Here is a 216,806-nt window from a genome sequence, read left to right as displayed (position 1 = left end):
AGGCCGCCGTCTGGTGCACTGTCGTTGCCCGTTAGGTTCAGCGTGATGCTGCCGTCTTCGGCAACCGTCACTTCGTCATTCACCGCGTCTACCGCATCGTTCACGGCATTCACGGTCACTTTCACGTCCGCAGTATCGGTTCCGCCATTGCCATCGCTGATGGTGTAGCTGATGGTCGCTTCGCCGTTGAAGTTCGCCGCTGGCGTGAACTCGAGTTTGCCGTCGACGATCGCGACCGTACCTTGCTCTGCTGGGACCGTCGCGCCTGTGATGGTCAACGTATCGCCATCCACATCGCTGTCGTTCGCCAACACATCGATGGTGATCATGCCACCGTCTTCTGTGCCTGACGCCGTATCGTCTGTGGCCACTGGGCCGTCGTTCACCGCATCCACGGTCACTTTCACGTCCGCAGTATCGGTTCCGCCATTGCCATCGCTGATGGTGTAGCTGATGGTCGCTTCGCCGTTGAAGTTCGCCGCTGGCGTGAACTCGAGTTTGCCGTCGACGATCGCGACCGTACCTTGCTCTGCTGGGACCGTCGCGCCTGTGATGGTCAACGTATCGCCATCCACATCGCGGTCGTTCGCCAACACATCGATGGTGATCACGCCACCGTCTTCTGTGCCTGACGCTGAATCATCCACAGCCATTGGAGCAACACCATGAGTTGATAAAGCCGAACTTGTTACGGTATTTCCCGCCGAGTCCGAAGACGTCACAACAACTTCGAACTCGGTGTCCGCTGCTAGGTCGCTACCCGCCACATCCACTGTCCAGTTGCCGTTCGCATCGACCGTGGTTTCGTAAGATTTACCATTGATCGTCATGGTCACTTTATCGCCTTGTGCGATATCGCCACCTGTCGCTGTACCTGTCACCGCGATGGTTTGTCCGCTTTCTGCCGCGTTGACCACGTCATCTTCTGTGATATTCGCCACCGTCACTGTACCCGCTTCCGCAGCCAGATCGATCGTATGCGTTGAAGTGGTAGAGGCAGAGTAAGGATTTCCTGCGCTGTCCACACCAGTTACTGTCGCAACAAAACTGTTATCGTTTGCTAGATCGGTACCCGAAACCTCCACACTCCAAGTTTTGTTTGCCAAAACCGTTGCTGTGTATAAGGTGCCGTTAATTGTCATTGAGACTAGATCACCAGCTTTAGCATCGAAACCAACACGGCCACTGACAGTAACGTTTGACTGACTCTCAGCAAGATTAATAACATCATCGCTAGTGATAGGGTTGACACGTATTGTCGCCAGTGACGATGTATCAACAAAGTATACTTCGGTAGAGGTAGATGAGCCGATTTGCCCCTTGCTGTTCACAACATCGACAACAGCTGTAACTTGTTTGTCAGAGTCGGCAAGTAACTCATTACCAGGAACATCAATTGCGTACCTGCCGTCAACAACTTGCCCACTAAACTCTTTGCCATTAACAATTAGCGTTACCGTTCCTTGCTCAAACTCTTCCCCCGAAACGGTACCAGTAATAGTAATATCACTTTGAGATTCACTTGCATTGATTACCGAGTCTTCAGTAATTGGATCGATGTCAATGTTCACGATAACAGGCGTGTCATCAAATCTATGAACTGAGTCACCTTTAGACGTGACTTCGTTACCTGCTGCATCTGTTGAATTAACGGTAACTTCAAAAGCAGTATCAACAGCAAGATCTGAACCGTTTACTGATAGCTCCCACGTTCCATCTTCAGAAACGCTGCCTCTGTATTCGCTGCCGTTAATGATAGCGGTAACAACATCTCCAGATTTAATGTCACCACCACTCGCTGAACCAGTCACTATAATTGTTTGGTTTTTCTCTGTTTCTGTAATCACATCATCAGAGGTGATTGGATCGATAGAAACCGTACCTGCCTGAGCCGTAGTATCCAGAGTAAACGTCAGCGTGCTGCTGCCCGAAGTATTGCCTGCCGCATCGGTCTGACGAACAGTGATGGTGTTTGCACCTTCTACTGTTGTTGGCGCTGTGGTTGTCCATTCACCATCAACAAAGTACTCCACCGTCGCATCTTCTTCGGTGCCTGCAACGGTGAAATCACCTTTATTAGTCAGGAAGTCATCCGCTAAGCTGCCGCTGTCGGTATCGAGAGAAATTTGCGGTGCATCTGGCGCGGTGGTATCTAACGTGAACGTCAGCGTGCTGCTGCCTGAGGTGTTGCCCGCCGCATCGGTCTGACGAACAGTGATGGTGTTTTCACCTTCTACTGTTGTTGGCGCTGTGGTTGTCCATTCACCATTGACAAAGTACTCCACCGTCGCATCTTCTTCGGTGCCTGCAACGGTGAAATCACCTTTATTAGTCAGGAAGTCATCGGCCAAGCTGCCGCTGTCAGTGTCGAGCGAAATCTGAGGTGCATCTGGCGCGGTGGTGTCTAGAGTAAACGTCAGCGTGCTGCTACCAGAAGTGTTGCCTGCCGCATCTGTCTGACGAAGAATGATGGTATTTTCGCCTTCAACTGGTGTGGGTGCGGTGGTTGTCCATTCACCATTGACAAAGTACTCCACCGTCGCGCCTTCTTCGGTGCCTGCAACGGTAAAATCACCTTTATTGGTCAGGAAGTCATCAGCAAAACTACCGCTGTCAGTGTCTAGTGAGATCTGCGGTGCATTTGGCGCTGTGTTATCTAGAGTAAACGTCAGCGTGCTACTGGCCGACGTATTACCTGCAGCATCGGTCTGGCGAACGATAATGGTGTTTTCGCCTTCAACTGGTGTGGGTGCGGTGGTTGTCCACTCACCATTAACAAAGTACTCCACCGTCGCACCTTCTTCGGTGCCCGTAACCGTGAAGTCGCCTTTGTTAGTAAGGAAGTCATCGGCCAAGCTGCCGCTGTCGGTGTCTAGCGAGATCTGCGGCGCGTCTGGCGCGGTGGTATCGAGAGTAAACGTCAGCGTGCTACTGGCCGAAGTATTACCTGCCGCATCGGTCTGACGAACAGTGATGGTGTTTGCACCCTCTACTGGTGTTGGCGCGGTGGTTGTCCACTCACCATTGACAAAATACTCCACCGTCGCACCTTCTTCGGTGCCAGCAACGGTGAAATCACCTTTATTAGTAAGGAAGTCATCGGCCAAGCTGCCGCTGTCAGTGTCTAGCGAGATCTGCGGAGCATCTGGCGCTGTCGTGTCGAGAGTAAACGTCAGCGTGCTGCTACCAGAAGTGTTGCCTGCTGTATCTGTCTGACGAACGATGATGGTGTTTTCACCTTCAACTGGCGTTGGAACTGTCGTCGTCCACTCGCCATCAACAAAATATTCGACCGTCGCACCATCATTTTGTCCAGAGACGGTGAATGATCCATTGTTGGTTAGAAAATCGTCCGCTTCAGAACCACTATCTTCATCTAGTATAACGGTCAATAGAGGCAAAGTTTCTGCTGGACTGGTAGTTGCCGCATCTGAAGAAAAAGAACTGTACACTTCAAAGAGAGAAAGACTTTGCGCTTGGTTAAGCCCCAGGTCCTGCAAACCTTGGGTAGTAAATGCTGTACTTGCTAGAGTCTCGCTTGCGTCGCGGGAAATCGTCCCTCCAGAGACCAAACTCGAACCGCCCGTTTCACCTGCGGCGGTAGCAAACTCATCACCCAGTTGGGTTGGATCTTGTCCGTCTTCTAACGCTGCAAAAATCTGCTGCACGTCACCCGTAATGTCATTGCTGCCGTTTTCTGTCGCCACTCGAACAGTGGGCACCTCAGATTCATCTAGGGTATCAATCACAACTTCGCCAGGTGCAGGTGTTTGTCCGGGCGCTAACATTCTTATATTGCCGTTCAAATCAATAACAACAATTCGACCAGCGGTAAGAGCAGCTCCAGAAAGAAAGGCTGAGAAATCCATAAATAAACCTCTGTGATGACGGTGCAGTTCTGCCAATATTTTGACAGGTACATTAATTCTATTTTCTTACCCATTAGTATATCAAACGGGGATCGCTAGAACATCCGAAAAGCCAATCTCTTTTACATTTTTGTCACCTATTGGCGACTTTGCTCACACAGTCTCATTTATGAAGCAATATCACGGATTGAACTCTATTCGTGCGCAACTGCATTTGTTTAAAACATCGATTTCAACAAGTTAGAAAATGGAGTTGGAATTCGTTACAATGACTGATATTTTGCGATTGAGTACGCAAACTCAGCATCGATTCAATGATTTGTTGCGCTAAAAAATTGACGTTTCATCGTAATCTTCTCAAAATTAAGACAGCTAATCTCTTAGACTTAGCGCAAACAACGAGTAGGAGAAATTGAGTGAAGTGGACCCGAATAAGCACATTAGCCGCTGGGCTAGTGATGACACTTCCTGTTATGGGGCAAACATTGGAGCAAGCGGTTGCCATTACGCTTGCCACCAACCCCGAACTAAAAAGTGCATTTAACGAGTTCTTGAGTAAGCAATATGCCAATCAGGCTTCTTCTGGCGCTTACTTGCCAAGAGTGGACTTAGATGCAGGTGTCGGCTTCGAATCCATCAATCCTGCTGGTAATCCTCCTCGTGACTCGACGGATATGACTCGAAAAGATGCGTCTTTAACTTTGACGCAACTGATTTGGGACGGTTCTGCCACACTCAATGATATGGATAGAACAGCCGCGGAAGCGGAGTCGTTACGTTACCAACTGTTAGCAGACGCGCAGGATAAAGCCCTAGAAGTGACCAAAGTCTATCTGGATGCGGTGAAAGCGTACGAAATCTTAGCGCTCTCTGAAAGCAATCTCATGACTCACAAACGTATTTACAGTGACATTAAAAAACGGGTGAACTCAGGCATCGGTTCTACCGCAGATTTGTCTCAGGTCGAAGCCCGCTTGGCGAAAGCGCACGGTAACTTAGCCGCAGCACAAAATAATTTGTTTGATTCTCATACTATGTTTACCCGTTTGGTTGGACAGACACCCCAATCACTGATTTTTCCGCGAGCGGATCAAGAGAGAATTCCGTTTACTGTCGATGAAGCTATAAGCCAAGCTTTTGAGCACCATCCGGTGCTTAGAGTTGCAACGGTGGATGTCGATTCGGCCCGTTTTCAGTATAAGCAGACCAAAGGCCGCAACTATCCTACCTTTACGTTTGAAGCGTCACAGACTTGGCGTAGCGATGCAGGTGGTATTGAGGGGCAGAGTGACGAGCTCACAGCCATGCTTCGTATGCGTTACAATTTGTACAACGGCGGAACAGATTCCGCGAACTCTGAAAGTGCCGCTTATCAACTGAACAAAGCAAAAGATCTTCGCGAAAGAAGTTACCGGAGCGTCGAAGAGGGTTTACGCCTAGCTTGGAGTGCGCTTGACCTTACTTTACAGCAGAAAGAGTTTTTGGCCGATCACGTTGACTCTGCTTCCGACACTGTGATTGCTTACGAAAAGCAGTACCGTATTGGCAAACGCACTTTGCTTGACTTGTTAAATACCGAGAACGAGCTGTTCGAAGCTCGCAAAGGTTACTTAGACGCTAAATATGCAGAGCAATACGCCAAATTTCGTGTGATGAATGCAACGGGGCAATTGCTCGATACGCTGCGAGTCGATATCCCTAAAGAGTGGACCCAAAAGGTGGAATACTAATGAAACCATACACTTTACCTTTTGCCTTAGCTGCTATTTTTCTATCTTCCTCCCTAATGGCGGACGAATATGATTACCGCCCCACTCCGGTTGCGGATCAAATTGATGATTTACAAGACCAAGACAGAGATGGCGTAATTAACGCCCGCGATTTGTGTCCCGATACGCCAAGTACAGCGGAAGTCGATAACGATGGCTGCGGAACTTACATCAAAACGACCCAGCAAATGCAGATCCGGGTGTTATTTGCCAACAACTCCGACGTGATTAACCCGGTATTTCGCAGTCAAATCAAAGAACTGGCTGAGTTTTTGAAACTTTATCCATCCACTTCAATCGAACTGCAAGGCTTTGCCAGCCGTACAGGCAATGCAAAACTAAACCTTGAGCTGTCTCAACGCCGAGCAGACAACGTTAAAGAGATGCTCATCAGTTATGGCATTTCATCAAATCGAGTACGCATTGTAGGCTTTGGTGACAGTAAACTGGCTAACGACGGCGAGGACGAAGTCAGCCACGCTTTGAACCGTCGCGTAGTGGCCTCCGTCGTTGGTCACAAAGGTGACATCAAAGAAGAATGGACCATTTTTACCCGTCTACCAAAAAGCAAGAAATAATCATTGGGGCGAAAAAGCCCCTTATCTTTGTCGAGCCGACACCAGCGCAAACTCAGATACTCATTGGTAAGGCTGCGATAAAATGGTACCCTACGCGGGTCTTTTCATATCGAGATTTTAAAATGAGCAAATTAACTGCGGATATTCAAGCGAATCTGGACCTTTTCATTCAAGAAACTCAAGAAACCAAGCTGGTTTGGGGCCTTCGAAATGAAGAAGGATGGCTGGCTTGTGACTCTTCAGAATTTGAAAATAGTGAAGTGATGCCGTTTTGGTCTGCTAAAGAAGATGCCGTCGCACACAATGTAGAAGAGTGGGCTGATTTTGAAGTACTTGAAATTCCTCTTGATATTTTCGTTGAAGATTGGCTTATCACCTTAGATGAAGACGGCGTGCTGGTTGGTATCAACTGGAATGCGCAATTGGAAGGTAAAGAACTTGAGCCGGCTGAGCTGGCAAAAATGTATCTATAATCGTTAAGTGATGTTTGCTTAAAAGAGAGGCTGGTTCAGTACCAGCCTTTTTTACAGCTTTGCTACACTGTAGATACATTTATCAACTCTGGTATATTGCTCTTTGATATACGACGTATTGTATATTTCACTATCTCGAATGCATCACACCTTTTCATTTACAAAAAGATATCATTCCTGTATCTCATTTTTACCATCAAATCAGCCCATGTTTAAACGCAAGCTACTACTTTGGCTCACAATCAGTACTTTTTCTTGTATGACGCTCGCAGACAACAGCGGACTCCATCAGTGGTTAGGCGTCTACCAACAAAAACTCAGAGCCGAAGACAATCGCGCCCTAGATCTCTTGCAAGATCGTTACGCCGCCCTCCTTCCAGGCGCGGAAAAACTATATGTGAGTGGTTTACTATTTGATTATCTTTTTGCACGCAATCAACCCTATTATGGCGCGAGTCAAAACAAAAACACTCACTTCTCTCGCCAAGAATCACTTTACATACAAGCGCTATATGACCGACAGAAAGGCCAGTATGAACAAGCGGTTAAAGGTTTTACGACCTTACTCAACCAAGCAACACTAAGCGAAGTACGTAAAGTGCAAGAACTGCTGTTATATCAGCTTTGTTATACGCTCAACGAACAAGGCGACTACCATAAAGCCAAGTTTTTCTGCTCTCAACTCAAGCTTTTTGCCGCTGAAGAGGGTCAATCTTTGCTACCGAAATACTTGGTTTATCGCGTGATCGCCAATAACGAACATTTCCGAGGCGAATTTGAGCAATCTCTTATTCACTATCAAGCGGTGCTGCGTCATCTACCTGCAAACGCGGATGTCTCTGCCGCTTACAACGATACCGGCAATTTGCTACGCGAATTAGGCCAATACGCGCAAGCCGAAGAGTATTTGCTTAAAGCCAAGGAAATTCGCGAAAACGGACATTCTCCGGCTGCCTTAGCACAAATATTGCACAGCCTTGCAGAGCTCTATCACGATCGTGGCGATCAGCCGCAAGCAATCCTCTACTACGAGCAAGCACTCGCGATCTTGATTAAGGAAAATCGCAACTTTGGTCTGGTCATGACGTATCTTGGTTTGGGCTCTCTCTATCTACAAATGAATGATACAGAGAAAGGTTCACACTATCTTGAACTCGCGCTTAAAGCGGCAGAGCAAGGGCAAAACCACCGCTTAGCGGCCGAGGTTCACTCTCGATTTAGCCTCGGTTATCTTGAGATGGGCAAGCTCAGCGAAGCGATGGCGCACGCCACACAGGCTTATAACCTCGCAGTATCGATGGATATGCCCGTAATCGAAGCGAACGCCTTACTATTGCAGTCGAACATCGATGTGCAGCAAGGGAACTACCAGAAAGCCTATCAACACTACACGCACTATTCCCAACTCGAACTTAGCTTCAGAGACAAAGACACAACCAAAGCGATTGAGGCATTGGATCTCGCGCAAAAGCAGTTCGACTATCAGTTACGCTTAACGCAGCTTCAAAGTGACACTGAGCGCAAAATGCGCTTAGTCAAGAGCCTTGAACAAGAGAAGTTTCTCTATTCTCTGTTGTTGATTGCGTTAGTGACTCTACTGCTCGTTTTGGCGTTAGCCAATCATCGCTACCGTAAGCAGCAACAAACCGATCGATTAACAACAGCGTTGAATCGCCGTGCAATCATTGAGGCAATCGAAGCGCAAACGACTAACAGAGTCCCACATAAAGTGCCGGTACTGATTCTGTTTAAATTAGATAGTGTTAAAGCCGTCAATCGGGAGTTTGGCCACGCGTATGGCGATGAGCTATTACATACTATCGCTTGCAATCTTATCGCCCATCTTTTGCCAGGGGAGTTATTGGGACGGCTCAATGGAACAGAGTTTATGCTGTTGCTGAAAGAGGTTGACGAGGTAGATGTGCCAATGCGCGTTGAACAGCTAAGCCAACGTATCGCCAGCAGCGTGATTCATGCAGAAACTGGCGAGCCGATCCAGCTTAACGCCTATATAGCCTATCTTGTTTTAGAGCGTTCAGCGCCAAACTTCGACTGCGTCTATAACAAGCTCGATTTCGCGCTCTCTCAACGGCAAAGAGAGCGCAAAATGGGAGTCGTTGATGCGAGCCGTCTGCCAGTTAAGCTTGAGCCTGTTTCTCAAGCAGCGACGCCATCACAAGCGGTTGGTTATTAAGGTAGTCATCAAGCCCCGCTTTGCGCAAGTGGCATGATGGACAATCACCGCAACCATCCCCAATCACACCGTTGTAACAGGTCAAGGTTTTCTCCCTGACCAGTTGCAACGCTTTGTGTTGATCGGCCAATGCCCACGTCTCCGCTTTGTTTAACCACATTAGCGGCGTTTTAATGGCCAAGGCTTTGTCCATCCCTTTAACCAACGCACTGTTCATTGCTTTGACAAATTCGTCACGGCAATCGGGATAGCCAGAAAAATCAGTTTCGCACACCCCCGTTATCACAGTATCAGCACCGATTTGGTAGGCGTAAATGCCCGCCAAAGTCAGAAAGAGAATGTTGCGCCCGGGCACAAAAGAGTTCGGTAATCCATTGGCTTGAAGTTCATGCGAAACAGGAATGTCATCACGCGTCAGCGAGCTAATCGCCAGCTCATTGAGTAACGTGACATCCATCACTTTGTGTGCTTTGACACCCAAGTCCGCGGCAAGTTGTTGTGCAACTTCAATCTCCAAACGATGGCGCTGGCCATAATCAAACGTGATGGCATGGACCTCATCATACTCATTCAGAGCTTGCACAAGACAAGTGGTTGAGTCTTGACCACCACTAAAAACCACTACCGCTTTATTCATCGCTTATCCCTTCTAGGCAATACTTAAATATTTGTGGGTTTGAACCGATAAACGCCAGTTACGCGCAATACAAGTCTCAATACACAATTGCGTCGCTCTGGCTTTCTGACTGATTGGTTGCAGGGCTATCGTCGTTGTAGCAGGCACTTGTGCTCTGGCCAACAACAGGTCTAACTGCTCAATGTCTTTTTCTGTACCGACCGGATGTTTGATTTCGTTGGCTCGCAGCAAAGCACTATCAAGCACGGGTAATTTACCTTTCATCGCCACTTTGGGTGACACTGTCACCCAGGTTTTACGCGAAGTCTGCACGGGATAGGTACCACTCGTCTCGATTTGGCATTGGCAGCCGATCGCTTCAAATGCTTCGGTTAGAGAAGTTAAGTCATAAATGCATGGCTCACCGCCAGTGATCACTATGTGTTTGGCATTGAAACCTTGCTGTTGATACTGAGCCACAATCTCCTCAGCGTCAGCATTACACCAACTTGGGCTATCTCCCGATTTGAGAATGATTTCGCCAAACGTGCGTTGTTCCTGCTCTAAAGCTTGCCAAGTTTGTTTGGTATCACACCAAGAACAGCCTACTGGGCACACTTGCAAACGGACGAACACCGCTGGCACACCAGTAAAAACGCCTTCACCCTGAATGGTTTCAAACATCTCGTTAACTTTATACAACTTAACTCTCAACCCTAACAATAAATCGCAAGGCGCAGACCTTAAAGGAGTCCCGCTCTCAGGTCAAATTAATCTGCTGGGAACACAAAAATTCAGTGTTAATCTGACTCGTTTTGGTGTTTCATTACCACTTTGTCTTCTTCTTCAAAGTTTAGTAGGTAAGTATGTTCAAGTTAATCGCGCTGGATATGGATGGCACTTTGCTCAACAGCGACAAGCAAATCTCCGACGAAAATAAGGCGGCGATTGCGCGTGCTCGCGCAGCAGGCGTGACGGTGGTACTGGCCTCTGGCCGTCCACTGGAAGGAATGCAAGACAAGTTGGATGAGCTCGGTATCTCCTCAGACAGCGACTTTGTTCTTTTCTATAACGGCTCGATGGTGAAGAACGTCGGCAGCGGCGAATTAATTCATGAACAAATTATCGATGGCAAAAGCGCGAAGCAGCTTGCCCGCTTAGCAGAAAAACTCGGCGTTTACGTTCATGCCTTCAGCAAGGAGCACGGTTTGATTACCCCTCAAACCAACCCTTACACAGAAATAGAAGCTAAGATCAACGGCTTGCCGATCACTGAAATGAACTTCGAAGCACTCGCAGACGATCACCCGATCATCAAAACCATGATGGTTGCCGAGCCGTCGCTGCTCACCGAAACCATCGCCAAACTGCCTAGTGAGCTGCATCAACAGTTTACCGTAGTGCAAAGTGCACCATTCTTCCTAGAATTTCTTAATCCATTGAGTAACAAAGGTATTGGTGTAGCGGCGATTGCCGAACATCTCGGCATCCAAGCGGAAGAAGTGATCTGTATGGGCGATGCCGAGAACGATCACCATATGCTGCAATACGCGGGCGTGGGCGTGGCGATGGCCAATGCGATGGAGCAGACAAAAGCGATTGCCAATTACATCACTGCATCCAATAATGATCACGGCGTCGCCAAAGCGATCGAAAAATTTGTTTTTCCGAGTGAGCAGAGTTAACTCGTCACCCAAAATAAACGCCTCAGTCGAGGCGTTATTTTCATCTCACAGCAAGTTGTTTACGCTTGCCTACCCTTGCAAAGTGGCAACACCAGCAACATCGCGACCAAGAGCGACGATGGGTAGCGCAACGTTTCTAAAATATAGGAATAAAGTCCGCTAGAAGAAAAGTGGGTTTGCAGCATAGTGAGCAACAAGTTAAGCGTTAGCAGCACCACAATCAGCACCAATGCACGCGCTTGAGTTAAATTGCACGCTTTTTTGCGCCACATCAGCACCAGAATCGGCATCAACATCAAGGTAGCAAGCCAAGCGGAAAACACCGGCAACGGCCAGATGAAAGTCAAACCAACAGCCACGGCAACAAGTGCTCCCCACACTAAAGGAGAGGCAAACAGTTGTCCCAAATCCAGCTCCGCTTTTTGTTGCAAACGAAGCAAATGCCAAGCAACCAAAGCGCCTAACAGCGCGCCAATCAACAGATCAGAAAGAAACTCTGCGCCGGCGTAAAACTGTCCCAAAGCGACCAAAACGATAGTGCCAAACGCCCATTTGCCCCACTCCTTTCCCCCTTCACGCTGGGTGAACAGCAGCGCCAAGCAGACCCAAACGGCCATTGAAGCACTGGGAAAACTAAAACCCGAACTAGGAAGCAATTCCGTGCTAGGCAGATACACATGGGGCCGAGGCATCGCAAAGCCTTGCTGCGCAACCAAAGCCAATAATGAAGTGACGGTCACTGCAAACAGAGCATGCAAGGTAAAATCTCGTCCGAAGCGCCAGAGAATGAGCGGCATGACCACCAAAAGCAGTGCTGGAGTGGTGAGATAAAAAGCAAGATGTGCAACGGCCATGGCAATGGATGACAACATTTGCGATTGAGCCGCCCAAGATTGGCTAGCGGCTAACCAACCAAGGCCAATTTGACGATACGATGGCGCAGCCTCTTTGAGATCGCGCACATAACTGGCGGGTTGATTGGTGGCACGAGTAAACATTTCGCTGACCAGCGGCCACTGTTGGGGAAAACGGTATTGCTCCGCTTTGAGAGCAGTTGGCTGAAGCAGCATCGCGGAAGCAATTTCTACCCCATAATGCGGCGCAAACCAAATGGGTAAGGTATTTCCACCTAATGCATGCTGAGTGTTGTAAGCGACGATCGGCGAGTCCGACACGCAATCATAAAATACCGCGGTATCGCTGTAGCCCAGCGCTTCCCCCACCGTCACCACTAGGCCAGTTTCTTCCCACACTTCTCTTTGCGCCGCTTCGTGTGGAGGCTCACCTGCGCTGATGGTTCCACCGGGCAGCGAGATTTGCCCCGTCAGAATTTCATTCACCAGCAACAACTTGTTGTCGACACGCACAATGCAGAGCGCGCCTTTAATCCCTTCGGGTAATGGTGTTGGCAATCCAGCGGCAGAAAATGTGCTGTAAAAAAGAGAAAAGACGCCAAGGGTGATGATGAAGGCTCGTTTTAACACGTGTGAAAACCTTTGAGTTGCATGTCGATCTGGCGTTGCATCTAAACTCGGCAGAATGTTTTAGTGAGCAACAATAAGAAAATTTGTCGTCATGATGGCAGGAAGTTAGATTTTTTTCGACAAAAATTAAGCATGTAAACAGAAAAACATCCAGCAATGGGAGACTGAGCAAATTGCCGAGCTGAATGCAAACTGTCAGAAGCGTTATTTTCCGCTGATGAGCGTTTTTCGCAGCCAATGAATATGATGCTGAAACCCCGACTTTTGATAAAGAGCGATCGCATTCTGATTAAAATGCCACACTTCGACAAACACTTGGCTGACTCCATAGTCAGTGAAGGTTTGCTCGATTTTTTCCAGTAGCGTTTGCGCGATGCCCTGATGGCGATAGGCATTTACAACAAACAGCTCGTCGACACTGCCCATTGGCAAAGGTTGGCTAACGGTCGAAATCAGCTCACAAAAGTGGCCGCTGATAAAACCAATCACCTCTTCTCCTCGCTTTGCGACAAAAACCAAACATTCTGGATCATCCAGATAGCGAGCAATGCTTTTCTCTTGTTCAATCTCTTCGGCAGTTTTGAAAAATTCGGGACATTGCTGATGGTGCTCGTCATGCAGAGCGAACATCAGTTCATTGAGAGCCTCAATGTCGCTTGGTTGTGCTGGTGAGATGGTGAAGTCGGTCATGGAGAGATCAATCAATTACAAAACGACAGTTTGTCGCGCACAAAGGAGGATAGCAAGAAAATTTGCTGTTGCTCCGACAGTTATCACGCTGGAGTCGCGTAGCCAAAAACGCCAATCCCGCCTTTTATCAGCGGGACTGGTACTTTTCTTGATACAACCATCACTCTCGATGCAGTACTTTCTCAATTTCATTCAAGCTAGAGGGGTCATCAATGGTGGAGGGAACAACGTACTGCTCACCATCTGCGATCTGGCGAATGGTGCGGCGCAATATTTTACCCGAGCGGGTTTTGGGTAGGCGTTCGACAACCATGGCATGTTTAAAGCAGGCCACCGCACCAATCTCGTTTCGCACTTTGCCGATAAGCTCTTGCTCCAACTGCAGTTCATCGACTTTGACACCATCTTTGAGCACCACAAACCCGATTGGCAACTGCCCTTTCAGTTCATCGTGCACGCCGACCACCGCGCATTCCGCCACCGCTGGGTGCGCGCCAACAATCTCTTCCATTTCACCAGTCGAGAGACGGTGACCCGCAACGTTAATCACATCGTCAATGCGGCCCATGATGAACAGGTAACCATCTTCATCCAGATAACCGCCATCACCTGAGACGTAGTAACCTGGGAATTGCGACAAATAACCGGACTCAAAACGGTCGTGATTACGCCATACAGTCGGCAAACAGCTTGGCGGCAACGGGCGTTTCAACGCCACAAAGCCTTGCTGATTCGGCGGCAGCACCTCGCCCAGTTCATTGAGGATTTCCACTTGATACCCCGGAATCGGCTTAGTCGCTGAACCCGCTTTAATCGGCATCAGTTCAATGCCCGTTGGGTTGCCGGCAATCGCCCAGCCCGTTTCGGTTTGCCACCAGTGGTCAATGACCGGTTTGTCGGTTTGCGATTCGACCCATTCTAAAGTTGGCGGATCCAAACGTTCACCCGCCATAAAGATGGTTTTCACGCTCGACAGGTCATAGTGCTTAAGATACTCGCCATTTGGATCTTCTTTCTTGATGGCTCGGAAAGCCGTTGGCGCCGAGAACAGTGCAGTGACTTTGTATTCCTGACACACGCGCCAGAATGCACCTGGATCCGGCGTACGCACTGGTTTGCCTTCATACAAAATGGTTGTGCAGCCGTGAATCAGCGGCGCATACACAATGTAAGAATGCCCCACCACCCAGCCCACATCCGATGCGGCCCAGAACACGCCATTTTGCGGCATGTTGTAAATACAGTTCATCGAGTATTTCATCGCGACGGCATGACCGCCGTTGTCACGCACCACACCTTTGGGTTTGCCTGTCGTTCCTGAGGTGTAAAGAATGTAAAGCGGGTCCGTTGCCAGCACGGGCACACACGCATGCGGCAGCGCGCTTTGAATCAGCGTGTTCCATTCCAGATCGCGTTCACTGGTTAAATCGGCAAGACACTCCGGGCGTTGATACACCAACACTTTTTCCGGTTTCCAACGACTGTCCATGATCGCTTTATCGACCATAGGCTTGTAAGGAATCACTTTGTTGACTTCCACACCGCATGAGGCGGTCATAATGACTTTTGGCTCGGCGTCTTCAATCCGCACTGCCAGCTCGTTTGGCGCAAAACCGCCAAACACCACCGAGTGAATCGCCCCCAAACGCGCGCACGCTAGCATCGCCATCGCCGCTTCCGGGATCATCGGCATATAGATGATCACGCGATCGCCTCTGGTGACGCCCTGTTCGGCCAACATGCCCGCCACGCGCGCGACACAATCCCGCAGCGCGGTGTAGCTGTATCGCTGCTTTTTGCCTGTCACCGGCGAATCGTAAATCAGCGCCGTTTGGTCGCCGCGACCCTGTTCACAGTGGTAATCCAGCGCCAACCACGAGGTGTTGAGCAAACCATCCGGGAACCAGCGTTCAATGCCGTGCTCGTCTTCTTGCAAAATGGTTTGAGGGAATTCAAACCAGTCGATGTTTTGGGCTTGAGCTTTCCAGAACGCTTGCGGCTCATCCTTTGCCCATTGATATTCCTTTAAATATGCAGACATGGTGCTTCTCCTTGATTGTTCTGGCTTAGCCGTTGTTGATGGTTTCTGCGGGCACTCGCACCCAACCTTCCATCAAAATACGTGCGCTGCGACCCATCACGGCTTTTTCTACCACCCAACCTTGCGTCGTTTCGCTTGCACTGGCGCCAACTTTTAATGTTCCCGAAGGGTGACCAAAGGTCACCGACGTTTTCTCTCCGCCCCCGGCGGCCAAATTGACCAACGTTCCTGGCACACACGCCGCGGCAGCAATGGCAACGGCAGCGGTTCCCATCATGGCGTGATGTAATTTGCCCATCGACAACGCGCGAACCAGTACATCGACATCACTGGCTGCAACGGTTTTGCCGCTGGATGCGGTATAGGTTTGCGGTTTGGAGACAAACGCAATTTTGGGCGTGTGCTGGCGGGTTTGCGCTTCACTGAGGTCTTGAATCAGCCCCATTTTCAGCGCGCCGTAGGCACGAATGGTTTCAAACATCGCCAGCGCTTGGCTGTCGCTGTTGATGTCATCCTGAAGCTCCGTGCCCTGATAGCCAATCGACGCGGCATCGACAAAAATCGTCGGAATGCCCGCATTGATTAACGTGGCGTTAAATGTGCCTACGCCCGGAACATCAAGATCATCGACCAAATTTCCGGTCGGGAACATAGAGCCTTCACCGTCGGCAGGGTCCATGAAATCCACCTGAATTTCCGCCGCCGGGAAAGTCACACCATCAAGTTCAAACTCGCCCGTTTCCTGCACTAAGCCATCTTTGATCGGTACATGCACCACGATGGTTTTGCTGATGTTGACTTGCCACACGCGCACCTCAACCACACCGTTGTGAGGAATGCGCTCGGGCTCAATGAATCCTGCGTAAATCGCAAACGGACCAATCGCCGCCGACAGATTGCCGCAGTTACCGCTCCAGTCGACAAACGCTTTATCAATCGACACTTGTCCAAACAGATAATCGACGTCATGACCCGCTTGAGCACTTTTCGACACAATCACGGTTTTACTGGTACTTGAAGTGGCGCCGCCCATGCCGTCAATCTGTTTGCCGTACGGATCCGGGCTGCCAATCACGCGCATGAGTAAGCGATCGCGCGCCGCGCCCGCCACCTGCGCCGCAGGCGGCAGATCGCCCAGACGGAAAAACACCCCTTTGCTGGTGCCGCCACGCATGTACGTCGCGGGCACTCGGGTTTGAGAAGGCTCTCTGTTTTGAGAAGATAGCGACTGAGACAGCATCTCAGCGGCGGCCGATGGAGAAGATGTGCTGACATTGCTCATTACATCACTCCTTCTCAGTTGGCCAGAAAGTCTTGCGCAAAACGCTGCAGAACACCGCCCGCGTTATACACATGCACTTCATCGGCGGTATCTAAACGACATGTCACCGCGACATCCAGCTTCTCGCCATTTTGACGAGTGATCACCAGCGCCAAATCGCAGCCCGGCTTGATGTCACCCACCACGTCGTACAGTTCGGTGCCATCGAGTCCCAGCGTAAGGCGATTCACGCCCTCTTTGAATTGCAGTGGCAACACGCCCATGCCGACCAGGTTGGTACGGTGGATGCGCTCAAAACCTTCGGCGACAATCGCTTCCACACCGGCTAAACGCACACCTTTGGCTGCCCAGTCACGCGAGGAGCCTTGGCCGTAGTCGGCGCCCGCCACAATGATCAGCGGCTGTTTGCGCTGCATGTAGATTTCAATCGCTTCCCACATACGCGTCACTTTGCCGTCCGGTTCGATACGCGCAAGCGAGCCTTGCACCACCTCGCCATGCTCTTTGACCATTTCATTGAACAGTTTCGGGTTGGCAAACGTTGCGCGTTGCGCCGTCAAATGATCGCCGCGGTGCGTCGCGTAGGAGTTAAAGTCCTCTTCCGGCACGCCCATTTTAGTCAGGTATTCACCAGCGGCGCTGCTGGCCAGAATCGCATTCGATGGCGACAGGTGGTCGGTGGTGATGTTGTCACCCACCACCGCCAATGGGCGCATGCCTTTAAGCGTGCGTTCACCCGCCAGCGCGCCTTCCCAATACGGCGGACGGCGAATGTAGGTACTCATTGGGCGCCAGTCGTATAGCGGATTGCTGTTTTGCTCGGCGTCATCGATTTTAAACATTTGAATGTAGACTTGATTGAACTGCTCAGGTTTGACGTGCTGATTCACAATCGCATCAATCTCTTCATCGCTTGGCCAGATGTCGTTGAGGTAAATCGGCTTACCGTTGGCATCATGCCCCAGCGCATCGCACTCGATATCAAAGCGAATTGTACCCGCCAGCGCATAAGCGACGACCAGCGGTGGCGAGGCCAGAAACGCCTGTTTGGCGTAGGGGTGAATCCGACCATCAAAGTTACGGTTGCCCGACAATACAGCGGTCGCGTACAGATCGCGATCGATGATCTCTTGTTGGATCTTCGGATCCAGCGCGCCACTCATGCCGTTACAAGTGGTACATGCATACGCCACGATGCCAAAGCCCAACTGTTCCAATTCAGGCAGCAGCTTGGCTTCTTCAAGATACAATTTGGCGACTTTCGAGCCCGGCGCAAATGAGGTTTTCACCCACGGTTTACGCACCAAACCCAGTTCATTGGCTTTTTTCGCCACCAAGCCAGCCGCGACCACGTTGCGCGGGTTACTGGTGTTGGTACATGAGGTAATGGCGGCGATGATCACAGCACCATCGGGCATTTCGCCCGCTTTTTCTTCCCACTTTCCGGCGATGCCGCGCTGCGCCAATTGCGAGGTGGGCAAGCGGCGATGCGGGTTGGAAGGCCCGGCCAAGTTACGTTCTACCTGCGAGAGATCAAACTCCAATACGCGTTCGTATTGCGCCGTCTCCAGCGCATCCGCCCACAAGCCAGTTTGTTTGGCGTACTGTTCAACCAGCGCCACTTGTTCGGCATCGCGGCCAGTCAGTTTCAGGTAGTTGATGGTCTGCTCATCAATGTAGAACATGCCCGCGCTGGCACCATATTCCGGAGTCATGTTGGAAATCGTCGCGCGGTCGCCGATGGTAAGCTCTTTCGCCCCTTCACCGAAAAATTCGAGATAAGACGACACCACGCGTTCGCCGCGCAGAAATTCGGTGATCGCCAAAACGATGTCGGTGGCGGTAATGCCCGGTTTGCGTTTGCCGATCAGTTTCACGCCGACGATATCCGGCAGGCGCATCATGGATGGGCGACCAAGCATGACGGTTTCGGCTTCCAAACCGCCGACGCCAATCGCGATGACGCCAAGAGAATCGACGTGCGGCGTGTGGCTGTCAGTGCCGACACACGTATCAGGAAACGCCACGCCGTTTTTCAGTTGTACCACGGGCGACATTTTTTCCAGGTTGATCTGGTGCATGATGCCGTTCCCGGCAGGGATCACGCTGACGTTCTTAAACGCGGTTTTACACCATTCGATGAAGTGAAAACGGTCTTCGTTGCGGCGATCTTCAATCGCGCGGTTTTTCTCAAACGCATCCGGTTCAAACCCTGCGTGTTCGACCGCAAGCGAGTGGTCAACAATCAGTTGCGTTTCCACCACCGGGTTGACTTTGGCTGGATCGCCGCCCTGCTCTGCGATCGCATCGCGCAGACCAGCCAAATCAACCAACGCGGTTTGGCCAAGAATGTCGTGACACACCACGCGCGCCGGATACCAGGGGAAATCAAGGTCGCGTTTGCGTTCAATCAGTTGTTTCAGGGAGTCTGTCAGTGCTTCGGGTTCGCAGCGGCGAACCAAGTTTTCAGCCAGAACGCGTGAGGTATAAGGCAGCGTCGCGTAGGCACCGGGCGCAATTGCGTTGACCGCTTCTTCGGCATCGAAATAACGGATATTTGTGCCGGGCAGCAGTTTGCGGTATTGGCTGTTCATTTCGTTTTGAGTGGTCATAGTATCCATCCGATTCATTACTATTCCCTTGCCACTTAAAGCAGAAAGCGTATCGCCAGTGCTTTAAGTTGTTTGGGCGTCACAACCGTGGCAGGCAAATTCGCCCTTCGGCGAACCGCATTAAATTGATGACCGCGCCTATTGGGCACGGTCATTTCTTGGCGAGTTAGCCGCGTTTTTCAATCGGCAACCATTGCTGATGATCCGGACCAACATAGTCAGCACTTGGACGAATGATGCGGTTGTTCGCACGCTGCTCGTACACGTGGGCAGCCCAGCCAGTCAAACGGCTCATCACGAAGATGGGCGTGAAGAGTTTGGTTGGAATACCCATGAAGTGATACGCCGAGGCGTGGAAGAAATCGGCGTTACAGAACAAGCCCTTCTCGCGTTTCATTACCGCTTCAACACGCTCAGAAACAGCATAGAGTTGGGTGTCACCGACTTTTTCGGACAATTCTTTCGACCAGCGTTTGATCAGGGCGTTACGCGGATCGCTCTCACGGTAAATCGCGTGACCAAAGCCCATGATTTTCTCTTTGTTTTCCAGCATGCGCAGAATGTTTTGTTCCGCTTCATCCGGCGTTTTCCAGTTCTCGATCATCTCCATCGCCGCTTCGTTCGCGCCGCCATGCAGCGGACCGCGCAGCGTACCGATCGCGCCCGTCACGCACGAGTGAATATCAGACAAGGTGGAGGCACAGACGCGAGCCGTGAACGTGGATGCGTTGAACTCGTGCTCTGCGTACAGAATCAACGAGCAGTGCATCACTTGTTTGAATAGATCGCTTGGCGCTTTGTCGGTCAGCATTTTCAGGAAGTAACCGCCGATACAGTCTTCACTGGTGTCTTCTGTATCGATGCGCACGCCATCATGGCTAAAGCGATACCAGTAACAGATAATGGCCGGAAACAGCGCCAGCATGCGCTCTGTCGCGGCAAGCTGCTGTGAAAAATCGTGTTCAGTTTCCAGATTTCCCAGCATCGAACAACCCGTCCGCATCACGTCCATCGGATGCGCATCAGCCGGAATGCGCTCCAGTACCTCTTTCAATGGCTGAGGCAGCCCGCGCAGGCCAATCAGACGGGTTTTGTATTGGTCCAGTTCGGCTTGCGTTGGCAAATGACCGACTAACAGTAGATGAGCAACTTCTTCAAATTGAGCGTTATTTGCCAGATCTGTGATGTCATAACCGCGGTACGTCAAACCGGTTCCAGTTTTACCAACGGTACATAAAGCAGTGCTTCCAGCGCTTTGACCACGTAGACCTGCTCCGCCTAGCTCTTTCGATGACATGTCGAACTCCTTTTCTTGCTGCGCTTTAGATTCTGGTGAATCGACCTCGTTGGATCAGCGTATGCTCAATGGCGCAGCGGTTTCACGTTATTGGGTTTGGCCCTTAAGGGCTCTGTGTACAATTTCCGACTTTTTCTTGCGCTTCCCCACAAAAAAGGCTTCCTTTTAGGAGGATTTTTCTGAAAACAGCTGATCCAGCTTGTCTTCGTAATCATGATAGTTGAGGTATTCATACAGCTCTTTGCGCGTCTGCATCTGCCCCAGCAGCGCTTCCTGATTCCCCACTTCCAGCAGATGGCGATACACCATCTCGGCCGCTTTGTTCATCGCGCGGAATGCGCTCAGCGGGTAAAGCACCATGTCCACTTTCGCTTTGGCGAGTTCTTCACCGCCGTACAGCGGCGTTTGGCCAAACTCGGTGATATTGGCCAGAATAGGCACATGCTTCCCCGTAGCAGATTGTAGCGCCGTTGAGAACTGCTCATACTGCTTAAGCTCTGTCATCGCTTCCGGGAAGATCATGTCAGCGCCCGCTTCCACACACGCAATGGCACGCTCAATGGCACTGTCCATACCTTCAACCGCCAGCGCATCGGTACGCGCCATGATGACAAACTCTGGATTACTGCGCGCATCGACCGCCGCTTTAACGCGGTCCACCATCTCTTGCTGGCTGACAATCGCTTTGTTGGGTCGGTGACCACAGCGTTTCTGCGCCACTTGGTCTTCCATGTGCACCGCCGCTGCGCCGGCTTTTTCCATCGCTTTGATGGTGCGGGCAATGTTAAACGCGCCGCCAAAACCGGTGTCGATGTCGACCAATAAAGGCAGGTCACACGCATTGGTGATGCGTTCCACGTCCACCAGCACATCGTTGAGTGTGGTGATGCCGAGATCCGGCAAGCCATAAGAGGCGTTAGCGATACCACCTCCAGAGAGATAAATCGCCTGATGACCGAGTTTTTTCGCCATCATGGCGCAATATGGGTTGATCGTGCCGACAATTTGTAACGGATCGTTTTGTTGGACGGCGAGTCTAAACTTCGCCCCGGGGGATAAATTCATCACATTTTCCTCTAATCTTGCAGAATATGTTGTTCAATTAGTTTCCTACTGCCTGAAATATGGCGTCTCATCAGCATTTCTGCCAGTTCTTCATCACGATTACGGATCGCCTGCAAAATATACTTATGTTCATCCAACGCTTCTTTGGGTCGCGATTGGGCTCTGGGTGATTGATAACGGTACATGCGCAGCAGGTGGTAGAGCTCGTCACACAGCAAAGCGATGAGCTTGCGATTACGACTCGCTTTGATGATCCGGTAGTGAAAATCAAAATCACCGTGTTGATGGAAGTACGAAGATCCTTCCACTTCGTCGATATGTTTCGAATGGGTCGAAAGCAGCAGTTCCAAACTCAGCAACTCTTCTTGAGTGATGTAACGTGCGGCCAATCGGGCTGCCATGCCCTCCAATGCTTCGCGCACCGCGTACAGCTCCATCAGTTTTTCTGGAGAGAAGGTAATCACGCGCGCGCCAACATGCGGAGCGCGTTCAATCAAACCCAGCCCCTCCACCCGCATGATGGCTTCACGTAAAGGCCCACGACTCACTTGATAATGTTTTGCCAGCTCCGGCTCCGAGATTTTACTCCCCGGCAGCATGTCGCCGTTGATGATGGCTTCAACCAACAGCTCCGTCAGTGTCTCTGACTTGGTATTTTCTTTCTCGTTTACTGGCACTTTAAGGTGAGCTCTCTCTTCGACATTCATTTCCATCACGCTTCCAGACACGCTTGTGTGTTTACACTCTTTATCTCTTGACGCTAACATAGCGCATAAAAGTGTCGACAATCAAGCAAGTTGTCGACACTTTAGACTAAGGTATATATCCCAATGGTTATATTCAAAACAACCATCAATTGAAGAAACCAGCCAGAATCAGTTCAGAATTTGATATTATCTTGTTGTTTTTATTCTACAAAAACATTTAAAGGCGGCATTAGCACTGAAAAGAAAAGTATCGATAGCGACAAACTCTGCGCAAACAAAACATGGATAAGTGTCGACAGTTTTGGTCATTGGGCAAAAACGCGCGAGATGGCGTGAACTTTATGCACAAAATTCACTTTATGGCCGTTATTTTTTTTAACTTCCTATTAGAGACATTTTGTTAACAGGTTTTTAACCTTTCTCTATTCCTGCGACATACATGCTGTGGTAGCGGGGAAAAACCATAACGATAAGCAGCTTCTTCTTAGCGAGGAAGCGCCGACATAAGGAACGTGAAACATGTTTAAGGCACTTAAACCGACTCTGGCAGCCTCGATCATCGCCGCTACTTTTTCTCTGAACACTTTTGCCGCTGATATAGAGAAGATCCACTTTCTGATCCCAGGTGGCGCAGGCGGCGGCTGGGATATGACTGCACGCGGTACAGGTGATGTACTGATGAAAGCGGAGATTGTCGACAACGTCTCCTACCAAAACCTTTCCGGTGGCGGTGGTGGCAAAGCGATTGCGCATCTGATTGAAACGGCCAAACGCCAAGAAGATACGCTGATGGTCAACTCGACGCCGATCGTAGTTCGCTCGCTCAGCGGCGTGTTTCCGCAATCGTTTCGAGATTTGACTCCTGTCGCTGCCACAGTGGCGGATTACGGCGCCATCGTGGCGTCGGCAGATTCTAAGTACAACACTTGGGAAGATGTGGTGAAAGATTTCGCGGCCAACCCTCTCAAAGTGAAAGTGGCTGGCGGCTCCGCACGCGGCTCCATGGACCACCTTGTTGCCGCCGCTGCGTTTAAAGGTCAAGGTTTTGAAGCAAAAGATGTACGCTACATCGCTTATGATGCTGGTGGTAAAGCGATGGCGGCGCTACTTTCTGGAGAAACTCAGTTGCTCTCAACCGGTCTTGGCGAAGTGCTGGAAATGTCTAAGGCTGGCCAAGTCAAGGTGCTAGCGGTGACAGCACCCAAACGCCTTGAAGCCGCCCCGAACATTCCCACACTGACCGAATACAACAACCCAACCGTCTTTGCCAACTGGCGCGGTTTTTTTGCCGCACCGGGCGTGAGCCAAGAGAAGATCGACGAGTGGAATGCCGCGCTCAGCAAGATGTACACCACCGAAGATTGGAAGGTGGTGCGCGATCGCAATGGTTGGATTGACAACTACAAAGCAGACAAAGAGTTCTATGCCTTCCTTGAAGAGCAAGAAAAACAGATGGGCGACCTGATGCGCGAACTCGGCTTTTTGAAATAATCCAGACGGGCAGGTTTCCCCTGCCCTTATCACCCTTTTGCCGTTTATGAAGTGCTGCCTCGGCAGTGTTTGATTACTCCTTTGTTTATGAATCCTCGCAGGTCGTATGGTCTGTTTTGTCAGTGAATCCTTCTCATTGACGCTTCATTTACGGCGCTTTTCTCTCTTGAATCATGGAGTTGGCTATGTCGGACTTACCAACCACTTCACTCAAAAGCAATAAACTGTTCTCGACCGAGTTGTTACTCAGCCGTGACCGCGTTGGCGCGCTGATTTTCTTGCTTCTCTGTCTTGGCTACGGCTATCAAACTTATCAGATCCCGCTTTATCCGGGCGATGAACTCGAACCCTTCACTGCCCGTACCTTGCCGTTTGCGCTCACCATCATCGGCAGTTTGCTATCGCTGTTGCTGCTGATCTCCGGTCAACCTGACAGTAAAAGTGGCGCTGTGGTGAATTTTAACTGGAAACTGCTGATCGCTTTTATCGTCCTCATGGCGTTATACGGACTTGGCCTCACTTATCTTGGCTTTGTGCTCGCTACCGGTTTTTTCCTGATGGCTGGTTTTTACTTGCTTGGCGAACGTCGCAAAAAGGTCTTATTTGGCGCGTCTTTTCCCTTTGTGATCGCGTTTTATCTGCTGCTCACCAAAGGCTTGGATGTTTACCTTGAACCCGGCGTGATCTTCACCCTGTGGTAATCGGCTTTATAGGATAAATGTTATGTTAGATGGAATTTTGCAAGGCCTTTCAACGGCGGTAATGCCGATGAACCTTTTGATGGTGATTGTTGGCTGTTTTGTTGGCACCTTCATCGGTATGTTGCCGGGGCTTGGCCCGATTTCGGCGATTGCGCTGATGATCCCAATCACCTACGGGCTCGAACCCGCTTCAGGCATGATCTTGATGGCCGGGGTCTATTATGGCGCTATTTTTGGTGGCTCCACTTCGTCGATTTTGATCAACGCTCCCGGCTGTTCTTCCACGGTTGTAACGGCCTTCGATGGCTACCCAATGGCGCAAAAAGGCCAAGCAGGTAAAGCGCTAGCACTGGCTGCATATGCTTCGTTTACCGGCGGAACGCTCTCCGCCATCATGCTATTGATCGCCGCGCCAGCGCTAGCGACCGTCTCGCTCAGTTTTCAATCTTCAGACTATTTTGCGCTGATGTTGGTTGGCCTCTCTGCAGTGGCGGCGTTTGCGGGCAAAGGTCAAGTGCTGAAAGCTTGGATGATGACTATTCTCGGGCTAATGCTATCAACCGTGGGCATCGATAAAGGCGTCGGTGTTGAGCGTTTTACCTTTGGCCTCACCGACTTGATGGATGGCTTTAGCTTCCTTCTGCTTGCCATGGCGACGTTCGCTCTCGGCGAAACCTTAATGGGCATTTTAAAGCCAGAACAAGACACTCGCGGCGAAGAACAAAACAAACTCAGCAACATCGGCTCAATGAAAATCAGTAAGGAAGAGTTCAAAGAAGCCGCCCCTGTTTCCATTCGCTCATCGCTGCTCGGTTTCTTTACGGGTGTATTGCCGGGCGCAGGTGCCACCATCGCGGCTTTCCTGAGCTACGGTATGGAGCGCAATCTCGCGCCAAAAGAGAAGAAAGAGGAGTTCGGCAAAGGCAGCCTGCGCGGCTTAGTCGCGCCAGAATCGGCCAATAATGCCGCTTCCAGTGGTTCCTTTGTTCCCCTTTTGACACTGGGTATTCCAGGCTCAGGCACTACCGCCATCATGCTCGGTGCACTCATCGCATACGGCATTCAACCCGGGCCGCGTCTGTTTGTTGACCATCCCGATGTATTTTGGTCGGTGATCATTTCGATGTACGTTGGCAATATCGTTTTGTTGGTACTAAACCTGCCTTTGATCCCTTACATTTCACGTTTGCTTGCGGTGCCTAAAACCGTACTACTCCCCATGATCCTGTTTTTCTCGATCACGGGTGTGTATTTGGTGTCGTTCAACACAATGGATGTGTTCGTCATGCTGCTGGTGGCCATGGGCGCCATTGCGCTGCGTTTAGCCAATTTTCCGCTGGCGCCACTGCTACTTGGCTTTATCCTTGGTGGTCTGATGGAAGAGAACCTGCGCCGTGCATTAATGATCTCCGACGGTCAGCTCAACTTCTTATGGGAACGGCCAATCACGCTGGTGTTTACTTTGCTTGCTGTGGTGATGCTCACCAGCCCACTGTGGGTGACTGTGTATCAAAAGCTCAAACCAAGCGGCAACAAAACGGCGCAAACCGCCAAATAATCTATAGACCGCCTCGTTTGAGGCGGTTTTTTATTGATGCCAACTCAGTCACTGTTTGCCTTTTGTCCACTATCACTGCTCGTTGTCTTTCGCTAAGGTGAAGAAAAAAGGACAGCTAACACATGGATATTCTTCTACTTTTCTTCGCTGGCGTGTTTGGTGGTGTACTCAACTCCATTGCGGGCGGCGGCAGTTTCATCACGTTCCCAGCACTCATGGCAGTTGGCGTGCCGCCTGTTATCGCCAATGCCACCAATACATTTGCCTCTTGTGCTGGTTACCTCAGTGGCGCTTGGGGTTTTCGCCATGAACTGAGTCGTCATCGCGATGTGTTGCCAAGAACCATCATAGTCAGCCTAATGGGCGGCGTGCTTGGCGCCGTTCTGCTGCTGACCACCGAAGAAAATGACTTTCTGACTGCGATTCCTTGGCTGCTGCTCTTCGCCACCTTGCTGTTTATCTTTGGGCCAAGTATCAATCGCCGCCTTGCTCAAGGCTCACACGAGGAAAAGTCGAGTTTCACTCAACAGATTTTACCTGCTGCTTTTTTACTTCTGGTCTCGGCTTACGGAGGCTTTTTTAATGCCGGGCTAGGCATCGTCGTACTTGGCTATCTGAGCCTTTGCGGTTATCACGATATTCATTTGATGAACGGCCTCAAGCTGCTTATTTCTAGCTGCGTTTCTCTCGTCGCAGTTGCCATCTTTGTCTGGCATGGATCGATTGATTGGCTGAATGGCATGGCGGTGCTGGTGGGCAGCTTGGCTGGCGGTTATGTTTCAGCGATGGCATCTAAGTACATTGCCCGCATCTGGATTCAACGTTTTGTGGCGCTCTCCTCTCTGCTGATCACGGGCTACTTTTTTATCGAGGTTTATGCCTGAACAGCGGAGTAAAACGATACAGAATGCGTTCTCTGACCGATCAAAATTGCTGACATTGTAGGCAAATGACAAATTTTGCTTTCGCCTCAGTCGATATTCTGTTTGCAACCGAATGAAACTTGTTTGCAACAAAATAGAGGCTGTCTTACTATTGAGCCAAACTATAAATCAGGTTTTCTCTTTTGTTGTGCCGCTGGAATGCGACACCTATTTCATTAGTCACTTTTAAGGATCTAAAGTGTTATGAATCACCTTTCCTTTAAAAATAAGATCATTGCACTGATCATCGCAATCATCACATTAACCATCGTCACCTCCTATTTCAGCGTTAATTATTTCATCAGCCGCTATATAGAAGAATCTGACAGTAAAAACATTACCCATAACGTCGATCTTATCCAACGTAAAATTGAGGCTGAGCTAAACGGTAAACTGTCACTGGCAAACAGTTTAAATTTCAGCATGATGGACATCAGCGAAACCAAAGAGAGTTCGGGTTTTGACAAGATAGTCAAAATCGTCAACGGCTATGCATTTGACGATACAGGCAATATGAGCGACGAGGATGCTCAGCAGTATATCGACTTGGCAGAAAATCATCCTAGCGAAACCGTCATCAGCCCAGTTAGCATGAATAGCGGCGTACCGATGATTACCTTTTCTATCAAGCGCATTGATGATTCGGTTGATTTTTTTGTCTTTAACTTAAGCCAATTTAGTAAAGTCATTACCGACTACGCCAACGAAGGCAGTTACGCCGAACTGATCGCTAATGGCAGCGTCATTTTCAGCAATAAGCACGGCAACAACCTCACGCCGATTGTGCGTAGCGTCTCGTTCGCCGGACAACAATGGGATCTGGTCGGCTACATCGATCTCGATAGCATCCAAGCCAATACTGACCAACTCAACTGGATGATCACCCTCGCCCTGTTAGTGTGTGCGGCAGGTATTATTCTGTTTAGCGTGCCACTGCTGCATGTGTCATTCAAACCGCTTGCGCGCTTGCAAGTGGTGGTGGCTGGTCTTTCGCAAGGCAATGGCGATCTGACCCAACGCCTTGATATTGAAAGCCAAGATGAGATCGGACGTATCTCTCACTCCATCAACTTGTTTATTGAACATCTGCAACAGATGTTTATCGAAGTGGCCGACTCTTCTAAAGGCATTGACCATGCGGTAGCTAATTTAGGCGTGCAGTCAAGCTCTAACCTCTCGACACTCAATCAGCACACTCAAGAAACCGAGCAAGCCATCACTGCGATTGAGGAGATGAGCGCGACCGCCAGCGCCATTGCCCAAAGCGCTGACGAGGCGGCGAAACTGACCGACAGAACCAATCGCTACGCTGAAGAGTCGAAACAGAGTGTTACGGGCGCAGTGCACAGCGTCAACGATTTGGTCACGCAAGTGGTTTCGATGTCAGACACCATCACGCGTATGAGTGACGATACCAAGCAGATCAATTCGGTATTGCAAGTGATTGGCGATATCGCAGAGCAAACCAACTTGCTTGCTCTCAACGCCGCAATTGAAGCGGCGCGCGCTGGGGAACAAGGTCGTGGTTTTGCCGTGGTCGCAGACGAAGTTCGCGCCTTAGCAGCGAGAACCCAGCAAAGTACCGCGCAGATTAATGAGATGCTGGCCAAGCTAAAATCCACCACCGAAAACGTGGTAAATGAAATGGGTTCAACGCGCACACGCTGTGAAGAGACCGCCGAACGTACTAATCATGTGATGGATACCCTCAATGTGGTGACTGATTCAGTCGCACAAATCAATAATCTCAATACTCTGGTGGCCACGTCAGCAATGGAGCAGCGCCAAGTGACCGATGAGGTGAGCAAGAACATGGCCGCCATTCAAGAAATCATTCGTCAGTTGAACAGTAATGCCGCCCAGACTAACTCGGTCAGTGATGAACTCGATGACACCTCTCAGGCACTTTCTGCGGTCCTCAATCGCTTTAAAGTACGTTGATCCTTTACTACTTTTGCAGCTAAAAATGTAGCGCCACTCCCATGGCGCTTTTTTATTGCCATCTTTTATGTGTCAGAGTGCACATATTCTTGTGACCACGACGGAAATAACCCTGTTAAAGATGATGGAATTCTAACTTCAATGCTTTTTGTGTTAACGATATGTAGCATTATTGATACATTAGTCGTCTCAATTTGAGGAGCGGGATCAAATCTCGCAAACCACGCTAAGAAGGGGCAAAAGGATGTTGGACTACCTCAGGCTTAACCAGATTGCATCGCAAAACAAAGAGATCGTCACTCTCTTAGACGAGTTGTTCCAACAACTGTGTGAAGCATTTCCACCGTTGTCTCGCTTTTCGGTCGTGCTGCTAGGGGATAAACAGGCATCCAATTACTATGTGCGAGATAGGCTGATTGGTACGGATGTCTCAACTGAGCTGGATTTTGCGGAGCATGCGTTAACGACAGATTCTTCGCTCACCCATCTTGCCTTCAGCAGTGCTGTTCGCATTGTCAATGACTTGCAGCAGATGACACCAACCGACCGAGTGACGAGGCTGATAGCACTTGGCCATAAAAGCAGCTATACCGTCCCGTTGAGTTATCGTAACAAGACGCTTGGATTTCTGTTTTATAACGCTGAGGTGACCCACTACTTCACCAATCAAGACGTGCAAAAAGATTTGGCTTTTCTTTCCAACCTCATTAGTCAGCTTTTCATCCATCTACATGAAAATCAAAAACACTTTCAGGCGGCGTTGAGCGTGGCGCTCAATATGGGGCACGCTCGCGATCCCGAGACAAAGGAACACCTCATCCGCATGGGCAAATACAGTGAACTGCTGGCAAGGTTGCTTTCTCGGCAGCGCCCCGAAATCAGCCATCAATTCATCCACCGTATACGGCTTTACGCCCCCTTTCACGATATCGGCAAATACAAAATTCCTGATCATGTGCTGTTTAGTGACAAGCGTTTTACCGACGAAGAGCGCTGCATTATGAACATGCATACGATTTACGGAGAAGAGATCATTGAACAAGTGGTGCATCTCTCAGATGCCGAACTGGTGTCACAAGATGAAATTGCATTTATCAAACACATTGTGCGTCATCATCATGAACATTTTGATGGTGCCGGGCTGCCAGACAAACTTTGTGCGGATGCCATCCCTCTTGAAGCTCGCATCGTTACATTATCGGATGTTTTTGATGCGCTGCTTAGCCGCAGAGCTTACAAACCAGAATGGTCGGTTGATGCGGTGGTGGATTTTATTCGCGCCCATACAGGCCAAATGTTCGACCCACAGTGTGTAGCCGTTCTACTTGGCAATTTGGAGCAGTTTTTGGCGATTCGCGAGAAATATTTAGATAAAGAGGAACAGCCGGGAAAGTGCGTCGCCTAGCGTCGTCTACGGAGGCAACCAATCGAGGATGAAATTTCTGCAGAAAATCAGGAAAAGAGTTGAGGCTAGAAATTTTATTGAGCACAAATGAAAAGTGGTGCGACGAATCGCACCACTTGTCTTAAAAACTGGTTACTGATTACAGTACAGTTACTTCAGAAGCTTGAGGACCTTTTTGGCCTTGCTCAACGTTGAAGCTAACTTTTTGGCCTTCAGCCAGAGTTTTGAAACCGTCAGAAACGATTGAACGGAAGTGAACGAAAACGTCCTTGCCGCCGTTGTCTTGAGAGATGAAACCAAAGCCTTTAGTTTCGTTGAACCATTTTACTGTACCTGTCATTTTTCCAGACATAGTGACCTCTTTAAAAAATTAATCAATTATTGAAAGTGGCTATACAAAGCTATGAATGATTTATCAAGAGAAAGTTTACGCAGGTCTAACGAAAGGTTTCGAGAAATAACTGAGAAGGAACTTTGACTAAATCTAACATTACCACTCTTTTGTAAGAGCCGAGAGATACTATACGCCTACTGAAAAAAAATGCTAGCAATTTCGCTAGCCAAAGTTACCGATCGGTTAAAAAACACTCCTAACGCATTGAAAATGGGCAGAAATTAGAGTTTCCAGCCCAATTTTAACCAGCAAATTAAGCGAACCATTTCAGTTTTTCGTGCAAAGTTGTAACGCGACCCACTACGATCAGCGCAGGACTTACTGCCTGCCGAGCGAGACTTGGTAAATCTTGTAAGGTTCCACGCAGCACTTTTTGCTCTCGGCGCGTACCATTCTCAATAATTGCACACGCCATATTGGCATCCAATCCATTTTCCAGTAGCTTCTGCGCGATGTACCCAGACTGCTTGAGCCCCATATAAAACACCAAAGTGGTATTGGCTTGCGCCAGTGACGCCCATTTGATCTCTTTGCCATCTTTTTGAATGTGGCCCGTAATAAACTGCACACTCTGCGCGTGATCGCGATGGGTCAGCGGAATCCCCGCATAGGCGGTTGCTCCGGCGGCAGCGGTAATGCCGGGAACCACCTCAAAGCGAATACCGTGTTCAGCCAATACCTCAAGCTCTTCCCCGCCACGTCCAAAAATAAACGAGTCCCCGCCTTTGAGGCGCACGACACGTTTACCCTCTAATGCCTTATCGAGCAAAATTTGGTTGATTTGGTCTTGCGGCACGCAGTGATAATCGAGCTTTTTGCCGACGTAAATTCTCTCGGCATTTTCACTAGCGAGAGCAAGAATTTCAGCGGAAACCAAACGGTCGTAAACCACCACGTCCGCTTGTTGAATAACGCGATACCCTTTTACGGTCAAAAGATCGGGATCGCCGGGCCCTGCACCGACCAGAGAAACAAAACCTTGAGTTTGAACGGAAGCGAGCGTGATTGACTTCATTGTTGAGCCTATAGAAATTTTGATGATAAAAAGTGGCACTCACAACGGCTTATTTGGTAAATGGCCACTTGTTATCAGAAAATCTTTAGCGTAAGCGAGTATCTGGCTGATTAGCGTACTCGCTCACCTTCGATTATTGACTTGCCACGAAACCACACCGTTTCAGGGCATGACTTAGGTTATTTGCCATTCAACACAGGTTGAATGCTTACGGCAGTTTGCTCGCCAGCGCTGGCGAGGTTTTCGCGTGCGTTAAATAAAGAGGAATGCAAGTGAAGAGTAAACCTCCGACGATGTTCCCTAAAATGGTTGGGATCAAGTTGAAGTTCAACCAAATCGCGATGCCGAAGTCCGCTCCCAGCATCATACCGAGTGGGAATAAGAACATGTTGACCACGGCGTGTTCAAACACCAGCGCGAAGAAGATAAAAATAGGTAGCCACATTGCGGCGATCTTTCCTGCCACGGTTCTGGCCGTCATGTTACCGACAACACCTAGACAAACCATCAAGTTACACAAAATGCCGCGCACAAAACAGGTGATCCAACCATCTGCACCTAGGTTTTCAAAGCCTACCGTGCGAGCCGTCGCCGCTTTGATAAACGTTTGACCAACCGCATTTGGCTCTACGCTAAAGTTCATGGTTAAAGAGAGTGCGATAAGCGCAGCAACAAGCAGTGAACCAATTAAGTTGCCAAGACCAACTAGTCCCCAACAACGAAAGACGCGTGACCAAGTAATGCCCGGGCGATTATCAAACTTGGCTAACGGCGCCAAACCAAACACGCCAGTCACCAAGTCGTATCCCATCAGGCTTAAAATGCAAAAACCCACCGGGAACACAAGCGCACCGACAATGCCTAATCCGGTTTGCGTAATCGCGGTAATCGCCACCACCACAGCGAGCGATAATATGATGCCCGCCATCGTGCCGCGCAAAATTAAGTCGCGCGTTGAGGTTTTTATTTTCGCTTCACCAACATCAATCATGGTTTGCACGAATTCAGCAGGTTTTAAATCAGACATAGAGCGTCCCTTTATCAAAGTTAAAATTGAAGATGGAATAGAGAAAGGCTCCCTGCTCTTTTTCGTCTTTTCCCTACAAAAATCCGTTGAGGAAACAAGAAGCCTTTGTGCTATTGAATCTCAAGCCAATGATTAAGCAGAGATTTCGACAATGCCGTTGTTGACGCGAGCTTGGTACGATTTCACGTTAAAACGTTCATCTTCCATACAAGCACCGGTCGCCAGATTAAAGCGCTGCTTTTTCAGTGGACTTGCCACCCAAAGACCACCTTTGTGCTCAGCGATCAAACCGCGAGACAGTACGTTTGAGCGCGCGAACGGGTCTGTGTTGCTGATGGCAAATACCTGCTCGTCTTCACCAGGACGAAATACCGCGACTTGCTGTCCGTTAACCAGTGCACACACTCCCGTACCCGGAATAATGTCGTTAATGTCACATACTTGTTCGAATGCCATGATGGACTCTCCTCTTATTCCGTAACCGCGACATGCAAGATGTCACCTTGAAGTTCTGGGTGTTTCTCAGCAAACGTGGCCGGGCGATGTTGCTGACGCACTGGTACAAACACGACGTTTTCGTCGCGCTTGTCTGAGTTAATAAAGTGAGCGAAGCGTTTTAGCTGAGTTTCGTCGTTGATGGTTTCATTCCATTCGCAGCGGTACGCTTCAACCAATGTGGCAATGTCCGCTTCCAGCTGTACATTGATGCCCAATTTATCTTCGACGATCACTTGGCGAAGGTAATCCACACCGCCCTCCATGTTTTCTAGCCACACCGATGTGCGTTGCAGTGGCGCAGAAGTACGGATGTAGAACATCATGAAGCGGTCGATGTACTTGATCATTGTTGCTTGGTCTATATCGCTAGCCAGCAAGTCTGCATGACGCGGCTTCATACCGCCATTACCACACACGTATAGATTCCAACCTGCATCGGTAGCGATAATGCCAAGATCTTTGCCTTGTGCTTCTGCACATTCACGCGTACAGCCCGACACACCAAACTTCATTTTGTGCGGTGTGCGGATGCCTTTGTAGCGGTTCTCGATCAACACACCAAGACCCACCGAGTCTTGAACGCCGTAACGACACCAGGTTGAACCCACACAGGTTTTCGCCATACGCAGTGCTTTGGCATACGCTTGACCGGTTTCATAACCCGCTGCAATCAGCTTTTTCCAGATGGCTGGAAGGTCATCTTTTTGCGCGCCGAACAGACCAATACGCTGAGCGCCCGTCACTTTGGTGTACAGATTGTATTCAGCCGCTACCTCGGCCAACACTTTCAGCGCTTGCGGCGTCACTTCACCACCCGCCATACGTGGGATCACGGAATAAGTGCCGTCTTTTTGCATGTTGCCAAGGAAGTTGTCGTTGGTATCGTGCAGCTTAACCAGTTGAGGTGTCAGGATGTGCTCCCCCCAGCACGACGCCAAAATCGAGCCCACCACAGGTTTACACACTTCACAGCCATAACCTTTGCCATGTTTGGCTAGCAGATCATCGAAGGTTTTGATCTCTTCGATGCGAATCAGGTGAAATAGCTCTTGGCGAGAGTAAGCAAAGTGTTCACAAATATCGCTTTTCACTTCCACGCCCGCTTTTGCTAGTTCCGCGTTTAGTACCGAAGTGACCAGTGGAATACAGCCGCCACAGCCAGTGCCTGCACCGGTGACGGCTTTGATATCACCAATGGTGTGATGGCCATCGGCAACCGCTTGTGCGATCTTGCCTTTGGTCACATCGAAACAAGAACAGATCACCGCAGAAGCTGGCAGTGAATCCGCGCCGAGTTTTGGCTTCTCTGCGCCCGCATGCGCCGGCAGGATCAAGCTATCTGGGTGCTGTGGTAGCTCGATTTCGTTGAGCATAAATTGCAGTAGGTCACCGTAATCCGACGTGTCACCCACCATCACTGCGCCGAGCAATTTCTTGTTGTCTTCAGAAACGATCAAACGCTTGTAAACTTCAAGCTCTTCGTTTTGATAAACGTAACTCTTACAGCCCGGAGTGCGACCATTCGCATCGCCAATTGAGCCCACTTTTACGCCAAGCAACTTAAGTTTTGCAGACATGTCTGCGCCTTCGAATTTACTTTCTGTATTGCCCAGCAAGTGATCCACTGCCACGGTTGCCATTTTGTAGCCCGGCGCAACCAGACCATAGAACCTCTTATTCCACGACGCGCACTCGCCAATTGCGTAGATGTTGCTGTCTGTGGTTTGACAGTGATCGTTAATTTCAATACCGCCACGAGGTGCAATCCCTAAACCCATTTGGCGAGCCAGTTTGTCTTGTGGGCGAATACCGGCCGAGAAAACGATGAAGTCAGTCTCAAGCTCAGTGCCATCGGCAAAGCGCATCACATTGCGTGCTTGTTTGCCTTCTGCTGCGATTTCCAAAGTGTTTTTGCTGGTGTGAACTTTCACGCCCATGCGTTCGATTTTTTGCCGAAGTTGGTCGCCGCCAGCTTGGTCGAGCTGCTCAACCATCAGTTTCGGCGCAAACTCGACAACGTGCGTTTCCATGCCCAAAGCTTTTAGTGCGCCAGCGGCTTCCAAACCGAGCAGACCGCCGCCAATAACGACACCACTTTTACTTTTCTTCGCCCATGCCTCGATGGCTTTGAGATCTTCAATGGTGCGGTAAACAAAACAATCTTTGCTTTCATTGCCTTTAATCGGTGGGACAAATGGGTAGGAACCTGTTGCAAGGATGAGCTTATCGTAGTGAATTTCACGCCCCGAGCTTGAATACACCGTCTGTTTTTCACGATTGATATTGATTGCGCGCTCACCAATCAGCACCTTGATGCCATGTTTTTGATAAAAGCCGCTTTTCACCAGTGAGAGTTCATCGGCGGTGTGATGCGAGAAATAAGAAGAGAGATGGACGCGATCGTACGCGACGCGGGGTTCTTCACAAAATACGGTGATGTCAAAGTGGGAAACATCCGTTTTATCAACCAGATCTTCGATATAACGGTGTCCGACCATCCCGTTACCGACAATCACTAGCTTCAACTTGCTCATAGTACTTCCTAAGGGTTAGGTTCTTATCTGAGCGCATTGTTAATTATGAAAGAAAATGAAAAGATGATGTAAATCAATTACGAAATTAAACTACCCTAAAGGGGTAGATGCTTTTTAAGGCTCGATTAGCTTGCCCGATTCACGGCAGAATCACCCTTTCGATAGTGAAAATAACAGTAACGAATCACTGTAGATGTAACAAAGTAACGAAAAAGAGAAACAAGATAGAAAACTGATGAGAAATGACCGTGCGGCAATACCACTAGGCAAAATCAAACACTGGAAAGCAACAAAGCCTGCTCATTGAGCAGGCTTTGTGTTTGTTCATATTGAACGAATTTGGTGCGTCCAAGTGGACTCGAACCACCGACCCCCGCCATGTCAAGGCGATACTCTAACCAACTGAGCTATGGACGCTTTACGCACAATTCTCAAGCTAACCATTCAGTGAATGGTGCGTCCGAGTGGACTCGAACCACCGACCCCCGCCATGTCAAGGCGATACTCTAACCAACTGAGCTACGGACGCATTCCCTGAGAACGAGGAGGATATTAACCACTGCAGCGGATAGGTGCAAGCATATTTTTTCGCTTTCCGAATCGTTTGCTCTATTAATAATCTTTTTGCTCTGTTTTTGGTCTTGTTCAGTATCAATCGATTGATCTAACTCACATTAATCATCGGCGTTGGGCAATCGGATCACCACTCTTTGCTCAAGGTTAAGTTTTTTTAAATCTTTTAACCAATAGGTATCGATCAAACGTTGCAGCAGACCACTTTTATCTGCCCTTTCCAATGCTTCTTGCAGCAAGGTTTGATGCCGTTCGGCACTTTCACTGAGATAAAAGCGAAAATCTCGGTCGTACACAATCAATAGGTGTTGCTCAATATCCAGATTGGGGACTAAGCGTGCTTCCGTGATGATTTCGTTGATGCCTCGCGGGAAGTAGTTAACGGGCCCAACTCGACTCAGTTTGTCATATAAAGCGCGCCATTCGCCATCTTGCGGGTAGTAGGCAAGGTGATTCGCCTGCCACACATCAGTATCAAACCAACTGGAACCCAGCCCAGCCACCAAGCCGCTGCGCTGCAAATCTTCGAGCGAGTTAATTTGGTTATATTGTGCTTGTGCCCCTTTGGGGATGAACAGAACGCGTTGGCCGATCAACCCTTTGGTGACGGGGGCGTTGATAAAGGGATACTGCGCATCTCTTTCCCTGCTCTGCACCAGCCACATTAACGACAATTGATTGTTTTCAACCATCTTGATCAAACGCTTTTGTGGAATATGCTCAAAAGGAGTGTTGATAACGAGTTGCACGCCGATGTCCGCTAACGACTGTTTTAGCAACTCATGATAGAACAGATGAGTGCCGTCCATTTGTGTCGGTAGGGTTAAGGTAATCGATTTTGGGTTAGCGTTTACGAAGGACAAGGGGAGCCATAGCGAGAGTAAAAATGCAAGCCATTTCATAGCAAATCCCCAAACAAGTTCAACTACTTACACTATAGAACGGTTTGAGGATTTTGAGTAATACGGGTCATAAAAGTGTTCCATCACCGTGAGGTAAAACCGTGGAGCCCGTTATTCGTCGTCATCGGCATCAAACACTACGTTGTAGTTTTCCGTGTACGTACAGTTGGGTTGTCGGCTGCAGGTGAAAAAGCGTCGCCCTTTAAATTCACCTTGTGAGGCGACTTTGATCACCATCGGGCTGCCACATTTTTTGCAAAAGCGGACCTCTTTGTCCGGCTCAATCAAATCGATGTGCGCCGCGAGCAAGCGTCTTAATCGCCCCACCTGATAACTGTGTTTCACCGATGTACCAATCAGTGGAATGTTGGCGCTTTTGCACACTTGCATCAGCAGTTTCTCTCGTTCCACTTTACTTTTATTGAGCTCTTTGCCGTTATCGAGTTCAATCACTACTCTCGGCTCAAAGGTTCTTGGATCACAGATGAGATAGTCAAAATGGCTACGCGAGATCTTGTTGCTGGCGATGAAAAGCTGCTTTTTACTGACGATATCACGCGGCGCAATCACACTGCTCATGTTCACTTTGCTAAACACCACCCCATGCTCACCAACCGCGGTTTTCAGCGCATTAAAGAAGGCTACTTCCTGCGACCTGAGCATCGGCCCCTTGACACGATAAGCGTAATCTTTGCTGTTATCTTGTTTGACCACGTATTTCTGGATGATGAAAAAGAACAGGATCAGTAACGCGACGATGATAAAGATATTGGTCATGCTGCAATGTCACTCAAAACATACACTTGGGTTGCGAATACACTATGTGGAAAGCCTACTGAACTCAAGAAAAAAGCCGTTGTGCTCGTATTGTATCGTTACGACTTTGGTCGATCTCACAGTTCAAATTGATCAAGATCATTTTTGTATCTGATTAATCGGCGTAGATTTAACATTGTTAGCAATTGGTTAACAATGTTGCAATTTTCATCGGAGGTCATATGGAATTGAAACAAGATCCTCGCTGCTACACGGATGTCTGCTTAGAAGGTAAGTGGTATCACTACGACCACTGTGGGACAACCGCTTACATGCTCAAAGGCGGAAGCCCGGAAGAGATAGAGTTGGCCAAAGAGCCTGCCACCGAAAGTGAGCTGATCGAACTGCTCTTAAACCGCTAAACGCCCAAGTTATAAACACCACACGAGTAAAAAGAAAACGCCCTTGGATGACGCTATGTATCAAGGGCGTTTTTGTCGTTGCTTGTGTCATCGCACCGCGTCAGGTTGGTTTTCCGGTTTAGCGGCGATAAACGCGGGCAGCTCATTGCAAGCCGCTACCACCGCATTGATCAGCGGATAGCTCGCCATCGAAACGCCAAAACGCTGCGCGTTATACACTTGCGGAACAAGGCAGATATCAACAATGCTTGGGCTAGGGCTGATGCTGTATAAACATTCGCCATAGTGCTCGCGATGCCTGCGCAATTTCTCTTCCACCGCTTGAAAACCTTGCTCAATCCAATGATGTATCCACTCAAGTTTGTGCTTTTCGTCAAGCTCAAGTGTCCCTTCAAGGTACTGCAATACACGCAAGTTATTCAGCGGATGGATCTCTATGACGATATCTTGCGCCAGTGCCAGCGCTTGATAACGCAGCGCACCGATAGAGGGAATCACTTGCACCGCCGAGTAATTATCATCCAGATATTGGATAATGGCCAAAGACTGGTTAAGTACCATCTCCCCATCGACTAAAACGGGCACCAGTTCCGCGGGATTGAGTGCATGATACTCTACGCTGTGCTGCTCTCCGCCCTGCTTAACCAAGTGAATAGGTACGCTTTGGTAGTTCAACTGTTTGAGGTTAAGGCAAATGCGCACGCGATAAGCGGCGGACGAGCGCCAGTAACCATACAATTTGAGATTGTCACTCATCGCTTATCCCCAGTTACTTTTGATAACGGCTCACTTGCTGCTCAATCGCCCCGAAAATACTTTGCCCTTCATCATCCAGCATCTCTAAGCGAATCGAATCACCAAACTTCATAAAAGATGTTGCAGGTTTGCCATCACGGATCGTTTCAATCATGCGGATTTCCGCGATACACGAGTAACCGACACCGCCCTCTTCAATCGACGTTCCGTGTTCTGTGCCCTGTTTATTCGACACCGTGCCAGATCCTATGATGGCCCCAGCGGATAAGGGTCGCGTTTTCGCCGCATGAACAATCAAATCGGCAAAATCAAAAGTCATGTCGACGCCCGCGTTGGGTTTACCAAACGGTTTGCCGTTGTAGGTAGAAAGCAGTGGCAGATGCAGCTTGTTCTCACTCCACGCAGAGCCCAGTTCGTCGAGCGTTACCGCCACGGGAGAAAACGCAGACGAGGGTTTTGATTGGAAAAAACCAAACCCTTTCGCCAGCTCAGCCGGGATCAGACCACGCAGTGAGACATCGTTAACCAACATCACCAAGCGAATCGACTCCTGCGCCTGTGCGATACTCGCCCCCATCGGCACATCGCCAGTGACCACCGCGACCTCACCTTCAAAATCGATGCCCCACTCTTCACTGGCAAATTCGATATTGTCGCGCGGGGCGATAAAAGCGTCAGAGCCGCCTTGATACATGAGCGGATCGGTCCAAAAACTCTCCGGCATCTCTGCACCGCGCGCTTTACGCACCAGCTCAACGTGATTGACGTACGCAGAGCCATCCGCCCACTGATAGGCGCGTGGCAAAGGTGACGCCACTTGGCTCTCATCAAATGGCGCGCTGCCCGCCACATCACCTTGGTTCAACGCCAAATACAGTTCTTGCAGCTGTGGGCTGGTTTGCGGCCAATTATCCAAAGCCGCTTGCAAAGTGGGCGCAACTGCTTTCGCCGACACATAGCGAGTCAGATCGCGACTCACCACCACCAGTTCGCCATCACGCGAACCATTTTTCTTTGTCGCAAGTTTCATTGTTATCCCTTCTCTTAGTCGCTCGATGACTCACTTTCACGCCAGCTGTAGACGTACTCTTTGTTCTCTACGCTGTCGAGCTCGGGAGCAAATTGCAGCGCATGGCGCGTATCGATCATCACCGCCACTTCGTCGGTGAATTTTTTCTTATATTCTTGACCCGCTTTAAACGCTTTGGGGTGCGGACCGTGTGTAAACCCGGCTGGATGGAACGTCACCATCCCCGCTTCAATGTTGTCACGGCTGAAGAAATCGCCCGCGTGATAGAACAGCACTTCATCGTAGTCGTCATTGTTGTGATAAAACGGCACTTTCAGCGCGCCCGGATCGCTCTCAATCGGACGAGGGACAAAGGTACAAACAACAAAGCCGTTACCGACAAACGTGGTGTGCGCCGAAGGTGGCAAGTGGTAGCGGTGCGACATCAGTGGACGAATATCGCGCCAGTTGAGTTTCACCACCGACAAATCACCGTGCCAGCCAATCGCATCGAGCGGATTAAATGGATAAGTGATGACACTGACGCGCTCATGGCGTTTGACCTCAACCCGGGTACTCTCTTCGCTGTATTGCGCTTTGAATTTGTCGTTGATTGACGGCACTTCCAGTACTGCAGGGTCAAACACTGCATGGTTACCCACCAGCCCTTTCTCGGGCAGCGAGTAGGCGGCATCGCTGTTTTCAATCATCAAGATGAACATCGGTTCAGACGGTTCTAAACGCCAGTTGGTCGAGCGCGGGATCAACACGTAATCGCCTTCGCCGACCTCTAAATGGCCGTAATCGCAATAGAGATCCGCTTTACCTTGATGGATAAACAGCAGTTCATCGCCATCGGCATTGCGCGCGAGAAAATCCATCTTCACCTGAGTTTTCCATACGCGCACTTTGCACTGGGCATTGTGCAGCAGATGAGGAACACGCCACGGCGATTGCTGCGCGGTGTGTTCAACACGGGTGAAATCAAACGCTCTCGGTCTGAGTTCGCCTTCCCATTCGCTCCAGCCTGTCGGGGCATGCTGATGGTGGAAATGGGCCGCAGGGCCAAAAAAGCCACTGCGCCCTGCTTCACGTTCATAAATCGCCTCTTGCGGGAAGTCGGCGTGTGCCTGTTTAGAGCACACTCCCTCCCGATGAGGGAAGGAGATCCATTTATGCATCGCTCAATACTCCACGGCGGATTTGGTCCTCTTCAATCGATTCAAACAGCGCTTTGAAGTTACCTTCGCCAAAACCTTCGTTGCCTTTACGTTGAATGATCTCGAAGAAAACAGGACCGATAACGGTTTGGGTAAATATTTGCAGCAAGATGCCATCTTTGGTTGGCGCGCCGTCAATCAAAATGCGCAGGTCACGCAGTTTGTCGATATCTTCTTTATGGCCGACCACGCGATCATTGACCTTCTCATAGTAAGTGTCTGGGGTTGGCATAAAGTCCATGCCGCGATCACGCAGGGTTTTGACCGTGTCGTAAATATCGTCTGTGGTCAAGGCGATGTGCTGAATGCCTTCACCGTTATATTCGCGAATAAATTCTTCGATTTGCGATTTATCGTCAGAGGACTCATTGATTGGAATACGGATCTTGCCACAAGGTGCGGTCATCGCACGGCTGACAAGGCCCGTGAGTTTGCCTTCGATGTCGAAGTAGCGGATTTCACGGAAATTGCCGATGCGCTCATAAAAGCCCGCCCAAGTATCCATGTTGCCGCGTTTTACGTTATGGGTCAGGTGGTCAATCTCGTACAAGCCCACGTCTGCTTTGGCCAAACGCTCATCTGCATCATCATAAAAACGGAAATCGACGTCATAAATGCTCTGTTTGCCGTAGCGATCAACAAAATAGAGCAAGCTGCCGCCAATGCCGTACACCGCCGGAATACTTAGCTCCATCGGGCCAATCTCGGTTTGATATCTTTGCGCGCCGTTGGCGAGGGCATGTTCAAGCGCGTGGTTGGCGTCTTTGACACGAAAGGCCATGCCGCACACGGACGGGCCGTGAATGCGAGCGAACTCTTCGGCTTGGCTGTGAGGTTGGGCATTGACTACAAAGTTGATGTCACCTTGACGATACAGCCAAGCTTGCTTAGATCGATGTTTTGCCACTTCAGCAAAACCGAGGGAAGCAAACAATGCTTTAAGCTGTTCAATGCCCTCATTATTGGCCGCCGTATATTCAACAAACTCGAATCCGTCTGTGCCCAGAGGGTTGATCGCGTCTACCATGACTTTCTCCTTGTAATATTCGTTTGTTTTTTAACACTCTGTTAACTTGGATCAGACGCACAAGAATTGGAATAGACAGGCGATTTTCTCCGCTCGTTCACCCAACTAGCAAAACATGTAAATTTATTGTTACAGAGAAAATTAGAACAAATACTTCGCTGCAATCTTTTCACCAAACATTAGATTTCAACCAGTTAGCTTGTCATGTTTCCTGTACAGCGCAATGACGAATGTAAAAACTTTGTTATCTTGCGCAACTGACAAAAGAGAAATTGAGGTATAAGGTCAAGATTTGTCAGTACGGGGTTAAATAGCCTTGCCACAAGTGGAGTTCCCCCGGCTTAGGGGCTAGTATGCTGTGAAATCAATCAGGGAGAAGTGGTATGAAACGGAGCAAAGAAGAGACACAAGAGACGATAAACACCATCTTGGACACCGCATTTCGTCAGTTGCTAAGTGGTGGGTTTGAACGCATGTCCTACACCAGCTTGAGCGAAGAATCCGGTATTTCACGCACTGGCATATGTCATCACTTTGGCAAAAAGACCAAGATTCCGTTGCAGCTCAAAGATCGTTTACTGCACCATTTGCTGGAAAATCTTGATTTCTCCGCCGATATCGAGGTTTTTCGCACCAGTTGGGTTAGTGCCATGCAAGAGCAATCATTTCGCGATATTTGGCGAGTGGCTTATCAACTGCACATCAATGAGCAAGTCAGCGACATCGTCACGCTGTTCAATCAAGCGCTGCAAGACAAATGTGAGGTGAACTTTGGCCAGAATTGCCAACAGGAGATCGTGAGTTTAATGGGGTATACCTTGCTGCGTCTTCATTCTCTTAAGTAACGTACGCCTTTTGTTCACTGGTGTGTTTACGCCCCATTTGTGCCAGCCCGGCGGCTTGATACTCAGACAGCTCGATACTCAATAGCCTTGAAGCGATATCTTCGCAAAAAAGGCCAAGTGCGCACTTGGCCTTGACTGTTTTTGAACTTGACTGTTTTTGAAATAGTGGCAAGAAAAACGCTAACTCAGCACATAAACGGCATCGTCTTCCACCAGCACGGGCCAAGTGTTTAGACGGACACTTTCATCTTCCAAGCAACTGCCCGTTTTGAGACAAAAATGCTGTTTATACAAAGGGGAAGCGACACACAGTGCGCCTTGAATATCGCCAACAATACCCCGGCTCAAGACAAACGCTTTGCCTATCGGATCCCAATTTTGCACCGCGAATACCCCTTCCTCGGGCACATAGAACATGGCCAGTTGTTGCTCATTCAACCACACCGGATGCCCATGATTTTCTTTGAGCTCGTTAAGACGACAGATGAACTGTTTGTTGACCATGGTTAATCCTCCTGCTTGATGGGAATGCGCTGACCGCGAGTGCGTTGATAAGCCAGAGGCACACTGGTTTTGTCAGAATTGATAAACGGGCGAAAGCGGATCAGCTTTTCCGGGTTGTTGAGCGTCTGCTGCCACTCACAATGATAGGTGTCGACAATGTGCGCCATCTGCTGTTCAAGTTGCTGGCACAGACCGAGTGAGTCGTCTAGCACCACTCTCTTAAGGTACTCTAAACCGCCTCCGAGGTTTTCCAGCCACACCGAAGTGCGCTGCAAGCGATCAGCGGTGCGCACATAGAAAATCAGCACGCGATCAATTAATGCGATGAGCTGCGCTTTGCTTAAATCGGCAGCCAACAAATCGGCATGGCGAGGACGCATGCCGCCATTACCGCACACGTACAGATTCCACCCTTTCTCGGTGGCAATCACGCCAATGTCTTTGCTTTGTGCTTCGGCACATTCGCGAGTACAACCGGAAACGGCAAACTTCAGTTTGTGTGGCGCACGCAAGCCTTTGTAGCGATTTTCCAGTTCAATCGCTAAACCGACAGAGTCGTCCACGCCATAGCGACACCAGGTCGAACCAACACAGGATTTGACCGTGCGCACCGATTTTCCGTACGCATGGCCAGTTTCAAAACCTGCTTCGATCAAGGTTTGCCAGATCTGCGGCAATTGCTCAACCTGAGCGCCAAACAGGTCGACCCGCTGCCCGCCCGTGATCTTGGTGTAGAGATCGTACTCGCGCGCCACTTCCCCGAGTGCAATCAGCTTTTCAGGGGTGATCTCCCCGCCAGGGATACGCGGCACTATCGAGTAAGAGCCATCTTTTTGCAGATTGGCCATAAAGGCGTCGTTGGAATCCTGAAGCGGCGCGTGTTTCGATTCCATAATGTGCTCGTTCCATAACGAAGAGAAAATCGACCCTGCTGTGGGCTTGCAGATGTCACAGCCACGCCCCTTGCCGTGTTTGCTAATCAAGGTGGAGAAATCGCGGATCGCTTCAACTTGGCAAATATGATAGAGCGCTTGTCTGGTGTGGCTAAAATGCTCGCAGAGCTGATTGCTCACTTCGACGCCCAGCAAACTCAGTTGCTCATCGAGCACACTTTTGACCATCGCACTACATCCACCACAGCCTGTTCCGGCTTTGGTTTGCGCTTTTAAGCTGGCGAGATCTTGCGCCCCGGCGTAAATGGCGCCAATCAGATCCCCTTTGGTGACGTTGTGACAAGAGCAGATCACCGCGCAATCGCTCACCTCGCCTTTGAGTGCGCGGCTGTCAAACAGCAGACTCACCGCTGGCTGAGGCAAAGACGTTTGATTGAGATAACTTTGCAGCAGCGCGTCATAGTCTTGGTTGTCACCAATTAAAATTGCGCCCAGCAGTTGCGTGCCACTTTGATCCACCACCAGTTTTTTGTAAACGCCCTGCTGGGCATCATGCAACACCATCTCTTGCGCGTTAGGAGTCGCCTTGTGCGCATCACCAATCGAAGCCACATCCACGCCCAGCAGTTTCAACTTGGTACTCATGTCGGCACCGGTAAATGCCGCGTCGCTGATCCCTTGTAGCTGCTGCGCCACCACTCTTGCCATCGCATACCCGGGCGCCACCAAGCCAAAGATTTTGCCTTGCCACAGCGCACATTCACCGATGGCGTAAATCGCGGCGTCGCTGGTTTGACACGCATCATTGATCACTATTCCACCACGTTCGCCGATCTCAATGCCGCAATCGCGCGCCAGCTGATCTCTTGGCCGAATCCCGGCGGAGAAAAGAATCACGTCCACTTCCAAAGGGGCAGCGTCTTTAAACACCATGCGATGATAGGCGCTTTCGCCATCAATGATCTTTTCCGTCGCGGTCGCGGTGTGCACCGTCAAACCTAACTGCTCTATTTTGCTTTTCAGTACCGTGCCTGCACCCTCATCCAACTGCACTGGCATCAAACGAGGGGCAAACTCCACCACATGCGTCTCAAGTCCAAGCAAACGCAGTGCATTCGCCGCTTCTAAACCCAGTAGACCACCTCCGATCACCGCGCCAGTTTTGGCGCCAGCACAAGCCTGCTTGATCTGCGATAGGTCATCCAAGGTGCGATAAACAAAGACATTTTTCCGCTCACTCCCCGGCATAGGCGGCACGAATGGATAGGAACCCGTTGCAAACACCAATTGGTCATAATGCAGTTGCGTGTCATCTTCTAGAGTAAGAGTTTTGCTCACTCGGTCGACAGCGACAACGGCCACACCAAGCAGCAGCTCGATGCCCAATTTTTGATACCACTCTTCACTGCTCAGCAGCAGATCTTGGTGACTCTGCCCAGCAAACAAGCCCGAAAGGTGGACTCGGTCATAGGCGAGAAATCGCTCTTCGCCAATCACCACAATGCGTTTTTGCAAATGGCTGCCACCTGCGACCAACTGTTCCACCAGTTGATGCCCGACCATGCCATTACCGACAATCACGATGCTTTCCATGCTCTTCTCCTCAGGCCAATCTGGCGGATTTACTCGCCTGTGCCACGCTAGTGCGTGTACTCAGCGACTCGTTTTTATGCTGTTTTTCATACAAGAATTTCAGCACCGACTGTCGATAGTGTTGATACTGCGCGTTTTCCGCCAGCGCGACCCGATCGCGTGGCCTTGGCAGGTCAATGTGTAACACTTCGCCGATGGTGGCGGCCGGCCCGTTGGTCATCATGACGATCTTGTCCGACAGCAGTACCGCTTCATCGACATCATGAGTGATCATGATCACCGTGTTATTCAGCTCCGCTTGAATCGCCATTAAGGCATCTTGCAAACGCGCGCGGGTCAAGGCGTCCAGCGCGCCAAACGGTTCATCCATCAACAGCACTTTCGGTTGCAGGGCTAATGCTCTGGCAATACCGACGCGCTGCTTCATCCCGCCGGAGATCTCATCGGGCCGCTTGTCCGCCGCATGTGCCATCTGGATCAAATCCAGATAATGAAATACCTGCTGTTTTATTTGCGCCTTCGACTGCCCTTTGGCGACCTGTTTCACCGCCAGTTCGACGTTCAGGTACACACTGAGCCAAGGCAAAAGGGAGTGATTTTGAAACACCACCGCGCGCTCCGGTCCCGGTCCGCTCACTTCGCGCCCATCGACCACCACCCCGCCATCGGTCGGAAGATGCAAACCAGCCACTAAGTTGAGTACGGTGGATTTCCCGCAGCCCGAGTGGCCAATCAGCGAGATGAACTCGCCTTTGTCGATCTGCATATCGACGTTTTTCAGCGCGATAAATTCGCCGTTTGGGGTTGGAAATCGCATCCCCAGTTGCGTTAATTGTAGAAATGACTTCGACATATCCCCGACTCCTAGCGTAAAGCGGTTTGTTTGTTCCACGACAGCCAACGCTGACACTGCAGCATGCCGCGATCCAATAAAAGGCCAATCAAGCCGATCACGATAACCGCCACCATGATGCGGCCCAGTGAATCGGAACTGCCGTTTTGAAATTCATCCCAGACGAATTTCCCCAGCCCCGGGTTTTGCGCCAACATTTCAGCGGCGATCAGCACCATCCAGGCGATCCCCAGTGACAGACGCAAACCGGTAAACATCATTGGCATCGCCGATGGCAAAACGATGGTGCGAATGTGTCGCCACCAAGAAAGCTGCAACACTTTGCTGACGTTGAGCAGATCTTTATCCACGCAGGTGACACCAACTGCGGTATTGATGAGCGTTGGCCACACACTGCACAGCGCCACAGTCAACAGCGAGTTGACAAACGATTTGGCCAAGAGCGGATCGTCGCTGACGTAAGTGGCGCTCACCACCATAGTGACGATCGGCAGCCAAGCTAATGGGGAAACGGGTTTAAGCAGTTGAATAATAGGGTTAAATGCTAAGTAAAGACCTTGATTTAACCCGAGCAAAATGCCAAGTGGTATGGCGATAACACTCGCCAGTAGGAAGCCGCACGCCACCGTCACCAAGCTGGTGGCGATTTGGTCAAAAAACGTCGGCCTGCCGGTATAAGGACGAATCTTCACTTCTGCGCTTGGATCTAAAGCGAGCTTTTGCGCGTTTCTCTTCTCTTGACGCTCAAGAAAGCGCTGCGCCTTATCACGCTCGTGTTGATGCTCATCCAGCAGATTGACAAACTGCTGATAGGTCTGTGCTGGCCCCGGCAAAGTGCCGAGCGAGGTCTCGACTTGCCGCGCGCTCAAGTGCCACGCCAGCAAAAACAGCAGAATGCCAATCAGCGGCAGCAGCAACAGACGGCTGTGATTGACCACGGCCTGTGGGCTGGGAATCAATGAAATGACGTTTCCAGACATAACTTCTCCTTGTTAAACCTTACGCGCTACAGCTTGTCCGACCCTTTCAGCCCTATCGCAAACTGCTTGAGGTACTGATTGGGCTGTGTGCCGTCGTAAACTAAGTGGTCGATAAAGTGGGTTTGTGCCGGGCGAAAACCCGTTTCATGGGCAAAATCGGGAAAATCTTCGGCACTGAGTCGCCCTTCTTCGATCAACGCTTGCGCCGCCTGCTGATAGATCTCTGGGCGATAGACTTGTTTAGCGATATCCACATACCAAGCGTCCGGCTTTTCGCTCTCGATTTGCCCCCAGCGGCGCATTTGTGTCAGAGTCCAAATCGCATCGCTGTAGTAGGGATAGGTCGCGTTGTGGCGAAAGAAAACGTTGAAATCCGGCACATCGCGTTTGTCACCGCGCTCATATTCAAAAGTGCCTGTCATTGAGTTGGCGATCACCTCCGCATCGGCGCCGACATATTCGCTGCGCGCGAGCAACTTGACCGCTTCAGCGCGGTGTTGGTTGTGATTGTCATCCAGCCAGTGGGCAGCGCGGATCAGCGCTTTCACTACGCGAATGTGGGTGTTGGGGTACTTCTGCGCCCAGGTTTCTGCCACACCAAACACCTTCTCTGGATTGTTGCGCCAAATCTCGTAATCGGTCACTACAGGCACGCCAATGCCCTTGAACACCGCTTGTTGATTCCATGGTTCGCCCACGCAATAACCTTTGATAGTGCCGGCTTCCATTGTCGCGGGCATTTGCGGCGGCGGTGTAACGCTGAGTAAAACGTCCGCATTGATTTGCCCGCTGTTATCTCCTTTGTGCGGCGCATAAAACCCGGGATGAATCCCACCAGCGGCCAGCCAATAGCGCAGCTCGTAGTTGTGGGTGGAAACGGGGAAAACCATCCCCATGTTGAAGGTTTTGCCTTGGTCGCGATAACTCGCCACCACAGGTTTCAGTGCATCGGCTTTGATTGGATGCTGCGGCTTGCCTTCGCTGTCTTTCGCAAGGTTGGGTTTCATCTGCTGCCAGACGTCATTGGAAACCGTGATCGCATTACCGTTGAGATCCATACTGAACGCGGTGATAACTTTTGCCTGAGTGCCAATGCCGATGGTTGCCCCCAAAGGCTGTCCTGCCAGCATATGCGCACCATCCAATTCACCGTCTATCACCCGATCAAGCAGCACTTTCCAGTTGGCTTGCGCCTCTAACGTCACATACAGCCCTTCATCTTCAAAAAAGCCCTTTTCATAAGCAATCGCCAGCGGCGCCATGTCGGTCAACTTAATAAAGCCAAATTTGAGCTCTTCCTTTTCCGCGGCGCCTATTTTTGCCAAAACCTGCGGGGTCAAAGTCAGCAGTACGCTGGTTAAAGCCAAAGCCCTAAGCTTGTCTCTCTTTCTCATCGATTTTCTCCAAAAAAAAAACGCTACGACTCCGAAGAGCCGTAGCGCCGTTGCTGTCCCTGCAATTACCGCCGTTGATAATTGAGATAAGCCATTCAACAATATACCCACATAAGGTAATTCAATTGTCGTGCCAACTAATTAAAAAATAAAAACAACAAGTTAGATGCATTTCTTTGCTTAAAGTTGTTTTGTCTGCTTTGATTTAGTGCACCTCGCACCAATTGCTCGCTTTTGCTCTAACCCCAAAGTAGTAGTTCACATTTCCAGCGCCGTGAGCGTGGCAATCAAATTTTTCGCTACTTGGGCCATCGGTTGGCTAGTTTGCATCGCAGAGCGACGTATCGCTTGGTAAGCGGTGTTTTCATCCACCTGCTGGCATTTCATCAGTAATCCTTTGGCTTTCTCGACCAATTTTCGCTCTTCAATTTTGTCGGCGAGCTGAGTGAGTTTGTGCTCGGTTTCAAGATGGCTCTCGCGCCTTGCTGCTGCATACGCCAGCCACGGCGACAAGGCAGAAACACCTTGCAGCGGCAGAAAAACACAATCATGACAAGAGGATAACTGACTGATTTGATGGGGTAAAACCTGATGAAACAGCACCAGAAGTGGCAGTTGCAAACGTCGGCAGTATTCGATAATCAAGCGAACTTCAGCGCAAGGTGCAGACCACGCCACCACCACAGCGACCTGGCTTTCGCGCTCAATCATGCTTTCCAATTGAGCCAACTGACAGCCGATCACTAGGTCGTACTCCTTGGCCAAACAGTCACTGATTTGCGCCTGTTTCGCGGGGGTATCACAACAAACGATGATGGTTTTTGGCAGCATTTTTTTCGGCATAGACATTCCTTGTCGTCATCTTTATCTATAAGTGACATAACAAGGAATGTGCCAACGCGTGTTATGAGGGCAAGCGCTTCCCCCAAATGGTGCGCGCAATGGGCAAGCGACAAACCGCGAGATGAAGAAAGGTTAGGCGTTTACCTCAGCGGCGCAGTATTCACGCCACATGCGATGCGCATTTTCCAGCGCGGCTTCGCGATCATTAAGCTCGGTAAACAGCAACGCGGCCAAGGTCGCGACCACGGTATTCGCCATGAGATTTTTCTCCTCTGGCGGGGTATCGAATGGACACTGTGTCACAGTAGGAATGTCAGAGAGCATCTGCTCAGTCCAATAGTGCGAACTCACGCCCTCGGGTGAGCTCAACCACACGGTTTGACTGACTTTGGGGTTGAACTCCGATTCGCCCGATTGGCCTTTAAATGAGATCACACCATGCGAGGTTTGACCAATTTCCTGTTCCACTTCCGCGTGTAACTGCTGAAACCCCGGGTGAAAACTACCACGCAGCCCCACTGTCGCGCCGCCGGGGTTGAGCGCCCGCACCACGGTGTTGATCGGTGATCTAAGACCATAACGGCTTTTCCAACCAATCATCTTCTCGGCGATGGGCGCAAAGTCTTTCAGCGCTAAATAGGCAATGCCTTGCGTCTCCAGCAAACTTTTCGCCTGTTCGGGCGATGCGGCTTGAGCAATATTGAGCGATGGCAGATAGTGCTCGGCATGCTCACGTTCGGCAGGTTTGTCGTTGTAACCGTGCAGGAGCACTTTATAGCCTTGCTCGGCTAAAATCTTGGCCGCCAGCAGATGCCAAGGCTTGCCCGCTGAGGGCCTTTTGCCCGCATAACAAGGCCAATCCACATCGGCACCGAGATTGGGAACACGGCTCTGAAACGCTTTGACAAACCCAGCGATTTCCTGACGCGTCTCATTTTGTACGCGGATCAGCATCAGCAGCATCGCCATCTGATCGTCTTCTATTTGTCCGTCAAGATACTCATCCATCACTTGGTAGGCCTGAGCAAACGTCAGTGGTTTACGTCCACGCTCGCCTCGCCCGACGGTGCGGATACACTCTAAAATGATGCTCATACTTCCTCGATATGTGTTCGCGTTAACTTATGCGCTAAACGCCCAGCGTCAAAGGCTGGGATGTCTGCCAAGCAACCGCTTCTAAAGTGGTGATCAGTTTATCTCGCAGTGTGATGACTTCGCCGATAATGATCAATGCCGGGCTGATACCTTTGAGCTGGAGCGCTGTTTTTTCCAGCGCAGCCAGCTGTGTCACGTGCGTTTGCTGCAAAGGGGTACTGCCTTGGGTGACAATCGCCACGGGAAAATCGGCCGCAACGCCATGCGAGAGCAAGCCTTGTTCAATCGCTTTGGCCGACTCAAGACCCATGTAGAACACCAGTGTTTGCCCCGTAGCAATAATCGCTGACCACGCCGGAAGCTGCCCGGTCACGACCGTTCCTGTTACCAGCGTGACACTTCTCGCCATTTCACGATGGGTAAGAGGAATCGCGCAACTGGCGGCGCAGCCAATCGCGGCAGTAATGCCCGGCACCACGGTATAGGGAATGTGATGCTCCGCCAGCGACAGGGCCTCTTCACCACCACGACCAAAAATAAACGGATCACCGCCTTTTAAACGCACAATCTGCCGCCCTTGCTTGGCAAATTGCAGCAAAATTTGATTGATCTCCGCTTGCTTCAAACTTGGCTCGCCGCAGCGTTTGCCCACGTAGATTTTCTCGGCCGAAGCCGGGATCAAATCGAGTATCTCCTGACTGACCAAACGATCGTAGACCACCATATCGCAGCGCTGTAGCGCCTTCAGCGCTTTCACCGTCAGCAAGTCCGGATCGCCCGGCCCCGCGCCAACCAAAGAGACAAAGCCTCGTTGATTTGGCGACCCGCTTAACCCCGCGTGCTCAGCCTGAAAGCGTTCGGCATCCAAAAACATGTGCTTGCTGTAGCTGCCCTCTAAAGAGTGGCGGGTTGTTTTGCTTTCCATACGATTTCTCCTTTTCGCTCACTTAACCATGTTCAGCCAAAAAACTGTTTGAGCTGCGGCACGCAAGAGCCGCAGTTGGTGCCGCATTTAAGCTGACTTTGCAGTTGAACGAGATTGCTCACGCCCTGTTTGGCGATCGCCTGTTCTATTTGCACATCGGTTACTCGCAAGCAGCTGCACACCAGTTGACTTACCCGAGTCGCGAAGGCGGCTTGCATCAGCGCTTGCCATTGCACTGGCTGACCAATGAGTGCACTGAGGGCGTGATAGTCGGCGTTAAGCGGAGTGGGTGAGCTGAGCAAAATCGACTCGACTTTTTCCTCAGTCAGCCCGGTGGATGAGCTTTCTGCGGCGATCTCGAGCCCAATCCAGCCCTGAGAGAATTGCCAAGTCACATACTTACTGTTTGAACGGCTCAATACTTCCAGAGAGATTGGCTCTTCACTGGCAAAACGCCAGATGCCAACCTTGTCTTGATGTTGATAGGCCCGGTACGCGCTTGTTTCCGGAGGGGGATTTTTACCGATATAGAGGCCAAAAGTGGCGATATTGGCTTTGCTTGCACGTACCAAGGATGATTTGAAGGCGGGTTGGCCCGAAATAGGGTCAACCTTGGCAGAAACAGCCGCGTTAACTTGGCTGCCGCCTGCATAGACGCCTGCCCAATGCATCGACATAAAGAGCTGGCCCAGCGAGAGCGATTCATCCACTGCAACTTTGGCAAGGAGTGCGTGATCGCGCTCTGCGTGGCGCAGCGAGAGAAACTCACCATTGGTCACCTCTAAACGTTGCGCCGACAGCGCATTGAGATAAACCGTCGGCTCCACTTCACTGCCCGCCAGTTTTTCGATGTGCCCGGTGCGGGTCATGGTATGCCATTGATCTCGTTGACGACCGGTATTTAGCCACCAGAGTCCAGCTTGGTTTTCAGCGTTTGTGCCCGTAGCACCTGGCTCAACAGCGATAAATCTCGCTTTACCATCCGGGTAAGAAAACTGCTTGTTGCGATAAGGCGACTCACCGCCCCACTGCGTCGGAGCCCAGTTTTGGTAGCCCTCAGCGCTCATCGTTTGGTACGCGGACAAGTCGAACTTGAGAGGTGAATCGCGGTTGATGCCACTAAGCGCGGCAAACTCGCGGAAAATCGCCGCTTCAGAGTCAAAGGCAAAACCATCTTTGGCCCCGAGTTTAGCGCACAGAAGTGAGCCCACGTCACACACCGCCTGCCAGTCTGCTTTCGCCTCGCCTGGGGGCGAGAGAAAACGGCGCTGGCGGGACAGTCTCCGCTCCGAGTTGGTCACCATGCCTTGCTTTTCCCCCCAGCCTGCTGCGGGCAATAGCAAGTCGGCATACTGCGCCACGTCAGAATCAGCAGTGATGTCGGAGACAATCACGCACGGACAGGCAGATAAAGCCTCTCGCACCGCTTGATTATCCGGCATCGAGACCACCGGATTGGTGGCGATGATCCACAGCACCTTAATTTCACCGCGCGCCAGCGCATCAAACAGTTCAACCGCTTTCAATCCCGGCTTTTCCGCAATGCGTGGAGATTGCCAAAATTGCTGCACCGCGCGAATCGAACTCGGATCGAAGCCGCGATGCACCGCCAGTTGATTGGCCAATCCGCCCACTTCTCTGCCGCCCATCGCATTAGGCTGGCCGGTCAACGAAAATGGCCCAGCGCCACGCTCGCCGATTTGTCCGGTGGCTAAATGTGCATTGATGATCGCGTTACCTTTATCCACGCCATTTTGAGCTTGATTCACCCCTTGGCAAAACAGCGTCATGCTGGCTTGACTGGTGACAAACCAGCGATAAAAAGTGCTCAAAGCTTCAATACTTAAACCGCAGCGACTCGCCACTGCGGGCAGTTGATACTTCTCTTGCATCACCACTTCGAGCAAGGCCTCAAACCCCTGCGTATGCGCCTCAATAAAGGTGTCATCTAACTTTTGCTGGTCAATCGCATAGCGCAACAAACCGTTAAACAGCGCCACATCACTGTCATTGGCAATCGCCAAGTGCAGGTCCGCCTGCTCGGCGGTCACCGTTTTGCGCGGGTCAATCACCACCAATTTCACGTTTGGCTTGCGCTCTCGAATTTGCTGAATGCGCCGAAACAGCACCGGATGTGTCCAGGCGGTATTGGCGCCGCAAATGACGATCAGCTCTGCATGTTCGAGGTCGTTGTAACTGACTGGCACCACATCTTCACCAAAAGCACGTACATGAGCCGCGACCGCTGAGGACATGCAGAGGCGCGAGTTGGTATCGATATTAGCGCTGCCGACATAACCCTTCATCAGCTTGTTGGCGACATAGTAGTCTTCGGTGAGCAGTTGCCCAGAAACATACATCGCCACGGAATCCGCGCCATGCTGCTGCATCGCTTGGAAAAACTGCGCTGCGATCCACTCGCTGGCGTGTGGCCAACTGACTTGTTGACCTGAGAGTTTCGGATAGAGCAAACGCGTGGGCATGCGCAAGCTCTCCGCTAACGCTGCGCCCTTGACGCACAGGGCGCCCTGATTGGCCGGGTGGGTGGCATCCCCAACCATCTCTTGTTGCTTAACTTCGACACCACAACCCACCCCACAATAGGGGCATGTTGTCTGGGTACATCCTTGCATAATCCGCTCCTTTAGCCATAAAAAAAGCCTCTCCCGCTAACGGAAGAGGCTTCATTGCCTTAATTTGCACCATAAACGCAGCAAGAATGGTGCGTTTGATGGCTTTTTTAAGCTCTAAGCAAACCAGAAAGCAAATCAGATGCCAAAGTTCGAGATCTATTTATTTCAATGGGTTAGCTTGTTTCTCTGGCTATTCGGCACTTTCAAATGCACCAGATTGGAGCAAACCCTTGCGCAGTGCGTGTACAACAAAACGCACTTCGCCGATTTTCCTTGTCGACATCACAAAAAAAATAAGATAGGTTTAGATGTATAGACGTCCAAAACCATGAGCTTAGGGAGAAAGCTGTGCCTATTCGTATTCCAGATCAATTACCCGCCGCCGATGTATTGCGAAATGAAAATATCTTCGTGATGAGTGAAACGCGCGCGGCCAGTCAGGAAATTCGTCCTCTGCGTGTGTTGATCCTCAATTTGATGCCGAAAAAAATTGAGACCGAAACGCAGTTCCTTCGCCTGCTGTCTAACAGCCCGTTGCAAGTGAATGTTGAACTGCTGCGCATTGATGACCGCCCGAGTAAAAATACCCCAACGGAGCATTTGGATAATTTCTATCGTCAGTTTGAAATGGTTAAAAACCGTAACTTCGACGGCCTGATCATTACTGGCGCGCCGCTCGGCCTGGTGCAATTTGAGGATGTGATCTACTGGGAACATCTACAAACCATCATGGAGTGGGCAAAATCTCATGTCACTTCCACTTTGTATGTGTGTTGGGCGGCCCAAGCGGGCCTCAAGCTACTCTATGACCTGCCGAAACGCACCCGTAAAGAGAAACTTTCGGGCGTGTATCAACACAAAATTCATCATCCTTACCATGCGATTTTGCGAGGTTTCGATGATACCTTTTTAGCGCCGCATTCACGCTACGCCGATTTCTCGCCCGAGTATCTAGCCGAGCACACCAATCTCGACATTCTCGCTACCTCAGACACGGCTGGCGTCTATCTGGCCAGCACCAAAGATAAGCGTAATGTGTTTGTTACCGGTCATCCAGAATATGACCTGCACACTTTGCACAATGAGTATGTGCGCGATCTCGGTGAAGGGCTGGAGCCGGCGATTCCGGTCAACTACTACCCGAATGACAATCCGGATAATGCGCCGATCGCCAGTTGGCGCAGCCACGGTCATTTACTCTTTTCTAACTGGCTCAACTACTGCGTTTACCAGCAAACCCCATTCGATTTGGACCATTTCAGTGAAGACGCCTTCACCAAAGACGAATAGCCGAAGCTTCAGCTTCTCTCTTCTCAGGCCGCCGCAAGGTGGCCTTTTTGCCGAATATGCAAAGTGACTCGCATCTTATTCGCAGCTTGATAGGCATGGCGACCAGAGGAATTATCATCGTGGTAAATTTTGCATCGCACGAAGAAAATTCAAGATGAATCAGACGTTTCGCTTCATTCCACTGCTGAGTTTTGCCCTACTGACGGGTTGCATCACCATCACCGAAGGGCAAGTCGCCAACAATGCCGACCCGATTGATATGGCCGAATCGCGCATTGCTTTGGGGCTTGGCTATCTCGACAATGGCGCGATGGTCAAAGCCTACGACAACTTACAACAGGCGCTAAACCACGCACCAGATTACTACCGCGCTCAGCTTTCCATGGCGCACTATTACGAGCTGGTTGGCGAAAATGGCAAAGCGCAAGATCTCTATCGAAAAGCGACTCGCCAGTATCCCAAAAACGGCAATGTGCTCAACAACTACGGCACTTTTTTATGCAAACAGGGGGACTACGCACAAGCAGACAAACTGTTCAACCAAGCGATTGCCCAGCCTTACTATTATTTGATCCCGGCCAGTTATGAAAACGCGGCATTTTGCGCCTTAAAAGCAGGCTTTAAAGCCAAAGCACAAACCTATTTCACCCGAGCGATTGATTACGATCCGCACCGCCCCAAATCCATCCTCAACCTCGCTAAGTTGGAAATCGACGCAGGCAACTACACGCAAGCTCGCCTGCGTTTGATGCGTTTTCATCAAAGCTACGGCTTACAATCGCCCTCACTGCAACTGCTGATCGAGCTGGAACAAAAAGCGGATAACCAAGCGTTGGTGAAAAAATATCAGCAGGAGTTAGAAAAGTTGACGGCCAAACAAAGCCTAAGCGCCATTTAGTACAAAACTGCCTGAGATTCACTCAGGCGGTTTAGGCTAACGTCTTGATGTGGAATTGCGGATTTTATACCTGTCTTTGCGGTGCGTATCGCGCAGTTTTCTCACCTGACTTTTGCGCTTTATGGTGCGGTATTCACGATAGATAATTCGAATAAACGCCACCAATCCAACCAAAAGCAGGACAGTAAAAACGCTCAGGAAGCTTTCACACAGCCAATCTGGCTGACAGGGTAGATAAATTTCAAAATCCATCGCATGCCCTCCTGTTACGCAACCTATTCGTTTTCGCTGGTCAATGACGCAAAGCCAAACACTGACGTCACTTCAACTTAACCCACTCTCCTCGTTCTTGCCGATCCATATACGACCAAGCGACAAAACGACTGATTTTTTGTCCTTGGCTCATCTCGACGACACGAATACTGCGTACACCTAATTTTTCCAACTGTTTACGTAAAGGTCTCACATTGTCATTTTTTGAGACTAGCGTACTAAACCACAATACTTGGCTGGCAAATCCTTGGCTTTCATTGGCCATGCGGCGTAAAAAGGAGGATTCTCCACCATCGCACCACAATTCAGAATTTTGACCTCCGAAGTTAAGTATAGGGTTGTTTTGCGACAATTTTTGTGAGCCCGCTTTTGCCTTGACACCTTTTTTCAATCGGTTAGCTGAGAGGTTGTTCAGTTTGCGCTGTGAACCCATTGCCGCCTCTTGCGCCGAAGCGTGAAACGGTGGATTGCAGGTGGTGACATCGTAACGCTCACCCGGCGCAATCACGCCGCGAAAGATGGATTGCGGATTGTCTTGCTGTTTAACAATGAATTGGCTAGTCAGCATCGGATTGGATTTGGCAATCAGCTGTGCCGACTGCACGGATTTCGGATCAATGTCGCTGCCCGTGTAGTGCCAACCATACTCGTGAATGCCAATGATCGGATAGATGGCGTTCGCACCGACACCGATATCCAGCGCGTTGACTTTGCCATGCGGGTAATCACCAGTCCCATTTTCATTTTCTAGCAGTTCAGCCAAACGGTGGATGTAGTCGGCACGTCCGGGGATGGGCGGGCACAAGTAACCCGGCGGAATATCCCAGTGCTGGATCTGGTAATAGGCGCACAGTAGCGCTTTATTGAGCATTTTCACCGCGCTGGCATCGGCAAAGTTGATGCTCTGCTCCCCTTTGGGATTGTGCAGCACAAAAGGAGCCAACGCAGGTAAGGCGGCGGTCAACGTGTTGAAATCGTATCGCCCGCGATGTTGGTTGCGCTGATGTAATCCTGCACGACTGATTTTGGCAAAATCGACACTGGCCGACGAGGGTATCTGCTTCTCTGCGGGCTTGCTCTGAGCTCGAACTGTTTGGCGCTTGTTGGTCATGACTGTTTTATTTCCTGAGCTTTGAGATCGAGATAAATCATAAAGAGACGAGCATCGAGCTCCAGTTGATGATAGTCCGGTTCCATGTGGCAACAGAGCGAGTAGAACGCCTTATCGTGTTCTTTTTCTTTGATGTGAGCCAACTCATGCACCACCAGCATACGCAGTAACGGCTCGGGCGCGTCTTTAAAAACACTGGCAATGCGGATCTCATTTTTCGACTTTAGCTTGCCGCCGTGGTTACGCGAAATCACACTGTGTAGCCCGAGCGCATTGTTGATCAGATGGATCTTAGCGTCGTAAACCACCTTGCTGATCGGTCCGGTTTTCTTCATAAACTGGTTTTTTATCGCCATCGCGTAATCAAACAGCGCTTTTTCACTGCGAATATCGTGGCGCGTTGGGTAACGCTGATCAAACCAGCCAATTAAGCGGCCCGTGTCGATAAGTTTGCTCACTGGTTCAACAATGTAGGCAGGATATCCCTGAATATAACGAAGTGACGGATGCAAGATTGCTCTACCCTTGGTTTCTCGTGCCACTGAAACGTAGCGCCAAACAAAGCGCGCTAGTTTACCCGACTCGACGCCTTGATTCATCGCATTTCTCGTTGGCTCTTTTCCCGTCGCGATTAATTGGCTACACTTGCGCCCCTTTTTCCTTGCATCGGTAGCAAAACATGAAACGAGTTGTCCTCTACATCAAAGACAAATGCCCTCACTGTAAAGACGCACAGCGCTATCTCGATAGTAAAGGCATTCAGTACCGTTTGTGTAATGCCAAAATGCAGCGCGGCAGAAAAGAGCTCGACGCGATTGGTGCGCGCTCGGTTCCGGTGCTGAAAATCGGTGATAGTCTGATGATTGGCTGGAACCCAAGCAACTTTGAGCGTATGTATAAAAGCTAAACGTACTGCTTGATAAACTCGATAAAAGTGCGATCCGCCACCGACAAATAGCCGCCGCGACGCCAAGCGAGCGCCAAGTTGAGCGTCACAGGTGGATCAAACGGCACCCCTTTGATGCCACTTTCGTGTTCAGTAACCAGTTGCAGCAGCGCCGTGATGGCAAACTCCCGTTTGACGATTTTTAAGATCAGCGGCAGCAAGTTGGTTTCAAACGAATACTGCATTTCAATCCCATGCTGGGCGCTGAAATGGTCGAGGAAATCTCGATGGAAATAGCCCGACTTAAACATCACCAACTCGTGGCGGAAAAACTCCGCAAAGCTTAACGAGGTGCGCTCCGCTAGCGGATGCTCGCTGCCAACCACCGCCATCATTTGGCTAGAAAAAAGATGGTCGGTTTCCAAATCCTCCGGCAGATCGTTTTCGGTGATCACGCCAATATCGAGTTCACCTTCAAGCAGCATACGCCGGATCGACTGCGTGCCCGCTTCTATCAAGGTCAGTTTGAGATTGGGATAGTGGCTTTTGAAAGCCATCAAGATCTCCGGAAAAAAATAGCTGCCCATCATGCTGGGCGCGCCAAGACGCACTTCCCCTTTTTCCAATCCCTTCAGCTCGTTGATGGCGAGTTCGGCGTCGTGCAACTGCTGTACAACCCGTTTGGCGTGCTGGTAGAGCGTCTCCCCTTCTGTGGTCAGCGCGATCTGTTTGTCCTCTCGCTTAAACAGCGTCACGCCTAAACTTTGCTCTAAGCGTTTAATGGATACACTTAGCGCTGGCTGGGCGATGTGCAGCGCTTCGGCGGCCCGGGTGAAATTGCGATGCTCTGCCACCGCGACGAATTGTTTGAGTTGTTTCGATTCCATGAAGATCAAAAATATATCGTTATCATATTTTTAATATATTTTGTTTATCATGAGACGACTGATACTGTGCTCACAAATCGACAGGTGGATGAGATTAGAGATGTACGACCTTGGCAGCAAACAGTATCGACATATTACCTTTGCACTCGCACTGGGCTCTTTTTTGGTGTTCTGCAATCTGTATCTTTTCCAACCCATGCTGCCAAAACTGGCACTCGAATACGCCGTTTCAGAAACGCAGGTCAACTGGATTTTCGCCGCCACCACGCTTGGCCTCTCTTTTAGCCTAGTACCGATGGCCGTATTGTCCGAAAAAATTGGCCGTCGCCGCGTCATGCTCTCTGGCCTGTTTGCCATTCCACTGTGCAGCGCCGCGCTGCTCTTTAGTGACTCCTTTCTGTTTGTCGTTGCCTGCCGCGCCTTACTGGGTGTTGCTCTCGCGGCGTTTGCCGCCGTGGCGGTGGCGTACATGGCAGAAGAACTCAGCCCAAGCGCCTTTGGCCATGCCATTGGCGGCTACATTGCGGCGAATTCGCTGGGTGGCATCAGCGGCCGGATCAGCGGCGGTTTGATGTCGGATTGGTTTGGCACCACCACCGCCATTCAAGTGATGCTGGCGTTTACTTTGCTTGGTGTGTTCGCCGTTGGCTTACTGCTTCCGGCGCAAAAAAACTTCACCGCCAGCAAGCACACCTTGTGGCAACACAACCAGACCATCGTTCAGCATTTGCGTCACACTCGGGTATGGCTGGCAATGCTGATTGGCGGTCTCAACTTCGCTTTGTTCGTCAATCTCTACTCGGTGATGGGTTTCCGCTTGGTTTCCGAACCGCATAATTTGCCCGTCGGTCTTGCCTCGTTGATCTTCCTTTGTTATCTCGGCGGCACGGTGAGTTCAAAATACACGGGAAAATGGAACCAGCGCTTTCACCCGGTAATAGGGATGTTAACTGGCGCGGTCATCAGTTTGAGCGGGATGTTGATTGCCTCAATTGAGCACCTGTTTGCCATGTTGCTTGGTTTGGTGCTGATCTCTTTTGGTGCCTTTTTTACCCACACCTTGGCCTATGGCTGGGTTGGACAAAAAGCGCACAAAGCCAAAGCCACCGCTACCGCGATGTATCTGGTGCACTACTACGTCGGCGGCAGTCTGGGCGGATTTCTCCTGCTCTATTGCTGGCAACACTGGCAATGGCCGGGCGTGACTTACGGCGCGCTGGTACTGTACGCATTGCTGATTGCCGTGATCGTGAAACTGCGCAAACCCAAGTACGCCATGCTAGAGGATAAAGTAGCGCTATCAGAAAAGTAGGTTTTCGCGCTAGGTATCGCTATACTTGGCGCCCATTTTTCCAAAGCAATAACGACAATGACACAGCGCTCAACTCAAGAAATCAAACAGCAAGTGAACCAATGGTTGGATGATGTGGTGATTGGTCTCAATCTCTGCCCTTTCGCAGCCAAACCGCAACGCAATCAACAGATCAAAATTCACGTCAGTGACGCTGACAGCGAAGAAACGCTGCTGCAAGACATTCTCACTCAGTTGCTCGAATTGGATCAAAGCGAACCGAGCGAGTTGGAGACCACGCTGGTGGTGGTGCCAAACATGCTGGAAGATTTCTGGGACTACAACTTTTTCATTGATTGGGTGGAGGCGCTAATCAAACAGCAAGACTGGGAAGGGATTTTTCAAGTGGCGACCTTCCATCCCGATTACTGTTTCGGCGGCGCGCAGCCGGAAGATGACGAAAACCTCACCAATCGCTCTCCTTACCCGATTTTTCATCTGATCCGTGAAGAGAGCATGGAGAAAGTGCTGCGTCACTATCCCAATCCAGAAGCGATTCCGCACACCAACATCGCGCGCGTTTCAGCGTTGACGCCAGAGCAGCGTAAACAACTGTTTCCGTATCTCTTTTCGTAAGCGATGGCTTTCATTAAGCAGATGCTTTAACTAAGCAGATGGTTTTACCAATACGCAGACGAAACCCGCGCTAGCATGAGCCTAGGGTAGAGCTTGCCGGTTCGCTCTGGTATCATTCGCGCTTAGTAAAAACCAATGGAAAAGCACATGTATTTGTCTCAACTGACCCAAGAGATTTTTGACCACCTGTACCGCGACATCAGCGAGTTTCGCAGCACCTTCGATTTGCCAGTCGCTTCGCCTGAAAGCCTCGACGACAAAGCGGACACTCTGCATACCTCTTTGATCATCGAAGAGATGACAGAGCTCGCTGAAGCAGATAGCAAAACAGAGCAGGCTGATGCCATCGTCGATTCAGTGTATGTGTTAATGGGCAGACTGGTGCATCTTGGTCAAGCGAAGGTTGAAGACAATCTCGCCATCAGCTACCTGATTGATCTGCTGCTTAACGTGGCAAAAAACCGTGGCATTGATTTCATTCCCTGCTGGGATGAAGTGCATTCAAGCAACATGAGCAAAGTGTGTCGCAACGAGCAAGAATACGCTGACACCGAAAAGTTCTACGCTGAACAAGGCGTGAAGCTGATGGCGGTGCAAAAAGGCGATTACTTGATTGCCAAGTGTGCCGAAGATTTTGTCAGCGAAGGCAAAACCATTCGCCAAGGTAAAGTGCTGAAATCGGTTTATTACCGCCCAGCCGATCTCAGCGCGCTGACAGCCTAATCACCGCTCAGTTTTCGCTCAACTAACCCGCGCATGGTCGCGGGTTTTTCGTCTCGATGCTCAGGTGAAAAATAGATAGGCTCAGGTAAAAATCAGATAGGGGTTATCGTCCACCATCACTTTCTTCACTGAGGTGCGAAACACCTTTTGCAGATGCTCAACCGTCATCACCTGCTCTGGCGTGCCATAGGCCTCCATCACACCCTGATTGAGCAGCAGGACTTTGTCGGCATGCTGGCAGACTCGGTTTAGATCGTGATTAGCGACCACCACCGTAATGCCCTGCGCTGCGATGACATCGATCAATTGATAGAGCCATTTTTCTTGCGCAACATCCAGCGGCGCGGCTGGCTCATCAAGCAGCAAAAGCTGCGAAAAAGGGTTGAGCTCACGCCAGACTTGCAGACAAACAGCGGCCAAACGCACGCGTTGCCACTCCCCGCCCGACAACGTCTGCACGCGGCGATGCAGTTTATCTTCAAGCTGTAATAACGCAGAAAGCTGCGCAATAGCCTGCTTGACATGGCTATCACTGGGTTTGCACCCGGCGGGTAAAGAGAGCGCCAACATTTGATAGACATCGATATGAAACGCTGGTTTGGCCTGCTGGGATAAATAGGCGCGAAAGCGCGCCTGTTCGGTCAGCGGCAGCGTCAGCAAACTCAAAGTACCCAGCTGCACTTCGCCTTGGCCGCCATCACGCCGACTCAAAACGCCAGATAACGCAGAAAGTAAGGTGCTCTTGCCTGAGCCGTTTGGCCCAACCAGATAGACTTTTTCCCCCGCTTGGCATTGAAACGAGAGCGGGAGAAGCCGATGACCGACGCCGATGTGGTTAACTTGCATCTTGGCTCCTTAGCAGCATCCAGATAAAAACCGGAGCGCCAATGGTGGTGGTCAGCACCCCCAGCGGCAGCTCGGCCGAATCGAGCAAGGTGCGCGCTCCAATGTCCGAGAATACCAGCAAAGCAGCCCCAGCCAACGCGGATAACGGCAGCAAGAAGCGGTTTTCACTACCAAATGCCAAACGCAAAAGGTGCGGCACCACCAGACCAACAAAACTGATGATACCTCCAAGCGCCACGGCGCAGCCGATCAATACCGACACCGCCAGAATCAGTTGCCAACGGATTTTGTGCACATCCAGTCCAAGCTGCGCAGCGTGCGTTTCGCCCAGCATCAGTTTATCGAGCACTTTGCCCTGTAAACAGAGCCAGAGCAGCACAGGCAAAAGCACTAAAGTCACCAGATGATGATGCCAACTGGCACCACCAATACTGCCCATCAACCAGTACATCAGTTGTCTTAGGCTCAAATCATCGCTGAAGTAGAATGCCCACGTAACGGCTGCGCCAGAGAGAATGCCAAGCGCCACCCCAACCAACAACATTCTCGAGGTAGAAAGAAGCATCGCCCTCGCCATGCCGACCAGCAACAAGGTAAAAACCAGCGCGCCTAAAATAGCTGAAATCATGAATACGCTTGGCGTTGGCATAGCGGGGAGAAAAAACATCGCGATCACCATCGCCAAACTGGCCCCGCCCGAGATGCCCAGTACGCCGGGCTCAGCCAACACATTGCCCAGCAACACTTGCAAGGTCGCGCCGCTAACCGCTAGCGCGGCACCAATTGCCAGCGCCGCTATGAGTCTTGGCAGGCGTAAATCCACCAGCAGTTTTACCTCGAAACTTGAAAGTGTAGAGAATGGCGAGAGGAAAACTTCACCCACCATCAGATAGATGGCCGAAAGGAGGAGCAGAAGCAAGGCAACCAAGATAAGCGTTTTTTGCCAGCGCTGCTGTTTGTGGTCAATAAGCTGGTGAAATTCCATGATAATCAGGCCAAATGCGGCGCAAAATAATAAAGGCCTAACTGTAACGTTAAGCCTTTCAAAAATAAACCTTCTGCGTGTCTGGCGAGCAGATTAATCGTAAACCAGCTGCCCATCTTCAAAGCGCGTTTTCACTTCACACACCATCAGCGCTGCACGTTGTCCAATCGCCACTTTGCGGTTAGGGAAGACAATGGCTTCATTGTCATTTTTCGCCATCAGTGGTTTGTCCCCATCATGACCAAACACTTCGCCATGCATAAACGAGGTGAAGTTTTCCACATCGTCATCAAATCTAAAGGCAAAATCTTCATGCAAACGCACAATCGTGCGGCTGACGCGGTAAGTCACTGCCGGCTTTGGCAAATGTTCAGGCGTCATGTCAGCAACCAGATCGCGCAGAGTAATGTCGAGTGCGGTAAAGCGACTGAGATCGTTGTCACCGATGCGCGCCACGCGCCCCAGTTCCATAGTCAACGCTTGCGCTGAGTAGTTCTCCGCACTGAACCAGCTAAAGGTACTGGATGGCGAATTGGACAGCAGCAGCGCTTCCACATGGCTGTGGTTGACAAAATCCACCAGCGCTCTGGAGCGCGTCGGATGGCGAGTTTTCGGGCTGATGGCAAACGAATAGTGTTTCGAACCGCGGATCGCACAGTGCAAATCAAGATGCCAACGCGTCTCTTCGTCCGTATCCGCAAAAAAGTCTTTCACCAAGATTTTCAGCGTATCGGCAATCACCAGCTCTTTGCTCATCGGGTAATCTTTGTCGTCAAACAAGCGATTGAGGTTCTCTTCAATAAATCGCGTATGGGCATTGGTGGCTTCTGGGTGAGCAATGATAAACAAGCAACGTGCTTTGACTGATTGAAATCCCGTTTCAATGTCACGAACGATCTTGTCGACCAACTCCATCGGCGCCGTTTCATCACCGTGGATCCCAGTCGAAATAATCATATTTTTGCTGCTGGCGGTGTAACTGGCCGGAATGACTTCTAACACACCGCGCTGATGCAGCTTAAGTTGCACCCCACTTGGCAGCGTCGTTGTTTGCGCATCAACGGCCTGCTGCATATCTAGGGTGTCTAACAAAAACGATTGGCGAAACAGAGAATTCGTCATGCGTTACTCCTTAATTGCACGGCGGTATGTTAATAAAATGTTTTGATGATTTATGTTGCTAGGATCCCACTTATGAAGACGAATCAATAAAATGAGTGCAAAACAGGCAAATCATACTTTCTTTTTATATGCAACTACAAAAAGCTTACTTCTTATTGAACAATAACAATACGTTAGGGAGCGAACTCTATCACATCCCTAACCATTTTCGTTATAGCTGGATCAAGTTATCTTACTGCGACACTTTTGCCAGCAAACGCTCGAACTCATCCACTTTGGCGCTGATCAGATCAATACTCTTTTGCCAGAACTCGTCTTGAGTTAAATCCATCGCCAAATGCTGAAACACCACGGCTTCCGCCATCATTGAGCCTGTATCACGCAGCAGCGAGACATAGTCTTGATAGAACTGCTCGCCTTTTTCACTGCGCTGGGCGTAAATGCCTTTGGAGAACAAGTAACCAAACAGATACGGGTAATTGTAAAAACTGATATCAGAAATCGAGAAATGCAACTTACTGGCCCAGAAATAGGGATCGGGCTCTGACATCGCTTCGCCATACCATTCTTGCCAAGTGCTGCTCATCAACGCACACAGCTCATCGGCCGATAGTTCGCCGTCAGTGCGCTGCTGATAAAAGGCTTTTTCAAACTCATAGCGCACCGGAATGTTGATCATCAGCGCCAACGCAGACGAGAGTTCTTCCCACAGCATTTCCAACTTCTCTTCGTCGCTTTGCGCCTTGGCAATCAAGTAGTCCTGCACAATGTTTTCAGCAAAAATCGACGCGGTCTCGGCCAAGGTCATTGGGTAACGGGTCTGACACAAGGGCATATCTCGCATCACCCAATTATGGAACGCGTGGCCGAGTTCATGCGCCAACGTCATCAGATCGGAACGGCTGCCCGCCCACGTCATAAACACCAAAGGCGTTCGGGTCGCCGCAAGTTTTGTGCAATAAGCGCCCAAGCGTTTGTTGTCGCCGGGAGCGGCATCAATCCAGCCATTTTCGACCATCATGTCGACAAACGTTGCCATCTCAGGATCGACTTGAGCGAACGCCGCGCGGATCACCTCAATCGCTTCTTCAAAACTATAGACCTTGGCTTCTCCCGAAAAAGCAGGCATGGCGGCGAGATGATTCCACGGCTTCATCTCGTTTAAACCATGCACTTTCGCCATTAATACGCCTGCTTTTTGACCCACGTGGCGATTTTGTCTGGTCACCGAGATCATGGTCTCCAACGTCTGCGGCTGAATACGACTGCTGTACAAACTGGGTTCAAGGAAGTGAATATCGCGCTGGTGAGAGCGTTTTTGATACTCGGTTAAACGCCAACCGGAAAGCGCATTTAAGATCGCGGCAAAGGTTTCGCGATGCGTCGCCATTGCTTGTTGAATACCGCGCCACGCGCTCTCCTGACGCGCGAAGTCCGAGCCATATAAAATCGCCGCGGCTTGAGAAAAGCCGAGGGTCTGCTCTTGGCCGTCTGCCAGTTTAAGATTGACTTTCAGCGTCCCTGTCAGGTTGTCGTATAAGCGTCCCCAACCGTCACGGCCATCCACTGCCATTGCTGAGAGCAGTTGCTCTTGTGCCACACTCAAGCTTTGATCCGCCAACTTACGCAACTGCGCAATCGCGAACGCCTGTGAAGCGACATCTGGATTATCACTTTCTAAAACATCAACGATGAAATCGTCATCGGCGTGCATTAAGGCCAACTCGTACGGGCTAAACGCTTGATCCATTTCTGAACTGAGTTTGGCCATTCGGCCAACGAGTGCTTTCGCTTCGGCATGGGTCACATCGACTGACGTGTGACAGTTGGCAAAGGTATAAATGGTTGAAAGTAAACGGCCTGCCGCTTCTTTAGTGACGATGGCGTTTTGCATTACGCTGACCACTTCTTTTTGCGAAGCTTGGGTTTTGAGCAATTTAATGCATTGCTCGATCAGCTCTATATCTTGTTCGATGCGTTCATCGCTTAGATCGGCGTAAGCGATGGTGAGATCCCAACTTGGCGCTGTCATGCTGTTTTCCTTAATCAAATCTGTCTTTATTACGAATTTGCTTTGTCTGTTCGTCCCTGAGCCGCAGCGGCAGCGCAATGCTTTTCACCGTAGGGTAAGAGGCCCCGTCGCTATCGGTGAACAAGCTGATGTGCGTCAGGCTTGCGTTTTCAATGGTTAAACGTTGATACCAATGAGGATTTCGCCAGTCTACACCCAAAAGGTGGGCGAGAATAAGGCGAATGACGCCGCCGTGAGTGATGATTAACACTTTATCAGCTTGTGAGGTGACAATCTGCGACCAAGCATGAATCACTCTGTGTTGAAAATCAGCCAGACGCTCTCCCCCGGGCAGTTCGGTGTGGGCAGGGTCGCGCGAAAAGGCGTTGAGTAAAGGCCACGGGTAATCTTGCTGCGCAAATGGCCGCCCGTCGAGTTCGCCAAAGGCCATTTCTCGCCAGCCACCGTCAACCACCAGCAGTGTGCCGAGCAAACTACCGACCTGCTCAGCCAACACTCGGCAACGGCTCAGCGGAGACGTGACAATCCGAGTGAGCGGAATGATTTGCTCTTGCGTTAGCTGCTCGCACAAGGCTCTCGCTATCGCGTGTTGCATCTTGGGGTCTACTTTTGCATCGCTGGCTCCGTAAAGGCCCGGCGGCGCAGTGGTTTTTCCGTGGCGAAGCAGATAAATCTCTTTACTAGACATGTCATTCAGCCTTCTTCAAGTCCAGTGGCAATCCGGCAGCGACCAGTGTTACTTGCTGGCAGATTTGCGCTAGCCGCTGGTTCATTCGCCCGGCATTATCGACAAACAGGCGGCTCACTTTACCCATCGGCACCACGCCCAACCCCACTTCATTGGACACCAGTACCACGCTTGCCGGACAAGCGATTAACGCTTGGCAAAGCTGCGCCACTTTCTCTTCGAGCTGCGCGTTATCCGCCTGCTCTGCCAGTTCAAACAGCCAGTTATTGAGCCACACCGTCAAGCAATCAATCAGCACCACATCTTGCGCTTCGAACCTTGCCAGATACTCTGCTAGCAACAGCGGCGCTTCGTGCTCTTGCCAACCTTTGCCACGCTGCGCTTTGTGATGCGCAATCCGTTCGCTCATTTCATTATCAAACGGCACCGCCGTGGCCAGATAGTGAAGCGTGCCAGCGCTTTGCTCACACCAATTGCGCACCAGCGCTTCCGCGTAAGACGATTTCCCTGAGCGAGCTCCGCCGAGTATTAATGCTTTCATTTACCGCCTTAACCGTTATGGATCATCACAATCAGCACTAGATAGATCCCAAGTTCCATCAATTGCTGCGCAGCGCCAAGGCAATCCCCCGTAAATCCGCCAAGCCGCGCCATCAACCAACGCTTAAAGCCGATACGAAATAGCGCAGCAACGAGCAGCAGCAACAAACCTTTCGCCATGCCCAGGGTCAGGGCCGCTATTACACCACAAAAGAGCAATACCGCCAGATCGAACGAGGATTGTGCGCTGGCAAGCGGTTTGCTCTTACTCTGGTCTGCATCACTGACGTAAGGCATATCATAAATCAGCGACGCCGCCACCGCTCGGCTTAAGGTATAAGCAACGATGAGAATCAGGACAAAATCCGCTTGGCGAGCCAATGTGGTGAGAAAGACAAATTTACCTAGCAGTGCCATGGTCAAGGTTGCACTGCCGTAAGTGCCGATACGACTGTCTTTCATGATGGTGAGGCGCTTTTCTACTGTCATACCGCCGCCAATGCCATCCGCCATGTCGGTGAGTCCGTCTTCATGAAACGCGCCGGTCAGCAACAAGCTGCAAGCGATCATCAACAAGATAGCCACCTGAAACGGCACAAGTTGTGCGGCCAAGGTGTAAAACAGCGCGCACAAACTACCAAGCAACGCACCAACCAAGGCAAAATAACGCCCAGATTGATTCATTCGCTCGGGGGAATACGGCGTGTTGGCTGGCACTGGCAAGCGGCTGAAAAAACTCAGCGCCAGACAAAACAGTTCGAACTGGTAACGAAGAAACGCCATTTACACCGTGACTCCTGCACTCTCAAAACTGGCCATCTGGTTGTAAAACTGTGCCGCCGCTTTGATCAATGGGTACGCCAGCGCGGCGCCAGTGCCTTCTCCCAAGCGCAAACCGAGGTCGATCAGCGGCTGTGCGTCTAACAGCTGCAACACGATTTGGTGCCCCTGCTCTTCTGAGCGATGGGCAAACAGCAAGTAATCTCGTACGTTTGGCTCCAGCAGCGTGGCAATATAAGCGGCCACCGAAACAATAAAACCATCGACCAATACTGGCGTTTTATGCTGCTCAGCGGCCAAAAATGCCCCCACCATAGTGACAATCTCAAACCCGCCCACTTGCGCCAGCACTTCTTTTATGGGCAACTCATAGCAGCGACCGACGCCCTGTGCCACCAGTTTGATCTTCAATGACAACTGCTCTGCGGAAATGCCGGTCCCTTTACCGACACAGTGATCCACTTCGTGTCCAGACAGCGCGCTCAGCAGCGCTGCTGCCGAACTGGTATTGGCGATGCCCATCTCGCCAAACATCAACAAATCCGCCCCGAGCATGCAGCGCTGCTTAACAATCTCTGCGCCATTGCTTAAACCTTGTTCGACTTGCTCAAGGCTCATCGCCGCTTGCTGAGCAAAATTGTGCGTTCGCTCGCCCAAGCGACGCAACAGTAAATTGGGTGCTGTCTGCGTCACCGGATACAAAATGCCACAGTCGATGACCGTAAGTTCAATATCGTTGCCGCGACAAAAACAGTTGATCGCCGCACCACCAGCCAGAAAGTTCAGCACCATCTGCTGCGTCACTGCGCTGGGCGCGATGCTAACCCCTTCATCCGCGATGCCGTGGTCACCAGCAAACAGCAACATTTGCGGTTTGCGCAGTTCAATCTGCACCGCCACTTGGCTTTGGCCTTGACTTTGGATGAGCGCCAGTTGCAACGCCACTGTCTCCAATTGGCCGAGAGCGCCAAGCGGCTTGGTTTTGTTGTCGATAATGTGTTGAATTTGCGCGGCGAATTGTTGATCTAACATGACGTCCTCTGTCTTAAACTGACGGGAAAAAAGAAGTGACCTAGTGTAACCTCTAGCGACAGCGGATCGCCAGCGCTAAGCTAATGATAGTAAAGACGACTTGCTGAACACTATGAGCAGCGAATCAATTAGGAGTAACGATGAGTATCAATCAGGACAATCACTGCGTAATCATTGCTGGCGCGACTGGGTTGGTTGGCTCAAGGCTACTTCAGCACATTTTGCAGCATGACGCGATTGGCACCGTCTACGCCTTAAGCCGCCAGCCGCGAAAAGTCGCGCATACTGGCAATGACAAGGTACATTTACTGCTCGACCCTGAGCTCAAAATTACCGCTTGGGATGAGAGTTTACCAAGGCCCACCATCGGTTTTATCTGCTTGGGCAGTACGCGAAAGCAAGCTGGCGGCCGGGCAAAACTGCGCCAGGTGGACTTTGAACTTGTCTGCCATGTAGCACAAAGCATGAAGGTGCTTGGCGTGTCCAAGTTGGCCGTCGTCTCCAGCTTGGGCGCAGATGCACATTCTCCGTTCCACTATCTAAAGTGCAAAGGACAGATGGAAAATGCGTTGATGCAGATGGCGTTTGAACAACTGGTGATCGTCCGGCCCGGCCCTTTGCTGGGAGCGCGCGAGCAGCAGCGCCAAGACGAAAAATGGCTGCAATGCCTGATGCGACCAATCACACCTTTGCTACGCGGCCGGCTACACAACTGGACACCCGTCAGCGCAGACACGGTCGCCGAAGCAATGCTTTATCGCACCTTCAGCCACCCCCATCGCAAAATAGAGATTTTGCATAAACTTGAGATGGAACAGTTGTTGTCACCGTTTCGCTAGGTTTTACGCTGCGAGTCGGGTGTATAACCGTTTGATGGTCTTTGCCCTTTCTGAGCTTGATGCCCAGCGAAGTCGTTGCCAGCGCTGGCGTGCAATGGTCTAATACACCTTTTGCAGCTCTCAATGGTACGCCGGATGCACCAGGATAATCAGCCTACATTCTTCTTTTTTGATTATGAAACTTGGGGAATAAGCCCCGCTAAAGACCGCCCTTCCCAGTTTGCGGGGGTACGCACCGACGAAAATTTCAATGTGATTGGCGAGCCGCTGGTTATCTACTGCCGATTGCCAAGCGACTATCTTCCTGCGCCAGAAGCGGCCTTGATTACCGGCATTACTCCGCAAAAAGCGATGCAAGAGGGGCTGTCTGAGCCCGAATTTATTAGCAAAATCCATGCAGAGCTGTCAAAACCCAACACCACCAGCCTTGGCTACAACAGCATTCGTTTTGACGACGAAGTCACTCGCTATACCTGTTATCGCAATTTCATCGATCCTTACGCGTGGAGCTGGCAAAACGGCAACTCGCGCTGGGATTTGCTGGATGTGATGCGCGCTTGCCACGCCCTTCGCCCAGAGGGCATTACTTGGCCGGAAAATGATGAGGGCTTTACCAGCTTCAAACTGGAGCATCTGTCCGTCGCCAATGGCATCGAACACAGCAACGCGCACGACGCGATGGCCGATGTCATTGCCACCATCGAAATGGCCAAAAAGCTCAAAGCGGCCCAGCCGAAACTGTTTGATTACTTTTTCAACATGCGCCACAAACGCAAGCTGAATGCGCTGATTGATATCGTCAATATGACCCCCTTGATGCACGTATCCGGCATGCTTGGCCGTGAATGCCAGTACACCAGTTGGGTGGTACCTTTGGCTTGGCATCCGACCAATAACAACGCAGTGATCGTGATCGATTTGGCGAAAGATCCACAGCCACTGTTTGAGCTAAGCGCCGAGCAGTTACACGAGCGGCTCTATACCAAGCGAGAAGATCTTGACGAGCTGCTGCCAGTGCCAGTGAAATTGGTACATCTCAATAAATGCCCCATTTTGGCCCCTGCAAAAACGCTGACGGCAGAAAATGCGGCGAGCATTGGCATCGACCGCGAGCAGTGTTTGGCCAACTTAGCACAGATCCGTCAACACCCAGAAGTGCGTGAAAAGTTGGTGCAACTTTTTTCCATTGAACGCGAGTTTGCCGATAGTGACGATGTCGACAGTAAATTGTACGACGGTTTCTTCTCACCAGCCGATCGCGCCGCGATGGAGATAATTCGTCAAACCGAGCCAAACAACCTCGCTGCGCTCGACATCACCTTTAACGACAAGCGTATTGATCCGCTGCTGTTTCGTTATCGTGCGCGTAACTATCCGTGGACATTGGATGAGAGCGAACAACGTCGCTGGGCCAACCATTGCCGAGAGTACTTCGAAAGTCGTATTGAAGAGTACATGCTCAATTTGGAAAACTTGGTGCATGAGCACGAAAGCGATGAAAAGAAAATAGCGATATTGAAATCGGTTTACCGCTATACTGAGAGCTTGATCTCATAATTATCGAGCGCCATACGGCGTTGACTTAGCAGTGTGTTTCTACTCAAGATGAAATTCTCTTTGAAAACCCTACTTGGCCTGATGTTGTCATTTGGCCTTATTTTTCTTTCGCTCAGCATCGGCATGGCGATTTCCCACTGGCTAGAAACCTCCATTCCTGCCAGCGTGATTGGCATGCTGGTGCTGTTTCTCGCCATGGCGAGTGGGCTGGTTAAAGTCGAGTGGGTCAAGCCGGGCGCAAGTCTGTTGATCCGCTACATGATTTTACTTTTCGTGCCAATCAGCGTGGGTTTAATGGAGCATTTCGATCTGTTACTCGCCAACGCGCTGCCCATTTTAGCCAGTGCGATTGGTGGCACCTTGATCGTCTTGGTCAGCCTCTCTTGGCTACTTGATCGCATTTTGCGTAAGGAGAGCTAATATGTGGTTACTGGTTACTCTCCTGGTGTTTTTCTTTGCCCGCTGGCTGGCGATAAAAATCAACAAGCCGTTGGCGAACCCTTTGCTGATCAGCATCGGCATTTTGATCCCGCTGCTCACTTATCTGAAAATCCCGTTTGAACGCTATTACGCCGACAACCAGTGGATCAGTGACATGCTGCAACCCGCTGTGGTGGCGCTGGCTTATCCGCTTTACGAGCAGTTGCCGCAAATCAAAGCCAATTGGCGCATCATCACTTTCGCTTGCCTGATCGGCAGTGTGATGTCGATGATGACCGCGACCGCTATTGCTGTGCTGTTTCACGCCGACATCACGCTTATCGCCAGTTTACTGGGGAAATCAGTCACCACACCGATAGCGATGGAAATTTCCAGTCAGTTGGGCGGCGAAGCGGCGGTTGCTGCCATCCTCGTGCTGCTGGTTGGCTTATTTGGCGCGATTCTCGCCTATCCTATTTACAACTTTATTGGCATAAAACACCCGATCGCACGTGGTTTAACCATGGGCACGGTATCGCATGCACTCGGCACCGCCACTTGTGCGGAGAAGCAGCCTGGCGATGCCGCATTTTCTTCACTTGCTCTGGTCCTGTGCGGCGTGATCACCTCTATTCTCGCACCCAGCTTCTTCGCTTTCGCCCTTTGGGCATATCACTAATGGTCAGGCCCAATCTCGGGCCTGTACGCGTTGATCTTAAACCGTCAATCACTCGCTAAAATGGCAATATTGGTGTTAACTGTAGACTTTGAAAGATAAAAATCGCCTTGGAAAAAACTGCGACCTCGTTAACAGTTATTTTCGATGCAATCGAATACATGTGTGAGCTCACTCTAATTATGCAACGTGCAAATTCGTTGCATTTTTAAATGTGAGATAAATCACTGTAGGTTTTTGTCGTTCGCATAGAATATCCTTCCATGCAATAACAAGGATTCATCATGAAGAGTCGTATTGAACAAGCGCTAGCAAGCGCACCGGCATCAATTTCTCAATACCTTGCACCTATCGTTTCAGACGACCATTTTGACGCGACCCTTTCCAAACAGCAGTTCGATGAACTATTGGAAAAAACAGGACTGGCAGACAACGAACTGCGTGTCGCGCTGTTGCCTTTCGCGGCGGCTTATTCTTACGCCCCCATCTCAGAGTTCTATGTTGGCGCGATTGTTCGCGGTCTATCCGGAAAGCTCTATTTTGGCGCGAACATGGAATTTAATGGCGTACAACTGGGCCAAACCGTCCACGCCGAACAAGCGGCGATCAGCCATGCGTGGATGAAAGGCGAAGAAGGCATTGCTGACATCACCATTAACTTCAGCCCTTGCGGACACTGCCGCCAGTTTATGAATGAGCTCTCTACAGCGAAAGTGCTGAAAATTCAGCTACCTCAGCGCGACGAGAAAGTACTGCACGATTATCTGCCCGATTCTTTTGGCCCAGCTGACCTTGGCATTGAGTCCGGCCTGATGACGAAAGTCGATCACGGTTTTTCCACTGACGAGAGTGACGAGCTGCTCAAAGCTGCCATCTCGGCGATGAATCGAAGCCACGCGCCCTACACACACAACTTGAGCGGTGTCGCTCTGCAAGTGCGTAGCGGCAAAACCTATCTGGGTGCTTATGCGGAAAACGCCGCTTTCAATCCTAGCCTCCCACCGCTGCAAGTGGCCTTGATGCAACTGCTGCTCGACGGTGAACGCTTTGAAAACATCCAATCTGCTGCTTTGGTCGAGAGCCATAAAGGCAAAATCAGCCACCTTGCGTGCACCCAATCTACCCTTGAAGTGATCAACCCTGATATTCCGGTCACTTACCTCAATATCTAACGCATTTCCGTTTGCCCTGTTTTACGCAGGGCTTTCTTTTTTCCCCACTGGCAAACGTTTGCTTTGCTTGTGAATTTGGGTATCATCCCTCGCTGATTATCTTATTGCTCTCACTCTCTAAGGAAAAACAAACTATGTTCGGTACAGCTACCCGCGAAGGAGCAACTCGTGTACTACTGCTGGGTTCAGGCGAGCTCGGTAAAGAAGTGGCGATTGAGTGTCAACGCTTGGGTCTGGAAGTGATCGCCTGCGACCGCTATGCAGACGCTCCCGCCATGCAAGTGGCCCATCGCAGCTATGTGCTTAATATGCTCGATGGCGACGAACTGGAAAAAATCATTAAAGCGGAAAAGCCCGCCTTCGTCGTACCAGAAATTGAAGCTATTGCCACCGATAAACTGGTAGAGCTAGAAGAACAAGGCTTAAACGTGGTTCCTTCTGCCAAAGCCGCCAAACTCACCATGAACCGCGAAGGCATTCGCCGTTTAGCGGCTGAAGAATTAGGGCTAGTCACCTCGCCTTATCGTTTTGCTGATAACTACGAAGAGTTTGTCGCTGCGGTTGAAGCGGTCAATATCCCGTGCGTGGTTAAGCCCGTGATGAGCTCTTCTGGCAAAGGACAGAGCGTGATCACATCTGCCCAAGATATCGAGAAAGCTTGGCAATACGCACAAGAGGGCGGCCGCACTGGCGCAGGTCGTGTGATTGTCGAAGGGTTTATCGATTTTGATTATGAAATCACTTTATTGACCGTAAGAGCGGCTGATGGCGTGCACTTCTGCGCGCCAATTGGGCATCGCCAAGAAGATGGCGACTACCGCGAATCTTGGCAGCCACAAGCCATGTCAGAAAACGCGCTTAAAGCCGCAGAGTACACTGCTGAAGAAGTCGTCAACGCCTTGGGTGGCTACGGCATTTTTGGCGTTGAGCTGTTTGTTAAAGGCGATAAAGTGATCTTCAACGAAGTGTCACCTCGCCCTCACGATACTGGCATGGTAACTATGATTTCTCAGGAAATGTCGGAATTTGCATTGCACGTACGCGCCTTTACTGGAATGCCGATTGGCAAAATCGTCCAGTACGGTCCTTCCGCTTCAGCGGTGGTACTTGGCAACGGCAAATCAGCCAACATCCGTTTCGATGGGATTGCCGATGCACTCGAAGCGCCGCAAACACAACTGCGTTTGTTTGCCAAGCCGGATATCGACGGGCGTCGTCGCCTTGGGGTTGTCCTCACTCGTCGCCAAGGTTTAGAAAAAGCGATTCAAGGCGCGATAGACAGCGCGAAAAAAGTAAAAGTGATTTACTAAACTGGGACCGTTTCAAGCGATACCATTCTCATGACTGAAAAGGGTTGGCATTTCGCCAACCCTTTTACTTTCAATTCAATTAGGCAATAGATTCAATCAAGTAAACATGCTCAGCAAACCGACTTAACCCTTTTGGCGCAATTTTAGGATGACGTTCATCGGCAATGTCTTCAAACAGATGTGTCACCTTCATACCCGCGAAAAGGCGCTCTACTTCGCTTTGCGCGACGCTAAAAGGCGGTCCTGACATCTCTTCTTGCGGATAATCCAAGGTGATCAACAAAATCCGCCCACCCGGGTTTAATAGCGAACGCACTCGCTGCACGTATTCAAGCCGCATCTCTTGGGGCAGCGCAATCAAGGCTGCGCGATCATAGACAATGTCTGCTTTGGAAAGCGGCGCCGTGAAGAAATCACCAGCATAAATGGCAAGTTCATCAAACTGATACAGCTCATGTTGGCCTGACAGTGTGGTCACCGTCGGGGTGTAAAAGTGCTCTGCAAAAAACGCCCGAACCGCAATTTGGCTGAGCTCTGCCCCTTCGACGTGGTCATGTTTTGTCGCCAACCAAGCTAAGTCTTCCGATTTACCACACAGTGGCACAAGTACCTGTTCACTGCGCTTAGGCTTTGTTTCCTGCCAGAAGCGCACCAGCAGAGGATTAACGTCTTCGAGGTGGAAACCGATATGATTGGCGGCCCATTTGCTGTGCCAAAATTCTGGATCTCTCATGGCTATCTTTCTTTCAAAGTGACTTTCGCCCTAGCCTAACCAAAAAGAAGCGCTGAAAACAGAAAAATGTTAAGCCCATTCACCTTGTGTTAATCGAACGACGTTAAATTAGCAACTAAACGGAAAAGACGACGTCGAAGACGGTAACCATAACAACGTGATGCGGAACACAGTTAAACAAGGTATTAACTCGCAGGTCTTGTTTTTTGTCATCACACCCCAATTAATTAGATAGCTTGATTTGTGTTTTAGCCTTTACCTGCATCGTTTACTAGGACAAACAAGTTAAGGAGAATGAATGAGCTTACTTCTTCGTACTACCGCACTGATGCTTTTGTTACTGAGCCGTGCTCCCGCATTTGCGGCTATTCCAAACGACCCCTCGAATCAAGAAGAGCCGCGGGCAAATAGCCAAGGTCAGGTCTCTTCCAAGCTTTTCCGCCACAGCCTGAGTGGTTTATACGGCATTCAATCGACTGATACGCAGCCCACTCAGCCCTACAGCGACTTCGACATTCTTTACAGTAAAGCGCACCAAGCCCAGCTTGAGTTGGAAACCATTGTCAAAAGCACGGCCCTGCTAACCGATACTCATCCCTATTTTGCAGGGGTAAAATCGGCGCAACGAGCTAAAGAGAAAGTCGCGTTAGAGTTGCACGGTGATGCGAGTCGAATCACTGACTTGGCTCGCGCAACGATTGTGGCCAATGACGTAGCTAGCCTAGTGAGTGTATACGAGGCTTTATCGCGAGAAACTCGCATTGTTAAAGTGAAAAACCGCTTCAAAACGCCAGCCGAGTCAGGCTACCGTGATTTGAACCTGTTGGTGCGTTTGCCCAAAACCAACCTAGTGGCTGAAGTGCAATTGCACTTAAAAGCGATTGCGGATGTAAAAAGTGGTCCAGAGCACGATCTGTATGAGCAGATCCAAACCATGGAACGTCAAGCTTGCGCAGCTCAGCGCGACTTAAATGAAATGGAGATGGCCGCAATCAAACAACTGAGGAATCAATCGAAGAACCTTTACCAAGAGGCTTGGCAACCGTATTTGACTACACATCTAGAAGCTGCGTAAAACACTAGATCAAATGGCCAGCTTGAAAAGACAAAGACCACGCATTGCGTGGTCTTTGTATTGGGAAATCGATCAAGGTTTTATATTCTCAACCCTGGCTTTCAATTTTTGCCCCGGACGGAACGTGACAACACGTCTGGCTGTGATTGGAATGTCTTCGCCTGTTTTCGGGTTACGGCCAGGTCTTTCATTCTTATCACGTAAGTCAAAATTACCAAAACCTGATAGTTTCACCTGCTCGCCGTTTTCCAGTGCTTTACGAATCTCTTCAAAAAACACCTCAACCGTTTCCTTGGCGTCCCGTTTACTGAATCCAAGTTTCTCAAACAGGTTCTCTGCCAAATCGGCTTTTGTGAGCGCCATAAAAACTTTCCTCAAAGCTATGTTAAACCTTGCTACACCGTAGGTAGCGCCAAACCAATTTGCCCTACCAATCAACAACATATCGGGCTTACATCGGAAAGTGTATGCCAAGCTTCTGATTTACGCCAACTTTTTATTTGATCTAAATCTCGCCGTGCTACGATAAATCCCACAGTTTTCGGTTGGTTTTTGAAGGATTGCAACAAAAAAACTAATAAAGCATTCACTCATAAAGATATTTTCACCAAAAAAATGAAATTTATCAGCAAATAAATCTATTTGATATTTTCGATATCAATGGATTATTTTTTGTTCATCAAGAGAAAACTTCTTACTTAATCAGTGGCTTGTGTTAGCAACCTAATGCACATCATCACACGAACTCCCAGTGATTTATGTCAAAATCACTGGCTTCACAGCAAGTCAATTTGCTCTGCATCTTGAACACAAATCATACCCAAGGCACACAACTGCTCAATCACCTCTGGTGCCGATTCAGCAAAGACGGCTTTAGTGGCTGCCAAGTTCAACACGACGCGAAAACCCGACGCGATAAGTTGCTCAATCGATTTTTTCACGCAGAAATCGAGCGCTAAACCGCCAACGATCACCGTGTCAATTTGATTGGCACGCAAAAACTCAATGCCACCCGTGGATAATTTTTCTGCCTGATCGTGATAAAACGCGCCATAAGGATGCGCATCAGGATCGATGCCTTTATTGATTTGAAAGTCGTATTCACGTACCGATGGGAGCCCTGGAAGCAACTCGACACCCGGCGTGCCAACCACACAATGCGGATTCCATTTGATGTCTACTTCCGGCAACCCCACCGGATCGAGCATATTGGCGGGGGTTTTTGCTTCCCACGATGCGCCCGGAGGGTGCATATCACGCGAGACTAGCTTCAGCTTGGTTTTTTGATGGTTGCGTGTCAGTTCATCAACGATTTCTAGCGCACCAGTGACGGGCAGCTCCAACGGACACAACTCGCTAAACCCCTTCTGCGGGTCCACATCTAGTGCGGCTGTCGTTTCTCTGTTAATACGAATCATGGTAATTATCCTCGTTGGTCTAACGTAAACAAGTCTGAAAATAAGTGACGTGTTTATCAGCCAAACTATAAACTTGAGCAGGTTTGCCACCTTTGCCTTTATTACTGGCGGCTATCTTGTTGGCACTTTCAATGACCCCAGTATCGATAAGACGCCGTTTAATGGTCATGCGATTGACTTCCACACCAAACTGGGCATATGCGGAAATGATGTCAGAGACGAGAAACTCTTTTTCCAAAGCAAACAGCAACACCGAGGTGTATTCAATCGCCGCTCTGAGTTTTGTCCATGCCAGTTTGATTAAATCGGCATGGTCAAAGGCCAGCGCCACTTCACCGTTTAAAATACGCTCAAGCGCAAACCAACCCAGCTGTTTGTCGCACAACCCGCAATTATCTATCTGTTCCACATTGGTTTTATTGAGTAGCGCGTAATGAGCGATCGTCACACTCCACCCTTCTGGATCTCGTTTCGGGTTTCCGTCCACCATCGGCTCACTGATGTAATGGGGATAAGTGTGAATTTTCTGTCGGCAGATGCGCCTTCTCGCTGAATCAAAATCCGCATCCGCAGCCTGTCCTCCCTGAGCGCTCAGATCGTGTTCAAAAACAAATCCACCCGGAATCGACCACATGCCAAATTGAGGCCGTTCAGGATTGTTGCGCTTAATCAGCAACACGTCTAATCCGTTTTCGCCCAATTTCAGACAAATCATATCAATGGTGACTATCATTCGACGTCTCTCAAAGCATTGTTCTGCCAATACCTTACTGATGGTGTTGTTTGAGGTCAATATGAAAGTAACGATTTGTTATTAACTGCGAGCACACTCAATTCACGCCTAACCTAAGAGAGCGGTCATGCTTATTGAGTATTGCTTGCTTAGTGTCGTACAAGCCTTGTCAATAAGGCAAATCGTAGTTAATAACAAAGTTTGACAAACCAAGATGAGTTAATTAGAGTTCAGCCATACTTACAAACAAGATGTTCTTAACCTAGTTTGGGTGGAGAGGATTTCATGAGCACAACACTTTTTCTATCGCCTATCATTCAGAGCGCTCTCGATCTCGATGTGTATAAAATCAACATGATGCAAGCGGCGTATCGCTTCTACCCAGACACGCAGGTACGTTATGAACTGATCGTGCGCTCCGATGATGATCTCTCTGATTTGATTGAAGAAGTTCGCCAAGAAATTGAAAAGCTGGCACTGCTCACCTTTACAGCCGAACAAATCGCATACTTAAAAAATCAAGCGTCTTACTTAACAGGCGAGTTTCTCGAATACCTGCGCCATTTCCGCTTTGTGCCGCAACAACAAGTTCTGCTTGAGACAGTGCCCAGCCAGAGTGGTCAATCCCAACTGCGCGTTGCTATCCAAGGGATATGGCACGAAACCATCTTGTACGAAACCTTGGTGATGAGCATTATCTCCGAAGTGAGAAACCGTCGCCGCTGGCATAACATCCCCTACTCGCAGTTTGAGCAAGTGCTCTCTGATAAAATCAGCCAGTTAAAAAATGAACTGCAACAGCGCCACATCGACAATTTCCGTTTTTCTGAAATGGGCACGCGTCGACGTTTCAGTGCCAAGGTGCAACGGGATACGTTGGACTACTTACGCACTCATGTTCCTGAGCTGCTTACTGGCACAAGCAATTACCATTTAGCCCAAGAATTTGCACTCACCCCTATTGGCACAGTGGCGCATGAGTGGTTTATGGCACATCAAGCGCTCGTCAATGTACAAGACTCACAACGCGTGGCATTAGATAGATGGCTCGCAGCATTTTCAGGCCATTTGGGGATTGCGCTTACTGACACCATCGGCATCGATGCGTTTTTGCAGGATTTCAACGCACAAAGAGCCAATGCTTATGTCGGCGTTAGGCACGACTCTGGCTGCCCATTCACTTGGGGCGACAAAATCATCAGCCACTATCAATCGCTTGGTATTGACCCGTTGAGCAAAACGTTGATTTTTACTGACGGCCTGGATTTTTCCCGCGCGCTGGATATCTGCGAGTACTTTGCTGGCCGTGCGCAAATCAGCTTCGGCATTGGCACATTCCTCGCCAATGACATGGGCGATTGGCAAAATGCGCAAGGCGAACGCTATCAACCGCTTTCCATGGTGGTCAAAATGGCTGAGTGTAACCGCTCGCCCGTCGCCAAAATCAGCGACGAACCAGAAAAGGCGATGTGTGAAGACATCTTCTTCCTGCTCAACCTCAAGCAGCGCTTTGGCCTCCCACTTGAGATGGATGACGTGATCGCCACCCTGACCAGTTTACAAAAGACGCAGAGCATTTCATTTCAGCATGTCGCGTAGTAGTACTCATATCGCTCCACAGAGACGCCGACACGACTAAAGCTGCTGTAAGAACTCAGACAAAGGCACTGGCTTAGCGAATAGAAATCCTTGCAGATAGTGCACATCGTGATGTCGCAAATACTCAACTTGCTCCTCACATTCAACGCCTTCGGCAATAAGATTGAGAGACAGACGCTTGGCAAGTTCAATCGTGCTTTCAACTAGGTGTTCAGCGACCGGGTCTGCGCCTATGTTTTTGATAAATATCTGATCAATTTTTAAGTAATCTAAGTCGATTTTTTGCAGGTTGATCAAACTCGAGTGCCCTGTACCAAAATCGTCGATGGCAATTTTACAGCCCAGTTGCTTGACTTTGCGGAACAAAACATCTGTGGCATCAGAAAACTCAAGCACCTCTCGCTCGGTTAATTCAAGTACCAATATGGCTCTATCGCAATCAACGAGATTATAGAACGCCTGACATTCAGTAAAAAGATCGTCATTCTTACAATGCTGGGGAGAAATATTGATCCCAACATGAAATTCGTTCGGCAAAACATCTCTATATGCTCGTAACTGTCGCGCCGTTTCTTTAAACAATAACTGTGTCATCGGAATGATAAGTCCAGATTCCTCCGCTTGAGGAATAAAAAGATCCGGCCTGACGAGCCCCTGAATCGGATGCTGCCAGCGCATCAAGATCTCAATACCCGTTATTTCTTTGGTTTCAGCATTTACGATAGGCTGAGCATAAGGAATAAATTCATTCTGTCGAATAGCACGTTGCAGCTCTGCATCTAATGTTTTGGGACGGTTTGCAAGCCACCAATAGCACAGAGAAAACGAGCCCTGCATAAACAGAATCAAGAGGATATAAAATTTTCGCTCGTGCCAAAAAGCATTCCAAGTGGATGGATAAGAGAAACCGGATTGAATGGCAAATGGAAACTGACTGGACTGAGTATGTTGAAAAATAATCAGTCCTTCTGTGGGGTCTTGCCGTGTCATTCGGCCCTGCTCATCCAGCCAAGCATCACCGATTTTTAAGAACATAGAGAGTGCTTCAGCAGAAGATTGATTTAACGCGTGGCGAATATGCAGGCCATCAATACCACTCAACGACACTTTATTATCCTGGGTTGTGCGCACGACAACCAGTGGATGCTGTGATTCCACTTTACTCCCTTTCATTAATAGCAGCTCTCCAGAGACATACGCTTGCGGCGTGTCGATAAATGAACGCTCTCCCCACAGCGAAGTGCAATATATTTTATTATGATGCGCTAAGTTTGTGGTTCTAACAAAAGGTGTCGTGGCAACTATTTTCCGCAGTTCAACAATAACGTCATCACAACTTTCTCCATTGCTAACAATAGATAATGTTTTTTGATTCGCTTCTTTTCCGTAGTTAAGAATAGATTCGATTTCTAACGCTATTTTCTGTGTATACTCTTGTGATTTCTCTTTGTGCAAACTAACAAAATAAAAATGGGAAACCTGTAAAATAAGAAAACAAGGTAGAACGGTAAGAAAGAGAAACTGAATCGGCTTTATTTGGCCTTTATTAATCATTATTTTCTTCATTATTATTTTAACCATCTCAAATAATTCATGTCTCTAATTTATTGCGGCAGACTCTACCGTATTCAGAATCTTGAAGTGTTAAGTATAAGTTATAATTTAAAAAAATAACGATAAATCTACTCAAAAATGTAGACGACATTATAAGCGGCAAACTGGATTGGTAAGGTGTTCTGTCGATAAAAAAACGGCCCATGTGGGCCGTTTGTCAAAGCTAAGTTCTGCTTGCTAGCAACTTATTGGTTTTGCGCTTAATCGCGCAGTGACGCACCGAATTTTTCAGCAACGTGCGCGACGATAGCATCAACCGCGCCTGCGATATCCGCATCTTCCAACGTGCGTTCGTTTGACTGCAGTGTCAGGGCGATAGCGAGGCTCTTCTTGCCTTCTTCCACGCCTTTACCGACATAAACGTCAAACAGTTTTGCCGCTTTCAGGAACTCGCCGCCCACTTCTAGACACGCGTTAACGATGTCACCAGATGCAACCGCTTCATCGACAACAACCGCGATATCACGACGGTTTGCTGGGTACTTAGACAATGCCACCGCTTCAGGGATCACTTTGCGATTGATGGCAGACCATTCGATCTCAAACACAATCGTGCGACCATTTAGACCGAACTTGCGCTCTAGTTCTGGGTGAACCGTACCAATCACACCGATTTCTTTACCATCAACGACGATAGCCGCTGATTGACCTGGGTGAAGTGCGGGATGTTTTACTGCCACGAAGCTGTATGCTTTGTCGTTTGCAGACAGCTCAAGAATCGCTTCCACATCGCCTTTCAGGTCAAAGAAATCCACCGTATTGGTGTCGATGTTCCAATGCTCTTCGCTGCGAGTACCGGCAATCACGCCCGCCAGCATCGGCTCTTGGCGCATACCGTTTTCCGCTGATTCACATGGAATGAAACGCAAGCCATATTCGAACAGACGAACGCGTGGCTGTTGGCGTTTTTGGTTGTGAACCACCGTATTTAGCAAGCCTTGAATCAGGCCAAGGCGCATCGCTGACATTTCTGCAGAAATTGGGTTTGGCAGAATGAGAGCCTCGACACCCGGAACAACCAGTTTTTGTTGCTCTGGTTCAACGAAGCTGTAAGTGATCGCTTCGTGGTAACCACGATCAACCAGCAAATCACGCACGCGTTTTAGTGGCAGTTTGGCTTCTTGATGATCGTGCATCTTCAGCGCAGCTGTTGGGTTTTGGTTTGGAATGTTGTCGTAACCGTAGATACGGCCCACTTCTTCCACCAAATCTTGCTCGATTGCAATATCGAAACGCCATGTTGGCGCTACCGCAACCCAGCCTTCAGCCGTGGTTTCGACTGCCATACCAAGACGCTCTAAGATTTCAACCACATCGCTGTCGGCAATGTGATGGCCCAGAAGGTTATCCAGTTTTGTACGGCGCAGTGCCACTTTGTTTGGCTTAGGCAAATCAGCTTGTGATTCTACCGCCACAACAGGGGCTACTTCACCACCACAGATCTCCACCAGCAGCGCGGTCGCACGCTCCATTGCGCTCACTTGCAGTGCGTAATCGACACCGCGTTCAAAGCGCATTGAAGAATCGGTGTGCAAGCCATAGCTGCGCGCGCGGCCACGAATGTGGTCTGGTGCAAAGAAGGCACACTCAAGCAATACATCTTTGGTTTCTGCGTTAACACCAGAGTGCTCACCACCAAAGATTCCCGCAATCGCCAGCGCTTTGTTGTGGTCTGCCACAACAAGAGTATCTGCATTGAGTTCTGCTTCGCTGCCGTCTAGTAGAGTCAGCTTCTCGCCCTGCTCTGCCATGCGCACCACAATGCCGCCTTCGATCTTCGCCAGATCAAACGCATGCATCGGTTGGCCTTGCTCAAGCAAGATGTAGTTAGTGATATCCACCACAGGGTCAATAGAGCGAATGCCACAACGACGCAGTTTTTCTTGCATCCACAGTGGCGTTTGCGCTTGAACGTTAACGTTCTTCACCACACGACCAAGGTAGCGTGGACACGCCGCCGGTGCTTTTACTTCGATAGAGACTTTATCTTCAATCGAAACCGCCACCGCTTCTACAGAAGGCTCGGTGACATCAGCACGGTTAAGTACGCCCACTTCACGCGCCATACCACGGATGCTGAAACAGTCGGCACGGTTAGACGTTAGATCCACGTCCACCGTCACATCGTTCAGAGCGAGGAAATCACGAAAATCCATACCCACTGGCGCATCTTGTGCCAGTTCCATGATGCCGTTTGATTCCACATCGATACCTAGCTCGGTAAACGAGCAAAGCATGCCGTGTGAAGGTTGACCACGCAGTTTGGCTTTTTTGATTTTGAAATCGCCAGGCAAAGTGGCACCGACGGTTGCCACGGCCACTTTCAACCCTTGGCGACAGTTGGCCGCGCCACAGACGATATCGAGAAGCTCTGCTTCGCCCACATCAACTTTGGTCACGCGTAGTTTGTCGGCATCTGGATGCTGACCACATTCTACAACGTGGCCAACTTTAACCCCGTTAAACTCGCCAGCCACAGGCAGAACATCGTCGACCTCTAGGCCAGCCATGGTAATTTGATGAGTAAGTTCGTCAGTGGTAATCGCAGGATTTACCCACTCACGAAGCCATGATTCGCTGAATTTCATTGTGCTTAAACCTCTGGATTACTTGAACTGTTTCAGGAAACGAAGATCGTTTTCGAAGAAGGCGCGCAGATCGTTCACGCCGTAGCGCAACATGGTCAGGCGCTCAACACCCATGCCGAATGCGAAACCAGAGTATTTTTCAGGATCGATGCCTACGCTGCGAAGTACGTTCGGATGAACCATGCCGCAACCCAGCACTTCTAACCATTTACCGTTTTTGCCCATCACATCAACTTCTGCTGATGGTTCAGTGAATGGGAAGTAAGAGGGACGGAAACGCACTTCCACTTCTTCTTCAAAGAAGTTACATAGGAAATCGTGCAAAATGCCTTTCAACTGCGCGAAGTTGACGTTTTCGTCAACCAGCATACCTTCCACTTGGTGGAACATTGGCGTGTGCGTTTGGTCGTAATCGTTACGGTAAACACGGCCCGGCGCAATGAAACGGAACGGCGGTTTGCCATTTTCCATGGTACGGATCTGCACACCAGAGGTGTGTGTACGCAACATCAGATCTGGGTTAAAGAAGAAGGTATCATGATCAGTACGCGCTGGGTGGTCTGCGGCAATGTTCAGTGCATCAAAGTTGTGGAATGCATCTTCAATTTCAGGACCAGACTCAACGTTAAAGCCAAGCTCACCAAAAAACTGTTCAATACGCTCAACGGTACGCGTCACTGGGTGCAAACCGCCGTTTTCGATACGACGACCCGGTAGCGTCACGTCGATCGTTTCCGACGCCAGTTTCGCCTCAAGCTCTGCTCGTTGAAGTGCATCTTTACGCACCGCTAAAGCGTGTTGAACAGCCTCTTTCGCTTTGTTGATCTCTTGACCCGCTTCACGACGCTCTTCCGGTGGCAATTTACCTAGGCTTTGCAGTTGAGCAGTTAGCTCGCCTTTTTTGCCCAGATACTGAACTCGCACTTCATCAAGTGCGACAAGCGACTGCGCGGCATCGATCGCAGCATTCGCGTTAGCAATGATCTCTTCTAGATGTTGCATCGTTTCCTCATCTACCTTTTGGTAGTGTCCATAAGGGAGTAATTGGTACTTTTTTGATAGTCGTACATAGTAGCTAAAGCCGCCACTAATGCCAAATTGAATTATTAAAAGAAGAGGTTATTGAATAAAAAGGCGTCAAAGCAGCACAATTCAGGCTTTATCAAACAAATTTGACGCCTGAATTGCGACAGGAAGATGAAACAGATGCGGTTATTGGACTTGATATTGGCAGGGAGGCATCCCCCTCGCGTTTTTCTCGGAAAAGTGCTCGCCCTGAGTGGTCATGACTCGGTTTTTGCCTTGGGATTTGGCGAGGTACACCGCGTCATCGGCCGCTTTGATCAGATCGGTGTAGGTTTGCATCTCTTTGGTACGCTGCGCCACGCCGACACTGATACTGCCGCGCCATGGCTCCATACCCGTTGGGATCAGTAAATTAGTCACCTGTTTGCGCACCAGTTCTGCAATATGCAGGCCGCCTTGCAAATCGGTATTGGGGCAGATAACCAGAAACTCATCGCCCCCCAAACGACACACAATATCGTCACTGCGGAAGCTGTGTTTTAAGCTGTGCGCTAGCTCTTTTAACACCGCATCGCCCGCGTCATGTCCGCAACTGTCGTTTACCTGTTTAAAGTAGTCGGCATCCACCATGATGCACACCATCATGTCGCTTTCGGTGTGATTCTCTTCCCACAGCTCTTTTAAGGTGCGAATGGCAAAACGCCGATTCGGTAATTTGGTCAGTGAGTCGGTAAACGAAAGCACTTCAAGTTGCTTGTTGGCTTCCACCAACTGACGGGTACGCTCTTCGACTTTTTGTTCAAGCGATTGATTGAGCATCAGCAGCTCACGGTTGCGTTCAGACACTTGCATAAAGAGCGCACTGAGGGCGTCTATCAACGGTTTGGTCGACGCATCGGCTTTGCGCTCTTCCTGCTCAAAAGCCGCTTGGGGAGAAAGACCCGATTCTATTGCGCGCACTTGCCTTGCCATATTTTGATCGATGCCAAGAATATGGTACGCCAGCCAGTGAATGAGGAAGTTGAGGAGTTGTTCGGCCGATTCACGATTTTGATCGCTAATGAAGCTTTGCATCGTCATGACATCGCTCATAAAAGCGCGATGGATCTGAATGTGGTGTTCTAGATGCTGATGGTAAATACCCGCCTTACGCATCAAGTTTTCTTCTTCTTTGAAGTGAAACTCCGCATAACGCGATAGCTCAAACAGCGCCATCTGGATTCCTTGCAGCGAGATGTTATTTTCCGATAGAAGCTCACCATATTTATTGATAAATCCCACCAGAAATTGATGCTGCTCGTCCACCTCATCAAGGCCCGTTTCGAAGTTTTTATCCCACTTGAATGAATTCAACATGCCATCCTTACTGCAGCTCCGCGATCACAGAACGTCGCCTATCGGTGCTCAAACTATAAGAGAATTTTATCCTCTTTAGCCAATAAGGGCTTTAGGCAAATGTTGAAAAAAAGAGGTAGATCGGATTTGAGCCACTATCTGTGCTCAGTTACTTATAATCCACCTCAATTATTCAGCGCAAAACTTGCACCACTAGCGAAAACAGATAACTAAAAATAATAGTCCATCGCCAGTTCAACAAAATCATCCCGACGCGCGAAGTAGAGTTGATCGCTTGGCGTGTCGTTGGCAAACAACCAAGCGTCCAAGCGCCATTTCCATTGATTGTTGATGCGCCGGCTCGCTTCCAGTTTGGCGTTGTACACATCGTGATTGTCGAGATCTTGCGTGACGCCCGCGAGCACTTCCGTTCCCTGCTCATCGTTAAACGCTAGGCGCATGCCAGCAAACAGATCGTTTTGACCAAGACTCTGCGCCTTGCTACCACGGCTGTCGTAAAGATATTCGGCAATCCACCCGACATCCATCTGGCTGTCAAACGCGCCAACCCAAGTGTATTCAAAACCCGTCACTACGGCGGTGTGGTTGTCTAGGCTGTCGCGATAAATGCTTTCTAGCTTCCACAGCCAATCTCCGACAATGCCTTGAACATCCAGCCCAACTTGGCTCATCTGCGCGTAGTAAGGATGAAGTTTCCCTTGCTGAAACTGGAAATAGGGGTCGCGGTTGGTGCCATGAAAGTAACTCAGCCCAAGATCCCAATCGCCAAGCATGCGAGTGTAACGTAGCGCATAGTCAAGATGGTGCTCTTTTCGGGACGATTCATAGCGAGCGTCTCCATCGACGACAGGATCGCTTCTCAGCCTCCCATCTTCGCCTGAAAAGGTGCGCTCGCGAAAATAGGGCAGCAGCATCGCATCAAGCGTGCCCCACTCTTTAACACTGGTTAAATGCAGCATCGGCTGGCCTAGCTTGTCTTCACCATCGACCGATTCCACCGCATCGGTTTGATTGACCACATCCACCAGATGCGCCGATTCCGTCACGCCCCAAAACACTTTGCCAATCCCTAGTCTGAGTTCGTAGTCACCCCAGTAGTTGAGGTACAGCGCTTCGCGAATATCGCCGTGGCTGCGCTCTTCATCCTCGCTGTCTAAGCGGTAAAAAGGCGTGAAGGTAAAACGACCATTCCCTTCTGCTTGTTGCCAGTCAAATTCGGGCTGCAACACCAACGCGCTCTGCCCTAAATTTTGCCCTTGCAAGCCCGATTGAAAAAACTGCCGATGCTCCACGCTAACCTGTCCAGCCAGCTCAACGCCAAAACAAGGTAAGGCGATCACCGTCGCAAGTCCGGAGGCCAAAATCTGGCCTCCATTGATTGTCCAACGCGTCATGTCACTCCCTCTTTATTTAATCCGTTTGAGTACATTCTGCTCAAAGTCGTCCGCACTCAGGCCAGTACGAAAGGCCAAATCGGTGGTCAAGAGTTCGGTGCTTTTGCCTGTTTGATGGTTGATCATGGTCATCTGGTGCGCACGCCAATACTGGTTGAGGTATTGCTTGTAATCATCAAAGGTGAGTGTTTTGAGCAGTGCATCTTTGCGGTCATAAAACTCCACTTTGAGCGGACGGTAGAACTGTTGATCCAGCCAAATAACCTGTTTGGTATAACCTGAGTTCTCATCGGTCGGAACTTGTTCCAGCACAAAACTCGGCTGACCATTAATCACTTCGTCTCGTAGGTAGTTAAAGCGGTACTTTTCCAGCTCAAATGAACTCAAATCTTCATAGGCAAACTCGCTGCCCATAAATGGCCCCGATTTATTACGCGATGAGATGCGCTTCACGCGTTTTAGTGCCGGCAGATAGAGCCACTGGTCGTCAGCTTCGCTGGTGTGCGAATGGTTGAGAAATGCCGTGCCTTTGACATCGCGCGGCTCGTCGAAAATCGTCAGCCCTTTGTCGCCGTCGCCATCTACTTCCAAAGATTGCAAACGCATCAGTCTTGAACTGCTTTCACCTTGCGCATTTTTCAGCAACATTTCCATGGTAGCGACCGAGTCTTGCCAGCCGAGGTCGCGGCTTTTGCGCTCTGTGGCAATCTCCAATCCTTTGTTCGCCAGCGCCAATGAAGAGAAAATCAGGCTGGATGCGAGAATAAAAGCGGTGGTGATCTTAGTTGTGGGTTTCATAGCAATCTCCTTATTAGGCTTGGGTTTGTGATAATTCTGCCGTGACGCCGTTTTGCTCAGGCGCCTCAACCGGATACTCGGCTTTGTCAAACAGCATTAGCAAAGTTGGCAGCAGGACGAAATCGATGACTAGAGCGAGGAAAATCACCAAGGCACTGAGCTGGCCCATATCCGCGTTTAAGCGGAAGCTGGACATCGCCAGTACCGAGAATCCGGCCACCAGCACAACGGTGGTTATCCACAGAGCGCGCCCAACGGTATGGAAGGCGTAGCGCACCGCTTGCTCAGCGTTTTGACCTTGCTTACGCGCCCGTTGATATTTGGCTAAGAAATGGACCGCATCATCCACCACGATCCCGAGCGTCAGCGTCACGACCACCGACAAACCCAGATTGATTTCACCAGAAAGCAGCGCCCAGAGACCAAAGCCGATAATGGCTGGCGCGATGTTGGGGACGAGGCTGATCACGCCCAGTTTCCAAGAGCGCAGAGCAAATATCATCAAGGCAGAAATCAGCACCAGTGTGATCGGCAGCGTTGAGAGCATACTTGCCATGTTGGTTTCACCAATGTGGGCAAACATCAAAGACGGGCTCGATGCAACCACTTGGTATTGCGGCGCATGTTCAGCAAACCAAGCGTAAATACGCTGCTCCAGATCAACCAGCTCGACACTACCGAGATTGGCGGTGGTCAGCACCAGCTTCAGCGAGGACTTATCCACGTTGATTTGGTTGTTGAGATCCAAGCCGTATGGGAGAGACATCTCATACAGCAGCAGATATTGCGCGGCCAACTCTCTGTCTTGCGGCAAGCGGTAGTAGGCATCATCGTCGTTGTGCATGTTTTTGTTGAGGCGTTTATAGACATCAGCCAACGAGGCCACATGGTCGGTTTCTGGCTGAGCTCGCAGCCACGCGGTGAAATCGCCCAGCGCAGTCAGAAATTGCGGATCAGCAATCCCCTGCGCTTGATTGGTTTTGATCGCGATGCTGATGTTGGTCATGCCACTGATGCGCGCCTCCATAAAATCAGCCGCTTGGCGAAATTCACTGCGCTCACCAAAATACTTCACCGATTCATCATTGACTTTATTGAATGGGATCAGAGCGCCGCCAAGGGCAATCACCGCAACCGACAGAGGTAAAAGTATGCGGCGTTTGGCGACGACAAAATCACCCAGCTTGTCCATAAAATCAGAGCTGTCACTTTGCGCTTTTGCCGTGATGTGGATAGGCAGCCGTGTCAGCAGTGCTGGCAACAAGGTGACTGACAACAGACAAGCCAGCATCACCCCGAGTGCAGAGAGATTGCCGAAATCACGCAGCACGGGAGAATCCGACATGTTCATCATCAGAAAGCCAATCGCGGTGGTGACAGAAGTAATGACAATCGGCACAAAATTGATGGCGATACTGCGTTCAACCGCTTGCGCTCGTGACATCCCAGACAGCATGAATTGGCGCATGGTGGCAATCACATGGACACAGTCGGCAACCGCCAATGTCATCACCAAAGTAGGCACGTTCACCGTGGCAGTATGTAAGAACATTCCCGCCCAACCCGACAACCCCATAGTGGCGAGAATCGCCCCAATAATCACCGCGAGCGTGGCCAGAACGCTCAAGAAGGTGCGTAACATCAAGGTAAGAAACAGCAAAATCACCAACAACATTGCCGGAACGAGCGTGGCACTGTCTTCTTGCGCTGCAACCATGAAGGCATCGTTTAAAGCAATAATGCCTGCTTTGTAAAAACTGACTTGCGGATATTGCACCTGATAGCTGGCAACTAAGTCATTGACCGCGTTAATCACTTGCTGTACTTCGGCGGTTTTGTCAATTTCTGGCAACTGCACCGTGACGTTAATAACCGCCACATCACCACGCTGCGATACCAGTGAGTTCACCACCGCCGGTTCACTTAATGCGATGGCTTTGACTTTGGCAATCCGCTCCGCCGTGAATGCGTAGTCGCGATACAGCAGATCCTCCACGATGAGATCGTCATCTAGCGCCTCGGTATACTGATAATTCGCCAGCGAATCGACGCGGCTAGAAAAAGGAACTTGCCACGCCGCTTCGGTAAGCTTTTGCAGCAGGGTTAGGTTTTCTGCATCAAAAATATTGCCATTTTGCGGTGCAATCACCAGCGCGATGCTATCACTCTTGGCAAAGGTGGTTTGGATTTCATCATACGCCTGCAACTGCGCATTCGAACCATCAAAGAAAATATCGTAATCGCCACGAAAGTAGAGATTACGGGCTCCAAGGGTGGCAATCACAATCAAAGCGATTGAGATCAGTAGCGTCCAAAAACTCCACTTGGTTGGGATGGATGACCAAGAAAAAGGCGCATTGTGGGAAGAAGTCGGGTATTTCATCACACTCTCCGTTTGTGACGTTTCGTCAAATACAAGTCTTTAAAAACCAGCAAATGCTGGAGTTAATGACTTATGTGTTAGTTATTACACGGAAACTCACTCACCTCCGTGCAATCTCGTGTCATTTTTTGACGATTCGTCAACTAGCGTGATGAAAAAACCAATCCTCAGATTGGTTTTCAGCCACTAACGTCCGACAGATTCTAAGTAAGCCAACTCTTCAGCGAATAGCTCCTGCTCCACCCTTCTCCAGGTTTTGCGGTAGTCCCATTCGCTAGAAAGTGGTTTCCAACCCAGTCCATCTAGCAACATGTTCGCATTGTGCAGCACGGTAAACGGATCTTGCAACCGATTGATACAACGGCTGTTTGATGCATTCTGCGTTAACGCATTAGAACCAAACGCAATCGACCAGTTAGCAAACACAATCGCATCCGAACCAATCGCGGGAGAGAACTTTAAGTCCCCGATGGCCACCGCATGGCCAACGAGCGCGTCCGCGCCATCGATCACCCGCTCTTCCAACTCATTGAGCTCACTGACTCGGCTTGGAGACGCTTTCTCCAGTACCCATGGCGTTTTCGCCATGATCGCGCAGGTAGATAAGACGGGCTCCAACCGTGCGTAAATTCGGTAACCCACATGCATCGCAATCATTTTTTCCCGCGTAGTCCCTTCAAAAGCGACCGTGCGGTTAAAAAACATCGCTTCATTCTTTAAAGAATGGATGCATAAAGCCAGGACTACGTCCTCTTTACTGCAAAAATGGTTGTAGATTGTCCCTTTCGAATACGAGCTTGCCGCCGTCAGCTTGTCCATCGTCAGGTTGGCAAAACCCTCCTTCTGCACAATGCTTTTCGCTAGCAGGATCAATTCAACTTCTCTATCGGCGATCGCTTGTTGCTTTTTCGTCTTCATTGCCGAAAAGGCACACTCTTTGCGTTCATCGCTTTTTTTACAGCCAAAGTTAAACATCTTTCACTCACCCGTATCGATTTACTCCCGCCGCGATTGTAGCATGATTCTCTACTAAAGAAATGACGCACAATGATGACGAACCGTCATAAATGACACTTCGTCATAATAGCGCATTAATCACTCAAATCAAGCCTTTCATCAAAGATTCATTTTCTTAATCAATATGATATGAGTAGAGTGTGATGAGTAGCCAGTTTTAGAACTCATCAATATAGAACTTCGTTCTGTTATACCCAAACGTTCTGATGGAAATCCATACAGATCGAACCACTGAGCGAGACGCTTGTTTACAGCCCAAAAATCAGCGTATTTTTGTTTAGAAAGAGATTAACGCTTCATAATTGTAGATTTAAAAACGATTATATTGACTCCAAAAATATAAAAGACCATTCTGTTAAATTATAAATTCCGCACAACACAATCCAATTATTGAGCAAAAAGTCATCAGACCCACCTGATTGTACCAGTCGCATTAAATACTGATACTTTACATGAATAGGTTCTCTTGTTGACTTAGTTCCTTTAGTATTCGTCAATTGCAAAAAACACAACATTAATCACAAATTACAAGGAAAGTTTCGTGAAACAGTGTCATTACGCACTGTGTGCGCTCTTTGCGACTTGTTTGCCGTTAACAGCACATGCAGAAAGTCCCACCGACGAACAAGCCAGCGTGGAAAACGACCAGCCCTGGAGTTTCTCTGCGTCGAGCTCTTACAGCCGAAACGCCTATCGTGATACCAGCTACCTTGCCTCACGGTCGATAGATGCCAGTGTAACCCTTGGCTATCAATTCGACGATAACTGGTCACTGAGTGCCGATATTGCTGGCATTCACCAATTTGATGGTGAAAAAGGCCAATACTGGCAAAACGCGTGGATCAAGGCCAAATACGCCGATCTATACCAACCTACAGAGAATCTAAGCTTCTCCGCAGGCATGCGCGTCTTGATTCCCCTGTCCGAGACAGCGCAAAAAAGCGATCTTTCTACCGCGATCCGCGCCGATCTCACTCTCTCTTACGACATGGCGTTTTTGCTCGAAGGCCTAAATCTGACCGATTCGGTGCGTATTCGAAAGAACTTCCACCGCTACACCACCGTAGGGACAACACAACTGGAAGAGTATCGCCTCAGCAACTCTTTTGGTTTGACGTATGAATTTGGCGATTGGTGGCTTTCTACCACCATCGACAGCTCGACGTCTTGGACCTATCGCGGCAATGAATATTCTCCTGAGTTCAGTCACTCAGAAGAACTTGGTTACAACGTAACTGAAAACATCTCACTGGCTGTTGGTTTAACCAACAGCGCACGGTATTTCGATGCCGACCGAGGACCAAACCCAATCGACACCTTATTCGACTTGGACAAGCCAACTTACTACCTATCAATCACTTATAACTACTAATCTGGTGCACAACATGTATAGAAAGTTATTACTCGCCACTATGGTGTCTGTGGCATTGTATGGCTGTGGCGCAGAGGAACGCGCATATGAATACGAACCGAGAGCGGCTGAGCAGATCAGCAAAAGCTCTTTAGACACAGAATCACTTTGGCTCTACATGCCATCAACGGGTGCCGCGCCGCGCTATGCGGCCACACAACGTGGCTTCTTCCAAGGCACGCCAAAACTGGTCACCTTACGTTTTGACCAGAAGAACGGCATCATCGCCGAAGAAGTGGATCGCGATACCCTAGTCGAAGGTAAACCGAGCCGTTATGACAGCAGCATCAACCTTGCTCCGGTGTTGAAAATCCCCGGTGAATTTCAGCAGTATCGCTGTGCCGAAGATCAGTTTGATGAATGTACTAACAAAGAAGAGCTCAACACCGATGCGAGCTTAAAATGGGAAGAGACCACCCATTTCACGCCAGATTACACTGGCATTAAGTCGCTGGCCGTCGATACAGTCGATGCTTGGTGGACCGCAGACAACGTCACTGAGTCGGCCGATCCGCGCTTGGTCCATTGGGAGTACGATGCCGATGCTGGCGTGATTAACGTCGAAGTCGAACGGACTTTCACCGCCGATGCCGACGATATGTACCAGTTTGGTTCTAAACTAGAAGATCTCTCCTTCAAAACACGCTTTTTCTACTCTTTGGTCAAGCTCGACAAGTTAGCCAGCAAAGATTATGAAGTCGTGCACTACCCCGGTCGTGACTCTCAGCGCTATGGCTTCTTTAACCAAGAAAAAACGCCGCTTTCAACCAATGGTGAAGCGGACTTAGAAGGTGAAAAATACCGCCTGATCAATCGTTTTAACCCGAAAAAAGCGTCGATCGATTACTACTTAAGTGACAGCTACTTCACGCCAGAGGGACGTGAGTTCCTAGAAACCACTATTAAAACTATCGACCATGTCAACGAAGTGCTTGCTGGAACGGGTGTGCCGACAATTAACATTGTCAATAAAGAGACACCAGCAGGTAAGCACCCTGGTGACTTGCGCATCAACATGTTTAACCTCATCACCGATCCGGTCGACAATGGTTTGCTCGGTTATGGCCCTTCAGCCACCAACCCGCTTACTGGCGAAATTGTTCATGCGCACGTCAATCAGTACGCTGGCGTTATCCGCGCCTCCGCTCGTGAAATGTGGCGTCGCCTGACGGTGCACTACAACCGTCAAGAGATTGCACGCCCGACTGAAAACGATCTCGATAATAACCAAACCACGACGAACGACGACAATACTGCCGCTTCTGAACCAGAGATAATGACCTTTGGTGGCGAGCGCGTTTCTAACTTGGTCATGGCGAAAAACATCACCAATATCAGAGCGTCACTTCCTATGGTCGCGGCCAGCGAACCCCGTTTCGATAATGGGGCGGTCTCTTGGCTTCGCCCAGATATGCAGCAGGAACACAGCTTTAACAAGCAGGCCCTAAGCTATGCGAAGCAGTTTCAAGCGTACGCTGAGCAGAACATGTATTCTGATCAGTTCCTTTGGGTGAGCACTCAATCGAAAGGGTTAATTAAGGGCATTGATTATATCCGCGGCGGTTACTTTGATAACACGCATTTGGATCCTTCACAACCAGATTACGCCGACAAGGTCAATACTAAGCTCAAAGCGTGGGAAGATCTCAACGCAGATCAGCAAGCGCAAGTGACTAAACAGATTTCGCAGCACATTTATACCTCGACCTTAGTCCACGAGCTTGGCCACAATCTCGGTTTGCGCCATAACTTTATGGGCTCAATGGACAAGAATAACTTCTACAGCGAGCAAGAAATCACCGCACTTGGCTATGATAAGGTCCCCGCTTACAGTTCGATCATGGATTACGGCGCTTCGATTTTTGACGAACTGCCAACCTATGGTAAGTACGACATCGCTGCCCTGCGTTTCGGATATAATCGCCAAGCCGAAGTGAATACCGTTGATGCTCAAGGTGAGCCGACTGTCGCATACGCCAGCTTAGACGCCATTGACGCTAAAGTGCGTCAGAACTACCGTGATTACCCACTCGGTACTTTGGAAGTACTCAAAGAGCAGTTGGCAAAACAAGACAATAGCCAACCGACTCAAAGCGTTAAAAACTACTACTACTGTACTGATGAAAACACCAGCAGCACGACCACCTGTAACCGCTTTGATGAAGGCACCAATATCCTTGAGTTGACCAAGTTCCGCATTCAGCGTTACTGGGACAGTTACGACTACCTCAACAAACGTAATGGCCGAGATAGCTTTTATGAGAGTAGATTGTTCGGCTACACGGTGGCTCGCCTTAACCAGTTCAATGAGATCCGTGAAGTGGTTGAGGATCTTGGTGAAATCGACTACTACTTTGCCCAGCTAAAAGGCGAAGAAGAAGAGAGTTACGGGCAAAACGTAGCGAATTTCTACACCGACAACTGTCAAAATGCGTCAACTCGCAGTCGACTGCCACAAGGTGCACAAATGATTTGTGACACCTTTGATGCAGCCTTATTAGCGGCAGATTTCTTTGTTGAAGTGATGGCACAGCCCGATCATGTTTGCGAAATTGAGGTCACCACTGGCAGCGCTCAGCCGTTACAGCTATTTTCCTCATTAAATGATTTGTGGGCGCAATACGGTCCAGACATGAGCTATAAAACCACGCTACCAGAATCTTGTTTCGACAAGGACTTGGTCGCTAAATTGGCAAGTGGTTCTCAACCGATCAAGGTATTATCAGAGACCCGTGATGGCCGTCCATATTCGGATATGAGAGCCAACAACCCCAACCAGATTTACTCATCGGCAATCGATTTGATGGGGATCTGGCCAGACAAATTGCTAGCAGCACAGACACTGGTGCAAAGGAATGATTGGCGTAGTTCGCGTGACAAATCCAATATGGCGCTGATGGATGTTTCTGACGTTCGCAGTGGCACCAAAGGAACACCAGTAAAAATGAAAGAGTACCTGGGCTACATAGGTTACGGCGCGACCAGCTTCCGCGGCCCGGTATTTGTTGACGAGAATGGTGAGAGTGTCCAAACCAAGACACGTTACCTACCAGATTTACGTAGCTCTATTGAAGTGCTTCCGTATTACGATGTACTTAAGGGTTATTTCCAGTTGTCACCAACCACAGTGACACCATTGTTTAATGCATTGCTGACCAACTTGGTGGCGTTCGGACAGGCAGATGAGTACGGATTAGCCGACAGCGCTCAACACCTGATTGATGACATTTCAATCAGAAAACCAAGTATGTCTGTTGACCTAAATGGTGGTTATGAATTTAGCTGGAAAACACGTAACTACATGGTGACGCGTCGTAACGGTTTAGCTAAAAACATGGCCCTTAAAGCGATGTTAATCGACGGACGTGACGAGCAACGTGAGCTTCTGGAGAGTTCACCTTACACCGTAAAACAAAACTTGCGTTTCACTCAGTTAGGCATTCGTACGCAAAAAGACGCCACTTTGTACCTGCTGCGTGATACCGATGCAGTGAACCTCCTGAAATCAGCCGTCTATTTTGAGTCGCTGTTTAGAGGTACCCCTTTCACTCCGGCTAAATTCGCCTACGACAGTAGCCAAAAATGCTACTACCCAGCGAAGAAAAGTGCCGCTGAAGGCTGCCATAACAAGGATGACCTGCTGCTTGCTTGGCAAAGCATTAATGAGAATAAAGATAGCGATCCGGAGTACTTGGAGGCTCTACTTAACTTCTCAGCAACTAAGGCAACGGAAATCGCAGCACAGATCGCAGACAAACCTGAGCATGCCAAGTTCTACGCCGTTCCGGCAGAAAGCATCTGGCTATGGAGCACAGGCGAGTACCGTCGTTACCGCCGCGCCATTGAGCAGTTGCCTTTGATGGACTAAATCACTGGCCGGTAAGCCCGATGCCGGCCTGATTATCCCCGCACAAGCAAAGCGCCGTCATGTCAGCATGACGGCGCTTTTTTTGCTCTTACACATGAAATATCAAATCACAGTGCCAAACTTGGCTTTTGCCCAGCTTTATCAATCGCCTCTTTGATTTGATTGAGGAAATCATTAGGTAGCTTGCCGATACCGTCGGAGAACATCAAAGGCTCGTGTGGGCTGGCAATTAACAACACGTTTTTAAAGTCAGACACTTCAAAATTACCATCCGCCATGTTCTCACTGTGATATTTCAGCACCTCTTTCGCTAAGGTTTTACCAATCGCGGTAAGCTGAGCATCCGTCAGGTTCATACGCGAAAAGCCTATCCGTACACAGTCTTTGTAAGCGGTTGTCTGCTCTTTCAGCGTTTCGGTGTACTTCTTATTCAGCTTCGAATTATCGGCAAAACGGTAATACATCGGCCCGACCAAGCTGAACTTGTTGTCTTCGGTGAGTTTAATCAAACCCAACATTTCCAGAGCGCGCAAGTAGGAATAAGTGGTTGAGTCATCTAACTGATACTTATCTTTCATCCAGCAAAAACCGTCTTTGTCGCGCAGATGACGGATTTCTCTATAAAAATCATAAAGCTCTGGATGGTTAAAAAACACTTCATCCTGAGTATGGTTGAAGTAGTTTTCATCATTTGTCTGTAACTGCACTGCAATTTTCTGCAGCTCATCAAGGGTAGAATCAATCTCTCGGCAGTATTCAATCAACTTATCAAGCGTAATGTTCGAGCTATAAAGATGGCGTTTGAATGTAGAAAGAGGAATTCCTAATCTGTCAGACAACTCTCGATACGTTAGCCCTTTGCTTTTAATGATCTGCCTTAATGCGGCTAACAGATACTCGGGAGTAGTTCCTCGCATATCTTCTTTCCTTTTTATTTTACAACCGGACTATATTTGTAGCGTGAAAAAAATCTTTCGCAACCGTTACCGTGATTTTTTAATAAATAATTTGATATAGATACACTTTTTCCATTTATGCATTCAATATCACAAAAACGACAATACTCTGTTTAATAAATGTGAGGCAGTCAATTATTCACGTTAGCTAACTTTAACAATTTATTAATAATCAAAAGATTAGCAGAATAACAGAGATAGTGCTTTACCAAGATAAAAAAGTAATCAGGCAAAGAGAGGAATAGCATCGATTTGAAAGAATAATTTTCCGTCATAGCCACATTAAACCGCATTTTTCAATTTACGCAGGTTCAATTGATAGCGAAAACAATCCACATAATGGCCATGCAATCGCACATAGTTTGGCACTAAAGCAACTTGAGAAAAACCGCACTTCTCCAGCACTCGTTGCGATGTTAAATTATCTATCGCCGCAACGGCAATAAGACGTCGAAATCCAATGTCTCTAACGGTATCAATCCCCTCTTTTATCATTTCACTCGCCAACCCTTTACCACACGCATGTTCGGCGAATCGGTAGCCCAGCGCCGCTTGTCCTTGGTTAAACTTCACATCGTGGAAATTAATCCGCCCGAGGATCTCACCTTGGCTATCAACCACCACCATCGGCAGCAGGCGCTTCTCCTCATACTCTTCTAAGCAAAACTCGATATGTTCTAGAATGCCGTCAGAGGAGAGCATAGAAGCCTCCCTTGGGGCGATAAATCGTTCAAACCACTGACGATTCTCTAGCTCAAACGCGAGCAGAGCGTTACTGTCTTTCTCACTAAGCAATCTGAGTGTAACTGTCACTGCGACACCTTCTTTATTTTGACCAAGCTCGATAAGCCCATATTTGCTACTCATCAGGCTATTTTCTGCCAAGCGTACTTTGCCACGATGCTATCGGCTTTTGTCATAATCTCAAAGTGTGACCTATATTAAAATTGCCCACACCACGAGGAGAAAAATCATGAGTCAGGCTGCGTTAATTACAAGACTAAACGAACTACCACGCATTCAAAGTCTGCTGCAAGAGCTACTGGAAATGGTCAATCGTGACGAAGTCGATTTTGTTCAACTCACGAAGAAAATTTCCATGGATCAAGTGCTCAGTGCCCGCTTATTGCGAATGGCCAACTCCGCCCATTTTGGCGGAAGTAAAAATGTCGCTACCATCAACGATGCGCTCATCCGCGTTGGCACCGAAGCGGTAAGAACTTTAGTCGTTGCTTCTGTGCTTTCCAGCGCCTTTCCTAAAATCACGACGCTGGATATGGAAAAATACTGGACTGACACTTTTGAAGTCTCGGTGATTTCCGCCAAATTGGCGGGAGAAGCGGGCATGGATGTCAATGAAACCTTTACCACTGGCGTTTTACACAACATCGGTGAGCTCATGATCCATACTCTCGCTCCGAGCGAAGCACTGTTGATCAATCAACGTGTCGCCGACGGCGAAGATCCAATAGCGGTACAGGAAGAATTGTTGAACGTCTCTTCTCCCACTTTGGGTGCAAAGCTGGCACGTAGCTGGAACTTTCCCGAAGAAATGGCGGATGCAATAGAGCATTTCCCAGAACCACGCGAAGCGGACGTCTCCCCAAAACTCGCCAGCATTTTGCACTTTGCGCGTGCTATCAACAACCGTTGGGATGAAATGACAGAACCCAGTGAAAAAGCCCTTTTCCTCGCCAACCACCCCGACTCTAGGCTGCTCTGCATTTCCGCCGCCTTTGTTGATAAGCTTGATAAAATTCGCGGCAACGGCCGAGAGTTGGCCCAGCAGATGGTGGCCGCTTAAACAAAGTAAGAAACAAGGTCGCAATATCATCGACGGCACCACTCGAACACACGTGATATTGCGACTCGAGGAACATTGGTTTTTCCAAAGGACAGCCCCTTTGATGACAGATGAATGATGTTTAATCAATTAAGCGCTGCTGGAAAATTAGGCACTGCTCGTCTGTGATTTTTGCATGAATGAATATATTCATTATTTGCATTAGCAACGTGAGTATTTATCGCAAATTAGATCGTTTTCCCGTCACTTGTTTAATGCAAAAATAAGAGGGTAACCGTCTGAAAAAAAGGCGATTAGTCTGACAAAGAACACGAGTTTTCACTCAAAGTGCAGGTAACATTTTACCCCCTGAATATCAAGTGCTTACTCACTGTTATTCAATGAAAATTCGTTTGTTTTTCGTTGAGTTCATAATAAGAAACTATTGTCGTAAAAATTAATTTTATTCATTAGACTCAAATGTTAAATTGTCCGTTAATTCGCGCAACACGCGTTGCGTGTCAGGCCATGAGAGGCTCAGCCCACTCATGTTTTGTTCTTAAATATCCGTTGCAGTTCTGCGGATATATTCTGTGAGATTAGATGTGGAACAAACATCCAAACTAGACCGCGTTCGCGCAGATTACAACGTACATTACTGGAGCCAAGGCTTTTACGGCATTGACGATCATGGAGAAATGTACGTTTCACCTCGTAGTGACAATGCTCACCAGGTTCAGTTAAGCAAAATCGTCAAAGCACTGGAAGAGCGTCAGCTCAATGTGCCGGTGTTGGTTCGCTTTCCACAAATTCTGCATCAGCGTGTTCATTCGATCTGTGACGCGTTTAACCAGGCGATTGAGGAATATCAATACCCCAATAAATACCTGCTGGTTTACCCAATTAAAGTAAACCAACAGCGTGAAGTGGTGGATGAGATTCTGGCGAGCCAGGCACAACTTGAAACAAAACAGCTGGGCCTTGAAGCCGGCAGTAAACCAGAGTTACTCGCAGTGCTCGCCATGGCGCAACAAGCGAGCTCTGTGATCGTCTGCAACGGCTATAAAGACCGTGAGTACATCCGTTTAGCGCTGATTGGCGAAAAATTGGGCCATAAAGTGTTCATCGTGCTTGAGAAGATGTCGGAGTTGGACTTGGTACTGCGTGAAGCAGAGAGCCTTGGTGTGACGCCACGTCTGGGCATTCGCATCCGCCTTGCTTCTCAAGGTACAGGCAAATGGCAAGCCAGTGGCGGTGAGAAGTCGAAGTTTGGACTCTCTGCTTCACAAGTGCTGAATGTGATCACCCGTTTGAAGAAAGAGAACCAGCTCGATACGCTGCAACTGGTTCACTTTCACCTTGGCTCACAGATGGCCAATATTCGCGATGTGCGTAATGGGGTCAACGAGTCCGTTCGTTTCTACTGCGAACTGCGTACTCTTGGTGCAAACATCAAATATTTTGACGTAGGCGGTGGCTTGGCTATCGACTACGACGGCACGCGTAGTCAATCGTCCAACTCAATGAACTACGGCTTGGTCGAGTACGCACGTAACATCGTCAACACGGTTGGTGACGTGTGTAAAGATTACAAGCAGCCAATGCCGGTGATCATCTCTGAATCCGGTCGTTCATTAACAGCGCATCACGCGGTGCTGATCGCCAACGTCATCGGTACAGAGACCTACAAGCCAGAAACTGTGACCGAGCCGGACGAAGATTTCCCAATGCTGCTCAACAACATGTGGCGCAGTTGGTTGAATCTGCACAACGGAACCGACGCACGTGCATTGATTGAGATTTATAACGACACCCAGAGCGATTTGGCTGAGGTGCATTCTCAGTTCGCCACTGGCGTGTTGACGCTTGAGCACCGCGCTTGGGCAGAGCAAACATCGCTGCGTATCTATTACGAGCTCAATCGTTTGATGAGCAACAAAAACCGTTTCCATCGCCCTATTTTGGACGAATTGGCCGAGCGTCTGGCAGACAAGTTCTTTGTGAACTTCTCGCTATTCCAGTCGCTGCCTGACTCTTGGGGTATCGATCAGGTTTTCCCGGTGATGCCTCTGTCTGGGCTGCAAAATACTGCAGACCGCCGCGCTGTAATGCTGGATATCACCTGCGATTCAGACGGTGCGATTGATGCGTACGTGGATGGTCAAGGTATCGAAAGCACCCTCCCCGTTCCGGCTTGGAACGCGGACGAACCTTATTTGATGGGCTTTTTCCTTGTGGGGGCTTATCAAGAAATTCTCGGGGACATGCATAACCTGTTTGGTGACACCCACAGTGTGGTGGTTAATGTCGGTGACCAAGGCGAAATGAATATCGATTTTGTCAACGAAGGTGACACCGTCGAAGACATGATGCGTTATGTGCATATTGATGTGGACCAGATCCGTAAGAACTACCAATCTCTGGTTTCACTTCGTGTTGAGGCCAAAGAGCAACAACAAATCCTGGCAGAGCTGGAACAAGGTCTGTCTGGTTATACTTATTTAGAGGATTTCTAAATGAATGATTTGTTTACTAAAACTGATTATTCGCTTTACTCGAACTCAATGAGTTTCGTGCGTCGTCCGTATGTTAAAGATCCGGTCGCCGCAGACGCGGATCTGGTGGTGTTCGGTGCCCCACTGGATATGGCAACCTCTGGTCGCCCAGGTGCGCGTATGGGCCCTGATGCGATTCGTCGCGCCTCCGTTAACCTAGCTTGGGAAGGCAAAAAGTTTCCTTGGGACTTTAACCTGTTCAAGAAAGTGAAAGTGATTGATGGCGGTGACTTAGTCTTTGACTGTGGTGACGCAGAAGACTTTACCTACCGTATGGAAGCCGCGACCTCGGCCATTTTGCAAAGCGGCAAAACGATGCTGGCGCTGGGTGGTGATCACTTCATCACTCTGCCAGTGCTGCGTGCTTATGCAAAACACTACGGTGAGATGGCACTGATCCACTTCGACGCGCACACCGACACCTATGCAAACGGCAGTAGCTACGACCACGGCACCATGTTCTACCATGCGCCGAAAGAAGGTTTGATCTCACCGAAGCACTCAGTACAAGTCGGTATTCGTACTGAATACAAACAAGACGGCCATGGCTTTAACGTCATCAACGCGATGCAAGCCAACGACATGACGGTCGAAGAGATTCTGGCCGACATTCGCCGTATTGTGGCTGATAAACCTGTGTATGTGACCTTCGATATCGACTGTTTGGATCCGGCGTTTGCGCCAGGCACAGGTACGCCAGTTTGTGGCGGCCTCAACTCCGACAAGATCCTCAAGATCATCCGTGGTTTGAAAGACGTCAACATCGTCGGCATGGACGTTGTGGAAGTCTCTCCCCCATACGATCAGAGCGACCTGACCGCATTAGCTGGAGCCACCATCGCGCTAGAGCTTATCTACGCATGGGCAGCGAACAAAGAGTTCGAAGAGAAGTTCTAATTCGTTGAATGATTGATAAAAGGGAGCGAAAGCTCCCTTTTTATTACCTTTACTTTTGCATTAATTTTTCTAATGCAAATGATAGAAATTAATCTTGCTTTAGATCACATTTCCTTATTGCTTCCCCCCTTAGCAAAGACTAACATCTCGCGCCGTAACCTCCCGTGTTTACGTCATTTATTGGCACTTTTTTACTAAAGCGCCGGGGAATATTGTTGTCTTTTTTCCGGAGAAAATACGCAGATGTCCGCGTCATTTCCATTAGTCAAACTTACCTTTTTAATCGCTATACTGACGGCTGTCGGTCAAATGACACAAACCATGTACGTGCCTTCGATTGGTTACATGGCCGACGAATTCCTCGTTTCACCAGCCGCTTTGCAGGCGGTAATGGCCTGCTATCTTATCCCGTATGGCTTATCGCAGTTTTTCTACGGGCCGCTGTCTGATCGAATTGGCCGTAAACCGGTCATCATCATCGGCTTGGTGATCTATATCCTTGGCACGCTTGTGACGCTATTTGCCAAGCAATATGAATGGTTTTTGGCGGGTAGCTTTATTCAAGGCTTGGGCATAGGCTGCGGCGGAGCAATGTCACGCACCTTGACACGCGATTGCTTTGAAGGAGCAGAGCTGCACCGCGCCAACAGCCTGATTAGCATGTGCGTGATCTTTTCTCCCTTGTTGGCTCCGGTGCTAGGTGGCTACTTGACGGAAACCTTTAGTTGGCGTTCAAGTTACCTCTTCCTTGCCCTGTTTGCGATTGCGGTCATCATCACCATGATGACCAGCATGATGGAAACATTGCCAAAAGAGAAACGCAAAGTAGAGTCCGTCGCACGCAGTTACCGCTATGTGCTTTCCAACCCACGTTTCCAAGGCTATTTACTCTGTTTAGTCGCGACCTTTGCTGGCGTGGCGGTCTTTGAAGCCGCTGCAGGCGTGCTGTTAGGCGGCGTGCTGAATCTACCAGCCACGACCGTCAGTATTTTGTTTGTCTTGCCCATTCCCGGTTATCTGATCGGTGCTGGCCTGTCGAGCTACATCGCTCAACGCCGCTCGCAAAAACGTGCGCTCAATGTGGGTTTGGTGGCGATTTTGCTTGGCGCGGCAATCGTTTTGATCCCTGGAGTGTTTGGTCAGACGACGGCACTCACGCTTGTTGGCGGCGCGACCATCTACTTTCTTGGCGCAGGCATTTTATTCCCAGCGGCAACCACTGGCGCACTGGCCCCTTTTCCTTATCATGCAGGGACGGGAGGCGCGATATTAGGCGGGATGCAAAATCTAGGAGCGGGCATTGCAACGCTCATCGCATCGCTATTTCCAGCACAAGATCAACTGCCGCTGGGCTGCTTGATGCTCGCCATGTCCATTCTTGCCATGCTTGGGCTGCGTTTGGTGTTTCGTAAACCTGATTCATCCAACGAAATGCCGCTGGCAATTTAATCAAGAGAGCAGGTATCCCCTGCTCTTTTAGTTTACAGATTGCGATGCGTTTTGAATGCGCTCTAACGCTTCGACTCGTCGCCACTGCTTTTGAGCAAAGCGGCTAGCTCGCAGCGCCTCAATCTGCTGCTGCTTTTGTTCTGTGCTAAGAAAGTTTGCCTGTAGAATATCGCTGCGGGCAAGCAGATAGCTCTGCAACTCATCGGCAAACTGCTGGCGCTGCGCGTCGAGTTGACTCAACCGCTGCGCCCCAGCCTCTCCCACCAACTCAGCTCGATTTAAGTAGGCAGTTTGCCTATCCTCTTGCTCAGTTTGGCTAAGTTCACCAATCAACCTGCGATTCGCATCACTTTGCTGAATGTACTCTGGTAAATCGGCTAATTGAGCTTGCCACATGGCCTGCTGCTCTTGCTGATTGAGTGCGCTGCTCTGCAGGCGCATTTTCTCTATCGCGAGGGCTCTCAACTGATTTTCTTCGGCAAAAAGCAGCGCTATTTGCTCGTCGGTAAAATAGCGCTGCTGCAGCGCTAACAAAGATTGGTGTAACTCGGTAAAGGCAACGCTATCGAGCGTACTCCAATTGGGTTCTAACTCGACCAGTGCTTGCTTATATTGCAAATAGGTCGCAAATAGACGCTCGTCAATTTGCAATGGTTGAATCACTTCACCAAGCGCGGTGAATTCACTTTGGATCTGATCCAACGGTTTTTCACCCAAAGCGCTGAGAGAGTAATCCATTAGCGCCCGACCAGAGGCGATATCGAGCTCGGTATCCTTTTGAGCAGCGGTACGAATGTCTTGCACCGCCGCTCGTTCTGCCGTTGGATAAAAGACCGCAATGAAGCTCCCCAAGGCGATCACAATAATTATGCTCAATACGGTCTTTTTCATTGGCTATCCTTACAAACCTTGCAGTTTCAAACGATTCGCGTGCTGACGGTACAAGGTAACCGGATCGGTCTCAAACAGATGATGAATGCCAAGCAGGCCATTGATTTCATCTAAATGATTCATTTTGTAGTCATCGCGGATCACTTTGCCCAAGTGCGCACTGCATGTACTGACCAGACCATCGCTTGGCTCACTAAATGCCAAACCCAAAATCGCCATCGGCGCATCAATCGGATCTAACACATTGGTGAACGTGCTTGCGCCTGTCCAAGAGTAGTAATAGACGCCATTCGCGGCGAGAAGATCCCCTTCACCGCATTCTGAACTTGGAATGCCTTCAGGGTAAAACTGGTTAAAGCGCAGTGAACCTCGTGTGGTCAAGGCATCAAGCGAGGCGAGTGGATCTTGCTCAAGCGAGCTGCCACCAGAAAGCAAGCCAATCAGCCCGCTGAGCCCTTCGGCAAGTTTCACCGCCAGCGCTTCCGTGACAGAGCCTTCAGCAACGTGGCCACGCACTAAATCTGCCACTTTTGAACCTTTGTGAACACCGCCAATACTGGTCACCGAGGCAACTAGATCGGGCCTCACCGAGGCGACGTAACGTGCCGTCGGCCCACCATGGCTATGGCCAATCAGGTTCACTTTTTCCGCCCCAGTGGCTGCGAGCAAGGTTTCAACTTGCGCGAGCAACTGCTCGCCACGCACCTCACTGCTGTTGGTCGCGGAGACCTGCGCCACGTACACCTTAGCGCCGTCTTTAGTGAGCGATTCTGGAATGCCGTAGAAATAATCCACCCCAGCTAACTTATCAAAGCCGAATAAGCCGTGCACAAGCACGATGGGATAACGAGTTTGGGTATAACCTGTTTGATCAAGTGAGGCAGCGCTAGTTCCGGCCAAGCTACTGACACTCACTATCCAGAGAGCAACAAAGAGTAGTTTCCTTTTCAATTTTCTATTCCTTATAACTAGTCAGACCTCTGAGGAGCTCATTAACCGTAGGATAGATTTTCAAGGACTGATGGAACTTGTAAATTATTTGTTAATTTTTGTGATAACCACTCAATGCTCAACAAATTTTATAAACATCGTATCACATATGTGAATTACTGTTCGTCAAACGACTATTTTCACATGCATTACAATCACTTGCTAAAACTCCGTACTTACCAGCGTTTTTACCGAGTTGGCAATGAAGCAGTGCTGATGAGCCAAATGATGCCACTTTTCTAGTTGCTCACGTGTCGGCTGCAACTCACCAACGAAGCGAATTTTCGGCCTGAGTACCACCTGCGAAACCCACATTCTTCCCTGTTCATTTTCTTCCATGCGGCCAACCGCGTGATCGATATACTCTTCCACCACGTAACGCTTTTTCGCCACGATACCGAGAAAAGTCAACATGTGGCAGCTCGACAGCGCGGCGACAAAAGCCTCTTCAGGATCGACGTTTTGCTCTACCGATAAAGGCAGAGGAACCACATGCGGCGACGCTGAAGCGGGAACCACTACGCCACCATCAAAACGCCACTCATGTCCGCGGCTATACAGATTATCAGAAAACGGCTCGTGGGCTTGACGCTGCCAATGAACTGTCGCGGTGTATTGAGACATGACTTTTCTCTCCTTGAAACGGGGACAACACGTCGGAGTCGTCCTCTCAGTTGGAAAGAAACACTACCCCAGTTTCGCTTTCTAGTGCAACTTGACTGCCAGCAACTTTGATGTGAAACAGCACACCATTAAGGCGAATAGTCTGATTTTCATACTTGTAAATGCTGGTGTAGCTGTTTTCTTCACCGGGCAAACTGTACATTGCGTCGAGTATCAACTAAAACCCGATTCTGATATTTTATAGCGCTATAAAATCGCCTCGAACAATACTCCTAACCACCATGTACGATGAACATTTTGAACTGCAACACATACTCTTAGAAATCAAAGCCGAGCGCTGGCATGCGATTGAACGCTTTCTGTTTCCCTACTACTGCTATCGCCATCGACTGGTGACTCGCCACGGAAAACCGGATTGGAACTTAGCGCGAGACCAACTGCCGCGCTCGAGCAAGATAACTCACAGCAAACAGAGCGTGATTGAACCTTTAGTACCAGAGCCAAGTGTGGTTGGCTTACTGAAAGGTTTTTGGAAAGATAATGAAAACTTTACCTTAGAGCAGCTAGAGTGTTTGCTGGCAACTTGGCTAAAGTACGTGGTGATTAGCAAAGAAGAGCTCAAAGCCTTAAAACAGGCTGGGTTGGAAAAGTCGATGCCAAGCGAGTGGTATCAGACCGAACAGCCAACAATCGGTGCGCGCTTTGACAAAGTGGGGATAAAAATAAACCGCTAATAACTTAGCGGTTTATTGGATTTGAGATGATAAATCAAGCCACTTATAGGAGGTGAATTGTCGCGTTGAGTGAGAAGGTACCCACATCGTCTTTATCTGTGGTGTAGTTCATGTAGCTTGCGCCAACAGACAATGGGCCAAAGATAAAGTATTCCGCGCCAATACCGTACATGATATCGACGCCATCGTCGTCTTGTGCTGACAGGCCAGTGACTTCTTTATCCCACTGATGTAAACCGCCTTTTGCCCAAACGTGCAGTGGGCCTACATCGATACTTGGTTTAAGGGCTGCGTAGTAAGAACGTAGCTTGGTATCACGCTTTGTGCCTGAGTAATCGATATCAAAAGTACCGTGTTGAGTCAGACCCGCTTCAATGCCAATGATTGGCAGAATGCCTGTACCCGCATGAATTGAGTAGGAAGTGCCGCTTTCGCCTTTAAAGTCAGACTGACCGACCGTCGCACCGCCGTAAATCCATGAATCCGCCATCGCTGTTGATGACGCGCCAACAAGCGCTAGTGCTAAAAGAGTCTTTTTCATCGTTAACCTTCTCTCGTTTGTTTGTCAGTCTGTCAGGAGGCAGGTTTTTGCCTCATGATAGACGTATCAATGCCCGCTATTATACATTCTGCAATTAATATGCCTACATCCAAGTGCGGAATTAGCAAGCATCTATTGCGTTTTTAACCCGTTTATCCGAAACCGGATACGGCGTGCCGAGCTGCTGGGCAAAATAACTCACGCGCAGCTCTTCCAACATCCAGCGAATCTCCTTCACATTGTCTGGCACGGCCATCCCTTTCGGAATTTTATTCAGCAGTTCTTTGTAGTCATTCACCACCGATTCGATCTTAAGCATATGCAGACGATCTTTGTTTGGATCGATAGGCAGCTTCTCCATGCGGCGCTCAATTGCACGCATGTAGCGCAGAATGTCAGGCAAACGCTTCCAGCCGCATTCCGTGGCAAAGCCTTTGAAGATCAAACCTTCAATTTGCGCCTTGATGTCAGACAGTGCAAACGCCATGGTGAAATCAATCTTTCCTTTCAACTTCTTATTTATATTAAAGGCGGTAGTGAGGATAGTTTCCACTTGTTTGGCGATTTCAACCACAGTGTCACCCAACTCGGCACGAACATGCTCTTTGAGCGCCTCGAACTTTTCGGGTTCCCAGACCAAACCGCCCTGCTCTTCAATCAGCTTGTCCACCCCACAGGCGATACAGTCGTCAATCAGATCGAGCACCTTGCCATACGGGTTGAAGTAGAGGCCAAGCTTCGACTTGTTCGGCAAATTGGTGTGCAGATACTTAATCGGCGACGGCACGTTGAGCAAGATCAAACGACGCTGACCCGCACGCATGGCCGAAATCTGCTCTTGCTCGGTTTCATACAGCTTGATCTCCACGCTGTCTTTGTTATCGACAATCGCCGGGTAGGCTTTGACTTGATAACCACCGCGTTTTTGCTGGTAGACCTGTGGCAGCTCACCAAAGCTCCACGTATGCAAACCTTGCTGCTCGATGTCATCATCGGCCACTTTGGAGAGCGTTTCCTGCACTTTCTCTTTCAAACTCTCTTTCAATTCGTGCAGATCTTTGTGCTCTTTCAGTTTACGATTTTTCTCGTCCACCGCGCGGAAAGTGACTTTCAAGTGATCGGGCACCTGTTCAAGTTTCCAGTCCTCGCGCAGCACTTCCACGCCTGTCATACGGCGCAGCTCTTTCTCCAAGGCATCCAATAACGGCATTTCCATCGCGCTCACACGCGACAAAAACGCATCCGCATAGTTCGGTGCGGGAACAAAATTCTTGCGCAATGTCTTTGGCAGCGACTTAATTAGGCTCACCACCAACTCATGGCGCAAGCCCGGAATTTGCCAGTCAAAACCGGCCGCATCCACTTGGTTGAGAATCGGCAGCGGAATATGCACCGTCACGCCATCGCTGTCATCACCCGGTTCAAATTGGTAGCTGAGTTTGAGTTTCAGGCCGTTTTGATGCCAGAAATTCGGATAGTCCAAATCAGTGACATGGCTGGCGTCGCCTTTGAACAGCATCTCTTTTTCGAAGTTCAGCAGTTCAGGATCTTTCTTCGCCGCTTGTTTCCACCAAGTGTCAAAGTGCTTACCAGAAACCACGTCCGTCCCCACGCGCTGATCGTAGAACTGGAACAGCTCCTCATCATCGACCAAGATGTCACGGCGTCGCGACTTATGCTCAAGCTCTTCCACCTCTTGCAGCAACTTGCGGTTTTGCTTGAAGAAGGCGTGTTTGGTTTCCCATTCTCCTTCCACCAGTGCGCTGCGAATGAAAATCTCACGGCTCACTGCGGCGTCAATGTTGCCGTAGTTGACCAAACGCTTTGGCACGATAGGAATGCCGTACAGCATCACTTTCTCATAGGCCATTACCGCTGCACGCTTTTTCGACCAATGCGGCTCGCTATAACTGCGTTTTATCAGGTGCTTGGCGAGTGGTTCAATCCATTCTGGTTGGATTTTCGCCACCACGCGTCCCCACAGTTTGGAGGTTTCCACCAGCTCGGCCGACATCACCCATTTCGGCTGCTTCTTAAACAGACCGGAGGCAGGGAAAAGATGGAAACGGGCATTGCGTGCGCCCTGATATTCGTTCTTCTCCTGATCTTTCATGCCGATGTGCGATAACAGACCGACCAAGATGGCACTGTGAACTGCATCAAATGAGCCCGGTTCATCATTCAGTTTGAAATCCATTTCCCGCATCGACTGATGGATTTGGAAATAGACGTCTTGCCATTCGCGCACCCGCAAGTAGTTGAGGTAATCCTCTTTGCACTGGCGGCGGAACTGGTTACCCGAAAGCGCTTTTTGCTGCTTTTGAATGTAGTTCCACAGATTGACGAAAGTAAGGAAATCAGACTCTTCGTCGAAGAAGCGGCGATGTTTGTCGTCCGACGATTGCTGTTTGTCCGATGGACGCTCGCGCGGATCTTGGATGGAGAGCGCAGCGGCAATGATCATCACATCTTTCAAACAGCCATACTTAGGCGCTTCCAACACCATGCGCGCTAACCGTGGGTCAATCGGCAAACGGGCTAACTGCTTGCCTATCGCGGTCAGGCGTTTGTTGGCGTCTTTCGCTTGCGAGTCAATCGCGCCCAGCTCTTCTAAAAGACGCACACCGTCTTGGATATTGCGTTTATCCGGCGCTTCAACAAACGGGAACGCTTCAATATCGCCAAGGCCGAGCGCCGTCATTTGCAAAATAACCGAAGCTAGGTTGGTGCGCAGAATTTCCGGATCGGTGAACTCTGGGCGTGAGTTAAAATCTTCCTCAGAGTAAAGCCGAATACAGATCCCCTCTTCCACCCGTCCACAACGGCCTTTACGCTGGTTGGCACTGGCTTGCGAAATGGGTTCAATCGGCAAACGCTGCACTTTGGTGCGATAGCTGTAACGGCTGATGCGCGCTGTACCCGGATCAATCACGTATTTAATCCCCGGTACCGTCAGCGAGGTTTCCGCGACGTTAGTCGCCAGCACAATGCGACGCCCAACGTGCGGCTGGAAGATTTTATTCTGCTCGCCTGCTGACAAACGCGCGTAAAGAGGGATGATTTCGGTGTCTTTGAGTTTACGTTTCGCCAAGGCATCGGCGGTATCTCGGATCTCGCGCTCACCGTTCATGAAGATCAGGATGTCGCCTAACCCTTCGTCGCACAGCTCATCAACGGCTTCAAAAATGCCTTCGAGCTGATCGCGATCGTCTTCATCTTCGCCACTGAGCGGGCGGTAGCGAGTGTCAACCGGATAGGTTCGGCCAGAAACTTCGATGATCGGTGCGCCGCCAAAGTGGTTAGAAAAGCGCTCCGGATCAATCGTCGCGGAAGTGATGATGATTTTGAGATCTGGACGACGCGGCAACAGCTCTTTGAGGTAGCCGAGAATAAAATCGATATTGAGGCTGCGTTCATGCGCTTCATCGATGATGATGGTGTCGTACTGATTGAGAAAACGGTCGTGCTGGATTTCCGCCAGCAAAATACCGTCGGTCATCAGTTTGATCTGGGTATGTTCGGAGATTTGGTCGTTAAAACGCACTTTGTAGCCGACGAAATCGCCCAGTTGGGTCTCCATCTCTTCGGCAATACGGCTGGCGACCGAACGAGCAGCCAAACGGCGCGGCTGAGTGTGACCAATCAGGCCAAATTTACCTCGGCCCAACTCGGCGCAAATTTTCGGTAGCTGGGTGGTTTTCCCTGAACCCGTTTCCCCCGCCACAATCACCACCTGATGCTCAGCGATCGCTTTGGCGATGTCATCTTTTTTCTGGCTAACAGGCAGGATTTCAGGGTAGTCAATTTTGGGTTGCAGGCGACAGCGCTGCTCCACTTCCATCATCGATTTAGCGATATCTAGTGCTATCTCATCAAACACGGCGTGACGTGCTGACTCTTTTTTGATTTTGCTGGCACCCGAAATGCGCTTACTGAGACGGAAGCGATCTTTGATCAAGCACTGGCTGAGCGCTTGGCGTAAAGACGCGGCGGTATTCGCCTGAGCCTTTTGCTCCGGCGGCTTGGATTGTGTATTGGGCTGTGACGACGTCAAAGCATTTCCTATTCTTTTCATGACTTAAAACTGCGCGGATTGTACCACAGCCTCAAGAAAAGCCACCAATGAGCGTTATTCTAATTTTTCGAATGAGACTACCAAGTTCCTTGACTTCTCACTCAATAAAAAGTGACTAGAATGGCCACATACTTTGCAACAAAGCTTAAGGAATCTCCTATGTCTCGTCTCCTCGTTCTTAAATCAAGCATTCTTGGCGACCACTCTCAATCGAATAAACTGGTTGATGAATTGGTCAAAAATCTCGACCAACAAGAAATTACCGTGCGTGACTTAGCGCAGCAACCTCTGCCTGTTTTGGACTTCCAAGTCGCGACAGCACTGCGTGCCAGCGGCGAGTTGAGCGCGGAGCAGCAAGCGATTGTTGAGCTTTCAGACACTCTAATTGCCGAAGTGAAAGCGGCAGATATGCTGGTTATCGCGGCCCCAATGTACAACTTCACGGTACCGACACAGCTGAAAAACTGGATTGATCTGATTGCCCGCGCTGGTGTGACGTTCAAATACACCGAAGTCGGCGTGCAAGGGCTGATTGAAGGTAAAAAAGCGATTGTGATCACCACACGCGGCGGGATCCACAAAGACGCCGCCAGCGATAACGTCACACCGTATCTTCGCACCGTCTTAGGCTTTATCGGTATTACTGAGGTTGAATTTGTCTACGCAGAAGCGCTCAACATGGGTGACGACTTTGCCTCTAAAGGCTTAGCTTCGGCAAGTGAGCACCTTGCTGCTCTAACCGCTTAAGCGACAACGCCGCTATAGATTCCACTGCCTGGCATACCAACGGATTGAACGCACCTTGCCCATTTAATGCCAGCTTGTTCTGCCCTCACATGATGTGAGGGCTTTTTCATCGCGCCATAGCCGCCATAGCCTTGCGTTACTCTATTAAGGAACTGCTGATCACCTGATCGGCAATCTGCTCAAACACGCGTTCAACACTAAACAAACTCGCCACATGATAAAACTCGGGGCCAGAGGCGCACGACTGCATCAAACGCTGACTTGCCGCGCCACCAAAATTGATGGTGATGACTTTCACGTCGCGACCCGGTTGCTTGAGTTGGGTACAAATCAGTTTCATTTTTTTGTCGCGAAACGCAGGGTCAAGCAAATGATTACCATCGGAAAACATCACCAAGTATTTACTGCTGTTTTCATCACCGTAATGCCGTGGCAACTGCGGGCGAGAAGCATCCCAAATGCCCTGCCAATATGGCGACAAAAGGCGCATCGCCCAGACCATTCCCTCAGCATTGTTGGTATTCATGCCTGGGACTAAACGCTGAACCGTGCTTTCAAAGTGTCTCCGCTCGCTAATAAACGGCACAATCGGGTTCACATGACATTCGATGTCATCAAAAATTGCCTTATCCTCGTGAAAAGGACGATAGTTATTGCTCGGGTTGGTTGATGGATAGACCGCCGGATCGAGCGGTGTACCGTCGTCAAAAAACGAGACAACTGGTTTGTGAATGGGGCGAATAATCCGTTTGGAATTGTTGCTGGCAAACTGAGGCTGCTTCTCCAAATTACGGAAATAACGCAAACCGAGTGTACCCGGATTGTTCCCTTCGTACTCCAAATCGCGACACATGGCATTGCGTTTTCTCCCAGGTACCGCAGGCGCACGGCCGCTGCCTCGGTCAAACATGTCACTCCAACGGTTTTCACGTTTGACTTGTGCGTGATCGTAGCGGCGAAAAGAGCCGAGATAGATCTCCTCCATTGGGCCGGTGTTCACATTCCCTGAGGCAGGCACTATGCTCACCACATAATTTTGATTGCGATTGCCTCGCGAATAGAGCTTATCGGCAAAGGCCAGCAATGCCTGTTTGGTTTTGGCCATCGGCTCGCCGGACATGGAATTTGAAACATCCAGCATAAAGACAATTTCCGCCTTGTTACTGCTCACACCGGCTTTAGCATGAGCGGATATTGGCACTATCTCGGAGGCAGTCACATTGAGTGAGTTGGGCACGAAATCAAGCTCTACTTGCAAGTTTTCTTCTTGTTCATCGCGCTGATGTGTAACACGAATTCCTTGTGCAAAAAGGCTCGCGGTGCCCGAACTGAGGTTCGCATTCAATAGTTCGACGGCCGTTGCTTCAGGCACTTCGCTAATAATCGCGGAGGCGAGCGCGGCATCAGTTGCATTGGCCACTTGGTTGTGCACGCTGTAAATACGCATCACATCGGTTACCCAAGCGGCAAACACCAACATACTCACCAACATCACCAGCATAAAGACGGAAATACCGCCTGCTTGCTTGCGCATCTTATCTCCTTTTGTAAATCGCGTGGCTGACGAGGGCTTGCTGCTCAGAAAAGAGCACCCACCAATGGGATAAAAGCTGTTTTGGCGCTGGCTGATAACAAACACTGACTACCCAAAGATCCACCTCGCTCAACTTAAACTCAACTTGAGGGGGTTGGCACGCCCCTTCTGCCACTGCAAACGGTTTTTGCTCAGAGAGGAATTGAACATTCACCCCCAGCACAGACCCTGGCTTTGCCATCAATTGCTCCGCTTGTTGCAAGTAGGCGGGAATCCATTCGCGCAATTGGTTTCCATCTTGAATATCTTGCATCGAGACAGCTCGAACTAAGGTATGGCTGAGCTCTTGGACCTTGTCGTTACTGCGGATCAGCGTGGTGAGATCCATAAAAGCCAGTGCCATCAGAAGCAGAAGAGGGATAAACATCAACGCTTCAATCGAAACACTGCCCGATTGCGTTCGGCGGCGGGCACTCTTAATCAGTTTCAAATGCTTTCTCCGGTATGATGGCAATCTGATTGCGGTAGCGGTATACCATCTCTTGATCCGTCAATAAAGGAATTGCCAAAGGAGGCAGTTCAAGAGAAACCGTGATGACGATAACTCCGTGCTGCAACTGCCCCTGTTGCGCCGTTTCTCTCTCCGTGACACCCAGCCATTGGGCTATAGAGGCAAACCGTTGGGATTCGATATTGGCGTTGCGCGCCAAATCTGGACTGTGCAACTGGAGCTGTTGTGAAAATTGTTCAATTAACGCATTCGGGTCCGCGACCTGTTTCAATTGGGTAGCGCGCCTTGCTTGTTGAATCGCATGATCGAGTGCAGAAAAATGCCATTGCACCCGTCCAATTTCAAAAAACAGTAGCACTAAGGCGAGCAATACCGGCATGATCAGGGCAGCTTCTACACTGACGCTGCCTATTTGACCTCTGTGACCTTTCATTGCAATCGGCTCAACTGCTGCTTAAGTAGCGCAATGTCTTGCTCCGCTTGTTGCGAAGACATGCTGTGAGTGAGTAACTCAAACGCTTGTTGCTCCTCATCTTGTGCCAACAACACCAAGGCATAATGCTGCGTGACGAAATCTGGCACGCGATTCCCCTTCATCAAAGGCTGCAACTGTGATTGTGCGAGCGTGAATTTCCCTTGAAGCAGGTAGTGAAATGAGAGGTTAACGCGAAAGCTTTTGCTGTCAGGCTCCAGCTCGATTGCACGCAGAAAATGCCTCTCCGCTTGCTCGGCGAACTGTTGCTCGTCTTGCGTTATTGCCAACAAGTTGTGTAGCCCCGCATGTTGCTCATTAAAGCCTAAGCCTTGCTGTAAATAGTTACTGGCTTGTAGAAGATCGCCTTGGTTGAGGTAGTGGCGACCCAATATGAACGCGGCTTCGGCGGCGTTGTCTGATTGTTCTAACAGCAATTGCTGCAACTGAGCTTGCGCTGCGTGTGGCCTGTCTTCTAGTAGGTCAATGCGAGCAAGCATCAAACGCGCGTGAGCTTCTTCGGGGTAAATCTCCAACACTTGTTGGTACTTATTTTTGGCAGAATCGTAACGGGCGTATTCAAAGGCGGTATCCGCCAGACTATTGAGAGATTCCGCACTCGGTTGTGAGGATGGCGCAGCGCACCCCACAAGCAAAAGGCCAAAAGTCGATAAAATGAGTTGGTAGGCAAATTTCATGGGTGGTTCCTAAATGGACAGCACAACACCGCTGCCCTAGCTGATGGTTATGCCAAACTGGTCAGAAGCTGGGAAAGAATCGGTGAAATCACCATCACCAACATCGGTAACATGATCATAGTCATCTGGATTAAGGTGATCTTTCCAGGCAACTTGCCGGCTTTTTCCTCAATATCCAGCGATCTTTGTCGACGCGCGTCTTCGCTAATTTGCCTGAGCGTGTCGGCCAATGGCGAACCATACTTTTCCGCCATCGTTAATGTGGTCGCCAAGGTATGCAGCTCTGGAATGCCCGTTCGCCAACTCAAGTTGTTGAGTGCTTGCGTGCGATCATTGAGCAGGTCTAACTCAGCCGAGGTGATTCGAAACTGCTCTGACATCTGCACATGCTGGGTGTGTAAATAACGCGCAACACGTTCAAAGGCGCGGTTGAGAGACAATCCCGACTCGACGCAAAGCACCAGTAAATCAATCGCATCTGGCGCAGATTGCTTGAGCTTCTTTCGGTATCGGTCTGCATTAAGATTCAACCACCACTCTGGGCCATTGGCACCGAATACATAGCCGACCAACACAAAAGTGAGTGACCACAGGCTCCATATCGCTTCCTCATTGAGCACCTGTCGAATCAGCAGCATCAACGCGACCAAGAGACCACATGCAACTTTTGCCAACAAAAGCCAAGTGAGCGCTTGAGGTTTATGAAAGCCAGCATTGGCGAGCAAGCGGCTTAAGCGTGCTTTTTCGGATTGGGTTATCCAGTTGTGCATCGCAATGTGTGAGCGTTCGGTATTGAGCGATTTTCGTTTCACGTACAACGCAAGGCGCGCCTCTTGACGCCTGCGCTGGCGGCTGTTTTTCCAAATCAGCATCGCCATCACCAACATCATCCATACGCTAAACAGCGTTAAGAACTGTGCAAGCTCCATCTTTTACCCCTTGAACTTGGTCAGTTGACGAATCAGCAGCAAGCCGCTAGTAACACTGAGCACCACATAAAGCAGGATCCATTGACCAGTACCATCACGCAGCAGGTAATCAAAATGCTCTTTGGCAGAGCCATACAGCACGCCAATCAACACCGGGGGCAAGATCGCCAACACCTTGGCAGAGGTACGTGATTCTGAGGTAATGGTTCGCACACGGCTCTCCATTAAGCTGCGCTCACGCAAGGTTTGCCCCAGTTGCTTGAGCATGTGAGAGAGTTTACCTCCGGTCTCGCTTTGCAAACTCAGCAGCGTCGTCAAAAAGTGAAACTCTTGACTTGGCATCTGCAGCGCGGCGAAGTGCATCACTCTTTCAACGCTGTGACCCAACTTAAGGCGATCATGCATGGCGAGAAACAAGCGCTTGGCACTGCCTTGATACTGCTCTGAGAGGGCAAAAAAGATGTCATGTAAAGGCGCTCCCACTTTAACCGCCCGCTCCATACTGTCGATGATATCGGGCATTTGCGCGTTGAACTCGCGGATGGCAAGCTGCTCAAAATGGCGAAGCGCCAACACCGTCATCAATACCGCCATGACGCTGACTAACAGTAAGGCTGTCGACGCTGCCATACCTTGAGAGAGTAAGGCGATAAATAGTCCGGAGCTCGCCATCACCAAGTACCAGCGGTACTTCTGTAATCGCGCCGTTCCGATCAAGGTTTCGATACGGCTGTAAAACGCCAGCCATTGCGGTCGTTTTTTCTCCGTCACAGCCAACGGTTTAAGGTAGCGTTTTCGCTGTTTCTCCCGCTGCGCTTCAACGCGACGTGAGCGCATGATCAATGCGCCCATCGCGAGCCAAATGAATAAAAAAAATAGCCCTAGCATGGTGCTCTCTTAGCCCCCTACACTTGCAAATAAGGTCGTCCACGCTTTGTCCAACGCGAAGTGGCGCGCGCGTTCAACCACATCATGCGGCAGAACGCCTTGGTGGTAATCACCGCGCCCTTCTTCATCCAGGCGATATTCAAACAGTGGATGTATGGCGATCTGCCCGTTTTCCAAACCACCAACGGCGGAAATCGCGGTGACGCGGCGCTTGCCATCGTGAGAACGCTCAAGCTGCACGACCAAATCCAACGCTGAACTGATTTGCTGGCGCAAAACCGCTGATGGGATCTGCTCTGCCCCCATCATCAACATGTTCTCCAAACGCAGCATCGCATCTGTTGGTGAGTTAGCGTGTAAGGTACATAAGGAACCATCATGGCCGGTATTCATCGCTTGCAGCATGTCAAAGGCTTCGGCGCCACGCACTTCGCCCAAAATGATGCGATCGGGTCGCATTCGTAGGGCGTTTTTGACCAAATCGCGCACCGTCACAGCACCCGTCCCCTCAGAACTGGCGGTTCGCGTTTCAAGCTGAATCCAGTGAGGTTGAGTGAGTGACAGCTCAGCCGCATCTTCGATGGTAATGATGCGCTCGTCATCACTGATGGGTGTACTCATGGCGTTCAGCAAGGTGGTTTTACCCGCGCCCGTTCCACCAGAAACCAAGATGTTAAAACGGCAACGTGCGGCCAACGCAAGGCATTCCGCCATCTCTGCGCTCATGCTACCAAAAGCAACCAAACCGGAAAGATCGTACTGACGTTCAGGGAACTTACGAATTGAGATACACACGCCATTGAGTGCCAATGGCGGCGCAATGATGTTGACTCGGCTGCCATCTTCTAAACGTGCATCCACCAGCGGTGTCGATTCATCTAAGCGACGCCCAACGGCATTGACGATTCGCTGCGCAACGTTGAGCAAGTGTTTTTTATCGCGAAAACGAATGTCGGTTTTCAACAGTTTGCCGTGACGTTCAATGTAGATTTGCTCAGGGCCATTGACCAAAATATCACTCACCGATGGGTCTTCGACTAAGCACTGAATTGGCCCCACTCCCAACATGTCATCACACAGCTGTTCCACCAGCACCGCTAGTTCACATTGGTTGTACGGCAGCAGTTGTTGGGCTGACATTTGGCCGACGGCTTTCTTGATCTCTTGCTGCAGTTGGGCTCGGCTCAATTTTACGGCTTCTGAGGGTTCAATCAGCTTTTCAAAAGCCGCTTGCGCGGCTTCTGGCATCACCAAGGGGTTACCTCGTGAGGCATGCACCCGTTGAGTTTTTTGACCAAACATTAGGCGACCCCCGCTAGGCGCGTTTTTAGTTTTCCAATCGCTTTAGCGAGCTTTCCACCGCGTTTTACCAAAGGTTCGCCGTTGTGCTCCGCTGCTTGTAAGGCTTTGCTATCGAATGGCAGTTCACTAAATTGTGTGATTGACCACGCTTCAAACAACTGCTTTTCACTCCAAGGCCGATGCGATTTGGCGCGGCTCTGGTTACCCACCAGATGCACGTGGTGCAGATACCCTTCGAGTTTCGACAAAATACCATCGGCTCGACGACCCGCCTGTAACGAAAAGTCGTGCACTAACAGAAAGTTGTCGGCAGAGACCAACAGGTCCTCGACTTTTTCAACCAGATAATGAGGCACATCCAATATGACGTAGGCAAACTGCTGCTTGAGCTTGTTAACAACGTTGATTCGCTGCTGCACAGATAACTCCTCTTGATCCTCTGCATAAAACAGACTCAACTGATGGCCGACGTTTTGGCCAAATTGTTTGATCAACACGGAGTCAACTCGCTCAACTTCAGTGACCAAACGATGCAGAGACGGCTGATAGTCCACCCCCAACAAAATCGGATGCTGTGTAAAGGTCAGATTAAAATCGACCAACGCAACCGAGCGATGTTTCGCAAGATCAAGCGCCAAGTTAGCCGCGATAGTAGAAGTGCCGACACCACCGCTTGTGCCACTCACCAAATAGACTTGGCCTTGTTGAAAGCCTTTCTGCGCATGCATTCCTAAAAGGTGCAACAAGCTCTTGTGCAGCGCTGTTGGATCCAATGGCAATGCAAGATAATCAGCAATGCCCATCTGCATCAGATGACGATATTCCGACAAGGAAATTTCCTCGCCGAAGAGAATCACTTGGCAACCCGGAGGCGTCACTTTGGCCAGTTCAGACAAGCGCTCCAACTCATCACGTTGCACCTGCAAAAGTAAAATGTCGCCACATTGACGCTGCGCTAACTGCTTAACCGCTGCGCTTAGGCTTTGCGTGTGGATTTGGCAATCAAGTTGTGCGATGCGATCCACCACCGACTCGATCACGCTCACTTGCTCGCCTTTCTGGGCAAAAACCATCATAGATTGACGTTTAATTTCCACTTTCCCCTCCCGAGCCATCGGTAATTTTCGCTGGGTCTTCGGCGATTCTTACACTGCCTTGGCGTAGACGCTCAACGGCCCCCACTTCCAAGCTGCTTTCGGTAATCAGCAGCGGCGCGCCTTGACGGTAATGCTGCTGATTGGCCATGGCCATTTGCAGACGACGTTTGTGGCGGCACTGCGCGTCACTCAACACCATATTTGGCTCAAAACGGCAAGTTTCTGGGATAAGCGCAACATCGATCTTCACCTCCACGTTGGCTTGATCGACTTGCTGCCAGCGCACGTCCACTGGCAAAGAGAGCGTATCACTGAGTTGTTGTTGCCACTGCGCGAGGTTTTTGTGCGAGACCTGCTGAGTGCGGATCAACACAGAGACTTCACCTTGCTCAACCCGGTTCTGAGTAGGCTGTAGAAGTTGCTGCAAAGCGGGCAACACCGCGTCGGGTGAGCTCAATGTCAGTTCACGCTGTTCGGATAAATTCGTCGTTGAGGTACACCCCACGTTGAACAGCATCGCGGCTGAAAGCATCCATAGATGCGGTCGTTTGTTAATCATGTTGTTGTGAAATCCTGTTAGTAGCGATAGCCGTAATCACCAATCAACTTTGGTGTGTTTGCCTCTCCCTCTAACTCACCAAAGATCAAGCGTTCAAAACGCGTCGGTGAGCGAAAGTTATCCAGTGGTGTCGGGATAGATTCGAGATCACCCGTCGGCTGAACCAGACTCGCCGTGGCGATGATCACCAGTTCACGTTCAATCTGCTTGCTCTTGTTGCTTCGAAACAGTGCGCCGATACCGGGCAACTCACCCAAAAATGGAATCGCATCCACGGAGTTTTCTTCCGATGTTCTTAATAATCCAGCCAACGCAAAGCTTTGCCCATCGGCCAACTCGATCGTTGTCGTCGCGGTTCGCTTATCCAGACCAGGCACATCAACACCATTGATTTTGATGGAATTTTGACGACTTAATGCACTCACAACCGGTGTGACGGTAAGAGAAATGCGGTTTTCCGATAGCACCGTTGGTGTGACAGAAAGGCCGACACCAAAGCTTTTGAACTCAACGCCAACCGAATCGCCATCGATGCTTGGGAAAGGAAACTCGCCCCCCACTAGAAACTCCGCTTTTTCACCCGATTTAGCCGTAAGATTTGGTTCTGCCAGTACATTCACTAAGCTTTTTGATGCCAACGCATCGATAATGCCCATAAACGCTGATTCTTTAATGAGATTATCGGGGTCAGTCAAATCCAGCCCCGCGGCAAATTCGTTACCGGGTGAAACGCCCAGCATCCAATTCGGATTCACTGATTGCCAGCGGATACCCAGCTCTTCACTGGTACTCTTGGCCATTTCCACCATACGGATTGAAATGTTCACTTGAGGCGCGGCAGTGATTTTTAACTGATTGATCACCAAAGGCAGCACCGACTGCCCACCTGGCCCTTCAGGCTGGTTGGCTGATTTACGGCTCACTTCAGCGGTGATTTCTTTCAGACGGTCTTTGTCTGCAACTTGCCCCAAAGCAAAATTGTTCACCAAGCTTAAAATATCCGCCGCCATTTCTGGACTTGCTACCGTGCCAGCGACGGCGATCGAATCGCCCACCGATTGAAGGCTAATGCGGTACGCCGGGTATAAGAGCTCAAGGTGACGCTCCAATTGACTCAAACCACTGTTTTTCACATTTAGACGATAGTGAGCAATGGCATCCCCTTCTTTGCCAACAATCACCAAGTCGGTTTTCCCCACTCGCGCACCAAACACCAACGCGCTGCGGGCAGACGGGGTTTTAACATCGGCAATGGTCGAATCAACGATGTAGACGCTGCGCATCTCTTTCGACAGCGGAATGAGCTGGCTTTGACCCACTTCCAAATCGATCTGTTTTGCTGCGTGTGCCAATGGCATCACCAAACACGCGATCAATACAAGTAAGCACTTTTTTACCATGTTTATCATTACTGACCTTCCTTCACGTTACCGCGAATCACGGTGACCGATTGAGTTGGCTGCTGCTCAAGGTCATACGCCCCAGAGATATCTTTTGCCCACTTAAGCGGTTTGTTGGCGACTTCGGTTTGATCGTGGTTGCCTCGCAACACCAGAGATAACTCCCCAAGCTTGCTGGCTAACACTAACTTTTCTGCGTCTTGAAGCGACACTTCAAAGGTCACTGAAGTTGGATCATAACTTTTGTTGTTTTTTTCTGGCTTTTGGTGCGTTGAATACTGGTTGCCAATCGCCAACAGGTGAATGTTTTGTAGTACCGTTTCGACCGCCATGTTGTTGTAGATAGGTGTGCCATTGGCATCCTGATCGATTTCTGACTGACTTGTCAGCAACACATCCACTTTGTTTCCCGGACGCAGTAAACCAAGCCCAGCCGCCATTGGGTCAAGTTCAATCGAAATCGCTCTCATGCCCGGTTTCACCAGTGCAGAAAGAAAATCCGATTGTTCTGGACGCAACAGCATGGCGGGTGATAACACCGTATTGGCAGGAATAAACTGCACCGCAACACTGCCTGCGATCTGCTCAAGTTCAAACACGGGCTGCAGAAACACATCACCCAAGGTATCCCGCTCTTGCAGCGAGACTTCTTCCCACTCTAAGCTCTCTCGCTCAATAAATGATCCCATCGCCAGCGCTCGGCTGGTGACCAGCACTTTCGCTTTTCGCTCAACGGGCGACAGGTTTTTTGATGTTTGGTGGGTCTGGGAGGTGTCTAGCCAAACAAACCCCGCCAACAATAAGGCAACCGACAAAGCTGCAAAGACAGCCATGTACCAACGACTCATGATGAAAAATCCAATTTATAAAATAAGGTAAGCGGTTGAAGCAGAAATAGAAGCACCAAGTGGAATCGTCCCTTGATGCGCGTTTGATATGGCAAAATAAGCACGAACTAACTGCCAAACCGCCAATATTCCTGCCCCAAACGCACTGAGTAAGACAAGTTCAAACCAGTTAGGAAAAACGATCCAAGCGCAGACTGCTGCCAACTTTACGTCCCCTGCACCGAGTAAACCGTGTTGCCAAAGCAGCATTCCCGCAACACAGACAATAAGGGCATACAAGGTCGCATCAAGCCAAAAAGGTGAGCCCTGCATAAAGCGATGACCAATCGCCACCAAAAACAGGAGTGCGATGTTGACGTTGTATATTTTCCGCTTCAACGCATCACTAAGCACCACCATTAGCAGCAGTGCCAGCAAGGTAACAAGTGTGACAACCTCTGGCTTCATGTTTACTCGCCTGCTGGGTTCAGGCTGTTGACGATGCTGAGAAACTTCTCTTTCAGGGCAGAGATAAACACCCCATCAGAACCAAAAATTGCCAATCCGCCCGCCGCTAAGCCTGCCGCTAGGATTCCATACTCGATCGCTGTCGCGCCGCTTTCATCGTTAATGAATTGTTTCAGCATCATTACTCCTTATCGAAACAATATTTAAGTGAATATGATAATCAATATCATTTGCAAATGATAACATTTCCATTATTATGCGCAACAAATAAAGCGATGAATATTTTACATGCTGGAGACTAATTAGTTTTTATTGTTTCAAATAGCAAAAAATACAGATCATCGATCTAAATAGGAGAACAAAAGTGCGATTAGTTGCGAGATTGGTCTCTGTATCATCTATGAAGCAAATTTTTCAATAAGGAGTGAAAATGCGCTTATTTGCCAAGAGTTTGGTAGCCTCAGCGATTGCAGGCTTATTGTCCGCATGCGGTGGTGGCAACGGTGGCGGCTCAGCCACCAGTCCAGCCACCCCATCAACCCCGACTAAAGTAACGTTAACGGGCTTTGTTACCGAGTTTAAGCCAGTAAAGATCACGGCCGATCAAACCGTTAAGACGGAAGTGAGATTGCTGGTTGGCGAAGAGATCGTGGCCCGTTCGGCGGTGAAAATACACTCTGGAGAGCACCAACCTCGCTACCTTTTACAAGTCGACCCTGCCACGCTTAGCGAGAATATCCCTATGACCGTGGAGGCGGTAAACGTTATCTACCCACGTGAACAAGAGGCTAACACGCGTGCTTTCGAGCGTTCGCAAACGGCAGAACAACCGTCATTAGAAACTCGCGAAGTGTTACTTTATCGCAATGCGATTGGCACCAAGCCACCACTACTCGCCGCAGATAAAAACAGCGATACTTTCATTACACATGATGAGTGGTTGCCATTAACCCTGTCTCAAACTAACTCGCTATTTTCTGCGCTCGATCCAAGTGGCAGACAAAGTGCGCAAGAGATCATGGAGCAACATGGTCGTGAGAAAATCATGGCGATTGCCGCGTTATTGCATGCGATCGCCGATCCTTTTGATAGCGACGAACAAATCGAACTCACCTCGCTCAATCTCTCTAGCGCCTCTCTGATTGATACTCTGCTTGAGAATGAAAACATGACATCTCCAGCAGCCGGGGAAGAAACGCCTTGGTTGGATAGAGTTAGCGAAACTTACCAAGCGATGGCACAAACTCATCAAGTGACACTACCTGATGGTTGGCAAAAACGCATTAAAGACAAATGGGTTGAGATGCACGCGGTCAAGCAATCCAATGTGCTGCGCGAAGTATTGGATAACTCTTACCCCAGCAGAACTTTGGTGCTGAGAGGCGAAACGGTGTCAGGAATGAAGAGCCCGCAAATTTCGCTGCAAATTGGTTCTTACCCGAACGATCCTTTAGCAAACAGCCATTACGACAACCCACTCAAACCAAAACGCCCATTGTTGGTACCAATTACACCAGTGGGTGAAGAAAAATCGTCGACAGCCATTGAAGCCGTGAACCACCAGTTTGAGCTGCGCCTCACACTGCGCGACACCACCAACGGCTTTGAAACCTGTCAACCGACTGGCAATGAGGTGTACGTTTATTACGACAAGAATGAAGACCTAACCAAACCAAGCGAGCACCCTACCGACAACATGCAAGATCTGTTGACGGTGATTGCCTACGATCCTGACAGCGGGGTTGAAATGCGCTCCTACTTAGGCGCGTTCTGTGAACTGGCGCAAGCGGATATCGATAAGAATCAAGATGGTATCGTGACTGCCGAGGAGTTCTCGCGTCTAAAAGTGTCATTTGAAAACAACGCCCACGCTCTATTGGCTGAGCGCAGTGGCTTGATGCACCATGGCGGTGGTCAATATGCCAAACCGGTAAAACAGACGGCTATTGATGCACTTTTTGCTAAACACACGCCGGAAATGGTGCAGTTGATGAGTAGCATTGTGGCGATGCAAATGGCATCAGCAGAGAATCAGGCACTACCGGCCATCGACAATGCCTCAGACTTTTTCCGCACCGCTGCTCAGTTGCTCGATTTGGATTACAACGCCCAATATCGCATGTATAGCAAAAGCAACATCTTGCCTGAACCGTTTCAAGTCATCCAACTGCTGAAAAACGTTTCAGATGTTGCTCATCATATGGAAGACACCGACACCACCATCAACACACTGTTGACCTGGAGTGCTCAAGCGTTTAGCGGTTTGAGTCAGTTCCCAGCGGACAACAACATCGCCAGCGAACTGAATTCGGCAATTCAAACCGGCAGCAGTTGGTTGCCCGCCGAGCCGATTAATGGATTGGAGTCAGTTTGCAGTACCGAGTTCGCAGAAGATCAAATTCGTGGTATCGCCGTTCGCGGACGCGGTGACGACTGGTTAACCTTGGAATGGCAACCACAAGGCACTAGCGGTTACACGCTTTACTGGGATAGCAAACCCTTTGCTAAGTTGAGCGATGCCATGCATCAAACCGCAGCGGCAGACCACATGGTAACGTTAACTGGGCTCACTAAGTTCACTCGTTACTACTTCCAAATTGCTCACAAAGGGACACCGAGCGCTCAGTTCAACGTTCGTTTAGGCGATGCAGGGCTGACTAACGCGCATCTTTTCGATTCTGATTTCGCTTGTGACACAATGAGTGGCTACGCGCGAAACTCCAACGCCGATGGTTACCAAGCGCTCTCTTTCTTAAAAGTGGATGCGCAAGGCGAACGCTTGGCTCGACAAGATCTCCCTTATATTGCGACACCGCATAGCTGCACAGTTGAAAGCAAAACTGGCCGTACTTGGGCAGTACCAAACAGTGAGATGGTAGAAGGGGATCGCATTCGCCACTGGTATAGCATTGATAACCGGTACTTGCATAGTGATAACTTGGCGGTGAGTGACGACCAATACAACGGCTTCTGCGTCGCGATCAACGGTGACGTTTACAGCCAAGACAAAGCACGCTACTGCACCGTGAATCAGCTTGTTCAGCGTGCCAACGAATCCAAACTCTGCGGTATCACCGATTGGAGGCTGCCAACCTATCAAGAAACGCTCAATATTTTGACGTTAGCAGGCAAACCGCAGATGAACTTTGATGACAATTTCTTCCCCTCAGTCGATAGCAGCAAGTTATGGATGAACGAGGCCAATCCAACACTAGAAAGTCATGCAAACTTACTCAGTACGAGTAGTTGGGATATTCGAACTCAAGTGGAACAGAAACAGATACCTCATCAAGTGATTTTGGTCAGTGATGGTTTGAAAGCGCAATAGTAATAAGGAAAACACATGAAAAGCACTTTTTTAATGCCGGCAATCATGCTTATTGCGGCCCCCACTTTGGCACAATGTCTTCCAGAAGAAGGACGTTTTAGCAAGGAAACCATCGAATACCAAGGAACAAGTTTGTGGGTTGTCAACGACAACAGAACTCAACTTCAATGGATGATGTGCCCACTAGGACAACAAGGTGAGCAGTGCCTAGGCGCTGCAACACAGAGGAAAAGAGAAGAACTTGATAAGATCATCACCGTGTTTAACGGAGACAAACAGCCTGAGACTTCTTGGCGACTACCTTATACCCAAGAACTTCTCACTATCACTGATCAAGGTTGCCGTTACGGGACATACACTGAGTTTTTTAAATTGACCCAGCCGATCGAATCGCTAGAACAGCTATATCAAACCGTAGCGCCGTACAAAGAGAAGTTCGATATCTTCTATCAGCAGCATCAAGCAAATCTACTGGCACTTGACCACAAACGCAGGAGCGATGCTGTTTTGGATAAAAAAGTAGAAGAGTGGCTGGAGAATAGCCGCAAACTATCTAACGGCCAATGGTCTAGAGAAACATCGAATCTCGTCCATAACGTACTCGTACCTTGGCTGGAAGAAAACTCGCCGGAATGGGTAGCCGTAAGGGCAAGTAGAAACAAGTTCAGTAACGCGTATGATTTTGGCGATGAAAGCATAGGGCTAGAAAAACTTCGTGCTCACTATGAATCTTACTATGAAGTCCTGAACCAAAGTTTCGCAACGCAGGCAGGATACAGTGTCTCTTTTAAAAATGTACCGAATTTAGGGACTGGCACAGATAACCACTTTGAAGTTTTTTATACATACGAGCAATCCACAATACAAAGCCAAGGAAGCTGGCTTGAATTCTACGTGCGTTTAGTGAGGCCAATTCCAAGCCGCTCTATTTAGTTTCTTAAAAATTAACACTCAAGGGCAAACGCCCTTGGGTGTTTTCTCAAAACGAGTCGTTTAAAAATCAAACTGCACATACACGGTGTTGTAGTTGCTGCCGCCTTTAATCCGGCCAAATTGCGAGGCATTTTCAAATATCGCCGAGCGATGGTGAAGCGAGTAGCCAAACCAGACATTCTTCCATTCTGATTGACCAAACAACTCCCCGGCATTCACGTCAAACGAAAAGTCGAGATAGTTGAGCAAATGGCTTGGCGTGTAGCCTTTTTCATCCATTTCGGTCTGTTCGATATAGGTAATATTGTCGATGTACGACATCCCTTCAGCAAAACCAAAACGCCACGGGGTCGGCCAATTGAAGGTGTAATAGGCTTTAATGGACACAACCGTTTCTGTACTCGATCTCTGCACTTGCGATGCCCAATGATGGGCGATTCCCGAGTGCAGGTAGATATCCAAAGGCAGACCAAACAGCTCATCGGTTAAAGGATGACCATAAAAAAATGAGCTCATTTGGTTGTTGTTCGGGTCTTTTTCTTGTTCAAATTTAAAGATTTCGCCAATATTGGACGGCGTTGCCCAGCCGTGTGCCACACGTAAGTAAGCCTTGTTGCTCAAAGATGACTTGCGTTCTTTGTTCTTATCGTTGAAAAATCCAAACCCGACAAAAAACTCGCCCTGATAGCGATCTTCCACGGCGTAGCTACGGTAGGCATTACTGTCTAAACGAGTCACACTGGCTTGCCCGAGCAGATAGAGATTCGACGCCACGTGATAGCGCGCTTTCAAACCCAAGTTCGCGTCAATTCCTGCACCAATTCGCTCCTGCGTGATATCGGAGAACGCAAAGTAGGTACTGTTAAAATCGGCTTCTTTGTACCTGAGCGTGAACGACGGCTCCACTTCCCAATCGCCCCAGCCATATTTGGCCGCAAGACGATAATTGGAGTGAAAACGGTACTCGTTGTCGCCCATAATTTCCGCTTCCAAACGCCAGTTTTCGTCCCAATGATACGCCAATTGCATGCCAAAGTCGGCTTTGTCGCCTTCAATCGAGTTTTGTGCCACTTTGGGAATATCGATAAAACGCAACCGAGTCAACGCATTAAGTTGCCATTTCTCATTGTCCGATTCGAACAGGTAAAAACCCCCTTCGGTACCACGAATAAACAGGTTGTCATCGTTGTAAAACATCATCGGGACAAACGTACTCACAGATTGATCGCCGCCGCTAGTATCAAATGGAATCGAGGCGACTCGATACATCGCCGCGATCCCCCAATCCGGTTGCTGAGCTTTAACCGTCTGACTAGGCAGAAAAAAAACTGCACCAAGACCCAAAATGAATAACTTTTGCTTCATTTATATAAACATTCCATCAATGACAGTGCGTCAAGCGTAAATAATTAACAAAACCATGAAAACGGTTTAGGCTCATCGATATTTAGCCGTTACAATAATAGATATTGCCTTTGATTTGAATTGAATGTGAAAGCTTCCGAACTGAAAAACATCCTCGTCTCATTACCTGATGATTACGATCCTGACCTTGTGATGGGTGAGGAGTGGCTACCCGAAAGGCTGGTGAATACTCGCTTAGACGGCGATTTGCTGTTTCTTGAATTTGATAACGCGCCCGATGATCTGCAAGGTGAAGAGGAAGGACGCGGCTTTGTTGAGCATGAAATCAGTATGATCCGCCATCGTTTTGAACAGATTTTAGCGGAAGCCAGCGACACCAAAACCAAAGCCGATGCGATGTTGGCGATTTTTCTCATGGGACACGAACTTTCCAGCTCCGAAGTGATCGAAGTGCTTGAAGATGAAAGTAACGACGACTAAATAAAACCACAGGAGTAAGGATTGACCCAGACAAACCCGCCGCGCTCTCCTCTGCCGCTGATTCTGGCAGGCCCGATACTCAGAAAAACGACCGCAAGCGAAATCAACCTTTGGCTGGTGAGCAGCAAACCCGTTGAGGGCACTTTTCAGGTCTTCGATGAGAGCGGCGAAAAATTGCTCTATCAAGCTCCGCTGAGCCTTTCTCAGCAACAACAAGTGGGTGAGCATGCTTTTGTGGCGCTGTGGCATTTTGCTGGCGAATACCCAACCAATTGCGCGCTGTTTTACCAAATTGACACCCAAGCGGGAGCCATCACTGAGCTTATCCCACACCTTTGCTACGAGGGAGATGAAACAAAAGGGATTGCATTTTCTGTTCGAACAACAGCCAATTACATCCTGCATGGCTCCTGTCGTAACCCGCACCATCGTAGTGCTGATGCATTGGTTGCGGCGGATAAAAAAGTCGCCTCGCTTTCGCCAGCAGAGCGCCCTGATCTCCTGCTGCTAAGTGGCGATCAGATATACGCCGATCATGTTGCCGGACCGACGTTAGACGCCATCACGCAGCTCATTGAGCGGCTCGGTTTAGCCAACGAAACGTTTGTCGACGCGCCTTTTCAAGACAGCATGGCGCTCTATCAAGATCCGCACTGCTTTTATGGCCGCGACCAAATTCTGCCCGACTATCGGGATAACTCAACGTTGTTTGCCCGTCTAACGCGTTTTCGCCGCCAACCGGTGTTCAGTTCCACTGAAAGCGAAAATCATCTCATCAGCTTTGCCGAGTTTTTTGCCATGTACCTGTTGGTGTGGTCGCCGCAGGCGTGGCAACTGGTTAACCGAGAACGCCTGAAAGAGCAAGCGTTTGAGTGGGCTGGGCAGACACTGAGCGAGAAATGGCAACAGTTGTGGCACAAAGAAATCAAGCAGATTGACGATTTTGTTGCCGGTTTGCCGAGTGTGCAACGCCTGCTCGCTCACTTGCCGACTTACATGATTTTTGATGATCACGACGTGACCGACGACTGGAACCTGACCATTGGCTGGGAGATGGCCGCCTATCAGCATCCATTTTCTCGCCGCGTGATTGGCAACGGCTTGCTCTCCTACTGGCTCTGCCAAGGCTGGGGCAATGCGCCGGAAAAATTTGACGAGCGCTTTTTCATCGCGGCGCAGCGCTATTTTCACTCCCCGACCACGGAGCATCAAGACGCGTTTATTCAACTGCTGTATCGCTTTGAGGATTGGCACTACACCATTCCCACCGAACCCAAAGTGGTGGTGCTGGATACCCGAACCCGACGCTGGCGCTCGGAATCACGCATGAACAAGCCGTCTGGTTTGATGGACTGGGAAGCGCTGGTCGAACTGCAACAGGAGCTGATGCATCAAGAAAAAGTGATCATCGTTTCTGCCGCGCCGATGTTTGGGGTCAAATTTATCGAAATGTTGCAACGCATCATGACGCAACTCGGCCAACCTTTACTGATCGACGCCGAAAACTGGATGGCGCATCCGGGCAGCGCCAATACGCTCATCAGCATTTTTACCCACACCAAAACGCCAACCAACTTTGTCATTCTCTCGGGAGATGTGCACTACTCGTTTGTCTATGACATCAAGTTGCGCTTTCGTAAATCCAGCCCCAACATCTATCAGATCACTTGCAGCGGATTAAAAAATCATTTTCCTGTGCGACTGCTGCGCTATTGTGATGCGATGGATAGGCTGCTTTATAGCCCCCGTTCGCCGCTCAACTGGTTCACCAAACGTAAGCGCTTGAAAATCAAAAAGCGTAGCCCAGACAACCAACGCTTTTACCGTTTAGTTAACCACAGCGCCATTGGCGAGCTGCACCTCGATGCGGACGGAAAACCAAAGCGAGTCAGCTTGCTCACTAGCGATGGCCGTTGTGTCGATTTTCCAGCAACCAGTGCAGAAGAATGAAAACGCGGCAGAATAAAATTATCGATAGCGGATGCGCAACAGCATTAGCGCTATCATGTTAAAAAAAGTATTGCGATTGAAAAGGTCACCGACATGTTTAACAAACTCACCACTCTCTTTAAACAGTTGCTTGATGGCACAGATTTGGGCCAAAACGCCGCCAACAACCCCAATCTGGCAATTGCCAGCTTATTGTGTGAAGTTGCAGGCGCCGATCATCAAATCGATGAGCGCGAGCAAGCGGTCAAACGCCATTTGCTCAAGCGCCTGCTCAATTTAAGCGATGACGAAGTGGAAAGTTTGCTCACTCAGGCGCAAAGTGGTGTTGCTCAAGCCGCCTCGTTGTATGAGTTCACATCACAGTTGAGAGAGCTTTCGCAAGAGACGCGTTTTGCGCTAATCAAAGGCATGTGGGAGGTGGCGCACGCCGATGGTGAGATTGACCCAATGGAAGATGCCGTGATTCGTAAAACCGCTGAGCTACTCTATGTGGATCACCGCGAGTTTATCCGCGCCAAACTGCAAGTGATCGATAAGTCGTAAAGCGAATTCGCCAATCAAAAAGCAATAAAAAAACGCGCACTCGGCGCGTTTTTACCTTATTCAAAGATTACAGGACGGGTTTTTGATGCCAACGGTAGACTGCACCACTGCCGAACACAAATACCACACTCCAAAGCACGGAAAGTAACATCTTTATTTGCCAACTGGGTTGTTATGATTTGCAGAAAGTGTAGTGGCGCAAGATGAACAAAAATGAAAAGCGAGATGAAGATTTAATGACGCTCGTTTTTCATCTGAGCCTAAAACATGGTTAAAGCGAGTTTGGCTAGGTTGTAGGCATCCACATAGCCCGAATGCTGCCGCCCTTCCCAATCGATGCCTTTCGCTTCTTGCGCCTGACGATGACCAATGCGCTTATCTTTGAGGCGATTTTGAATGCGGTATAAGGTAGCCAAATTGATAAACTCACTAAACGGGGGCTCAATCCCTTTCGCGTGGCACTCGTTAAACAGGATCTGGTCGTCTCGGCCCCACGAGGTGTAAATTTTATTGCTGCCGCCAAAGTTTTTGATCATCGACTTAATCACTTCAGCCAAAGGCCTACCCTGCTTTTCAATCTTACGCGGTGTAATGCCCGTTAACTCTGCACAAAACAGCGACACTTCGTCGTGTTCCGGTTTAACGTAATACTGCGCGCGTTTCACAATCTCCCCTCGGAGCAAATCAATTTCCGCCAAACCAATTTCAATGATTTCACCTGTGCGCCCGACGCCATCCTCGTTCCAGCAGCACATTTCCAAATCAAAGCAAACAATTCGGTTATGGTTCATAGATTGCCTTTTTCTCGCGGTTGATTGTTAAAGGGCGAAATTGTACCCCAGAGAAAGCAGAAACTCGACCTAAGTGCGGTTGTTTGCTTATTTTCACCCCAACTGACCAAGATTCTTGGTCCCTCGTGCGCGTTGGCGAAAATCCATCGCCAAAAACAGGCCGTTATTTGACGATATTTTCAGCAAAACCGCCGTAAATTCAGGGGTTGCAAGCGGTTTTAATACAATCTCCTCACTTGAATATGCTACTATCAGCCACCATTTTTATGTCTACACTAGGTGCACGTCGCAAAATCGCCCTTGAATTTGCGGCAAATGAGCCAATCCACGCACCTTTAAATCAATCGATTAGAGAAAAAATAGCATGAACATTGATTTAAACCTGATTCCTCAAACATTCGATATGCTGCATGCAGGCCTTGCGGCGTCGAGTGTTTTACTTCTCTTGGTTGCCGTTTCGCGCAAAAGCAAAGTGATCGAAAAAGTGGTTGAGAAACCGGTTGAAAAGATCGTTGAAGTGGAAAAGCCAGTAGAGAAAATTGTCGAAGTCGAAAAAGTCATCGAAGTTGAAAAAGTGATTGAGAAAGTGGTGGAAGTGCAATCCAAGCTCGCCACTGCCTCAACCGATTCGGCGATGCAACTGCTCTCGATTATGCAGCAAGAAGCGCGCTTGATTGATTTCTTAAAAGAAGATCTCAGCGCATTCTCCGATGAAGAAGTGGGCGCTGCCGCCCGTGTTATCCATACTGGCGGGCAGAAAGTACTCAAAGAATACGTCACGCTAGAGCACATTCGCAGCGAAGAAGAAGAGATGCGCATCACGGTGGCCGAAGGCTTTAACCCTCAGGCGATTCGTTTGGTGGGTAACGTGACGGGCAAGGCGCCGTTTAACGGCATACTGGTTCACAAAGGTTGGAAAGCCAGCGCAATCAACTTACCGAAACTCGCGGAAAACTACGACGCGACCATCATCGCGCCCGCTGAGGTTGAGCTGTAATGGAAATGCACAATACACCAGCGGCTGAGCAAGCCGCCAAATTCAGTATCGGTATTGACCTTGGCACCACCCACTGCGTGCTCTCTTTCCTCGATACGCAAGACGAGCACGCTCGTGTGCAAGTGATGGCGATCCCTCAGTTGACCGCGCCGGGAACGGTGGAAGCGCGCAGCCAACTGGGCTCGTTTCTCTACCAGCCGCACGAGCATGAGATGAATCCTGCGTCACGCGTGCTCCCTTGGACCACAGAACCCAAAGCGCTGGTTGGTGCGATTGCTCGTAATCTTGGCAGCAAAACGCCCATTCGTTTAGTCGCCAGCGCAAAATCTTGGCTATGCCATGGCGGCGTGAACCGCCGCGATGCCTTTTTGCCTGCGGGTAGCCCGGAAGAGGTGGAGAAAGTTTCGCCCCTGCGCGCCACCGAGCTTTATCTTGAGCACCTGAAACAAGCGTGGGATCACGCTTATCCGCAGCATCCGCTGGCCGAGCAAGAGGTGACCATCACCGTTCCGGCTTCGTTTGACCCTGCTGCGCGCGATCTCACCGCGGAAGCGGCACGCAATGTCGGCTTTGTGCATCTGACTCTGCTCGAAGAGCCACAAGCCGCACTGTATAACTGGATCGACAACAGCAACGAAAAGTGGCGCGATGAAGTGAGCGTCGGTGACGTGGTGCTGGTGGTCGATATCGGTGGCGGCACCACCGACCTTTCTCTGGTGGAAGTGACCGAAGAGCAAGGTAACCTGACGCTCAAACGTATCGCCGTGGGTGAGCATATTCTGCTTGGCGGTGACAACATGGATCTCGCCCTCGCCTACAGCTTAAAAATGAAATTGGCGCAAGAAGGCAAAGAGCTGCAACCTTGGCAAATTCAGGCCATGACGCACGCTTGCCGTGATGCCAAAGAAGCGCTGCTCAACGATGCCGAGTTGCAAGCCGTGCCGATTGTGGTGCCAAGCCGTGGTTCAAAATTGCTCGGCGCGACGCTTAAAACCGAGCTGACCCAGCAAGAAGTGCAGCAAATGCTGGTGGAAGGCTTTTTCCCCAAAGTGGCGATTACTGAACATCCGCTACAACGCAATCGCGGCGCATTGACGCAAATGGGCCTGCCTTACGCGCAAGATGCCGGAATTACCCGCCATATCGCCGCATTCTTGTCAAAACAAGCCAATGCGATGAATGGCGATGCAGCGCCAGCACAAGATTTCAATCCGTTTGTTGGCGGCATGCCCGGTATGCCGGGGCACGGCGCTCCTTCAGCGCAATTTATCAAGCCAACCGCGATTCTATTTAACGGCGGCGTATTGAAATCAGCACTGCTCGCCAATCGTTTAGAAGAGACCATCAACGAATGGTTGCTGGACGCCAATGCAGAGATGGCGAAGCGGTTGACGGGGGTTGACCTTGATCTGGCGGTGGCAAGCGGCGCGGCCTATTACGGCGCAGTGCGTCGTGGCCAAGGCGTGCGCATTCGCGGCGGTATCGCCTCCAGTTACTACGTTGGTATTGAAAGCGCGATGCCAGCAATTCCGGGAATGGCACCGCCCATGGAAGCGCTGTGTGTGGCTCCGTTTGGTATGGAAGAAGGTTCCAGCGTCGATGTTCCGAGCCAGCAATTTGGTTTAATCATCGGCCAGCCTGTTAACTTCCAGTTCTTCGGTTCTACTGTGCGCCGCGACGATCTGGCGGGCACCCATCTCGACCATTGGGGCCAAGATGAGTTAGAGGAGCTACCTGAAATTCAGGTCACTCTGCCCGTTTCTGAGGGCCGCCGTGAAGGAGAAGTCGTGCCAGTGACACTCGCATCCCGAGTAACCGAGCTCGGCACGCTCTACCTCGAAGCCATTGCCGCTGACAACGGTCAGAAGTGGCACGTTGAGTTTGACGTGCGTGAAGACGCCAAACAAAACGCACAATAATCGTTTCTCGCAACGGCATCCCTATGGATGCCGTTTTTAAATCACTCAAGGACTTGTCATGACATCTCCTCGTTATCTCGTCGGTATCGATTTAGGCACCACCAATACTGTAGTGGCGTTTTGCGAACTGAGTGAGAATCTCCAAGACGCCCACGTCTCTCTTTTCGATATTGATCAGTTAATTGGTCCCGGTGAAGTGGTGCGCAAACCGCTGCTACCCTCTTTTCGCTATCACCCCGCAGAGGGACAAATTGCCCCAAGTGATCTCACCCTACCGTGGGATCACCACGCCGTTGCTGGCGATATTGCTAACGTCATCGTTGGTGAATGGGCACGCGAGCTCGGCGCCAAAGTGGAAGGCCGTCAAGTGTCCAGTGCCAAAAGCTGGCTGTCTCATCAGGCGGTTGACCGTCACTCAGAGATTTTGCCGTGGGCAGGCGCGAGCGACGTAGACAAAGTATCGCCCGTCATCGCCAGCGCCAGTTACCTCAATCACATTCGCCAAGCTTGGAACCATCGTCATCCGGGCAACAAGCTGGAACATCAGGAAGTGGTGGTCACTGTGCCCGCATCGTTTGATGAAACGGCGCGCAATCTCACTCTTGAAGCCGCACAGTTGGCAGGGCTTGGCAAAGTGCTCCTTTTGGAAGAGCCGCAAGCGGTGTGTTACGACTGGTACGCCCGCCACCAGCAAAATGCGGCCGAACAGCTCAAACATCTCCCACTGATTTTGGTGTGTGATGTCGGCGGTGGCACCACGGATCTCAGTTTGATCGAAGCCAAGTTCAACCAAGGCGAATTGGCTTTGGATCGCATTGGCGTCGGTGAGCACCTGATGCTCGGCGGCGACAACCTCGATTTAGCTTTGGCCCATTTAGCCGAGCAACGCTTTAACCAAGGCAAGAAGCTGAACGCTGCTAGCCTGAGCAAACTGATTCAGCAAACACGCAAAGCCAAAGAGCAGTTGCTGTCGGCACGCGCGCCAGAAGAGATGAAGATCACCATGCTTGGCAGCGGCTCAAAATTGCTCGGCGGTACACGCAGTGTTGCGCTTAGCAAACAAGAGGTACACCAAATCGCCCTTGATGGCTTCTTTCCTCTGTCTGATTTTGCTCAAACGCCGGATAAACGCCGCAGTGCGGTGGTGGAGTTTGGCCTGCCTTATGCGGCAGATCCTGCGGTCAGTAAGCACGTGGCGGAGTTCCTCAGCCAGCATCAGCAAGTCTCCTATGCTGCGCTTGGCCAAGAAGACACGAGCCAACCCGCCATTCCCGTTGGCCTACTGCTGAACGGTGGCGTGTTCAACAGTGAACTGGTGACGGCGCGCATGAGCGAATTGTTGACCCAGTGGTGCGGCTCACCCGTGACGGTGCTCGACAACCCGCACCCCGATTGGTCAGTGGCACTGGGCGCAGTGGCGTTTGCCAAAGCGCGGCGCGGCGCACAGCTGAAAATCGGCGGCGGCGCGGCGCGCTCTTATTTCTTGCATCTGCAAGAGAAAAACAAAATGGGCAAAGCGCTCTGTTTGTTGGCCAAAGGCAGTGAAGAGGGGCAAGAGATCCGCCTCACTGGGCGTCGCTTTGCCCTTACGCTCGGAGAACCTGTCCGCTTTGACTTGCTGACGTCCACCCACGACACCTTGACCAACCAAACCTCGATTCAAAATGGCGTGATGGTCAACGTCGATGCGGATATATTCGCTCCGCTTCCCCCCTACATCGTGACCTTGCAAAGTGATGGCGCCGATTTGCACGCCAATCAAAAAGAGCGGGTTGAAGTTCAGTTGGCGTGTCAGCTCACCGAAGTCGGTACGCTGAAAATGGAGTGTGTCAGCGTTGAAGATGACAGCAAACGCTGGGCATTAGAGTTTGAAGTGCGCAATAAAAAGGCGCAAGAGAGCGAACAAGTGGCGCTCAATCCTCGTCTGACCGATTGCAAGGAGCTGATTACTCGCCTGTATAGCGGCAATAAAAAAAGTGGCGAAGGCAACGAAATCAAAATACTTGCCAAAGAGTTGGAGAGAAAACTTGGCAAGCGCGATGAGTGGGATTTCGTCACCTTGCGGCAACTGTTTGATGCCTTTGCTCAAGGGCGCAAACGTCGCCGCCGCTCAGAGCAACATGAGAAGAACTGGCTACGATTGGCAGGCTTTGCCCTGCGTCCCGGCTTTGGCGATGCCACCGATTCTTGGCGTATTGAGCAGGTTTGGAGCCTGTACCAGCAAGGTATTCAATTTCAAAACCACCAAGGTTGGACCGATTGGTGGGTATTCTGGCGGCGCATCGCTGGCGGGCTCAACCAAGAGCAGCAAGAGACAATTTTGGCCGACATCGCTAAGTATCTGCATCCCGGCGCGATGAAAAGTCCACAAACCGCCAAGACTGCACAAGAGATGGGCTACGAGGCGATGGTTCGTCTTGCCGCCTCGCTAGAGCAGTTGGAAGTGGACGATAAGGTACTGCTGACCAGCTGGTTTTTAAGCAAAGCGCTTAACCACAACCAGCTTGAGCAAGCGCACTGGTGGGCAATTGGCCGCTTAGCATCGCGCACACCGCTGTACGCCAGCCAGCATCGCGTGATCCCTCGTGAGCAAGCGGAACAATGGCTGCCAAAACTGCTAGAGCAAAACTGGCAGAAAGAGCCGATGATCGCTTTTGCCGCGGTGATGATCTGTCGCAAAACGGGCGATCGCCAATTCGACATCAGCGATGATTACCGCCAGCAGGTGTTAAGCAAGCTCCAGCAAAGTAAAGTGCCCGACTCTTGGCTTACACTGGTCAGTGAAGTCAAAGATCTGTCTGAATCTGAATCAAAACGCGTATTTGGTGACGCCTTGCCAAGCGGTTTGCATTTGGTCAGTCACTGAGCTGTCACTCGTCCCGCAACTAAAACAGCCAGCGAGATGCTGGCTGTTTTTTGTCCTTAGGTGCTTAACTTAAACTGGCAAGTCGCGCTGCAAACCCCATAAACAGCAGCCCAAGCAACCCGTTGCCTAATTTGCTCAGTGTCTGATTGTTCTTAAACAGTTGCGTGAGCGAGGTACCGACAAAAATCAACACGCTCAGATAGACAATGCTGAACACCTCCAAAATCGTGGCAAGGATCAGGTACGAGATCCAAGTGTGTTCATAGGTGTAATCAATAAACTGAATAAAGAAGGAGACATAAAACAAGATCGCTTTCGGATTAGTCAGGCTCAAGGTGAGCGCTTTGGTAAACACCTTTTCCACTTTACGCGGACGCGCCACACCTTGATCATCTAATACAGGCTTTTGCCAATATTGTTGGATCAGTTTGAAGCCCAAATAGAGCAGATAAGCCGCCCCCAAGTATCGAATGATGGTGAATAGCAGCGGTGAGGTTTGGATCAAAGACGCCACGCCTAAATAAGAGAGCAGGATCAAAATCGCATCACCAACCAGTACACCCATCGCCGCTTTGTAGCCGGTTTTGATGCCAAAGGTCGAGCTGGATTTGAGCACATAGATAGAGTTGGGACCGGGGGCCAAAATGATCATCAGCAGCCCCAGCATATAGGTCCAAATATTAATCACACCAAAACTCTCAAACATGCACTGCCTCGCAAAAATGATTATGGGAAGCATGTTGTATAACGCAAAGTATCATTAAAGTCTATCCACCAATGGTCTGCCCTTATCGCACCTCTCACCAACAGCGCAGCAAACGCGAATCTCCGGTCAGCCAAGAGACCCAACGCCGCTTGGAATTGAGCACGAAACTCTCTTTGGCCTCAATCCCTTGCACAATATAGCCATCCGCCTGCGGCAATTTCGCGGCTTCTTCTCGCGGCCAAAAAACAAACCGCCATTGATCGCTCAGGATCCTTTCACCACTGAGTAAAGCGTGATTGAGCTTATCGCTCATGACTATAATTGACAGCCCAGCAGCTTCCTCAATTCCAAGCCCACTGTCGGTCACCTGTCCCACAGCGACTGGCACTGAGAGCGTGCAATGACGTCCGTGTTCATCCACATGTGTGTAGCGCCCATCGCCAACACGGCCACGCAGCCAGATCAACTCGCCTTGGTTCATTTTTCCGACAGAGACAACCCCAAACGCGCCTTGCGGTAAGATGTGCTCCATTTCGCCTTGGCCCCATGCTAGCGGAGCGAGCAATAACAGCAGAGTCAGATAAAACTTCATCCTGCACTCCTTTCTGTCGCAACAGGCCCTTCCAGCGTTAACCAATACAGCAGTAGCAAAGGGCCAAAAATTGGCAGCAGAAAAACCAAACACCACCAGCCAGAGCGCTCTATGTCATGTAAACGTCGCACCGTAATCGCGAGTAACGGCAGTAATGTCACGGCGCTGTAGAGCAGGTCAAACACACTCGCGTTTCGCCAAGCGATATCCAAGCCAATACACAACAACGTCAGTAAAAGATGGAACAACATAAACATCCAAAACTCTTCTCTCGATGTTCGCCCTGCAAAGTCCGCGTACTTTTGCCAAGCCAAAATATAGAACCGCATCACTCATCTCCTTTTAATCTGTGATGTGCTTATAGTGGTCAATGGGCAGGGCGAAAGCGTCCTAAATCCGGTTTTAGCACGTGGCAAAACCGGTATTGGTTCTTTAGGGCTATATTGTTCAGATTCAAAGCATTATGCTAAAGCGCTCCACTGACCGACACTGCACAAAGCCAAAACAGGACATTTCATGCTCGCCATTCCTATTCCTTTTGTTGTCTCTTTGCTGCTCGCGTTACTCGCGATCACCTTATATGTGCGCTTTGCCGAGCAAGCTAAAACCGCCTGCTGGTTTCTCATCCTTTGCGCTCTGACAACGGGTCTGGTTGGACTGCGTTGGAGTTTCAATCTGCCGCTCTTTGCTCTGCTTCAGCCCTTATTTGCTTCCTGCATTCCGGTATTTGCTTGGTACGCCTTTACCCATCTCAGCCACACGCAAACACTGACTCAATTTGCCGCCAAGCATTCAGTTGGGCCACTTTTGGTACTCGTCAGCGTGACCATTCAGTCGCTTTGGTATTTGCCGCTGGATGAAATTCTCACCGCCATTTATCTGGTTTACGGCATCGCGTTGGTACGTTACTCCGCCAAAGAAACACTGTTGATCCATGTTTCCTTCAGCAGTTGGGAAAGCGTGAAAAGAGCCGAGAATATTGCGGGCTGGATGCTGCTCTTTTCCGCGCTGATTGACAGTGCCATGTCGCTCGACTTTACCTACAACCAAGGCGCGTTGGCCCCGTTTATTTTGAGCATCGGGCACTTGGTGTTGCTCCCTGTTCTCTCTTTGGCGGTGATTCTGGTCGCGATGAACACCGCAAACCATGATGAGGCCGATGAACTTTCGGACAAAGAAACCAAACTCGAAGCGCCGCTGAATAACGCATCCAATCTCACCGCACAGCAAGCGCAAACCATTGTCATCGCACTCGATGAACTGATGAAAACGAAACACGCCTACCTAGATCCTGAGTTGACGCTGTCTAAACTGTCACGCAAATTGTGTGTTCCTGCCAAACAGATCTCCAGCGCGGTGAACCAAGTGAAGCAGAAAAACATCTCTCGTGTCATTAACGAATACCGAATCGAACACGCCAAGCAGGCGCTGCACAGCAGCGATGCTCCGATCACACAAATATTTATGAACTGTGGCTTTCAGACCAAGTCCAACTTTAATCGCGAGTTCTCTCGCCTCACTGGCATGACGCCCAGCCAGTACCGAAAAGCGGCGACACTTGCTGAGTAACTCGAGATTTTGCAAGCCTTCGCGAACGGATTGAGGCTCGCCATACCATAATCTCAACATGCAAAGGAGAATCGATTGTGCCTTTAGAAAAATTTGCCGCTATTTATCAGCGTGCTGCCGAGCGCAAAGGAGGCGAAGCGCAGCTCGAAGCACTACTGGGCAAACCGCTCAGTAGCGATGCAATTGCCGCCATCAGTGATGATCGCTGGTTGTCCGCTTTCAGTATGAAGATTTTTCAAAGCGGCATTTCATGGCAGGTGGTGCGCAATAAATGGCCCAATTTCGAGGAGGTGTTTTTCGGCTTTCGGATCGAGCCACTGCTGATGCTCTCCGACGAGCAGTGGGACGAAAAAGCCAGTGACACACGTATTATCCGTCACCATGCGAAAGTGATGTCGATTCGCGAAAACGCCCAAATGATCCATAGTGTCTCAACGCAGCACGGCTCATTCGGTCAAATGGTCGCCAACTGGCCTAAAGATGACATCACGGGGTTATTGTCGTTTTTGAAAAAACACGGCAGTCGACTAGGCGGCAACACTGGGCCGTACAGCCTTCGTCAACTCGGGGTCGACACCTTTATTCTTTCTGGTGATGTGGAGGCGTATCTGCGCAACGGTAAGGTGATTGAAGGTGGCAAGGAGACGAAAAAGAGCCAACAAGCCGTCAACCTCGCATTTGCCAAGTGGCAGCAAGAAAGCGGTCGCAGCTTAACCGTCATCAGTCAGACCATCGCCTTTAGTACTGGCGACAACCGCGTTTAGATAGCCCAAGTCATCCCCTCCTAGCTAAGCGCGGTGGCTATTTCGCGCTTAGCTAACACCGTCCTTTGTTTTATAAATCACTCCGATTCAAGCAATTATTTATAGTTGTCACAACTTTATAACATAGTTGTCATCACTATCTTCTAGATTATCCATCGATTTCAAACAGATAGGATAATGTAAATGGATATTTTCACTTTGCGAACCTTGCTACCTTTGTTGTGCAGCGCTCCTGTTTTGGCCGATACCGATGTCTACCTAACCAATAACAGCGACCAAACCTTGACGATTCAAGTACAACACAGCGGCTCAGATCGCCTCACTTTAGGTGACGAGTGGCTACAGCACACAGACCAAATTGGCCCTTGGGAAACCAAAGCGGTGATCAGTTTTAATCGTTGGACGGGAGTCAAAGCGGGCGAGCACTACCAATTTGATACCGTCGTCACCAACTTGCAAGGTGAAAGCGTCACACTACACCAAACCATGAATGGTCACTGGTACAACTCTTCCATTGAATACGGCGTGAGCGCGGCCGATGTTCCGCTCTCCTTACAACAGGATAGAGAAGTGCACCGTTTTCGCAGTGATGCCTTTGGCAATGCCAACACCGAATTGGTACTCAAGTCCGACGCCGCAGCCCGCTATGATGATCTCTGCTACACCATCACGCCCGCCAAATTGGACGAGCAAGTCGAGCCAAGCGGGCACACCTTAAAAATGATGACCTACAATATTTGGGCGTTGCCCGGCGTGGCATCGCATATCGGTGATCGTTTTTCGATTATTCCCAAACACGTGAAAGGCTACGACGTCTTAGCCTTGCAAGAAGTGTTTGCCAGCGGCCGCAGCGCTTTTTTACGAGAACTGGCCAAAGAGTATCCTTATCAAAGTAAGATGCTTGATAAAGAAGGCATCAATATCCACGATGGCGGTGTGGTGATCGTGAGTCGCTATCCTATTGTCAATCAAGCACAGTACGTCTTCCCTGATTGTAGTGGCACTGATTGCTTTGCGGACAAAGGGGTAAACTATGTTGAAGTGATCAAAAACGGTCAGGCGTATCATCTGTTCGCCACCCACACGGCTTCGTTTGATACCGATACCGCGCGCGAATATCGTCAGCGCCAGTTCAAACAGATCCGTGCATTGGCACAATCACTGAACATTCCTGCCGATGAAACTGTGGTTTACAGCGGTGATTTCAACGTCAACAAACTTAAGTTCCCGGGCGATTACCAACAGATGTTAGTGAACTTGAATGCGCTGGAGCCCCAATACTCAGGCTACACGGCGTCGACTTTCGATCCGCGCATTAATGACTTTGCTGGTGAAGCACTCTCTGGCGGTGAGAATGTCGAGTATCTCGATTATGTGTTGCTCAGCGCAGAGCATGCGAGCAAAACATCGAATGATAACCGCGTTGACGTGCCACGTTCCACCGATGCCAGATTGTGGAAACATTACAATCTTTCCGACCATTTCCCGGTGAGCGCGGTGATCAAGTAATGAATCGAACACGTGCTTTTTTCCTGCTCGTCCTTGTGGCGAGCTTGATTGTCGGCTGGCAATTTTGGCCGCACAACAAAGAACAAAGTGGGCTGCTAGCCTCACCTGCACTCATTTCCCCTACTGACGCCGCACAGGAAAGCAGCGCAAACTCAATTCCCCCCAACACCACAGAGACAAATCTGCCTTTTGCTCTTACAGCGCAAGCCGCTCAGCCCGCAAATTTGCTGCTTGATCCTAACAAGCTACGCGAACTACAAGGCCGTGCTTTACGTGAACAGTTAGAAAGTTTTTGGCGCGAATGTGTGCATAAACAAAATTGTGAAAAGCAGCTTGCTCAACTTCAAACCTCTCTGTCTGTCGAGTGGTTTCAACTGCTTCAAAACTTCCGCCAACGCAGCCGGCAATGGCAGGACGCACAGGCACACATGCCACTGGAGTCGCTCGATAGCCTCTCCCAGCGGATCGAGATGTTTAAAGAAAATGTGCTGGAGATTTGGGGCCCGCTGAGCGCTGTCCTTTTGGCCGATCAATTTGCCATATTGGAGTTTCGCCTAGACAGTGTGCCACTGACACAAATCGAAGCTAGCCAGTTTGTTGAGCAATATCAAAGCCTGATCGAGCGCTGGCAACAGCAGGGCGACGCGCTTGAATTTGAGGATAAGCAAACTCATTACGAGCGAGCACTGAGTTTGATTCCAAGCCACTATTCTGCGGACGAAAGAGAACAGATCCGCCAGACATTGGCCCAAAAGTACCTAAGCGATGAACAATCAAGCGAGATTGATTTTCGAGCTCAGCAGGAGCGTGAGCAAGAGAAACAAGTGGAAGACTACCAACGAGCCTTGGCGCAACTGAAAGCCAGCTTGGAAGAGCAGAGAACAAGACGCTACGCGAGTTGGGATGAGCCGCAGTGGCAAAACTACTATCAGCAGCAAATTGCCCATTTTCGCCGTGAGTTTTTTGCTACACCATAACGCCTTACTGTCCGGCAAAGCGCTCTGGCGCTGCTAAGAAATTTGCTTTTCTTCTGGGAAGAGGTAACTGCTCCAAATGAGTACCGACTCACTATTTTTTGCGCGGTACATATCTTCATCAGCCAGCTTCACCAAGTGGTTGATGGAGCGGGTTTGATCAGGATAAAAGCTGATACCAATACTGGGATAAACGTGCAGCTTTTCTCCGTTGAAATCGATCGGTTCACTGACCATGCGAGCAAACTGTTCTGCTTTTGGCAGTACGCCATTGTAGTCTTTCAGTAAATCGAGACACACGACAAACTCGTCCCCCCCAATGCGCCCCAAAATGTCGGTGTTGCGAAAGCAAACCTCCATGCGGCGCGCCACTTGGCGTAGTATTTCGTCTCCCGCATAGTGACCAAAGGTGTCGTTTATCTCTTTAAACTTGTTTAAATCAATAAACAGCAAGGCCATCTTTAATTCGGTACGATTCGCTTTCGCTGTGGCATTTTCTACCGCCGCCATAAAGGCGCGTCGATTATTCAACCCAGTCAGCGGGTCTTTCTCTGATAGGTATACCAACTGTTCTTTCTGTTCGCGAAGCTCCGCCGTTTGCCGCAACACTTCTTGCTCTAAATGCTCGCGAGTAACGGTACTCTGTTGTAAAGAGTCTTTCATCGAATTAAAACAATTCGCCATTACCGTGAACTCTTCATCCAGTTCTGTCGAGGTGATCCGGCTCTCCATATTTCCGCTGCGCATTTCATCTAGCCCTAACCGCAACACCTTAAAGCCTTTACGAAAGCGCTTTAACATCAGGTAAGTCACACTGCTGATCAATAGGGTAAAAAAAGCCAGTGAAAAACCACTGGTAAATACCGCTTTGCGCAACTTATTCAGTCGCTCTTCGAGAACATTACGCTGCAAAGCAGATAACTCCTCATCCATACTCTGCACTATCATGTTGTAACGGGAGTGCAGCAGTTCTTTCGCCTGCTGATTGGATCCAGCGAGATTTTTTTCATGCAGTAGCAGCCTTTCCAAAGTGTTGTTCATGCGTTCTAAATTAGTCATAACCTTTTGAAAACGCTTAGTATTGTGGATTTGCTCCGTCATTTTGTTCTGCGCAAGAGTCAGTTGAGTAAAGCTTTCGTCGTCTTTGTATTGCAGATAAAGCGAGAGCTGATTACGCAGCAGCTCTAAGTTGAATTGAGCTTGAGTAATAATCTCCATTTCGTTTTCAATATTCTTTTGCTCTTCAATCACATTCCACAATGAATGAGTCACCACTCCGACCAACAACACGGTGGAGAAGAAAAGCAAAGTGAGTTTGTATGAAAACGAACCTAACGTCATTTCACGTCTAATCCTTTACGCCTTTGCGCTTGTATTAATATATACCGATCAACAATCTGACGATAATCGGGCATTGGCCCTGTTACTAAACCTTTTTCAAGCGCCCAACGTGCCTGAACTTGTAAATTAGAGAGTAGCCCATTACCCAAAGAGAGTCGGTAGATGTAATCATTCCAAGACCAAGACAGTTGTTCAAGAGGGATATTCAAGTGATTGGCCACCCGTTTTTGTACCTCCAGCGGGTGAGCTTGAATCCACTCTTCTGCTTCTTCCAGCGCCAGCAGAATCCTGATGCTCTCATCCTGATAACGGGTAACATTCTCCCTTGTCGTCAATAAGTTAAATGACAGCTGGTAAATACCGGGAATACTGAGATCGACCACATCCACCCGGGGGTTGTTTTGCAATTGGTAACCCAGTGGCTCCCACACTGAAACCGCGTCGACCTCACCGCTGATCAAAATGTCATCCAATCTCGTGAAAGGGGCATATACTTTTTCCACTTTTGTCCCGGGGACATCACTGGACATGAGCATCGAGTCCAAGAAAAACTCACTGGCACTGGCCTTCACCACCCCGACCTTTTTCCCGTTCAAACCTGAGATTCGGTCAATGTCATTTTCAGCCAAGGTGAGCAGTTTAAGATCAAATCCTGACTCAACGAAACTGGCCAACATAACAAAATCGTCGCGTTTAAAACTTTCGAACATCACCACCGATTCCGAGGCGGTGGCAAAATCGACATTTTGCTCAAACAGAAAACGGGCGCACTCCACTCCTCCATAGCAGGGAATCACTTCTACCCTCACACCATATTTTGTAAACAGACCACGTTGCTGGGCAATAATCAAAGGAGCAGATAATGGGGTTTGCGAAACGCCCATTTTGAATACCACAGGATGAGGCAGGTGCGACTCAGTGTACTTCCACCGCGCCCCCGCGATAGCCACAACAGTCAGTAGAACGAGCAAAACGGCAATGAGCAGGTGTTTTCTCAAGATCATCTTTGCAGCCACATCTATACAATTCGTTTAATATAATCCTAGCTGCTTTTTTGTTGCTGTGAATTAAAATTTTTCCCACAGAGGACAATCAGCAACTAAGTGTTTAATAATTAACAATCAAATAGATGGAGTAATAGTATTATTTTTAACCTTTTGAAACGTAAGCTTGCAAATGGTTAAAACGAGCAAGTTAAGCACTTTTGCCTGCCTGATTCACTTTTGCGACATCTTATAAGTGAAGTCACCATCTAACCTGAGCGAATATCACATTCCGCCGCACTTTCTAAGCCACTCGGTTCACCGCGTTAGCAGGCAGTTGAAAACCACTACTGACTTTTAAATCAATTTAGATGGCGCATTTTCTCTAAAAGAATCACAAAATGTCTAATGATTCAGAAATGCGCCAAATATGTTGCAGATTTGTAATTTAACGGAATGTACCACTACTGCTCATCATAGACATCAAGTCGGCTTCCTTGAGACCCTGCCGTTAGCCCGCAACGCCCTTGTCATTCGGATTATCTTCTCCCAAGGGAAGATTCGGGTTTCTCTCAACCCGACGGGTTCGCCAGCTGCGCTGGGCAAACGAAAATCAGCGATCTCGTCGCTGCTTTTTACTCTCTGTCTCTGTCCTCTTTGCTTCCATTATATTTTCCTGAAACCTCATCAATTCTCAGCATTTGATCACATATTCTGACACTTTGATGTTATCAATTAGTAACATTGTGTCGTTTTTTTGCTCAGGATAAAAATCACCTTGTATTCGATGGATGAAACACAATAATTGAAGGTTCCAGCCCATCTTCCTCAGTGGCCTTTTTTGCTGAGAATGAAAAATAAACCGAACGAGTCACGCCAAAACAGCACATTGTTTCTGTCGTACTGGGCAATATTTAATTTCAACATAACAATAAATTAGAGACATTTTTGCGTAGAAACTTGCTTTCAACGCCCTTTCTTGTCTCATAGCCACACAACTCAACATTTTCTTATCCCGGTTAAAGGCTGTTCGACCTACTTTCAGCTCCGGATACAAAAGTCCAGACTCTCTGAGCGGAATTTGGTAGAGAGTGCGAAGCTCGACGCGATCTTGTACGGCATCACTCGAGCACCAAGCACTCTTTGCAAGACACACCGACGCAAACTTTTGCCACTAATGAGAGACTGGCGCGAATAACAACAGCAGGTGCAGGAGGCGCAGGTGAAAATTTTCTGGCAATTACGATGGTTCTTTAGGCTGAGGTGGAAACACTATTGTGGCTCAATACTGTTATTTATGATGATCTCGGCAATGCAATTGATCACACCAAAAGCGGTGGGCAATATCGTTGACGGGATTGTTGCCGATACCATGTCTACTGATGAGATGATGCAGTGGCTGGGTCTTCTGCTGCTGGTTTGGTTGGCCATTTATGTTTGCCGCATTTTGTGGCGTGTCTGGTTATTTGGCGCCAGCATTGAGCTTGGCACGATATTGCGCAATCGTCTTTATCAACATTTATCCACTCAGCCGCCCCGCTTCTTTGAACGTTATAAGACGGGCGACTTAATGGCGCGCGGCACCAACGATGTGAAAAACGTGGTGGTGACCGCTGGAGAAGGAGTACTCACTGCAGCCGATTCACTGATTACCGGCATCGCCGTATTGATCATCATGATTACCCAGATCAGTTGGAAGTTAACGCTGGTCGCTCTGCTGCCTATGCCCTTTCTTGGTATTGCGATTTTCTACATTGTGCGCATTCTCCATCAACGTTTTAAGGTCGCACAAGAAGCCTTCTCTGATATGTCGGATTTAACCCAAGAGTCATTAAACGGCGTGAGAATGTTGCGCGCGTTTGGTCTTGAGAATCAAGAGCAGCAACGCTTTGACGCCGTTGTGGAAGATACAGGCAACAAAAATATTGCCGTTGCCCGTGTCGACGCCCGTTTTGACCCAGCGATCCAACTGACGATCGGGCTCTCTTTTTTCCTCAGTATCAGCGTCGGCGCGTACTTGGTGCATCATCAAGAAATCACGCTGGGCGATCTCACTGCATTCACCATGTATCTTGGCTTGATGATTTGGCCGATGCTGGCATTTGCTTTCTTGTTCAACATTCTCGAACGTGGTTCTGCTGCCTGGGATCGTCTAGAAGAGATCTTTGTGCAGAAACCAGAGATAGTGAGCGGTAATGATTCGCTCCCCACAGAGCCTCAGCCTCTGCATGTCAACATTGAGAGCTACCATTGGAGCGAAGATCTCCCTGCTACGCTCAGCCAATGCCACTTTACTGTCACTCCAGGTGTAATGCTTGGCATCGCTGGCCCCGTTGGCAGTGGCAAATCCACCTTGCTTTCGCTGCTGCTGCGCCAGCAAGAGATGCAGCACGGTGATATTCGCTATGGGCAAGTCGCGCTGAAAAACGCAGACCTTGAACAGTGGCGTAGCAAATTTGCCGTGGTCAGCCAGTCACCGTTTCTGTTTTCCTGCTCTATCTTTGAAAATATTGCGTTGGGCTGCCCCAATGCTTCTAAAGAAGAGGTCTTTCGCGCGGCAAAGCTAGCCTGTATCCATGACGACATCCTTAAGTTTCCTGATGGCTATGACACCGAAGTGGGTGAAAAAGGCATCACACTCTCTGGCGGGCAAAAACAGCGTATCGCCATCGCTCGCGCGATGTTACTCAATGCGGAAATTTTGATTTTAGATGACGCACTTTCTGCGGTCGACGGGCGCACAGAGCATCAAATTCTCCGCAACTTGGAGCAACATTATCGCCACCAGTCGCTGATCGTGATCGCCCATCGTCTCACCGCTTTAGAAAAAGCCAATGAGATTGTGGTGCTAAACCATGGCCATATTGTTGAAAGGGGCACGCATAAAGCACTGCTGGATAATCACGCCTGGTATGCCGAAATGTACCGCTACCAGCAATTAGAACAAGCCATGGAGGAGGCATAAGCAATGAAATCCACTACCTTAAAACGTCTGTTTGCTTATCCGTTGGCTCAACCCAAAGCGATGCTGACTGGGCTACTGTTTTTGTTCATTGCCGCACTCGCCAACGCAGGCGGCCCTTGGTTAATTCAATATTTTATTGATGAACACATCACCAAAGATAGCTATACCCAATCGGTTTTACTGACCTTGGTAGCAAGCTATCTTGGGCTGTTGATCTGCTCGGCACTCTTTCAATATTTGCAAGGTTTGCAATTCAACATTGTGGCCACGCATATCATTAAGACCATCCGACGTCAGGCGTTCAATAAAGTAATTCGTCAGCCGCTGTCAGCGTTTGACTATACACCGACTGGCAAACTGGTTTCCCGCTTAACCAATGACACGGAATCTCTGCAGCAATTTTACGAACTGCTGATCGCCTCGGTGGTGAAAAACTTAGTCATGATTGTGGTGATGTTGGCTGTTATGTTTATTTTAAGCTGGAAACTCACCTTAGTGGTTTTAGTGCTGCTGCCGATCGTCGTTGCCTTTATGGCTTTATTTCAAAAACTTAGTACGAGTTCATATCGGTTGATGCGCGATTTACAGACCGACATCAACGGCAACCTCAGTGAATCGATTCAAGGTATGGGCGTGATTCAACTGATGCGCCAAGAGAAGCGTTTTAACCAGCAGTTCAACCAGTTGACTGACGCGCACCTGAAAGCGGGCAAAAAAGTCATCACACTCAACGGCGTGTTGCTACGCCCTTTAATGGACTTGCTCTCGGGCATTACTCTTCTTACTCTGGTGGCGATTTTCGGTTACAGCGGAGTTGAAATGATTGGTGTCGGGGTTTTGTATGCTTTCATTAGCTATCTTGGCCGTATCACCGAACCCTTGATTGAGATGACGCAGCAACTTGCGCTGCTTCAGCAAGCCTTAGTTGCCAGTGAGCGAATTTTTGAAATGATTGACGCACCGGAACAAACCTACGGCAGTGATAACCAAGCACTTGCTACGGGAAGCATCCAGATCGCAGGGCTCAATTTTAGCTACGATGGCAAACAGCAAGTGCTCAAAGAGATCAATATTGACGTCCCTCATCAAAGTTTTGTCGCTTTAGTCGGCCATACTGGTAGCGGAAAAAGTACTTTGGCTTCATTGCTGATGGGATTCTATCCGCTTAGCGAGGGTACATTAAAGATTGATGGCCGCCCACTCTCTTCGCTCAGTAAGGAAGTGTTACGCAGAGACGTTGCGATGGTGCAGCAAGATCCGCACATTTTGCCCACATCCGTCAGAGAAAATATTGCCCTAGGGCGCGACGTAAGCGATGAAATGATTTGGCAATCTCTAGAGCAAGTGGGCCTTGCTGAACAGGTACGACGCTACCCAGCAGGTATTAAGACTCAGTTGGGCCAAGGTGAAACCAATCTTTCTGCCGGTCAGAAGCAGTTGTTGGCCATGGCAAGGGTGTTGATTGCTAAGCCAAAAATTCTGATCTTAGACGAAGCAACCGCCAACATCGACTCAGGCACCGAAGCTTTGATCCAACGCAGCCTGGCAGCACTGCGTCATGATATGACACTGGTCGTTATCGCCCATCGTCTTTCCACCATCCTCGATGCAGATCAGATAGTCGTGCTGCATCATGGCGATTTGGTCGAGTCCGGTAGCCACAAACAATTGCTTGCAATGAAAGGCCGCTACGCGCAAATGTACCAGTTGCAGCAAGCGAACCAACACATCAAAGAGATAGAGAAGCAGGAAGAGGAACAACTCGAACAAGTGTCTTAAAACTATCACGGGTGCGCCAAGAATCACTTAAGGAGTCTTGGCGCCTTGCTTAGTGCGTATTAATCTATCATCAAAGCGACCGCTTATCTTCGCATTAAAACTACGCCTATCTACTTAAACCGACGTATCCCGATCCAAACCCACTGATTCTTGGAAACATCTTTTCTCTCGCCATCTGACAGGCAACTATTGTACAATAGTTGAGCTTCACAGAGTTAACGTCGCAGCAGTACGGCTTAAGTTGCTGCTAGCCATTTGTTATATCCAGTTGGTTGAAGCCCAATGTTTTTCGCAAAATACTGACTACAATGAAAAACAGGTTGTTATTCTCATTTTCAATCACATCAACAACTATTGTGTATTGTGTCCATGAACGAAGACAAATTTACTCATATTTATCGCTTGCCTGGCTCACTGCAAATTCGCATCGCTAAATGGCAACAAACGTTCCGCGGTACGTCGGATCTTGTGCTGCATGACGCCCTAACGGTACGTAACCAGCAGTATCAAAAGCCCGATTTTTTCCCTAAAGGATGGTGTATTCCTTTGGTCGATGAAGCGGAAATCTCCATTACACATCATGGTAAGTATATCCAAACTGCGATGCGTACTATGGTGGATCGAAAAGTCTCATATAAACGGGTATTTTTATCACGTTTTCCACTAGAACAGGCACAAGAACTGCTCATCCAATATAAAAAAGAGTGGATCAAGAAACACAACCAAGTTGCGAGAAAATACAATCAGATCAAGAAGAAAGAGTTCATGAGTTTCGCTTGGGAAGAATTGGAAACACTCTACCCTTCCATTCCAAAAGAGAAATTCGATAAAGCGCTCTGGAACCATCAGGTATTAAAAGAATTCGGACCAGAGAAAAAATACAGTAATCCCTATTTTGTCAAGAAAGCCGATTTCTGACAGCCATAAAAAAGCCGCAATTTAATTTGCGGCTCTAGCTAAAGTTAGGGTTGACGTTAATGTTGTTGTTGATGTTCACGATGGCCAAATTCTGTTTGTTGATAAATGTTTGCCAGAGATTTCGGTTTGTTTATCCGGCGTTTCGTTTTAGGACAAAAAACCTCTTGCTCTTGCTCACTGATCGCCTGTTCATGTTCTTTTGCAGATTGAACAAAATCAGGGTTAGACATAGCTTGTTGACGCAGCCGATTTACACGTTCTAAGGTTTCCCACAACATCGCGTTACCTCCTCCAAGAACCTGTTCATACATCCAGTATAGTACTGGATGTTATTTCGTCAACCCACACTGATTATTTATAAGTTTTTTGTGCAAGCCTCTTGCGGACAGCTTGCACGGGTTATCGATTGCTCTTACGCCTTTCTTATTGCAAATAAGCATTAAGCATCCAAACGAGTTTTTCTTGCTCACGAATGTAGTCACTCATCTGCGAAGCGGTACCTTCGTCATCCGCTTCACTCGCTTGCTTGAGCAGCTCACGCTGCTGATGCACTATGGTCGTAAAACCATTGAGTAGACCCGCGACACACTCCTCACCAGTTAAAGCATTTTTATGCTCTTTGATCACACTGTACGCAAGGTAGTCACTAAAGCCATGAACCGGAGTAAAACCTAAGGTCAGAATACGCTCAGCAAGCTCATCGATTTTAGTTTGCAGATCGGTGTAGATCTCCTCAAACTTTGCGTGTAGTTCAAAAAATTGCGGTCCTTTAATATTCCAGTGATATCCGCGGGTATTCATGTAAAACACCTGATAGTTTGACAGTAAGGTGTTGAGTTGTTTGGCCAGTTGCAGCGCTGCTTGTTGTTCAAGCCCAATTAAATTTGTTTTGTCAGTCATAGTAGTCACCTTCTTATCCGTGCTGAGTGAGAAATCTTTTTCTCTTTAACAACCATTCTATGCTGATCAATAAAGAAGACAAAAACGATTAAATCTATTCATTCAATCGTTTTTGCCTATTTAAAGAGCCTATTTTGCGTGCGCGCTGAATTAATAAAAGCCATCTTTGGGATCGTGCTCAGGAAAACGTGCCACGATCTGCTTTAGTTGATCTTGATGTTCTCTCAAAGCGTTGACACAAGCCTTGTCGAGTTTGCCTTCCGCGACCATTTTTTCCATTTCCAGCAACGCATGGGTGATAGACCAAGCTTGCCGATAAGGCCTATGAGTGGTTAACGCGTCGAAAATATTGGCCGCCGACACGACTCGCGCTACCGGCGGGATTTGGTCGCCCTGCAATCCAAATGGATAACCAGAGCCATCAAGGAACTCGTGATGATAAGCCATCACTTGCGTCAACAGTGTGATACTCGGATGGTGTGGATTTCCCAATGATTCAATGATCTTATCCATTATCTCAACGCCACTTTCGATGTGATTACGCATTTTCGACGTTTCACTGCCATCAAGATTGGCGGTTTTACACAAAAGATCGATGGCGAGGTTTACCTTGCCAATATCGTGGAAACGAGAAAACAGGCACAAGTGCTCGATCGTTTCATCGTCAAAATCCCACACATCTGCTGTTTCATTGGCAATAATACGGGTGTAACGGCTGATTCTTTCTTTATGTGCCAGTGAGTCTTTGTTGTAGGAAGGCGATAAGGCTTGGGTTTTCTCCGCGCACTTGGCAATCGCATGAACGATTTGGTATTCGGAGAAAATGGCAAATTGGATGATGTCAAAATAGGGCTTCATCTTTTCCACCAGCTCTGGGGTAAACGCCGCCACTTTTCTCGAATTGACAAATAGAAAGCCGATAAATTTATCTTGTTCAAAACAGGGAACCGCAATCGAAGAGCGGTAACCGGACTCGATCAAGGCTTTGACATGTACGCTCGGGGAGAGCTCGATGAGGTCATCAATAATGCGGTAGCTTTTCTCGTTAACGCAGCGAGTTAGGGCTGGGAAGTCGTCCAAATGTGCGCGGTAGTGAGCCAGTTCCGTTGAAGCGTTGCTGTCAGCATACGTTTTTAGCAGGCTATTCTCTTGGTCGAAAACAGCAAAAGAGACACGCTCAATACTGGCATCGTGCACTTGCATTCTATGCAGTATGCCTTTGAGCTGATCATTCAATGATGAAGCATGATAAAAATACGCACAGTTGCTTGAATCACTCCACAGGTCCATCTCTTTGCTCCTTTGCCTGACACAAAATCACCGAGAAACGATTCCAGGGTATCAATTTGTGTTTCCCCACTCTTGATAAGTTTAGGCGCAAACCACGAGCTTATCCTGATGAAAGTGAGCGAAAATAGGAGATATTTGATCATGGTAAAATCAAATAGATGGAATGGATTGCAATAACTTCATTTTTATTGCGAACGTAAAAGCCAAATAGTGAAATAAATGCTTCGTCTTACTGCTTAGTCTTATCAAGTGGGAGCAGAGGAAAACCTTTCGCGCGTGGTAAAGGTAGGCAAATAACAAAGCGGTGGTTAAGTGTTGACTCAACCACCGCTTTCATCGCGTTTATCCCAGTGAAGGTAAAACGCCTAAACTTATCAAGATTTGCGCTGCCACAATCAACACACCTACACCACCGGTTAGCATCAGGGAAACTTGCCCACCAACAACACGATATGCCCGTTGTGGGCTCTGCTTTCTCACTTTATTGACCATCGCCACTGGCAGAAAAATAGCCAATACGGTCAGCGCAATCGCGGCATAGCCCAGCGCGGTAATGAACCCTTGCGGATAGAACAGCGCAAAACCCAACGGTGGCGTAAAGGTCACAACCGCTGCTATCACGCGATTGGGATTTCCTTGCTGCTTTTTCAACGTGTCACCAAGGAACTCAAACAGACCCAGACTGACGCCAAGGAAGGAAGTCAGAAGCGCGAGATCAGCAAACACTCCCACCAACGTGCCCAACTGCGATTGATGTACGGTGATCGCAAGCTGTGCAATCAAGCCACTAAGCGCAGAATTGGCAAGCAAATCATCTTGCTTTACTACCCCAAGCGTCACAATCTGCCAGAAGATGTAAATCACTAATGGGATCAAAGAGCCAAACAAAATCGCTTTGCGCAAAGAGCCTGTATCGCCATCGAGGTAACGAACAATCGCCGGAATACTGCCGTGAAAACCAAACGAAGTGAATATTACTGGAATCGACGCCACCACTAAACCTTGTTCGAGCGGCATACTCAGCAAATAAGCCTGACTCACATTCGGCGCTAGGAAGAACAACACAGCAATCATGGCGACGATTTTGAGCGTAAAGAGCACTCGGTTAACTTTGTCTACCGTACTGGTTCCAATCGTCACTATGGTCGCAACCAGCAGCGTAAATAGCGTGGTCGCAATCGCACTGTCGACTTGCACGCCAAACCACTGAGTCACTCGGGTCGCAAATTGTGCACCACCACCTGCAATATAGGCAGCGCAAAGCGCATAGAAGAGAAACAACATCGAGAAGCTTGCAATCAACTTGCCCTTAGGGCCGAGAATTTGTTTTGCCAAGGTATGCAAGGTCGCGTTGCTTTGCGCTTCTTGATGAACTTCCACCATCAGCAAAGCAGTGAATGACATCAGCGCCCACAGCGATACCATGATCATCAAAGAAATAGAAAAACCAATCCCCGCAGAAGCCAGTGGCAAGGCCAACATACCCGCACCAATGGTTGTGCCGGCAATGATCAAAGTACTACCAAAAATCTTTGAACTATGCATATGTGTATTCTTTTATTTACACTAAAAGGATATTTTGCAGAGATTGATGATGAAAAATCGCCGTTCAACCTTGCAAAACGCTAGAGTGACGGCGATTTTGTAGTATCTATGATTAGAGATCAAGAGAAATGTAATGATTTGAAACCACAGATGTAATGATAAATTTACACCATAGAGTTACTGAGCAAAAAAAACAGCATGAGGCTGCACATGGATTTCTATTGGTAGAGAGCCGACCACCTCACCTGCAAAGGTAAACCAGAATAAGCGTGCAGCGATTTAAGCAAAGTCGCCTAGTAGCGAAACAAGGTTGTCCAATCAGAATGTTAACGCTTTGTGATCAAGTTCTTTGTTTTCTTTTCTTGTCCTGATAAAGAATCTCCACTCGATAAGTAAAAAAACAGATAACTGCTACACTCAAACAACCATTTAATCGCTTTTTGGATCGGGATATGGCAGCTTCTAAGCTCGTGTTCACGAGGTTTATCCAAAACAATGATACGTAACTCACTTTTAGCCTCACTCGTTTTCTTCACAGCCAGTATGAGCACAAGCACGCACGCCGAGCAAAACGATATCGTGCGTTTTGCATTGGGTGAATGGCAGCCTTACACATCTGTTGACGACGGCATTTTAGAAAAAATAGTGCTTAAAATTTTCAATGTTCAGGGCTTGGAGGTTGAGTTTGCTTACTACCCTTGGATGCGCAGCGCAAAACTGGTCGAATACGGCAAAGCCGATGCGACTTTCCCTTGGTATGCCACCGAAGAACGAAGAGCAAGCTACCTGCTCTCCACTACACCTTTGCTTCACGCCGACACGGTGATGTTTTACCACAACTCGGTCAACTTAGAATGGAATGAGCTTGCTGATCTCGCTAAGTACCGACTCGGCGCTGTCGAGGGCTACACCGTCACGCAACTTATGCAAGAAAACGGATTGACGCCTGTGATCGCCTCAGATCTAAAAGAAAACTTTCTCAAACTGCACCGAGCGCGCGTTGATGCGATTCCAGCAGAAAAGCGAGTTGGCCGCAACATGGTTAACCTTGTAACGGAAGGCGAAACGAGAGCAATTTTGGTCAACCCAAAGCCTCTGCTCAGCGACCCCATGTATGTGCTTTTTCAACCCACCGAGCGGGGGAAAAAATTGCAAGCCATCTATGAAAAAGGGATCCAAGCATTGAAGCAGTCGGGATGTTACGAAATTATGCTTGAAAACAATCCTTGCCCCGAATAGCTCGTTTACCGCCGTGTCTACATCAAATGCGGCAACCTTATTTGCACAACTCATCCGAGCTGTCCCTTCTGCACTTTTGATCCCTTTGCGCTAAGACGCATGGCGTTTATCATCTATGAAATCCCGTGCACTATTGCATGATATGAATGAAATGTGACAACTGAGATACACTCAGCTACTGATAAAACACTACTCATATCAAAATAATTAACAATAGCGCCTGTCAAGGATAATAATTCCAAACACTTCCCTGTATCATCGTTAAGATAAATGCACAAAGCTTACACGCATTGCTGCGAACAAAATAATAACTACAAAGTAACGTCGGAAAAATCATGAACGAGACATGCTCCTTAGGCACAGCACACTTCGAAGTAGACCTAAAACAAGCGCTGATCTGGGTCGCTAGGGCCTTAGATTACGTTGGCGTCGATGATACCCATCACAACCATCGCGTCGCCTACATCGCCTACAAATGCGCGCTAAAAATGGGCTGGGATATTCGCAAAGCGGAATTCAGCTACTTCGCTGGAATGGTGCACGATTGCGGTGTATCAGAAACCAAAGAGCATTTGATGCTGCTAGAGAAACTCATGCCTCAAGATGCACAAGCGCACTGCATACGGGGGTATCAGTCGCTACAGCAATGCAACATTTTAGCTCAATTTGCCAAACCTATTCTCTATCACCATACCCGCTGGGATGAGTTGGAACAGCTCGATCTTGACCCCTTTGACAAAGACATTGCTGCTCTACTCTATCTTTCTGATCGACTGGATTTTTTACGCGCCCACTACGCGACCGACTGTCATTCTGATCTCGTCACGCTACACGAAGAAATGATCGCCGATAGCATCATGGCTCACGCGGGAACGCTGTTTAACCCTGATATGTGCAAAGCGATGGTGCCGCTTATCATGACAGATGGTTTCTGGTTTGCCATGGAATCGGAGAACATTGAGACGATTGGTTTGGGTTTTGACCACATCGACTGGTTGCAAAAGCAGTTGACGGTACAAGATTTAATGACGCTCGGGCTATTTCTCGCTCGCATTGTCGACGCCAAAAGTCCGTTTACCTACCAACACTCGCAGAAAGTAGCGGAAGTGGCACGTTTCCTGGCCGGAAAAAGCGGTTTGACCGAACACGAACAAGAGATGATTTTCATCGCCGGACTGGTGCATGACATCGGTAAACTGAAAACACCAGATGAAATTTTGCACAAGCAAGGGCGCTTAACCGATCAAGAATACACTCGCATCAAGCGACACACGATTGATACTGAACTGGCGCTGCACAAAGTTTTCCCAAAATCAAAGATTGCCGAATGGGCTTCTAACCATCACGAACGTTTGGATGGTTCCGGTTACCCATACCATAAAACGGAAGCTGAATTGGATGTGCCATCACGCATTATTGCAGTGGCAGACGTGTTTCAGGCGTTGTCGCAAGACAGACCGTATCGTGGTCGAATGCAACAGGAGGAAATAGAGGCGTTAATGACGCAAATGGTCGCAGACGGCAAATTGTGCTCGGCAGTCTTTAAAATCCTTAAAAAACATATGCATACTTGCTATCAGATTTCGATTCAAAGCCACTAGCAAGCCAGATTGAAAACGTCAAAGACCGCTATTTTGAGGTCTTTGGCGTATTGAGAAGATTCACTTAGGGTTTTGTCTAACGAGAGATATCCAACATATTGTCTCGCACGCCGTTTATACGAAACCACCCAGCGATACTGAAACGGTCAACATGGCTGGTCAGTACCTCGTGTGGAAACAGTTCCGAGAGAAAGACCACCAATCGCCCGCCTTTGGGCTGAACCGTCTGTAAGTGTTGATCTTGCAAATCGTACATCACCAACTCACCGCCGTTGCCTTCCTGCCAAGTGTCATTGAGATAAAACACGGTGGTCAGTTTACGGTTTTCCTGCCCGCGAAAGCTATCAAGGTGCTTTTGATAAAAATCGCCTTGCTCATATTTGGCAAAATGTGCTTCGTATTCAAACAAACCAAGATAAAGATAGCGGTTGACCGCTAAGCGAATCTCTTCCATTTTGGCAAGATACTCATCAACGGCCTGTGACTTCCCTGCTTGTAGCCACTGAATTTTGTCACTGCGAATACGTTCAACTTTGATCAAATCATCGTTTCTCCCTATTCGGGCTTCTTTCCATTTCTCTGGGATGGCGTCTCTTAGACGCAATACCTCTTCACTTTCTAAGAAATCATCCCAAATAAAATAGCCTTGAGTGATTAGCGCATCGATCAACGGGTCCATTTACGCTCTAAACCTACATCATTTTCAGTGCGCTGTTTATAGTCAGTGTCGGCGCTGGAGACAACTGAGCCTTATTGTCGTCTGGATTAAATTATCTTGTGATTACCGACACTTGACTTTCTGCTGTTAGAGGGGCAATTCACGCATTGGCAGTTTGGTAGAATTCTGCTCTAATGCCCAAAATCCTGTTCAAGCCCGTATTTTATGGATTACATCTCTCTTTCGCGCATCAGTTTGAAGCATTTAACGGTTTTGCATGTCCTGCTCACCACCACCAGCGTGACCTGCACTGCGCAACAATTGTGTGTTACCCCTTCGTGCGTCAGCAAAATCCTCGCTCAGCTTCGCGCGTTACTCAAAGATGAACTTTTCTATCGAGAAGGTACACAATTGATTGCCACGCCGTATGCGCTAAGTATCGCTCCTGTGGTGCATGGCATTTTAGCCAGCATGAATGGCGTGATTCACCAAGGAACGTTTCAACCCGAGAGTTACAGCGGCTCGTTTTCACTGGCAATGCGTGAGAGCACTTTCGAAGTGTTTGCGCCCCTGTTTAGCGAGATCTTAGGCCAAACTCCGCAAGTGAGTATGAGCATCTACGCCAAAGAGCAACACGGTTTTGATTCTTTGCTGCGTGGCCAAGTGGATTTTCTTTTGCTGCCGCATGACATCAGCCAGCCACCGACGATGAATAAAGAACTGGTTTGGCATGCAATTTTAGACGATGAAATGGTTTGCTTGATGAACTCTGCCCACCCGCTGGTTGGAGAAAACTTGACTATCGGCAGTTACCTCGCCTGCCAACATATTGGTATTCATGAGAAAGAGCTGGCAATTCCCTACTTTGAACACATTTTGACTCAATGCCATCAGCCGCGTGATATCGTCATTTCACTCGCCGACTTCGGCGCGGCGGCGGTCATGTGCCATCACTCGCCGCTGCTGTTTACCTGCTCAAAACGCTGGGCAGACACTGCTTTGCAGGCAAAAGGGTTGGTGCAAAAATCCTTGCCTTTTGACTATGGCCAAGTGGCTTACAGTTTGGTGTACAACAAGCAGAGCCTTAATGATCCGGCGTTGGTGTGGCTTAAGCAGCAGTTAACGGAGATGGCCTAGCACCGTTTTCGACGGCAATATAATCGGATGAGCGATGTGCTGACGAAGACGCGCGGCAAAGCGTTCTATCTCAGCGTAATCGCATTTTGCCCAAGCTCGCGCTTCGCCTTTCACCCCGTGAGCTTGAAAGGCATTGAGGCGGATCTGCACTTTGCAGGGCAACCTCTGTAGCAATTCACACAGCGCGGTTAGCTCACTGTCTAAATCACTTTTGCCCGGGATGTGCAGCAAACGAAGTTCATGTAGCATGTTCAGTTCAACAAGATGCGTTATCGACTGTATGACTCTATGATTGTTGCGCCCTGTTAACCATTGATGGGTTTCCGCTTGCCAAGCTTTTAGGTCAATCATCACACCATCGGTGTAAGGGGCCAACGTTTCCCAGCCATGAGTTGTTAGTGAACCATTACTGTCGATAAAACAGCTTAAATGAGCCAGTGTCCTATCCGCTTTAATCGCTTGGAACAGCGCTAAAACAAACGGAAGCTGTAAGGTTGCCTCACCACCGGATACGGTCACACCACTGATAAACAGATGTTGCTGCCGAATCCTCTCCAGCACTTGCGCGACGCTCCACTCTTTGATTTTTGGATTGGAGTGAAAAGCGCAAACGTCGGTACAGGTGTCGCAGTGAATGCATACCTCTTCTCGCCAAACAACTTGGTTGTTGGCATCTTGGGTCAGTGCCCCTGTTGGACAATGCTCAACACACTCACCGCAATGATGACAGTGGTTGATTGTGTGAGGATTGTGGCAACTCTTGCAATGGAAATTACACCCCTGCAAGAAGATCACCAGGCGATTTCCCGGCCCATCAACACAGGAGAAAGGTAAGATACGACTCACTTTCCCCTTCTTGTTGAACTGAACAGCTGACATGAGTTATTCAGTGTTGCGCGTCGTAAAGTGGCGTCGTTTCCATGCTGACGACACGCGCTTTTCTTTGCAATACGTCGGTGTTGCTTGCCGCTTCGGCACCTAAAAAGGTGGTATTGCTGCGTGAACCCTGTTGTGCATAGCGGGCAATATCCGATAGGCGCACCATATAACCAGTGATTCTCACCAGATCGTTACCTGCCACGTTGGCGGTAAACTCGCGATAACCCGCCGCCAGCGCCCCTTTGCACAGATTAAACATCGCCTCAGGATTATTTTTTACTGTCTCGTCAATGGTGAGAATGTCGCTAACGCCCGCGGTGTAAAAAGCGTGATGCGCTGCATTAGCCAAAACATAGCTGACCGGATCAGGCTCGTGACCATAAGCAATACGTACGCCCGGCGTCACGCCACGGTCTAAACTGATGCCGCCTTGTGCGTGCAGTAACGCTTTCCCCGCTAGACCATATTTGACCTCGCGACTCTCGACCAGCTGCGCTAAGCGCTGAGAAATGGCAAGGCCAAGTGCGTTCGCCTCTTCACTATGACCATATTTTTGCTCGCGGCCTTGTTTATTGAGCAGAAGTTCTACCGCTTCCGCCATGCCATAAATGCCGAACATCGGGGCAAACTTGGCTTCATCAATCAGTGCTTCTTTCACCAAGAAACTGTCAAAAAAACCTGATTGCTCATGCAGATACGAGGATCGCGCATCCATAAGCTCAAACATCAACTCTGCAAACTGGGGCAGTTGTTGAGAGAAGAAATCCTCTGGATCCTCAGAGCGCTGCGCCACCTCTTTCAGATTGAGACGAACCAAGGTGTTCGCTCCACCCGCTAAAGGCAGCGAGTTGTAGCAGCTGACGATGCCGAACTGCCTGTCGCCGTAAGCCGCCGCATGCAAAGGATAGTTGGCGATGTGCGGTTTGCTGGATTGGCAAATGTTGTCGGTTGCCTGTCGCAGCAGATCGTCTGGCGTGACTGCCGGATCGTACAGGAAGGTCAAATTAGGCGCGATCTGCCTAAGTTCGGCATCCACCTGTAAAATCGTCCGGCAGAGAATGTTGTCTGTTGGTCCTACATTGACATGCATAAACGCATCCGGCAGGGTGCGATCGAGCATAATCCAAAATAATTTTATTTTTTTATACAGCTGCGCTTCACTGAGGTCACCAAGGTAAGGCAGCAGCAATTCATCTAGCTGTCCAAGATAAACCGGAATATTGGTCACCGAAGGGACATGATGATACAAGATGGTCAGCATGTTCAGTGCATCATCAAAGTCTTGCGCTGGACTAAGTTCAAGATATTCACTGCCTTGACGCAGAAAGCGAGCGTAGTCGGGCAAAACGTAGCGAGGCTTGAACGGCGCATGCCCTTCAAACATGTCACAAATGACCCCTTGCGCCATCGCCTCTTGTAGCGCGGGCGAAATTGACACGTATTGCAGCATCGCTTCAGCTTCTAAGGCAAGAAACTGATTTTTCTGCTCTACCGACAATTTGGCATCATTGACTATAGTCCGTAGACGCTGGTGCAAACTCGCTTCACTGTGGCTCATAACGGCTTATCCTGTTTATTTTTCAGTAGATTAGCTTTTATTAATAATTTCCACTATTGAAAAACAAACAAAGAGATATTTCCGTTTTGGAAACCGCTCTTCGTTTAGGATGATTGCCGTAGCCTGTCGACAACTAGGGTGAGTGAAGGCATTTAAGCGACGATTTGATTTCTGGAGTCACCACAAAATTTCTGCATTGCTTCTTGCTCAGGTAGCGGCTTGTAGAAGTAATAGCCTTGAATCTCGTCGATATTCCACGTTTTCAGCTTGCGCAGTTGGCTGGCTGTCTCTACGCCCTCTGCCACCGTGGTCAAACCGAGTTCTTTGGCCATCCCTGCAATGCTGCGGATCAGTGTTCTGGCCCGATCGTTGTTTTCCAGTTGGTCGATGTAAGATTTGTCTAACTTCACTATGTCCAGCGGAAAAGAACATAAGGTACTAAACGAAGAGTAACCGGTGCCAAAATCATCCAATGCTAATTGGACCCCCAACGATTTAATCTCTGTCATTCTATCTAACGTTTCAGATTCAATACCAAGCAGGGTGCTTTCGGTAATCTCGACCACTAATAGCCCTGGTGCGATGCCAAACTCCGTCATAACTTGACGTAAATAGTCTGGCAATTTTGCGTGATAAAAGTGAATCGCACTGAGGTTAACATGCACGGAAAGCGGCAATAGACCCACCTCCTCGCGCTGACGATTGAGCGTAGAAAGGAAGCGACACGCTTGACGCAAAATAGATTCCCCCAGTTCCACAATCAGTTGGTTTTTCTCTGCTAAGTGGATAAAGATCTCTGGCGAGACGAAACCCAATTCAGGGTGAACCCAGCGGGCTAACGCTTCGAACCCACCAACTTTACCACTCTCCGTGTCAACAATGGGCTGGTAGTAGGCGATGATCGCGTTTTCTCGCACCGCGCTGACAATATCTCGGCTAATCATCAGGGCGTGTTGCGCCTTGTCCGCCGTCGCTTTGGTAATTTGAATCACCTCTGTAACACGATCATGGTGATAGGTTTGGATGGTATAGGCCGCCGCTTGGAGCAAATAGCCCAATGGCTGATCGCTAAGAGAGGGATCGATAACGGCCACTTTGCTGTTTAAATCAAGCTCAATCCCTGATACTTCCCCTGTTTTTGCCAGAATATCCATAAATCGATTGGCACCAATAAGCGCCTCATCGTACTGTTTCCCCTCCGGGATAATGGCAATGAACTCAAACTCGCTGATGCGACCAACTTCAAACCCTTTCAGGACGCGACCAAATACAGAGGCAACATGCTTAACCACATCATCGAAAACCAAATGCCCGTAGACTTCTGAAATCTGCTTGAACTTTTCGATGGAAATGTACAGAAATGAAAAACGCGTAGGCTCGGTTTCAATCAGTTTATCCAGCTTGGCCAATATTGCCGGGCGGTTATACAAACCTGAAAGTGGGTCACGCCCAACCAAATCCTTAATCATTCGCTCTTGCTTTTTTTGCTCACTCAAATCGCTGAGCGAAATCATCAACGCTTGTTGATTCTCGTGATGAATTGGCGTTAGTTCGACCAAACATTCAATTTCTCGCTCACCTTTGGCTCGCATCATGGCTTCAAAACGCGTCTTGCCAGTCTCTGCCGCGTGCTTAATCTTCTCTTCACTGCATCCTTCTTGATCTTCTGCGCAAATACACCTTAACTCTTGGTTAATCAGATCCTGTTTTCTATAGCCGAGCAACTGCGCTGCCGCTTGGTTTGCATCAATAATGTCGCCATTCACAACCAGTAACATGCCTATTGAACGGTTCTGGTACAGGGCATCCAGTTTCTGTAATGTGTCATTAAGCTTGCCCTCAGTAAGCGAAGTGTTCTCAGCCAATAGCTCCACCAACTGAGTTATTCTTTCTAGCTCGTCACTGCGGCGAATGGATAGGTCTTCCAATTGATATCTTGAGAACAACTGCATCATAGTCTGTTCAAAATCAGCAAAACGGGTCGAAATACGATTGTTGAACAGGAAGAAGGTGGCTACCGCAATAAGCCCTGTGACCGTCGAAACGACAACAATCAAGTAGACGAAGAGATTCCTGCCTTTTTGGTAATACACTCTCGGTTGCTGGGTTTTTAGATAGGCAATCTTGTGATTCGTCAAATCCGTCACTGGGGTCCAGGTCGTCAAATGCAGGGCGGTTTTCTGCAACCACTTATCGGTACCGACAGCGTAAGCTTCCGTGGAAACAGCAAATCCCTCCATCACCACATCTAGATTATTTTCAGACGATAAGATGTCGGCAAAATTACCGGGAAAACGACTTGAAAGATCTTGCCCCCATATCAGCCAGCCAGCGACTGCCGAAGAACCTTCACTATTACGCACTGGGGTTAATGAAAGAAGCCAGATTCTGCCAGCGATGCGCTCTAACCCCGCAAGGCTTTTTTGTTTTCCATCCAGTTGACGACGCATTTCCCGTATATGGCTTTGAACATTTTGATTTTGCACAACCTGCTTGGCCAGATCGGGCGAGATTACCTCAGAGTCATCCCGCACAAGTGATTCAAATAATTCCCCTTGCACGGTGACAAACGCCATCATATCGAGCCCGAGCGTATAAAGCGAATCTTGGAACAGGTTGCGCTCGCGATAATCTGCGATATTACGCTCAGTAAAGAGTTGATAGGTATCATCCCAGTACGCCCAGTCGAAGGAGCGCTCTTCTAACTGCCAAGTCATCATTTGGATAACGGAAAACGCTTGTTTGTTGGCACGTTCCAGCTCTAAATCCTCAAGCTTATTGATGCTGTAAAGGAAAAAATAGCGCGTAATCAATAGTGTACTTAGGATTACCCCAACTAACCCCAAGCAAAAGTAAAGAGCGGTGCGACGGCGCAGCGTTAAGTGAAGCAAACGAAATCGAGGCATATAAACTCATTGTCATTTAGTAATGATTCAGTGGTGACTGTAGGTCAAACAATTCGCGTATGATTTGACCCATATTCAACTATTTAATTAATTGATCCCACTTAAGTTTTGTTACCGGTATCAAAAATCAGTCATAGAAGGGCTTTGCATCCACTTCCAACGAAGAGGGAGCGACTGCCCTTTCAATCTTGAGCGTACTGTTTTTGAGATCCACCATCGCCACATCGACAAAACGTTTGTATTTCCGTGAATAGAAGCATTTCACTTCGGGTTTAAGCGGATGAGTAGCATTAGAGCCCCAAACGATGCCAACACGTCCATCACTCAGTTCTACGATCGATCCCACCGGATAGATGCCGATACAGTTGATGAATTTATACACAAGATCAGGATCGAGATGAAATGGCGTCAAACTGAGAATAATCTTGAACGCTTCTGCCGAGCTCATGCCTTGCTTGTAGCAGCGATCCGCTGTGAGTGCATCATAGATATCGACTATGCAACTCATTCGGCCATGCAGCGGAATGTCATCGCCTTTTAACCCTTGCGGATAGCCTTTACCGTCGAGCTTCTCATGGTGCATTAAACAGACATCTCGGCTGATATCGCTCAGCCCCTCAACGTGCACGATGATCTCTTTAGCGAACACCTGATGTAATTTCATATGCTCAAACTCTTCTGGCGTCAATTTTCCAGGCTTGTGCAAAATGGCATCATCCACTTTAATCTTGCCGATATCATGAATAATGCCACCAATCGCCATCTGTTTGAGGGTGTCGCGGTCAAGACCTAAATGCTTACCAAAGGTAACCAGAAGGCAAGCGACATTGACCGAGTGTTCAAGCAAATAGGTGTCTTTTTGCCGTAGAGCCGAAACACAGTGCAGCGCGTCGGAGTCGACCAAAGCCGATTCGATCATCTCCTCTGCCCAATCGTCAATCTCATCGACCAGAATCACTTTGCCTTCGAAAGTTTGATTCAACAGTTTTTGCGCTAGGCTTTTTGCCTCTGCGATGAGCTTTTTGGCTTTTTTCTGTCTTGCATCTCGCCCATGGCGAGTTCGGGCTGGAATTGGCGTAACTGGCTCTTCTTTGGGCAGCACTTCGCGGCTTTCAACTGACGGCGTGATGACACAATTACGCGCTGATAAACTTTTATCGACCCAGACAAACTTAACACCACTTTCAAACAAGCGGGTAATCGCCGTTTGAGACTGCACCCGACCAGGATGCGCTAGATTCACTTTTTCACTGTTTTGAAGCGCGGTAACAAACATCCCAATGCTCAAATTGGCGATATCGATTTTGACTGAATTTTCAGGATTGTACTGCATAGTTGAGGCGATTCTCGCTACTGTCTAACTCCCACTTGCGCAGCCAAAATCAAGCGAAAGTTAAGGAGGAAAAATAGAATAGTCTTTGCCGGATCTGCGTTGTTTATTTTGAGCTTACAAATAAACACGAGTTTTGCAACCTCAGTGAGAAGAGATTTTGAAGTGGAGATAATCAACTAATTGAAAAGGGTAAATAGTGACAAGCTCAATTTGAGAAAAAGCCAATAACCACAAATAAATAGTGCAATTTATCGTGGTTTTACATCATGTTTTTTTACTTTTTCGCATGACGAATCGTATTCGTACTGTTAGCTTGGAAAAAATATCGATTCGAGAACCTTTAATGCTTGTCAAAGTTTTTAGCATCCTCTTCCCCGTGTTTTCCTTAGCAGGCGTAGGGTTTGCCGTTGGTCGCTTTCTAAAACCCGATTTTAAGCCGATCAACCGCATTAATATGGATGTTTTCCTGCCCGCTTTGGTGTTCTCGTCATTGGCTACCATGCCGCTGGATGCAAATCAACTACCACTGATTTATGCGTCCGTCATCGCCGTCTTGGTTCCAGGGTTAGTGATGGTACCCGTGTGCCGCTTTTACCACTTATCCTTTAAAACTTGGGCGCCACCGCATATGTTTCGCAATAGCGGCAATCTGGCCATTCCACTGTTTAGCTACACTTTTGGTGCAGCAGCTCAATCCAGTGCCGTGTTGCTGTTTGTGATGTCTGCGTGCATCCATATTAGCCTTGGATTGGCACTCTTGAGTAAAGGCAATTCACTGCTGCACATTTTCCGAATGCCGGTATTTATCGCCGCTTTTGCTGCGGTCACTTGTAACCTGAGCGGCATATTCGTCTGGCAACCATTGTTAGAAGCTTCCTCCTTACTCGGGCAAGCGGCCGTACCAGTGATGCTGCTGTCACTCGGTGCACAGATGGTGAATCTTAAGCTGGACGGGCTCAAAGTCGGCGTGATCTCCACACTTCAGTCTTTGTTCACGGGCCTAATCGCCTTCGTGCTTATCTATTACTTTGTACCGTTGCCACCGCTACAGATGCAGATGATGGTCCTTTTTACTATGCTGCCTGCAGCAGTGATGAACTACTTATTCGCAGAACGGTTTCATATTGAGCCCGAAAAAGTGGCTTCGATTGTATTGTTTGGCAACTTTTTCAGTCTGTTCACTTTGCCTGCACTGTTGTGGTTTGCACTGACAATTTAAAATTTAGTGAGTACTTTTCAATTATATTGACAATAAAATCAGAGAAAACCTGCCGCCGATTTAAATTAGAGTGCATTCGTTATTATTCGGTAACACCAATTGAATAGGTTAAATACTCTAATTATAATCGCGCCCTTGATGACTCTTTCATCACCTCGTGCACATTGACACAATTTATAAAAAATTCACTAGTAGTCAGCGCGGGTTTAGTGTAATTAAATCAAGACGAAACGAGATTGAATGCCTTTTTCTGTCCTAAAGAGAGATCAGATTGAGCAGTACTCAAATTATGGATATAACACCGAACCCAGACAAAATCAGCGACGATTTTGATCACATTCTTGAACGACGCTTTATGCATATTTTTGATGTATTTAGTGAAGGTCTGTTCCATATGGACGAACAAGGCATAATGGTGTTTTACAATCACCAATTTTACGAGCAATTCGGTATCACTACTGGCGTGATTGAACTCGACGCTTGGCTCGAGATCGTCCACCCCTTAGACAGAGTACGTCTCTCATCCAAAGTGGATGAGCATCTTGGATCGGTCGATTCACGCGTGACGACGGAATATCGCGTGCGTAAACCCAATGGCCAATACGTTTGGATTGAAGGCACAGCAGTGACCCGTCACTCCAAACATGGCAGTTTCATGGTTGGTAGCCATAAAGACATATCAGAACGCAAGTTGATGGAAAGTTACATCCATCAAGTCGCCTTTCACGATAATGCTTCTGGCATGGCCAATCGCAGCCGATTACTACTAGACGTTGAAGAGTTCTCTCGCTCGACGACTTTGCCCTATTCCCTGATTTATATACAGATAGAAGAGATCAAATCATACTTAAGTCACTACGGAGCCGAAATCCTCAATCACGTGGTGCACAGTATGCTGACAGCGGTGAGCCATCTTCCAGGGCAAGTCAGCAAGCTTTATCGGGTCAGCGATGACGACTTTGCCATCATGATTGAAGGCAATTTTACCGATCGCCAACTCACCAACATCTGCGAGAAGATCAAAGCGCGTTATCACGATGCGGTGATGGAACAAGGGCAATTGCTTGGCTGTGGCATTAGTATGGGAATTTACCCCAAATTAAACGCCATTTTCAGCGCCGAAGAGATCTTGCGCAAAGCAACCCGAACCAGCCAGTTTGCCAGCAAGAAAAAGGCCAATCGCATCGCGGTCTACAGCGCAACCACCCAGCAAGTGGTGGATCGCTTTTTCTATATTGAGCAAGGTCTTAAAGAGGCGATTGAGTCGCAATCCTTAACGGTAAAGTTCCAGCCGATTGTCTGCGCCAACAGTTTAGAAGTCGCCAGCTTTGAAAGTTTGGTTCGCTGGCGCAGCGCAGAGTTTGGCGAAATATACCCAGACGAATTTATTCCGGTCGCGGAAAACAAGGGGCTCATTGTCGACCTTGGCTATTTTGTCTTGCGTAAAGCGTGTGAGTTCATTCGCGATTACAACCAGCGCCATCAGCGTAATACTCGGGTTAACGTTAACGTTTCCGTGCTGCAACTGCTCAACAGCAGCTTTCCCAGCCGAGTAAGCGAGATTGTCAGCGAATATCAACTCGCCCCTAAAACCCTAGTCATCGAACTGACTGAAACACTGATCCTCGATAACAATCTCTTGGCGATTGAACAGTTAAAACAGTTGGCAGAATTGGGGTTTAATCTCTCGCTCGACGATTTTGGTTCAGGGTACAGCTCGCTTAACACCTTCTTTGACTTGCCAATGAGCCAAATCAAAATCGACAAGTCAATGGCATGGCGAACGGTCACTAACAGTGATTCAAAACAGTACTTGGCCTTTTTAATAAAACTGTGCCAGAAAAACAAAATCGATGTGGTGATTGAAGGGATCGAAACCCCCGAAATGTATAAAGTATTTCGTAAAATGGGCGCAACCTATCTGCAAGGATATTGGTTCTCGAAACCCCTATCGATTGCCTCTGCCAGCCGCTACACGCTCGCCCCGATGTCTGATAACTAAGGCTTTATGCCTGAACTTACTCGCCGCTGCGCACGAGTTCCGTCACTAATAACCAGCAAGTGAACTCAATCTCATTTTTCCTTCCTGTCATAAAAACTTAATTCAAAGTGTCTGGATGGCGTTTTTTTCGGCAGATACTATGCATGCGTTGTGGTTGGTGCACGGGCATTATGGTTCTCTATTATTCAGGGGTCTCCCCTTCTAAAGCGACGGTTGAATTCAGAAGCCTGCTACTCATGGTGGCGGTGATTTTTCTCTTTAACACGCCAATGAACTACATCAAACAAGAAAAGTTGCAGAGCCTGTCGAGCCAGCTTGGTGAAACCGCTGAAACATTAATCTTACGTAAGCAGTTGGTATCCAGTTACCTTTCGCTTCGCTATAGCGAAGTGGTAAAGCAATATGCAACCTATCCCCATCTGTTTGATGACTTGGCTCAGCACCTACTCAGCGAGCAAGATCTGGTGGTTGCTATGCAAGTGGTTAGCAAACTCCCAGAACCAAACTATCGCTATTACGATCGTATTCTTGCCTACAATCGGTTCTACACCAGTAGCCTCAATCAGTCACAGGTGCAGACCTTGCTTGAACCAGAGAAAGGCCATTTTCTCGAATTTGCCCCTATCTACGCTGAGGGTATTTTGCAGGGCTATCTCGTTCTGACCGTCAATCTCAATCTACTGACCAGTGTCGATCAAAAAGACATGCTATTGCTTGGTTTGGATGGCTTTGTCTATTCCAGCTCCTATTTGGGCATCCCGACCTACAGCTATTTGGAAGATACCCACCCAATTTTGCTGCAAGAGCTCAATCGCACTCGCAAACATTCTGGTGCGGTGGAGTATGACGACTTTACGGTGGTCTACCAAAATATCGGTGTGTTAAATGGCAAGGAAAACTTGCTGTTGAAAGTCGTTCGTAATGAGGATCTGCTCCCCAAATATTTCTATCTGTTTTTGCTGCTCATCACCTTAACACTTGGCGTGTCTTACTACTTGTATCGGCTACGCAAAGACAAATCAGAACTGAGAAAGATCACCTATTTAGACGCTCTGTCAGGGCTGCACAATCGTCACTATCTGCTGGAAGTAGAAAAGAAAATCACGCCAAGCAGCCGCTACTTTGTTGGCATGTTGGATATTGACCACTTTAAGTTGATTAATGATCGCTACGGGCATGACATCGGCGATCAGGTGATACGTCGCGTAGCCAACGTGATCAAAAGCCGCATCCGAGTAAGCGACTATGCATTTCGCATCGGCGGAGAGGAGTTTCTCCTGCTGATTCAGACCACCACAGCGGAAGATGCGCGGATTGTCTTGGAACGTATTCGCACCGATATTGAGCAAGCCAACCAAGCACCAAATGTCACCATTTCCGGTGGCTTCTGCTTGCTAAACGGCTCACTGGAAGAATCATTGCGCGTGGCAGACAGTAAGCTTTATGAGGCCAAACACATCGGGCGCAATAATATTCAACCAGCGACCTAATTCATTGGTGTAAGCGCTGCAACACCACCGCCTGATCGAGCTCTTCCTGCCAAGCGCTGTAATCCAAACCCTGATCAAAAATAAACTCCGTGACTAACGTGCGCACACAGTTGACCAAATCCGCTTTTTGCCACGGTTTTTCAAAGTAGCGCACAATCCCGGCGGAATTGATTGCAGCAATGGTGTCGCTGTGAGTTGCTTGCCCGGTGAGCAATATTTTTTTTGTCTGCCGAAAACGCGCATCACTGTGCATTTCCCGTAGCAGTTCTACGCCTGTCATGCCGGGCATCACATGATCGGAAATCACCACGGCAACAAACTCGCCATCGGCATCCAACTCGTCAATCAGATCCAACGCTTCATTTCCCGATTCACACTCTTCAATATTCAGCCAAGACGATAACGTTTCTAGATCTTGCGAGACGGCATTTAATACCTCACGCTGATCATCCACGCAAATGAGATTCAGTTTCTCCATGATTTCCCTCCACTGGCAGTTTCACTCTGAAAATGGTCGCTTCTTGGTTGCTTTTCACCGCAATCGACCCACCTAACCCAGTCACAATTCGCCGCACAATGGCCAGCCCTAGGCCCAAACCAAACGACAGCCCACCTTTCTTCGTGGTGAAATTCGGCTGAAAAATTTTGCGTCGAGTCGCTTCATCCAACTCAGGGCCGTTGTTTGCAATCGTCACCAAAATCTTATTGCCATCCTGGCGCACACGGATGTCAAGCGCAGGCTCTGGCGTCATCGACATAGCGTCACAGGCATTTTTGATGATGTTGACCCACACTTGCACCAATTCTGTATCGGAGGCCCAAATAGTGTCGACATTAGATGGGCGCAGACGAACGTCTACTCGACGTAAATCACTTTGCAACAGCGCCAATGCCTGGTTAACTGTATCATTCACATTCACTTTGGTGATGCGATCGGCATCGGTACGGCCAAGCTGTTTCACCGATTTAACAATCGCCACCGCATGACGCGAAGCCAAACGCAGATCATGCAAATCGCAGCCAATGCTCCAGTAACGGATGGCCTCATCGGGGTTGTTTAACCAATGGGCGTTCAGCATGCCATACGGCAGCGCTTTGGCGAGCGCCTTCGCCTGATTGCGCTCAATCGAGTATGTTTGCTCTAGCAGCTTGGCGCAGTTTCTCGCCTCACTGGTCGGGACACTTTGTCCCTGCAATAAGCCGAAATCAAAAAATTGACTCGCCTCGGGATGCTGCTCTTGCAGCAATTGCATGATGATACTTTCAAGGCGCTGCGACTTACTGCTAACTACGCCAATCGCGTTGTTTAGCTCATGAGCAAGACCTGCCGCCAACTGGCCTAAGGTGGTCATTTGCTCTGCCATATGCAGCCGCTGCAAGGCTTTCTCTTTAGCCACGGCTTCTTGTGTCAATCGTCTTTGCCTGCGTGACAACTCATTGACAATCACAGGCATAAATTGGCTGGTTAACGGGCCATGCTGCTCGCTGTCGATGGCCGTTGTGCGCCGGTCAATCCATGCCAAGGTAGAATCTGTCTTTGCAACCACCGTTGAAGAAGCCGTCCACGTCCCTGAGAAAAAACTGTGCACGCCAATAAACGCACCGGGAGAGGCAGAGAATATCCGCGTCTGCTTATTTTCACCTAGCTCAGTGTAAAACCCTTCCAGTTCACCTGACTTAACCAGATAGAGGCGGTCATTATGGCCATTTTGCATAATGATCACCGACCCTGCGCCCGCAGTTACCTGACGTAGCGGGTCGGTGAAATAGCGTTCAACTAAGGCTTCAAGCTTTGTCATGTACATCGCTTAACCAATGTGTCCTACTGCGTGGAGTACCCAAACCATGACAAAGCTGAGCAATACCCCGACCACTCCGAGTACCACGCCCACTTTGGCCATTTGACTACTCTGCACATTGCCTGTCGCATGTGCCAACGCGTTTGGTGGTGTACTGATTGGCAAAGACATCCCCAGTGATGCCGCGAACGTGACCACCAGAATTAAGGTCACTTCGCCGCCGAGTTCATTGAGTGACGCCATTGACGTGCCAAGCGCAGCCATAATCGGCATCAGTAAGTTAGCCGTGGCGGTATGCGACATAAAGTTCGCCATTGCAAGACAAAGAAACGCCGCGCCAAACAACACCACCAGAGGTGAGAACAGGTCAAACGGAATGCTCTGCACCACCAGCGCAGCAAGGCCAGTTTTGTCCAATGCAAGGCCAAGGGCGATACCGCCCGAAACCAGCCAGAGCACATCCCAAGAGATCTTTTTCAGATCTTCTTTATTGATAATGCCAGTGATAGAGAAAATAGCGACCGGGATAAGCGCGACTGTGTATGAGTTCATCCCATGCGCAGAGCCCATCAGCCAGAGCAAAATGGTGAGGCCAAAGGTCACGTAAACCACGATTGCTTTCGGCGTTTTCAGAAACTTACCTTTGATCGATAACTCGATTTTTGGCGTTTCTGCCGGGAAGAGTTTGCTGATCAACAGCCAAGCTAACGCCATCATAATCACCACAAATGGGACGCCAAACATCATCCACTCCCCAAAGGTAATGAGGTTGTCACCGACCAGATATTTCAGAGCAATAGCATTAGGCGGAGTGCCAATCGGGGTGCCAATACCACCGATGTTGGCGGCGACCGGAATGCACAGCGCAAACGCAACCCGACCAGGATCTTTCGGCCCAAACACGGCGATGACCGGCGTTAAGATGGAGAGCATCATGGCCGTTGTGGCGGTGTTTGACATAAACATTGAGAAAATGGCGGGGATCAACATGAGCCCTAGCATCACAAACTTAGGATCTTGACCAAAAGGCTTGAGCAGTACCCTTGCTAGGTTGACATCCAAACGATACTTAGTTGCCGCCATCGCTAGGAAGAAACCGCCTAAAAACAGCATGATGATCGGGCTGGCAAAGGTCGCCATGATTTCGTTGTAGGAGAGTAGCTTGCCAAACTGTGCGCTCCCTTCTCCAACGCGAAACAGATACAAGCCTTTGTTCGAGACCAACAACAGTTCTAACACGATGATCACAACTGAGGTGGCATAAATAGGGATCGGCTCAAATACCCAGCATAGAGCGGCTAACAGGAAGATAGCAATAACGCGTTGCTGCACCAACGTCATGCCTTCAAAGGGGAAAGACGAGAGTGGTAAGAGCAAAACAATCGCTGGAATGAGGATAGGGATAATGTACTTAAGGTATTGACGCATAAACAACTTCTCTTCCTGAGATTCGACAACCACCGCTAGAGTTTAAACTCTATCAGGACCGAAGTTGAATTATCGCCTTTTTCTGACTCAAGGTTTTTGGGGTTAGATCAATGAATAACAAATCCTCGCGAAAAACTTGTTACATATGTGTCAGTGCTCACTATCCGAATAAAAAAAGCAGCGTTTTCACACTGCTTTCTCCTAAAGCTTTTATCTGCGCTCACCCAGTTTGACCGTTCCATTGGTCGAAAACCACAGCGCTTGGTTTCGGCGTCGCCCGAGCAAAATTGGGCCATCGTCGTAAAAAAGAAAATTCTTCCAATGTTTACGGAAAGTACTCCACTTAGTCTCGATGATGTTGTACTTCTCGTAGCAAAAATAGACAGTAACGTCATCTTGCCAATCGATATGCTGCAAAATGGCATCGGGTAACTGGGGATCATCGGCTTCCCAAGCCGCCATCCAATCAATTTCCTCTAGCCAATTGCTAGCTTTCATTGGCCAATCTTGGCTACTAAGACGCTCAGCGTCCGGGCTTTGCGGGCTGATATTCTCTTTCCAAAATTGCGCCGCTCTTGCCTGACTCATTGGTCGGATATGCATCAGTTCGTCTTGCGGCACCGGCATCGACTGGTGAGTAAAAATCCATTTCCTTTGGTATTCATCCAAAGCTAAATAAGACATTCATCTTCCTTACGCTTTTAACCACCCATTTTGGGTCGCTTGTTCAATAATTTCTTGCGCTTTTTCCCACAAAGCGTGAGAACCAAGCTCAATTTTTCGGTTAATCGTTAGAGCTTGCTCGCGTGTAACGCCATGTTCACGCCAACTCTGCCCTTGATTGTGAAAATTGAGCAACATGGGAATCAGCCTATCCAACGCTTTAGCAAATTTGGCCTCTGCACTTTGCGCCTCTTCAAACTCATGCCACAACGCTGAGAGCTCATCGCGCTGATCGTCAGGCAACATTCCAAACAGACGCTGCGCCGCAGCCAACTCTTTTTCTGCTTGCTGCTCTGAAGCTGCGGCATCATAAACAAAGGTGTCGCCCGCATCAATCTCCACCACATCATGCAGCAGCAACATTTTCACCACGCGACTAATATCCACTGGCTCATTAGCGTGTTCTGCAAACAACAATGCCATTAGAGCAACATGCCAGCTGTGTTCGGCGCTGTTTTCTAACCGCGTATCCGCGCTTTTCACCCGTGTGCGGCGCAAAACCGATTTGAGCTTGTCTAACTCCATCAGCAGCGCCAACTGTTTTTCCATTCTTTGCATGCTTAGCTCCGTGGCGACCAGTCTTGGTGGGTCATCGACATCAAGACATGATCGCGCCATTCGCCATCAATCAACAAGTAGTCTTGCGCGTACCCTTCTCTGACAAAACCCAGCGCTTTGAGTACCGCTTCACTACGCTGATTGTGAGGCATGTAAGCCGCTTGAATACGATGCATATTCTGTATTTTGAACATGTACTCGCAAGCGAGTTTGAGCCCTCGACGCATGTAGCCTTTCCCTTGTGCACTTTCGGCCAGTGAATAGCCGACCGAACAGGCGTGAAAAGGGAAACGGGAGACATTGCTAAAAGAGATGGTGCCCAGCATTTGCTGCGTTTCATCATCGATTAACAAACAGTAAAAACCCAAATTCATGCGATGCAGTTCTTCCAGTTTGATGAGCTTTTTTGTCCACCCTTCGACGGTGAAAAACTCCTCTTCTCGCACTGGCTCCCACGGTTTGAGAAATGCACGGTTATTCTGAAAATAGTGGGTAATCATCTGCGCGTCCGCAATCGTCGCCGTGCGTAACGTAAATTCTTGTTCTGTTTTATTTAAACCTAACTGACTCTCTTCCATCATGGTTAATTTTTTCTTATTCCGTAATCCCTGAGTTTGTTGGCAATCGAGGTGTGTGACACATTCAGCCGTTTTGCCAGTTTGCGACTGGATGGGAATGATTGATAGAGACGCTCAAGCACCTGAGCTTCGTAATCGCGCATAATGTCATCAAGAGAGCCATCTAAGTTCAGTTGTGTCGCCGTCCCTGCCACCGTTTGCGGCTGAGGTAAGTGGAAATATTCCGCTTTCAGCTCTTCCTCTTCCATTTCGGTCAACGCACGCAGCACCATGTTATCCAATTGGCGCATATTGCCAGGCCACTGATAAGCCATCAGCTCATCCAATAGCCCCTCTTCATAGCTCGGCTTGCGAATGGCCAGCTTCTGCGCATGTTTGGCGACAAACAGATCCAGCAGAGCAGCAATGTCATTCGAACGGCTACGCAAAGGCGGAATGGTCAAGGTGAGGACATTCAGCCGATAGAAGAGATCTTCACGAAACGAACCTGCTTCGGCTAACGCTGATAATTGATGCTTGGTTGAGGCGATGATGCGTACATCCACATGCATTTCATCTTCGGCGCCAACGCGGCGAAAGTTGCCATCTTGCAAAAAGCGCAGCAGCTTGATTTGCAAGTGAGGGCTCATCTCACCAATTTCATCTAAAAAGACCGTACCACCGTTGGCTTGCTCGAAAATGCCTTTGTGCCCTTGTTGGTGGTTAAACGAGCCCGGAGCGTGACCGAAGAGTTCGGTTTCTGCGACATCATCGGGCATCGAAGCGCAACTGAGCACGAGAAATGGCTTGCCTGCGCGATTGGAACGGTTGTGGCACGCTTTCGCCAGCATCTCTTTGCCCGTGCCTGTTTCGCCTTCAATCAGCAGTGGCTGATCGAGCATGGCTAACTTTTTCGCTTGGCTGATGAGCGCTTTATGACGATTGGACACACCGACAAAATGTTCAAATCCAAGCTCATTATGCAGCGGTAGCGTATCACCGACGACGTTGTTCGCTTTGACACTACGGATCATCACGACCGTACTGGCGAAGGTAGACTCTTTGGCTTCATCTTGAATATACACTGGCATAAATTCCAGCATGTAATCCAAGCCATCAATCACCATGTTTTCCCGCTGTCGGTTGCCTTCCGACCAACGACTGAATTTGAGATTGGGCAGCAAAGTGCTGATGGGGGCACCGATCACCTCTTTTTCGCTTTTGCCAATCAGCGCCAGAGCCGCTCGGTTGGCCATATCGACCGCACCTTTGACATCCATCGCCAGCACAGGATCGGGCAGATTGTTGACCAGTGAGATCAGTTCCGTGTTGTGCCGTTCCATCGGCATAAACTGGATCTTCCGCACGTCTTTCACACCAGAAATGCGACGAATCTCGGCCATAAGCAAGCTGAAAGTATCAAAATCGATGTCGGGACAATTGAGGTAGATGATGCCGCTGATATCAATTTCGATCCCCCGCAGGTCGATGTTTTTTGATACCAGAATATCAAGCAGCTCTCGGGTTAGGCCGAGTCTGTCTTCGCAAAAGACTTCAAGACGCACAGATTATCCTAATTCATACTGTCACGAAAAGTTGACAGTAGTTTCTACCAAGCTTGGTCTACCGTCAAGCTAACCATAAAGAAAGCTTAAGGTTTGAGAGCGAGAGAAGCGACTTTAGTGATGATTTCCTTGCGAATCGCCGAGAGTTTCACTTGCGTCTGCGGCTGCCACGGAATGGGCCGCAGCAGCGCCATCGCTTTTAAGCCAAGCCTTGCGGTCAAAATGCCCACACCGACGCCTTGCCCAGCACGCGCAGATAGCTTACCCGCAAGATCCATCGACATCAGATCGACGCCTGCATCAATCGCCAACTCGCTTGCCCCAGCTAAAGCCATGTTTGCCAGCACGAGACGCAGAAGCTGGATGCGAGAGGCGTAGCCCAACTCCACACCATACACTTGCGACAAGTTATCAATCATCTTGAAATTGCGCCAAGCCACCAGCAGCATGTCAGCTAAAGCCAAAGGGCTAATCGCCACCAACGCCGCCGATTCGGTGGCGTGACGCGAGACCAGCTGCATTGCCAACTTGTCTTGCTGGGTAACGACCATCGCATCGTACATCTGCACCACTTCGGCATCACTGTGAGTGGGGTTAACGCTGTTGCGCCAACGATCGTATGCAGGGTTTTCAGCGGGGATACCACTTTGCCGTGCCATATCCTGACAAAACGCTTTACCCTTGCCCACACCGTCACTGGAGAGCAGTTGCTCGGCTTGCTGTTGCGAACTAAAAAGGTGGCGCAATTTGCGCAGCTTCCATAGCTCTTTCGCTATCGCAGACAACCCAAGCCCGGCCAGTAAGGAGAGAAATGCTGACCAGCCTAAGGTAAGCCAATCCCCCGCTTGCAGTGCCGTCAGCAGCGTATCCACCGCCTGCCAGCCCACCAAGCCAGCGAAGGCACTAAATAGCCCGCCAAACCACCAGCGACGCGACGATGACGGACGGATAACCTCGGCCAATTGCAATTCAGCCGATTGCTCTTCTTGCGCCGTTTCATTGGCGGCAGGAACAAATGTTTCTGCCGCGGTAAACTGTTGCTGCGCAGTTAGCTCGGGCTGCTGAGGATCAGCAGAAAAGCGGGTTTGCTCAAAAACGTGTTTGGGTTTGAAATCACTCATTGCAGTTTATCTCCCAGCAAAAACTCTAACGCTTTGTCGAGGCGAATATGTGGTAGCGGCTCTTGCCAATCGGCAGACAGAGGACGAAAAGCGGTGAAATCAAAGCCACTGCGCTGCCAAAAATCGCCATCAGGGATCTTCTTTGGCACTTCACCCGGAAACAGCGTCAGCGAACGTCCATCCAGAGTGTGACCTTGAATGGCGGGCACACTTTCACTGCCATTGGCGATGAAACCCGCCTGCGTGGCACGCACCGACGCCATGGAAATACAGCTGATCTCGATGTTTTCATAAGCGGCGGTTTGCCAAGCTGGATGCACCATCTGTTGCAGCAAAGAGACTAAATTTGCATGTTGATCCGGCGTTATGTGGTCTGTTTTGGTGGCGGCAAACAGCACTTTGTCGATTTTGGGGGCAAAAAGACGTTTGAGCAGCCCACTTCTACCATAGCGGAAACTCTTCATGATCTGCTCAAGTGCCTCGCGCATGTCATAAAACGACTCACTCCCCGCGTTGAGCGGCTGCAGGCAATCCACCAGCACAATTTGGCGATCAAAGGTGGCAAAATAGTGCTTGTAAAAGCCTTTGACGACTTTCTGCTGATACTCTTGGTAGCGCTTTTTCAACATATCTATGTTGCTATTTTTCTTCACCTCGGCTGCTGCGTCGAAACGGCAAGGGAAAAACTGCAGCACAGGTGCGCCAGCCAGTTCACCCGGTAAAACAAAGCGTCCCGGTTGCACCCAATGTAACCCAGCCTCTTTGCAACGGTGCAAATAATCGGTGTAGCTTTCGGAGAGTTGCTGCAACTGTTTCTCATTGACGTCGCCCTCAAGATCGAGCTCCGCCAACTTATTTAGCCAATCTTGCGCCAGTTTAGCACGTTGCCCTTTTAAAGCGGCAAATTGACTGTTTGACCAAGCGTTAAAGTCCAGCTCAAGCAGAGGCAAGTCCAACAACCATTCACCGGGGTAATCGATAATGTCGAGATGTAAGACCGAGGTTTTACCGAGTAATTTCCGGCTGCGTTTTTGTGGGCGATATTTGATCGCTAAGCGAATTTCGCTCACATCCCGCGTAGGCTGCGGCCACTGCGGCGTCGCTTGACAAATGTGCTCCATCGCTTCGTCATAGGCGAATCTGGGCACCATCATGTTACTTTGTGGCTCGCGCCTTGCGCCAATCAGGCGTTTGTCTTGAGCGCAACTCAGCAAAGGTAAATTGTCGTGAGTCGAGGTGTGCAGCAGTTGATTGACTAAGGACGTGATAAACGCCGTTTTGCCAGCACGCGACAAGCCTGTCACGGCGACGCGCAAATGTGAATCCAAGCTGCGATGGATGAGGTCATTCACTTCGCGGGTAATGTTCTTCATTTTTTCTTTAGCTCCTCGCGATTAGCCGTGGCTTTACGCCGATTAAAATCTGATTGCGCACCATAACGTTATCAATATTAATCGCAAATGAACAAAAAAGCCTCTGATAAAAATCAGAGGCTTACAGGGACAATCACGAAGATTTAGTCGTCTTCGATCAGTTTGTAGATAACAAACAGAGCAATTTCTAAGATCAGCCACAGTACGCAAGTGACGGTAACGTATTTGTCGTTAAAGATGCTGATGCCATTAAGAATCAGATCGTAACCGATCAAACCACCGACAACGACAGCCAAAATGATTTGTAGAATTTGAATAAAACGAGGCATTGAGCTCTCCTGATCAGATTGTGCGGATATCCAAGCCATATGGAACCCGTTTGCTAGTAAGACAAAGTGCAGCTTGCGCTGCACTTGTGTCAAATAGGACCCAGTGAAATCAGTCCTTTGTCACATTCTTACTGGTGCAAATCCATTTCCTGAATTTTCACTTTCCAAGTATCTGGACCGATTTGGTGCGCATTGGCACCACTTGAATCAACCGCCACGGTGACAGGCATGTCTTGTACGTCAAACTCGTAAATCGCTTCCATGCCAAGATCTTCAAACGCAACCACACGCGCTTTCTTGATTGCTTTCGCCACCAAATAAGCGGCACCGCCCACAGCCATCAAGTATACCGCTTTGTGGTTTTTGATTGATTCAACGGTTGCAGGGCCGCGTTCCGCTTTACCAATCATGCCCATAATGCCCGTTTCATCGAGCATCATGTCGGTGAACTTATCCATACGTGTTGACGTTGTCGGGCCTGCTGGGCCAACCACTTCATCACCCACCGCATCCACCGGGCCAACGTAGTAGATAAACTTACCTTTGAGATCAACCCCTTCAGGTAAACCTTCGCCGTTTTGCAGCATGGTTTGAATGCGTTTGTGCGCAGCATCGCGGCCAGTGAGGATCTTGCCTGACAACAGCAAGGTTTCCCCTGTTTTCCACTGCTGAACCTCTTCTTTAGTTACGGTATCGAGATTGACACGACGCGCACTTGCGCCCGCATCCCAAGTGATGTCTGGCCACTCTTCCAATTTCGGCGGGGTAAGCTCTGCGGGGCCACTGCCATCAAGGGTGAAATGCACGTGACGCGTAGCGGCGCAGTTCGGGATCATGCACACAGGCTTAGACGCAGCGTGTGTTGGCGCGGTTTTGATTTTTACGTCCACGACCGTGGTCAAACCGCCAAGACCTTGCGCGCCAATACCCAAGCGGTTCACACGGTTGAAAATATCCAAACGCAGATCTTCTTCGGCATTTTGTGGGCCACGCTCAATCAGTTCTTGAATGTCGATGTGCTCCATTAAGGATTCTTTTGCCAGTACCGCCGCTTTCTCAGCCGTACCGCCAATACCAATACCCAGCATGCCCGGTGGGCACCAACCCGCGCCCATCAGCGGCAAGGTTTTCTCCACCCACTCCGCAATATCATCAGATGGGTTGAGCATCACCATCTTGGTTTTGTTCTCAGAGCCACCGCCTTTGGCCGCGATTTGAATCTCGACTTTATCACCCGGAACCATATTGATATGCACGACCGCTGGAGTGTTATCTTTGGTGTTGATACGCTTTCCTGCTGGATCCATCAGCACCGACGCACGCAATGGGTTGTCTGGGTTGGTGTAGGCTTGACGCACGCCTTCATCGACCATCTGCTGTACCGTCATTTCAGTGGAATCCCACTGCACACCCATGCCAATGTTAACAAAACAGGTCACGATACCCGTGTCCTGACAGATAGGACGCTTGCCTTCCGCCGACATACGTGAGTTGATCAGAATTTGCGCAATCGCGTCTTTCGCGGCTTGGCTTTGTTCACGGTGATAGGCTTTTTCAAGGGCTTGAACGAAATCGAGAGGGTGGTAGTAAGAGATGTATTGGAGTGCGTCAGCGACACTGCTGATCACGTCCTGCGTGCGAATTACTGTCATTGCATGCCTCGTTATAGTTATGCTTCCGTATAACTTATTTAGTGTTCAGCACAAGTTGAGCGGAAAATCGAACAAAATCAATCCGACTTAGTGTTTCATGCTGAGCGAACTAAGTAAGCGAAATTATTTCGTTTTATGATACCCTTGCTTTCCATCACACGCTATGCAGCAATCAAACTCTTTGTCACAAATTAAACAAATGAACAACAGCGATATCAATACCATTGCGGTCAAAGCATTAAGCTATCAATCCGATCTAGCTCAGTCATTATTTTCGCCGATTCAACATCTCCCTTGGGCGATGCTATTGCGTTCTGCGTCCAAGACGCACATGGATAGCCGCTTTGATATTTTGGTCGCCAATCCGCTGGCCACGTTGCAGACCGAAGGGCCACAAACCGTCGTCCGCATTGGTGGCGAAACTCGCTACTATGAAGACGATCCCTTTGCACTGCTGGACCGCTACCAAAATAAGTTATTACCTGCGCTGAGCTTTGACGCAGACTTGCCGTTTGTCGGCGGAGCGCTTGGCTATTTTAGCTATGATCTTGGTCGGCGCATTGAGCAGATGCCGACACTGGCCAGCCAAGATATCACCGCCCCCGACATGGCGGTTGGTCTCTACTCTTGGGCGCTGGTGGTGGATCATCAAACTCAAACGGCTCAACTGGTTGGTGTCAATCCGCAGGCCGCTTGGCAATGGCTCAATGAACAAAGCGCAGCAAAGCAAACGCCGTTTGCCTTGCGCTCTGCATGGCTCTCCAATATGAGCCGTGAGCAGTACCGCTCCAAGTTTGAGCAAGTACAACAGTACTTGCTCAGTGGCGATTGCTACCAGATCAATCTCGCACAACGTTTTTGCGCCGAGTATCAAGGCAGTGAGTGGCAGGCTTATCAAAAACTGGAAAAGAGCAACCAGGCGCCCTTTTCTGCGTTTATTCGTTTGCAGCATGCCGCAATCCTAAGTGTCTCTCCTGAGCGCTTTTTGCAGCTAAAAGAGAATGTGATTGAGACCAAACCGATCAAAGGTACTCGTCCGCGCAGCCTCGATGCAACGCAAGATAAACTAGCCGCACAGGAGCTCGCCAGCGCAGAAAAAGATCAGGCAGAGAACCTGATGATTGTCGATCTTCTGCGCAACGACATCGGCCGAGTGGCGCAACCTGGCAGCGTGCATGTGCCTAAGCTCTTTGACATTGAGAGCTTTCCTGCGGTGCATCATTTAGTGAGCACGATCCGCGCCAAGCTCAATTCGCCCTACACGGCCGCCGATTTACTGCGTGCCTGTTTCCCCGGCGGTTCCATCACTGGCGCGCCCAAAATTCGTGCTATGGAGATCATCGAGGAACTGGAGCCGCATCGTCGCAGTGCCTATTGCGGCAGCATTGGCTATCTCAGCCGTCATGGGCACATGGATACCAGCATCACCATTCGCACTTTAGTGGCCGAGCAAGGCAAATTGTACGCATGGGCGGGCGGCGGCGTGGTGGCAGACAGCCAATGTGAGGCGGAATATCAGGAGACACTCGACAAACTTGGAAAAATACTGCCAATATTAGAGTAACTTCCGCCAACTTTTCATCGAACGATTGCCACGAGGTGCGACTTTGCTTGAGCTAAATAGAGACACACTACTGCAAAAGTTTCAGTTGCACCTTCCGGTTGGTTACCATGCCGAAAGCTTGGGCCGCATGGCCCATCTCAATCCCACTCAGCTGAGAAAAGCCGCGGTATTGGTCGGTTTTGTCGAGCGTAGCCATGGGCTGAATGTGATCCTCACTAAACGCGCTTCGCACCTCAAACATCACCCAGGGCAAATCAGCTTTCCCGGCGGGAAATTTGAACCCGACGATTCGTCGTTAGTGGCAACCGCGCTCAGAGAGACATTTGAAGAGGTGGGCATTACACCATCACAGATCTCCGTATTCGGCCAGATGCCCGAACTGGTAACGGTTAGCCGCTATAAAGTGACCCCAATCTTGGCTTTTGTCGCCGCTGATTACCAAACGCGCATCGACAGAAACGAGGTCGAGGAGGTGTTTGAAGTGCCTGTGCGCCATCTTCTTGATCGCCAGCAGTTGAGAAGCGCCAAATTTCGAGTCAATCAGTCGCATCATCGCGTGTTCGCCATTCCCTACCAGCATCATTTCATCTGGGGAATGACGGCGCAAATCATTCACGCCATGCAGCAGCAACTGGTGAAATTAAGCTAGCCGAAATTACTTCAGCTAATCTTGTTGCCTTAATTTATCTCATGAAAAAATAAAGCAAACGTTTAACGTGAGAAAAATTTATACAAACCGCCCTTCGAATAACTTTTTCTAATCGATTGCATTAGCAATAATCAGGTGTAGCACATCATTTTCGTGATAAAAAACCGGTTTTTGACATATCATTCAATAAGCCCAACCAATACATGATTTAGATCTACTTTTCTTGCAAGAAAAAATTGCAAAATTGCACCCGACTTATTTCCTGTTCCCAAAAATGAGTATTACAAATGAATACAACCTCTAATACGGCTTCTGCCGTACAATCGTCTAGTAAGTTTACTTACCAAGATTTCACCTGGTGCCTATCACTTTTTGGTACCGCTGTCGGCGCTGGTGTGCTGTTCCTGCCAATTAAAGCAGGCGCAGGCGGCTTCTGGCCATTGGTTATGTTGGCGCTGATCGCCGCACCAATGACTTGGTTCGCGCACAAATCGTTGGCGCGTTTCGTCCTTTCCTCTAAGAACCCTGAAGCAGACATTACAGACACTGTAGAAGAGCATTTCGGTAAGACTGGCGCAAACCTTATTACTTTTGCCTACTTTTTCGCTATCTACCCAATTGTTCTAATTTACGGTGTTGGTATCACTAACACAGTGGATTCTTTCCTCGTCAACCAAATGGGCATGGCTTCTATTCCACGTCCACTGCTATCTGGTGCGTTAATCCTAGCGATGACCGCTGGCGTGGTATTTGGCAAAGAGCTGATGCTCAAAGCGACTTCCGCGATGGTTTATCCGCTGGTTTTTGTTCTGCTGGCACTCTCTTTCTATCTGATCCCAGAGTGGAACACCTCCATGGTGGAAGTGGCACCGGATTGGTCAGCGATGCCGACCGTGGTTTGGCTAGCGATTCCAATCATCGTGTTCTCGTTCAACCACAGCCCGATCATTTCTCAATTTTCTAAAGAGCAGCGCAAACAGTTTGGTGACGAAGCGGTGAAGAAAACCGACTCTATCACTGGCGGCGCGGCGATGATGCTGATGGGCTTTGTGATGTTCTTCGTTTTCTCAGTGGTACTTTCTATGTCTCCTGAGCAACTGGCGTCAGCGAAAGAGCAAAACATTTCGGTGCTTTCTTACCTAGCAAACGTGCACGAGTCTCCGCTGATCTCTTACTTGGGTCCACTAGTGGCGTTTGCAGCGATCACCTCTAGCTACTTCGGCCACTTCCTCGGTGCGCATGAAGGTTTGGTTGGTCTGTTCAAATCTCGTTCAAACGCATCAATCAGCAAGATTGAAAAAGCTTCTCTTGTGTTCATCGTGATCACCACTTGGATTGTCGCGATGGTTAACCCAAGCATCCTTGGTATGATTGAAACTATGGGCGCGCCAATGATTGCCGCTATCCTGTTCTTGATGCCAGTGTTTGCAATGCAGAAGGTGCCTGCAATGGCGAAGTTCAAAACTTCAGCGCCTGTACAGATTTTTACAGTTATCTGTGGTCTTGCGTCTATTACTTCTGTAATCTACGGCGCGCTTTAATCTCACGTTACTACGATCAGAATTACGATGAGAATAAAGAGACAAAAATAACCATAAGACCAAGCCTCCCACTCCCTCGGGAGGCTTACTTTTGAGGTAATCAAAATGATTAGTGTATTTGATATCTACAAGATCGGCGTTGGTCCATCCAGCTCACACACAGTTGGACCAATGAAGGCGGGTAAAGAGTTTATTGATGACCTACGCTCAATGGGAAAATTGCGCGACATCACTAAAATCACCGTTGACGTCTATGGATCATTATCACTGACAGGGAAAGGTCACCACACCGACATCGCTATTATCATGGGGCTTGCTGGCAATACCCCTGAGAAAGTGGATATCGACGCCATTGCGGGCTTTATCGCTCGTGTAGAAGAAACTGAACGCCTGCCTGTTGGTATGCACTGTCATACCGTCTCCTTCCCTCGTGAAGGCGGCATGAACTTCCATCGCACTAACCTCGCGCTGCATGAAAATGGCATGCAGATCCACGCTTGGATTGACGATGAAAAAGTCTACTCGAAAACCTACTACTCGATCGGTGGTGGTTTCATCGTTGACGAGGAGAACTTTGGTAAAGACAGCCAAAGCTCGATCAAAGTCCCTTACCCGTTTACCAGCGCAGAAGAGTTGGTCAATCAGTGTAAAGAGAGCGGCCTGTCGATTAGCGCTCTGGTGATGAAAAACGAACACGCCCTTCACTCTGATGAAAAGACACGCACCTACTTCGCCAACATCTGGCGCACGATGCGCGAGTGTATGGAGCGCGGCATGAATACCGAAGGCATTTTGCCTGGACCACTGCGCGTGCCACGCCGTGCGGCGGCGCTGCGTCAACAACTGCTGACCTCTGAAAAAACCTCCAACGATCCAATGGCGGTGGTTGACTGGGTCAACATGTACGCCTTTGCCGTGAACGAAGAGAATGCGGCGGGTGGCCGTGTCGTCACCGCGCCAACCAACGGCGCGTGCGGTATCATCCCGGCGGTTTTGGCTTACTACGACAAGTTTATCCAAACCGTGACGGAGAAGGATTATATTCGCTACTTCGCTGCGTCTGGCGCAATTGGCGGTCTGTACAAGCGTAACGCTTCGATCTCTGGTGCCGAAGTTGGCTGTCAGGGTGAAGTCGGCGTCGCTTGTTCGATGGCGGCAGCTGGCCTTGCTGAGCTGATGGGCGGTAGCCCTGAGCAAGTCTGTATGGCCGCTGAAATTGCCATGGAGCACAACCTTGGCCTCACCTGTGACCCAGTCGCAGGTCAAGTCCAGGTTCCTTGTATCGAGCGTAACGGCATTGCTGCGGTCAAATCGATCAACTCGACTCGCATGGCTTTGCGCCGTTCATCTGCACCCCGTGTTTCTCTGGACAAGGTTATCGAAACTATGTTGGAAACCGGTAAAGACATGAACGCGAAATACCGTGAGACCTCACAAGGCGGTTTAGCGATCAAAGTGATCTGCTAATTAAGCCTCTTAAAATGAGCGAGCCCGATGTGAAAACGTCGGGCTTTTTGTTTCTGCTTTACTTTTCTTTACTTAGTTTTACCTGCTAACGGCTTGTTTCAATTTGTGATCAGCTTATAAATAGAGCTCACGATTTTTCTACCTCAACGTTGATAAACAAGCCCATGTCAAAAGCCACCCTCAAGAAAAAACTGCTGATATTTCTGGCAATCATCCTGCTCGCCAGCACGGTCGGCTACTTTTTTTATCCGCAACAAGCACCTTTGAGCTTTGCTACCGAAACCGTCCGTCGCGGCAACATAGAACAAACGGTGCTGGCAACTGGCATGCTGCAAGCGTCCAAGTTGGTCGCTGTCGGCGCGCAAGTTTCCGGGCAGATCGAAAAGCTCGCCGTCCAGTTAGGAGACGAACTGAAACAGGATGATCTGGTCGCGCAGATAGACAGCCTGACTCAGCAAAACAGCCTTAAAGAAGCCAATGCAGCACTAAACAGCCTCAATGCACAAATACGCGCCAAACAGGCACAAATCCATCAAGCCCAAGCTGAGTACAATCGGCAAAAAGGCATGCTGGCAGACAACGCCAGTTCACGCTCGGATTACGAAAGCGCCGAAGCGTCGTTAACCATTTATAAAGCAGAGCTGGAGCAACTGAAAGCCGAACTGGAACGCGCCAAAATTAGCGTCGATAACGCCAAACTGGATTTAGGTTACACCACCATTCGCGCCCCATTTGACGGCACCGTTGTTTATAGCGCGGTGGAAGAGGGACAAACGGTCAATGCCAACCAAACCACGCCAACCATTATTGAGCTGGCAAAGCTGGACAACATGACCATCAAAGCACAGATTTCCGAAGCCGATGTGGTCAATGTCCACCCCGGATTACCCGTCTATTTCACCATTCTAGGCAAACCGAACAAGCGCTATCACGGCACTTTGCGTGCGATTGAACCGGGCCCTACGCTAATGGATGGCGACGATAAAGACCTGTCAGTCAGCAACGATGAAGCCATCTACTATCACGGCCTATTTGAGGTTGACAACCCGGATCGCGTTCTGCGTATTGGTATGACAGCGCAAGTATCGGTGGTGCTGGACCAAGCCAACGATGCTTTGTTGGTCCCCTCGCAAGTATTGATTCGACAACCCGGAGCCAAGGATCGTTACCAAGTGCCCGTTTTGGAAAATGGCAAAGAGGTTCTGCGTGATGTCACTGTCGGCATCAACAACAAAGTCAACGCACAAATTACCTCAGGCTTAGAGGAAGGCGAACAAGTGATTCTCGGCATGCCAGGGCAAAGCGCGACCTCATCAGGTCGTCGCATGGGACCACAGGGGATACGCTTCTGATGTCACAGCCATTACTGCAAATTCGCAACGTCTATCGCCGTTTTGCCGCCGGAGAGGAGACCCTGACGGTACTCAACAACATCAACCTGTGCATTGAGCGCGGCGAGATGGTCGCCATTGTGGGCGCTTCCGGCTCAGGAAAGTCGACCTTAATGAACATTTTGGGTTGCCTTGACCAAGCCAGCGAAGGCGAATATTGGATCAATGGACAAAATACGTCGTTGCTCGGCAGCGATGAACTTGCCCGGCTGCGCCGCGAATACTTTGGCTTTATCTTCCAGCGCTATCATCTGCTCGGCGATCTCACCGCACTTGGTAATGTTGAAATCCCTGCCATTTACGCTGGCTATGACAAAAACGCTCGTCAAGAGCGTGCTGCGGCACTGTTAAGTCGCCTTGGCTTATCTGATCGGCTAGATCACAAGCCCAACCAGCTCAGCGGCGGCCAGCAGCAACGAGTTTCCGTCGCCCGCGCTTTAATCAACGGCGGCGATGTGATCCTCGCTGATGAGCCGACAGGTGCATTAGACAGTAAAAGTGGCGAAGAAATGATGCGGCTTTTACAAGAACTGCATCATCTCGGCCACACCATTATCCTTGTCACCCACGACATGCAAGTGGCTGAGCACGCTGATCGCATCATCGAGATCAAAGACGGTGAGATCTTGAGTGACAACGTCACCAAAAAACAACAAATCAGCCAAAATCAAGACACACTGGCGCAAGCAGAGAACGCAACGGCACTTGCTCGCAGCCGCAGGCTATTTGACGATATTTGGGAAGCATTAAAAATGGCGCTGCTGGCGATGTCGAACCACCGTCTACGCACATTTCTCACTATGCTCGGCATCATCATTGGCATTGCGTCTGTGGTCTCTGTGGTCGCACTTGGCAACGGCTCGCAAAAGTCGATCCTCGATAGCATCTCCTCCATGGGTACCAATACCATCGATGTGATACCCGGCAAGGGTTTTGGCGATCGTCGCTCTGGGCGAGTGCGCACCCTCACCGCCGCCGATGCTGATGCCTTAAGTCAGTTGTCTTTTGTTGACAGTGTCACTCCGTCGCTCAATACCTCTGTCACTCTGAAGTATGGCAATCAATCCTTCACCGCATCGGTGCAAGGCGTCGGGCCAGACTATTTTCGCGTGCGAGGCTATGAGCTCAGCCGAGGCCAATTTTGGGATAAGTCCAGTGTCACCACGATGGCGCAAGAGGCGGTGATTGACAGCAACACGCTGAAATCGCTGTTTGCCAATCAAAACCCAGTTGGTGAAGTGATCTTCGCTGGCAATTTGCCTATCCGCATTATTGGCGTCACAAAAGCGAAAGAGAGTGCCTTTGGCAACAGCGATTCTCTTAACATTTGGCTGCCCTACACCACCGTTAGCGCGCGCATGGTTGGTAAGAATTATCTCGACCGCATTTCCGTGCGTGTCAACGATAACACCCCAAGCGATGCCGCTGAACAGGCGATTATCGCCTTACTTAAAATGCGTCACGGCACCCAGGACTTCTTTACCATTAACACCGACACCATTGCGCAAAACATTCAGAAAACCACAGCGACTATGACGCTGCTCATCTCAGCCATCGCGGTGATTTCGCTGATTGTCGGCGGAATTGGCGTCATGAACATCATGCTGGTTTCTGTCACCGAGCGTACCCGCGAAATTGGCGTACGGATGGCGGTTGGCGCGAGGCAAAGCGACATTCTACGTCAATTTTTGATTGAAGCGGTTTTAGTCTGTTTATGCGGCGGTGCGATTGGTATTGGCGTGGCGTATTTGATCGGTGTGCTGTTTGCTACCTTCGGCAGCAGTTTCAGCATGATTTATTCCGCAGCGTCGATTATTTCTGCGTTTGCCTGTTCCACCCTCATTGGCGTTCTGTTTGGCTATTTACCAGCAAAAAATGCCGCGCAGCTCAACCCAATCGATGCCTTGGCACGGGAGTAAATGATGATGAATCCACGTTATTGCACTTTGGCGCTTTCTCTGCTGTTGCTCGGTGGCTGCGCTTCTCGTTCAACCTTGCCAGAACAAAATCTGCACATCCCTGAGCAGTGGCAAACTTACTCTCAGCCATCTAGCGTACTTGTAAGCCATTGGTGGCAGCGTTTTCAAGATCCGCAGCTCGAACAGTGGGTAGAGAAAGTACTCGCTAGCAACAATGATTTAGCCTTGGCCACTTTGACGCTGAAACAAGCAAGGTTACAAGCCGGGCTGGCGGTAAGTGACACTCACCCCGACTTATCAGCCAACCTTGCGGCCAGTCGCAGTCAATCCCTTGAAGGCGGAGACAGTTCGGCAAGCTACCAAGCCAAACTGGGCGTGAGTTATGAGCTGGACTTGTGGGGCAAACTGGCGGCGGCGGAAGATGCCGCGATGTGGACCGCGCTGGCGACACAAGAGGAGCAAGAAGCAACGGCGCAAAGCCTAGTTGCGACCACCGCTCAGCTTTATTGGCAGATTGGCTATTTGAATCAGCGAGTGGTACTTAGCAGCCATGACATTCAGGATGCACAAGAAACGCTTGCGCTAAGTGAAAGTCAGTATCGTCACGGCTCTGTGTCCAAAATTCATGTGCTGGAAGCCAGACGAACTTTAGCGGGTTTAGAAGCGACCCATCGCAACTATTTGCAGCAACGAAGCGAGTCCGTCAATGCTTTCAGCCTGTTGTTCGACCAGCCGCCACAGGATCTGGCAGGGCAGATCCCCGCGTTACCTGAGTCTGCCCTGCCCGAGATCGCTGCTGGCGTGCCAGCCGATGTGCTCGCCCGTCGCCCCGATGTAAAACAAGCGCTGCTAGAGCTTAAGTCCGCCCTCGCAACAAAAGATTACAGTGACAACAGCTACTTTCCTGCGTTGACCTTGACGGGCGCTTTGGGTGGTTCTTCGACGGAACTGCGTAAGTTGCTAAGCGATCCGCTTGGTACGCTTGGGGCCGACCTGACTTTACCGTTTCTCAACTGGAATGAGATGCAGCTCAACCGAGACATTGCAGACGTGAAGTATCAAGCCGCGATCATTGCGTATCGTCAAACCTTGTATGCGGCATTCGCTGACGTGGAAAATGCGCTCTCGGCAAAAGAGAATTACTATTTCCAAGCCGAAAAGTTGCAAAGTCAGTATGACAATGCCGCCGAAGTGGCGCGAATTTATCGCAGCCAATACCAATATGGGGCGATTGATATCGCGACGCTACTCGATGCTCAAGAGAACGAGCGCAGCGCTAAGGCTTCCGTGCTGGAAAACCGTTACAACCAATTGGTCAATCTCGCCACGCTCTACCAAAGTTTGGGCGGCGCGGATCTCACCAAGGAGTAGAGTTTCTCGACGTTTCAGGGCTTTTGGCTTAAATAGGCACACGCCATTACCCAAAAGTACTTAAACTTCATTAACTTGAAATATCAACACTGTCTGCTAGCAGTAAGCTCTGAGTGAATTGATAAAAAGGCCTAGCAAATCGCTAGGCCTTTTCTATCAACGCTTTCTAACTATTCTGAGTAGATACAACCTGCGGTACAGGTTTCTTTAATCTCGACTTTACTCAGCAGTGGTAGAGATGGTTTGAGCTGCTGCCAAATCCATTTTGCCAACACTTCGCTGGTCGGGTTTTCCAACCCTTCAATGTCGTTTAAGTAGTAGTGATCCAAGCGCTCATAAATGGGTTTAAATGCCGCTTTGATCTCAGCAAAGTCAACCACCCAACCTGTATGCGGATCCACTTCACCTTCCACATACAAGCGAACTAAGAATGAATGGCCATGCAAACGACCACATTTATGACCTTCTGGAACATGCGGAAGGTGATGGGCAGCTTCAAACATGAATTCTTTGTACAATTCGGTTCTCATCGTAATTCTCGGGCTTTCAAAAGAGACGCAATACTAAGGATTTCTTGCCTATCAGACAAGACATACCGCTGAGTTTGGTTAAAGCAGTAATAAGCTATTGTTCCAACAAAATGCTATGGTGCTCACATAGTGTCAAATAACACACACAGCCAATAAAGCATTCACATCACATTTACAATAACCACACTTTGTATGGCATCACATTCGTACAATCTCACATTCGCGACATTTTCTAATCCCTTCTAAACTAACAGAGTCTTATCCATACATAATTAAAACCTATGCGCTCAACCATTACGTTTAAACTTCTGATAGCTCTAATTACGGTTTTTAGCTGCGTACTTGCTGTGTCTACTCTGTATCAATACTATCAGCAGAAACTGCTGATAAATTCTGTCTTGAGCGAACAACTGCACGATAAAGCCAGTAACTATTTTGACAGCCTCAACATGATGATGCTGACAGGCACCATGGCACAAAAAGAGACGTTACGGCAAAAAGCCTTGGCACAAGAAGGCATAGAGCAAGTCAAAGTGCTGCGCTCAGACGCCGTCAGCAAGCTGTATGGGCCGGGAAACGCCAATGAGAAGCCCACCGATGAGATTGATGCGCGGGCTTTGGCGGGCGAATTGGTGATAGAGCCGATTGAAGCCAGTTGGGGACAAGGCATTGTGGTGGCGCTGCCGATGAAATCCAGTGAAAACTATCGAGGTACCAACTGCGTTGCCTGTCACATGGCACCGGAAGGTGAGGTGTTAGGTGCAATCCGGTTGGAATACAACTTAAGCCATGTTAATTCGTTGATTAACAAGCAAGCGCTTTTTGCTATGGCAATTATGTCTTCGATCGCTTTCGTCGGCTTTTTGATTACCATGAGCCTTATCCGACGCATCATAGTGCGCCCTATTCAATTCACCTCTCAATTTATGACCAAAGTCAGTGAAAGCAAAGATCTCTCACAGCGACTAGACACCAAACAAAACGATGAAGTGGGCTTGCTGGCCACATCAATTAACTCCTTCATGGAAACCGTCACAGACAGTCTGCATAAAGTCCAAGAGACCTCCCATTCGTTAGCTGACTCAGCCAACCGCTTGACGCGGGTCGCGCAGACCACCGACGATGCGGTTAACAACCAGCAACGCGAAACCACCGCTGTACAATCGGCGATTGAAGGCGTTCAGCAGCAGCAATCGGAAGTCGAACAAGCGACCGTCAACACGACCAAACTGGTCAACCACACTGTGGATGTCGCGAGCAACAGTGCGTCATTAGCGCACAACGCCAGTGAAGATATTAAGAACTTGGTGGGTGATATTGATAAAGTGCGCGATCGCATCACCCAACTCAACGCGCAAACCGATGAAGTGTCTTCTATTTTGAGCGTCATTCACGGCATTGCTGATCAAACCAACTTGCTGGCACTCAACGCGGCGATTGAAGCGGCGCGTGCGGGTGAGCAAGGGCGTGGATTCGCGGTGGTGGCCGATGAGGTGCGTAATCTCGCCTCTCGCACTTCTGAAGCCACTGGCAACATCGGCGCGATTATCACCAACTTCCAACAAGGCAGCTCTGAATCGCTGCAAGCGGTGGCGAAAGTGTCGGAGCATGCGCATCAACGCTCATTGGAAGTCGAAGCACTGTCCGATACCATCCGCAACATGGTGGAAGAGATGCACCAAGTGCTCGAACACGCCAAACATATCCAAATGCAAACTGAATCGGCAGGCGCAAGTTGCATGTCGGTGCAGACGACGGTCGATACCATCGCTAGACACGCAGACGACACCTCGCGATCGGCGACTGAAACAAGAAACATCAGTATCGAACTTGAGCAACTGTCTGAGCGTTTAGAGCTTCTGCTCAACCAATTCTCCTTAACAGAGAGCAAAGTCAGAGCAAAATAGCTAATTTCTTTGTTGGAATGAACATTAAAGGTTGATGCTGACGATTTGACAGGTAATATGTTTCGTTGAATCTGTAAAATTCTACCCAACCCAATGTTTCGCTTAATCTTTGAACAACTAAGCAAAACATTGGGTTGAATGTTTACCTCAATGGAGATTATTTAAAACATGACTTACGCGCCTGTAAAAGACGTATTAAGCGGTAAGCTGGCAGTAGACAGTGAAGTCACTGTACGCGGCTGGATCCGTACACGTCGTGATTCCAAAGCTGGAATCTCTTTTCTTGCCATCTACGACGGCTCTTGTTTCGACCCGATTCAGGCCGTGGTCCCAAATAATCTGAATAATTACAACGATGAAGTACTCAAGCTCACCACGGGCTGCTCTGTTGAAGTAACGGGTAAGGTTGTTGAGTCCCCAGCGTCTGGCCAAGCGTTTGAGCTGGCGGCTACAGAAGTGAAAGTGGTTGGCTGGGTTGAAGATGCTGACACTTACCCAATGGCGAAAACTCGTCACTCAATTGAGTACCTGCGTGAAGTGGCTCACCTGCGCCCACGTACCAACGTCATCGGTGCGGTCGCTCGTGTTCGCCATACGCTGTCTCAGGCTATCCATCGTTTCTACCATGAACAAGGCTACTACTGGCTGTCAGCCCCATTGATCACCGCATCCGACGCAGAAGGTGCGGGTGAAATGTTCCGTGTTTCCACTCTGGATCTGGCTAACCTGCCGCGCAAAGAAAACGGCGATGTCGACTTTAACGAAGATTTCTTCGGTAAGGAGACTTTCCTAACCGTATCAGGCCAACTTAACGGCGAAGCCTATGCTTGCGCTCTGAGCAAGATCTACACATTTGGCCCAACGTTCCGTGCAGAAAACTCAAACACCAGCCGTCACCTTGCAGAATTCTGGATGGTTGAACCTGAAGTGGCGTTCGCTGATCTCAACGACATCGCGAAACTGGCTGAAGACATGCTGAAGTATGTCTTTGCGGCAGTACTTGAAGAGCGTCGTGACGATCTTGAATTTTTCGCCAGCCGTATCGACAAAGATGCCATCACTCGCCTAGAGCAGTTTGTCTCTTCTGACTTTGCACAGGTAGACTACACTGATGCGATCCAAATCCTGCTGGATTCTGGCCGCGAATTTGAATTCCCTGTGGAATGGGGCATCGACATGTCTTCTGAGCATGAGCGTTTCCTTGCAGAAGAACACTTCAAAGCGCCAGTGATCGTGAAGAACTACCCGAAAGACATCAAAGCGTTCTACATGCGTCTCAACGACGATGGTAAAACCGTGGCAGCGATGGACGTTCTTGCCCCTGGCATTGGCGAAATCATCGGTGGTTCTCAGCGTGAAGAGCGTTTAGACGTCCTAGACTCACGTATGGTGGAAATGGGTATCGACCCTGAACACATGAGTTGGTACCGTGACCTGCGCCGTTACGGCACCGTGCCACACGCAGGCTTTGGTTTAGGCTTCGAGCGTCTGGTTTCTTACGTAACGGGTATGGGCAACGTGCGTGATGTGATCCCATTCCCACGTACACCACGCTCTGCAAACTTCTAATTTAAACAGAAGCTTAATACACAAAGGCCTCCAAATTTGGAGGCCTTTTTCATGGCTAGCCATTTTGATCTGCTCGTTGTGCATACCTTACGCCCACCACACACAGAGCAAGCAGAACAAATGGAATCACCGCCGCGGTGTACTCTGTCCATACCAATTGAGTGAAGGATTTCGCTAAGATCAAATGTGCAAACACCAACAGCAAAGCACTGAAAATGGCGATACCGATCAATCTCACTTCATCTTTCACAGCCTGTTTTGCCATGATTACCTCCTCAGTTTGTGCCTCGATTGAAACACAAAAAGCGGCCATCACTCTGGTACAGTTCCACTTGAAAATCGCTAAACAGTTCTTAGAAGAGAGCGAATCACCTGCGCCATTTTTTCCATTACTGGAATAAAGTCATCACGCTCGGAAAATGAGCTATTTAGCCTTAAATAGTTGTCGTGGCGATCATCACGAGCAAACAATCCACCGTAAGCGGAAGTCACTCCAGTTTCGAGTAGCTTTTGGTAGACCTCAAGGCTATTAACCCCATCGGGTAACTTTAGCCATAGACAATAGCCGCCTTGAGGGACAAAAAAACTGACCTCTGGTGGAAAGGAGACCTTGATGGCATCAACCATTTTCTGCTGACGCGCTGATAAACTTTTACGTAGTGTTCTCAGGTGGCTTTCATAACTGTCGTGCTGCAAATAGTGCGCAACACCAAGTTGTACAGGCGCACTGCCCGACAAGGTTGACACCAGTTGCAATTTTTGAATGCGCTCGTGGTAGGTTTGATTCACCACCCAACCGATACGATAACCCGGGCATAGACATTTGGAAAACGAGCCACAGAGTAAAACACGATCTTGCCGATCATACGCTTTTAAAGGCAGCGGCCTTGGCATGGCAAATGCGAGTTCCGCGTAAACATCATCTTCAATCACCACCACGTCGTAGCGGTTCGCCAAATCCATGACCGCTTGCTTTTTATCCGCACTCAGTGTGGTTCCTGTCGGGTTATGAAAACTGGTCATCAGCCAACACGCGCTAACTGGTTGATTGGAAAAGGCTTCTTCAAGGCGGCGTAGACAGAGCCCTGAAGTGGCATCAACTGGCACTTCAATCGCATTTAGCCCTAAACGCTCAACCGCTTGCAGCGCGCCATAGAACGTCGGCGTTTCAATCACCACATAATCCCCTTTATTGACCACGGCCTGAAGGCTGAGATTGAGTGCTTCCAACGCGCCAGAGGTGATCACAATGTCGTCGTGTGAGATGTCCATTCCTTGCTGTATGTAGCGCTGCGCAATCAACCTACGCAACGATTCACAACCGGGCGGCAGGTTGTCGGCCAGCAAATCTACCGACATCTTGCGCCCGGAACTGGCCAAGTTGCGATTTAGTGCCGCGAGTGGAAACAAGCTCGGGTCAGGAAAGGCCGAACCCAATGGCACCGCGGCTTTATTACTTTGGTGCTTGAGGAAATCATACAGTTCGTCGTCAATCGATTGTCGTATGGCAGGACGAGTCGCTCTCGTATCGGCAAAACGCGCTAAGTCCGGCGTGACAAAATAGCCCGATTGCGGTTTGGCACTGATCCACCCCTGCGACTCAAGCAACTGGTAAGCTTGCAATACCGTACCAGGACTAACAGCGTGGCTGCGGCTGGTCGCCCGCACTGAGGGCAGTTTCTCCCCCGCTCTCCACGTTTTCTGTTGGATCTGTGTTTTAAATAGCTCCGCAAGTTGGTGGTAACGACTCATAATTTCCTCAGGTAGATTTGTGCTAAAACGTTGCCCCATTGGCGAATAAGGCGTGATTTTTCCATAGCTGACGCAAAATCGAGAGGGAAAAATGCTGAATTGAGACCTTCGCAGGTTTAACGTCACCTAGCCTAAAAATAACGAGATGAGCTTCACGTTATTTTTATATTCTTTTGTTACATTTACTGAGATTTGCGTGACAGCAAGCACAGCTGTCCCTTAACAAAGAGATGGGAAACATGAAGAAATATAACGCAGATGATATCCAATACAAAGGCGAATCGAATGGTGTTCATAGCTGGAGCACGCCTTCAGGTCAGCCGTACTACTGGCATCCAGATTGGCTGCATATTGCAGAAGATGCGACAGGATCTCACCCTAAACAGAAGCTGGAAATAGAGAGCGGTGTTCAAGCGACCAAAACACACGCGCTCAAAGCCATTGTAAAGCAAGTCAATGATTGGGCGAGCAAAAAATTGGCTGAGAACCCAGAGATAGAAACCAACGCAATCGAATCTGAGTTTGACTTGAAAAAATAGTACTCGTTTGGTGGAAGTGAGCTTTTGGCCACCAGAAAGTAAACGCGAGCTCCGGCTTGGCGTTTACTTTCTGTTTTCAATACTTACACTTTAAAACGTTTAATTGTTGCTGATAATTCTCTCTGCAATTGATCCAGCTCACTAGCAATTGTTCTGTTCTCATCCAGAATCCGTCCTGACGCCTGTGACGTGGAATCAATGGTTTGGATACTGCTTGAAATACTGTCCGCCATCTGAGTCTGCTGCAACATCTGCTCTGCCATCGTCACGTTAACCGTTCTCAATTTCTCAATTTCTTCAGCAACCGATCGTAAACTTAGCAATGAACTTTGGGTCGTGTTCAACGTTGTCTCGCTAAGACTTTTTGAGCTTTCCATGACTTTAACCGCCTGAGACGCGCTCTCTTGTAACTTAGCTATCCTTTCTCGAATCACACTTGTGCTAACTTGTGTTCTTGTCGCAAGATTACGGACCTCATCAGCCACCACAGCAAAACCTCGCCCTTGCTCACCGGCTCGAGCGGCTTCAATTGCCGCATTCAATGCCAATAAATTGGTCTGTTCAGCGATCCCACTTATTTCAATTAAAGTTTCTTCAATATTCTCAACATCTTCACGAACAAATCGAATTACATCACTTCCCGAAACGACCTTGTCTGTTAAGTCATTGACCATTTGTTCTGTCTGATTAATTTTGCTTAAAACAGAAGTAGAATTCTCGCTGATCAGCTCCACGGATGCGGCTGATACTTGTGCGTGTTTATTAGCCTCCGCACCTATGTCAAACAGGTGGTTAACTGAATCGATAACACGTTGAGTACCGGCATGTTGTTCTCGATAGATATCAGCTGCCGACTTTGCACCTTGCTGTAAACGCGCAATCGTCGCAGAAACTGAATCTATAGAACGGTCGGTATTTTGGATAAGGCCTTGCCATACGTCGAGTAAGCTGTTGATACTCAAAGCCATATCTTCAAACTCGTCTCTTGTGTTAAGTGTTAGACGCTGAGTTAGGTCCCCATCACCATGAGTCAAACGATCAATTCGTTGATGAAGACGAGTGGTAGAGGAGGTAACTTGCTTAGTCAAATAGATTGCTATTGCAAACAATGTGATAAATGAAAACACCACAAGTATTAACGTCTTTGAATAAGCCGTATGAGTTAACGAAGCAATACCTGACACTTCATTTTCAACCGTACTGTCAGCAAACGCCTCAATATCAGAAACGAGTTCAATCAAACCCTGCGCCGCATTTTGATAGTCGTGAAATGCGTTTCGATAGGAAACATAGCTCGTTAGTAAGACATCCACCGATTGGTTATGCTCACTGTTCAGCAACTGGTAAACCTGCTGATACGTGCGCTTCTGCGGATCGTTTTCCACAGGATGATCAAAGTAAGGCGTCGAGAACATATTCCGATTAGCTTCTAATTGAAACTGCTTCGCCTGCTCAATTTGTAAAACTATGTCGTTACCACCTTCATTTTCAATAAACAACTGAACTTTATACAGTTTCCACAGCAATCCAATACTCGATTCCATACCGCCATCAGCAGCTTTCCAAAGCTCCTCCAGATCCCCTTTCCATAACAGCTTTCGCGTCGGGTCCGATTGCAAACTTTCCATGGCACCATCCCCCATTTCCTCCATCTCTTCACTCAAATCGACGAGCCTTGAAGTGAGGTGGTCGTATTGGCGCTTATCACTGCGATATTGGGAATAATGTTCAATTAACTGCTCTCGCTTAACGCGGTACGCCGATAACATTTCGTTTAAACTGTGCGCATCACTATCTGCCAATAAACCTGCTGCTTTCATGCGGGCCAACGCTTCATCCGCCGCAACCGCGTGTTTTTTTATGTCATCTAACGCCTGAGTGTTTGTTCTTTCTAGATAGCGCCCAACTGCCAGCATTTCTGCTTCGATTTCAATGCTTCCCTCCATTGCACCATCAGCGGTATCCCAGGCAGGACCAACAACGTAATTTATCTCATCAGTTAGCTTAAGAATGTTATTGATACTGTAGATACCTGCCACCGCAATCAATATTGCAGACAAGCTAAAACCCAGTGCCATTTTAGTTCTAATCTTCATACTATTTCCTTAGCATGCTTGAGCATCATTCTTGAGTGGCTCTCAAATCCTCCCACAAATATAGTATTGCTGTTGCATATTTGGTAAAAATCTTCTTCCCATCAGCATTGATGCGTACTGCAAGAGATTGCGTCCTAAATCAGGCCTGTTTATGACGCATAAAATCCTATCCATTTTGATAATGGAACAATAAAATATTCAGCCTTTTAGAATGAAATAAGCAACATGATCTTGATTGGCTACACTTATTACTTCAATTGATAACAAAGAGTTGAAACAACTCGGTTTAAAATTTAGCTTTGCATACGCTTCATACTCACCTGTGATTTGGACGTCTATCGACACATTCAAATCTGGAAAAAGGCTCATACTATGTCTGATTACAATGCGTCTCTAACGCTCAAGCTCTATTTACTTGCAGCCGTGCTCTTTGGTACCTATGGTGGCAGAGTATGCCCTATGCTAGCTACGCTCTCACCTCTGGAAATTCTGATACAGGTGTCACTAATTTTTCTGTTATTGGCCGTAATTCGCCACTTTGTTTTTGCTCAACATCGACTTGTTACCCAGCAGCAACAGGTCCAACTTGATACCCTATTGTTTTTCTCAGGCAGCCTGCCACTAGCCCTTTACTACAACATCGCTTACGACTTCACCATTGATAGCAATTTAAAGGTGTTGTTCGGTATGACGCTGTTTGGCTTTTTTACTGGCCTTTTATTGCAATTAGAATCTAAAACCAAACAATTCGACACTTTATCGTCTGATAATACCTACCCGTTGGAACTGACCGGACAACGACAATCCATTGTTAAACAGTTGATTGTAATGATGATTATTTTAATCGGCGCATTAACCGCCATGCTGACCATGGTGGCCGTCAAAGATATTTTCTGGCTAGAGCATAACCCAGAACGATTGCTCAATGGCAGCGGAAAACTCAGTATTATCAAAGAGTTTATCTATCTTGCCTTAGTCCTTGGCGGCTATGTCGTTGCGATTTTGCTCCTTTGGAGCAAATTGATGAAAAAAGTCCTACTGAGCCAAGAGCGTAAGTTGCAACTCGTGACGCAAGGCGACATCAGCCAGCGCTTGCCGGTTTTTGAGCACAACGAACTGGGTGCCATGGCCTCGCTCACCAATACAATGCTCGACAGCTTAAAATCGGCGCAGGATGAAGTGCAAACCACCCGCGACGTTGCCATCGTCAGCCTAGCCGCACTTGCTGAGTCTCGGGACAACGAAACAGGCGCGCACATCATTCGCACCCAAGAATATGTGCGAGCACTCGCCACCTTTTTGGCACAAAGCCCACAACACCAATCGCTACTTACGCCCAATTACATCGATCTGTTATATAAATCCGCCCCGTTACACGATGTGGGTAAAGTGGGCATTCCTGATAGCGTGCTACTCAAACCCGGGAAGCTCACCGATGAAGAGTTTGCCATCATGAAAGGCCACCCGCAGATCGGCGCAGATGCGCTCTCTATCGCTGAAAAACGTATGGGTTCGAGCTCTTTTCTGCGAATCGCCAAGGAAATATCCCTCACCCACCATGAAAAATGGGATGGTTCCGGGTACCCGAATCAACTCTCCGGTGCAGCGATCCCGCTCTCTGGACGTTTGATGGCACTGGCTGATGTTTATGACGCACTTATCTCCAAACGGGTTTACAAACCGGCATTTAGCCATGAAAAAGCGCGAGAAATTATCCTCGAAGGACGAGGAAAACATTTTGACCCGCAGGTTGTCGACGCTTTTCTTGCCGTAGAGCAAGATTTCTGCGCGATTGCGGCGCGCTACAAAGATGGTCAAGACTGATAAGACCAGTCGTTTGCTTTTTACACCTTGGAAAGTCGCTGTTTCCAAGGTGTTTTATTATGAAAATTCGCAATTCATTGACACTTCGCGATCAAATCAAAATTATTTTAACTTTTCCTACCACTAGGTGTTGTCACTGATCTGGCAGAAAGGTATAAATATACACCGTCTGCTCCAATCTTATTCGTCAGCATTCGCTGCTACTTTGCCAGATGCTCGCAGACATACGCGTTTCCAGATAAACGAGCGGGTCTGATTATGTTTCATTGACTTCTGCGCCTTAGCACTGAAACATAAACAGACCTACCCCTTCGATTTAACATGGATGAAGATTATGTTTGAAAAAGTAGTTGCCGCCCCGGCTGACCCGATCCTTGGCCTGACTGAAGAGTTCAAAAAAGACCCTCGTCAGGGGAAAATTAACCTTGGTGTTGGTATTTATAAGAATGAACAAGGTGAAACCCCTGTTCTTGCAACGGTGAAAAAAGCAGAAGCTGCTTTAGTTGAAACCGAGAAAACCAAGTCTTACCTGACTATCGAAGGCACCGCGGAATACGCTCTAGCGGTTCAGAAACTACTTTTCGGTGAGAATTCAGACATCCTCGCTTCTCTACGTGCTAAAACCGCCCAAGCGCCGGGTGGTACGGGTGCATTGCGTGTGGCTGGCGAGTTCATCAAACGCCAACTGGGCGACGTAAAGATCTGGATCAGCAACCCAACTTGGGCAAACCACCACGGTGTGTTTAAAGCCGCTGGCCTTGAAACAACGGAATACAGCTACTACAACGCGCAAACTAAAGACAAAGACTTTGCTGCCATGGTCGCGGATCTAGAAAAAGCCAGCGCTGGTGATGTGGTGCTGCTTCACGGATGCTGCCATAACCCGACAGGTATCGACCCAACCGAACAAGAGTGGGAGGTACTGGCGAAACTGGTGGCTGAAAAAGACCTGCTGCCGATGTTCGATTTCGCTTATCAAGGCTTTGCTAAAGGTGTCGAGGAAGATGCACAAGGTCTGCGTACTTTTGCTAAGTACAACAAAGAGATCCTCGTTGCCAGTTCCTTCTCAAAGAACTTTGGCCTGTACAACGAGCGTGTGGGTGCGTTTACCCTAGTGGCTGAAAACCAAGACGTTGCGGAAACGGCCTTCTCTCAAGTGAAAGCCATCATCCGTTCTATCTACTCTAACCCACCTGCGCACGGTAGCGCCGTGGTTACGTACATTCTAAGTGATGCCGCGTTACGTGCTGAGTGGGAAGCGGAAGTGGCAGAAATGCGTGACCGCATTCAAGAGATGCGTGAGCTGTTCGTGACGACGCTTAAAGCGGAAGGCGTTGATGCCGATTTCAGCTTTATTGAACGCCAAAACGGCATGTTCTCTTTCTCTGGTCTAAACAAAGAGCAAGTAGCGCGCCTAAAAGAAGAATTTGCCATTTACATCGTCGGCTCTGGCCGTATCAGCGTAGCGGGTATGACCAAAGAGAACATGGGCCCTCTGTGTAAAGCTCTTACACAAGTGCTGTAATCAGTTACGAACTGATGCAAAAGCAAAGGCCGAGTTTCTCGGCCTTTTTACTTTCAATCACTGGGTAAAACGCTAGTAGATCACGCGTGCGCTGATTCCACCTTCGTTGATATAGTCTTTGCCTGCATCACGATATTTGTAAAAAATGCCTGTGCCAAAGACGTCATTCCATTGATAGTTGAATGCCAGTTTGATGTTGTCCTCATCCACCCAGTCACTGCGGGTAAACTCGCCTTCCAAAGTGAGCGTCATTTCCCGGTTAATCAGATAGTTAAACCCTAGTTTTGCGCCTTGCAGCATATCGGATTGCGAATCGAGCAGTTTATCGGTTTTGTTGTCTGTCTGCTCATAGCGCAGTGCGCCGATACCGTAAAGTAAGTACACATCTAACGCCGCCGTAAGGTCATAGTGATAACCGCCAGAAAAGAGTAATCGGTCAACTCGCGAAGTAGAATCATCAGGATGAAAAAACTGCGCTGAGTAGTCCACATCTAACAGCCATCCAGAAAACAGTGGCTTACTTAATCGCAACTCAAAAAATGACGCGTTTGCTCCGTTAAACCAGTCTTTGTTTGTCGTGCCAGAACCGGCCACCGCAGAAAAGTGGCGATACACTTGTTTGGACTCTGTCAGCTGTTCGTCACTTTGCTGCGCCCACCCAGACCCACTGAGGGCAACCAAAAGCACTAAACCATTGTGTCTTACCATTCTACATCCTTCTTCATTGGTAATTTCTCAGCCAAGGTGCGGTAATCCATCGTTGCTCTTGTCTGACCTTTACAATCTTATTTCAAAACAAACTCTTAAGACGAGACGTCGCTCCCTTTCAGCCATTGCAGCAGCAAATCGCTGTCAATTGAGGTAAGATAGCGGTCCACCTGCATGTTAATGTTTACGGGTCACCATAGGCTCTAAACCCAAAAGGTTTGAATATGGATGCTGAATTCACCGAGATTCTTAACTTCCTCTCGCAACACGCACCGTTTAGTGAGCTCCCTGAAGAGACACTACTCAACGTCACCCAACACATCGAGATTTCTTATTACCGAAAAGATACACCTATCATTCGCAGTGGTGATGAAATTCATGACCTTTTTATGCTGCGCAGTGGCGTGGTTGAAGTGTACCGCCGCAAAGGCGAGCTTTACAACCGTTTAGACGAAGGCGCCCTGTTTGGTCAAATGGCGTTGCTCACCAACAACCGAGTCAAATTTCCCGTCACAGCGGTGGAAGATTCGCTGCTCTATTGCATTCCAGAAACCATTTTCCAATCGCTCTACGACCACTTTGATTCCTTCGCGGACTTTGTTGAGGTGGAAAAGAGCATCCGATTGCGCCAAGCGGTACTTGAAACCAAAGAAGCGAACGACCTCACGACCTCGAAAGTTCGTACCTTGCTGACCCGTGATGCACCAACCATTGAGAGCACTCAGTCGATCCAAAGCGCCGCAGAGATGATGGCCAATGAACACGTCTCTTCCCTGCTGGTGTTAGATTCAAAGGCCCAAGCCTCTGCCTCACCAGCGCCCGTGGTCGGTATCATCACAGACCGCGATTTGTGCACCCGCGTGTTGGCTCAGGGGAAATCACCGCAAGATGCGGTAGGTAGTGTCATGACAGACCAAGTGATCTCATTGGATCACAACGCCTATGTCTATGAAGCCATGCTGACCATGCTCAGGCACAATGTGCACCATCTGCCTATCATGCGGGGGAAAAAACCACTCGGTATTGTCGAAGCGACGGATATTGTCCGTTATGAATCTCAGAGCTCGCTGCTCTTGGTCAGCCGCATTTTTCAACAGCAGAGCTTTGAGGATCTCGCTCAACTGGCGCAAGAAGTGAAAAACAGCTTTGTCCGATTAGTCAACGAAGATGCCAATTCACACATGGTCGGCAGTGCCATGTCGGTAATTGGCCGTAGCTTCAAGCAGCGCATCATTGAGTTAACTGAAGAACGTCTCGGCCCACCGCCGATTGACTACTGTTTTCTCGCATTAGGTTCTATGGGGCGCGACGAGCAATTGTTGGTCACCGACCAAGACAACGCGATTATCCTTGCCGACAACTACCGAGCCGAAAAACACGACGCTTACTTTAGCCAATTTGCCGAGCTGGTGTGTGATGCGCTCAACGAATGCGGCTACAAATATTGTACTGGCGATATTATGGCGACAAACCCAATTTGGCGCATGACACGTGCGCAGTGGCGTGATTGCTTTGCCGATTGGATTGATGACCCCAACCCGAAAGCCCTGCTCAATGCCTCGATTTTCTTTGATTTGGATGGCGTGTATGGAGAGCTGGCATGGGCATCACAATTGACCGATTTTATCGTCAACAAAGCCAAACAGACGCCCCGTTTTCTCGCGTGTTTGGCGCGTAATGCCCTGAATCGCACGCCACCATTAGGCTTTTTTAAAGATTTTGTGATGGAGAAAGATGGCCGTCACAATAACTCGATTAACCTCAAACGACGTGGCACTGCGCCATTGGCCGATCTCATTCGCGTCCATGCGTTAGCGGTTGGGTCGAGTGCCAGAAACTCGTTTGAGAGGCTCGACGATGTGATTGATGCCGGAATTCTGCCTAAAGGGCGCGCACAAAACCTCAAAGATGCGTTGGAATTTATCTCTATGGTGCGCATCCGCCATCAGGCCGTGGATGTGCAAAACGGTATTGAAGCTGATAACAATATCGAACCCGAAAACCTGTCGGATTTTGAACGAAGAACGCTCAAAGATGCCTTTCAGATCCTAAGCAATGCGCAGAACTTCCTGAAGTTTCGCTATCAAGCTGGCAACAGTTTTAAATAAGGGAAAATATGTCGTTATTTAAACCTGCTCCCCTTGAATGGCAGCAAAAATTTGCCCAAAAATGCCAGCGTGTGCAGGATGCTCGCTTGCAACGCTTCTATGCTCAACCACTGCCACTCGCTTGCACCCCCATCAATGAGCTTGAGATGGTGGCGTTGGACTTTGAAACCACCGGATTAGACGCGCGCAGCGATGATATTCTCTCGATTGGCTTGGTGCCGTTTGATCTGCAGCGCATCTACTTAAACCAAGCCCATCATTGGACCGTTCGCCCACGGCAAAACCTCAGCGAAGAGTCGATCGTCATTCATCGCATTACCCACAGCGATATTGAGCATGCACCGGATCTCGAGACGATTCTTGACGAAGTATTACAACAGTTAGCCGGAAAAGTGGTGGTGGTTCATTATCGCCATATTGAGCGCGATTTCTTTGATGCCGCATTAAGACAGCGTATCGCTGAAGGAATCGAGTTTCCGCTGCTGGACACATTACAGCTCGAATCAGATTATCTTAGCCAAACCAAGGGCGGATGGTGGCGGCGCTTAAAAGGCGTCAAACTGCCTTCGCTGCGTCTTGCCCAGACTCGACGACGCTATGGTTTGCCTGACTATAGCGCTCATCACGCACTGACCGATGCCATCGCCACCGCTGAACTATTACAAGCGCAATTTGCCCATCACTACGACGCGCAAAGCGCCGTCGGTGAGTTCTGGCTTTAGACTTTTTGCTTCTAGACCCAGCAAAACAACCAGCAAAACAAGAAGAGGAGCACTTGGCTCCTCTTCTCATTCAACTCTCGCTTACAGCTTAAAGCGTCTGATCTCTTGCTCAAGTTCATGAGAAAGATCCGACAACATGCTGGCTTGCGCCGCCGCTTCATGCGCCTCGGCAGCCAGCTCGTTTGACACATCGCGGATGCCTTCGGTATTGCGGGTGATTTCGGTGGTTACCGATGCCTGCTCTTCCGCCGCCGACGCAATTTGCGTCGCCATATCACTGATGCGCACAACAGCCGTATGAATTTGCGTTAAGCTTACCGCCGCCGAGTTCGCATCATCAACACTGGTCAGCGCCAGCGCACGACTGTCGTCCATAATGCCTACCGCCTGAGACGTGGTGCCCTGCAACTTCTCGATGGTTTGCTGGATCTCTTGCGTTGACGCGTGAGTGCGTTGACTCAGTACACGAACTTCATCCGCAACCACGGCAAAACCGCGCCCTTGCTCGCCAGCGCGCGCCGCTTCAATCGCCGCATTGAGCGCCAACAGATTGGTTTGCTCTGCAATGCCCTGAATGGTGGAAAGAATGGTATTGATGCTGTTGCCGTGCGCTTCCAGCTCTTGAATCACATTGGTCGCCACTTGTACTTCTTGTGACAAGTTCTGAATAGAGCCTTGCGTTTGTGTCACTTGCGAAGAACCGTGAACACACGCAGACACCGCTTCTTCCGCATTTTGCGCTGTGTGATCCGCATTACCCGCAATTTCTTGTGTTGCAGCCGCCATTTCGTTCACTGCCGTCGCCACCATGTTGATTTCATCTTGCTGCAATGAAATACGTTGGCTGCGCTCTTCAGCTTGCTGTGCGGTCATTTTGGCTTGTTCAGACAGTGATGCAGAGACTTCGCTCAACTTGCTGACCATAGTGTGCATGTTACCTACGAAACGGTTGAAGTTTTCCGCCAGTTTGCCCACTTCATCATCACTGCGCGGCTCTAAGCGTTGAGTAAGATCCCCTTCACCAGACGCAATTTCTTCCAATGCATGGGACACGCGGCCAAGGTCACGGAACAGGAAACCCACCAGCCAGTATACAGCAGCAATGACTGCGGCGGTGATTAAGGTGGCAGTGATGAGCATTTCACGCATCAGTTGGCTCAGGCTAGCTTCTTCGGTGGCGCGATCCATTTCAATCGCAAACATCCAAGGCGTTTGAGGTACTTTGACGAAGTAGAACAGCTTTTTCTGGCCATTGACGATAGCCTCTTCAATCGCGCCTTGAGATGCGGCTCGCTCGATATCCTGCATGGTAAATTGTTTCAACAGAGTGTTCACAGGCTTAAGCGAAAGCGCTTTGTTAGGATGCGCCAAGAAAGTACCGTCTTGTGTATCAATCAACATTGCATGGGCATTTTTGCCCGCATCTAGGCTGATTACGTCATTGATCAATTGGTCAATCAGAACGTCTGCACCCACCACACCGACCAGTTTGCCGTTGTGACGCACAGGTTCGGCAATCGTCACCAGCAGCGCGTTGGTAATCGCATCCTGATAGGCGGTGGTAATAATCTGCTGACCTGCTGCACTGGCGTCTTTATACCAAGGACGCACACGGGGATCGTAATCGGCACGGTTACGCTCTGGATGTGAACGGTACATCTCACCCTCTGGCGTTCCTAAGAAAATATCGTCAAAACCACCCGCTTTGCGCGCTTGCTGTAAATACGGCACAACATCGCTTTCTTCGCTGTAGTCATTAAAGGCTTTGGCAATATTCTTACGGATCGAAATCCAATCAGAAATGCCTTGCGCCGCCGCTTCACCGAGGCTTTGCGCACGGGCATATACTCCATTACGGGTTTGGTTGGATAGCTGTCCTGCGGACAGCCAGGTTAAGGCGGCAGCCATGATCACTACCGCTGACAGACTTGCGCCTATGAGCTTTTGCTTTAGTGTCAATTTCATTGTTGTCAGGTTTCAGTTGGGGGAACAAATTTTCGTCCGTGATACTACACACAAAACCCATCACATGCACGTATTATCCGTCGCCAACTAAGCAGTAACCCCTTGTATTCCTGATGGTTACATCGCCATTTTTATACCGTACGACAAAATAAAGCCAGCTTGATAAGCTGGCCTTATAAGCACATAAAAAAGTGACTACTGTTTTTCGGTACGCATACCTAAAAGCAGGCTGACACACATCGCCAAGAGGATAAAGGTGAAAGGTAACGCCGTCGAAATCGCCCCCGCTTGCAATGCTTGAATTGCTTCTGTACCACCAATCCAAATCAGTGCCACCGCAATAGCACCTTCCATAAATGCCCAGAAAATACGTTGCAGGACTGGCGCATCCATCTTACCGCCGGCGGTAATCGAGTCGATCACCAAAGAACCTGAGTCGGATGAGGTGATGAAGAAAACCAGCACCAGCACGACTGCAATCACCGACAACAGGGTGCCGTATGGCAGTTGGTCAAACATCTGGAACATCGCCAAAGGCACGTCGGTTAGCCCTTCCGTACCAAGCTCACCAACGCCGTTGATCACTTGATCGATAGCCATACCACCGAACACCGACATCCAAAGCAATGTTACCGCCGTTGGTACCAAGAGAACCGCGGTCATAAATTCACGAACAGTGCGCCCTTTTGAAACACGCGCAATGAACATGCCGACAAATGGTGACCAAGAGATCCACCACGCCCAATAGAAGACAGTCCAGCCTTGGAACCAAGCTTCATCTTCACGACCCATAGGGTTACTGAGCGGGATAATGTTCTCGACATACGCCATCAAAGTCGTTGGCACAGAGCCAAGGCTCACCGCCCAACCGATCAAACCCACCAAGCCAAGCAGCGCAAAAGCGAGCAGCATGTTGATGTTACTGATCACTTTAACCCCGCCATCAATGCCACGAATGACCGAAATGGTTGCGAGAAGCGTCACCGCGACGATCACAATGATCTGTAGGCTCAGGCCAGCTTCAATTCCAAACACATGGTGGATACCACTCGCTGCTTGCTGAGCTCCCAAGCCAAGCGACGTCGCCAAGCCAAACAAGGTGGCGACAACCGCCAGAATATCGACAATGTGCCCTGCCCAACCCCAAGCGCGATCACCCAGTAGAGGATAAAAGATCGAACGCATCGAAAGCGGCAAGCCTTTGTTGTAGGCAAAAAAGGCCAGTGATAGGGCCACAACGCCATAGATCGCCCAAGGGTGTAAACCCCAGTGGAACATGGTCGCGCCCAGTGCCAGTTTGGCCGCTTCCGGTGAATTCGCAGCAACATTCAATGGGGTCTCATACCATCCGGTAAAATAGGCTACCGGCTCTGCAACACTCCAGAACATCAAACCAATCCCCATCCCTGCTGCAAACAACATTGCTAGCCAAGATAGAAAAGAGTAGTCCGCAACGGCATCAGAACCACCCAAACGAATCTTACCCATAGGTGAAACGATCAATGCAAGGCAAAACACCACAAAAATATTACCGGACCAGATAAACAACCAATCAAATGACCCGATAATTTGCCATTTGATGCCATCGAGTACCGTCTTCGCGGTGTGGGCGTCGAGTACCAGTGCGGCAATCAGAAACAGCGCAACCAAACCTGCGCTAATGCCAAACACTGGGTTATGAACATCAAAACCCCATCGTTGAACATTGTCCTGACCAACCGTGTAGTCTGTACTGTCAATACTGTACTTATCTATACCTGTCGTCATTCTCACTCACTTAAAAATGCTTTTTCTAAAATGTACCAATCAAGGAAATAATTAGAATACAATACATACTCCAAAAATATCGGTTATTAAACTAACAGAAAACATCGTATAAATGCAAATTAACCACAAGAAATAGGCTTTAAAATCGGAACGATTGGCACTTAATAACACAATAAACCAGAAAAATAAAATGCTCACAAATCATTCGTCATCAAACTATTATTTCATATTCCTCCTGAGGTGACACCGCGGCACAAACCAAACCTGCACTCGCGGCTCTAGATCGCCGTTGATTTCTTGGCCTAAGAAGTGGCCCCCGATTTTCGGACATGACTTTAAGTGGTCGATCTGTTTTGATAGTACCCAACAATACAGGGACAGATTATGACTAGAAAACGTAGAAACCACTCTCCTGAGTTTAAAGCTAAGGTGGCACTCGATGCCGCTAAAGGCGATAAAACCGTCGCTGAGTTAGCTCAGAAATACAACCTGCACGCTAACCAAATCTCGACATGGAAAAAGGAGCTGCTTGAAAACGCAGCCATGATTTTTGCCACCGAAAATCACACAGGAAAAGAGAATTCCGAAGAAGTGGACAAACTTCACGCCAAGATCGGTCAATTGACCATGGAAAATGATTTTTTGGCCAAAGTGCTCGGTCGTTAGACCGAGCCCAGCGAAAGAGTTCGCTGGTTAAATCCACCCCATTGCCGATAAAGCGCCAGTGTGAGCTGCTCAATATTGCTCGCTCT

Annotated in this window: 178 protein-coding genes, 2 tRNA genes and 3 pseudogenes; 71 read left to right on the top strand and 112 right to left on the bottom strand. The window is 49.2% G+C overall.

What is annotated here, in order from left to right; all coding sequences use genetic code 11:
- On the bottom strand, positions 1-3,869 hold a 3,869-nt coding region (locus UF06_RS17670; RefSeq protein ID WP_139046399.1), incomplete at its 3' end, for an Ig-like domain-containing protein.
- Between the two features lie 416 nt (positions 3,870-4,285).
- On the opposite strand from UF06_RS17670, the gene UF06_RS17665 reads away from it, so the two are divergent.
- From UF06_RS17665 to UF06_RS17650, 4 genes are all read left to right on the top strand, one after another.
- Positions 4,286-5,599 carry a TolC family outer membrane protein gene (locus UF06_RS17665; RefSeq protein ID WP_045571608.1) on the top strand — a complete coding sequence of 438 codons (1,314 nt, stop codon included), beginning with the start codon at positions 4,286-4,288 and terminating at the stop codon, positions 5,597-5,599.
- A complete protein-coding gene (locus UF06_RS17660; RefSeq protein WP_045571607.1) occupies positions 5,599-6,216 on the top strand; it encodes an OmpA family protein in 618 nt (205 codons plus the stop codon). Before UF06_RS17665 ends, UF06_RS17660 begins: the two co-directional genes overlap by 1 nt.
- Before the next feature lie 122 nt (positions 6,217-6,338).
- On the top strand, positions 6,339-6,689 hold the full coding sequence (locus UF06_RS17655; RefSeq protein ID WP_045571606.1) for a DUF2750 domain-containing protein: 351 nt from the start codon (positions 6,339-6,341) through the stop codon (positions 6,687-6,689).
- 397 nt (positions 6,690-7,086) lie between these two features.
- Positions 7,087-8,883 (top strand): tetratricopeptide repeat protein, encoded by a 1,797-nt coding sequence (locus UF06_RS17650; protein ID WP_242402031.1) that lies wholly within the window; start codon positions 7,087-7,089, stop codon positions 8,881-8,883.
- Here the strand turns inward: UF06_RS17650 and queC are convergent.
- Together queC and queE are read right to left on the bottom strand one after the other, a co-directional pair.
- Positions 8,828-9,520 (bottom strand): 7-cyano-7-deazaguanine synthase QueC, encoded by a 693-nt coding sequence (gene queC / locus UF06_RS17645; RefSeq protein WP_045571604.1) that lies wholly within the window; start codon positions 9,518-9,520, stop codon positions 8,828-8,830. The two genes, UF06_RS17650 and queC, sit on opposite strands and share 56 nt — an antisense overlap.
- Positions 9,521-9,532: 12 nt before the next feature.
- Positions 9,533-10,201: a 7-carboxy-7-deazaguanine synthase QueE gene (gene queE, locus UF06_RS17640; protein ID WP_082069749.1), complete on the bottom strand. Its 669-nt coding sequence runs from the start codon at positions 10,199-10,201 to the stop codon at positions 9,533-9,535.
- Positions 10,202-10,365: 164 nt separating this feature from the next.
- Between queE and UF06_RS17635 the strand changes: the two genes are divergently transcribed.
- On the top strand, positions 10,366-11,184 hold the full coding sequence (locus tag UF06_RS17635) for a Cof-type HAD-IIB family hydrolase (protein WP_045571602.1): 819 nt from the start codon (positions 10,366-10,368) through the stop codon (positions 11,182-11,184).
- 59 nt (positions 11,185-11,243) lie between these two features.
- Here the strand turns inward: UF06_RS17635 and UF06_RS17630 are convergent, their stop codons facing one another.
- From UF06_RS17630 to UF06_RS17595, 8 genes and pseudogenes are all read right to left on the bottom strand, one after another.
- Entirely contained in the window at positions 11,244-12,668 is a 1,425-nt protein-coding gene (locus UF06_RS17630) for a phosphatase PAP2 family protein (protein WP_045571601.1), read from the bottom strand.
- Between the two features lie 204 nt (positions 12,669-12,872).
- On the bottom strand, positions 12,873-13,358 hold the full coding sequence (locus UF06_RS17625) for a GNAT family N-acetyltransferase (protein WP_045571600.1): 486 nt from the start codon (positions 13,356-13,358) through the stop codon (positions 12,873-12,875).
- A gap of 160 nt (positions 13,359-13,518) precedes the next feature.
- Positions 13,519-15,417 (bottom strand): annotated as a pseudogene (locus UF06_RS17620) (propionyl-CoA synthetase); the annotation flags it as partial.
- Positions 15,418-15,424: 7 nt separating this feature from the next.
- Positions 15,425-16,639, bottom strand: a complete 1,215-nt coding sequence (gene prpF / locus UF06_RS17615) for a 2-methylaconitate cis-trans isomerase PrpF (RefSeq protein ID WP_139046402.1) — start codon at positions 16,637-16,639, stop codon at positions 15,425-15,427.
- A gap of 56 nt (positions 16,640-16,695) precedes the next feature.
- Positions 16,696-19,293: a Fe/S-dependent 2-methylisocitrate dehydratase AcnD gene (acnD, locus tag UF06_RS17610; RefSeq protein WP_045571619.1), complete on the bottom strand. Its 2,598-nt coding sequence runs from the start codon at positions 19,291-19,293 to the stop codon at positions 16,696-16,698.
- A gap of 166 nt (positions 19,294-19,459) precedes the next feature.
- Positions 19,460-20,590 (bottom strand): 2-methylcitrate synthase, encoded by a 1,131-nt coding sequence (prpC, locus tag UF06_RS17605; protein WP_045571597.1) that lies wholly within the window; start codon positions 20,588-20,590, stop codon positions 19,460-19,462.
- 165 nt (positions 20,591-20,755) lie between these two features.
- Positions 20,756-21,655, bottom strand: a complete 900-nt coding sequence (gene prpB, locus UF06_RS17600; protein ID WP_039462981.1) for a methylisocitrate lyase — start codon at positions 21,653-21,655, stop codon at positions 20,756-20,758.
- Positions 21,656-21,666: 11 nt separating this feature from the next.
- A complete protein-coding gene (locus UF06_RS17595) occupies positions 21,667-22,362 on the bottom strand; it encodes a GntR family transcriptional regulator (protein WP_045571618.1) in 696 nt (231 codons plus the stop codon).
- 519 nt (positions 22,363-22,881) lie between these two features.
- Between UF06_RS17595 and UF06_RS17590 the strand changes: the two genes are divergently transcribed.
- The 6 genes from UF06_RS17590 to UF06_RS17565 all read left to right on the top strand — a co-directional run bounded on the left by UF06_RS17590 (position 22,882) and on the right by UF06_RS17565 (position 30,381).
- Positions 22,882-23,853: a tripartite tricarboxylate transporter substrate binding protein gene (locus UF06_RS17590; RefSeq protein WP_045571596.1), complete on the top strand. Its 972-nt coding sequence runs from the start codon at positions 22,882-22,884 to the stop codon at positions 23,851-23,853.
- 185 nt (positions 23,854-24,038) lie between these two features.
- Positions 24,039-24,554, top strand: coding sequence for a tripartite tricarboxylate transporter TctB family protein (locus UF06_RS17585; RefSeq protein ID WP_045571595.1), 516 nt, complete (start codon positions 24,039-24,041; stop codon positions 24,552-24,554).
- Between the two features lie 22 nt (positions 24,555-24,576).
- On the top strand, positions 24,577-26,112 hold the full coding sequence (locus UF06_RS17580) for a tripartite tricarboxylate transporter permease (protein ID WP_045571594.1): 1,536 nt from the start codon (positions 24,577-24,579) through the stop codon (positions 26,110-26,112).
- A gap of 122 nt (positions 26,113-26,234) precedes the next feature.
- A complete protein-coding gene (locus UF06_RS17575) occupies positions 26,235-26,996 on the top strand; it encodes a sulfite exporter TauE/SafE family protein (RefSeq protein WP_045571593.1) in 762 nt (253 codons plus the stop codon).
- A gap of 243 nt (positions 26,997-27,239) precedes the next feature.
- The gene (locus UF06_RS17570) at positions 27,240-28,976 is read left to right on the top strand and encodes a methyl-accepting chemotaxis protein (protein WP_045571592.1); all 1,737 of its coding nucleotides are present in this window, start codon (positions 27,240-27,242) and stop codon (positions 28,974-28,976) included.
- A gap of 244 nt (positions 28,977-29,220) precedes the next feature.
- Complete coding sequence (locus UF06_RS17565) at positions 29,221-30,381, top strand: HD domain-containing phosphohydrolase (protein ID WP_045571591.1); 1,161 nt, start codon at positions 29,221-29,223, stop codon at positions 30,379-30,381.
- A gap of 139 nt (positions 30,382-30,520) precedes the next feature.
- On the opposite strand, the gene UF06_RS17560 is transcribed toward UF06_RS17565, so the two are convergent.
- The 9 genes from UF06_RS17560 to UF06_RS17520 form a co-directional block, all read right to left on the bottom strand.
- Positions 30,521-30,733 carry a cold-shock protein gene (locus tag UF06_RS17560; RefSeq protein ID WP_039426258.1) on the bottom strand — a complete coding sequence of 71 codons (213 nt, stop codon included), beginning with the start codon at positions 30,731-30,733 and terminating at the stop codon, positions 30,521-30,523.
- Between the two features lie 295 nt (positions 30,734-31,028).
- Positions 31,029-31,790: a uroporphyrinogen-III C-methyltransferase gene (gene cobA, locus UF06_RS17555; RefSeq protein WP_045571590.1), complete on the bottom strand. Its 762-nt coding sequence runs from the start codon at positions 31,788-31,790 to the stop codon at positions 31,029-31,031.
- A gap of 208 nt (positions 31,791-31,998) precedes the next feature.
- Complete coding sequence (locus UF06_RS17550; protein WP_045571589.1) at positions 31,999-32,817, bottom strand: formate/nitrite transporter family protein; 819 nt, start codon at positions 32,815-32,817, stop codon at positions 31,999-32,001.
- A gap of 132 nt (positions 32,818-32,949) precedes the next feature.
- On the bottom strand, positions 32,950-33,273 hold the full coding sequence (gene nirD / locus UF06_RS17545; RefSeq protein ID WP_045571588.1) for a nitrite reductase small subunit NirD: 324 nt from the start codon (positions 33,271-33,273) through the stop codon (positions 32,950-32,952).
- A gap of 14 nt (positions 33,274-33,287) precedes the next feature.
- On the bottom strand, positions 33,288-35,849 hold the full coding sequence (gene nirB / locus UF06_RS17540) for a nitrite reductase large subunit NirB (protein ID WP_045571587.1): 2,562 nt from the start codon (positions 35,847-35,849) through the stop codon (positions 33,288-33,290).
- Between the two features lie 340 nt (positions 35,850-36,189).
- Positions 36,190-36,266, bottom strand: a tRNA-Val gene (locus UF06_RS17535).
- A gap of 35 nt (positions 36,267-36,301) precedes the next feature.
- Positions 36,302-36,378: transfer RNA gene (locus UF06_RS17530), tRNA-Val, on the bottom strand.
- A gap of 145 nt (positions 36,379-36,523) precedes the next feature.
- A complete protein-coding gene (locus UF06_RS17525) occupies positions 36,524-37,324 on the bottom strand; it encodes a hypothetical protein (RefSeq protein WP_045571586.1) in 801 nt (266 codons plus the stop codon).
- 111 nt (positions 37,325-37,435) lie between these two features.
- Positions 37,436-38,101 carry a DUF2726 domain-containing protein gene (locus tag UF06_RS17520; RefSeq protein ID WP_045571585.1) on the bottom strand — a complete coding sequence of 222 codons (666 nt, stop codon included), beginning with the start codon at positions 38,099-38,101 and terminating at the stop codon, positions 37,436-37,438.
- A 221-nt stretch (positions 38,102-38,322) separates the two neighbouring features.
- On the opposite strand from UF06_RS17520, the gene UF06_RS17515 reads away from it, so the two are divergent.
- Positions 38,323-38,502 carry a hypothetical protein gene (locus tag UF06_RS17515; RefSeq protein ID WP_039436316.1) on the top strand — a complete coding sequence of 60 codons (180 nt, stop codon included), beginning with the start codon at positions 38,323-38,325 and terminating at the stop codon, positions 38,500-38,502.
- Positions 38,503-38,589: 87 nt separating this feature from the next.
- On the opposite strand, the gene maiA is transcribed toward UF06_RS17515, so the two are convergent.
- From maiA to hppD, 4 genes are read right to left on the bottom strand one after another with little or no spacing between them, the layout of a single operon-like run.
- The gene (gene maiA / locus UF06_RS17510) at positions 38,590-39,258 is read right to left on the bottom strand and encodes a maleylacetoacetate isomerase (RefSeq protein WP_045571584.1); all 669 of its coding nucleotides are present in this window, start codon (positions 39,256-39,258) and stop codon (positions 38,590-38,592) included.
- Between the two features lie 13 nt (positions 39,259-39,271).
- Positions 39,272-40,288, bottom strand: a complete 1,017-nt coding sequence (locus UF06_RS17505; RefSeq protein ID WP_039426239.1) for a fumarylacetoacetate hydrolase family protein — start codon at positions 40,286-40,288, stop codon at positions 39,272-39,274.
- Between the two features lie 14 nt (positions 40,289-40,302).
- Positions 40,303-41,448: a homogentisate 1,2-dioxygenase gene (locus UF06_RS17500; RefSeq protein WP_039444005.1), complete on the bottom strand. Its 1,146-nt coding sequence runs from the start codon at positions 41,446-41,448 to the stop codon at positions 40,303-40,305.
- Complete coding sequence (gene hppD, locus UF06_RS17495; RefSeq protein WP_045571583.1) at positions 41,441-42,514, bottom strand: 4-hydroxyphenylpyruvate dioxygenase; 1,074 nt, start codon at positions 42,512-42,514, stop codon at positions 41,441-41,443. The genes UF06_RS17500 and hppD overlap by 8 nt, the downstream gene beginning before the upstream one ends.
- A 383-nt stretch (positions 42,515-42,897) precedes the next feature.
- Between hppD and UF06_RS17490 the strand changes: the two genes are divergently transcribed.
- Positions 42,898-43,359 carry a TetR/AcrR family transcriptional regulator gene (locus tag UF06_RS17490; RefSeq protein WP_045571582.1) on the top strand — a complete coding sequence of 154 codons (462 nt, stop codon included), beginning with the start codon at positions 42,898-42,900 and terminating at the stop codon, positions 43,357-43,359.
- Positions 43,360-43,539: 180 nt separating this feature from the next.
- Here UF06_RS17490 and nirD (UF06_RS17485) read toward each other — a convergent pair whose 3' ends face one another.
- The 9 genes and pseudogenes from nirD (UF06_RS17485) to UF06_RS17445 all read right to left on the bottom strand — a co-directional run bounded on the left by nirD (UF06_RS17485) (position 43,540) and on the right by UF06_RS17445 (position 55,072).
- On the bottom strand, positions 43,540-43,863 hold the full coding sequence (nirD, locus tag UF06_RS17485) for a nitrite reductase small subunit NirD (RefSeq protein ID WP_039436311.1): 324 nt from the start codon (positions 43,861-43,863) through the stop codon (positions 43,540-43,542).
- A 2-nt stretch (positions 43,864-43,865) separates the two neighbouring features.
- The gene (gene nirB / locus UF06_RS17480) at positions 43,866-46,349 is read right to left on the bottom strand and encodes a nitrite reductase large subunit NirB (RefSeq protein WP_045571581.1); all 2,484 of its coding nucleotides are present in this window, start codon (positions 46,347-46,349) and stop codon (positions 43,866-43,868) included.
- A gap of 10 nt (positions 46,350-46,359) precedes the next feature.
- The gene (locus tag UF06_RS17475; protein WP_045571580.1) at positions 46,360-47,202 is read right to left on the bottom strand and encodes an ABC transporter ATP-binding protein; all 843 of its coding nucleotides are present in this window, start codon (positions 47,200-47,202) and stop codon (positions 46,360-46,362) included.
- A gap of 11 nt (positions 47,203-47,213) precedes the next feature.
- The gene (locus UF06_RS17470; RefSeq protein ID WP_045571579.1) at positions 47,214-48,182 is read right to left on the bottom strand and encodes an ABC transporter permease; all 969 of its coding nucleotides are present in this window, start codon (positions 48,180-48,182) and stop codon (positions 47,214-47,216) included.
- 26 nt (positions 48,183-48,208) lie between these two features.
- Positions 48,209-49,576: a CmpA/NrtA family ABC transporter substrate-binding protein gene (locus UF06_RS17465; protein WP_045571578.1), complete on the bottom strand. Its 1,368-nt coding sequence runs from the start codon at positions 49,574-49,576 to the stop codon at positions 48,209-48,211.
- A gap of 258 nt (positions 49,577-49,834) precedes the next feature.
- The gene (locus tag UF06_RS17460; RefSeq protein ID WP_045571577.1) at positions 49,835-50,425 is read right to left on the bottom strand and encodes an ANTAR domain-containing protein; all 591 of its coding nucleotides are present in this window, start codon (positions 50,423-50,425) and stop codon (positions 49,835-49,837) included.
- A gap of 126 nt (positions 50,426-50,551) precedes the next feature.
- Positions 50,552-51,520 (bottom strand): annotated as a pseudogene (locus tag UF06_RS17455) (glycosyl transferase family protein); the annotation flags it as partial.
- 28 nt (positions 51,521-51,548) lie between these two features.
- Positions 51,549-52,388, bottom strand: coding sequence for a uroporphyrinogen-III C-methyltransferase (gene cobA / locus UF06_RS17450; protein WP_226972711.1), 840 nt, complete (start codon positions 52,386-52,388; stop codon positions 51,549-51,551).
- An 83-nt stretch (positions 52,389-52,471) separates the two neighbouring features.
- Positions 52,472-55,072 (bottom strand): nitrate reductase, encoded by a 2,601-nt coding sequence (locus tag UF06_RS17445; RefSeq protein ID WP_045571574.1) that lies wholly within the window; start codon positions 55,070-55,072, stop codon positions 52,472-52,474.
- A 348-nt stretch (positions 55,073-55,420) separates the two neighbouring features.
- Here UF06_RS17445 and metA point away from each other — a divergent pair, with 348 nt between their 5' ends.
- Both metA and pilW read left to right on the top strand, forming a co-directional pair.
- Positions 55,421-56,362, top strand: a complete 942-nt coding sequence (metA, locus tag UF06_RS17440) for a homoserine O-succinyltransferase (protein ID WP_045571573.1) — start codon at positions 55,421-55,423, stop codon at positions 56,360-56,362.
- Positions 56,363-56,516: 154 nt separating this feature from the next.
- Positions 56,517-57,260, top strand: a complete 744-nt coding sequence (gene pilW, locus UF06_RS17435) for a type IV pilus biogenesis/stability protein PilW (protein WP_045571572.1) — start codon at positions 56,517-56,519, stop codon at positions 57,258-57,260.
- Positions 57,261-57,296: 36 nt separating this feature from the next.
- Here pilW and UF06_RS17430 read toward each other — a convergent pair whose 3' ends face one another.
- The 3 genes from UF06_RS17430 to UF06_RS17420 form a co-directional block, all read right to left on the bottom strand.
- The gene (locus UF06_RS17430) at positions 57,297-57,512 is read right to left on the bottom strand and encodes a hypothetical protein (RefSeq protein ID WP_045571571.1); all 216 of its coding nucleotides are present in this window, start codon (positions 57,510-57,512) and stop codon (positions 57,297-57,299) included.
- Positions 57,513-57,579: 67 nt separating this feature from the next.
- Positions 57,580-58,644 (bottom strand): 23S rRNA (adenine(1618)-N(6))-methyltransferase RlmF, encoded by a 1,065-nt coding sequence (gene rlmF / locus UF06_RS17425; protein ID WP_045571570.1) that lies wholly within the window; start codon positions 58,642-58,644, stop codon positions 57,580-57,582.
- Positions 58,641-59,156 (bottom strand): M48 family metallopeptidase, encoded by a 516-nt coding sequence (locus UF06_RS17420; protein ID WP_045571617.1) that lies wholly within the window; start codon positions 59,154-59,156, stop codon positions 58,641-58,643. The genes rlmF and UF06_RS17420 overlap by 4 nt, the downstream gene beginning before the upstream one ends.
- Before the next feature lie 167 nt (positions 59,157-59,323).
- Between UF06_RS17420 and UF06_RS17415 the strand changes: the two genes are divergently transcribed.
- Complete coding sequence (locus UF06_RS17415) at positions 59,324-59,551, top strand: glutaredoxin family protein (protein WP_045571569.1); 228 nt, start codon at positions 59,324-59,326, stop codon at positions 59,549-59,551.
- Here UF06_RS17415 and UF06_RS17410 read toward each other — a convergent pair.
- Positions 59,548-60,417: a LysR substrate-binding domain-containing protein gene (locus UF06_RS17410; RefSeq protein ID WP_045571568.1), complete on the bottom strand. Its 870-nt coding sequence runs from the start codon at positions 60,415-60,417 to the stop codon at positions 59,548-59,550. The genes UF06_RS17415 and UF06_RS17410 overlap by 4 nt on opposite strands.
- Before the next feature lie 100 nt (positions 60,418-60,517).
- Between UF06_RS17410 and UF06_RS17405 the strand changes: the two genes are divergently transcribed.
- The 3 genes from UF06_RS17405 to UF06_RS17395 all read left to right on the top strand — a co-directional run bounded on the left by UF06_RS17405 (position 60,518) and on the right by UF06_RS17395 (position 63,067).
- Positions 60,518-61,729, top strand: coding sequence for an MFS transporter (locus tag UF06_RS17405; protein WP_045571567.1), 1,212 nt, complete (start codon positions 60,518-60,520; stop codon positions 61,727-61,729).
- 57 nt (positions 61,730-61,786) lie between these two features.
- Complete coding sequence (locus UF06_RS17400; protein ID WP_045571566.1) at positions 61,787-62,344, top strand: DUF1415 domain-containing protein; 558 nt, start codon at positions 61,787-61,789, stop codon at positions 62,342-62,344.
- A gap of 147 nt (positions 62,345-62,491) precedes the next feature.
- Entirely contained in the window at positions 62,492-63,067 is a 576-nt protein-coding gene (locus UF06_RS17395) for a nucleoside triphosphate pyrophosphohydrolase family protein (protein WP_045571565.1), read from the top strand.
- A gap of 81 nt (positions 63,068-63,148) precedes the next feature.
- On the opposite strand, the gene btuD is transcribed toward UF06_RS17395, so the two are convergent.
- The 8 genes from btuD to cobT all read right to left on the bottom strand — a co-directional run bounded on the left by btuD (position 63,149) and on the right by cobT (position 71,092).
- Positions 63,149-63,913, bottom strand: coding sequence for a vitamin B12 ABC transporter ATP-binding protein BtuD (btuD, locus tag UF06_RS17390; RefSeq protein WP_045571564.1), 765 nt, complete (start codon positions 63,911-63,913; stop codon positions 63,149-63,151).
- Positions 63,903-64,898 carry a vitamin B12 ABC transporter permease BtuC gene (gene btuC, locus UF06_RS17385; RefSeq protein ID WP_045571563.1) on the bottom strand — a complete coding sequence of 332 codons (996 nt, stop codon included), beginning with the start codon at positions 64,896-64,898 and terminating at the stop codon, positions 63,903-63,905. The genes btuD and btuC overlap by 11 nt, the downstream gene beginning before the upstream one ends.
- A gap of 93 nt (positions 64,899-64,991) precedes the next feature.
- Entirely contained in the window at positions 64,992-66,020 is a 1,029-nt protein-coding gene (locus UF06_RS17380; protein WP_045571562.1) for a succinylglutamate desuccinylase, read from the bottom strand.
- Between the two features lie 232 nt (positions 66,021-66,252).
- Complete coding sequence (locus UF06_RS17375; RefSeq protein ID WP_045571561.1) at positions 66,253-68,052, bottom strand: M3 family oligoendopeptidase; 1,800 nt, start codon at positions 68,050-68,052, stop codon at positions 66,253-66,255.
- Positions 68,053-68,062: 10 nt separating this feature from the next.
- Positions 68,063-68,740, bottom strand: a complete 678-nt coding sequence (gene cobC, locus UF06_RS17370) for an alpha-ribazole phosphatase family protein (RefSeq protein ID WP_045571560.1) — start codon at positions 68,738-68,740, stop codon at positions 68,063-68,065.
- 1 nt (position 68,741) lies between these two features.
- A complete protein-coding gene (gene cobU / locus UF06_RS17365; RefSeq protein WP_045571559.1) occupies positions 68,742-69,281 on the bottom strand; it encodes a bifunctional adenosylcobinamide kinase/adenosylcobinamide-phosphate guanylyltransferase in 540 nt (179 codons plus the stop codon).
- A gap of 8 nt (positions 69,282-69,289) precedes the next feature.
- A complete protein-coding gene (locus UF06_RS17360; RefSeq protein ID WP_045571558.1) occupies positions 69,290-70,063 on the bottom strand; it encodes an adenosylcobinamide-GDP ribazoletransferase in 774 nt (257 codons plus the stop codon).
- The gene (gene cobT, locus UF06_RS17355) at positions 70,064-71,092 is read right to left on the bottom strand and encodes a nicotinate-nucleotide--dimethylbenzimidazole phosphoribosyltransferase (RefSeq protein WP_045571557.1); all 1,029 of its coding nucleotides are present in this window, start codon (positions 71,090-71,092) and stop codon (positions 70,064-70,066) included.
- Positions 71,093-71,232: 140 nt separating this feature from the next.
- On the opposite strand from cobT, the gene UF06_RS17350 reads away from it, so the two are divergent.
- The 6 genes from UF06_RS17350 (at position 71,233) to purT (ending at position 77,066) form a co-directional block, all read left to right on the top strand.
- Positions 71,233-71,931, top strand: coding sequence for an NAD(P)H-binding protein (locus UF06_RS17350; protein WP_045571556.1), 699 nt, complete (start codon positions 71,233-71,235; stop codon positions 71,929-71,931).
- Positions 71,932-72,066: 135 nt separating this feature from the next.
- Positions 72,067-73,488: an exodeoxyribonuclease I gene (gene sbcB, locus UF06_RS17345; RefSeq protein WP_045571555.1), complete on the top strand. Its 1,422-nt coding sequence runs from the start codon at positions 72,067-72,069 to the stop codon at positions 73,486-73,488.
- Between the two features lie 48 nt (positions 73,489-73,536).
- Positions 73,537-73,908 carry a CidA/LrgA family protein gene (locus UF06_RS17340; protein WP_045571554.1) on the top strand — a complete coding sequence of 124 codons (372 nt, stop codon included), beginning with the start codon at positions 73,537-73,539 and terminating at the stop codon, positions 73,906-73,908.
- A gap of 1 nt (position 73,909) precedes the next feature.
- Positions 73,910-74,587 carry an LrgB family protein gene (locus UF06_RS17335; RefSeq protein WP_045571553.1) on the top strand — a complete coding sequence of 226 codons (678 nt, stop codon included), beginning with the start codon at positions 73,910-73,912 and terminating at the stop codon, positions 74,585-74,587.
- A gap of 281 nt (positions 74,588-74,868) precedes the next feature.
- Entirely contained in the window at positions 74,869-75,756 is an 888-nt protein-coding gene (cdd, locus tag UF06_RS17330) for a cytidine deaminase (RefSeq protein WP_045571552.1), read from the top strand.
- Between the two features lie 134 nt (positions 75,757-75,890).
- Positions 75,891-77,066, top strand: a complete 1,176-nt coding sequence (gene purT, locus UF06_RS17325; protein ID WP_045571551.1) for a formate-dependent phosphoribosylglycinamide formyltransferase — start codon at positions 75,891-75,893, stop codon at positions 77,064-77,066.
- Positions 77,067-77,145: 79 nt separating this feature from the next.
- On the opposite strand, the gene UF06_RS17320 is transcribed toward purT, so the two are convergent.
- Positions 77,146-77,799, bottom strand: a complete 654-nt coding sequence (locus UF06_RS17320) for a thiopurine S-methyltransferase (RefSeq protein ID WP_045571550.1) — start codon at positions 77,797-77,799, stop codon at positions 77,146-77,148.
- A 298-nt stretch (positions 77,800-78,097) separates the two neighbouring features.
- On the opposite strand from UF06_RS17320, the gene UF06_RS17315 reads away from it, so the two are divergent.
- Positions 78,098-78,874 (top strand): RelA/SpoT domain-containing protein, encoded by a 777-nt coding sequence (locus tag UF06_RS17315; RefSeq protein WP_045571549.1) that lies wholly within the window; start codon positions 78,098-78,100, stop codon positions 78,872-78,874.
- Between the two features lie 72 nt (positions 78,875-78,946).
- Here UF06_RS17315 and ihfA read toward each other — a convergent pair whose 3' ends face one another.
- The 3 genes from ihfA to UF06_RS17300 form a co-directional block, all read right to left on the bottom strand.
- Complete coding sequence (gene ihfA, locus UF06_RS17310) at positions 78,947-79,237, bottom strand: integration host factor subunit alpha (protein WP_039444059.1); 291 nt, start codon at positions 79,235-79,237, stop codon at positions 78,947-78,949.
- A 413-nt stretch (positions 79,238-79,650) separates the two neighbouring features.
- Positions 79,651-80,292: an isochorismatase family protein gene (locus UF06_RS17305; RefSeq protein WP_045571548.1), complete on the bottom strand. Its 642-nt coding sequence runs from the start codon at positions 80,290-80,292 to the stop codon at positions 79,651-79,653.
- A gap of 19 nt (positions 80,293-80,311) precedes the next feature.
- Positions 80,312-81,025, bottom strand: coding sequence for an NUDIX hydrolase (locus tag UF06_RS17300; protein WP_045571547.1), 714 nt, complete (start codon positions 81,023-81,025; stop codon positions 80,312-80,314).
- 285 nt (positions 81,026-81,310) lie between these two features.
- On the opposite strand from UF06_RS17300, the gene pncB reads away from it, so the two are divergent.
- Complete coding sequence (gene pncB, locus UF06_RS17295; RefSeq protein WP_045571546.1) at positions 81,311-82,624, top strand: nicotinate phosphoribosyltransferase; 1,314 nt, start codon at positions 81,311-81,313, stop codon at positions 82,622-82,624.
- Positions 82,625-82,660: 36 nt separating this feature from the next.
- On the opposite strand, the gene UF06_RS17290 is transcribed toward pncB, so the two are convergent.
- The 8 genes from UF06_RS17290 to UF06_RS17255 form a co-directional block, all read right to left on the bottom strand.
- The gene (locus UF06_RS17290; RefSeq protein WP_045571545.1) at positions 82,661-84,178 is read right to left on the bottom strand and encodes a cyclic diguanylate phosphodiesterase; all 1,518 of its coding nucleotides are present in this window, start codon (positions 84,176-84,178) and stop codon (positions 82,661-82,663) included.
- 260 nt (positions 84,179-84,438) lie between these two features.
- On the bottom strand, positions 84,439-86,826 hold the full coding sequence (gene pheT / locus UF06_RS17285; RefSeq protein ID WP_045571544.1) for a phenylalanine--tRNA ligase subunit beta: 2,388 nt from the start codon (positions 86,824-86,826) through the stop codon (positions 84,439-84,441).
- An 18-nt stretch (positions 86,827-86,844) separates the two neighbouring features.
- Positions 86,845-87,828: a phenylalanine--tRNA ligase subunit alpha gene (gene pheS / locus UF06_RS17280; protein WP_039426129.1), complete on the bottom strand. Its 984-nt coding sequence runs from the start codon at positions 87,826-87,828 to the stop codon at positions 86,845-86,847.
- 210 nt (positions 87,829-88,038) lie between these two features.
- Positions 88,039-89,205, bottom strand: a complete 1,167-nt coding sequence (locus UF06_RS17275) for a GGDEF domain-containing protein (protein ID WP_045571616.1) — start codon at positions 89,203-89,205, stop codon at positions 88,039-88,041.
- Between the two features lie 212 nt (positions 89,206-89,417).
- Positions 89,418-90,602 (bottom strand): hypothetical protein, encoded by a 1,185-nt coding sequence (locus UF06_RS17270; RefSeq protein WP_045571543.1) that lies wholly within the window; start codon positions 90,600-90,602, stop codon positions 89,418-89,420.
- Positions 90,603-90,614: 12 nt separating this feature from the next.
- Positions 90,615-91,400, bottom strand: a complete 786-nt coding sequence (locus tag UF06_RS17265; protein ID WP_045571542.1) for an outer membrane lipoprotein-sorting protein — start codon at positions 91,398-91,400, stop codon at positions 90,615-90,617.
- Between the two features lie 13 nt (positions 91,401-91,413).
- On the bottom strand, positions 91,414-93,783 hold the full coding sequence (locus UF06_RS17260) for an MMPL family transporter (protein ID WP_045571541.1): 2,370 nt from the start codon (positions 93,781-93,783) through the stop codon (positions 91,414-91,416).
- Positions 93,784-93,969: 186 nt separating this feature from the next.
- Positions 93,970-94,758, bottom strand: coding sequence for a TetR/AcrR family transcriptional regulator (locus tag UF06_RS17255; RefSeq protein ID WP_045571540.1), 789 nt, complete (start codon positions 94,756-94,758; stop codon positions 93,970-93,972).
- Between the two features lie 583 nt (positions 94,759-95,341).
- Between UF06_RS17255 and UF06_RS17250 the strand changes: the two genes are divergently transcribed.
- Complete coding sequence (locus UF06_RS17250) at positions 95,342-96,172, top strand: hypothetical protein (protein WP_045571539.1); 831 nt, start codon at positions 95,342-95,344, stop codon at positions 96,170-96,172.
- Between the two features lie 13 nt (positions 96,173-96,185).
- Positions 96,186-100,079, top strand: coding sequence for a zinc-dependent metalloprotease (locus UF06_RS17245; protein ID WP_226972701.1), 3,894 nt, complete (start codon positions 96,186-96,188; stop codon positions 100,077-100,079).
- A gap of 107 nt (positions 100,080-100,186) precedes the next feature.
- On the opposite strand, the gene UF06_RS17240 is transcribed toward UF06_RS17245, so the two are convergent.
- Together UF06_RS17240 and UF06_RS17235 are read right to left on the bottom strand one after the other, a co-directional pair.
- Positions 100,187-100,996, bottom strand: a complete 810-nt coding sequence (locus tag UF06_RS17240; RefSeq protein ID WP_045571537.1) for a helix-turn-helix transcriptional regulator — start codon at positions 100,994-100,996, stop codon at positions 100,187-100,189.
- 321 nt (positions 100,997-101,317) lie between these two features.
- Positions 101,318-101,902, bottom strand: a complete 585-nt coding sequence (locus tag UF06_RS17235) for a GNAT family N-acetyltransferase (protein ID WP_082069748.1) — start codon at positions 101,900-101,902, stop codon at positions 101,318-101,320.
- 106 nt (positions 101,903-102,008) lie between these two features.
- On the opposite strand from UF06_RS17235, the gene UF06_RS17230 reads away from it, so the two are divergent.
- From UF06_RS17230 to emrD, 4 genes are all read left to right on the top strand, one after another.
- Positions 102,009-102,839, top strand: coding sequence for an HDOD domain-containing protein (locus UF06_RS17230; RefSeq protein WP_045571536.1), 831 nt, complete (start codon positions 102,009-102,011; stop codon positions 102,837-102,839).
- Between the two features lie 584 nt (positions 102,840-103,423).
- Positions 103,424-105,334 carry an arginine decarboxylase gene (gene speA / locus UF06_RS17225; protein ID WP_045571535.1) on the top strand — a complete coding sequence of 637 codons (1,911 nt, stop codon included), beginning with the start codon at positions 103,424-103,426 and terminating at the stop codon, positions 105,332-105,334.
- Positions 105,335-106,270, top strand: coding sequence for an agmatinase (gene speB / locus UF06_RS17220; protein ID WP_045571534.1), 936 nt, complete (start codon positions 105,335-105,337; stop codon positions 106,268-106,270).
- A 243-nt stretch (positions 106,271-106,513) separates the two neighbouring features.
- A complete protein-coding gene (emrD, locus tag UF06_RS17215; RefSeq protein WP_039462818.1) occupies positions 106,514-107,719 on the top strand; it encodes a multidrug efflux MFS transporter EmrD in 1,206 nt (401 codons plus the stop codon).
- A 27-nt stretch (positions 107,720-107,746) separates the two neighbouring features.
- Here the strand turns inward: emrD and UF06_RS17210 are convergent, their stop codons facing one another.
- The 4 genes from UF06_RS17210 to UF06_RS26930 form a co-directional block, all read right to left on the bottom strand.
- Entirely contained in the window at positions 107,747-108,610 is an 864-nt protein-coding gene (locus tag UF06_RS17210) for a lipase secretion chaperone (protein ID WP_045571533.1), read from the bottom strand.
- A 9-nt stretch (positions 108,611-108,619) separates the two neighbouring features.
- Positions 108,620-109,561 (bottom strand): triacylglycerol lipase, encoded by a 942-nt coding sequence (locus UF06_RS17205; RefSeq protein WP_045571532.1) that lies wholly within the window; start codon positions 109,559-109,561, stop codon positions 108,620-108,622.
- Between the two features lie 201 nt (positions 109,562-109,762).
- Positions 109,763-110,224 (bottom strand): OsmC family protein, encoded by a 462-nt coding sequence (locus UF06_RS17200; protein ID WP_045571531.1) that lies wholly within the window; start codon positions 110,222-110,224, stop codon positions 109,763-109,765.
- 46 nt (positions 110,225-110,270) lie between these two features.
- Complete coding sequence (locus UF06_RS26930) at positions 110,271-110,426, bottom strand: hypothetical protein (RefSeq protein ID WP_171816754.1); 156 nt, start codon at positions 110,424-110,426, stop codon at positions 110,271-110,273.
- 79 nt (positions 110,427-110,505) lie between these two features.
- Between UF06_RS26930 and UF06_RS17195 the strand changes: the two genes are divergently transcribed.
- Positions 110,506-110,958 (top strand): hypothetical protein, encoded by a 453-nt coding sequence (locus UF06_RS17195; RefSeq protein ID WP_045571530.1) that lies wholly within the window; start codon positions 110,506-110,508, stop codon positions 110,956-110,958.
- Positions 110,959-111,001: 43 nt separating this feature from the next.
- On the opposite strand, the gene UF06_RS17190 is transcribed toward UF06_RS17195, so the two are convergent.
- Together UF06_RS17190 and hrpA are read right to left on the bottom strand one after the other, a co-directional pair.
- Complete coding sequence (locus tag UF06_RS17190) at positions 111,002-111,499, bottom strand: outer membrane beta-barrel protein (protein WP_045571529.1); 498 nt, start codon at positions 111,497-111,499, stop codon at positions 111,002-111,004.
- Positions 111,500-111,620: 121 nt separating this feature from the next.
- Positions 111,621-115,574 carry an ATP-dependent RNA helicase HrpA gene (gene hrpA / locus UF06_RS17185; RefSeq protein ID WP_171816753.1) on the bottom strand — a complete coding sequence of 1,318 codons (3,954 nt, stop codon included), beginning with the start codon at positions 115,572-115,574 and terminating at the stop codon, positions 111,621-111,623.
- A gap of 159 nt (positions 115,575-115,733) precedes the next feature.
- Here hrpA and UF06_RS17180 point away from each other — a divergent pair, with 159 nt between their 5' ends.
- Positions 115,734-116,321 carry an FMN-dependent NADH-azoreductase gene (locus UF06_RS17180; RefSeq protein ID WP_045571527.1) on the top strand — a complete coding sequence of 196 codons (588 nt, stop codon included), beginning with the start codon at positions 115,734-115,736 and terminating at the stop codon, positions 116,319-116,321.
- Positions 116,322-116,457: 136 nt separating this feature from the next.
- On the opposite strand, the gene UF06_RS17175 is transcribed toward UF06_RS17180, so the two are convergent.
- Genes UF06_RS17175 through UF06_RS17115 form a run of 13 tightly spaced genes read right to left on the bottom strand, consistent with a single transcriptional unit; the run spans position 116,458 to position 127,185 of the window.
- A complete protein-coding gene (locus UF06_RS17175) occupies positions 116,458-117,855 on the bottom strand; it encodes a VWA domain-containing protein (protein ID WP_045571526.1) in 1,398 nt (465 codons plus the stop codon).
- 1 nt (position 117,856) lies between these two features.
- Entirely contained in the window at positions 117,857-118,345 is a 489-nt protein-coding gene (locus tag UF06_RS17170) for a hypothetical protein (RefSeq protein WP_045571525.1), read from the bottom strand.
- Positions 118,332-118,799: a TadE/TadG family type IV pilus assembly protein gene (locus UF06_RS17165; protein WP_045571524.1), complete on the bottom strand. Its 468-nt coding sequence runs from the start codon at positions 118,797-118,799 to the stop codon at positions 118,332-118,334. The genes UF06_RS17170 and UF06_RS17165 overlap by 14 nt, the downstream gene beginning before the upstream one ends.
- Positions 118,796-119,536 (bottom strand): tetratricopeptide repeat protein, encoded by a 741-nt coding sequence (locus tag UF06_RS17160; protein ID WP_045571523.1) that lies wholly within the window; start codon positions 119,534-119,536, stop codon positions 118,796-118,798. Before UF06_RS17160 ends, UF06_RS17165 begins: the two co-directional genes overlap by 4 nt.
- A gap of 47 nt (positions 119,537-119,583) precedes the next feature.
- The gene (locus UF06_RS17155) at positions 119,584-120,465 is read right to left on the bottom strand and encodes a type II secretion system F family protein (RefSeq protein WP_045571522.1); all 882 of its coding nucleotides are present in this window, start codon (positions 120,463-120,465) and stop codon (positions 119,584-119,586) included.
- A 3-nt stretch (positions 120,466-120,468) separates the two neighbouring features.
- Complete coding sequence (locus UF06_RS17150; RefSeq protein WP_045571521.1) at positions 120,469-121,353, bottom strand: type II secretion system F family protein; 885 nt, start codon at positions 121,351-121,353, stop codon at positions 120,469-120,471.
- Between the two features lie 9 nt (positions 121,354-121,362).
- The gene (locus tag UF06_RS17145; protein ID WP_045571520.1) at positions 121,363-122,655 is read right to left on the bottom strand and encodes a CpaF family protein; all 1,293 of its coding nucleotides are present in this window, start codon (positions 122,653-122,655) and stop codon (positions 121,363-121,365) included.
- Positions 122,655-123,752 (bottom strand): P-loop NTPase, encoded by a 1,098-nt coding sequence (locus UF06_RS17140; protein WP_242402030.1) that lies wholly within the window; start codon positions 123,750-123,752, stop codon positions 122,655-122,657. The genes UF06_RS17145 and UF06_RS17140 overlap by 1 nt, the downstream gene beginning before the upstream one ends.
- Positions 123,742-124,311: a hypothetical protein gene (locus tag UF06_RS17135; protein WP_045571519.1), complete on the bottom strand. Its 570-nt coding sequence runs from the start codon at positions 124,309-124,311 to the stop codon at positions 123,742-123,744. Before UF06_RS17135 ends, UF06_RS17140 begins: the two co-directional genes overlap by 11 nt.
- A gap of 17 nt (positions 124,312-124,328) precedes the next feature.
- Positions 124,329-125,720 (bottom strand): pilus assembly protein N-terminal domain-containing protein, encoded by a 1,392-nt coding sequence (locus tag UF06_RS17130; RefSeq protein ID WP_045571518.1) that lies wholly within the window; start codon positions 125,718-125,720, stop codon positions 124,329-124,331.
- Positions 125,720-126,559 carry a Flp pilus assembly protein CpaB gene (gene cpaB, locus UF06_RS17125; protein ID WP_045571517.1) on the bottom strand — a complete coding sequence of 280 codons (840 nt, stop codon included), beginning with the start codon at positions 126,557-126,559 and terminating at the stop codon, positions 125,720-125,722. The genes UF06_RS17130 and cpaB overlap by 1 nt, the downstream gene beginning before the upstream one ends.
- Positions 126,560-126,574: 15 nt before the next feature.
- Entirely contained in the window at positions 126,575-127,006 is a 432-nt protein-coding gene (locus UF06_RS17120; protein ID WP_045571516.1) for an A24 family peptidase, read from the bottom strand.
- Between the two features lie 2 nt (positions 127,007-127,008).
- Positions 127,009-127,185: a Flp family type IVb pilin gene (locus UF06_RS17115; RefSeq protein WP_045571515.1), complete on the bottom strand. Its 177-nt coding sequence runs from the start codon at positions 127,183-127,185 to the stop codon at positions 127,009-127,011.
- A gap of 251 nt (positions 127,186-127,436) precedes the next feature.
- On the opposite strand from UF06_RS17115, the gene UF06_RS17110 reads away from it, so the two are divergent.
- Both UF06_RS17110 and UF06_RS17105 read left to right on the top strand, forming a co-directional pair.
- Entirely contained in the window at positions 127,437-130,334 is a 2,898-nt protein-coding gene (locus UF06_RS17110; RefSeq protein WP_045571514.1) for a DUF1566 domain-containing protein, read from the top strand.
- 15 nt (positions 130,335-130,349) lie between these two features.
- On the top strand, positions 130,350-131,267 hold the full coding sequence (locus UF06_RS17105; RefSeq protein WP_045571513.1) for a DUF1566 domain-containing protein: 918 nt from the start codon (positions 130,350-130,352) through the stop codon (positions 131,265-131,267).
- 60 nt (positions 131,268-131,327) lie between these two features.
- Here the strand turns inward: UF06_RS17105 and UF06_RS17100 are convergent, their stop codons facing one another.
- Entirely contained in the window at positions 131,328-132,632 is a 1,305-nt protein-coding gene (locus UF06_RS17100; protein ID WP_045571512.1) for a MipA/OmpV family protein, read from the bottom strand.
- 126 nt (positions 132,633-132,758) lie between these two features.
- On the opposite strand from UF06_RS17100, the gene UF06_RS17095 reads away from it, so the two are divergent.
- From UF06_RS17095 to UF06_RS17085, 3 genes are all read left to right on the top strand, one after another.
- Positions 132,759-133,112, top strand: a complete 354-nt coding sequence (locus UF06_RS17095) for a hypothetical protein (protein ID WP_045571511.1) — start codon at positions 132,759-132,761, stop codon at positions 133,110-133,112.
- Positions 133,113-133,133: 21 nt separating this feature from the next.
- Positions 133,134-135,062, top strand: coding sequence for an alkaline phosphatase D family protein (locus UF06_RS17090; RefSeq protein WP_045571510.1), 1,929 nt, complete (start codon positions 133,134-133,136; stop codon positions 135,060-135,062).
- Positions 135,063-135,155: 93 nt separating this feature from the next.
- Positions 135,156-135,605 carry a TerB family tellurite resistance protein gene (locus UF06_RS17085; RefSeq protein WP_045571509.1) on the top strand — a complete coding sequence of 150 codons (450 nt, stop codon included), beginning with the start codon at positions 135,156-135,158 and terminating at the stop codon, positions 135,603-135,605.
- Between the two features lie 260 nt (positions 135,606-135,865).
- On the opposite strand, the gene UF06_RS17080 is transcribed toward UF06_RS17085, so the two are convergent.
- Complete coding sequence (locus UF06_RS17080; RefSeq protein WP_045571508.1) at positions 135,866-136,396, bottom strand: 3'-5' exonuclease; 531 nt, start codon at positions 136,394-136,396, stop codon at positions 135,866-135,868.
- A gap of 364 nt (positions 136,397-136,760) precedes the next feature.
- Between UF06_RS17080 and UF06_RS17075 the strand changes: the two genes are divergently transcribed.
- Genes UF06_RS17075 through UF06_RS17065 form a run of 3 tightly spaced genes read left to right on the top strand, consistent with a single transcriptional unit; the run spans position 136,761 to position 142,178 of the window.
- Positions 136,761-137,393, top strand: a complete 633-nt coding sequence (locus UF06_RS17075; protein ID WP_045571507.1) for a DUF2760 domain-containing protein — start codon at positions 136,761-136,763, stop codon at positions 137,391-137,393.
- The gene (locus tag UF06_RS17070) at positions 137,393-139,312 is read left to right on the top strand and encodes an Hsp70 family protein (protein WP_045571506.1); all 1,920 of its coding nucleotides are present in this window, start codon (positions 137,393-137,395) and stop codon (positions 139,310-139,312) included. The genes UF06_RS17075 and UF06_RS17070 overlap by 1 nt, the downstream gene beginning before the upstream one ends.
- Before the next feature lie 58 nt (positions 139,313-139,370).
- Positions 139,371-142,178 carry an Hsp70 family protein gene (locus tag UF06_RS17065; protein ID WP_045571505.1) on the top strand — a complete coding sequence of 936 codons (2,808 nt, stop codon included), beginning with the start codon at positions 139,371-139,373 and terminating at the stop codon, positions 142,176-142,178.
- Positions 142,179-142,242: 64 nt separating this feature from the next.
- On the opposite strand, the gene leuE is transcribed toward UF06_RS17065, so the two are convergent.
- The 3 genes from leuE to UF06_RS17050 all read right to left on the bottom strand — a co-directional run bounded on the left by leuE (position 142,243) and on the right by UF06_RS17050 (position 143,805).
- Positions 142,243-142,884, bottom strand: coding sequence for a leucine efflux protein LeuE (leuE, locus tag UF06_RS17060; protein WP_039444137.1), 642 nt, complete (start codon positions 142,882-142,884; stop codon positions 142,243-142,245).
- Positions 142,885-142,978: 94 nt separating this feature from the next.
- Positions 142,979-143,476 carry a hypothetical protein gene (locus UF06_RS17055; protein ID WP_045571504.1) on the bottom strand — a complete coding sequence of 166 codons (498 nt, stop codon included), beginning with the start codon at positions 143,474-143,476 and terminating at the stop codon, positions 142,979-142,981.
- Positions 143,473-143,805 carry a DUF805 domain-containing protein gene (locus UF06_RS17050; protein WP_045571503.1) on the bottom strand — a complete coding sequence of 111 codons (333 nt, stop codon included), beginning with the start codon at positions 143,803-143,805 and terminating at the stop codon, positions 143,473-143,475. Before UF06_RS17050 ends, UF06_RS17055 begins: the two co-directional genes overlap by 4 nt.
- A 187-nt stretch (positions 143,806-143,992) precedes the next feature.
- Here UF06_RS17050 and UF06_RS17045 point away from each other — a divergent pair, with 187 nt between their 5' ends.
- From UF06_RS17045 to UF06_RS17030, 4 genes are all read left to right on the top strand, one after another.
- Positions 143,993-145,045, top strand: a complete 1,053-nt coding sequence (locus UF06_RS17045) for an AraC family transcriptional regulator (protein ID WP_045571502.1) — start codon at positions 143,993-143,995, stop codon at positions 145,043-145,045.
- Positions 145,046-145,122: 77 nt separating this feature from the next.
- Positions 145,123-145,809 (top strand): DNA-3-methyladenine glycosylase I, encoded by a 687-nt coding sequence (locus UF06_RS17040; RefSeq protein WP_045571501.1) that lies wholly within the window; start codon positions 145,123-145,125, stop codon positions 145,807-145,809.
- 183 nt (positions 145,810-145,992) lie between these two features.
- Entirely contained in the window at positions 145,993-147,318 is a 1,326-nt protein-coding gene (locus UF06_RS17035) for a sphingomyelin phosphodiesterase (RefSeq protein WP_045571500.1), read from the top strand.
- The gene (locus UF06_RS17030) at positions 147,318-148,295 is read left to right on the top strand and encodes a hypothetical protein (protein ID WP_052702574.1); all 978 of its coding nucleotides are present in this window, start codon (positions 147,318-147,320) and stop codon (positions 148,293-148,295) included. The genes UF06_RS17035 and UF06_RS17030 overlap by 1 nt, the downstream gene beginning before the upstream one ends.
- 33 nt (positions 148,296-148,328) lie before the next feature.
- Here the strand turns inward: UF06_RS17030 and UF06_RS17025 are convergent, their stop codons facing one another.
- Together UF06_RS17025 and UF06_RS17020 are read right to left on the bottom strand one after the other, a co-directional pair.
- Positions 148,329-149,633 carry a diguanylate cyclase gene (locus tag UF06_RS17025; RefSeq protein ID WP_045571499.1) on the bottom strand — a complete coding sequence of 435 codons (1,305 nt, stop codon included), beginning with the start codon at positions 149,631-149,633 and terminating at the stop codon, positions 148,329-148,331.
- Positions 149,630-150,637: an ABC transporter substrate-binding protein gene (locus UF06_RS17020; protein ID WP_045571498.1), complete on the bottom strand. Its 1,008-nt coding sequence runs from the start codon at positions 150,635-150,637 to the stop codon at positions 149,630-149,632. Before UF06_RS17020 ends, UF06_RS17025 begins: the two co-directional genes overlap by 4 nt.
- 1,201 nt (positions 150,638-151,838) lie before the next feature.
- Between UF06_RS17020 and UF06_RS17015 the strand changes: the two genes are divergently transcribed.
- The 3 genes from UF06_RS17015 to UF06_RS17005 all read left to right on the top strand — a co-directional run bounded on the left by UF06_RS17015 (position 151,839) and on the right by UF06_RS17005 (position 156,278).
- Positions 151,839-153,581: an ABC transporter transmembrane domain-containing protein gene (locus UF06_RS17015; protein WP_045571497.1), complete on the top strand. Its 1,743-nt coding sequence runs from the start codon at positions 151,839-151,841 to the stop codon at positions 153,579-153,581.
- 3 nt (positions 153,582-153,584) lie between these two features.
- A complete protein-coding gene (locus tag UF06_RS17010; protein WP_045571496.1) occupies positions 153,585-155,360 on the top strand; it encodes an ABC transporter transmembrane domain-containing protein in 1,776 nt (591 codons plus the stop codon).
- Between the two features lie 369 nt (positions 155,361-155,729).
- Positions 155,730-156,278, top strand: coding sequence for a hypothetical protein (locus UF06_RS17005; protein ID WP_045571495.1), 549 nt, complete (start codon positions 155,730-155,732; stop codon positions 156,276-156,278).
- A 56-nt stretch (positions 156,279-156,334) separates the two neighbouring features.
- Here the strand turns inward: UF06_RS17005 and UF06_RS17000 are convergent, their stop codons facing one another.
- The 4 genes from UF06_RS17000 to UF06_RS16985 all read right to left on the bottom strand — a co-directional run bounded on the left by UF06_RS17000 (position 156,335) and on the right by UF06_RS16985 (position 160,013).
- A complete protein-coding gene (locus UF06_RS17000) occupies positions 156,335-156,556 on the bottom strand; it encodes a hypothetical protein (RefSeq protein ID WP_045571494.1) in 222 nt (73 codons plus the stop codon).
- Between the two features lie 145 nt (positions 156,557-156,701).
- Positions 156,702-157,178, bottom strand: coding sequence for a Dps family protein (locus UF06_RS16995; protein WP_045571493.1), 477 nt, complete (start codon positions 157,176-157,178; stop codon positions 156,702-156,704).
- A 150-nt stretch (positions 157,179-157,328) separates the two neighbouring features.
- Positions 157,329-158,468, bottom strand: a complete 1,140-nt coding sequence (locus tag UF06_RS16990; protein ID WP_045571492.1) for an HD domain-containing phosphohydrolase — start codon at positions 158,466-158,468, stop codon at positions 157,329-157,331.
- 342 nt (positions 158,469-158,810) lie between these two features.
- On the bottom strand, positions 158,811-160,013 hold the full coding sequence (locus tag UF06_RS16985) for an aromatic amino acid transport family protein (RefSeq protein ID WP_045571491.1): 1,203 nt from the start codon (positions 160,011-160,013) through the stop codon (positions 158,811-158,813).
- 543 nt (positions 160,014-160,556) lie between these two features.
- Between UF06_RS16985 and UF06_RS16980 the strand changes: the two genes are divergently transcribed.
- Both UF06_RS16980 and UF06_RS16975 read left to right on the top strand, forming a co-directional pair.
- Positions 160,557-161,252, top strand: coding sequence for a transporter substrate-binding domain-containing protein (locus UF06_RS16980; RefSeq protein WP_226972122.1), 696 nt, complete (start codon positions 160,557-160,559; stop codon positions 161,250-161,252).
- 335 nt (positions 161,253-161,587) lie between these two features.
- Positions 161,588-162,853, top strand: coding sequence for an HD domain-containing protein (locus tag UF06_RS16975; protein WP_045571489.1), 1,266 nt, complete (start codon positions 161,588-161,590; stop codon positions 162,851-162,853).
- A gap of 76 nt (positions 162,854-162,929) precedes the next feature.
- Here UF06_RS16975 and UF06_RS16970 read toward each other — a convergent pair whose 3' ends face one another.
- Positions 162,930-163,532 carry a 2OG-Fe(II) oxygenase gene (locus UF06_RS16970; RefSeq protein ID WP_045571488.1) on the bottom strand — a complete coding sequence of 201 codons (603 nt, stop codon included), beginning with the start codon at positions 163,530-163,532 and terminating at the stop codon, positions 162,930-162,932.
- A gap of 204 nt (positions 163,533-163,736) precedes the next feature.
- Here UF06_RS16970 and UF06_RS16965 point away from each other — a divergent pair, with 204 nt between their 5' ends.
- Positions 163,737-164,648, top strand: a complete 912-nt coding sequence (locus UF06_RS16965) for a LysR family transcriptional regulator (RefSeq protein WP_045571487.1) — start codon at positions 163,737-163,739, stop codon at positions 164,646-164,648.
- Here UF06_RS16965 and UF06_RS16960 read toward each other — a convergent pair.
- The 4 genes from UF06_RS16960 to UF06_RS16945 all read right to left on the bottom strand — a co-directional run bounded on the left by UF06_RS16960 (position 164,631) and on the right by UF06_RS16945 (position 171,324).
- A complete protein-coding gene (locus UF06_RS16960; protein WP_045571486.1) occupies positions 164,631-165,527 on the bottom strand; it encodes a YjjW family glycine radical enzyme activase in 897 nt (298 codons plus the stop codon). The two genes, UF06_RS16965 and UF06_RS16960, sit on opposite strands and share 18 nt — an antisense overlap.
- Before the next feature lie 7 nt (positions 165,528-165,534).
- Entirely contained in the window at positions 165,535-167,085 is a 1,551-nt protein-coding gene (locus tag UF06_RS16955) for a YjjI family glycine radical enzyme (protein ID WP_045571485.1), read from the bottom strand.
- A 152-nt stretch (positions 167,086-167,237) separates the two neighbouring features.
- On the bottom strand, positions 167,238-169,991 hold the full coding sequence (locus UF06_RS16950; protein ID WP_045571484.1) for an EAL domain-containing protein: 2,754 nt from the start codon (positions 169,989-169,991) through the stop codon (positions 167,238-167,240).
- 127 nt (positions 169,992-170,118) lie between these two features.
- Positions 170,119-171,324, bottom strand: coding sequence for an HD-GYP domain-containing protein (locus UF06_RS16945; RefSeq protein ID WP_045571483.1), 1,206 nt, complete (start codon positions 171,322-171,324; stop codon positions 170,119-170,121).
- 343 nt (positions 171,325-171,667) lie between these two features.
- On the opposite strand from UF06_RS16945, the gene UF06_RS16940 reads away from it, so the two are divergent.
- The 3 genes from UF06_RS16940 (at position 171,668) to UF06_RS16930 (ending at position 176,035) form a co-directional block, all read left to right on the top strand.
- Positions 171,668-172,543 (top strand): AEC family transporter, encoded by an 876-nt coding sequence (locus UF06_RS16940; protein WP_045571482.1) that lies wholly within the window; start codon positions 171,668-171,670, stop codon positions 172,541-172,543.
- A gap of 289 nt (positions 172,544-172,832) precedes the next feature.
- Positions 172,833-174,545 (top strand): EAL domain-containing protein, encoded by a 1,713-nt coding sequence (locus UF06_RS16935; RefSeq protein ID WP_045571481.1) that lies wholly within the window; start codon positions 172,833-172,835, stop codon positions 174,543-174,545.
- A gap of 170 nt (positions 174,546-174,715) precedes the next feature.
- Positions 174,716-176,035, top strand: coding sequence for a GGDEF domain-containing protein (locus tag UF06_RS16930; RefSeq protein WP_045571612.1), 1,320 nt, complete (start codon positions 174,716-174,718; stop codon positions 176,033-176,035).
- A 1-nt stretch (position 176,036) separates the two neighbouring features.
- Here the strand turns inward: UF06_RS16930 and UF06_RS16925 are convergent, their stop codons facing one another.
- The 11 genes from UF06_RS16925 to UF06_RS16875 form a co-directional block, all read right to left on the bottom strand.
- Positions 176,037-176,513, bottom strand: a complete 477-nt coding sequence (locus UF06_RS16925) for a response regulator (RefSeq protein WP_045571480.1) — start codon at positions 176,511-176,513, stop codon at positions 176,037-176,039.
- Positions 176,482-177,840 carry an ATP-binding protein gene (locus UF06_RS16920; protein WP_045571479.1) on the bottom strand — a complete coding sequence of 453 codons (1,359 nt, stop codon included), beginning with the start codon at positions 177,838-177,840 and terminating at the stop codon, positions 176,482-176,484. The genes UF06_RS16925 and UF06_RS16920 overlap by 32 nt, the downstream gene beginning before the upstream one ends.
- 3 nt (positions 177,841-177,843) lie before the next feature.
- Positions 177,844-179,262, bottom strand: coding sequence for an SLC13 family permease (locus tag UF06_RS16915; RefSeq protein WP_045571478.1), 1,419 nt, complete (start codon positions 179,260-179,262; stop codon positions 177,844-177,846).
- A gap of 210 nt (positions 179,263-179,472) precedes the next feature.
- Positions 179,473-179,946 (bottom strand): DUF2947 domain-containing protein, encoded by a 474-nt coding sequence (locus UF06_RS16910; protein ID WP_045571477.1) that lies wholly within the window; start codon positions 179,944-179,946, stop codon positions 179,473-179,475.
- 9 nt (positions 179,947-179,955) lie between these two features.
- The gene (locus UF06_RS16905) at positions 179,956-180,543 is read right to left on the bottom strand and encodes an HD domain-containing protein (protein ID WP_045571476.1); all 588 of its coding nucleotides are present in this window, start codon (positions 180,541-180,543) and stop codon (positions 179,956-179,958) included.
- Between the two features lie 2 nt (positions 180,544-180,545).
- Entirely contained in the window at positions 180,546-181,121 is a 576-nt protein-coding gene (gene rimJ, locus UF06_RS16900; protein ID WP_045571611.1) for a ribosomal protein S5-alanine N-acetyltransferase, read from the bottom strand.
- Positions 181,122-181,126: 5 nt separating this feature from the next.
- Positions 181,127-182,665, bottom strand: a complete 1,539-nt coding sequence (tyrR, locus tag UF06_RS16895; protein ID WP_045571475.1) for a transcriptional regulator TyrR — start codon at positions 182,663-182,665, stop codon at positions 181,127-181,129.
- An 86-nt stretch (positions 182,666-182,751) separates the two neighbouring features.
- Positions 182,752-183,786 carry a TIGR01620 family protein gene (locus UF06_RS16890; protein ID WP_045571474.1) on the bottom strand — a complete coding sequence of 345 codons (1,035 nt, stop codon included), beginning with the start codon at positions 183,784-183,786 and terminating at the stop codon, positions 182,752-182,754.
- A complete protein-coding gene (locus tag UF06_RS16885; protein WP_045571473.1) occupies positions 183,783-185,159 on the bottom strand; it encodes a YcjX family protein in 1,377 nt (458 codons plus the stop codon). The genes UF06_RS16890 and UF06_RS16885 overlap by 4 nt, the downstream gene beginning before the upstream one ends.
- Positions 185,160-185,302: 143 nt before the next feature.
- Positions 185,303-185,488: a hypothetical protein gene (locus UF06_RS16880; protein ID WP_039425995.1), complete on the bottom strand. Its 186-nt coding sequence runs from the start codon at positions 185,486-185,488 to the stop codon at positions 185,303-185,305.
- 128 nt (positions 185,489-185,616) lie between these two features.
- Positions 185,617-187,140 carry a fumarate hydratase gene (locus UF06_RS16875; protein ID WP_045571472.1) on the bottom strand — a complete coding sequence of 508 codons (1,524 nt, stop codon included), beginning with the start codon at positions 187,138-187,140 and terminating at the stop codon, positions 185,617-185,619.
- 199 nt (positions 187,141-187,339) lie between these two features.
- Between UF06_RS16875 and pabB the strand changes: the two genes are divergently transcribed.
- From pabB to UF06_RS16840, 7 genes are all read left to right on the top strand, one after another.
- Positions 187,340-188,704 carry an aminodeoxychorismate synthase component 1 gene (gene pabB / locus UF06_RS16870; RefSeq protein ID WP_226972120.1) on the top strand — a complete coding sequence of 455 codons (1,365 nt, stop codon included), beginning with the start codon at positions 187,340-187,342 and terminating at the stop codon, positions 188,702-188,704.
- A 43-nt stretch (positions 188,705-188,747) separates the two neighbouring features.
- Positions 188,748-189,353 carry a CoA pyrophosphatase gene (locus tag UF06_RS16865; protein ID WP_082069747.1) on the top strand — a complete coding sequence of 202 codons (606 nt, stop codon included), beginning with the start codon at positions 188,748-188,750 and terminating at the stop codon, positions 189,351-189,353.
- 287 nt (positions 189,354-189,640) lie between these two features.
- The gene (locus tag UF06_RS16860) at positions 189,641-190,894 is read left to right on the top strand and encodes an aromatic amino acid transport family protein (protein ID WP_045571469.1); all 1,254 of its coding nucleotides are present in this window, start codon (positions 189,641-189,643) and stop codon (positions 190,892-190,894) included.
- A 105-nt stretch (positions 190,895-190,999) separates the two neighbouring features.
- The gene (locus UF06_RS16855; RefSeq protein WP_045571468.1) at positions 191,000-192,361 is read left to right on the top strand and encodes an L-serine ammonia-lyase; all 1,362 of its coding nucleotides are present in this window, start codon (positions 191,000-191,002) and stop codon (positions 192,359-192,361) included.
- A gap of 164 nt (positions 192,362-192,525) precedes the next feature.
- Positions 192,526-193,713 (top strand): efflux RND transporter periplasmic adaptor subunit, encoded by a 1,188-nt coding sequence (locus UF06_RS16850; RefSeq protein ID WP_045571467.1) that lies wholly within the window; start codon positions 192,526-192,528, stop codon positions 193,711-193,713.
- Positions 193,713-195,671 (top strand): MacB family efflux pump subunit, encoded by a 1,959-nt coding sequence (locus UF06_RS16845; RefSeq protein ID WP_045571466.1) that lies wholly within the window; start codon positions 193,713-193,715, stop codon positions 195,669-195,671. The genes UF06_RS16850 and UF06_RS16845 overlap by 1 nt, the downstream gene beginning before the upstream one ends.
- Before the next feature lie 3 nt (positions 195,672-195,674).
- Positions 195,675-197,042 (top strand): efflux transporter outer membrane subunit, encoded by a 1,368-nt coding sequence (locus UF06_RS16840; protein WP_045571610.1) that lies wholly within the window; start codon positions 195,675-195,677, stop codon positions 197,040-197,042.
- 170 nt (positions 197,043-197,212) lie between these two features.
- On the opposite strand, the gene queD is transcribed toward UF06_RS16840, so the two are convergent.
- The gene (queD, locus tag UF06_RS16835; protein ID WP_045571465.1) at positions 197,213-197,572 is read right to left on the bottom strand and encodes a 6-carboxytetrahydropterin synthase QueD; all 360 of its coding nucleotides are present in this window, start codon (positions 197,570-197,572) and stop codon (positions 197,213-197,215) included.
- Between the two features lie 281 nt (positions 197,573-197,853).
- On the opposite strand from queD, the gene UF06_RS16830 reads away from it, so the two are divergent.
- Complete coding sequence (locus UF06_RS16830; RefSeq protein WP_045571464.1) at positions 197,854-199,479, top strand: methyl-accepting chemotaxis protein; 1,626 nt, start codon at positions 197,854-197,856, stop codon at positions 199,477-199,479.
- 168 nt (positions 199,480-199,647) lie between these two features.
- Complete coding sequence (asnS, locus tag UF06_RS16825; protein WP_045571463.1) at positions 199,648-201,048, top strand: asparagine--tRNA ligase; 1,401 nt, start codon at positions 199,648-199,650, stop codon at positions 201,046-201,048.
- Between the two features lie 55 nt (positions 201,049-201,103).
- On the opposite strand, the gene UF06_RS16820 is transcribed toward asnS, so the two are convergent.
- Entirely contained in the window at positions 201,104-201,313 is a 210-nt protein-coding gene (locus tag UF06_RS16820; protein WP_045571462.1) for a hypothetical protein, read from the bottom strand.
- Between the two features lie 77 nt (positions 201,314-201,390).
- On the bottom strand, positions 201,391-202,800 hold the full coding sequence (locus UF06_RS16815) for a PLP-dependent aminotransferase family protein (RefSeq protein WP_045571609.1): 1,410 nt from the start codon (positions 202,798-202,800) through the stop codon (positions 201,391-201,393).
- A gap of 239 nt (positions 202,801-203,039) precedes the next feature.
- Here UF06_RS16815 and UF06_RS16810 point away from each other — a divergent pair, with 239 nt between their 5' ends.
- Complete coding sequence (locus UF06_RS16810; protein ID WP_045571461.1) at positions 203,040-203,339, top strand: hypothetical protein; 300 nt, start codon at positions 203,040-203,042, stop codon at positions 203,337-203,339.
- Positions 203,340-203,422: 83 nt separating this feature from the next.
- On the opposite strand, the gene UF06_RS16805 is transcribed toward UF06_RS16810, so the two are convergent.
- Positions 203,423-205,435: a methyl-accepting chemotaxis protein gene (locus UF06_RS16805; RefSeq protein ID WP_045571460.1), complete on the bottom strand. Its 2,013-nt coding sequence runs from the start codon at positions 205,433-205,435 to the stop codon at positions 203,423-203,425.
- A gap of 372 nt (positions 205,436-205,807) precedes the next feature.
- Here UF06_RS16805 and UF06_RS16800 point away from each other — a divergent pair, with 372 nt between their 5' ends.
- Together UF06_RS16800 and UF06_RS16795 are read left to right on the top strand one after the other, a co-directional pair.
- Positions 205,808-207,259 (top strand): HD domain-containing phosphohydrolase, encoded by a 1,452-nt coding sequence (locus tag UF06_RS16800; RefSeq protein WP_045571459.1) that lies wholly within the window; start codon positions 205,808-205,810, stop codon positions 207,257-207,259.
- A gap of 334 nt (positions 207,260-207,593) precedes the next feature.
- Positions 207,594-208,784, top strand: a complete 1,191-nt coding sequence (locus tag UF06_RS16795) for an amino acid aminotransferase (RefSeq protein WP_045571458.1) — start codon at positions 207,594-207,596, stop codon at positions 208,782-208,784.
- Positions 208,785-208,856: 72 nt separating this feature from the next.
- Here UF06_RS16795 and UF06_RS16790 read toward each other — a convergent pair whose 3' ends face one another.
- Positions 208,857-209,492, bottom strand: coding sequence for a hypothetical protein (locus tag UF06_RS16790; RefSeq protein WP_045571457.1), 636 nt, complete (start codon positions 209,490-209,492; stop codon positions 208,857-208,859).
- Positions 209,493-209,716: 224 nt separating this feature from the next.
- Here UF06_RS16790 and UF06_RS16785 point away from each other — a divergent pair, with 224 nt between their 5' ends.
- Both UF06_RS16785 and UF06_RS16780 read left to right on the top strand, forming a co-directional pair.
- Positions 209,717-211,600 (top strand): DUF294 nucleotidyltransferase-like domain-containing protein, encoded by a 1,884-nt coding sequence (locus UF06_RS16785; protein WP_045571456.1) that lies wholly within the window; start codon positions 209,717-209,719, stop codon positions 211,598-211,600.
- Positions 211,601-211,608: 8 nt separating this feature from the next.
- On the top strand, positions 211,609-212,322 hold the full coding sequence (locus UF06_RS16780) for a 3'-5' exonuclease (RefSeq protein ID WP_045571455.1): 714 nt from the start codon (positions 211,609-211,611) through the stop codon (positions 212,320-212,322).
- Between the two features lie 81 nt (positions 212,323-212,403).
- Here UF06_RS16780 and UF06_RS16775 read toward each other — a convergent pair whose 3' ends face one another.
- A complete protein-coding gene (locus UF06_RS16775; RefSeq protein ID WP_045571454.1) occupies positions 212,404-214,287 on the bottom strand; it encodes a methyl-accepting chemotaxis protein in 1,884 nt (627 codons plus the stop codon).
- Positions 214,288-214,482: 195 nt separating this feature from the next.
- Complete coding sequence (locus tag UF06_RS16770) at positions 214,483-216,054, bottom strand: BCCT family transporter (RefSeq protein WP_045571453.1); 1,572 nt, start codon at positions 216,052-216,054, stop codon at positions 214,483-214,485.
- A 384-nt stretch (positions 216,055-216,438) separates the two neighbouring features.
- Here UF06_RS16770 and UF06_RS16765 point away from each other — a divergent pair.
- A pseudogene (locus UF06_RS16765) lies at positions 216,439-216,806 on the top strand (transposase); the annotation flags it as partial.

This window comes from Vibrio sp. S234-5, assembly GCF_000960595.1.
Classification (GTDB): Bacteria; Pseudomonadota; Gammaproteobacteria; order Enterobacterales; family Vibrionaceae; genus Vibrio.
This window is presented reverse-complemented; position numbering and strand designations above follow the sequence as displayed.

Excerpts from the sequence above, each read along its gene's own strand:
- UF06_RS17470 (WP_045571579.1), bottom strand. The coding sequence starts at position 48,182 with ATGTCTGGAAACGTCATTTCATTGATTCCCAGCCCACAGGCCGTGGTC.
- leuE (WP_039444137.1), bottom strand. The coding sequence starts at position 142,884 with ATGTTTGAGAGTTTTGGTGTGATTAATATTTGGACCTATATGCTGGGG.
- UF06_RS16785 (WP_045571456.1), top strand. The coding sequence starts at position 209,717 with ATGGATGCTGAATTCACCGAGATTCTTAACTTCCTCTCGCAACACGCA.
- UF06_RS16905 (WP_045571476.1), bottom strand. The coding sequence starts at position 180,543 with ATGCAAAGAATGGAAAAACAGTTGGCGCTGCTGATGGAGTTAGACAAG.
- UF06_RS16925 (WP_045571480.1), bottom strand. The coding sequence starts at position 176,513 with ATGGAGAAACTGAATCTCATTTGCGTGGATGATCAGCGTGAGGTATTA.
- UF06_RS16800 (WP_045571459.1), top strand. The coding sequence starts at position 205,808 with ATGTCTGATTACAATGCGTCTCTAACGCTCAAGCTCTATTTACTTGCA.
- UF06_RS17235 (WP_082069748.1), bottom strand. The coding sequence starts at position 101,902 with ATGAGTAGCAAATATGGGCTTATCGAGCTTGGTCAAAATAAAGAAGGT.
- UF06_RS16860 (WP_045571469.1), top strand. The coding sequence starts at position 189,641 with ATGAATACAACCTCTAATACGGCTTCTGCCGTACAATCGTCTAGTAAG.
- rlmF (WP_045571570.1), bottom strand. The coding sequence starts at position 58,644 with ATGACCAACAAGCGCCAAACAGTTCGAGCTCAGAGCAAGCCCGCAGAG.
- cdd (WP_045571552.1), top strand. The coding sequence starts at position 74,869 with ATGAAGAGTCGTATTGAACAAGCGCTAGCAAGCGCACCGGCATCAATT.
- UF06_RS17270 (WP_045571543.1), bottom strand. The coding sequence starts at position 90,602 with ATGACGCGTTGGACAATCAATGGAGGCCAGATTTTGGCCTCCGGACTT.
- UF06_RS17240 (WP_045571537.1), bottom strand. The coding sequence starts at position 100,996 with ATGCGAGGAACTACTCCCGAGTATCTGTTAGCCGCATTAAGGCAGATC.
- UF06_RS17560 (WP_039426258.1), bottom strand. The coding sequence starts at position 30,733 with ATGTCTGGAAAAATGACAGGTACAGTAAAATGGTTCAACGAAACTAAA.
- UF06_RS17120 (WP_045571516.1), bottom strand. The coding sequence starts at position 127,006 with ATGAAGCCAGAGGTTGTCACACTTGTTACCTTGCTGGCACTGCTGCTA.
- nirB (WP_045571581.1), bottom strand. The coding sequence starts at position 46,349 with ATGGAAAGCATCGTGATTGTCGGTAATGGCATGGTCGGGCATCAACTG.
- cobC (WP_045571560.1), bottom strand. The coding sequence starts at position 68,740 with ATGTCTAGTAAAGAGATTTATCTGCTTCGCCACGGAAAAACCACTGCG.
- UF06_RS17500 (WP_039444005.1), bottom strand. The coding sequence starts at position 41,448 with ATGCATAAATGGATCTCCTTCCCTCATCGGGAGGGAGTGTGCTCTAAA.
- emrD (WP_039462818.1), top strand. The coding sequence starts at position 106,514 with ATGTCCGCGTCATTTCCATTAGTCAAACTTACCTTTTTAATCGCTATA.
- UF06_RS17410 (WP_045571568.1), bottom strand. The coding sequence starts at position 60,417 with ATGGAATCGAAACAACTCAAACAATTCGTCGCGGTGGCAGAGCATCGC.
- UF06_RS16970 (WP_045571488.1), bottom strand. The coding sequence starts at position 163,532 with ATGGACCCGTTGATCGATGCGCTAATCACTCAAGGCTATTTTATTTGG.
- UF06_RS17590 (WP_045571596.1), top strand. The coding sequence starts at position 22,882 with ATGTTTAAGGCACTTAAACCGACTCTGGCAGCCTCGATCATCGCCGCT.
- UF06_RS17110 (WP_045571514.1), top strand. The coding sequence starts at position 127,437 with ATGCGCTTATTTGCCAAGAGTTTGGTAGCCTCAGCGATTGCAGGCTTA.
- UF06_RS17655 (WP_045571606.1), top strand. The coding sequence starts at position 6,339 with ATGAGCAAATTAACTGCGGATATTCAAGCGAATCTGGACCTTTTCATT.
- nirD (WP_039436311.1), bottom strand. The coding sequence starts at position 43,863 with ATGGTCAACAAACAGTTCATCTGTCGTCTTAACGAGCTCAAAGAAAAT.
- hrpA (WP_171816753.1), bottom strand. The coding sequence starts at position 115,574 with ATGAAAAGAATAGGAAATGCTTTGACGTCGTCACAGCCCAATACACAA.
- UF06_RS17585 (WP_045571595.1), top strand. The coding sequence starts at position 24,039 with ATGTCGGACTTACCAACCACTTCACTCAAAAGCAATAAACTGTTCTCG.
- queC (WP_045571604.1), bottom strand. The coding sequence starts at position 9,520 with ATGAATAAAGCGGTAGTGGTTTTTAGTGGTGGTCAAGACTCAACCACT.
- UF06_RS17380 (WP_045571562.1), bottom strand. The coding sequence starts at position 66,020 with ATGACGAATTCTCTGTTTCGCCAATCGTTTTTGTTAGACACCCTAGAT.
- UF06_RS16885 (WP_045571473.1), bottom strand. The coding sequence starts at position 185,159 with ATGAAGAACATTACCCGCGAAGTGAATGACCTCATCCATCGCAGCTTG.
- UF06_RS16940 (WP_045571482.1), top strand. The coding sequence starts at position 171,668 with ATGCTTGTCAAAGTTTTTAGCATCCTCTTCCCCGTGTTTTCCTTAGCA.
- UF06_RS17005 (WP_045571495.1), top strand. The coding sequence starts at position 155,730 with ATGAACGAAGACAAATTTACTCATATTTATCGCTTGCCTGGCTCACTG.
- hppD (WP_045571583.1), bottom strand. The coding sequence starts at position 42,514 with ATGGTAGACGCGATCAACCCTCTGGGCACAGACGGATTCGAGTTTGTT.
- cobT (WP_045571557.1), bottom strand. The coding sequence starts at position 71,092 with ATGTTAGATCAACAATTCGCCGCGCAAATTCAACACATTATCGACAAC.
- UF06_RS17490 (WP_045571582.1), top strand. The coding sequence starts at position 42,898 with ATGAAACGGAGCAAAGAAGAGACACAAGAGACGATAAACACCATCTTG.
- cobA (WP_226972711.1), bottom strand. The coding sequence starts at position 52,388 with ATGTTTTTGGATGCCGAACGCTTTCAGGCTGAGCACGCGGGGTTAAGC.
- ihfA (WP_039444059.1), bottom strand. The coding sequence starts at position 79,237 with ATGGCGCTCACAAAAGCCGATTTGGCAGAGAACCTGTTTGAGAAACTT.
- UF06_RS17565 (WP_045571591.1), top strand. The coding sequence starts at position 29,221 with ATGTTGGACTACCTCAGGCTTAACCAGATTGCATCGCAAAACAAAGAG.
- UF06_RS16985 (WP_045571491.1), bottom strand. The coding sequence starts at position 160,013 with ATGCATAGTTCAAAGATTTTTGGTAGTACTTTGATCATTGCCGGCACA.
- speB (WP_045571534.1), top strand. The coding sequence starts at position 105,335 with ATGAATGATTTGTTTACTAAAACTGATTATTCGCTTTACTCGAACTCA.
- UF06_RS16935 (WP_045571481.1), top strand. The coding sequence starts at position 172,833 with ATGGATATAACACCGAACCCAGACAAAATCAGCGACGATTTTGATCAC.
- UF06_RS16790 (WP_045571457.1), bottom strand. The coding sequence starts at position 209,492 with ATGGTAAGACACAATGGTTTAGTGCTTTTGGTTGCCCTCAGTGGGTCT.
- UF06_RS17625 (WP_045571600.1), bottom strand. The coding sequence starts at position 13,358 with ATGACCGACTTCACCATCTCACCAGCACAACCAAGCGACATTGAGGCT.
- UF06_RS16875 (WP_045571472.1), bottom strand. The coding sequence starts at position 187,140 with ATGACAGTAATTCGCACGCAGGACGTGATCAGCAGTGTCGCTGACGCA.
- UF06_RS16855 (WP_045571468.1), top strand. The coding sequence starts at position 191,000 with ATGATTAGTGTATTTGATATCTACAAGATCGGCGTTGGTCCATCCAGC.
- btuD (WP_045571564.1), bottom strand. The coding sequence starts at position 63,913 with ATGCAAGTTAACCACATCGGCGTCGGTCATCGGCTTCTCCCGCTCTCG.
- UF06_RS16780 (WP_045571455.1), top strand. The coding sequence starts at position 211,609 with ATGTCGTTATTTAAACCTGCTCCCCTTGAATGGCAGCAAAAATTTGCC.
- cpaB (WP_045571517.1), bottom strand. The coding sequence starts at position 126,559 with ATGAGTCGTTGGTACATGGCTGTCTTTGCAGCTTTGTCGGTTGCCTTA.
- UF06_RS17150 (WP_045571521.1), bottom strand. The coding sequence starts at position 121,353 with ATGCTAGGGCTATTTTTTTTATTCATTTGGCTCGCGATGGGCGCATTG.
- UF06_RS17350 (WP_045571556.1), top strand. The coding sequence starts at position 71,233 with ATGAGTATCAATCAGGACAATCACTGCGTAATCATTGCTGGCGCGACT.
- queD (WP_045571465.1), bottom strand. The coding sequence starts at position 197,572 with ATGAGAACCGAATTGTACAAAGAATTCATGTTTGAAGCTGCCCATCAC.
- pncB (WP_045571546.1), top strand. The coding sequence starts at position 81,311 with ATGAGCACAACACTTTTTCTATCGCCTATCATTCAGAGCGCTCTCGAT.
- sbcB (WP_045571555.1), top strand. The coding sequence starts at position 72,067 with ATGCACCAGGATAATCAGCCTACATTCTTCTTTTTTGATTATGAAACT.
- UF06_RS17155 (WP_045571522.1), bottom strand. The coding sequence starts at position 120,465 with ATGGAGCTTGCACAGTTCTTAACGCTGTTTAGCGTATGGATGATGTTG.
- UF06_RS16995 (WP_045571493.1), bottom strand. The coding sequence starts at position 157,178 with ATGACTGACAAAACAAATTTAATTGGGCTTGAACAACAAGCAGCGCTG.
- UF06_RS17290 (WP_045571545.1), bottom strand. The coding sequence starts at position 84,178 with ATGATTAATAAAGGCCAAATAAAGCCGATTCAGTTTCTCTTTCTTACC.
- UF06_RS17265 (WP_045571542.1), bottom strand. The coding sequence starts at position 91,400 with ATGAAACCCACAACTAAGATCACCACCGCTTTTATTCTCGCATCCAGC.
- pheS (WP_039426129.1), bottom strand. The coding sequence starts at position 87,828 with ATGCAACATCTAGAAGAGATCATTGCTAACGCGAATGCTGCGATCGAT.
- UF06_RS17460 (WP_045571577.1), bottom strand. The coding sequence starts at position 50,425 with ATGTCTATGCCGAAAAAAATGCTGCCAAAAACCATCATCGTTTGTTGT.
- UF06_RS17570 (WP_045571592.1), top strand. The coding sequence starts at position 27,240 with ATGAATCACCTTTCCTTTAAAAATAAGATCATTGCACTGATCATCGCA.
- UF06_RS16945 (WP_045571483.1), bottom strand. The coding sequence starts at position 171,324 with ATGCAGTACAATCCTGAAAATTCAGTCAAAATCGATATCGCCAATTTG.
- pilW (WP_045571572.1), top strand. The coding sequence starts at position 56,517 with ATGAATCAGACGTTTCGCTTCATTCCACTGCTGAGTTTTGCCCTACTG.
- UF06_RS17025 (WP_045571499.1), bottom strand. The coding sequence starts at position 149,633 with ATGACGTTAGGTTCGTTTTCATACAAACTCACTTTGCTTTTCTTCTCC.
- UF06_RS17230 (WP_045571536.1), top strand. The coding sequence starts at position 102,009 with ATGAGTCAGGCTGCGTTAATTACAAGACTAAACGAACTACCACGCATT.
- UF06_RS17360 (WP_045571558.1), bottom strand. The coding sequence starts at position 70,063 with ATGGCGTTTCTTCGTTACCAGTTCGAACTGTTTTGTCTGGCGCTGAGT.
- UF06_RS17210 (WP_045571533.1), bottom strand. The coding sequence starts at position 108,610 with ATGAAAAAGACCGTATTGAGCATAATTATTGTGATCGCCTTGGGGAGC.
- UF06_RS16955 (WP_045571485.1), bottom strand. The coding sequence starts at position 167,085 with ATGAGCCACAGTGAAGCGAGTTTGCACCAGCGTCTACGGACTATAGTC.
- UF06_RS16845 (WP_045571466.1), top strand. The coding sequence starts at position 193,713 with ATGTCACAGCCATTACTGCAAATTCGCAACGTCTATCGCCGTTTTGCC.
- UF06_RS17115 (WP_045571515.1), bottom strand. The coding sequence starts at position 127,185 with ATGCTGAAACAATTCATTAACGATGAAAGCGGCGCGACAGCGATCGAG.
- UF06_RS16915 (WP_045571478.1), bottom strand. The coding sequence starts at position 179,262 with ATGCGTCAATACCTTAAGTACATTATCCCTATCCTCATTCCAGCGATT.
- UF06_RS17430 (WP_045571571.1), bottom strand. The coding sequence starts at position 57,512 with ATGGATTTTGAAATTTATCTACCCTGTCAGCCAGATTGGCTGTGTGAA.
- UF06_RS16920 (WP_045571479.1), bottom strand. The coding sequence starts at position 177,840 with ATGTACATGACAAAGCTTGAAGCCTTAGTTGAACGCTATTTCACCGAC.
- rimJ (WP_045571611.1), bottom strand. The coding sequence starts at position 181,121 with ATGGAAGAGAGTCAGTTAGGTTTAAATAAAACAGAACAAGAATTTACG.
- UF06_RS16960 (WP_045571486.1), bottom strand. The coding sequence starts at position 165,527 with ATGTCAGCTGTTCAGTTCAACAAGAAGGGGAAAGTGAGTCGTATCTTA.
- prpC (WP_045571597.1), bottom strand. The coding sequence starts at position 20,590 with ATGTCATCGAAAGAGCTAGGCGGAGCAGGTCTACGTGGTCAAAGCGCT.
- UF06_RS16820 (WP_045571462.1), bottom strand. The coding sequence starts at position 201,313 with ATGGCAAAACAGGCTGTGAAAGATGAAGTGAGATTGATCGGTATCGCC.
- UF06_RS16965 (WP_045571487.1), top strand. The coding sequence starts at position 163,737 with ATGGATTACATCTCTCTTTCGCGCATCAGTTTGAAGCATTTAACGGTT.
- UF06_RS17195 (WP_045571530.1), top strand. The coding sequence starts at position 110,506 with ATGTACGATGAACATTTTGAACTGCAACACATACTCTTAGAAATCAAA.
- UF06_RS16880 (WP_039425995.1), bottom strand. The coding sequence starts at position 185,488 with ATGCCTCGTTTTATTCAAATTCTACAAATCATTTTGGCTGTCGTTGTC.
- asnS (WP_045571463.1), top strand. The coding sequence starts at position 199,648 with ATGACTTACGCGCCTGTAAAAGACGTATTAAGCGGTAAGCTGGCAGTA.
- UF06_RS17320 (WP_045571550.1), bottom strand. The coding sequence starts at position 77,799 with ATGAGAGATCCAGAATTTTGGCACAGCAAATGGGCCGCCAATCATATC.
- UF06_RS17105 (WP_045571513.1), top strand. The coding sequence starts at position 130,350 with ATGAAAAGCACTTTTTTAATGCCGGCAATCATGCTTATTGCGGCCCCC.
- UF06_RS17085 (WP_045571509.1), top strand. The coding sequence starts at position 135,156 with ATGTTTAACAAACTCACCACTCTCTTTAAACAGTTGCTTGATGGCACA.
- UF06_RS16850 (WP_045571467.1), top strand. The coding sequence starts at position 192,526 with ATGTCAAAAGCCACCCTCAAGAAAAAACTGCTGATATTTCTGGCAATC.
- UF06_RS17445 (WP_045571574.1), bottom strand. The coding sequence starts at position 55,072 with ATGCAAGGATGTACCCAGACAACATGCCCCTATTGTGGGGTGGGTTGT.
- UF06_RS17190 (WP_045571529.1), bottom strand. The coding sequence starts at position 111,499 with ATGAAAAAGACTCTTTTAGCACTAGCGCTTGTTGGCGCGTCATCAACA.
- UF06_RS17550 (WP_045571589.1), bottom strand. The coding sequence starts at position 32,817 with ATGTCTGATTTAAAACCTGCTGAATTCGTGCAAACCATGATTGATGTT.
- UF06_RS16815 (WP_045571609.1), bottom strand. The coding sequence starts at position 202,800 with ATGAGTCGTTACCACCAACTTGCGGAGCTATTTAAAACACAGATCCAA.
- UF06_RS16775 (WP_045571454.1), bottom strand. The coding sequence starts at position 214,287 with ATGAAATTGACACTAAAGCAAAAGCTCATAGGCGCAAGTCTGTCAGCG.
- UF06_RS26930 (WP_171816754.1), bottom strand. The coding sequence starts at position 110,426 with ATGTACAGTTTGCCCGGTGAAGAAAACAGCTACACCAGCATTTACAAG.
- UF06_RS17305 (WP_045571548.1), bottom strand. The coding sequence starts at position 80,292 with ATGATTCGTATTAACAGAGAAACGACAGCCGCACTAGATGTGGACCCG.
- UF06_RS17175 (WP_045571526.1), bottom strand. The coding sequence starts at position 117,855 with ATGCGCAAGCAAGCAGGCGGTATTTCCGTCTTTATGCTGGTGATGTTG.
- UF06_RS16810 (WP_045571461.1), top strand. The coding sequence starts at position 203,040 with ATGAAGAAATATAACGCAGATGATATCCAATACAAAGGCGAATCGAAT.
- nirD (WP_045571588.1), bottom strand. The coding sequence starts at position 33,273 with ATGGCATTCGAACAAGTATGTGACATTAACGACATTATTCCGGGTACG.
- UF06_RS17050 (WP_045571503.1), bottom strand. The coding sequence starts at position 143,805 with ATGCGGTTCTATATTTTGGCTTGGCAAAAGTACGCGGACTTTGCAGGG.
- UF06_RS17100 (WP_045571512.1), bottom strand. The coding sequence starts at position 132,632 with ATGAAGCAAAAGTTATTCATTTTGGGTCTTGGTGCAGTTTTTTTTCTG.
- UF06_RS17520 (WP_045571585.1), bottom strand. The coding sequence starts at position 38,101 with ATGACCAATATCTTTATCATCGTCGCGTTACTGATCCTGTTCTTTTTC.
- UF06_RS17660 (WP_045571607.1), top strand. The coding sequence starts at position 5,599 with ATGAAACCATACACTTTACCTTTTGCCTTAGCTGCTATTTTTCTATCT.
- UF06_RS17395 (WP_045571565.1), top strand. The coding sequence starts at position 62,492 with ATGTATTTGTCTCAACTGACCCAAGAGATTTTTGACCACCTGTACCGC.
- UF06_RS16840 (WP_045571610.1), top strand. The coding sequence starts at position 195,675 with ATGATGAATCCACGTTATTGCACTTTGGCGCTTTCTCTGCTGTTGCTC.
- UF06_RS17075 (WP_045571507.1), top strand. The coding sequence starts at position 136,761 with ATGAACATTGATTTAAACCTGATTCCTCAAACATTCGATATGCTGCAT.
- UF06_RS17335 (WP_045571553.1), top strand. The coding sequence starts at position 73,910 with ATGTGGTTACTGGTTACTCTCCTGGTGTTTTTCTTTGCCCGCTGGCTG.
- UF06_RS17595 (WP_045571618.1), bottom strand. The coding sequence starts at position 22,362 with ATGAATGTCGAAGAGAGAGCTCACCTTAAAGTGCCAGTAAACGAGAAA.
- UF06_RS17300 (WP_045571547.1), bottom strand. The coding sequence starts at position 81,025 with ATGATAGTCACCATTGATATGATTTGTCTGAAATTGGGCGAAAACGGA.
- pabB (WP_226972120.1), top strand. The coding sequence starts at position 187,340 with ATGAACAACAGCGATATCAATACCATTGCGGTCAAAGCATTAAGCTAT.
- UF06_RS17575 (WP_045571593.1), top strand. The coding sequence starts at position 26,235 with ATGGATATTCTTCTACTTTTCTTCGCTGGCGTGTTTGGTGGTGTACTC.
- UF06_RS17415 (WP_045571569.1), top strand. The coding sequence starts at position 59,324 with ATGAAACGAGTTGTCCTCTACATCAAAGACAAATGCCCTCACTGTAAA.
- UF06_RS17035 (WP_045571500.1), top strand. The coding sequence starts at position 145,993 with ATGGATATTTTCACTTTGCGAACCTTGCTACCTTTGTTGTGCAGCGCT.
- UF06_RS16930 (WP_045571612.1), top strand. The coding sequence starts at position 174,716 with ATGGTTCTCTATTATTCAGGGGTCTCCCCTTCTAAAGCGACGGTTGAA.
- UF06_RS17165 (WP_045571524.1), bottom strand. The coding sequence starts at position 118,799 with ATGAAAGGTCACAGAGGTCAAATAGGCAGCGTCAGTGTAGAAGCTGCC.
- UF06_RS17245 (WP_226972701.1), top strand. The coding sequence starts at position 96,186 with ATGTATAGAAAGTTATTACTCGCCACTATGGTGTCTGTGGCATTGTAT.
- UF06_RS17340 (WP_045571554.1), top strand. The coding sequence starts at position 73,537 with ATGAAATTCTCTTTGAAAACCCTACTTGGCCTGATGTTGTCATTTGGC.
- UF06_RS16975 (WP_045571489.1), top strand. The coding sequence starts at position 161,588 with ATGAACGAGACATGCTCCTTAGGCACAGCACACTTCGAAGTAGACCTA.
- UF06_RS17135 (WP_045571519.1), bottom strand. The coding sequence starts at position 124,311 with ATGATTAACAAACGACCGCATCTATGGATGCTTTCAGCCGCGATGCTG.
- UF06_RS17030 (WP_052702574.1), top strand. The coding sequence starts at position 147,318 with ATGAATCGAACACGTGCTTTTTTCCTGCTCGTCCTTGTGGCGAGCTTG.
- UF06_RS17405 (WP_045571567.1), top strand. The coding sequence starts at position 60,518 with ATGTACGACCTTGGCAGCAAACAGTATCGACATATTACCTTTGCACTC.
- UF06_RS16830 (WP_045571464.1), top strand. The coding sequence starts at position 197,854 with ATGCGCTCAACCATTACGTTTAAACTTCTGATAGCTCTAATTACGGTT.
- UF06_RS17065 (WP_045571505.1), top strand. The coding sequence starts at position 139,371 with ATGACATCTCCTCGTTATCTCGTCGGTATCGATTTAGGCACCACCAAT.
- UF06_RS17505 (WP_039426239.1), bottom strand. The coding sequence starts at position 40,288 with ATGAAACTTGCGACAAAGAAAAATGGTTCGCGTGATGGCGAACTGGTG.
- UF06_RS17255 (WP_045571540.1), bottom strand. The coding sequence starts at position 94,758 with ATGTTTAACTTTGGCTGTAAAAAAAGCGATGAACGCAAAGAGTGTGCC.
- prpF (WP_139046402.1), bottom strand. The coding sequence starts at position 16,639 with ATGCTGTCTCAGTCGCTATCTTCTCAAAACAGAGAGCCTTCTCAAACC.
- UF06_RS16805 (WP_045571460.1), bottom strand. The coding sequence starts at position 205,435 with ATGAAGATTAGAACTAAAATGGCACTGGGTTTTAGCTTGTCTGCAATA.
- UF06_RS17130 (WP_045571518.1), bottom strand. The coding sequence starts at position 125,720 with ATGATAAACATGGTAAAAAAGTGCTTACTTGTATTGATCGCGTGTTTG.
- UF06_RS17400 (WP_045571566.1), top strand. The coding sequence starts at position 61,787 with ATGACACAGCGCTCAACTCAAGAAATCAAACAGCAAGTGAACCAATGG.
- UF06_RS17180 (WP_045571527.1), top strand. The coding sequence starts at position 115,734 with ATGTCTCGTCTCCTCGTTCTTAAATCAAGCATTCTTGGCGACCACTCT.
- UF06_RS17045 (WP_045571502.1), top strand. The coding sequence starts at position 143,993 with ATGCTCGCCATTCCTATTCCTTTTGTTGTCTCTTTGCTGCTCGCGTTA.
- UF06_RS17465 (WP_045571578.1), bottom strand. The coding sequence starts at position 49,576 with ATGAGAAAGAGAGACAAGCTTAGGGCTTTGGCTTTAACCAGCGTACTG.
- UF06_RS17145 (WP_045571520.1), bottom strand. The coding sequence starts at position 122,655 with ATGTTTGGTCAAAAAACTCAACGGGTGCATGCCTCACGAGGTAACCCC.
- UF06_RS17020 (WP_045571498.1), bottom strand. The coding sequence starts at position 150,637 with ATGATCTTGAGAAAACACCTGCTCATTGCCGTTTTGCTCGTTCTACTG.
- maiA (WP_045571584.1), bottom strand. The coding sequence starts at position 39,258 with ATGAGTGACAATCTCAAATTGTATGGTTACTGGCGCTCGTCCGCCGCT.
- UF06_RS16795 (WP_045571458.1), top strand. The coding sequence starts at position 207,594 with ATGTTTGAAAAAGTAGTTGCCGCCCCGGCTGACCCGATCCTTGGCCTG.
- UF06_RS17010 (WP_045571496.1), top strand. The coding sequence starts at position 153,585 with ATGAAATCCACTACCTTAAAACGTCTGTTTGCTTATCCGTTGGCTCAA.
- UF06_RS17375 (WP_045571561.1), bottom strand. The coding sequence starts at position 68,052 with ATGACAGCGCCAAGTTGGGATCTCACCATCGCTTACGCCGATCTAAGC.
- UF06_RS17475 (WP_045571580.1), bottom strand. The coding sequence starts at position 47,202 with ATGTCGAAGTCATTTCTACAATTAACGCAACTGGGGATGCGATTTCCA.
- UF06_RS17525 (WP_045571586.1), bottom strand. The coding sequence starts at position 37,324 with ATGAAATGGCTTGCATTTTTACTCTCGCTATGGCTCCCCTTGTCCTTC.
- nirB (WP_045571587.1), bottom strand. The coding sequence starts at position 35,849 with ATGAGCAAGTTGAAGCTAGTGATTGTCGGTAACGGGATGGTCGGACAC.
- UF06_RS17260 (WP_045571541.1), bottom strand. The coding sequence starts at position 93,783 with ATGAAATACCCGACTTCTTCCCACAATGCGCCTTTTTCTTGGTCATCC.
- UF06_RS17635 (WP_045571602.1), top strand. The coding sequence starts at position 10,366 with ATGTTCAAGTTAATCGCGCTGGATATGGATGGCACTTTGCTCAACAGC.
- acnD (WP_045571619.1), bottom strand. The coding sequence starts at position 19,293 with ATGACCACTCAAAACGAAATGAACAGCCAATACCGCAAACTGCTGCCC.
- UF06_RS16890 (WP_045571474.1), bottom strand. The coding sequence starts at position 183,786 with ATGAGTGATTTCAAACCCAAACACGTTTTTGAGCAAACCCGCTTTTCT.
- UF06_RS16770 (WP_045571453.1), bottom strand. The coding sequence starts at position 216,054 with ATGACGACAGGTATAGATAAGTACAGTATTGACAGTACAGACTACACG.
- UF06_RS17200 (WP_045571531.1), bottom strand. The coding sequence starts at position 110,224 with ATGTCTCAATACACCGCGACAGTTCATTGGCAGCGTCAAGCCCACGAG.
- UF06_RS16910 (WP_045571477.1), bottom strand. The coding sequence starts at position 179,946 with ATGTCTTATTTAGCTTTGGATGAATACCAAAGGAAATGGATTTTTACT.
- UF06_RS17580 (WP_045571594.1), top strand. The coding sequence starts at position 24,577 with ATGTTAGATGGAATTTTGCAAGGCCTTTCAACGGCGGTAATGCCGATG.
- cobA (WP_045571590.1), bottom strand. The coding sequence starts at position 31,790 with ATGAAGTCAATCACGCTCGCTTCCGTTCAAACTCAAGGTTTTGTTTCT.
- UF06_RS17070 (WP_045571506.1), top strand. The coding sequence starts at position 137,393 with ATGGAAATGCACAATACACCAGCGGCTGAGCAAGCCGCCAAATTCAGT.
- UF06_RS17160 (WP_045571523.1), bottom strand. The coding sequence starts at position 119,536 with ATGAAATTTGCCTACCAACTCATTTTATCGACTTTTGGCCTTTTGCTT.
- pheT (WP_045571544.1), bottom strand. The coding sequence starts at position 86,826 with ATGAAATTCAGCGAATCATGGCTTCGTGAGTGGGTAAATCCTGCGATT.
- UF06_RS17515 (WP_039436316.1), top strand. The coding sequence starts at position 38,323 with ATGGAATTGAAACAAGATCCTCGCTGCTACACGGATGTCTGCTTAGAA.
- UF06_RS17080 (WP_045571508.1), bottom strand. The coding sequence starts at position 136,396 with ATGAACCATAACCGAATTGTTTGCTTTGATTTGGAAATGTGCTGCTGG.
- prpB (WP_039462981.1), bottom strand. The coding sequence starts at position 21,655 with ATGAATTTATCCCCCGGGGCGAAGTTTAGACTCGCCGTCCAACAAAAC.
- UF06_RS17000 (WP_045571494.1), bottom strand. The coding sequence starts at position 156,556 with ATGTTGTGGGAAACCTTAGAACGTGTAAATCGGCTGCGTCAACAAGCT.
- UF06_RS16990 (WP_045571492.1), bottom strand. The coding sequence starts at position 158,468 with ATGGACCTGTGGAGTGATTCAAGCAACTGTGCGTATTTTTATCATGCT.
- cobU (WP_045571559.1), bottom strand. The coding sequence starts at position 69,281 with ATGAAAGCATTAATACTCGGCGGAGCTCGCTCAGGGAAATCGTCTTAC.
- purT (WP_045571551.1), top strand. The coding sequence starts at position 75,891 with ATGTTCGGTACAGCTACCCGCGAAGGAGCAACTCGTGTACTACTGCTG.
- UF06_RS17315 (WP_045571549.1), top strand. The coding sequence starts at position 78,098 with ATGAGCTTACTTCTTCGTACTACCGCACTGATGCTTTTGTTACTGAGC.
- UF06_RS16950 (WP_045571484.1), bottom strand. The coding sequence starts at position 169,991 with ATGCCTCGATTTCGTTTGCTTCACTTAACGCTGCGCCGTCGCACCGCT.
- btuC (WP_045571563.1), bottom strand. The coding sequence starts at position 64,898 with ATGGAATTTCACCAGCTTATTGACCACAAACAGCAGCGCTGGCAAAAA.
- UF06_RS16980 (WP_226972122.1), top strand. The coding sequence starts at position 160,557 with ATGAGCACAAGCACGCACGCCGAGCAAAACGATATCGTGCGTTTTGCA.
- UF06_RS17055 (WP_045571504.1), bottom strand. The coding sequence starts at position 143,476 with ATGAAGTTTTATCTGACTCTGCTGTTATTGCTCGCTCCGCTAGCATGG.